Origin of the sequence: Chitinophaga sp. 22308 (genome assembly GCF_052045305.1) — a bacterium.
GTDB lineage: Bacteria > Bacteroidota > Bacteroidia > Chitinophagales > Chitinophagaceae > Chitinophaga > Chitinophaga varians_A.
This window is the reverse complement of the sequence record NZ_JBQEOP010000001.1, coordinates 940,104-1,170,789: the sequence shown is the minus strand read 5'-3', so window position 1 is coordinate 1,170,789 and position 230,686 is coordinate 940,104. Positions and strand designations below refer to the sequence as shown.

Below are 230,686 nucleotides of genomic sequence, written 5' to 3'. Positions count from 1 at the left end.
GTAGCCGGTTGATACGGTTCCCTGAGCTTTCGGGCCTGCTGACACACAGCGTCGGCACCGGTTATCAGAAGGTGATCCGGTACCGTACCACCGTGGGACTTTTCGGTACGTGGATCAATCAGAAGATCACCAATACTGATTATCAGAACCAGTATGATATCTACCTGGTGTTTCAGCGGAAGTTTTAGATGCTGTTCCATTACCTGACATAGTTAATGGCTTGCACCTACCCAGGGAAATGCTAAGAGAGGCATGCTTGTCTATCTCCCTACATACAAAAGTAAAATATGTAGGAAGCTCATTTAAAATAGCTTACTGCCACTCAGAAAAAATTCCTGACTATTAATTTGGAAACTAAACACCGTTCAGTATATTTGCAGCGTAAACATTTTCACATGGGCATTGCAGAAAGAAAAGAGCGTGAACGGGCGGATATGCGCAGGCGCATTGTGGACGCGGCGATCAAGATGTTTGTGGAAGAGGGTTACGAGAAAGTATCTATCCGAAACATAGCAGACAGGATAGAATACAGCCCTGCCACTATTTACCTGTATTACAAAGACAAAGACGAGCTGTTATATGACGTGCAGAAGGAAGCTTTTGGCACGCTGTCAGAGCATTTTGCGCGTGACCTTACCGCGGCAGACCCGCTGGAGAGGCTGGAGCAGCTGGCATGGGCCTATGTTGGTTTTTACCGGCAGAACCCGGAGTTGTATGATTTGATGTTTATCATCAAAGCGCCCATGAATGCAGAGCATGAAAAAGAGAAATGGGAGAACGGCGATCCTGCATATGACGCATTGTACAACCTGGTAGCGGAATGTATCGAAAAGAAAAAAATACGTTTCAAAGACCCGACCATCGCTGCAATGTCTATCTGGGCTTTTGCGCACGGCCTGATCAGCCTGGACCTTCGTTCACGGCTGAAGGTATGCAGGTTGCCCGATAAAACGCTGAACGTAAGCATTGATGATTCCATCAGGGAATACCTGGACGTAATAAAGTATTGAGAACAGGAAAAGCGATGTGGGCAAAGAACGCTTGTCGTTGCTGAGGTGATGAATTCAACTAAGAACATCCCGATGATGAAGAAGGAAAAAGATCCGGACTGATAACGGCAAAAAAAACGGAACTGCAAGGAACTCACGCTGCTAACAGCAGCAGGTAAAAAGGCCCACGGGCCTTTTTAAAACACCGGCATTAAACACTGTTCAGTATATAAACATTGACAACAACGGCCCTCCGGGCTTATTTTTTTCAAGATAAATAAACACCGTTCATTATGTCAACAATCATCACAAAAGGAGCAATGTTAATACCATTGCTGGTCGCGGGATGGAGTGTGATGGCCCAATATGCGGGGAAAGGAATTTCTCCTCAAAACGCACTGGTAGCAGCCCCCGGTATGTCGTACCCGGCTGCCGGCGGCGCGGCAGTTCTCCCGGCGGCAAAGCCCGGCCATGACAGCAGCAGTGCCTACTCTGACCACGCCGCCGGTATTCTGGACGAATATATCCGGCAGGCATTCAGCAACAACAAAGGCCTCAAAGACCAGCGTTTTCAGCTCGACAAATCACTGGCAGCCCTGCAGGAGGCCAAAAGTCTCTTTGGACCCAACATAACGTTTATGGGCAACTACACCAAAGCCGGCGGCGGCCGTACTATCGATATGCCTATCGGCGACCTGCTGAACCCCGTGTATTCAAGCCTGAACCAGTTGACCAACAGTCATCAGTTTCCACAGGTAGACAATGTGTCCGTATTGCTGAACCCTGACAACTTCTATGATGCCAAATTCAGGACCAGCCTGCCATTGATCAATGCTGAGATCTACTACAACCAGAAAATCAAAAAGGAAGAGCTGACCCGGCAACAGGCGGCAGTCAACGTATACAAAAGGCAACTGGTACAAGACATCAAAACCGCCTACTTCCAGTATTATCAGGCATCCCAGGCAGTGGCCATTTACCGCAATGCCCTCTCGCTGATACAGGAAAGCATCCGTATCAATGAAAGCATGGTACGTAACGGTGTCCGTAACAATACCGCCCTATACCGCTCCCAGACCGAAAAGGAAAAAACAGATGCGGCTATCAGCAAGGCGCTTAACGAACAACAGAATGCGCGGGCATATTTCAACTTCCTGCTGAACCGCGACCTGAACGGGGACATCGCGCTGGACAGCAGCCTGCTGGCCAACCCACCTGCTCCCCTCGCCGGCAGCAATAATATCAGCGGAAGAGAAGAGCTGCAGCAATACAAAAGCGCCGCTACCGCGTACCGCCTAAACGAAAAATTGCAGAAAGCCTATATCATCCCGCGCCTGAGCACCTTCCTTGATCTCGGGTCACAGTCTACCGCCTTCCGTTTTGATGACAAGTCCCGCTACTATCTCTTCGGTGTAAACCTCGAATGGACCCTGTTTGGCTCTCATAAGTACAAATACCGCATTAAGCAGGCCACGCTGGACATACAGGCCATTGAGAACGCCACCGCACAAACGACAGACGCATTACAGCTACAGCTATACCAGGCCGGCAATAACTATCGCACCGCACTGCGTAACCTGACCACCGCAGAAAGCCAGTTGTCGTTCGCACAGCGTTACTACCGCGATCAGCTGAAAGTATACAAGGAAGGGCAACTGCTCTACATAGAACTGGTAGATGCGCAAAACCAGCTCACACAGGCACAGCTACAGATGGCGGTATCACAGGCCGCCGTACAAACGGCATACGCCGGTGTAGAACGTGCACAAGCCTCTTACAATATCGAATCCGTTCAACCATAAAAATACTTTCATGAAAAATACTTTTCTCCTGCTTCCGCTCTCCCTGCTGTTTTTTGCCTGCGGCGACAAAAAGACCGCGGCCAGTAATACTGACAGCACCGATGTGATACCGGTGAAAGTGATACCACTGGAAAAACGCGGCAGCGCTGTATCCATCCATGCCTCCGGGCAGTTCACCACCGACGATGAAGTGAACCTCTCTTTCAAAACCAATGGCATCATCCATACTATCCTTGTGAAAGAAGGTGATGCCGTTCGCAGCGGACAGTTGCTGGCTACGCTGAACATGACCGAGATAGATGCACAGGTGCAACAGGCGCAGCTGGGATTTGAGAAAGCGCAACGTGACTATCAGCGTACGCTAAACCTGCACAATGACAGCGTGGCCACGCTGGAACAGCTGCAGAACAGCAAGACCGCGCTGGACATGGCCCGGCAGCAACTCAGCTCCACGCAGTTCAACAAAAGCTATTCCGCCATCCGCGCCACCCAGGATGGCTATGTGCTCCGCAAACTCGCCAACCCCGGCCAGTTTGTTTCCGCCGGCACGGCTGTCCTACAAATCAACGGCGCCCGCAGCGCTCACTGGCTGCTTCGTATAGGTGTCACAGACAGAGAGTGGGCACAAGTCAGCACCGGTGACAAAGCCACCGTTGAAACCCCTTCCCTGCCAGGAGAAACATTTACCGGCAGCGTAACACGCAAATCAGAAGGCATTGACGCCGCCAGCGGCACCTTCGTGATAGACGTACAACTCAGCGGCAGCAAGCCCGCCGCCATTGCCACCGGTATGTTCGGCAGGTGCCACATCACCACGGGCGGCACCGGCGGCGGCACTGCCTGGAGCATCCCCTATGCAGCCCTGCTCGATGGCAACGGTAACAGCGGCTATGTGTTTGTGACCAACGACAACAAAACCGCCCACCGCATCCCCGTCACCATCGCCGGCATGGAAAAAGACCAGGTGCTCATCAGCCAGGGCATGGAACAGGCCCGGTCCCTGATCATCTCCGGCAGCGCCTATCTGAAAGACGAATCCCGTATCCGTATCATCCAATAACACTACTGCCATGAAAATATCCGGTTACGCCGTCAAGAACTACCAGTTCACCCTCGTCATCTTCCTGATGATCATTGTGCTCGGCATCACAACCATCCTCAATATGCCCCGCTCCGAAGACCCGGAAATGCAGGCGCCACAGTTTACCGTAGTGGTCATCTATCCCGGCACCAGTCCCAAAGACATGGAAGACCTGGTAGTAGACCCGCTCGAAAAAGATATCTACGGCCTCGCTGATATCAAACGGCTCCGTACCGCTATCAGCGACGGCGTGGCCGTACTGCGCGTGGAATACAAATACGAATCCAACGTAGACCAGAAATACCAGGAGCTGGTCAGAGAGGTGAACAACAAAAAAGCCACGCTCCCGGCCGACATCTACAGCATTGAGGTAAAAAAACTGGAGCCCTCTGATGTAAATGTGCTCCAGGTAGCACTGATATCAGAAAATGCCTCCAGAGATAAGTTGCGGTATTATGCCGAAAAATTACAGGAAGACCTGGAAAAAGTTTCCAGCCTGAAAAATGTGAAGATACACGGCCTCCCCGACCAGCAGGTACGCGTGGAACTGGAACTCGACAAGATGGCACAGCTGCACATCCCCGTCAGCACCGTCATGGGCGCCATCCAGGGCGAAATGGCCAATATCCCCGGCGGCAGCATCGATGCGGGCGATAAAAGCTTCAACATCAAAACCAGCGGCAACTACAAAAACATCGATGAGATCAACAACACGATTGTTACCGCCGCCAATGGCAAAAACATCTTCCTGAAAGATATCGCAAAAGTGTATTATGGTTTTGAAGATGAGAAGTATTTTGCACGGCTCAACGGGCACCGCAGCGTGAGCGTGTCTGCCGCACAGAAAGCCGGAGAGAACATCAGCAAAACGCAGCTGCAATACAAACCGGTGATCGAGCAGTTTAAAAAGACATTACCTGCCAACATAGACATGGTGCAGTACTTTGACCAGGCAGACGCGGTAAACCACCGGTTGAGCGGCCTCGGCAAAGATTTCCTGATCGCGATCGCGCTGGTGGCGTTTACCCTGTTGCCGTTAGGTCAGCGGCCCGCCCTCATCGTAATGATCTCTATTCCGTTGTCCCTTTCCATTGGCATTGTACTACTGCGCCTCTTCGGCTACAACCTGAACCAGCTCAGCATCGTAGGCCTGGTAGTGGCCCTTGGCCTGCTGGTAGATGACAGTATTGTGGTGATTGAAAATATAGAACGCTGGATGCTGGAAGGGCACTCCCGCATGGAAGCCACCCTGAAAGCCACTTCTCAGATAGGCATGGCCGTTATTGGTTGCACCGCTACGCTGATCATCGCCTTTATGCCGCTGGTGTTTTTACCGGAAGGCAGCGGCGGCTTTATCCGCAGCATGCCGCTGGCCGTGATTTTCAGCGTACTGGCATCCATGGTCGTATCACTGACGATCATTCCATTCCTCGCCAGCCGTTTGTTGAAAACGCATAGCGGCCACCCGGAAGGCAACATCTTTATGCGCCTGCTGAAAAAGTTGATCCATGGCAGTTATGCCAGGCTGCTGGACAAAGCCCTGCACCGCCCGGTACTGACCATTCTCGTGTCTTTGGTATTGTTCGGCGGCTCTATGGTGCTCATGAAAGCGGTAGGCTTTGGCCTGTTCCCCGCTTCAGAGAAACCACAGTTCCTGATCAACGTACTGACGCCGCCCCAGTCCAATCTTGCCTATACCAACAGCATCGTAGAGAAACTGGAGAAAGAGCTGAAGCAGGAAAAGAGCATCCGCTATGTGGCCAGCAATATCGGGAAAGGCAATCCCCGTATCTATTACAACGAAGTACAGGAAAATGAGCACAGCGACTACGCTCAGCTGTTCATCCAGCTGGACCCGAACACCAGCCCGGATGACAAACTGGCCCTCATCGAAAAACTCCGGAAAAAATGGACACCTTATCCCGGCGCCAAAGTGGAAGTGAAAAATTTTGAGCAGGGCCCACCCATTACCGCCCCCGTGGAAGTAAGGCTGTTTGGCGATAACCTGGACACCCTGCGTACACTGGCCGCACGGGTGGAAAGGATGCTGGAGAAAACGCCCGGCACCATCTATATCAACAATCCTGTCAGCACCCTGAAATCAGACATCCGGGTAAACATTGACCGCGAAAAAGCGCAACAGCTGGGCATCCCCACTGTAAATATAGACCGGGCCGTACGTTTAGCCATCGCCGGTATTAACCTCGGCAGGTATAATGACGAAAACGATACCGATTACGATATCCTTGTCACCAAACAAAAAAGCGGCAAGCCTACGCTGGACGTGTTCCGGGACCTGTATGTCAACAATGCGGCCGGTACCGCCATTCCGCTGTCGCAGGTGGCCAGCGTGAAACTGGAGACTTCCCCTTTAAGCATCAATCATCAGGAGAAAAACAGGCTGGTGGCCGTGGGGGCCTTTGTAAAAAAAGGGTTCCTGCCAGACCGTGTGATCAATGACGTTATCCGGCAGATGGACCAGCTGCAGCTGCCGAAAGGTTATTCCTATGAAATGGGCGGTGAAGTGGAGAGCAGGAACAATTCTTTCGGTGGTTTTATGAGTATCATCATTGTGACCATCTTCCTGTTCATTGCTGTGCTGGTATTGGAGTTCAAGACTTTCAAGAGTACACTGATCGTGTTGTCTGTGATTCCGCTGGGCATTGTAGGCGCTGCCGTGGCCTTGTGGCTGACCGGCAATTCACTCTCCTTTATTGCCATTGTAGGATTGATTGCCCTGGCGGGCATTGAAGTGAAGAATACCATTCTGCTGGTGGATTTCACCAACCAGCTGCGGGCACAGGGCAAATCACTGGAAGAGGCAATACGGGAAGCCGGCGAAATCAGGTTTCTGCCAATCGTATTAACATCGCTGACCGCTATCGGGGGACTGATACCTATCGCCATCTCTACCAACCCGATGATTGCGCCGCTGGCCATAGTATTGATAGGAGGCCTGATCAGTTCCACCCTGTTGTCCAGGATTGTTACGCCGGTGGTATACAAGCTGATACCCCCGAAAATAGTTGCTGAGCCCCCGGTATCACCGGAGTATAACGGCAACGGACATGGGCATCAGCTGTCTATTCCGAAGGAAGCAGTGCTGAATTCGTAATTCTTCCTTATTTTTGGGGTTATTACGATACTACCACCATTTCCTCTGAAAATTTGTTCTTATGAAAAGAAACATCCTGGCGTTCATCGCAGTCATGTTAACGGTATGCCTCTGTGCACAACAATCGCAGGCACAGTTAAAGCGATTCAGTATTGGTCCTTATGTAGAAGCTGGTTTTCCTACCGGTGATTTCAGCAACTCCCACAAGCCGGGTTTTGGCGTAGGGCTGGGTGCTGACGTAAAACTGGTGGCGGGTCTGACTGCCGTAGGTTCTGTCGGTTTTATGTATTTCAAAGGCAAAAGCGACAACAACATCAGTTATGCTTCTGCTAAAGTAATACCGGTGAGACTGGGCCTGCGCTACAACCTGGTATCCATCCTGTATGTGAAAGCAGAAGGTGGTACCGTGAACTTCACCGGCGATTACAACAATGGCATGGGTGCATTATTTGCTCCGGGCATCGGCATCCGTTTACTGGGCCTGGATGTGGAAGGTAAATATGAAGCCTGGTTTAAGGATGGCACCCATGGATTCTGGGGCCTGAAAGCAGGATATAATTTTTGATTTGCTGATTTTTTGATTTACGGATTTTGGGGTTAGTGTCTGTTGACGTAAACGTTTCATCAGGTCATCAATCCCAAAATCCGCAACTCAAAAAATTCCTAAATGAATTTCGGTGTAAACCCGCCCTGGGTGCAGCCTGGCACCGGGATGATATTATCGCCGCTCTGATCTACGTTTGGCAGTTTCATAATATTGGGATACCACGATTTCCGCAAAGCGGGGTCCAATGCTGCCAGTTCCACCAACACATGATAACCGCCCCTTGTTTCCACCACTGTCAGGCAGGAAGGATTGACATATTCCTTTATTTTTTCCAGGATGGCCGGATCTTTCGCATCCACATCGATATCGATATAATACTTGTTGCTGCAGGATTGCTGAATAGCGCTCATCACCTCCTGGTGAGGATTTTTTGCGCTGGCGTTGGCCTGAATATTTTCCGCGAAGGTGACCAGTGAAGCAAAGGTAGCTTTCCACAGGTCGCGGGGATTGATGCTGATGTACAATGCCAGGGCTTCCTGCGGGATAGGCATTCCCCGCTGTGTATAGGCGCCTACAGCGCATTCGAGCTGACGGATTTTCTCCAGCATGTTTTCTTTTTTGCTGGTAAACCGTTTCAGTTGTTGTTTATCTGATTTAAAGCCGTGGCCTTCTTCCAGGTATTTGGTGCGGGCCAGCAGGGACACGTAGTACTGTTCCTGTTCGTTACATTCAGGAAGCCAGTCGATGAAGGCTTTCAGGGCTTCTTCATCCAGGATGATCTTATAGTTCATGGTATAGTTTAGAAAAAGGTCGCCGTCCAGGTACGTTCAAATGAAGCTCCGGGCGCCAATCTGTTGATGCCTTCTTTTTCCGCCAGTTCACCGGTGGCCGCCACGTTGTCTGCAATACCGCACCACGGTTCAATGCATACAAAATCCGCGTTCTTCGCTGCCCAGATGCCCATAAAAGGGAAACCGCCGAATGTTACGGTGAGGCCATGCGGTGTTTTACCGCTGTTGATGCTGATGGCGTCTGATGCGAGTGATTTAAAGACGAGGGCATCTTCCAGGAACAGTGATTTTTTCAGCGGCAGCTGTTGGGTATTGTCCAGCAAGGGCACCGGTTGCAGCTCTATTTGTCCGCCGGGTGACAGTGGATAGCGGCCGGCAGTTTCCGTCTTATTGAAGGTGAGGAAATAGTCTTCATAGTCTGTGCCATCCACCAGAGGCACTTTAAATGCAGGGTGGCCGCCTACGGAGAACAAAAGCTCCTTACCGTCCGTATTGTGAACATGGTAAGTCACTTTCAGCGTATCACCGACCAGGGAATAGCGGACGCGGAAGTCGAACCGGAACGGATATACGGCCCGGGTGGCCTCGTTGTCAGTCAACCGGAAAGTTACCTCCTCTGTAGATTGCGTCAGCACTTCAAATTCGCTTTCCCGGGCAAACCCGTGCCTTCCCAGCGTATAGCTGTTACCGTTATACGTGTAGGTATTGTTTTTTAATCCGCCTACGATAGGGAACAGCACCGGGCTTTTTTTGCCCCATACAGCGGGATCTCCGCTCCAGAGGTATTCCAGTCCGTTGTCTTTGCGGATAATATGTTGCAGCTCAGCGCCGGTGGTGGCCAGCGAGACTGTCAGCTGATCGTTGGAAAGAGTTATCATACGTGTAAAGCCTTAGAAAAACGAAGATAAACAAAAATTAACGCGTTCCCCTGCCTGCCGTTCGCTTCATGGGTGTTATCTTTGTGGTCTTAAAAGCAGTTTCATATGGAATCATTACAAGGAAAAAAAGTGCTGATCACCGGTGGTGGCAAGGGCATAGGACGTGCGGTAGCGGTAGCGCTGGCACAGGAAGGGGCAGACATTGCTTTAATAGGACGCAGCGAAGGCCCGTTACAGGAAGTCGTTGCAACGCTCACCGGTATGGGCGTGAAGGCAGCCTACGCTATTGCTGACGTGGGGGTGATGGCAGAAGTGGACAAAGCAGTGGCCAGTCTCACGCAACAACTGGGCAACATCGATATTCTGATCAACAACGCCGGCATTGCTGCTTTCGGCGGTTTCATGGAGCTTACGCCTGCACAATGGGAAGATATTATCCGGGTGAACCTGCTGGGCGTATATTATGTGACCCGTGCGGTATTGCCTGATATGATTGCCCGCAAGACAGGCGATATCATCAACATATCTTCTACCGCCGGCCAACGCGGCGCCCCACTCACCAGCGCCTACAGCGCCTCCAAGTTCGGGCTGCTTGGCCTTACCGAGTCATTGATGCTGGAAGTGAGAAAACACAATATCCGCGTGAGCGCGCTCACACCGAGCACCATCGCCACTGACATGGCCAAAGAACTCAACCTGACAGACGGCAATCCGGAGAAGGTGTTACAGCCGGAAGACCTCGCAGAACTGATTGTAGCGCAACTGAAGATGAACAGAAGAGTGGTGCTGAAGACGGCGTCTATGTGGTCTACGAACCCATAATTTCCGGTTCCCAGGGCTGAAGCCCTGGGCTGCGTTGTGCTTAATTCTTTGGCGATAACCTGTTGTGATGCGGTGGTACAACAATGCCTGGTTTTAAACAGCGATTTATGTCATGACAATAAACAGATAGCCCCCGGTGAAGATTTCACCGGGGGCTTATTTATAATGGGTTAGTTAGTGGCCGTTATTAAGGCGTACGATTTCTTTAGACAGCGCAAATTTGATGCCCAGTATTGCGAGGATGTTATCCATTCGGTCGAAATTTTTGCCGAATGCTGCTACTGCGTAGAAGCTGTCGCTGATCATGAAGTTGGTCACAAAGGCGAGGCGGTCGTAGTGCTGGCCGTTTTTCAGATCGTGGCGGTTCACATATTCAGCGGAGAGGTCGAAGCGGCCTTTCTGATAGTTGGCGGAGAGGCCGTAGTCCAGCAGTTGGCTGTTGTACGGGAAGCTGCCGGAATAGACGTCCTGATTGTTCCAGATATAGCGGCCGAGGGCAATGAAGTCGAGCGGGAATTTGCCCGGCGCCCAGCGGATGTTGGTCCATATGCCGGAGCGGCTGGAGGCCAGGTCTTTGAAGCGGTTCCCCGGCGCGCTGCCGGCCAGCGCACCTGCCAGTTCCACGATCACGAGGCCTTTATTACGCTGCACATCAAACATATCGCGTAACTCCCTGTTCTTTTGCGCCAGCGCCACGGTATCCAATTGCGACGGATCTTCTACTGCCAGCAGCGCTTCTATTTCCTTTTTCTTTTGTAACATGGCTTCGCGGTTACGGCGGTAATAAAACCGGAACACCTGTGTGCGAAAGCCTGCAGATATACTGGTAGTGGTATCTGTTCTGAAAGTGGCTGCCGATATGTTGAATGTTTGCAGTACCGGGAAATTGTTGTTCAGGTACTTTTCAAAAGTGAGGTTCGGTTTGTTTGTGAGCCAATAGGGCGTTACATCTACCGCCCCGCCCTGCCACAGGTTGATAAGGCTGATCCCAAAGGCTTTAGGGTTGGTGGGCTTGTCGATGGCCGCCGGCGCTTTGTCGGCCAGTATAAGCCCTGGCGATGAAGGCATGGTCATATCGGATATCTTCAGGGAATCCTGGAACTGGGCATAGCCGGGGCGGGCGATTGCGAGGAGCAACACCCACCAGAATAACTTTTTCATGGTTTACTTAAAATTAAAGTCCAGCAAAAAAGACATAATATCTCCGTCTGTTTTTACTTCATCCTGGTAAAGGATAACAGAAGGTGTACAGGTGCTGAAGGCGTAGGTAACGACAATTCCGTTGGTGAGGCTGTTGGTGTCCAGCACATTGGTGGTCACCTTCAGTGTTTTGCCTTTCAGGTCTGCCGCTGCGCCCAGGCGGAGGTTACGGATCTCACCCTTTGCCAGGGCGTCCGTGTCTTTGTCAAAACGTACCACGCTGGCGCCGATCTGGGCATTGCCGATGGTGATGTTGAGGATAACGTCCGATCCCGGGTTAACGGTAAGGTCGGCACTCTCCTTTCGTTTTCTGATGGCCATAGGATATTTCAATTACGAATTACGAATGACGAATTACGAATTGGGGTTCTTTTTACAGAACGGTTATTTATAGTGAAGATAGATGATTACTACGCAGGGTATCTGCACTAGCGCAAAGCGCTTAACCATCCTGCCACAAAAAGCAGTACTTCCTGCCGGTTGATTTCATTATGCAGTTCATGGTAATCGCCGGGCCATTCGCGGTAGGTGAGCAGGCTGGCCGGTGCCCTTTCCGCGAAAAGGCGTGAGCCGTCTACCGCGGTGAATTCATCTTCTCCCCCATGAATCAACAGGGAACGTATTTGCAGGGTCTGGGCGTGTTCCAGGCACCAAAGGCCGTTGTGTATCATATCACTGGCCAGGCGCACGCTCATCTTGTCATGCCGGAGAGGGTTCTGCCGGAATTTCTCCACTTCATCCGTGTCATGCGATATTTTGGTGATGTCCAGTCCCTGGTTCAACCGGAGATTGGGCACGATCCTGTTCAGTACACGCAACAGGCCGCGGAGGAAGCTGCCCGGACGTTTGGCGACGATCAGCGCCGGCGCGGAGATAACGGCCCCCAGTATATCTGGCGTTCTGTGCAACAGGAAACCGGTGAGCAGGCCACCGCCCATACTATGCCCGTACATGACCACCGGCTTTTGGTACAACTCCTTCGCATAAGCCAGAAAAGCCGCTTCATAGTCGAACATGTATTCAAAACCTGGCGTAGCGCCCCGTTTCCCGTCGCTCTTACCATGGCCGTAATGATCAATGCCCAGCACCGCATATCCTTCCCCGTTAAAAAAACGGGCCACATGATCGTACCGCCCCACGTCTTCACCGATACCGTGCACGAGGACCATCACCCGGCTGAAGTGCTCAGGTATCCAGCTGATGCCGTGAAAGCGGGTATTCCGGAATGACCAGTAAAATTCGTTCATGCCAGCGAATATAAACATTTATTCTCATGCAAAATTTCGTGCCCGTTGTGCAGCTGTTTTTATATTTTTGCGGTCTTATCAACTTAAAATCTGACACACAGCATGCGCGAAGACACCAAAGATACGCCGGTATACAGTATCCCCCTGAGTTACCGGAGAATGGAAAACCTGCATATTGTATTCTGGTTATTGAAAGATATCAGCTGGTGTATGATCTGGAAACCATTGGGTGTGGCCATGATCTTTCCCACGCTGATCATTTCCCTGGTGATCGCCTGGCGTACGCGGCAGTTCATGTCGGAGCTATGCCATAATGTGGCTATTTCCCTTTGGATAACGGCCAACTCCTACTGGATGATCAGCGAGTTCTTCCACTTTGATATGCTGACCGTATGGGGAGCGGTCACATACAAACATCTGGCACTGGTGCCATTTGTATCGGGGCTGTTGATATTGGCATATTATTACATCTGGTATCAACCCAGGCATAAGGAAACTGAAGAGTTAATTACGAATTAAGAATTACGAATTACGAATTAAGGGCTTCCTTATAGATCGGTTCATTAAAAACCTTTCTATGAAGAAGCCCTTAATTCGTAATTCGTAATTCTTAATTCGTAATTCTAGATAGCATCTGATAAAGAGGTAAAGGTGAAGTCACGCAGTTTCATGGGCGGAAGGATAGCACTTGAATTGCTTTCGCCGCTGACAGCTCTTTCCGGTATGCCCAGCGCTTCCACATTGTTAAGCATGATCACCGGACTTTCGTTGAAGCGGAAGTTTTTCACCGGATGTTTGATCACGCCGTTTTCGATATAGAAAGTCCCGTCACGCGTAAGGCCGGTAAAAAGCAGTGTTTGCGGGTCTACCGGGCGGATGTACCAGAGGCGGGTCACCAGGATGCCCTTCTCGGTGCTTTTGATCAGCTCCTCGAGCGAAGCGGTGCCGCCTTCCATAATAAACGCGTCCGGGCCGGGAATGGCCTTTACGTTGTCCTTCTGTGCCCAGTAGCGGGAGTAGTACATATTTTTCACCACTCCTTTTTCGATCCAGGTGATTTTTTCCTGAGGGCGGCCATCGTTGTTATAGGGTGATGTAGGCATATCCGGATGCCACGGATCAGAATAGATGGTCACCTGGTCGTCCATGAGTTTGTCGCCCAGTTTTGTTTTGCCACCGGCTTTGCTGAGGAAGCTCCTGCCCTCTTCTGCGCTGCGTGCGTCCAGGTTATTGACGAGCTGCTCGATCAGTACGATGGAAGCGGCAGGTTCCAGGATCACGGTATATTTGCCCGGCTCAATGGCTTTGGCGCCTTTGGAGCCGCTGGCTTTCTGCGCCGCGATGCTGGTCTCTTTTGCCGCGTCCAGTTTCTTTACATTGTTGTATGCTTTGGAGGCGTAACCAGAGCCGGTGCCGTCTTCCGAGCGAACAGTGATACTGAAATTGATCTCGGTGGAACTGTTATACGCAAACAGTCCTTTAGAGTTCATCATAGCAGAGGAGGCCACTGTATTTTCGAGGAATCCTGCTGCCACCAGTTTGTTCTGTTTGGTAATGGTAAGGCTTTGGGCGACCGCGTCCGCACGGTAGGCCGGATCTACCGCGGCGGTGTCTTTGTTGTAGCCGCCGGAGCCTTCTCCATATTGTTGCGGCCCGAGGATCGGCATATATTCCGGGTTTTCCGGCGCAAGGCGGGCCAGTTCCTCTGCTCTTCTGACTACTTTCTCGAGGGAGGCATCATCAAACTCATTGATGGTGGCAGTGCCCAGTTTTTTCCCGAAGGCGGAAGAAACAACCAGCATGCTTTTGCTATTGGCGCCGCTGGTGGACACTTCGTTACGGGCATAGCGCACATTGCCGGAATCGCCACTATAAATAGAGACTTCGCACTCGTCTGCTTTTGAATAGGCAAGCACTTTTTTCAATAATGCCTGTGCTGCTTCTTTAGTGAGTATCGGCATATATTAAATTTTTCTAGCTGTATTAATAACGTTTACGCCATTGAAGCGGGCGGTCGCTGAGCCGTGGGAAACGGCGCTCACCTGTGAAGGCTGGCCCTTTCCATCGAAGAAGGAGCCGCCGAGGCGGTAGTCCCGCTTGTCAGCGATCGCTTTACAGGAGTTCCAGAATTCCTGGGTGTTGCTTTGGTAAGCCACATCTTTGAGCATGCCTACTATCTGACCGTTTTTGATCTCATAGAAAAGCTGGCCGCCAAACTGGAAGTTGTAGCGTTGCTGGTCGATGGAGAAAGAACCGTCGCCAGCGATGAAGATGCCTCTTTCCACGTTCTTTATCAGTTCTGCCGGCGTGAGCGGAGCAGTGCCTGGTTGCAGCGACACGTTGGCCATACGCTGGAACTGCACATCAGACCAGCTTTGCGAATAACAGCAGCCCTGTGATTGGTTAAGGCCGATGATATGCGCCTGGTCACGGATAGCCTGGTAGTTGACCAGCACGCCGTTTTTGATCAGGTCCCATTTCTGGGTGGCCACGCCTTCATCGTCATACCCTACGGCACCGAGGGAGCCGGGTTGTGTTTTATCTGCCACAATGTTGACGAGCGGACTGCCGAACTGGAATTTTTTACTTTCCCATTTATCCAATGTGAGGAAGCTTGTGCCGGCGAAGTTGGCTTCGTAGCCTAATACGCGGTCCAGTTCTGTGGGGTGTCCTACCGATTCGTGGATGGTCAGCCACAGGTGCGAGGGGTCCAGCACCAGGTCATATTTTCCCGGTTCCACGGATTTGGCTTTCAGCTTCTCTCCTACCTGCGTGCCTGCCTGGCGGGCATCTTCCAGCATGTCATAACGGTCACGGTACAACGTTGTTACGCCATGTATTTTATCTGATTCACGGGGAATGAGGTATTCATAGCCCATGCCGCGGGGGGAGCTGAGGGCGTTGCGTGTTTCAAATTTACCGGTGGCCTTATCGATCTTGGTGATCTGGAACGTAGGCCAGATACGGTGTACGTCCTGATCTATATAGGACCCGTCGGAAGAAGCGAAGTATTTCTGTTCATTTACGAGGAACATAAAGGAGCCTACATAGTCAGCGCCGCCTTTCATGGCCGCATCGCTGACAGAGAGGAGCAGGTCTGCCTTTTCCTTTACGGGAACGTCAAATGCATTTTTTTCGATGGGGGTTTTCCAGCTGACTTCGCCGTAACCTTTTTGTGGGGCCAGTTGTACGGGAGTGGTCAGCAGGCGGGCGTTCTCCCTGGCGATGGCCACAGCGGTGGCAGCAGTGCGGGCAATGCTGTCTTTGTCCATCTGGTCAGTAGAGGCAAAGCCCCAGCTGCCATTGGCCAGCACGCGGATACCGATGCCATAGGATTCAGTGTTGACCACGTTTTCCACTTTGTCTTCCCGGGTGATGACAAACTGGTTGAGATAACGGCCTATGCGTACATCGGTATAGGTAGCGCCTTTGCTGCGGGCAGCGTTGAGGGCCACATCAGCGAGCTCTTTTTTCTTAGCCACGTCGATGGTGTACCAGGGAGCTTCCAGCGGAACCGCTTTTCCGATGATCGGGATCTGGGACAGCAGTCCTGCGCCCAATCCGAGGCCTGTGTAATGGAGAAATTCTCTTCTTTTCATTATAGCAGGATTAAAGGAGTGATCTTGATTGTTAGCAATAAGGGATTAGTACTTTGTGTTGAGCTTTGTTACATGGAGCATATTTGGCGTTAAGAGTTTGGGTGACGTGTGTTATTGAAAAAGAATGGATGTCCCGTTGGCCGTCTTCATTATTCTTAAAGATAACAAGTTACAGCGAACAAAACATCCATCAATTCTATCAAGATAATCTTTTAGATAGCGTCGGAAAGAGACGTAAACGTGAAGTCCCTGATCTTCATCGGCGGGATCAGGTAACTCCGGTAAGATTCAATGCTGATGCTTCTTTCCGTCTTCCCGAGTGCTTCCACGTTATTGAGCATGATCACCGGGCTTTCATTAAAACGGAGGTTTTTGATCGGGTATTTGATCTCACCGTTTTCGATGTAAAACGTTCCGTCGCGGGTGAGTCCTGTCAACAGCAATGTTTGCGCGTCCACCAGGCGGATGTACCAGAGGCGGGACACCAGGATACCTTTCTCGGTGCTTTTGATCAACTCTTCCAGCGAGGCGTTGCCACCTTCCATGATGATATTGGAGGGCTGGGGTACTGGTTGTACGCCTTTGTTTTTAGCCCAGTACTGGGAGTAGACGAGATTTTTGACCACGCCTTTATCTATCCATGCTGTTTTTTCCAGGGGGAAACCATCGCGGTTCCAGGTAGAAGCGGGAAGATCGGGATGGAAAGGATCGGAGTAGATTGTCACCTTGTCGTCCATGAGCTGTTCGCCGATACGGTTGCCGCCGCCGGGTTTGCTCATGAAGCTGCGGCCTTCGTCCGCGTTGCGGGCGTCGAGGCCACGGAACATATTTTCCAGCATGTAGGTAGCCGCCACCGGTTCCAGTATCACCGTGTATTTACCCGGTTCTATCGCTTTTGCGCCGGCGGAGCTGTTAGCTTTCGCCGCCGCAATTTTGGTAGCGGAGAGCGTGTCAAGCCGGCTGATGTCGTTATACCCGCGGGCCGCGAAGCCGGAGCCGGTACCGGCGCTGTTGCGGGTAGTGATGGTAAACACCACGTTGGTGTCTGTATCGTAGGCGAACAGTCCTTTGGAATTGAGTATGGCTGAGAAGCTGGTAGTGTTCTCAATAAAACCGGCAGCTTCCAGTTGAGCTTCTTTTGCTACCTGTATGCTTTTGGCCACGGCGTCTGCGCGGGTATCCGGCGTGATGGCCGCCGTTGCCGGCACATAGGTTTTGGGATCTTTAAAATCCGCCGGGCCGCGCAACGGCATATATTCCGGGTTTTCCGGCGCCAGGCGCGCCAGCTCTTCAGCGCGTTGCACCACCCTTTCAAGGGCGGCATCATTAAATTCGTTGATGGTAGCGGTACCGGAACGTCTACCAAAGTAAGACGTCACGGACAGGGTGGTATTGTCGATATCTCCTGCTGTGGAAATGGCATTGCGCGCATAGCGGATATTGCCGCCTTCTTCCCCGCGGAGCGACACTTCGCATTCATCTGCTTTGGAGTGGGCGAGCACTTTTTGCAGCAATGCTTTTGCTTCTTCTTTTTTTAATATAGCCATGTGCGTTAGATCAGATTTTTCTTGCTGTGTTAATAACATTTACACCATTAAAGCGGGTCGTGGAACTGCCATGGGACACGGCGTTGGACTGGCCGGGCTGTCCCTTTCCATCGTTGAAGGCACCACCGAGGCGGTAGTCGCTCTTGTCGGCGATGGCCGTGCAGCTGTTCCAGAACTCCTGTGTATTGGCCTGATAGGCCACATCTTTCAGCATACCGGCAATTTTTCCGTCCTTGATTTCGTAGAATGTTTGTCCACCGAACTGGAAATTGTACCGTTGCTGATCAATGGAGAAGGAGCCGTCACCGATGATGTAAATGCCTTTTTCCACGTTTTTGATCATATCGTCCACGCTGAGTTTTTCTTTTCCGGGCTGCAGCGACACGTTGGGCATACGCTGGAACTGCACATCAGACCAGCTTTGGGCGTAGCAGCATCCCTGAGAGTGATCGAGGCCGATGATATGCGCCTGATCGCGGATAGCCTGATAGTTGACCAGCACACCGTCTTTGATCAGGTCCCATTTGCCGCATTGCACGCCTTCATCGTCATAGCCTACGGCCCCGAGGGAGCCGGGCTGTAATTTATCTGCCACCACGTTGACCAGCTTGCTGCCAAACTGGAAGTTGCGTGATTTCCATTTATCAAGCGTGAGGAAGCTGGTACCGGCGTAGTTGGCTTCGTAGCCCAGAACGCGGTCCAGTTCCGTAGGGTGCGCCACCGATTCGTGAATAGTCAGCCACAGATGCGAAGGATCGAGTACCAGGTCGTATTTGCCTGGTTCCACTGACTTGGCTTTCAGTTTCTGGTCCACGTCCGCGGTCGCATTTTTTACGTCTTCCAGCATATCGTACCGGTCTTTATAACGGGTAACGATACCGCCGACTTTATTGTCCGCCGTAGGCGTCAGGTACTCATACCCCATGCCTACAGGAGAGCTGAGCGATTTGCGTGTTTCAAATTTGCCACTGCTGCGGTCTATCTTAGTGACCGTAAAAGTGGGGAACAGGCGATGGATATCCTGGTCGATGTAGGAGCCGTCCGTAGATGCGAAATATTTCTGTTCGTTGATGGCCAGGATGGCGGAATTCACGAAGTTGGCGCCGCCTTTCATGGCGATGCTGTTCACATTCAGGAGCAGGTCCACTTTGTCTTTCACCGGGATGGTGAAGGCGCTTTGCACGATGGGCGTTTTCCACGATACTTCACCATAGCCTTTTTGGGGGGCGAGCTGCACGGGCGTAGTGGTTACGCGCGAGTTAGCCTTAGCCACTGCCACAGCCCTTTCCGCTGCTTTAGCGATGGCTTCTTTCGTGACCACGTTGGTAGCGGCAAATCCCCAGCAGCCGTTGGCGATCACGCGGATGCCTACGCCAAACGATTCCGCGTTGGCGATGTTTTGCACGCGGGCTTCGCGGGTTACGACGAACTGGTTGAGATACCTGCCAATGCGTACGTCCGCATACGTGGCCCCTTTGCTGCGGGCAGCATTAAGCGCCACATCTGCCAGTTGTTTCTTGAGTTTTACGTCCATACCATCATTGAGAAAGCGTGATGGGTCGACGGGTGTGCCGAAAGCGGAAAAATTCGGCAGGACAAGTGCTCCCAGCCCCATTGCGGATAGCTGGATAAAATCTTTACGTTTCAAATTGAAAGTCCTCCGGTTTAGTTTGGTTTAGATTTTAGTTGACAGTGGGTATCTGTGATTCCATGCGTCATCAGCGGCATGGTGATGCAATTCTCATGAGCATAAAACCTTGTAACCCTTCCAGAATCCTAAGCTAATTTTTTTTTCTTACTTTTTTTAGCCATTCGTCACATTTTCTTTTCCCACCATAAAAAGATGAGTGCGAGTAGCAGCGGTAGCAGCCACCAAACGGGAGACAGCCGTACGAGGGTTATTGGCCGGGATGCCGAAGCTGCCGTTGTAGCGGTGGAGGCAGGCAGGTTTTTCCAGTCATCTTCCTGAAAGATATAGTTCCAGGAGGTGCCGGTATTAGTGGTAACCTGTTGCCAGCCGGTTTTTACAGGCCACCAGATGCCGGTATAACGATCACTAAGCCAGGGATGCTGTACCAGCGGCAGCGTAACGCCACCCGCCTGTAAAGCCGGTGTGGCGGTGGTTTCCAGCTGAATATCCAGTGGATGGAACACACGGGCTATTGCCGGCGCAAATGTTATTTTTTCCACAGTGGCCTTTTTACGGGCAGCTGCTTCGAGGATGGCCGACCAGTATTGTCCATAAGCAGTGGACTGTCCTTCCAGCTGCCAGCTATAGGTATTCAGGAGATGCGTGCGCACCAGTTTTCCTGCACCTGCAAGCGACACCGTTACATACGCGCGATGCAGGCTGTCTGTTACCAGCGGCAACTGACCGTTGCCCTGGGGCAATGCCTGTCCGGGATCTGTGGACAAGGCGGGCATGCGCAGCCCTGAACGCAGCTTCAGTGACAGCGGGCGCGGCTGCGCGCCGGCACTGTCTGCTTTTAATACCAGTCCGATGCCGGCATCTTCCAGCCGGGAACGGGTATTTTTATCGATAGCGCCGCTTTGCGCCACCACTAGGTCGAATTTGGCCAGCAGGGCCGGTGTCAGCGCATCAAGCGATTGCTCCGGAAAATTGGAGAAACGCAGCAGGTACTTACCTTTCGCCACCAGGGTGCGCATAGCCACGGCATTTCCCTGTTGCACCAGCCAATCGGCCAGAAAGCGGTTGTCAAAGTCCGGCGACCGTGCCAGGAAAAGTACCGCCAGTGGCGCCGTGGGCTTTACTTCCAGCGGTAAAGGCTGTTGTTCCAGCATATCGCTGCCAGACATGGCGGTGATCCTGTACACCGCTCTGCCCCGGTGTAGCGGCCATGCTTTGAGGGAAAAAGAGGAGTCTTGCTGAGGCGCTATCGCCACGGAGTCCAGCGTAGTGTCAAAACCGGCCAGCCGTAAGGTGACGGTTTTATTGGTGTTGTTCCGGTATCTTCCCTGTACGGTCCATTCGCTGCCGGTAGCCAGGCTGCGGGGCCAGTCACAGGCCACGATGCCCGCGGCCGGGGCTACCGCCGCTACTGCCTGTTTCTGCGACGGCGCCTCATGGGCGACATACAACGGCCAGCCTGCCAGCACTACACCTGCCACAGCGATAACGGTAGCGGCTATACGTGCTATGAGGCGGTCTTTTTTCGGACGCCGTATCTCCTGTGTAATCAGCCAGCCGGTAGCCATCAGGCCGGCGACTAACAAAAAGTAGTTCCAGCTGGTCATGGTGTACCGGTTTTAAGGTTATGGAAATAGTGTTGCGGCAACGAAGGAGATACCGGCGCCGGTGCCGGTGCCGGTTGCAATGGCGGTGCTTTCAGGATTTTTTGCAGTCCCTGTTGGGCGGTACGTATATCCTTCTCCGTGCCTTTGCGTATTTGTATGTGGTGCATCGCTTCCAGCACGGGCAGGTACACCGCCGGCATAGCAGCGGCCTGTGTGGCCAGCGCCTGTTGAGCATCACGGAGAACGGCCGTGTTCACGCTGGTATCACCGGGCTTCATGGCATCGAGAACGGCCAGCGCCTGCCGCACGGCCAACAGCTGGTCCTGGTAGGTGATAGTTTCTTTTTGTTGCCGTGGCTGAATTTTATCCTGCTCTCCGGTGAGCCGTTTCTCCGGCTTCAGCGGCGTTGTTTTAACGCCTGTTTTTGCCACGTATACGCGGGACTGCTGCTGGAGGTCCTTCAGCAGGCGCAACGCCTTGTAAGCGAACAGCAAGGCTTCCTGTGGTTTATAGAGGCGCAGCTGCAACTCCGACTTCCACATCTCCGTCAGCGTGGCCCTCAGTTGTTTTTTCACCTCGGGATCAAAGAAGGTGGCATCTTCCGCGTTGTCATGTTTGTCAGTGAATTCGTCCAGCACTTTGGCGGCGTTACCGAAATCTTTAGGGTCTGCGGCCCCGTGTTCTTCTTTGCCGTGATGGTCATGGTCGTGGTCATCGTGGCCTTCTTCCGCGGCCACGCGCGGGTCGCCTACGTTGGATGCTGATTCTTCCCCGAGGAATTTTCCATAGCGCAGGCGCAGCAGCTTCTGGTCTGTGCCCAGATCGTTACTGCGGCTGTTGAACTTCTCTTTGCCGATGCTGTCCTTTTCCCGCAGCAGCTGCTCTGCGTCCAGGATGATCTGACGCTGGCTGCGGAAGTATTCGGGCTTAAAGGCCACGCCGGTCACCATGCCTTCCATACTGAAGAGCTGTGCGGTATCTGGCAGTGTGACGATATATACATCTGAGCGGGTTTCCTGCCGGCGGGTATCGGTAACGCGTATATGAAAATACAGCTCATCGCCCGGCTTCATTCCCATGGCTGACAAGTCCAGCATTCTGCTGACCTCGTACCGGGGCAGTGCCACGCTGAAGTTGTTATCAAAAGGCAGTTCCTGGTCTTTGAAGCGAACGGCTTCGCCACTGCCGCTGGCAATGGTAAGGGAGATATACGCGTTGCGGACGCCATAGTCGTCGGAGATCGCCGCCTGTACATTCACTTTGGTGGACTGTCCGAATTCAATGGTGGTATAGGGTTTAGGGCTGGTAATACGTATGACCGGCAGCTGGTCAGCTATCAGTTGCAACTGGTACAATTCGGACAGGCGGCCATTCATGGACACCTGGTAAAAACCGGATTTATGCAAAGTTCGTGTAGCCGTCCACGTGGTATGCGCTGCATCAGGTTTCAGCTCCAGCCGTGTACTGTCGTTAAACAATAATATCAGTTCCTGCACCTGGTCATTGGTATGCAACGTCCATTTTACCGAAGCGCTGTCAGGAGCAGTGATGTTAAACGCCGACTGGGTGCTGGCAGGACGGCGCATGTACGCCGGCGGCTGCAGGGTGACCTCCACCCTGTTGATGCCGGGCAATATTTTCTCCGGTCGATTTGCGGGGGCGGCAGTGTTTGTAGTACCGGTTGGATGTGAGACGACATAGCTATTCAGTACCTGCCAACCCACGGTGAACAATATCATAAACAAGGTTGTCAGGGCCGCCTGGCGTAACGGTTTATAGAACTTCCCGGGCAGTTGTATATTTTCCAACGCGGGTGTTATCTTCTCTACCTGCAGGGCTTCCAGCAGGTTGCGGTCTGTAGCGGGTTTTAAGAACAGTGTTGCGCTGTCCTCCATTTCCGGGAAGGTCTGGTTCAGGTACTGCGCCACTTCCTCTTCCGGCAAACGCCAGGGCTGGTGCCACCATAACTGGGCCGTTAGCGCCAATACGCCTCCGATGACGGCCGGTATGGCCCCCAACAATGCCAGCGGCGCTGCCAGCGCTATTGACAACAGGCCATAACGCAATAGCTGGCTGCGTACCCAGCGGGCACGGATGTCTGCTATTTTCATATGACCGTTGACGTTACTCACTTTTTACAGCTGTTTTGGATGAAAGATATCGTTCCACGCAAAATGCCAGTAACAGGATTATCCAAACTGTTTTTTCCAGGGAAGTTTCCTGTTGCGGCAATACGGCCGGTTTAACAGCGGCGGCAGGCGCAGGCAGTGTTAGTTGCCGGGTATCGATGCTGCGACGGTCATGCTGCTTTTCCCAGGTAGCCGGAAGCATCAGTTCCAGCAGCTTTTCCGGAAATTCCCCGCTCCAGGGGAGCTCGTTCCATGTTGGATCAATATGCGTATAGAGGTTGTCTTTTGTCAGCAACGGGTTACCGTAGCTGTCCCGCCACATGGCGCCGGCAGTATCTGTTGCCGGCAGGCGCCGGAATACCTGAATATCAGTATTGCCGATGGTAGCGGATACAGTTTGTGGTGTGCCCGTGGCATAACGTATGGTCCTTACGGCTTTGATATTTGTGGGCACCGGGCTGTCTGACAGCCACCAGAGCCAGTCCTGCGAAGCAGGTATAGCGGTTGCCTGTCTCACAGACAGCAGACTGATTTTCCGGTGGGTATATTGCCGTACCGCTTTCAGTGCTGCCTCCAGGTAGCGGGCATCTTCCGGATACTTATCTGTATAAATGGTATAATATAAGGTCGCGGTATCACTGTTGCCCGGCTGGGTATCATGATAACTGAAAACGGTCCCTGCCGGCGTACTCCTGCCCTTTCGTATGCGCAGGCTGTCGTTGTCCAGCAGGTACGTATAGTCGTTCCAGTTATCAACCGAATCTCCCGGCGTCATTGTTTGCCAGTGGAGCGCCAAAGCTACTGCCGGCATTGGCCCGGAGAAACGGGCGAGGCGGTTGCCGGTAAACAGGTACACCGGTAAGTCCGCAGGCACTTTATGGGAAAGAGTTTGCAGCAGCTGCCAGTAAGAGGCCGTCGAGGTATCCGGCGTGAGCTCTTCCGGACGGCGCAGGTGAGTAAACGCCGTATCCGTGGCATGCAGCTGAAAACCTTGCTGTAACAGGGAATCGATCTGGTGGCGGAAAGCAGGATAGGCTGCCTGCTCAGTCACCACCCAGCCTTTCACGGTGCGGGCCGTCAGTGGCTTACGCCATACCGGCTGAGACAACAGCAAAGCCAGCAGGACGATCAGCAGGCAGCGCAGCAACAGCAGCCACCAGTCAGACACGCGCCAGCTACGGGCATGCCGTACAGAAGAAGCGGCCAGCAGTTGCACGCTGCTGATGCGGAGCACCTTTCCCGGGCGACGGTACCACAAATGGATAAACACCGGAACAGCAATTCCGGTGGCAAATGTCATCCATATGGGTTGTAGCAGGTGCAGCAAAACTATTTTCTCATTTTATTACGCTGGTTCAAAAAATCGCGCAGGGCGGTATCCAGCGGCTCCTGTAAGAGGAGTTGCCGGTAGTAGATACGCCGCTGCAGCAATTGCGTACGCAGGTGATCGTTGTATTGTTCAAGCTTTGAAGGATAGTCGGTATCCGCTATGCCCGTCAGTTCCAGCCGCTGCCCTGTCTCCAGGTCTTCTACGGCATCGTAGCCACGGAAATCGCCACGGCGTTCCTTATCTCCCAACAGATGAAATACGAGTATCTCATGCCCCAGGGCCGACAATGTTTGCAGCAACGTGGTAATTTCATTGGACTGTTCGTAATAGTCCGTAATGAATACCAGCAATTGCCGGCTGTGCGGTCCACTGAAGAGATCGCGGTAATGGGCCGGTTCCGTAAAAGTACCGCCGGGCTGTATTTTCTCCAGCTGGTAATACAGGCGGGCCATGTGTTGCGCTTCTCTCCTGGCCGTCATGGTAAACAGGCGGCTGTTATGCAACACGGCCAATCCCGCCGCATCGCCCTGCAAGTGGGCCAGATAGGCGAGGGAAGCTGCGAGGTAACGGGCATAATCTATTTTGGAAATACCATCTTCCGTATGCAACATGGAATTGCTGGCATCTATCAAGAAACTGATATCGATGCTGGTTTCCATTTCCGATTCACGGATATAGTATCTGTCGGAACGCGCGTACATTTTCCAGTCGAGCCAGCGAAGATCATCACCCGGCTGATAGCTGCGGTACTGGCTGAATTCCAGCCCCGCCCCTTTCACTCTGCTGGCATGCATTCCGGCCATAAAACCATCGACCGCTGTTTTGGCAGCGAGCGGCAGGTCTTTGATGGCCAGCAGTACTTTCGGGTCCAGCAGATTGCTCATATTGATCAGGATAAGCGGGTGGCCGCTCTTTCTACTTGTTGTAACAGTTTCTCCGTGACTTTGTCGGGATGTACGCCTTCCGCTTCCGCCCTGAAGTTCATGAGGATACGATGACGCAAAACGGGATAAGCCATGGCGGTGATATCAGCGGTGGTGACAGCATAACGGCCCTGCAGCAATGCATGAGCCTTGGCTGTAAGGACCAGTGCCTGGCCAGCTCTGGGCCCTGCGCCCCAGCGCACCCATTCCTTCACGTAATCGACAGTGGTGGTGTCCGGACGGGTATTGCGTACCAGGCGGCTTACCCAGGATACCAGTTCAGCAGCTATAGACACTTCCCGCACCAGCTGTTGTAATTGTTTGATATCATTGGCATCCAGTACCGGTTGCACATCAACTTTACGAGTGCCGGTAGTGCCGGTGAGGATCGCTGTCTCCTCCTGTTCAGTCGGGTAACCTATTTTAACGTACAGCAGAAAGCGGTCCAGCTGTGCTTCCGGCAAGGGATAGGTGCCGGACTGTTCTATCGGGTTCTGGGTAGCCAGGATAAAAAACGGCCTGTCCAGCGCGTAAGTTTGTCCGGCGTAGGTGACTTCAAACTCCTGCATTGCCTCCAGCAGCGCGGATTGCGTCTTTGGTGGCGTACGGTTGATTTCGTCAGCTAATATAATATTGGCGAATAAAGGGCCTTTGTTGAACTTAAAAAACCTTTTACCGGTAGCATGGTCTTCTTCCAGCACTTCCGTACCGATGATATCAGTAGGCATGAGATCGGGGGTGAACTGAATCCTGCGGAAAGACAGGTGCAACGCCTGTGACAGAGTGCGGACCATCAGTGTTTTTGCCAGTCCGGGCACGCCTTCCAGCAGGCAGTGGCCTCCGGCCATCATGGCTACCAGCACTTCATCCAACACGGCTTCCTGGCCAACAATAACTTTTCTGATTTCCTGTTTAAGCAGCGGTAACTTCTCCAGCAATTGTATACCCATTTGATTTCGTTCTGATTTTGGCATCGGGTTATTAAATTCCCCGCAGGTTTCTTCTCACACAAAATAACCAAATAATAAATTAGTAAATAACGAAATAAAATTATGAAATTGAAGAAAAATTAGACTGGCGGCAACAGCCAATGATAAACGCATGCAAGGGAATACATTTACATTTGTGAGATTAAGATACCGGTCGGGCGACTGGGACACTGATCAGCGGATGCCTTCCAACCTGCTCAATTCACTGATTGAGTACACCACCATACCGGTGGCCATGCAGGAGAAGGTGATAGATCTCAGCAGCAGCGAGCTGTTTCAATACCCGTTTTGTTACCTGAGCGGGCATAAACTGGTACAATTTGATGCGGCGGAAGCGGCCAATTTCAAACAGTATGTCAACCGGGGCGGTTTTGTTTTTGTGGATGATTGCAACCATGACATCGACGGGCTGTTTGCCCGTTCGTTTGAAACGCAGATGTCGCAACTGTTTGGGCCCCATGCCTTAAAAAAGATTCCTTCCACGCACGCTGTCTATAACAGCTTCTTCAAATTTGAAAAGGGGCCGCCCAATACTTCCTTTGAGCTGAATGGCTGGGGCGACGACCTGGTACATGATTACCTGAAAGCCATTGAAGTGAATGGACGTATCGGCGTATTGTACAGCAATAAGGATTATGGCTGTGAATGGGATTATGACTTCCGCAACAAACGTTTCCTAGCGGAGGACAATACGAAGTTTGGCGTGAATATTATCGTGTATGCGTTGCAGTAGTCAATGATGATTAATCATCGGCCATGTGTTCGGAAGGCAGGTTCGAGGTCGTACGGACTTTGGCGGTATCTATAATGACTGGTAGACTGAATCGCGGTGATAATTTCTCTCCGGACATCAGCCGGACAATTACTTCCTTCTCTCCCGGTGGAATGGAAGATTCTCCACAAAGTAGCGCAGCTATCATGACCAGCGGATCATGAATTCCTTTTTTGCACATTTCAACGTCCCAGGTTTCATCCACTCCAAACTCTGAAGCGGAGGGGCGAAATAACGGTGTAGTATATACGATACCGGCTTTCAGCACCCTTTTTTCCATAAAGCTGCCGGAAAGCTCCCGGGCAAGTGTCACTTCCGGGTCCTTAACATCCCTACTCTTTACCAGTTGGCTGTAACGTTTCTCTATATCATGTTGTACAATACCGAAATAAATACAGAAGCAGGTAACAATCATCAAAGAAACGCCTGTTCCCAGCAGAAAGGCCCAACGGTAGCGGTGTTGTGGCCAAAGCATATACCGAACAGTGCGCCAGTTATACCAGGTCAATGCCAGTGGAGCAAATGCCGTTAATGAAATGCCGAAAAGAAAGGCGGCCATCAACGCAAACGGATATACGGGAAGCAGATATACCATCAGGTACAATAAAATCCAGGTGGTGATACCTAATGCAAAGGCTTGTATTTCCCTGATATGTGCCGGCATATCTTCGAAGTAAGACAACAGGAAGGTATTCAACCATATCAGCAGCAATACGAACGCATACCACCCAGCAGGGGATACAAACGTCCGGTACACGATACTGTTCACCCATAGCGCTGAAAGCATGAACATACAAAGCCATACAGCTACAATTTTCCGTCTGAGCGGACATCCCCGTTTCAGCCCCTTCAGGACCACAGCTATTACCAGCCAGGCAACGTTTAACACTGTCAGGAATGCCACTTCTCTCCTCAACCCGTTTTCATGCCATATATAATAGAACAATACCCAAACAGCTGCATATGCAGCTAACAGGAAGAGGCCAATTCGGTAAATAACGAGCAACGCGCCCGATGGATATTCATTCATAATAACGGGATAACTGCATCAAAGGTATAAAAAGTACTTTGCGTTTCAAAGTGAATTATTTTTTTGGGAATATTTTACCGGGTGATCGTGGGAAGATGGTGACCGTGGGAAAATGGTGACCGTGGGAAGATGATGATCGGATCGGGGAAAGATGGTGATCGTAGGAAGATGGTGACTGTAGGAAGATGATGATCGGATCGAGGAAAGATGGTTATTGGGGAACATTTTGGAAGAATGTATTATGATAACCGATGATCGGTAATGGTATGAGGTGAGATAAATGTATAGGTATAGATAACTGTTTTATAAGGAAACCATCATTATATGAGCATGATAAGAAACTGCACAGATACTGCATCACTGCAGCAGGCAAATTTAAACCTATGGCAAGCGCCTATCAGGAGCGCCGGCATTATAGCAGACGGCACAGGCCATCCAAAAGATATACAGACACCGCGGGAGGAAGCCGTAAAGCAGATATGAACATATCGCCCGCTGCATATAAATACACATCCTAAAGCGGGCAACAGCTTTCCGGTCTTCCACTGAACATATTCATCCCGGCCGCCATGCAACCAGGTGAAAACAGCCCGGCATAAGCGTTTCCTGCGAATGTCCCGGATAGCGTTCAGCCCTATGGCCGGCGGCCTGATATTTTTCAGTCAACTGTTAATAGATAATTAACATGCGACAGCCTGTTGAGAAAAAACTATACACTTAATTTACATAATTCATTAACTTGTTTTAAAACCAAACAGCATCGACCAAAAGAAAAACCAACAACTGTATTATTCCATCAAGATTTTAGCGCTTGCATTTTTAGAGAGATGTTAAAGCGGGCCTCCTTAGCTAAATCGATATAGTTAAGGCAAAGACTGTGCAGTGTAGTTCATGAAACAGGGAGATCGTATGTTCCACAGCCTAACGGGGCCGGTTATGTGAAATTGTACCAATGCAAACCTTTGCCAACAATTAAAACTTATTTATCCCAAAGCATAAAAGTCCAACTGCCTGACAGAACGATCCATCATAACGCTTACAAACAGTTTTCATTCACCGCTCATTTCAATTCACTATGAAGTTTTCCTTTCTTAGAAAAACGGGCTTTTTGCTGGCCTTTCTCTGCGTAATCACCGCAGTGGCCATGGCACAAAGAACGATCTCCGGCAAAGTAACCGGCGCCGCCGACGGGCAGGGCCTGCCGGGCGTCACTATCACGGTGCCCGGCACCAGCACGGGCACCAGCACCGATGCCAACGGCGTGTATAAGTTATCGTTACCCGCAACTGCACAAACGCTTGCCTTCTCCTTTCTTGGATATGAAGCGCAGACCGTCACCATCGGTAACCGGGACGTGATCAACGTCGCCCTGCAATCCACCACCAAAGGACTGGGCGAAGTGGTAGTTGTAGGTTACGGCACCCAAACGCGCCGCGATCTCACCGGCACCATCTCTTCCGTGAAAGGCGCCGACATCAAAAATCTGCCGGTCAGCGATGCCGCCCAGGCCATGCAGGGCCGCGTTACCGGCGTAGACATCGTACGGTCCGACGGACAGCCCGGCAGCGCTCCCAGTATTCGTATACGCGGTACCGGTACCATCAACAATGCAGAACCACTGGTCATCATAGACGGCGTACCCGCCGGAGGGCTTAGCGATATCAATCCCAATGACATCGCCTCCATGGAGGTACTGAAAGACGCCTCCTCCTCTGCTATCTACGGGACAAGGGCGGCCAACGGCGTTATCATCATCACCAGCAAAAAAGGTAACTATGGTGAAAAGCTGAAAGCCTCCGTGAACGTATATAAAGGCGTATCCAACGCTATCCGCTACATTCCACTGCTCACCGCCCCTGAACTGGTGATGCTGAAAAAAGAACGCTATACCAACGACGGTAAACAGATAGATCCCATCTGGAATGATCCCTACTATTCGCAACAGCGGACCGACTGGCAACGCGCCCTGCTTGGCTCCGGCCAGGTAACTAACGCGGACGTGAGCCTCCGCGGCGGCAACAGCAGCTCCAACTACCTCTTCAGCGCCGGCTACTACGATGAAAAAGGCATCATTGAAAACACCTATTTCAAACGGTACACCGTCCGCATCAATTCGGAACACAAGCTGGGCAAACGTTTGAAAGTGGGCGAAAACCTGCAGCTGACCTACCGCCAGAATGAAGGCTTCGATACCTACTCTTCCCAGACAGGCCTTATCTTCAGCGCCCTGCGTTTTAATCCGGCCATCCCGGTGTTCAATCCGGACGGCAGCTACGGCTCCTCCAAAGCCAGCAATGAACTCGGCGATATCAACAACCCCGTCTTTACCGCACAGACCACCGACGGATGGGCCAAGAACTACCGCATGCTGGCCAACGTATATGCGGAACTGGAAATCCTCGACGGCCTTACCCTTCGCGGCAACTATGGTTATGACGGCAGCATCTACAACCAGTCCAACTTTGTGCCCAAAGTGCTGGACCAGACGCGTACCCGTGACCGTGCCCAACTGTGGAACCGCAGCGAGTCCAACAGCTCCCAGCTGAGTGAAGTATTTCTGACCTATAACAAATTCTTCCATCAGCACCATGTTACCTTCACCGGCGGTTATTCCCAACAGGAGACCAAAGGCTATTTCTTCAAAGGGGAAAGATGGGGCTTTGCCGACGAATCACCGGACGTACGCGTGCTCGATAACGGCAACGAAATCCATGACGCCAGCGGCAACTTCAACCCACAGAGTGCCATCGCATCAGGCTTTGTAAGAGGCTTCTACGGCTTCAAGGAAAAATATTTGCTCACCGTTACCTTCCGTGCCGACGGATCTTCCCGCTTCGCTCCGGGCAAACGCTGGGGCTACTTCCCCGCTTTCTCCGCCGGATGGCGCGTTTCGGACGAAACATTCTTCAAAGACAATGTGAAGTTTGTCAGCAACCTGAAAATCACCGGCGGATGGGGCCAGCTGGGCAATCAGAATGTTCGTGATTTCCAATATCTCGCACCCGTGAATAAAGACAGACGGTATAACTTCGGCGAAAGTCCCTACGTAGGCATATGGAATTCCCGCCTCGCCAACCCTTCCATCACCTGGGAGAAAGCCGAAATGACCAACATCAGCCTGGAAGCCGGCTTCTTTGAAAACAGGCTGAATGCGGTGATCACCTGGTTCAACAAAAACACCAAAGACATGCTGGTACCAGCCGCAGCCATGGACCTGCACGGCACTGCCGCCATCCCCGACCAGAACATCGGCCAGCTGAACAACAAAGGATGGGAGCTGGAAGTCAGCTACCAGGGCGGCAACGAAAGGTTCCGTTACAACCTCTCCGCCAATGCGTCCTTTATCAAAAATACCGTTACCAAACTCTATGAAGCCGGTACTTATATTTCTTCCAGCAACTACGGCCGGCAAAACCAGGAGATCTCCCGGACCTACGAAGGGCAGCCGCTGGCATCTTTCTACGGCTGGAAAACAAACGGCATTTATCAAACCCAACAGGAAATCGATGCTGATCCTTATATCGCCAAAGATCCCAACAGGGAAAATATCAAACCCGGCGATGTGCGTTTTGTGGACATCAACGGCGACGGCATCATCAATGAGCTGGACCGCACCAATCTCGGCGATCCTAATCCACGCGTAGTATACGGTTTTCAGGCAGGCGCACAGTACAAGGGCTTTGACCTGAGCCTTTCCTTTGCCGGCGTAGGCGGTGTTAAACTGTACAACGCCGATAAAATGCAGGGCATGGACCCCACCTATCCATACAACATGTACGCAGAAGCGCTTCAGCGCTGGCACGGTCCGGGCACCAGCAACAGCGTGCCACGCATGAGCCTCTCCAGCGACAACAGCAACAACCGTACTTCCGACCGTTTTGTGGAAAAAGGCGATTACCTCTCCCTGCGTAATATCGCGCTCGGCTATACGATTCCGTCCAAAGTATGGGGCCGTACCGGTATCTCCGACGTACGCGTATATGTGGCAGCACAGAACCTGTTTTTCCTCACCTCCTATTCCGGGCTCACGCCGCAACTGGGTTATAACGACGCCACACAGGACGGGAACCGGCAACGCGGCGTAGACGTGGCCGCCTATCCGCAGGCAAGAACATTCACTTTTGGCGCTACGCTCAACTTCTAAAACTGACGACCATGCAATCAATGAAACATATACTGTTGGCCGGCATTACCGCCGCCACCTTGTTATCCGGCTGTAAAAATGTGCTGGATGTACAGCCTCAGGGCAACTTCACCACCGGTAACTACTGGCGTAACCAGGACCAGGCCATAGAAGGCATCACCGGTATTTACAATATCCTGCTGGAAGAAGATTTTACCGGCTTCAATGAATTTGTTTTTGATAACTGTTCAGACGACCAGGTGCGTGGCGGCGACCATGATTATGACGATGCCATTGAAGCATTCACGTACGACGCCTCTACGCCTACCGTTCGCGCCGGCTGGCGATGGAAATATGAAACCATCAACCGCGCCAATAGTGCGCTGATCAATATCCCAAAGATCAGCAACATTGACGCCGCCATCAAACAACGTTGCCTTGGAGAAGCGCATTTCCTTCGTGCGTACGCTTACTGGCGACTGTTGTTGATATATGGTGAAGTGCCCATTATCACGGAAGATGATGTAACGAAAGTCAATTATAACAAGCCCAAAGTGAGCGCCGACGAACTACGCAAACAGATAGAAGCCGACCTGCTGCTGGCCGCCGACGAACTGCCGGAAACCTATGGCGAAACCGATAAAGGCCGTGCCAGCAAAGGTTCCGCCTGGGGCCTGCTCTGCAAGCTGTACATGGAATGGGGCCAACTGGACAAAGCCATCGCCATAGGCAATAAAGTCATCAGCAACGCCAACTACGCACTGGCGCCACGGTATGCTGACAACTTCAGCGTAGCTACCGGCAATAATTCAGAGATGTTGTTGGCCGTGCAGACCGTTGACGGCGCCGGTTACTCCGACTTCGTCACCTACCATGCGCCACGCAAGTGGAACGGCTGGAGCTTCTTCTACCCTACCAAATCGCTGGTAGATGAATTTGAGCCTGGTGATCCGCGAAAAGAGATCTGTATTATGGCGCCCGGCGATAAAGTAAACGTAGGCACCGGTATAGAAACCGCTACAGCAGACCTTTCCTGGTCCGGCTACCACTACAAAAAATTCTGCGCGTGGAAACCTTCCGGTGGTCTTAACTATTCGTTAAAAACCCCGCTCCTGCGCAGTGCAGATATTTATCTGCTGGTGGCAGAAGCGAAGATCCGCCTCAATGGCCCAGGCGCCGGCGATGCAGAGATACAGGCCATCCGCACCCGTGCGTCCGCCACTTTGCCGGCTGTGCATAGTGCCGGTATGAAAGAGCTGATGCATGAACGCCGTGTAGAGTTGTGCGGTGAAAACGAAAGGCAGCAGGACCTGCTGAGATGGGACAAAGCGAAGCTGATCGATATTGTGGCCATCAACAACCAGCCTAAGCTGGCCTATGACGGCACTGTGATGAGCAGAGGCGGTTCACCACGTAAGTTTATGCGGCCTAAACATTATTATTTCCCGATGCCACAGACGGAGATCGATAAGAGCAAAGGCACGCTGGTACAGAATCCGAACTACTAAAAAAACAAACCGGTGTTGCAGCAGACAGCCGCAACACCGGTCCATTTGGTTATCGGATTATTTTATTATTTGGTGGAGAATTTATACACCGTTGTTTGTTGGTAGGTTTCTCCCGGTTTCAGGATAACCGTAGGGAAATCAGACTGGTTGGGCGAATTAGGGAAATGTTGCGCTTCCAGGCACAGTCCCGCATGTTGCACATATTTTTGTCCGCCGCGGGTATTCAACAATGTACCATCCAGGAAATTACCGGAGTAAAACTGCACCCCCGGCTCGGTGGTGGACATCTCCATCAAACGTCCGCTGGCAGGGTCATAGAGCGTAGCTACTGTTTCCAGGCTGCCTGCTGCTTTGTCTAGCACGAAGTTGTGATCATACCCACCTTTCACTGCAGCGATCTCTTTTCCTACTTTCTTAGGCGTAGTAAAATCCATCATGGTGCCTTTCACCGGTTGCAACTGCCCGGTGGGGATCAGTTTATCATTCACCGGCGTGTAGCGGCTGGCTTTCAGCTGCAGCTCCTGGTCCAGGATGGTGCTGTCTTTACCGCCGGAGAGGTTAAAATAGCTGTGATTGGTGAGGTTCACCGGCGTGGCTTTATCGCTGGTGGCGGTATAATGGATCTTCAGGGCGTTGTCAGGCGTGAGCGTATACTGCACTGTCGCCTTCAACGTGCCGGGATATCCTTCTTCCCCGTCTTTGCTGGTATATTCCAGTTGCAGGGAGCTGTCGCCGGATTGCGCGGCAGACCATATTACCTTATCAAAGCCTTTGATACCGCCGTGCAGCGTATTGCCGTGATCGTTAGCTGCCAGCGTATATTCCTTACCATCCAGTTTGAATTTGGCATTCGCTATACGGTTGGCATACCGGCCTATCAGTGCGCCGAAGTAAGGCTGTCCTTTTTGCTGATATCCGCTGAGCGAGTCGTAAGACAATACCACATTGGCTTTCTGCCCTTGTTTGTCCGGCACGATGATATCTGTGACAATACCACCATAGTTCAGAATTTTCACTTCCATGCCGGCAGCATTGCGGAGAGTGTATTGCAATACATCCTGTCCGTCTGTTTGTCCATAGTTGTGGGCTGTAGTGGCCGTAACAGCGGCAGCGGTGTCCGTGCCGGTCTTGCTTTCTTCTTTAGGAGCGTTAGCCGAGTTGCAGGCGCCCAACAGGACAGTCCCTGAGATCATCAGGGCCGAGAGCCCCCTGAGGTTCATTTCCATAACGTATATAAGGTTAAGTGAATAGTATCGTTAAATATCGTGATAATTAGGGAAAAGAAGAAATGGGGAGATGTTAATTATTGTTTGTGGATGGTATGAATCATTTATGAAAAATGTTGTATTAACAAAGCGCCGGTTAGTGAAGTCGTGATTTGTGGCTATTATTGGGAACCAAACACAATTTCTTAGCCATTATTTGTTAACTCATGTCAACACTGACCAAATACCGTATTGAAGTAACTATTGACAAACTAACAAACAGTATTGTCAATACTATCTCCGGAGACAGTTTCGAAACGATTGTCCACCCTGTCAACAAAGCAGATTTAAGGATGATTTCCGCGAAGACAAACTGGAAGTTTGACTGGAAAAAGGAGTTTCGATTAAAAGACAGGGTAAGCTATAAGCTGTCTATTATGGATAATCATGAAGTAGTCCAGGGACTCATGAGTTTAAGTGACTGCAGGAACCATTACTATATTCATCTCATTGAAAGCGCCCCTTTTAATACCGGAAGCCCCAAGCTTTATGAAGGAGTTCCCGGCAATCTCTTTGCCTTTGCCTGCAAGCTATCCCTGGAACAAATCTACCAGGGTTTTGTTGCTTTCGCATCAAAAACACGCCTTATTTCCCATTATGAAAAAAGCCTTGGCGCCACCCATATCGGTAACCATAAAATGATTATCTTTCCGGAAAACGCGGCCATTCTCATTAACAAATATTATAAATAATGATATATGGGATACATTAAAGAACCTAAAGGCGTTGATTGGGTGGTTGATCCCAAACCATTGACTGACAAAGACCGTCAAATAATCAGTGAAGCCATTCACTATTATAAAAGTACCGGCCGTAAACTAAAACCTTCCCACAAACGAAACGATAACAGCAATAAAAAAACGAGGTAGTAATACCTATGTATTTTCAATCCGTCTCTATTAACCTGTTTTTCTCCTTTTGAACCCTTAATTTTGGCCTTCGAGAAAAACGTTATATGAAGCATATTGTCCTGGCCAGCACGTCTACCCTCTATGGAGAAGGTTATCTGGCTTATTTACAACCTGTGATGCAGACATTGTTCGCCGGTGTCAGTGAAATTATCTTTGTGCCTTTTGCCCGTCCGGGTGGCATTTCCCATGATGAATATACCGCGAAAGCCGCAGCGGCCTTTGCGCCGTTACAGATACAGGTGAGAGGCCTGCATACTTTTGCAGATCCTGCCGCGGCCATCCGTGAGGCACAGGGTTTCTTTACCGGCGGCGGCAATACTTTCCTGCTGGTGAAGGAACTGCTGGAACGCGGACTGATGGACAAACTGAAAACCGCCGTAGAAGAAGGCCGTCCGTATATGGGATGCAGTGCCGGCAGCAATATCGGCGGTGTTTCCATGCAAACGACCAACGACATGCCGATCGTGTATCCGCCGGGTTTCCAGACGATGGGACTGGTGCCTTTTAACCTGAACCCACACTACCTCGATCCTATTCCTGACCTGCCCCATATGGGTGAAACACGCGAAACACGTATCAAAGAGTTCCATACCCAACATGCCACGCCGGTGCTGGGGCTGCGTGAAGGCGGCTGGATTCTGGTAAAAGGTGATGAGATCACGCTGGAAGGCAAACCCACCGCCCGCATATTTGAAGCCGGAAAAACGCCTTATGAAGTTGATCCCGGCAGCAGCCTGAATTTTCTTCGCTAATACATAAAACGAACGGTTATTCGTTTATCTTTGTAACGTTATGCGTGTAAAAGACGAACAAAAAGCCGCCCTTATTCAGGAAAAGGCCATCGAAATGATCGTGCGTGAAGGTTTCGATGGCCTCAGTATGCACAAACTGGCCAAAGCGGTCGACATATCGGTATCTACGATATACATCTATTTTAAAAACAGGGAAGACCTGCTTAACCAGTTGTATATCGATGTTATGGCGGTATTTGTCCGCGAAACGCTGCAGGACTTTGATCCGGAGATGGACTTTGAGGCAGGGCTCTGGCTGCAATGGCGTAACCGTTTCCGTTATATCCAGCGATATCCGCTGCACTACCTGTTTTCCGAGCAGTTCCGTCACTCACCGTTAATCCGCCATCCGGCCATCGGAAAAGATGCGTTCAGGCAGGCGATGCAACAATTTACGGCCAATGCGATACGTCGTAAACAGATCCCTGATCTTCCGGTAGAAGTTTATTGGGCGCTGGCTTACGGGCCGTTCTATACGCTTGTCGGTTTCCACGTACATAACAACCCTTTCTTCGACAAACCGTTCAGGTTGAGTGAAGCAGTGCTGAAGCAAACATTTGAACGGACGATCTTATCATTAAAAATTGGTTAACCCCTTATGACAACTACTTTATACCGCCCTGTAGGAGAGGCAGAGCTGCTGCTGATCGAACAATCCGGCTGGAAACGTTTTCCGCCCCGCCTGCCGGAACAACCTATTTTCTACCCTGTCATGAATGAAGCATATGCCGTTCAGATCACCACTGAATGGAACGTGCCGGCCTATGGCAAAGGTTATGTGACCCGCTTTGAAGTCAATACTGATTTTCTGAAAGCCTACCCCGTGCAAAACGTAGGTGGTGTTATTCATGATGAACTATGGATACCCGCCGAAGAGCTGGAAGCTATGAATGATAATATTGTGGGGCTGATTGAGGTAACGCACCGGTACGAGTGAACTACCTGCTGAAATGATCTGCTGTTGCTTCACTGGCAACAAAAAACAAGAAGGCCGGAAATGATTCCGGCCTTCTCCCTATGGTAACTACTTAGCTACTTCAATTTTCACTTTCTTGTTCTTGATCCGCTCATCTTTCACCAGCTGTAAGACATGAGAGGCTTTGGACTTCACCACGGCCACAAAAGAGAAGAAATCTTTCACCTCTATCAATCCCACATCTTCTTTTTTCAGCATGCCTTTTTTGGTAAGAAAGCCGACGATATCAATTTTATTGACTTTGTCTTTTTTACCTGCGGAGATGTACAGCGTCGTCCATTTTGGCTTCTGCGGCAGAACGGCTGTTTCCGGCAGTTCGATGGTTTCTACGTCTTCGGTCACATAAGGCATCAGTTTTTCGTCCGGCGCCAGGATGACGATAGCGGTGCCGCTGGCTTCCATCCTGGCAGTGCGGCCGTTGCGGTGTGTCCAGCTGTCTTCTGTATGCGGCAGGTGGAAATGGATGATATAGCGGATATTGGGGATGTCCAGTCCGCGTGCGGCCAGGTCGGTGGTCACGAGGACGTTGACGGTACCGTTGCGGAACTTGCACAGGGCCGCGTCGCGGTCACGCTGTTCCATCGCTCCGTGGTAGAACTCGTTGAGGATGCCTTTTTCGCTCAGCATGGTGCTGGTGCGTTCCACCGCATCGCGGTGGTTGCAGAACACGATAGTGGAGCGGTTGCCCAGGTGGCAGATCAGGCGGAAGAGGGTATCTACCTTGTCATTTTCTGGTGACAGCACCTGTTTATAGGCCAGCCGGGCCTGCGGGGTGCCGTCTTCCGGCAGGAAGTTGAGTTTCTGCGGCTCGTTCAGCTGCACGAAATCGGGTATCTCCACCGCTTCTGTAGCGGAGGTGAGTATCCTTTTCTTTACGTTCGGCAGTGATTCGATGATAAAAGCCACTTCTTCCTGGAAGCCCAGTTCGAGGGTTTTATCAAATTCATCGAGCACCAATGTCTGGATGGTGTCGGTGGTGATATTGCCTCTGCGGATATGATCACCGATACGGCCAGGAGTGCCTACAATGAGGGCTGGTGGCTGTATCAGGTTGTTTTCCTCTGTTTCCCGGAGGTGACCACCATAGGTGGCCGTGATTTTATGGCCGGTGCCCATCAGTTTAAACACTTTTTCGATCTGTAATGCCAGCTCACGGGAGGGCACTACGATCATAGCCTGTGTTTTTTTCTGGTCCGGGTCCAGCCGGTCGAGCACGGGCAACAGGAATGCGAGAGTTTTACCGGAGCCGGTCGCTGACAACAGGATAACGTCCTGCTGTTGCTGGTTGGCGGCTACCGATGCCTCCTGCATTTCGTTGAGCGCGTCGATTTTAAGATTGGAAAGAATATTTCCTAATGAGTATGTTCCTTTTTGCATTTGCGGCAAAAGTACGAAAATAAAAATTGGGGCCGCTGTTACTGTGCCGATTCACTGAAAGGGTCGGGCAAAACCCAGCGGGCCTTGTAAATCTTCAGTCCGGCCTGCATAAAGACCCTTTTCCCCTGTGCATCCAGCACTTCGTCTGTCCACCAGGACACTTTGGGCTTGCAAACGATCACCGGACGTGCCGGGCCGGAGGACACGCTTTTGATATTCTGCTGTATCACCGGTGCGGGAGATAGTTGCCGGGTATCAACGTTAAACCGGTAAACATTCGTGGTGTTGGTCAGCCACAGGTTGCCGGTGCCATATTCCGGGTACAGGTCATGCGCCTCCGTGCCCGGCAGTAGCATGCTGGTATCCTTCAGCAGGTCCGGTGCCGCGTGGTCGTAGTTGTAGCGGAACACGATCATACTGTCCATGGCGGCTGTCCACAACCGTTTATGCGCCGCGTCCCACACCACATTATGCCCAAAGGCCACCGTTATTTTTTTCGTATAGGCATTGGCATTATATCCGGTAGTATCTGTTTTAAACAACATGAGATAGTTGCCGGTGCTGGAAGCGCTGACAATATTGCCATCCGGCAGCATGGCGGCGGAATGGGTATTGCCACCCGCGTATCCATAGAAGACAGTCTTTTTATCAGCGATGCGGATCAGCGCCACGCCGCCACCGGAGGCGGTCATAAGGATGTATTCCCCTTTGCGGACAGCTTTGGCTTCGCTGGGATTATTGAACCATTTCACATGTTCCGGCAATACGCCGCACAGGGCAGGCTTCCATTCCCAGATTATTTTCCCGGAGGCAATATCGGCGATAGCGATACGGTGTTCCGCCTGCTCCGCCAGCACGATGCAGCGTTGACAGTCGGCAACAGCTGTATCCGGCGCGCCCACACACATCCCCCGTAAAAAAAATAACACCCCTAAAATCTTCAGAAATTTGGTCATTTGGTTACTTTTAGTTTTTCAAACGTTTAAATTTTATGAAAACACTTCCTTTCTTTTTGTTGCTGGCCGCGGTGGTGACTTCCTGCAGCCAATCGGGCAGCCAAGCTAATAAAAATACCGACAGTTTAAAAACTGAGGTGACCAGCGGCAACAGCGATGCCTGTTTCCTGAAGGCCACCGGCAAAGACAGCGTGCTGTTACAGGTTCATATAAAGGATACCAGTATCAGCGGAGACCTGAGCTATCGTTATTTTGAAAAAGACAGAAACACCGGTGCCATCAGTGGCAGTATCCGCAATAATATTATCCACGCACAATACACGTTCATGAGCGAAGGCGTACAAAGCACACGCCCTGTAGTGTTCAAGCTGCAGGATGACAAGGCCTATGAAGCCGTGCCTGACAGTATTAATCCCGAAGGCATCCCTGTTTTCTCCGGCAAGGATGCCGCGCTCAAATTTGACGTAGCGCCTCTTTTAAAAATTTCCTGCAAGTAAATAGGGGTACATGAATAGTTAGGTGTCGATATCGAAACTGAATATTTTTTTCGATATGGTACATCTACTTTCCAGCATCCGGACACGGCTTATCAAAAAGCCGGTATTTAATAAACCTGCTTACTGGCTGCTGCCGGGCCTTCTCCTGTTGGCAGGCAGCGCCAGGGCGCAGCTGGGCGCCAGCAGTCTCACCGGTCCGGGGATTGCCATCAATGCCGACTATCAGCCTTCCAGTCATTATATCCGTCCGGAAGATTCCCTCAAAATGCCCGCTACTACCGTACAACGCCGGCTCACACTGGGAGCGGGCTTCACGCTCTCTCAAAAAATAGATACCTCTACTGGTAAGGTGCGTATATGGAACCTCGGCGTGATGGGCTCTTACACCAGTTTTTCCAACAAAGACTACGAAAATTCTGTTTTTCCGAAAGAATTGTTTGGCGGTGAAATAGCGCTGCAACATATGCGTACGCTCAATCCCAAATGGAGCCTGATGGGTATGGTGTCTGTAGGATTGTATAGCGACCTGGAGAAAATCACCTACGACGATGTTTTTATCACCGGTGGCGTGATCTTCATCCGCAAAATCAACCGCAAACTAAACCTTGGCGTGGGCGCCGCCCTCACCAACAGTTTCGGTACTCCCATGGTGCTGCCCGCCCTGCTGGTACAGTGGCGCACCGGCGACCGGTTCAGGGTAGACATCAACTTCCCCGAAAAGCTCAGTGTCAGCAGCTCCCTCAGCAAATACGACGACCTGGCACTCGCTTTCCGTTTCAACGGTGGCGCCTATGATGTGGAAAACAGGAAAGACGGCAAACGCCTGATGGGCTACCAGGAAATGAGCCTGGGCCTGGAAAACACCCTGCATCTCAGCAAAAAAATCGACTTCAACCTCGCCGGTGGCACCGTACTGCTGCGCTCCGTCACCTTCAGGGACAAAAAGATATCTGACATGTTCTCCACCCGTCCGGAACACAGGCTGGCAACGAACCTGTACGTCAGCGCAGGCGTCCGCTGCCGGTTTTGATTTTTCCGGTAATACCAGCAAAAAAGAGGCTGCCTCTTTGGAGACAGCCTCTTTGCTAACTATAAAAAGTATCCACTAGAACTTGTAAGAAACAGTACCTACAAACTGTGTAGGCGGAATCGGGTTGATGCTGTAGTTTTCGTGAACGTAGTAGTTGTACGTGTTGGTAAGGTTAGACACTTTACCCATTACAGCAAAACGTTTGAAAGAATAACCTGCGCTGAGGTCCAGCGTGGTGTAACCAGGAACGGAGATCATACGGTTAAATGTCTGAGCCTGACCAACCGTATTGTTCCAACCAGCATAACGCTGGCCGATGTAATAGAAACCAGCACCCAGTTTCAGGCCTTTAACAGCCGACTGTTGAAAAGTATAGAAAACGCTGGCATTGGCAGTATGATTAGGATTACCCACCAGACGCTGACCGGCAATTACTGAACCTTTGGTATTAGGTGTATTCTCAACGGTCATGTTGTTGTAGCTATAGCCGCCGATAACGTCCAGCCCAGGCAGCGGGTGGCCGGCAATGTCCACTTCTACGCCCTGGCTGAGGGTTTCACCGATGAGGGCTTTAACGTTTGGATCAGTATTCACACTTACGCCATCTGCTTTCAGCGGAGCCGTTTGAGCATAGTTGTTGTTGCGAATACGGTATGCAGTCACATTAACAGACAACAGCCCTCTAAAGAAATCGTTTTTCACACCTACTTCATATTGATCGATTATAGATGGCTTCACTACCTGACCATAAATATCCTGGCCGGTATTAGGCGTAAAGGAAGTAGAATAGCTGGCAAACAAGGCAGTAGTAGCTATAGGTTTATAAACGATACCGAAACGGGGAGATACTGCATGATCGTATTTAGAATCCCCCACTTTTCTGGCGCCATTGACAAAGTTGTAATTAACAGGAGACTCGTTTTGCAGATAAGACACACGCACACCCGCCAGTACTTTCAGCTTCTCGGAAATGCTGATCAGGTCCTGGATATAAGCTCCCAATCTGTTTATAGGCACGTTATTAACTGTCAGCAGCGTATCTACCGGCATATCTGTACGACGAGTATATTTCGCAGGATCAAACAGGTTGATGCTGTCATAAATACCGGCAACCTTGGGCTTTATAGTCGGAAGGCCATAAGCATAGGTACCTGTGAGGTAACGGTCAGCATCCACACCGGCCAGCACGGTATGTTCCACACTACCGGTTTTGAATTTGCCGGTCAGGTCTACCTGTGCAGCATAATAATCTTCATTGGTAGCGTTTCTTCCCAAAGGACGATTCCAGTCGCCGGCACTGTTTGCCTGAATTCTTTCAAGGGAATAGTAATCACGGGCATATTTTGAATAAGACACCAGACCATTAATTGACCAGTTCTCGTTGAACCGATGTTTGATATTGGCAGAAGCAGTGGTCTGCTGTGTATGCGCATATTGCCATGGTGCCCCGTAGAAAGTATTGCGGGATGCTCTGTTGATCAGTGTGTCACCGATAGAACCCAGACCAAAATCCGGTGTAAAGTCATGTTTCAGGTAATCGCCCTGTACCAGTAATTCGGTGCGGTCGCTCAGTTTGAACAGCAGGGACGGGTTTATATAATATCTTTTGGAATGTACCTGGTCACGGTAGCTGTCGGCTGTTTCGAAGGTACCATTCACACGGTAAGCGATTTTGGAAGAGATAGGACCGTACACGTCGAAAGCAGGTTTCAACAGGCCATAGCTGCCGGCCCTCAGGTTTACTTCACCACCGAAGTTGAATTTCGGTTGTTTGGTCACCATGTTCATCACAGCGCCGGGGGCTACGTTACCATACAGGATGGCAGCGCTGCCTTTAAGGATTTCCACTCTTTCGAGGGAACTCATTTCGGGCATGGCGCCGGAGTTCACACGCGTACCGTTCTTAAACATGTTGGTGCTGGAGAAACCATAACCACGGGCATTGAAAGTTTCCTGTGTACCGGCACGCTGAGAAGCCATATAAACGCCGTTCACATTCTTCACCACATCACTGAGACGTTGCGCCTGCTGGTCTTCCAGTACCTCATGACCAATAATGGCCACGCTCTGTGGCAGGTCCATCACCGGTACCGGCAGTTTGCCGATGGACACCGGCTTGCGGTTGATGGTACGGGTACGGGTACCGTCTACCACTACTTCATTCAGCTGGCTGGAAGTATTCTGCAGGTCCAGGTGGATTTCTACAGACTGGTCAGGTGCTACAGTAACTGTTTTTTGGATGGGTTGGCAACCAGTACAGGATATTACGAGCGTATACACGCCCGGTTTAACGTTTTTAACGGTGAAAGTACCGTCTTCATTGGTAAGGGTGCCTCTCTTCGTGTCTTTCAGTCCTATTGTCACAAAAGCAGCCGGTTCGCCGTCCGCAGTATTGATTTTACCTTTGATAACGCCGTTCTGCGCCATAGCGGCAACGCTCATCAAAACAAAACCAATAGTGAAGTATAATTTTTTCAACGCTCAATAAATTTTGCGCAAAGGAACGCCGTGCCCGGTTCATAGCATCGGCGAATCGGGAAAAGCATTTACGCAAAGCGGAAAAATTTATCTTTCAACAATTATTTAAATTGATTATCAATTAATTACACATAAAACAAATATCAGGAACCAATAATTGATTCCTGATATTTTCCGGATTTGATCATTCCTGGTTCGGATACTTTTCCGGATTTGATTACTGTTGATTCCAGATCCCTGATGCAGCAGTAGTACGCACATAATCGCCAAAATCACGGGGCGCCCTTTTAAGGGCACGCTGTACTCCATCTGTCAGGCTTTCATTACGGCCATCGAGCACTTCTGAGAAAAGGTGGGAAATCAGCGAGATAAATTCGTTGGGAAGGCCATATTCCTCCAACATACCGGCATATTCATCCACGCTCACCTGCTGGTATTGTATCTGCTGACCGGCAGCTTTGGCCACTTCGGCCACTGCTTCGGCGAAAGTCAGCAGGCGGGGGCCGGTCAATTCATACAGCTCTCCGGCATGACCATCTTCAGTAAGGGCCGCCACCGCAACATCAGCGATATCATCGGCATCAATAAAGGGCTCACGCACCCCACCAGCTGGAAGGGCCACAAAGCCCGCCTGTAACGGCTCCAACAGGTAGCCTTCGCTGAAGTTCTGGTTAAACCAGGCGCAACGGAGGATCGTCCACTCCATACCGGCATTGATCACGATCTCCTCACAGGCCTGGGCCTCATGTTCGCCGCGGCCGGACAGCAACACGATCTTCTTTACGCCCGCTTCGGCCGCCAGCTGCGTGAAAGCACGGATAGCATCTGCTGCGCCCGGCGCTGCCAGGTCAGGAAAATAACTCAGGTATACTGCAGCAACACCTTCCAGTGCAGCGCGCCAGGTAGTGCGATCTTCCCAGTCAAACGACGGGGATGCAGCACGCGAGCCAATCCGGAATGACCGGTCCTTTTCCTGTAACAGTTGCGCGATTCTTTTGCCGGTTTTACCGGTGCCTCCTAATATTAAAATGGGTGCTTTGTTCATGGTTGCTTTGTTTTTATAAGTCAAAACTAGCACCCCCGATCGCCGGAAAATAGAACAAAACCGACACGGTAACATTTGGAGGTTTTTTGATTGTTATTTAGCGGCTGCGGCCACTGTTCCTGATGTTTTCCAGCATAGCAGACATCTCCTTCACCATTTCAGGATGTGCGGCGGCAACATTATTTTTTTCACCCAGATCAGTTTTCAGGTTGTACAGCTGGGGAACAGTGTCCAATCCGGATTCGATGTTCACGGCATCAAACAGTTTAGGCCCGCGCTGTGGCGCGATGTATTTCCAGTCGCCTTTGACAAGCGCCAGTGTGTTGGCTTGTTCCACATAGCTGCTGCGGCCCTGTTGTGATTTCCCCAGCAGGGTGCCCAGGATGTTCCAGCTGTCCGGCGCATCGCTTTCGGACAGCGGCTGGCGGAGCATGGCCGCAAAAGATGCCAGCAGGTCCGCCTGGCTTACCAGGGCGCCGGAAACACCAGGTTTCACGGTGCTAGGCCAATGAACGATGAAAGGCACGCGCGTACCACCTTCGAGGATGCTGTATTTACCGCCGCGCATAACGCCGGCAGGCTGGTGGCCGTTCTGTTGGGCAACAGCACCATCCAGATAACCGTCATCCAGCACCGGGCCGTTGTCGCTGCTGAAAATGACGATGGTATTTTTCGCGATGCCCAGATAGTCGAGTGTTTTCATGATCTCCCCTACCGACCAGTCCAGCTGCATGATCACATCGCCGCGGTAGCCCAGTTCACTTTTTCCTTTGAAGCGGGTGCCGGGCATACGTGGCACGTGGATATCGCTGAGCGCGAGATACAGGAAGAAAGGCTGGCGGCGGTGTTCTTCTATAAAGTGTTGCGCCTGGTCCACAAAATCACCTGCCAGCGATTCGTCTGTCCAGCGGGCGCGCTGGCCGCCGGTCATCCATCCGATACGGCCGATGCCGTTCACGATGGTCTGATTATGTCCCTGACCGGGCGTAGAGTGCATTTTGAGCAGTTCGGGGTTTTCCTTGCCGGTAGGCTCGCTGCCGATCTTATGCTGGTAGTTGACCTGTATGGTGTCCTTCGGGTCGAGGGCCACCACACGGTGGTTCTCCACGTATACGGTAGGCACCCTGTCGGCCGTAGCGGGGAAAAAGAATGCGTAGTCGAAACCTGTTTCCAGCGGACCTGGTTTGATTTCCCCGTTCCAGTCCGGCTCTCCCTGCGTTCCCAGTCCAAGGTGCCACTTACCGATGCAGGCCGTACGATAGCCGGCCCGCTGGAACACTTTGCCCAGCGTGGTGCGGTCTGTTGGTACAATCAGCGCGGCATTGCCGGGGAGGATGTTCGTGCCCTTTTTACGCCATGCATATTCACCGGTGAGGATGGAATAACGGGAAGGTGTACACGTAGCTGCCGTTGCATGGCCATTGGTAAAGCGTATCCCTTCCGATGCCAATTGATCGATATGCGGGGTTTTCACCCGGGTGGCGCCATTGCAGCTGATATCCCCGTATCCCAGGTCATCTGCATAGATGATGATCACATTGGGCTGTTGTCCTTTCTGCTGACCTTTTACCGCCGCATGGGCCATACCCGTGAGGACGACGGTAAACAGTAATTTTTTCAGGTAATGCATGTTATCTCAGATTAGGATTGATGTCTTGTTCACTTTGTAGCTTTGATCATTGTTCCCCGTAAAACTAAGAAGTTGAAGGCAAAGAACAACAGGAAGCAGGCAGAAGCCATCATCTTTTTCCCTCTGGGTAGAAAACAACAGTCCGGGAGCCGCCTAAGCGGACCCGGACCGGCAGAACTGCTTTCCTTATGGAATATATTCAGGTGCAGTAGTATGCTTTATGAAAATATACCCATCAAACAAATCGGAACAATTTACTGCATCACTGTACGAAATAGATTTCGGCGGGCCATAACCAATAAGACGTAACGGCCTGGGAATGGAGTCTGTAGCGGCTTTACGCATATCCATATAAAATGCCGGGATATTGTATTGAAGGAAAAATTCGTCCCAGCTTGGTTTTGTTACTGCCGGCAGCTCATAGGCATGCATGACATTCAGCCGGGTATCAAAGCGGTCCTCCAGTCCCCCGTAGGTGCCCTCCGCAGTTCCCATGCCCAATGAATAATACGCAGGCACCATCTTTTTGATCAAGCCTCCGCAACCACCTACCGTATTATCGCTGAACGGCGATTTTAGAGCCAGATGGACCGCGTGTGCCCATAGCACTGTTTTACCGTTCTGCGCTATATTGACGGCCATATTGGCCATTCCGCTGTCTCTTTTTTCTTCTCCCCCCAACCAACACCGGCCATTAAAAAGCGCACGCTTACATGTTTCCGTAACCGGCAGCCTGTCAGCTTTTACCACGCTGTCTATCTGGTGCAGGTTTGTATGGATACTGTTCCTGATCAACGCGAACGTTTTCCCGTTCATTCCTTTCATCTGGTTATTCCACGCGGAATCAAATGCCTGGGCAGCATAGCATAGCTGTTGCGCCAGTTGTATCATGGAGGCATGATTCAGTTGCCGGGACTCTTCATGGATAATGCCGGCCGTACTGCCGATATAGTTATAGTCCATACCGGCGATCATCACCTTGTCCGCATGATGTTTATTAAAATTCCTTACCCATTCAAATAAGCCTTCCAGCTCTCGGGTTTGCCAAAGGGAGATCAAATATTTCTTCATTCCCTCGCCCATCGGCTTATCTGAATTAATCCATTGATCAAAGTAATAACAATCGCCGAAGGCGTTCTCAAAACAGATAACGCGAAAACCTTTTTTTTCCACCAATTGTTTAATAATATTGATCCTCAGTTCATTAAATTCCTTTGTACCATGTGTGCCTTCTCCGAGTCCTACAATTTTTTGTTGGCCCATACTGTTAATCAGGGGTTGAAGCTGGCCGGCAGCAATAACGCGGCCCTTTATTTTCAGCGGAATGAGCGCTCTTTGAGCATCGGGCTGTGCAAGCAGCCGCACAGATAAAACCAGGGAGATAAGTAAGATAACGACGCGGTTCATGTTTTTGGATTTTGTATGACACAAAACTACCTGCCGTTGTTTCCCTTGCCAATTCTATTCTTTCTCCCGGCTGCTTTTTAAGACCAAAAAGGAAGGCAGCTGTTTCATCGCAAAACGGGGCCGTTTCATCGCAAAAAAAATTACGTACTGATATTTAGAATAGATTTACAGCATATGCAAACACATTCAGGATTGAAGACAGGCCGACTTCCACTGATATATGAAATCACCATATGGGTGCTGTATGCCGGCACCTATAAATATGCCTACTATCTCGACAGGGTGGAAATTGTGCATAATCCCGGTATGTTTCCCTATCCTCAGGTAGCGATTTACGCGCTGGCTATGTCCTTGTACTGGTTGTTGTACTACCGGGCAGCGGTGCCGTGGATACTGCGGCATAAAAAGCACTGGCTGCTGCTCATTGCTATTCTGTTTTTTGTATTGGTGCTTTCCATTCCCAACAACTACTTTGTCACCTGGATTTTCATGCAACTGACCGGCCAGGAGGAACTGCAACGGTTTTATGCGGCGGAATTTGCGGTATATGCACGGCGTATGGCGTATGGCAGAGGATGGTCCATGAATATCCTGGCCCCGGACCTCATTGCCTTTAGCTCTGTGGCCTTCTTACGGTACGCCATTGAAAGCGAGCAAAGAAACTGGCAGATGGAACGCCAGAACTATCAATTAAAAATAGATGCTTTGAGAGCCAGAATAAATCCTCATTTCCTGTTTAACACCCTGAACAGTGTATATGGGATGACGTTATTAGGGAAAAAAGACGCCCCGGATTTTATTCTGCGGATGTCTGACGCCATGCGTTATATCCTGTATGAAAGCAGTGCAGAACGAGTATTGCTTGAAAAAGAGGTGGCCTTTATTGAAAGTTACTTTGCCATAGAAAACCAGCGCCTGGGAAATGTCCGGATACGTTTTTCATCCCAGGGCATAGACAGTACCACCATGATAGCGCCACTGATACTGCTGCCTTTCATTGAAAACGCCATCAAACACGGAGCGCAACATTTCCGGGAAAACGCGCAGATAGACAGTAAAATCACCTTACAGGAAAACCGGTTGTATTTCGAAATCTCCAACGATGTACATGAAAATCCTGACATGCTGAAAGGCCCCAAGGGCGTGGGAATGGAAAATGTCAGAGCCAGACTGGAACTGTGTTATCCCGACAAATACATTTTAAAGATCGACGAAGGAAACAACCAGTACAAAGTTTATTTATCAATTGATTTGAATCTTTCATGATACACTGTATTATAGTAGATGACGAGCCTATCGCTCACGAAATTCTGGAAGAATATATACTGCGTTGCGGACGCATTACCATCGTGGGCCATGCCCGCAATGCCGTGGAGGCGCTGGCATTGCTGGAGAAATATGCCATAGACCTGATCTTTTTAGATATACAAATGCCGCTGATCAGTGGCCTTACCTTTTTAAAAAACCTGGAACGCCCTCCCGCAGTGATTTTCACCACGGCCTACCAGGAATATGCGATCGATGGTTTTGAACTGAACGCAGTAGATTACCTCTTAAAACCTTTCTCCTATGACCGGTTTTTGAAGGCCATTGATAAAATAAAGACGGAGAAAACAGTTGCGCCGGAGCGCAGTTATTTTTTTTCCAATAATAACCGTTCTACTGAAAAGATATACCATGATGATATCCTGTACATCGAAGCAGTGGGAGACTACATGAAGATCCATCTCTCAGACAGGTATTTGCTGCAACGGTCAACATTAAAGGCGCTGGAAGAGGAATTGCCTGCTGATGAATTTATCAGGGTGCATAAATCCTACATTGTTCCGGTAAAGAAGATCATCGCGATTAAAAAAGATACCCTTTATCTTTCCAAGAGCCTGACGATCCCTGTCAGCCAGTCATACAAAGAACAACTAATCCAAAAATTCAGGGTATAACATCTCCTTCCTCCATAAAAAATGACAGCCGGACGTATTGTCCGGCTGTCTAATATTATGCTTAACTACAGTTTACCTAACGGGGCATCCTGGCCACCCACTGACGAATCAATGCTACGCCCTCTTTGTGAATCACGGTACGCGCCAGTTCCGGCATGGCCGTACCTGGCTCTGTGCTGTTCATCCGGTGTACCAGTATAGAATGCACCGGATCGCCGGGGATCACGTCGTAATCCAGTCCTCCGGCGCCACCGCCGGCAGATACCGGTTGTTTCATGATACCGAGCTGGTCATGGCCGGTTTGCTCGTATTCGAGGAACAGTCCGGTATTAAACGCGTCGCCGCCTTTTGTGTGGCAGTGGGCGCAGTTCACATCGAGGTAGGCCCTGGCGCGCTGGTCAACGGAGTAGTGCGTACTGTCTTTCCAATCTGGCAGCTGCGGCACGTCTTTCAATGCCGGCATCCCCTGCAACATACCGGCAGCGGCCCATTGTTGCAGCTGGTTGGACGCCTGCCCTGCCAGCGTGAAATTGAGATTGCGCGCCTTCGGTCCGATGGGCGTCAGTACGCTGTTGTTGATATGGCAACGTTTACAGTCATTAGTATTGGGCATCTGGTAGGTAGTGGAAATTTTTTCACCGTTATCGTCCAGCAGGGTGATCGGAATTTTTTTGCCCAGTATCCACTTCACCGCGTCTGTCTGTTGATCGTTCCAGAGGTAGTTCATTACTTTCCAGCCCTTGTCAGCCGGATCTTTGAACAGCAGCCGTGTTTCTATCATCACCTTCTTATGTTCCGGACTGGTGTACGCGAAGTTTTTGATGATAAAAGTGGAGTCCGGAAAATCCAGTGCGCCATGGGTGGTATATTTCGCCGCTTTGCCTTCCGGCAGCACTACGAAACGGTCTTTCACCGCATAGTCGGTAAACAGTGGCGTTGACAGCTCATAACGCACCACTCCCTTACGGGGAGCCAGCGCTTTTAGCTCGCCCGTAAAAAATCCATAATCAGACAGTTTTTCTTTAAACGCAAAACCGGTGTTTCCCTGGCCCGCAGGTTTCTGCTGGCAGCTGTTGAGCCATGCCAGCAGGGAAACAAACATCAATAACAGCAAACAAGGCTTCCTCATCTCGCTAAAAAAATTAAATCTACAGTCACCCGATAATCAAATGATCAAATGACCCAATATCAAAATAACATTACTTACATAAGAACGGAGTCACATCAGTATCAGGGCGCCATTCTTTGGTACCCATCTGCAGGGCATGCACATTTACAAACAGGTTTGGTTGTTGCTGGCGGATACAGATGGAATCGGGATTGGCGGCGGTACCTTTTGTCAGCACGTTGCTGGTGATACCGTCGTAGGTAATGAAAGGCAGGCGGGCATTTTTACGGGCAGGGTCTTGTGCGTTCAACTGTTGTTCAAGTCCAACCAGTATTTTACCGGTATGGTGCTCATAGACAGCTGGTGGAAAGCTGTCGCCCACCTGCATTTCATTGTCGTGGATGCGAATGTTCTTAGGTATAGGGTCATAGTGGTCGTTCATTTTAGCGCCCGCATTGGGATCAATAAAAAATCCGGACACCACGGAAATAGCGCTGGAATTATTGTTGATAATGCGGTTATTGTACAGCTCAATATCGGAGGCTGACAGTATCACCACTCCACTGCCGGGAGCGGCGTTTCCCACGCCCCAGGTAGATCCGAAACTGCCTGCTTTGGCGAAATTACGTTCGTTGTTGTCGTGGAAATGGTTGTTATAGGCTTTCACATGGCCGCCGCGCTGAGACAGGTCCGGCAGGTCAAAAATGAGGAAGCCGGCGGTGTTTCCATAGAAGTCGTTGTCATACACCTGTGCGTTGGACGTATTTTCTATTTCGCAACCGGCCACATTTTTATAGGCCTTGCATTTGCGCACGATGGCGCTGTCAGTCTGTCCTACGTAGATGCCTGCATCGGAAGCGCCTTGTGCGTAACAGTTTTCTATCAGCACATTTTTGCACATCACGGGATAGATGGCGTATCCGCCGCTGGTGGAGTCAGACACTGACCAGATGGCGTGCAGGTAGGTGATGACCACCTCCCGGCTTTTATTTATTTTGATGAGGTCTCCTTTAGAGTCTTTCAGTGTCATGCCGTGGATAGAGAAGCCGTTCACGTCAGTCACGCGGATGCCTTCACCGCCCTGGCTCTGGGAGGAGAAGTCCAGCACCGTTTTATCGGGGCCGGCGCCTTCTATGCGGATATGTTTCACCTGTGCGATGCTCAGGTTATCGAACTTATAGGTCCCTTCTTTCAGGTAGATGCTGCTGCTGTCTTTGAGGGTCAGGAAAGCTTCGGCTATTTTGGTTTCTTCACCGGGGCCGAAGGAGAGTTTTGTTTTGTAGCCGTCCTTGTCTTCCTGCGACGAGTGGCATGCCATCAGCAGGCCTGCCAGGGCGAGGGCCAGGATAGGATATCTGTTGTATCGTTTCATATGATTTCCATTTTTATAAATGATTAAAATACGTTGTATGCAAAGCTGACATAGTACATGGCGCCGATGGCCGGGCTACCGAAACCGTTGCGGTAATACACATTGGTGATGTTGGTACCGCCCAGCTTAATCCTGCAATGCGCCTGCAACAGCCGGTAGCTGATCTGCGCATCTATCACGGAAGAGGCTGGCACGTTACCGGCAGCGAACCCTATCTGATAAAAATAACCCGGACGGTAACGGAAAGTTGTACTGAAAGCAAAACGTTCCTTGTTACCAAAGCCGGTGTTGCCAAAATCAATATTGAACTTATAATTAGGCGTATTAAAATTGTTGACCTGGCTGTTGTTCCTGTTTTTGAGGAAGTCGGACGAGAAATTGACTTTCCCCATAAAGTTGTGTGTCATGTCCACGGCTACGCTGGCGGCATAACCGTAGGTGTTCACCTTCTCGGCGCCGTTGTAGGCAATGTTATAGGACATGTAAGTGCTGTGGTCCTTAAAGGCGGCCGGATCATCGGTACCGGGCGTATTAGCTACGTTCACATAACCGATAAAATTTTTCCAGGTGGCGTAGTAGCCCAGCACATCTATCAGTATACATTTAGCGATCAGGGAGGAATAACCTAACTCGAACGCATCTACGGACTGTGGCTTGATATCGCTGAGGGCGAACTTTTGCAGGTCAGCCGGATTGTTGCTTTGCTGGTATTTGGTGACGCTTTCCAGGGTATAGGCCGGATAGCGGTCGAACTGGTATACGCCGTTGAGCAGCCGGGAAGAGCCGCCGGAGGCGAAGCTGTTGTAATCTACCGGTGTGCTTTGCAGCGCCTGGATGTTGGACGGGAAGCTGTAGGCGTTCTGGTAGGAGAAACGGATAAAGCTTTCGCGGTTGACCTCTCCTACTGCCGATGCCCTGGTGGTGATACGCGGTTTTTCAAAGAGGGTGTTTTTATCATACCGGAAAGCGGCGCTCAGGCTCAGTTTATCTTTCAGCACTTTTTTGGTGGCATGGACGTAGGCGCTGTATTCCGCCACATCGATAGGACCGTCATTATCGGGGAACAGGGTGCCTTTGGAGTCGAGGCGGTACAGGCGGTAGTTGAGGCCGGCAATGAGTTCCGCGAATTTCACGAGGTGGGTGAAATTATACTGTGCCTCTACGTTATACAGTTTGCTTTTATCGAGGAACAGCGTGCCTCCTTTGGAAGTGGGCAGGGACGCAATGCTGTCTTTCAGGTGTTGGAACAGGGGGCTGGACGCGTCCGGGCGGCCCTGGTCTGCAAAAGCCCGGGCGATGTTGCTTGCATCGAGGTAACTTTTACCACCGGCCATGGCTTCCAGCAGCGCGCCGGTGTATTGTGGGTACCAGCCGTCGCCGGTAGCCGGGTTGAAGCTGGGTTTCCAGGCTTCATTGATCAGTTGTGCGGTAGGACTGGCGATGATGGTGTTACCGGAGTTTTCGCGGGTGGTATAGCCTCTGAGGAACCAGTGTTCCGCTTTCAGTTCCGCACGGTACTGGCCCAGTTCGAAGTTGGTGAGGGCGTAACGGGTATCGTTGCTGTACACCGCATTGCCTTTACCGAAGGTGCCGGAGATGATCGCTTCCAGCCGGGGCCGGATTTTGTACCGCAGTTCCACGTTGGCCTTTAATAATTTGGCATCGTTGCTCAGGTATCCGTATTCCGGGTAACCGGTACGGGCCACATAGTTGCTGCCGTTTTGCAGCAGCGGGTTGATGACAGGCCCCAGTTCCGGCGTCTGTTGCAGCGCCGCCTGCAGGAACGGGTTGATGTCCACCATGGTTTTACTGCCATACATATTCACCCCGTTGTATTTGGGGTCGGTTAGCGGGCCGCCGGGGCCGTTGGTATTGGTGGTATCAGTGGCCATCCATTCTTTGGCCTGGATATACTGCACATTGATCTTAAACGCGAATTTGTCGCTCACTTTTTTGGCCCAGCGGACGGTCCAGTCATAATAAGGCGATGGCCCAAACGGATCATTGGACTTGCCTTTGCTGACATGGTTCACACCCTGGGTGATCTGGGCGCTGAGACCCTGGTATTTGAACGGGTCTTTGCCGGTCATGACGAGGGTGCCGTTGAGGCCGCGGGAGCCATAGAGGGCAGAAGAGGCGCCGGAGAGCACTTCGAGGTTGTCCACGTCCAGTTCTGTAAGGCCGATAGCGGTGCCAAGGGGGAAGTTGAGGCCGGGGGCCTGATTGTCCATCCCGTCAACGATCTGGGTGAAATTGGTGTTGCCGCTGGTATTAAAACCGCGTGTAGTGATGGTGGTGAAGGTGAGGCTGGAAGTGGTGACGTCCACCCCTTTGAGGCCCTGTATCATATTAAAATAACTGGGCTGTGGGGAGTTGATGATTTCTTTGGTGCTGATCCGTTCGATAGTGACGGGGGATTCAATCTTCTTTTGTGTAAAGCGGCTGGCGGAGACCACCACTTCCCGGCCGAGCACAGACACGGGGGTGAGCTCTATTTTCAGTGGGCCGGCACTACTGACGGTCACCTCTTTGGTTTCAAATCCAAGGGATGAAAAAACCAGGGTAACGGGATACTGTTTTTTTACAGAAAAGCGGAAGTTGCCCTGATCATTGGTATAGTCGCCGTTAGGCGCTTCTTTCATGGTCACTGATACGGCGGGGACCACCTCTTTGGTGTCCGCATTGCGCACATTGCCCGAGACCGTGATCTGGGCCTGCGACAGATGGATAAAGCCCATCAGACAAATAATGGTTGATAATAAGACTTTGAACATCAGGGTGGAATTTAGACAGGTTGACAAAGGCGATATTACCAAAAACACCCGTGGCAACGTGCCCACGGCGGCGGGTTTGGGGTGAAATCAGGCACATATGGGGCGAAAATTGGATTTACGAATTTTGGTATTTTGAGATTTTAGTACTGAGCGACAATTGAGGGACGGGCTGCTGGTTATTTTGCCAATTTGGTATTTGGTGACTATTGAGGGACAGGCTGTTGGTCATTTTGCCATTTCGGTATTTTGATATTGGGTGATGACAGCGGGACGAGCACCAGGTATGCTGTCGTTCATCAGCCGAAGGCTGACTGAAACACCGGCAGGTAAGTACCAGACACGGGAACGGGGGTATCTTCCATGCCTTCGATATGTAACAAACACCCTTTTGAATTTTTCTTAAAAAGTACCACTTTAGAGAGATTTACCAGATAGGACCGGTGGGCGCGGGCGAAGCCGTTGGCCGTCAGTTGCAATTCCATTTTTTTGAGGGGCACCCTCACCAGTTCTTTGCTGATGGCAGCACCGTTGCGATAGAACACCTGCACATAATTATCTTCCGCTTTGATCATCAGCAATTTGGCAGGATGTACTGACAAGACGGTCTTTCCCTGTTCATCTTTGATTTGCAGGCAGCTGTCCAGCACGGGCGCCGGCAGTGGCGCTGGCATGTCCGCTACCGGGGCAGGTAGCACGGGTATTTGTGACACCCTGTTTTCCAGTGATTTCAACTGCTTATATTTCTCCCGGGAGAAAAACCAGAGCAGGGAGATCATATAAGGCAGGGGCATGATGAGCGCAGTATATCGAAGGGTGTTGATAAATTCGCTCCAGGTGAAGAAAAAAGTATCGGTCAGCAGTACGTCCACCATGGTCACGATAGATGCCACCAGTACGATTTCGCCCAGCAGCCAAAACAGGTAGGTGGCGTTGGTGAGCCTGCGGCGGATTTTCCAGCCTGCCAGCAGAAATTGTGAAACCGTAAGCCCCAGTATGCCGCAACCGGTGAATATGCCGAAGAACACCACCAGGTGCAGATGTTGCCCTTCATACCACATATTGATATTAAAGGGCAGGAAAATATACATGAAGCAAAAACTGAAAACACTGCAGAAAACGATCAGTTCAATCCTGTTCCGAACAGGGTCCAGTAGGCTGAAGCGGGGCTGATCTGCGACCAGCGGGAGTGTTGGCAAGCTTTTCATACCATGGAGTATTTCGATATTTAATATACGTTTTTTCACGCAAAACGACAAAGCAGCCGCGAAAGTAATACATTCGTTATATGCAGGAAACCTTTACCCTCCCCAATTGGTATCGTAACCTTTGCTACGCAGGCGCCGTATTCATGGTATGTATGGACGTTTTCATTGGTTACATCGAGTTCTCCCAGCACAAAAGAGACAGTCTCATTTTTATGAGCCTTGCATTCTTTTTCCTGGCGTGGTCCATGTATGCCTATCCCAGGTTAAAACTGACGCTCAGCCCACAGGAAGTGTCATATACGGGCGGGGTCCGGCCGCACCATTTTCAATGGACCGATATTACCGACGTAGATCTGAAGCGTGTAGGGCGATACCGGGAAGTGCAGCTGATTATCCGTTACGGAGACCGTAAATTGCGGCTGGACCGCGAGTTTTTCAGGAAAGAGCCATTCCTTGAAATCCTTGACAGGGTGGAGCGTTATGCGCCGCCTGTTGTTTTTACCGCAGGCTATCATCGGATAAAAACAGAGATACTGCTTTAAAAAACGGGGCTTTCCCCTGCTTTCAGCTCTTTCCCTTTTTGCTGCACCGCTTTTTTAAATGCCTCTTCCGGCAGCGATTGAAAGCCTTTTGGCGCTTTGTGTGCCGGTCCTTCGTAGATGCCTACAAAACGTTTGTTGTAGGTACGCCGGCTCACGGGGTCGGTCATACGAAAATATTGCGGGTACCATCCTTTCACCGCGCGTGTATCCTTCACCGGTTGTTGACGGCGGGCCAGCACCTGCTCCAGCGTTATCTTTTCAACGGCTGCCGGAGAAAAGAAGTAGATACGTTTTCCCTTAAGGGCGTTACCTGATTTAAACACGCCGGCATGATGCCATTCCGAAGCAAAAGGCGTCAGTTCCGCAGCCGATATTTTCTCTTTGAACTTCTTCGTCAGCAGGCGCGCCACGTCACCCGCCTTCAGCAGACCTTTCTCTTCCGCGTCCTGGTAGTTCTCGGATTTCCCCTGCCGTAGGTATTGGCTCATTTTCATACCGGCAAGGTACGATTTATTTCATCGGGCAAGCGGCCCTCTAGTGGCCTTTACGCACCCTCCAACCGGATCATGGATACTATGATCAAAATTATCTTATCAAGGAGCTTAAACACTTCACCGGCGCGGCTCCGGGGCATTTCAGAGAAATCGGGGAATAGTCAGTTTATCGTGATATATTTTTTTTCAGGACGTCTGTACAGCATTTGCATAAATTACCGCAAAGTCATGTGACCATGCAAGTACTGAAGCTGTTAACTTACACCGCCAGGCATTATAAGCTATTGCCGGAGCGGACTTATGCCACTTACGACGAGGCACTCAAAGCCTGTCATTCTGCCGCCTACCATGATAATGATATTATTGACACCGTCGCCAACAAAGGAGCCGGCCTTGAAACGGAGATGACCACCATCACAGTGCCCGATGTGAACCCTGGTATTATGGCACTGCTGTCGGCCGTCTACCAGGTGCTGTTGGTTTCTCCCGGTAAACAGGTCAGCATCATAGATTACGGCGGCGGAGAAGGTAAATACTACTACCATCTCAGAAAAACGCTCCCTTCGTTTGTGCGTTTACTATGGACCATTGTAGAAACACCGGGTATGACAGCCGCCATGAAACCCTTTCAGACGGCCGAGCTTCGTTTTGTCAGCTCCCTGGAAGACGTACCACCTGCCGATATTGTGTTTACTTCCGGAGCGTATCAATATACAGCATCCCCCGGTCAGACACTCCTGGCCCTAAAGGCACGGGACGCCGATTTTATGATCTTCAACCGGCAAAGCCTTTCCCTGGAGCCCTTTGATATTATCTCTATCCAGACTTCCAAATTAAGTCACCATGGCCATGGGAAAGTAGGTTCCGGTTTCCGGGAGAAGCTGGTCAGCTATCCCCATACCAGCATCCGCCAGGAACAATTCGAAACATTGCTGACCGATAAATACGATATCCTGTATACCTACCAGGAGGCCTCCGGGATGAAACAGGTAAACCGGTATAAGGTCGCCGGCACCAATTATTTTATGGTAAAAAAGGGAGATGGTATTCTACCGGCCATTGCCGAAAGACAACAGGCCGTCGTGCGCCAGCAACCCCTGTAAACGGCCATCTGCCTGTTTGAGTCAAAAAAAGTTGGATTTTAGGAAAAATCGTGTTTACTTTGTGGCCCCGAGCAAAAACGGGATGTAGCGCAGCCCGGTAGCGCGCTTCGTTCGGGACGAAGAGGCCGCTGGTTCGAATCCAGTCATCCCGACAATAGCTCGCTGAAATCCAGCGAGCTATTTTTTTATAGTAATTCCGTCTGAGGATTCTTTTTCTAGTTTTACCAAGTAAAAAACTGAGTCACATTACTGGGTTTTAACTGAGTAAGTTTAACCATTTTTCCCTTCTTCAACTCTGTCTGAGTGAAAGTAACTAATCATTCCTTTTATTTTACATCCTCTACTGTCATGGTTTCCAGGGAAAGATAAGGTTCAATATTTTAAGTACAAGCTACTCCAAACCAGTTGCATCTCTCATGATGAAAAATCTAAATAAATTTAGTATTATTCCTATATTTACCAAAATTTGACAAGTCAAAACACAGTTCATGGACACTCAATTTGGGTTGCGGGTAAGAGAGCTACGGGAAACACGGGGACTTCTACAGCGACAGGTAGCTGCATTACTCGATATAGACACACCACTATACAGCAAAATAGAACGTGGCGAACGAATCGCAAAAAAAGAAGTAGCCATTCACCTCGCTCTAATCCTGAAAGCTAATGAAGCCGAACTATTAACACTTTGGCTGGCAGACCAGGTAATGGACGTATTAAAAGATGAAAAGCTGGCTAGTGAAGCTTTAAAAACAGTATCAAAAAAAATAAAAAAGAACAAGTGAATCATACACAGCATAACCAGATCGTAAACTTTATATGGAGCATTGCCGATGACGTACTCCGCGATGTATATACCCGCGGCAAATACCGCGATATCATTTTGCCCTTTACCGTACTGCGCAGATTGGATGCCTTGTTGGAAACAACCAAGGACAAAGTGATTTCCATGCATGAGCAATTGAATAAACTGAAGATCGATAACCAATCACCCCAATTGTGTAAGGTATCAGGCTATGTGTTCTACAATACATCTCCATATACCTTCAAAAAATTGCTCAATGATCCAGCTAACATCCGTCGAAATCTTGAAAACTATTTGGATGGTTTTAGTTCCGATGTACAGGACATAATCAGCAAGTTTAAACTACGCAACCAGTTAGACACATTGGAAGAAGGAAATATAACCTTCCCTTTAATCGAAAAATTCTGCTCTGCACAAATCAATTTAAGCCCTGTTCCTGTAAAGGACAAAGAGGGCAACATTATTCATGCAGGATTGAGCAACCTCGGTATGGGCTACGTGTTTGAAGAACTGATCCGCAAGTTTAATGAAGAAAACAATGAAGAAGCGGGAGAACACTTTACGCCTCGTGAGATCATTAAGCTGATGACGCATCTTATCTTTGATCCGATAAAAGATAAAATTAAAGAAGGCACTTACCTTATCTATGACCCTGCTTGTGGTAGTGGTGGTATGCTCACGGAAGCAGAACATTTTGCTCTGGAAATAAATCCCAAAGCCACCTTTCACTTGTATGGCCAGGAAGTGAACCCCGAAACATTTGCCATTTGCAAAGCGGATATGCTTATCAAGGAAGAAGACCCTGAGAAAATTGCCTTCGGATCCACCTTATCCAATGATGGATTTCCCAAGCTGAAGTTCGATTTTATGCTATCCAATCCTCCTTACGGCAAAACATGGAAGATAGACCAGGAAAGCATCATAGATCTTAAGACCAAAGAAATACTCGATCAGCGTTTTGCCGTGGGCGTGCCCAGAGTAAGCGATGGGCAACTGCTCTTCCTTATGAACATGGTATCAAAGATGAAAACAGATAGCGAGATCGGCAGCCGCATAGCTTCCGTTCACAACGGCTCATCCTTGTTTACAGGAGATGCAGGCAGTGGCGAAAGTGAAATGAGAAAATACATCATCGAAAACGACCTGCTCGAGGCCATTATTCAGTTGCCGAACGACATGTTTTACAACACTGGCATCGCTACTTATATATGGGTGCTGAGTAATAAAAAAATAAAAAATCGCAAAGGCAAAGTGCAGTTGATAGACGCATCAGGCATCTTTCGTAAAATGCGAAAAGGACTGGGCAGCAAATCCAACGAATTAAGCGAAGCGCACATCCAGGAAATTACCCGTGTATTTACAGATTGTAAAGAAACACCTATCAGCCGTATATTTGATAATGATGACTTTGCCTATTGGAACATCACCGTTGACCGTCCGTTGCGTCTTTCCTGGCAGTTGACAGAGGAACGACTGGCTGGACTTGACAATAAAGAACTATTTATGCCCGTAATGGCGGCACTCCAAAAAAAGTTTGGAAAAAAAATTCAGCAGGACTATAATGAACTATCACCAGCGCTGGATGAAGCATTAAAAAAACTGGCAATAAAATGGAAACCCAAAGAGCGGAAAACCTTCCTGGAGGCTATTTCCCAAAAAGATGAAACCGCCATGCCTGTAATAAAGAAACAAGAACGCGGCACTACTGTATATGAAGCAGACACCGAATTGAGAGATTACGAAAATATACCTGTAAAACAAAACATACAGGCCTATTTTGAAAAAGAAGTATTGCCCTTTGTACCCGATGCCTGGATAGACCATGACAAAACAGTGAAGGGTTACGAAATATCCTTCACCAAAATATTTTATCAATACCAACCCTTGCGCAGCGTGGCAGAGATAACCGAAGAGATTATGCAATTGGAAAAAGAGACAGAAGGTTTGCTCAACGAAATAATTTCATAGTATGCGAATAGATAAACTCAACATAAAAAATTTTAAAGGATTTGAAGATGAATCATTCTCGCTCAATCCTCAGTTCACGGTTTTTATTGGAGACAATGCTAAGGGAAAAACTGCGATGCTTCAGGCAATGTCGATAGCAATGGGTAGCTTTTTTCTAGGTATCGATGGCATCGATTCCCGTGCTATACAGAAAAATGAAGTAAGAATGAAAACGATCGACGGACAGCCAAGACCACAAAAACCCGTTGTAATTGAAGCAGAATGGCGACCAGAACAAGAGGAAATGGTCTTATGGAAAGATTATGCTATTAAACCTGAGATGAAATGGAAACGGGAGAACATAAAAAACAATACTACCAGTAAAGATGCCAAAAACATCAGGACATTTGCAGAGTCCTTGCTTAAAGCCAGTCGCGATGGGTCCAGAGTTGTTTTTCCTCTTTTCGCTTTTTATGGCACGGGTAGGTTATGGGCAATACACGAAAAACTAAATTATCAAAAGCAGGAAGAGGGTGTCAAAATGGCTTATGCTTATGCACTTTCTGCCAAAGCCTCACCAAAAGAATTTCTGCAATGGTTTAAGACACAGGAAGATTCTGTTAAAAAATTTGAACAGCCACTTGACATGGCACATCTTACGGCATTTAAAAGAACAATTACACAGCTAATACCTGATGACCGTTGGCAGGATGTAGCCTTTGATAATAAGGAGAATGAACTCACGGGCATTTTTACTACGGATGCAGGCACAAAAGAGAAACTCAAATTTAGCCAGCTGAGTGATGGCTTTAGAAACATAATAGCCATTGCCGGCGATTTAGCCTATCGGTGCATTCAACTTAATCCGCATTTAAAAGAAGAGGCAGTTGAAAAAACGCCGGGCATTGTACTTATAGATGAACTTGACATGCACCTGCATCCCAACTGGCAACGCCGGATTGTAGATGATTTAAAAAGAGCATTTCCCAAAATCCAGTTTGTAGCAACTACACATTCGCCGTTTATAGTGCAGTCATTGAAGAGTGATGAAATATGGAATCTGGATAAGATAATGGACGTTGCTCCTGACAAGCTCAAAATTGATACTATTGCAACAGAGGTGATGGGTGTACCAAGTCCCTATTCCGAAGCGAACGAAGCACTTTACGAGCAAAGTAAACAGATTATGGAAGATCTAGATACTGACAAGCCTATTGAAGTGGTGGAGCAGGAAATACAAGATATTGCTGATCCTGCCGTAAGAGCATTTCTTCAATTACAAAAAATTGCAAAAGGAAAATGAGACCATTAAACAAAGGAAACACTCCAATAGATGCAGCAGGTAATGCAATTGTTGTTACAGACTACGGCGACTGGCGCAAACACCTTATTGACCGTATTGGGTATTATTGCGTGTATTGTAATCAGCCATTAAGTCATAGCTTACAGGTAGAGCATGTAGTACCCAAGGCACCGCCTGCAGGTGTTGTTGCTGGGGCAGCTTTAGACTGGGATAATATGCTTCTAGCCTGCGGGCCGTGTAATAATGCAAAAGACAATACGCCTGTTGATGCCAATACGTACTACTTGCCTGAAGAGCATAATACACATCTTCCTTTTTTAATAGTTCAAAGTATCGAGCTTGATCATGCTATAGTACAAGCAAGACCGGGCTTGAACGCACACCAACTGCAAAAGGCAAATAACACCATTGAATTGCTCGCTCTGAACAAGATAGATGAAAGACCTAAAGTTGTTGATATCAGAAGCTTAAAGAGAAAAGCAGCAATGCTTTCAGTCCGTTCAGCTAGGTTAATTTATAATATGGCAATAGCGTCACCTACCTACAATGCTATTGTTGTAGCAGAAGACATTGCCAGGAGGGCTGCCGATTGCGGCTTTTTTAGCCTTTGGTATGAAGAGTTTCTCAATGAACCTCTAGTGATAGAAAAATTAACGGATAATGCAATGATTAAAGGTACTGCCACCAACTGCTTTGATCCAGCCAATGGCTACCAACCCATTAACCGTAATCCACACAACGCTGCCGATCCGATATAATTATGCAAAAAACTTACCCAACATACAAACCAACATCTATTCCCTGGCTAACCGAAATACCGGAGCACTGGGACCTAATCGGATTGAACCTAATTTTTAAAGATAATAAGGTGAAGAATAAGGGTATGGTTGAAACCAATGTTCTTTCGCTTAGTTATGGGAATATAATTCGGAAACAAAAAACCGAAAACTATGGCTTGATACCTGAATCTTTTGAAACGTATCAAATTATCGAGCCTGGACATATTATTTTACGTCTAACTGATCTTCAAAATGATAAAAAAAGCTTTCGAGTTGGATACGTAAGAGAAAGAGGTATTATAACCTCTGCATATACAGGATTGATCCCAGAGAAAGTAAGTAGCAAATATTATTATTACATACTTCATTATGCAGATATCAAAAAGCACTTCTATTCGTTGGGCGGTGGCGTAAGGCAATCCTCAGATTATAATGAAATTAAAAAGGAAAAAGTTCCCCTCCCTCCTTTTGAAGAACAAGCCGCCATCGCCAATTACCTTGATGCAAAAACAGAGCAGATCAATCGTTTTATTGAGAAAAAAGAGCGATTGATAGCATTGCTGAAAGAGCAGAAGAAAGCTTTTATTAATGAGATATTGAATGAAGGTGAAGATATTTATCCTACTATTCGCGTCAAGTTTGTCGGGAAAGTCAATCCTACTAAGTCGTCATCAACTCTGAAAATTGACGACAGCGATAACGTAGTATTCTTGCCAATGGAAAAAGTCTCAGAAAATGGGAAAATAGATTGTAGTATTCTGAAACCCACACTTGAGTTAAAAAATGGATTTACCTTTTTTGAAAAAGGAGACATTATTATTGCGAAAATTACGCCTTGTTTTGAAAATGGCAAAGGCGCATTACTTTCAAATCTGCTTACTCCTTATGGTTTTGGAAGCACCGAATTTCACACAGTAAGGGCTTATACAAAAAAGGTTAATCCAGAATATTTGTGGTGGATATTACATAGTGAAGCATTTTTGTCTCTTGGAGAGTATTTCATGGAAGGCTCTGCTGGGCAAAAGCGTGTGCCTGTTGAATTTGTAAAAAACTATCTGGCTGTTATTCCTTCTATTCAAAAGCAGAATGAGGTACTATGTAGAATTAAATTTGAAACTGATAGAATAGATACCACTATCCAACGCATACAAACCGAAATCCAAAAAGTAAAAGAACTCAAACAAAGCCTGATTGCCGAAGTAGTAACGGGCAAGATAAAAGTTGTATAAACTATGAGCAGCGATACATCAGAAAAAGGTCTTGAGATCATCATTGAAAAAGCACTGTCAACAGACGGTGGTTATCGCATATCCTATCCCACCGACTACGATCGGGAGTTGTGCGTGGATAAAAAGCTGTTGGCTGAATTTATCAATACCACCCAGCCCGAAGCATGGTCCACCATTCAAAAACGCGGTGAAGAAAAATTTCTGAAGCGGCTTGCAGAGCAAATTAAACAACGCGGAATTATAGATGTATTGCGCAAAGGCATTAAAGACCAAGACTTGCAGGTGTGGCTGTACTATAAAAATCCCGCATCCGCACTCAATACCAAAGCAGTACAACAATACGAATCCAATATATTTTCTGTCACTCGGCAATTGCGCTACAGCCTCAGCAACGGCAATTCGCTGGACATGGTGCTCTTTATCAACGGATTGCCCGTTAGTACACTAGAACTTAAAAACCCCTGGACAGGGCAGAATGTAAAACATGCCATCAAACAATACCAGCAAGACCGCGACCCCAAAGAACCTTTATTTATCTTCGGGCGTTGCATGGTACATTTTGCTGTAGATCCCGATCTTGTATATATGACCACCGCATTGGGCGGGCAGAGCACCTTCTTCCTGCCGTTTAACAAAGGCGTAGATCATGGTGCAGGTAATCCCGTAAATCCGCATGGACTCAAAAGCGATTATCTGTGGAAAGAAATATTACCCAAACGCTGCCTTAGTCATATCCTAGAGCACTATGCGCAAGTAATAGAAGAAAAAGATGAGGACACCGGAAAGATAAAACGTAAGCTCATTTTTCCCCGCTATCACCAGCTACAAGTGGTGCAAAAGCTACTAGCAGATGCCAAAGCAAAAGATATTGGACAACGCTACCTCGTACAGCACTCCGCAGGTTCCGGCAAATCCAACTCCATTACCTGGCTCGCACACCAACTGGTAAGCCTGCACGACAGCACCAATACTCAGCCTGTTTTTGACAGTATCATTATGGTTACCGACCGTAAAATGCTGGATAAGCAAATACGCGACAACGTCAAACAATTTGCGCAAGTAGCAAAAGTAGTAGAAGCTATAGACAAAGGCAGCAAGCAACTCAAAAGAGCATTGGAAGATGGCAAAAAGATCATCATTACCACTGTGCAGAAATTCCCTCATGTGATGGACGAGATCGGCGAACTGGCCGCAAAGAAATTTGCCATCATCATAGACGAGGCACACAGTAGCCAGAGCGGCGAAACCGCTTCCAAAATGAATTGGGTACTGAGTGATCGGGCAGAGCCTTACGGCAATGAAGACACTAAATCTGATCCCGAACCACAGGATACCGAAGACATCATTCATGAGCAAATGCAGCAACGCAAAATGCTGAAAAACGCCAGCTACTTCGCCTTTACTGCCACACCCAAAAACAAAACACTCGAAACCTTTGGCCGCAAAGGAATACAGCCCGATGACACCCCGGGCGAACCAGGGAAATTTTATCCCTTTCACCTCTATTCCATGAAGCAGGCCATCGAAGAAGAATTTATTCTCGATGTGCTGAAAAACTACACCACCTATCAAAGCTATTACAAACTGCATAAAGCTGTAGAAGAAAACCCCGAGTTTGAAACACACCAGGCACAGAAAAAATTAAGAGCTTACGTAGAGAACCACCCCTTCTCCATTCGTGAAAAAGCCAAAGTAATGATCGATCACTTCCATACCGACGTCAGGAAACAGATCAGAGGCAAAGCCAAAGCAATGGTGGTAACCCGCTCCATCAATAACGCCATTCAATACTTCCATTCCTTCAACGAATACCTTCGCGAAATACATTCGCCTTACAAAGCCATCGTAGCTTTCTCCGGCAAGCGCACCATTGACGGAGTAGAATATGACGAAGCTAAACTTAACGGATTTGCCAGCGGCGATATACCAAATACCTTTAAGAAAAATGAATACCGCTTCCTTATTGTAGCCAATAAGTTCCAAACAGGCTTCGACCAGCCCTTGCTGCATACCATGTATGTAGATAAAAAGCTAGCAGACGTACAGGCTGTACAAACGCTGTCACGCCTCAATAGAGCCTACAAGCCTGACAAAGAAGATACTTTTGTGCTAGACTTTTTTAACAGCACAGACGATATCAGAGAAGCCTTCGAGCCGTTTTACACCACCACTATATTGAGCGAAGAAACTGACGCCAATAAGCTAAACGATCTACAGGACGCATTGGACAATGCACAAGTATATGCCACAGACGATGTGATTAACTTTACTGACCTGTATATAACCAGCACAGACCGAACAACATTAGATCCCATTATTGATGCCTGCGTAGCGCAGTTTCGCAGTGAGTTGCATGTAGATGCACAAATTGGCTTCTATGTAAAGGCAAGATCATTCTACAGAACCTACGCTTTCCTTTCCAAGATCCTGTCATTCAGCAACACATACTGGGAGCGGCTATATTGGTTCCTGAAATTTTTGATACCCAAAATAAAACCCGCGGAGCATGACGATCTTGCCAAAGGAATATTGGAAGCGATAGACCTGGACAGCTACCGACTCAGCAAAACAACCACAGAAAATATACGCCTGGATGGAGGAGAAGAAATAGACCCGACACCAGCCATTGTAAAAGGAAAGAAAGGAGACAATGCATTTGATGAGCTGGAAACGATTGTACGAGAATTTAACAACCGTTTTGGCATTGACAACTGGACAGACGACGATAAGGTCAAAAGCTTTTTATTTCAGCAACTGCCTGCAGATTTTGAAAAAGACGAGGATACCGTAACCGCTGTCATCAACTCCGATAAGCAGAATGCCAAAATTACATCCGATAAAAAAGTAGAAGACCTCATGCAGGACATTATATTCACCTACACCGATCTCTACAAAAAATTTACTGACGACGCCGACTTCAAGCGTCAGTACCTCGAATTTATTTTTGACAAAATATGGAAACAACATAATGGCAATAATCCTACTAACCCAAGATTGTAAACTGACATGAGTATAGACAAAATCACCAGGGAACACGTTTTAGCCGCCGTTGATAAAATAGAACGGGAAAACATTACACTGCAGCCATCCACCAAATTTGATGTAGTGATTAATGGTAAAGCCTATCCGCCCAAAGAGATTATGCGTTATGCCAATTTGATGGCAAACAAAACAATGGATTGGCCTAACAGCGGTGGAGAACCTACCAATAAGTACCTGGAAAAATTTGGGTTTGAGATACAGCCAAAAGAGCAAGACAATGCAGGCAATACAACCAATCGTTTAACAAACACGGTCATTAAGCTGGGATGCAATTGGGGCAAGGGGGCGCCAAGTTTTTATAAAATGATCCGCGAGCGAAAGATTGCAATTTGCGCCGATGATCTATTGTATCAACCTAATGATTTGATATTAGTCACCCAAGGTCAGACTGTTTTTGCATTAGCCAGGATTTTGAAATACCCTCAACCTGTTACTTCTAATTTAGCGTTAGCGGCAGATTTCAATAAATACAAAATCGACTATGAAGAATGGGTAAAATACGCATCTGCAGAATGGTATGAATTATCAAAAGAAGAAAGGTTTTCGTACAATTTACAACAAGGCCGTTGTTATGTACACTTACCGGAAATTAAAAATAGAGCGATAGCAATCTGGAACAATCGTTTTACTAATAAAAGCATTAAAACTATGAACATCCACATTGGCTTATGTATCAATACTATTCTGTATGGCCCTCCCGGTACTGGCAAGACATATAATCTGAATAGATACAAAGAAGACTTCTTTACAGATAAAGGAATTACAAAGAGCAGTGACGAAGTACTTAGAGAAAATGTAAACGCCTATCCTTTTTGGCAAATACTCGCTGCTGTCATGAGTACACTGAATAAACCTGTGTCTGTTTCTGAACTGTTGAGTAACCCTGTAGTAAAAGCCAAATTGAACCCTGAAGCCAGAGCTCCCCGAAGTACCATTTGGAGAATATTGCAATCTTATGCAGACAGCAACTCTACAGAGTTGAATGCGAAATACAAAGGATCCTTCGAATTATTTCAAAAAGACAAAGATAGCCGCTGGGGCATCATGCCAAACAAGAATGAAGTATTAGCTGATATCAGCCAGGAACTAATGGACATTGTGGTACACCCAGAGCAACAGCCAACTCAAAATGTAGCTGATAAATTGCGCTATCATTTCATCACCTTTCATCAGAAATATAGTTATGAAGATTTTATAGAAGGAATAAAGCCCATGCTCAAAAATGAGGAAGTAGAGGAACTATCTGGCGATTTGCAATTTGAATTAAAAAAGGGAATTTTCTACAACAGTTGTTTAGAAGCACTCAAATTAGCAGGCTATGAATCATTTGAAGCCTGCCATAATGACACACCTGATAACAGAATTGAAAAATTTGAAAAAGCCCGGAACAATCCTGCTAAACAATTCGCCTTATTCATTGATGAAATAAACAGAGCTAATATTTCTGCTGTATTTGGTGAATTGATTACACTATTGGAAGAGGATAAACGAACGGGGGTTACTAATGAAGATGGAAAATTGACAGAGATGTGGATCAAACTTCCATATTCACATGAAATGTTTAGCGTACCATCCAACTTATACGTTATCGGCACTATGAACACTGCCGACCGTTCTATAGCACTGTTGGATATAGCACTTAGGAGACGTTTTGAGTTCAAAGCCCTTTATCCCGAGTATCATGAAGGAGCATGGTGGAGTTCTGTTTTACAAACTTTAAATGATGCCATTTATGAGAAGAAAAGAAACGCTGATTTCTTTATCGGGCACGCCTTCTTCATTAATAAAGAGGAATCAGATAAGACTAATATCTTCAATAACAAGATCATTCCGTTGTTGAACGAATATTTCCAGAACAATGCAGAAAGTGTAAAACATATACTGAACAAATCAGGAATTGGCATTCAGCAACCAGGCATCAAAAATAATTATCAAATTGTAGCAGAGTGAGACTATCCGAATGGCAAAACACTTCTTTTGAAGCGCACAAAGATAAATTAAATAATTTTGTCAACTACCTTTCAAGTGTCTGGCAAAACAGGAATCGCTATATCGAGTCGCCCGAAGAAATCCCAGAAGAAGAGCAACAGGAGGAAAAGATACAAAGACAGCGTTTTTTTAATTTTACCGTAGACGGAAAAATCGCTGCAAGAAATTATGTTGGCGTAGTTCAGTATGAAGATATTCGTATGGAAGTATATCCGAAGATTTTTGCAGGAGACCATACGAAACCTGCAAAACTATGGCAACAGAACTTACTCTATTGGCTTAGCTATTGCAGCAAGATCAAGTTTCCATTTTCTCTGGCCGATATATCGAAGTCCGCGTCCAACGATTTCCTGGAATTGCTCATTTATATTTTTGCCAATTATACAGAGGAAATTATATCCAATCAACCACTCCAAGCCTACCAGACTGTAGAAGAGGAAACTACCTTCCTGAAGGGGCGCTTATCCTTCGACAACTACACTAAACACAATTTGATCACGGGGAAATGGCAACATTTCCACTGCATGCATGAGCCATTTGTGTATGACAATCTGTTCAACAGGATCGTAAAATACGTCACTAAAAGATTAGCCGCCATTAGTAGACATCAGCCTAATATAGAAAAACTCAATTCACTTCTTTTTCTACTCCACGATGTATCCAATATTCCCTGCACTGCCAAAGACTGCGACAAAGTGAAGCTGAATCCGCTTTTTGAAGATCATAAGCACATATTGGCATTGTGCAAACTATACCTCTCTAATCAGGTGATTGATACGAATGACGAGAGTAGCAGGAATTTCTGCTTCTTGGTGCCTATGGAATACGTTTTTGAAGATTTTATTTTTGGCTTCCTTTCAACTCATTGGCCTTCTTTGAATATCCGAGGCCAGAGCATAGGATATTTGGCCCTTAATCAAGACAAAGAGGTCTTTCAGATAAAAAACGATCTGCACATCCCTAATCAGCTTATTGTTGACACGAAATATAAAATCCGTTCTACTGAGAATGGGCTAAAAGCTGGAGTAAGTCAGAACGACATGTATCAAATGATTAGTTATGCGCTAAGGAGAAACTGCAGCAATATTTTAATGCTGTACCCCGAAGTAACTAATGGACTTCATTCCCCCACAGCTTTCAACGTTCCGTCAGCTATGTTGCTAAAAGAAATTGATATACAGATCCGAAATATAGATATTCGGTTTGAGGATCTGCTGCAAGCGGATCAGGTAATGAAATTGAGGGTTAAGCACCTTGTCAGCCATTGGGGTTTCTTCAATAATAAGTTATAAATCAAAGTTCCAATTTACCATATGTTGATAGGTTGGAATTTTCCTTTTCCCTTTATAAGTTTTTATTAACTTTGAACTAGTTCTTGGTTACACCGGCACCTGTTGGTGTATTGGATTACATCATTACCCACGAAATGGTTCATTTCCTTCATCTCAACCATTCTGCCGAATTCTGGAATGAGCTGGATAAGAAAATACCTAATTACCGTAGGCATGAGCAAAGGCTTAAAGTAAACGGAGTAAAATTAGCGCTTTAAAGGACCGACTATATTAAAAGTAAATGCCATTTGCCAATACAAGTTGCTACAATTTGACTACCTTTGGAATATTAAAGTTCAGTGCTTAGCGATTTAATAGAAGTATGTCCCATTTGTGGCCCAAAAGGAAACGAAGAGTTTAACTAATTGATAGACAATATAATTACAGGTAACTTCTGTCGGGCAGTCATCCCGACCAGACAGGACAAAGTGGAAAAAGTTCCATTTTGTCCTGTTTTATTTTGGCCAAAAGCCTTGTCCAGTGTATATATTACGCGCACTGCCTCATTGATGCGGATAGTTCGAAATAAAAATGACAGCTATTTTGCCTTAATAACTTTACGGTGAGCCATTCCCCATTGTAATAATTGTTCGGCCACAGGAATGAAAGTTTTGCCATAGTCGGTAATGGAATATTCCACAGTAACGGGTTTGGTGTTATGGACAATACGCTCCACAAGTTTGTTTATTTCCAAATCCTTTAACTCTTTAGACAACACTTTACCTGAAATACCTGGTATTCCTCTAAGCATTTCCATAAAGTAATTTTTCCCATCTGCCTTTATAGTCAGGTAAAGTAAAATCATCAACTTCCATTTTCCTCCCCAAATTTCAATACTATCCCTCAATGCCATTATAGCTTCGTTGCATTGTTCCGGCGATATATTTTCCCTTAATTTAACTTTCATAATCTATATAGTTACCTATCAGTAATCAGTTACCATCAGGTAATCCGTTTCAAATTTATACTATTAATTCAAAACTTTGCAGGCAAATGAAATCTGATGACAATTACAATTTTCGGTGTAACAGGACGAATGCAACACTTATTAGTGCAACAGGCATTAGACAGGGGATTTAATGTAGTCGGCTATGCACGAACACCATCTAAAATGACCATTCATCATCCCAACCTGACCCTTAAAAAAGGAACAATGCTTGACCAAACCGCCATTGAAGAAGCCATACAGGGAAGCGACGCCGTGATAGAAACAGTAGGTTATGTAAGCGAAGGCACAAACCACATTATTCAGGCTATGAAAAAATTCGATGTAAAACGACTTATTGTTGTTTCCACGTCAAACGTAAAGGACAACCAGGATCTACCTGATAAAAAATTTTCAGTGTTGCTTGCAATTACAAGAGCCTTGTTCAAATTCATGGGACTGTTCAATCGGAAGTATCGTAATTTGGTTTCGGAGATCCGTAAAATAGCAGAGAATGTACGGAGCTCCGATTTGGACTGGACATTGGTAAGAGTTGCAGGTTTAACTGACAAAGCTAAATCCGGCAACGTAAAGTCAGGATATTTAGGGCATGGCATTGTTGGTTTTTCAACCTCCCGTGCAGATATGGCGGATTTTATATTAAATCAGATAACCCATCCTACTTACATACGGCAGGCACCGGCTATCAGCAGCTAACAGTCATTATTGCCATTTAATATTTTTCATTACGCCATATCTCGTACTAACATTTCCCCAGGCAATATTCTCTAATTGCGCAGCTATCAGAATCTCCCATTTGCTATAAGCATTCGGTATGCCATCTCTGTAAGTACCCCGGTCCTGGCGGAAAAAAGACACTCAACGGCAGGCCCGGCTTCAAATTATCCATGTGTGACAAAAGTTACAGTAACCAGGGAACAGGTGGCGTAAATTTGCAGGTTAGCAAGATTAAAAATAAAAAGTTTGCAGATGGAGCCACTGGAACAGATAACAGAATTCAAGTCCTCTCCCGAACTGGTAGAGCAACTTTATGAAAACGGCATAAGGAAAGAATACAAAACCGGAAGTATCATCCTGGATGAAAACGCTTCTATTCGTTCTATCCCTATTGTTACCAAAGGAACATTAAAAGTTATCCGAACGGAAGAAGACGGCAGGGAAATCCTGTTGTATTACATCAAAGCAGGGGAAAGCTGCATAATGTCTTTTTTAGGAGGTATGCATCACGAAACCAGTAAAGTCAAAGCTGAAGTGGAAGAAGATGCTGAAATCCTTTTTCTGCCGATGGACAAAGTATCCTTGTTCATCAAAGAATACCCGCAATGGCTGGATTACATCTTCCGTTTATACCACAAACGTTTTGAGGATTTGTTAGAAATTGTCAATGCCATTACTTTCAAAAAAACAGATGAACGCCTGTTGTCTTTACTGCGCAAAAAACGGGAACTAACGGGAAATAAGACCCTAAGCCTTACCCACGAACAGTTAGCCAATGAATTGGGTACCGCCCGGGTAGTCGTTTCCAGGCTATTAAAACAGCTGGAAGAAAATGGAGTGGTGCAGCTTGGCAGGAACAAAATCACGCTTATGTAACAAATGTAACTGTACAGGGAAAAATAGTAACGGACATTTGCGGTATAGAAAAAAGAACAATAACGACAAAAAATAAACCGCTATGTTTTTTCAACACGTTTATGATAAGAGTTTGGCACAGGGCAGCTATGTAGTAGGTTGCCAGGCTACGGGGGAGGCAATCGTCATAGATGCCCAAAGGGATATAGATGTATATCTCGATATTGCAAAACAGAATAACCTTCGTATTACACACGTTACCGAAACCCACATACACGCGGATTTCCTTTGTGGTTCCAGAGAACTGGCCACAGTAACCGGAGCGGCAATGTACCTTTCTGACGAGGGCGGCGAAGACTGGCAATATCAGTTTCCGCACCAGGGACTGAAAGACGGTGATATGATCAGGGTAGGCAACTTAACCCTGGAGGTTATGCATACACCCGGCCACACGCCCGAAAGCATCAGCTTTTTACTGACCGACCATCCTGCCACGGACAAGCCCGTCATGGTTTTCACAGGCGATTTTGTATTTGTAGGCGATATTGGCCGTCCTGATTTGTTGGAAAAAGCTGCCGGACTTATCGGAACAAAAGAAGCCGGAGCAAGACAAATGTTCCGTTCATTAAAAAAGTTTGCTGCGCTGCCTGAACACGTCCAGGTATGGTCGGCACACGGGGCTGGTTCAGCTTGTGGAAAGGCGTTGGGAGCGGTACATAGCTCTACCGTAGGATATGAAAAAATCCGCAATTGGGCATTCCGGTATGAAGAAGATGAAAAAGGATTCACCGATTACCTGTTAGCCGACCAACCCGAGCCACCAAAATATTTTGCCATGATGAAGCATCTGAACAAGGTAAAGCGGCCATTGCTGACAGAAGTTCCGAAGCATCCGAAGCTAACCAAAGAGCAGTTTATGTCTGCTTATGAAAAAGGTATCAAAGTGATCGATACCCGCAACAAGGCGGATTTCGCCCAAGGCTTTATTCCCGGCAGCCTGAACATCCAGGGCAACAACTCTTTTTCCACCTGGTGCGGCTGGCTGTTGAACTATGAGGAGCAGTTTATTTTGATTGCCGATGACAGCCAGATGGAAGATTTAACCCGCAAACTGATGCGCGTAGGCCTGGACAACCTCTATGGCTATATTTCGGATATAAACGATTTAGGTATTGAACTCCGGACAGCCAACGTCATTTCTTCGGAAGAATTTAAAACCTTCATGGGACAGGAAAATGTACAGATAGTAGATGTCAGGGGAGTATCAGAATATGAAGCAGGGCACATAACAGGCGCCGATAATATTTTTGCCGGGACATTGCCGGACAACCTGGAGAAAATCGCCAAAGACAAACAGGTGATTATTCATTGCCAGGCAGGCGACCGGTCCGCCGTTGCTTATTCTATCCTGGTTAAAAACGGTTTTGAAAACGTAAAAAACTTTTCAGGAGGAATGAAAGAATGGTTAACAATACAAGGCAAAACAGTTACTAACGCTTAACATTTAATAATATGGATTTTTTTTCAGCCTTATGCGGCAGCACCAATAACAGCCAACTTAGCGAAGCTGGGATTTCCACAACAAAAAAGCCACAACTAAAATATAAGCACCTCTAAAATAGAATCAAAATGAACAACTATCTGAAGCACTGGAATTTTATGCGGACGCTGCGATTGGCATTGGGCATCTTAATTATCGTACAGGGCATCATAGCAAAAGAATGGCTGCTCGCGGGCCTGGGAGGCTTATTCTCATTAATGCCGCTGATGAACACGGGTTGCTGCGGTGTGTCGGGATGCAGCACACCCATCCCGCGAAACAACAAAAAAACAGAAGATATAACATATGAAGAAGCTCGCTAATAAACACCCCATATCGCAGGCCCATACCCTTTTCTGCGTCCCGCTCTGTACCTTCCGTAATTAACGCTTATGTACTGGATTAAAAGATTGCTGGCAACAGCAATGTGGCTCTCTATTGTCCGGATTTCGGCTGCACAGGACCATTACAATGCCTGGTTACGCGGCACGTTGGACATTCCTTTATCCGAAAAGATAAAAACGGATATTGAATTTCAGCACAGACGGCAAAACGGCTTTGAAAACACGAATATGTTGGATAAGAGCCTGATGTTTTCCATCAGGAACTGGATACACTATCAGTATGACCCCAACCTAAAGTTTTCCGTTTCGCCGTTCTCCTATTTCTCTCATTATCGCGTTATCCGGCAGAAAGAAGATAACGGGGCGCCTTCCCTTAGCGAAGTCCGGGTTTCCATTGCGGAAGAACTACAGCACAAAATTTTTCCACACATGTACCTCTTCAACCGAAATGCCCTGGAATACCGCGTTTTCAATAATGCCAAACCGAATACCACAAGGTTTCGCACACGTTTCGGCGGCCGCTATGAATTGACAGAGAACTTTAAACTAAGCGCATTCGATGAACTTTTTATAAACGTAGCAGGAACATCTTCCGAACGTATTCCTGATCATAACAGAACAGGTTTCAATATGGAATACAGCATTTCACCAAATCTGAAATTTGACATCGGCTACATCTACATCGTCCGGTCCTCCTCCCCTTCAGCGGCCGGCAATATCAAGTCATGCGAACATAATATGTTCCTGAACCTTACCTACCAGTTGAAAAACAATAAATAACATTCTTTAATCCCTCCTTTATTTTCACTGCAATCCTTCGCTGGCCAGCCCCGTCAGGCCTGATCTTTGTTACATTCTCCCTAAAACACATCTTATGAAAAACGAAATCAGCAACCTCGAAAAGAAGTACTGGGATGCCATGTCCAACAAGGATTTCGATACGATCAGAAGCCTGACAAAGTTTCCTTGTATTGTAGCAGGAAAGCAAGGTGTAATGAGTGTTGACGAACAAAGTTTCAAAAAAATGTTCGAACAAGGCAGCAACACCAAAATGAAAGTAAAAGGATTCTCTGATGAGCAGGTCCAAACCGGCGAAGATCACGGCATGATTGGTTATTTGATTGAACTGGACTACGATGGAAAGGTAATGAAATGCGCCTGTACGTCCACCTGGATAAAAGAAAATGGGAATTGGGTTTGTGCCATGCACACAGAAAGTGATTTAGAAAAAAAATAAAGCCCGAGTTGTACTGTTTAATGCGCCATCTCATAAATTCGCAGTTCGTCTGAAGGTAGCACTTGTAATGCTGTAGTGTCTGCCATTATTGTGATGGCGCTTTTTTCACTTTAAATGATCCATGCTGTTACGCTTCTCTCTTTTCAGCATGCATCTCTATCAGCGACGCGAACGCCTGCCATAATTCCTGTATTTTCTTTTTGGTTGCATCATCTGTCAGATTACCGGCTGCATCAAATTTTTCAGCAGCCTGCCCCAGGTAAAACTCCGGCTGTTGCAGCGGGACCATATCCAGGTACATAATGGACTGCCTTAAGTGATTCTGTGCGCCGAACGCTCCCAGGCTATACGGCGTACAACCTACAATGGCTACCGGTTTCTTCTTCCACTTATTTTTTCCTTCCGGCCGCGAACCCCAGTCAATGGCATTTTTCAGCACCGGGGAGTAGGAGCGGTTATATTCAGGCGTGGCGAAGATAACGCCATCCGCCTTCTCTATTGTTTCATAAAGGTCCAGGACGGACTGAGGCAGATTTGCCTCCAGGTCTTCATTGATAAAAGGCAGTTGTCCAATATCGATATAGCTCACCGTTATTTGCTGCGGCGCCAGTTGCGCGAATGCTTTTACCAGGCTGGTAGTAAAAGATCCCTTTCGCAAACTGCCTGAAAATGCGATAACGTTGTAATTCATAAAAATGTATTTTGCTGTATAGTAACAGCAACACTTTTGCAATAAATGCGCCGGCAAGGCCGCAGCACGGGAAGGAGCAAAACGGCTCAGGGTATGGGCATAAATCTCCACATAATGGTATGTACAGGGAACATTGGAGCGGAAAGCATATCATGCTCTGCCTTTTACAGGTAAACTGCGGAGGTGGCTACCCGTTATACTATTTAAATAAATAATAGATCATCGCTACGGCGGCCATTGACATCAGCACCAGTGTGATGCCTCCCAGGATATTTGAAAACCAGGAATTCGTGTGTTCTTTCATTATCTTCCTGTTGTTCCCGATATGCATAATAATAGCCACCATGACCGGCGCAGTGAGGCCATACGCAATAGCCGTTAACAATAGTGCTTTAATAGGGCTGACCCCAAAAAAATCCATCGATAACCCAACAATAAGTGAAACGATAATGGATATATAAAATGGCTTGGCCTGGGTGAACGTTTTGTCCAGTCCCGCTTTCCAGCCGAAAGTCTCCGCCAGCATATAGGACAGCGAGCCTGCCAGCACTGGTATGGCGAGCAACCCTGTGCCCAGGACGCCGGTAGCGAAAATAGCATAGGTAAACTTTCCCGCCAGCGGCTGGAGCGCCCTCGCCGCTTGGTCCACCGTATCGATCTGACGTATGCCGCCTTTAAAGAGTACGCTTCCGGTGGTGAGAATAATAAAAAACATGACAGCATTTGACAGCAGCATACCGATATTTACATCCGTCTTCATATCATCCAACATTCGTTTATCTACAAAGACAACCCCTTTTTGAGCGTTGTCCTCGGCCTCCATCGTCGTTTGCCAGAAAAACAAATAAGGAGAAATTGTCGTACCAAATAATGCAACAATTATTGAAATAAATTCCTTATTAAAATAGAAGACAGGCACAAATGTTCTCCGAAGCACTTCCGGCCAGTCCTGATCAACCGAAAATGGCACAATAATATACAGCAGCAGCGATAAACAGAGCCACTTCAGGATATTGGCAATTTTCCGGTACGGGTACCTGATGATGATAAACAACAGGACTCCCGTGATAACAACACAAAAAACCGAAGCCGGAACAGCCGGAACAATCATATGTGCCACCGCGCCCATTCCCTGTATATCCGCGCCGATGTTTAACGTAATGGCCGGGAAACTGAAAAGCAGCATGATAAAGAGGACCGGCTTGGAATAATGCTGTTTTAAAGTAACTGTCAGCCCCTGGGAAGTGACCATACCGATCCTGGCACACATTCCCTGTACGGCAGCCATTAAAGGGAATGTAACCAGTGCAGTCCACAGGGTGGCCAGGCCAAATTGTGCTCCGGCCTGCGAATAGGTAGCGATACCGGAAGGGTCGTCATCGCTGGCGCCCGTTACCAGTCCTGGTCCAAATTTTTTAAAGAAACGCCATACTTTGTTTAGGCGCTTTGGATGCTTGGATAAATTTGCCATTTTATCTATAGTTCGATGCTCCATGCAGACATATTTTCCACTTACAGGACCAAATGTACATCACATAAAATAATTCATACCTTTGAGATATACAAATTTTCCTGATATTGAACATGAGCGAAAAACTAAGGCGGCATATTGAAAAAATTGTAACCCTGACTGATGAAGAATTCGAATACGTTTTGTCCCATTTTACCTACAGGGAATTTTTGAAAAACCAATATGTTATCCAGGAAGGCGATTACGTCAGGAATGACTACTTTGTGTTAAGCGGGCTGCTGAAATCCTGGAGTATAGATGATAAAGGGAAAGCCCACATTGTGCTTTTCGCCGCTGAAAACTGGTGGATCTCCGATCCTCAGGCTTTTCACAACCAAACAAAGTCCATCCTAAACGTAGATTGCCTGGAAGACAGTAAAACGCTGGCTATCTCGTTAGAAAGCCGGGAAAAACTTTGTACCGAGATGCGGAAAATGGAGTATTTTTTCCGAAAGAAAACGACCGCAGGATATATCGCTTCCCAACAACGCATACTGTCGCTCATCAGCTTTAATGCAAAAGAACGTTACGAATATTTACTGCAGCAATATCCCGGCTTGCTGCAACGGGTACCCAAAAGCCTGATCGCTTCTTATTTAGGTATTACAAGGGAAACACTGAGCCGGCTGACATCCCAATAGCCGTGATATTTATCACGCTCATTTTGTGACATATATCCTTTTCTGCCCTGGGTCTTAAGGAGAATTTTACAAAAAATTCATCTGCCATGACAGGACAGCCATCATCTTCCAGGATTCCGTTTGCTATTTGGTCATTAACTTTTTGTGCTTTTGCCATCGGCACAACAGAGTTCGTACTCGTAGGTTTACTGCCCGCTATCGCTAAAGACCTGGCCATTTCCATTTCTTCCACCGGCACTTTGGTCACCTTATATGCCCTGGGCGTCGCCTTCGGCGGGCCGGTATTTACCGCCCTGACAGGTAGAACCGGACACAAAAAAATACTACTGCTCACCCTTGCGGTTTTCATTACAGGAAATACCATCGCTTTTTTCGCCAATACTATTTTGTTATTGCAAATCAGCCGTGTCATTACAGGCACTACGCATGGGGTATTTTTCGGCTATGCAGTCGTAATGGCGGGCAATATGGCCCCTCAAAACGGGAAGGCGACCGCCATCGCTATCGTATTTGCAGGACTCATGATTTCAACCGTCGTAGGCGTACCGCTGGGAACATACATTGGTTCACATTACGGCTGGAAAATGACATTTTTGGCAATTATAATTTGGGGATCGGCGGCTATGATTGTTCTGGGCCTCTCCCTTCCCAAACAGTCCAGGCCAACTGCTGCGCTGAAACTGAGCGACCTTCCCAATGTATTAAAAAACGAGGCGGTATGGATCGTTTTGCTGGCCAATATTTTCGCCTATACCGGCACTTTTGTGCTACTCACCTATTTGTCACCGGTGCTGGAAAACATGACAGGATTTTCGCCGGGCGCCATTAATTATATACTACTGGTTTTAGGTATAGGTGTGGCATTGGGCAATATCGTTGGCGGCCACATCTCCAATCACCGGCCATCAACGGTACTGGTTTTCCTTTTCCTTTTTCACGCCATTACCCTATTCATTTTATCGTTAGTCATAACGAGCCAGTCTATTATTATCGTCGCGTTATTACTGTTCGGATTCTTTGCTTACAGCAACGTTCCCGCATTACAGTTGCTGACCGTGAAGTTTTCAGAAAACAAATTCCCCGGAAGCGGTGGTATTGCCTCAGCATTGGGCGTTTCCGCTTTCAATATCGGCGCAGCGGCCGGATCTTTTATCGGTGGTGTGGTAGCTGGTAGTTCGCCTGGTTTAAAAGCAACACCGTGGATAGGGGGAATTTTTGTGATAGTGGCCTGGGGTTTTAGTTTATGGAACTGGAACAGGAATAAAACGATGGAAGGAAACAGATAAGCAAAGCGGGACAATTTTTATCCATAAAGCGGACAATATCTGGTGTAAATGCCGGCAATATCTCTTCATTAAAAGACAAAACACAGGGCAAACGCATAGTATTAGGCTGTGCATAATAGGAATATGTTCAGGTACAGAACCCTCCCGATATACCTTGTCAGAAATTTGTTATCTTGTTACCATGAATCCCGACTACGTCATACATCCGCTTGGTGACAGTGCTGTTATCCTTAAATGGAAGCAGCAGATAAGTATGGCAATACATCAGGAAGTGATGAAAACCTATTACAGCCTCCGCGCCGGGACATCTTCCTATATCCTCGATCTGATACCGGCGTACGCCTCTTTAACCATCGTATATGATGCAGCACAGCTTAGGCGTCACGAGCGTATACCGGGACTGCAATGGATGACCACCTATATACGGAAGCAAACAACCACACAGGCCACCGTCTCCTTCCCTGCTCCCCGGGAGCTGCACATCCCGGTGTGCTACGACCCGTCACTGGGACCGGACATCACGGAGATGGCCGCTTCCCGTCATGTGGCCATAGAAGATATCATCACCTGGCATTCACAAACCATATACACGGTATACCTGACAGGCTTCCTGCCGGGATTTCCGTATATGGGAGAAGTATGCCCTGCACTGGCAACCCCGCGCAGACAACAACCACGGCTACACGTTCCTGCCGGCAGCGTTGGCATTGCGGGCGTACAGACGGGCATCTACCCGCTGGACTCTCCCGGAGGCTGGAATATCATTGGTCAAACGCCGCTGCGGATGTTCGATGCCGCCAAGGCAGATCCGTGCTATTGCCGGCCCGGAGACCGGGTGCAGTTTATACCAGTCACGCTGGAAGTTTTCAGACAGATACAACAGGAGCAATGAGCATAGCAATACTACAACAGGGTATCATGGACACGATGCAGGACAAAGGCAGATATGGTTTCCAGCATCTTGGGATCAATCCCGGCGGCGTCATGGACCGTATAGCCATGGCCGTGGCCAATGCGCTCACCGGCAATCCGCCCGGTGAAGCGGTGCTGGAATTACATTTCCCTGCTGGCAAATACCTGTTTGAAACACCCACCCTGATCGCCTTGTCAGGTGGTGATTTCAGCGCTGCCATCGATGGACTGGCGGTACAGCTGAACAAACTGCTGTATGTTCCTGCCGGCTCCCTGCTGACGTTTGAAAAGCTACGCTCCGGGGCGCGCTGCTACCTGGCCGTCCGCCATGGCTTCTCCCTGACGCCATGGCTTGGCAGTTACAGCACCCATCTGAAAGTCGCACAGGGAGGCTTTAATGGCAGAGCCCTCCGCAAAGGAGACAAACTACCGCTCCGTCAATCCGCGCAGTTTACCGGTGACAGGCACCCCGAAACATTTCCGTGGACAGCCGCCACCGGCCACCTGTATCATCAACAAGGTGCTATCCGCATCCTGCCGGGCGCCTGTTGGGACATACTGGAGGCTTCTTCACAACAGCAGCTCACTACCGGCAGTTTCCGGATAGGCCCGCATAGCGACCGTATGGGATTCCGGCTGAACGGCACGCCCCTGCGCACCGTCAGAAAAGAAGAGCAGTTATCTGCCGGCATATGCAGAGGAGCCATACAGCTTCTCCCCGATGGCCAGCTGATCATACTGATGGCCGACCACCAGACTACCGGCGGCTACCCGGTGGCAGCACATGTCATCACCGCCGATATGCCGGCGCTGGCCCAGTATCAGCCCGGGCAGTCATTGCAGTTCAGCGTCATCAGCGGGGAAGCCGCAACAACGGGATTATGGCAGCAGGAAAAAGCAGTACGCTACCTGCAACATGCCAGTCAGTTACATTTGGAAAAATGGTTACTACCATATGAATTATATCGATCTTAATTGTGACATGGGCGAAGGGCTGGATAATGACGCAGCGATCATGCCCTTCATTTCCAGCGCCAACATTGCCTGTGGTTACCATGCCGGCAATGCAGACATCATGAACAAAACCGTGCTGCTGGCGACGGAACACAAGGTAGCCATCGGCGCACATCCCGGATTCGCAGACCTCGAGCACTTCGGGCGCAGGGAACAACAGCTCACCGATACAGCGCTGTACGACCTGGTATGCACGCAGATATACGCGCTTCAAACTATCTGCCGCGCGCATGGCGTACCGCTGCACCATGTGAAGCCTCACGGCGCGCTGTATAATATGGCCGCCCGTATACCTGTTATGGCACAAACTATTGCAAAAGCCGTAAAAGACGTTGACAGCCGCCTACGGCTCTTCGGGCTGAGCAACAGTTTCCTGATCAGCGCTGCGGCCGCAGCCGGACTGAAAACTGTCAGCGAAGTATTTGCAGACCGGACGTACCAGGACGATGGATCGCTGACGGCCCGATCACAACCAGGCGCTATGATCGAAAATGAAACACTGGCCGTACAACAGGTACTGCAAATGGTCACCCGGCAGGAGGTGACCGCCCTGTCAGGGAAAGTTGTTCCGCTGAAAGCGGAAACCATCTGCATACACGGCGATGGCGCCCATGCGCTGGAATATGCCCGTGCCATACATACCGCGTTGCTTGATCATCATTTAACTGTCCAACACCCGTGAGTAAACAAAAATCTTCCGCCATTATGGGCGCTGCTTTCCTGATGGCCACTTCTGCTATCGGACCGGGCTTTCTGACGCAGACCACCGTTTTCACGTGGCAGCTGGGCGCCGCCTTCGGATTTGTGGTGCTGATATCTATCTTACTGGATATCGGCGCACAACTCAATATATGGCGTGTGCTGGCTATCACAGAGCGCCGCGCACAGGACCTCGCCAATGACCTGTTGCCGGGACTGGGTTACCTGCTGGCCGCACTGGTAGTACTGGGCGGACTGGCTTTCAACATCGGAAACATAGCGGGTTGCGGACTAGGGATACAGGTGATCACCGGGATGGACACGGTATATGGCGCGCTGCTCAGTTGCGGTATTGCATTATTCGTTTTCTGGATAAAGGAGATGGGATACATGCTCGATCAGTTTACCCGCTGGCTGGGCCTGCTGATGGTGCTGCTGACCGTTTACATCGCTGTCAGTTCCCAGCCTCCGCTCGGAGAAGCCATCCGCCAAACCGTCTGGCCTTCCGTTATCGACACTAAAGCGATCATCACGCTGGTAGGCGGCACTGTCGGAGGGTACATCAGTTTTGCCGGCGCACACCGGCTACTGGACGCGGGCATCAGCGGGACGGGGCAACTAAAGCTGGTCAACAAGAGCGCCGTCAGCGGTATCATTATCACCGGCATTATGCGCACCGTCCTGTTCCTGGCTACTTTGGGCGTAGTGGCCAAAGGCGTGGCGCTGGACAGCAATAATCCGCCGGCATCGGTATTCCGCATCGTGGCGGGCGTAGCAGGTTATCGGTTCTTTGGCGTGGTGATGTGGAGCGCAGCGATTACTTCTGTTGTAGGCGCCGCTTATACTTCAGTATCTTTTCTGAAAACATTTCACCCCCTGATATTGGCCTATGAGCGCTGGATCATATCTTTCTTTATTGTTTTCTCCACCATCGTCTTTGTTTTCGTTGGAAACCCGGTACAGCTGTTGATTACAGCCGGTGCACTGAACGGTCTTATTCTACCGGTGGCATTGGCGGTGATATTGGTCGCCGCCCTGAAAAAGAAACTGATGGGCGCCTACAGATACCCTGTATGGCTACAGGCAATAGGCTGGTGCGTAGTGCTCATTATGGGATGGCTCAGTACTGTTACGCTGATAGCCTGGATAAGATAACAACGTGATCATGATCGCTGAGGCTCATAGTAAAATACAGTGGCGCCTGAGCCAAAGGTTTTTGTTTTGGTGAGATGAAGGGTCATGCTCTCGCTTATATTGGCGAATAACGGCAGGCCTTTCCCTGCTATCACCGGATGGATACAGAGCTGGAATTCATCGATCAGATGAAGGTTCAGCAAGCTGATAATCAAGCTCCGGCTGCCCACCAGGATATTTTTTCCCGGTTGCTGGCGCAATGCCAACACCTCTTCTTCAATACTTCTTTTCGCCAAAGTGGCGCTGTCCCAGTCAATACTTTTCAGTGTATGGGAAAAAACGACTTTGGTAATATGCTCCATCACCATTGCAAATTCATCCGTTGATTTGTCACCTGTGGGGTTTTTCGCCACCAGGGGCCAGTAACTTTCCATCAGCTGGTAAGTGGTCCTTCCATACAAGATAGTGTCTGCATTACGCAACAGCGCGGTGTAGTGGTCATGCAGTTCATCATCTGCCACCCCATAAGTGTGGTCACAATAACCATCAATCGTCATATTAATTGCGGCAATCACCTTTCTCATTTTTTATCTTTTTTTATAAAGATAATGGTAGATTTTCTCTCCCACGACGGGAAAATACGACATTATGAGGGGGATATTGTGACAGGCATATTGCCTGCTGTCGCCCATTTGCTTATTTTCACCTGACAACATTCCAACAGCCCGACTTTATTATAAACACAGAAAACATGAAAAGTGCCCTCAGCATATGTTTCATCATCACTGCCGGTTTATTCGCAAGCGTTAAAACCCACGCCCAACAAAGCATATTGACCGACAATCCTTTGAAAAACAAACTTGATTCCGCGGTGCATCAGGCAGCGCTGATCTATCTGAAAAACGACTCTGCCAATGGGCTGGTCATTGGAGTGACCCAAAACGGGCAGCGGCGGCTGTACCGTTATGGAGAGAATGTAAAGGGCAGCGGCCAGCTTACTCCTCCCGGGCTGTACTATAATATCGGCTCCGTGGCCAAAACGTTTGTCGCCACCATGCTTGCTGTGGCGGTGACAGAAAAGAAAGCAGCACTCCATGATGATATCCGGAAATATTTACCCGGCACATTTGACAATTTACAATTCAACGGTCACCCCATACGCCTGGTAGATTTAGCCAACCATACCTCCGGCCTGCCCGGCTCATTTCATGATTATTCCTGGGCAGCGGACAGGCTCAAAGGACAAACGCTCAGCGAACAGGCCGGCTTTTTCGCCACCTACACCCAGGACAGCCTGCTGGCAGATCTGCACAGATTAAGGCCAGACACCATACCAGGCGCGCGGTTCCGCTATAACAGCGCCGCCTATATGCTGCTGACCTGTATCCTGGAACGGATTTACCGGCAGTCCTATGACCAGCTGGTAACTACCTACCTGCAAAAGCGCTTTGGCATGTTGCATACCACGCCCCTGCTTACCCAGACGGAGCTGAGGAATACAGCACAGGGATATAACCGCCAGGGCGACCAGGTGGCGTACATCAACCTGAAAGGCTATTTTATAGGCCCTTCCATGAATGCGACGGTCAGTGATATGGTCAGTTACCTGCAAGCCCAGCTGGCAGAGAAAAACGAAGCTATCAGGCTGTCTCACCGGACCACCTTTGGCAAAACAACCGATGGCTTTGGCGTCGGCCTCGGCTGGATGACAAACGTGGAAAACGGGCAGCGTTACTTTTATCACGACGGTAATACGAAACTTGGGTTCAATACGCTTTGTACCGTGTACCCGGGCCAACAGCTGGGGATTGTCATTATTGCCAATGATGTAGTTGGTCAGGACAGGTTAGGGCAACTGGAAAATAATATCAGGAAGTTCATGTAAGAGTATTCCGCGTCCTGTCCAAATTTGCCCGGAAACCGGGCAATTTGCAAATGATAGTATATCAACATATATTTGTTCAATACAATCATTTACATACAGTACATATGCGTACACCCAAACTATCGACTATTCTATTACTGGCCGTAATTGCAGCGCTTTTTTTCATTCCTTTCCTGGGGCGTGTGCATTTGTTTGATTGGGACGAAATCAACTTTGCCGAGTGTTCAAGGGAAATGCTGAAGCTGGACGATTACACCAGGATTTATGTCAACTTTAAACCTTTTTGGGAAAAGCCGCCTATGTTCTTCTGGATGCAGAGCTTGTCCATGAAGGTATTTGGCGTCAATGAATTCGCGGCCCGGTTTCCCAACGCCGTCTGTGGTATTGTGACGCTGATCGTACTGCTCATTTGCGGTACCAGGTTATACGACAGAAAATTTGGTATTCTCTGGGCGCTTGCTTTCGGTGGTTCCCTTTTCCCTAATATGTACTTTAAATCCGGTATCATCGATCCGTGGTTTAACCTGTTCACCTTCCTGGCACTCTTCTATTTTATATTATATCACTGGAAAAGGAATGGCTTTGACAAAGAAGGGTTGAATAAAAAACCGGTGTTCTATGCCGTATGGTCCGGCGTTTTTATGGGACTGGCCATCCTTACCAAAGGGCAGGTAGCCCTGATGGTGTTCCTGATGGTGCTGGGCATATATTTCATCTACAACCGGTTCAGGATCTATTTTAACTGGTGGCATGCACTGCTGTTCCTGATTGTGACGGCTTTGGTCACTTTGACCTGGTACGGCTACGAAACGGCTAAAAACGGTCCGTGGTTCATCACTGAGTTCCTGAAGTACCAATACCGTCTCTTTACCACCCACGATGCAGGACAGGCGGGCTTTTTCGGCTACCACTATGTAGTGTTGCTCATTGGCTGTTTCCCGGCCTCTCTTTTTGCGATCCCCGCATTCTTTAAGGGACGCTATACCAGCCGGTATGATAAAGATTTTAAAATCTGGATGATATTATTGTTCTGGGTGGTAACAGTGTTGTTTACCATCGTGCAATCCCGCATTATCCACTACTCGTCCCTGGCCTGGTTCCCCGTTACCTTCCTGGCTGCCTATTCCTTCTATAAATGGGATAGGAAAGAAATGGACTACAAAAAATATGTGGGCGTATTAACCACCATCCTGGGAGCGATCATCGCCATCGTACTGCTGGCAGTTACACTCATCGCCTTAAACATCAAACGACTGATACCCTACGTCCACGATACCTTCGCCCAGGCGAATATGGCTGCCGATGTGCACTGGAGCGGACTGGAAGGTTCAGTTGGCATTTTAATGGTGGTGACTATCATCGTGGGATTAATACAGCTGCGCAAACACGCCTTTATCAAAGCTGCCACCACCTACTTTGTCGGAACAGGGCTGGTTATTTTCATGGCCGCCGCCATCATTGTACCAAAAGTGGAAAAGTATTCACAGGCCGCCGCCATCGAGTTTTTCGAGCAACGCCAGGGTGAAGATTGTTATGTGACCTGCCTGGGTTACTGGAGCTACGCACCATTTTTCTATACCCACAAAGAGAAACCAACGAATCCAAATTCTTACGAGGAATCCTGGCTGTTGTCAGGAGATATTGACAAGCCCACCTATTTTGTCACTAAAGTAGACCGGGTCGATGATTACAAACAGTACTCCTTAAAAGAACTGTATCGTAAAAACGGATTTGTGTTTTTGAAGAGAGAAGTGCCGGTGAAATAACCGGTCATGCGATAAAAGGAAAGGCGTTGAAATAATTTCAACGCCTTTCCTTTTTATATTTTTAAGCAGTTATACTATTTCTTTTTCTTCTTCCCGGAGAAAAACCGCAATATCTTGCTCACCACTTTATCATTTGATCCCAGCATACCTTTGATTTCCGTGTAAACGGCCACCATGGTATTGTCCAGCTTCACCATGAATTTCTTTTTCTCTTCGCCCGGGCGTACCATGTAATGTGTAGCTCTGCGGAAAGGCTGGGCTTCTTCGGTATAATAATACAGTGCGATCGATCTTCTGTGACGGTCTTCCGGGCAGGTAGTAGGTTCCGGATGGCCGTGATAGGAATCGGCGTCTGTATTAAAGATCACGCAACGATTAAAGATGGGCAGCACTTTCTTTTCGCAAGCCTTCATCTGTGTGTCCCACAGTTCCAGTTTACCGCCCCACTCCTCTACCCAATCGGGGTTGAGGTATACCAGCACGTTTACCCGGCGTTGCCAGTGACGATGGTGCGGATGTACGGTGAAATCGGCGTGTATGTTCAGGTAACCGCCTCTTTTGGACTGATGTATGCCACCTCCTTCCAGGAGATCGTCTTTCATCAAACCTTTGATGCCGGTCAGCTCACTGAGAAAAGCCAGAAATTCAGGAGAATTCAGTTCGTTGATCGTTTTCCTGATGGTGGCCGGCAAGAGGTCGAGTTTATTCAACCCGGCTTTGTTTTCATTGTAATGGACATAGTTGATCCACCCTTCTTCCTCATTTAATTTATCAAACTCCCGGGCGCAATTGGCCAGCACATCGGGGTTCATGAAATTTTCCAATACAATATGAGGATAAGGGCTGGCTCCCTGGTAATCTTTGCTGAGCGTAGGCAACTGAGCATTCCAATGAGCGTAATCGAATAATTGCGTGTTTTCCGCTGTTTCAGTGATAGTTTGCACTTCTTGAGTTTTTAGGCATGACCTTCAAAGGAGCCATAAATATAATGTAAATATTATTCGTTTCAGCAAGGGGATCGTCAAATTATTTTCCGCCGGGGCAAAACCGTCCCGGATAAGGGCTCACCCTCAATGATCGCCCATTTCCAGGGGTATTTAGCGTAAGAGCCCGCTGCACGGGAAGAGGACAACCGGAGCATTGACAGCATCCCCGCTACCTGGTATTTTGAAACGTGGCTTATTTTACTTGTCGAAGTATATCGAATATCCCACCCATGGCCTCTCTTCCGCCCCTGTGTATACCGCATAGGCAAGCGTGGTCCTGTCTTTTTCCTCCTTCGCCGGACGAACAAAAACAGCCTGAGTGCCTTCTCCTGCCGCTGTTTCCGCGGTAAACGTATTACGCAGGTTCGACAGTTTTCCGTCTTTAATACTGTAAACACCCTTTTCACCGGCAGCCAGGATCACCTGATCATGCGCGTACGTCAACCCCACAAAATCCAGTTCGGGGTCCACTGCCACCAGTTCAAAATCTTGCCCATCACGGGTTTTCCAAATCCGTCCGCCTTCACTGGCCAGGTAATAGTCACCATCAGGCGTGCGTACGATACCGTTAGGGTCCATGCTCCCGTGTTTGTTTTCGTCGTACGCCGTGCGCTCCCAGGTTTCTCCGTTATAGTGCAGCAGTTCCCGGGAATGAGCGCCAATAGCGTAAACATCGTTCGCGGCAGGCCCGGCAAAGTGCGTGATATATTTTCCGTCATGCTGACTCACAGGCGTTTCCTGTTGCGTCCAGGCTTGTCCATCCCACCGGTAAACATGTCCCGAGTAGGTCCCTACAAAAATATTAACGCCGTCCGGCGACCAAATGGATGTCGCGTTCTGAACAGCATCCAGGCAATACATCTTCCAGTCCATTCCGCTGTTACGGACATCGTCGTGGTCCAGGTCGTAAGGGGTTTTAACCGCATTTTCAGGAAATTTGACATCAGCCGTAGTGTAGATGTTCCCATAAGAACTGCAAACCCATATATCGCCCGTAGCAGACACCCATACATCATAGATACTGTCTCCGTTATAGAAAATCACGGTTGACTTCACCTTGGGGCCCGAAAAATCATCATGGATTAACTGCCCCGGATTATCAAGGCTGCCGTCGTCCTGGATAATCAATGCCAATGCGGTTTGGGGTCTGAGGCCATTGACGACTTTCAAAAGTTGCATGTTCATAGGTCTGTTATGCTTAAAAAATTATCCCGTGAAAATAGCTATATTTTAATATAATTCAACCCCTACCGCCCTATGGAACGATGGCACCAAACGGCTATTACGTTCTCGTATAACGTTCTCGTATAACGTTCGCGCATAACACCCGTTTAACATCCATATTAATATTTCCGTATACGATGAATCTATCGTACATTCACGCGTTATAACAAAAGGAAACTATTTTTTTTATTGCCGGTACCACTACTTTCCACTGCTAATGAGACTTAATTTCTGGCGCTATTTGTTTAAAACCGATGACCATTACACCTACACTCCGTTTGACAACGGCGTTGAAGTGCTGAACTTCTGGCCGGGACAGGCCAGTAAGGACCTGTGGCTGTACCGTTTTGTCACCGCCAGATTTGAAGACATTCTGGATAAAGAGAATTCACTGTTGCTGGCATCGCTTTTCGGAGACAAGTCACATATCAGGAAAAGTCCTTCCAAAACCAAAGTGTTCTTCTCCGGTGAAAATCTTGCGAGGTTCCGGAGATACCGCGATTATTGCGCTGATTTCGTTGACCTGTCCCTCGGGTCCGATCACATCAATCGTCCCGGATATCTCAGGTTCCCCTTGTGGTTAATGTTTTTATTCGAGCCTGACAGCTCCTATGAATCTATCAAAGCGAAATTAGATAGTGTTAAACAAAACAGCGGGAACATCATAGCGGCCAAACAACGTTTCTGTTCCCTGATTTGCAGCCATGATAAAAACGGCAACCGGAAAAAACTATTCAATCTGATCAGCACAGTGGAAAAAGTGGACAGCGCCGGTAAGTTCCTGAACAACACGGATGCCCTGAAAACGGCGTACCAGGATAACAAAGTAGCGTTCCTCCGGCAATACAAGTTCAACATATGCCCGGAAAATACCAACCGGCATGGTTATGTGACGGAGAAAGTCTTTGAAGCGATCATGAGCGGTTGTATACCCGTTTATTGGGGAGATAACAATCATCCCGAACCGGACATACTCAATAAAAAAGCTATCCTCTTTTACGACAGGAAAAATCCTGCGGCCCTTTTACACCAGGTAAAAACATTGAATGATAACAGGGAAGCCTATACGGAGTTTATTATGCAGGACCGGTTTCAGCCCGGCGCCGCCGATCGTATTTATGAGATGTTTACTGCTCTGGAGCATGGCATCAGGGCAGGACTGACCAAACACCGTTAAGATCTGTTACTATGGATGAGATAACCGCTTACCTGCAAACGAAGGCCGGCCCTTCTTTTCAGCCGGATGATCCGGAATGGGCCAGCCTTGTGGACAGCGCCAGCGTTCGCACCTATAAAAAAAATGAAGTCATTCTGAAAAGAGGCAAAAGAAGTGAGGAAGTACTGCTGACGGCAGAAGGCATCCTGGCCTCCGAATTCAGTATAGAAGATAAAACGGTGATCGGCCGGTTCTTTCTCCCCGGCGCCCTTTGTACCAACTTCGACAGCCTACTGATGCAGGTGCCCTCCCGGTTTCAGATAGTGAGCGTTACGCCGTGCAAAATAATCAGTATGCCGGCGGAGGAGTTTCTCCGGCATTACTACCGGAGCCATGGGCCAGGCGTACTGTTCAGGAAGATGATCCTGGAGATGATGGCGGAAGATATCTGGTTGACCGATATGAAACTCCTCTACACTAAGGAAGAAATGGTGCATCAGCTGCGGGAGTATTACCCCGACATTATCCGGCAGGTGCCTTATAAACATATCGCGATGTACCTGGGCATCACCGCAGAAGCATACAGCCGCATACTCAAAAAAAGCCGGCATAAAACTTAACCCTGATCAAGTTTTCCAAGCCCCTGTCCACTCTACATTTGATCTGTCGTTTTAATCATTCATCAAAAAGAAGATCATATGAAGACAGGAACTACCCTGGAGAAAGAACTTTTTACAGATATAGACCAGTTATTGTCAGCCAGGCCACTGCCGCTGGAAACAGGTATCCGTCGTTTATCCAATGGTATGCTGCAGGTATCCGTGCGGACAGACCTTCACGGCTGCCGGGGCCGTATGGTGGACTGGTGGTTTAAATTTTTTGAGACGACGCAGCATATCAAATGGTGGCACCCGCATGACCATGTGCAGCACGGCGGCTGGGACCAGCACTGGCAGCGGCATGAGAACTACATCGGCGCCACTGTCCATGCCACCGAATCACTGGGCAGCATCCCTCCGGTGCCCGCCACTATTAAGTTCCACCATCCGGCGGAAATATTCAATCCGCACCAGCTGGAAGTAGCCTATGCCCGGAACGAAGTCTCTGCCGCCGTATATGCCCGTATCGGCTTCGGGAAAGACACCCCGTTGGACAACAACGGCGATCCGCTTGACGGCTATATGTTTCACCTGTTGCGCGACACCGCATGGGGCTGCGTGCTACGGAGCCGTTTTTACCTCGGCGCACAACACCCCGTACCAGATGAGACAGGATTACAACTGATGGTGCATTGTTATTCCGAGTTCAGCTATCTCTCCCACTTCCTGCCATCGCTCTATTTCGCAGAAAATAAAAACGGCGACAACGCCCCTGTGCTCTGGTAGCCTTCTCTTCACCCGATCGACTTATGCAGCAACTATCTGTAGCAGGTACCGTCACGCTCCTGCTGACCAGCTGTCTGACCATTATGGTGGGAACCGCCATCGCGCCGTCGCTGACCATTATAGCTCCTCATTTACACATGGACATAATGGGCAAGTGGCTGATCACTTTACCATCCTTAGGCGTGGTGGTATTTTCTCCGCTTGCCGGGGCGCTTATAGACCGCAGGGGCGCCTATACCGCCATGCAGGCAGGCCTTGCTGCCTATGGCCTGCTGGGCATAGCCGCCGTCTTTTCTTTGCCCCCATGGTTGATACTATGTACCCGCCTTCTGCTGGGAGGCGCCACCGCGGCGGTCATGGCTGCCGGCACCGCCTTGCTGGCCGCTCACTTTGCTGGAGAAGCGAGGCTTAAAATAATGGCAGCGCAGGGCATGGCCATTGAACTGGGTGGCGCCCTGTTCCTACTGGCCGGCGGTATCCTGGGGGACATCGACTGGCGGCTGCCCTTCTGTATCTACCTGCTGGCATGGGCACTGTGGCTGATGATGACGGTCACCGTGCCGCGCAGCCCTCAGCAGCAGGGAACCACCCTCAACGAGGCTATAGCAGTGCCCGCGGCGGTGTACGGGATTGTAGCAGGAGCGGCGGCGGCCATGCTGCTCTTTTTCACCTGCATCCTTCAGCTGCCGGGACTGTTGCACCAGCGCTTTCAGTTCAGCGCCACGCAGACAGGCTACTATATGGGCGCAGTATCACTGCTGGCGGTGGCGGCCGCAGGCAGGCTAACGGTAATGGTCAAACGCATGTCAGAACGGCTTACGCTTGTTACCGGATTTGTAATGCTGGCGGCAGGAAACCTGTTGCTGAACAGCGCCGGCCAACTGTCGCTGCTGCTGCTCGCCGCACTGTGCCTTGGCGGTGGCTTCGGGTTCACCATCCCCCTGTTAAATCATATGACCGTCAACGTTAGCACTGCCAACAACCGGGGCGCCAACCTGGGATACTATGCCATGGCCGTATTCGGCGGACAGTTCCTGGCTGTCTTCGTCGTAATGCTGCCGCACCTTTTCGTGTTCACCGGTATCGGCGGCATTATCATCTCCCTGATCATCATACTATCATCGACAAAAAAGAAGCAATAATCCTGAAATATATTTTTATGAAACCAGAAGAAGCAAACCAACTCCTGCAACCCGGCTACCTGCCTTTTGAAGCCGGTTATCAAAGACTTGACAACGGCATCCTGTTAGTCGCCGCCCGCAGCAGCCTCATAAACGTAAAAGGGCATATGATCGACTGGTGGTTCAGCTACGTGCATACCACCGAACAATACAAACAATGGCATCCGGAAGACCACGTGTACAGCGACTGGATCGGTGAACGTGGCACCGGCAAGTATATCGGCGGCACCCACATCGCACATGAGAAGCTGGGCGGCGATACAGTACACAAACTGAAAATCAATTTCCACCCTCCTTCCGAGCTACTGGCCACCGAACATTTTGCGGCAGCAGGTGTCAGCACTGCTGTACATGCTCGCCTCGGAGAAGACGGCGCACCAGGATGGACAGCTAAAATGGTGCACCTCGTGAGAGACACGTCCTACGGGTGCGAAATGCGAAGCCGCTTCTGGCTCGGCTACTTCGCTGATAATGAACTGGAGAATGACTATGACACACGGGTACGCATATATCCAGACGAAGTGGGCACCGGTTTACAGAAACACTGCCACGAAGAAATGAGCATCCTCGGACAATTCCTGCCGGCGCTTTATCAGTCATATCATCTATAAGCAACATCGCAGTGCTGTCATTAATGCCTGCACTGCGATGTCCGCAATCGTACGTTTACCGGATGTTAAAAAAAACTTATAATTCCCAGTGGCTGAAGGAGTTTTACTACCGGATCACACCTGGCGTCCCGATATTTATCATAGCAGGCATGCTCGCGATTGCGCTTTTAACGGTGAGTTCACAGGCCATCAAAGCAGCGCTCACCAATCCGGTTAAAAGCATAAAAGCAGATAGGCCGCTGTTTTTTTCGTATAGTGCTTTACGTAAGTTTATACTTTCAACGCCCCTCTGAACCCTCTTACTGCATAGTAGGAAGAAGCCCCGTTGTGATACACGAAAACATGATCATAACGGCGGTCGCAAAACAGCGCCCCTCCCAACTTTCTGATGGCGGCGGGTGTTTCTATCCAGCTGGAAGTTTTCAGGTCAAATTTCCCCAGCTGCTGTAACGCCTGGTATTGCTCCTCTGTCAGCAGGGACACGCCCATGGCCTCCGCCATGTCCAGCGCGCTGTCTGCCGGTTTATGTTCTTTCCTGGCGTCCAGCGCTTGCCGGTCATAACATACGTTCCTTCGCCCTGCCGGCGTTTCGGGAGAACAATCATAAAAAGTGTACTCCCCCGTTTTTTTATCGACCCCTACTACATCTGGCTCACCGCCGGTTTCCTCCATGATCTGAAGAGACCACAGTTTGTCACCATTGGCTTTCAGCCTTGTTTCCACTTCTTCCCACTCCAGGCCTTTATGCCGGGGCATATTTTTTTCAAAGCGTAATTTTAATGTAGCCAACAACGTAGCCTGTTGCGCTGCTGATAATTTCTGTTTGTTACTTTTGCCCATATTACAGGTTGTTTGGATGATGATAGTTAACCACGCAGGGGAAACGTGCTTGTTCCGGTAAGCAGATAGTTTGTCTCAAAGATAACAAGCCTGCCAAAACCGGACATCGTTGTTTTAAAATCGAACAATATAGAATATTTTATAAAGTATAATAAAGTAACATTAAATAAATTATTTTATGGCATTATTCTTCAGATATCACCGCGGACTAACTCCTTTTTCATGTTGCTGAATTACTTTAAAACAGCCTGGCGCAGCCTGACCAACAACAAGGCGTATAGCGCACTGAACATTTTCGGTCTGGCCATTGGTATGGCAGTAGCGCTGCTGATCGGGTTGTGGGTATATTACCAGTTTTCCTTTGACCGCTTTCTACCGGGCCATCAGCATACCAGCCAGGTAATGTACAAGACCGTTTATAACGGAGACATACTCACGCAGCGGTCCACCTCCTATCCGCTGGCAGAGGTGCTGAAAAAGGAAGTTCCCGGTATCCGGTATGTGGTCCAAACGGACTGGACGGCCTGGCACGGACTGGTGGCCAAAGAGAAAAAGTTGTACCTGAATGGCGTAACCGCCGGCCCTGATTTTCTGAAAGTATTTGAGTATCCGTTGTTACGCGGAAAAGCCGGCGATGTATTGAATGACATGCATTCCATTGTGCTGACAGCCTCCACGGCGAAGGCACTGTTCGGCGATACCGATCCTCTCGATCAGATCGTCCGTCTCGATAATCAAACCGACTTAAAAGTGACAGGCATATTGGAAGACATACCTTCCAACTCCACTTTTCGGTTCAACTATATTGTTCCTTTGGATTACATGGTAAAGGTCTTGCACTGGGGCACCCAATGGGGTAATAACAGTTTTCAGACATTTGTAAGCCTGGAACCTCATGCATCCTTTGACCAGGTGTCTGCCAATATGAGAATGTTGCTGAAAAAATACAGTGTGGAAGAATACAGTATCGCCAGGAGTGAGTTATTCATGCAACCGATGAGCCAGTGGCACCTGCAGGCCGACTTTAAGAATGGCGTGGTGTCCGGCGGATTATTGGATTATGTAAAGATGTTCAGCTTCATCGGGCTGCTGGTGTTGCTGATTGCCTGTATCAATTTTATGAACCTCTCCACCGCCCGCTCTGAGAAGCGTGCACGGGAAGTGGGTATACGAAAAGCGATTGGTTCCCATCGTAATGACCTAGTATTTCAGTTTCTGTTGGAATCATTGATGATTACCCTGATATCCTTTGTGATTTCGTTGGTATTAGTGCAGGTAGCACTTCCTTCGTTCAATGCACTCACAAACTCCAATATCCGCATACCTTACGACAGCGCCGTTTTCTGGGGCATACTGACCGTTTATGTGCTCCTGACAGCCCTGCTGGCAGGAGGAAGACCTGCTTTCTACCTTTCGTCCTTCCAGCCCGTGAAAGTGCTGAAAGGTACCCTGCACACTGGTAAAGCCGCTGCACTGCCACGAAAAGTACTGGTAATGGTGCAGTTCACCTGCTCCGTAGCACTGATGATTACCACCATAGTCATCTATCAACAGATCCAACATGCCAAAGACCGCCCCAAAGGCTATGATACACAGCGGCTGATGATGACCGACAACAGTCCGGATATGAACCGCAATTACGACGCTTTGAAAAACGACCTGCTGCAAACAGGCGTGGTAAGCAGCGTCACCAAGTCCTCCAGTCCTGTTACCGGCATATGGGTAACCAATAATATCCGGGAGTGGCAGGGCAAACAGCCCGGCGAATCGCTGGAATTGGGGACCACTGCTGTTTCCGACGCAGATTATTTTAAGACCACCGGCATGACGGTCATCGCAGGCAGGACTTTCGCCGGCAACCTGGCCTCTGATACAGATTATATCGTCCTGAATGAATCGGCCGTTAAACGCATGCGCTTCAAAGATCCCATCAATCAGATCATACGCTGGAGCGAGCCGAGGAAGACCCAGAAAGTGATCGGCGTTGTAAAGGACGCCCTGATGGGTTCTCCTTATTCCTCAGTGCCTCCCTGTATGTTTTTATACAATCCCGACTGGGCCAACGTCATCACTTACCGCCTGGCGCCCGGCGTGCCTACAGATAAAGCGATAGCCGCACTGACACCCGTTTTCAACAAACACAATCCATTCTATTCTTACCGGTACCAGTTCGTTAACGATGCATATGCCGATAAGTTCGGTTTCGAAACACTGGTCGGTAATCTGGCCGGCGTATTTGCCATACTGGCTATTTTCATTTCCTGCCTGGGCCTCTTTGGGCTCGCGGCCTATATGGCAGAACAACGCACCAAGGAAATAGGTATCCGGAAAGTGCTGGGAGCTTCCATATCACAGGTGTGGTTGTTACTTTCCAAAGATTTTGTCGTTCTCGCGGTATTAAGCTGTATAGCGGCCGCACCGCTCACCTGGTATCTGCTGCACCGGTGGCTGCAGCAATATGAGTACCGGATCAATATCAGCGCCGGCGTATTGTTTGTTACGGCCCTGGGAGCGGTGGCAATTACCATTGTAACAGTGAGTTTTCAGTCCATCAGGGCGGCACTGGCAGATCCGGTAAAAAGCCTGAAGGCGGAGTAAAATAAATGATGGCGGCCATTTGATAATGGCCGCTATTAATTAATATACCCTTTGTTTGATCCATTTTGCCATATAAGCCAATACGTCCGGCGCGATAGTTTGCTCGATGTCCGGATACTCCGCAGGAAGCCCTGTGTTAGCATTTTGAAACAAATGGTTTTTCCCGGGGAATAATTTAATGGTGACCTGTTTGTTACCACCCTCACGCAAAGCTTTTTCAATGCGCGGCAGCTGGGCAGGCAGCACCTGCACGTCTTTACTGCCATTAATAGCCAGCACCGGACATTTCACTTTCCGCAAAATCGCTGACTGGTCACGAAAAAAGTCGGCACGCCTGGGGCCCGACAAAAAAGGATAAAATTCTTCCGCATGCAGGGGTTGTGTTAATTCCATGATTTCCCGGTCGCGGGCAGAGAGCCGGGCCACTTCTGCGTCAAACGGCAGCAATGCCGCTGCCAGCTTTATTTTGGCGATGCTGTCGCTCGGTTCTGCTGCAATGACTTCCAGCACTTTGTCCATCAGCCTCACGTTTACTTTAATAGCCTCAGCACTGGCACCACTCCCTTTGCCAACGGCCATGATGGATTCATTATAGGCCGTGATCATATCCGAAGCGCTGCCAGCCATCAACACAGCGTAAGCTATATCCGGCGAAGCGGCGGCAATAGGCGCTATTTCTCCGCCAAGGCTATGCCCGATCAGCCCGACGGCACGGGGATTCAGTTCTTTTCTGGATTGCAGGTAATGTACCCCTGCCAGTGCATCGTCTGCCAGGTCCTCATTGGTAGCGGATTCATAATCACCGGTGCTTTTACCGACGCCGCGGTCGTCTACCCGCAGCACCGCTATACCGGCCCGGGTAAGGTAATCCGCCAGCACCAGGAATACCTTGTGGGTGAATACTGTTTCGTTGCGGTCACTTGGACCGGAGCCGGAAATAAGTACCGCCGCCGGGAAAGGCCCCTTTCCTGGCGGCAGGCTGAGCGTGCCCACCAGCGAAACGCCGGCTTTACGGTTAACAAACGTCACTTCCTCTTCCCGGTATGGCAACGGCGGAACAGGTTCCTGTGGCCTTCTCAGCGCAGCGGAAGGCAAGGCGTCCCGCCTTTTCAGCTCGAATGGAAATTTGCGTTTGTCTTTCATGAGAAAAAAACCAGAGAGGGTGCTGTCGTTGATCAACAGGCCTTCGTAGTGCGTGCTCATCGCCGGAATATCCATTGTCAGCTGTCCCCCTATGGCCATAAGGTTCTCCGTTTCGATATTAAAAACTTTCTGGTTGATGATATGCATGCGTGACCGCAGCTGTCCTGCGCTGTCAGCAGCAATTTCGAAGGCCACCTCCGGAGGCTCCATCCCGGTAAGGTTTACCGTACCTACCCAGATACCCCTGAAGTTCTGTGCGTTGATGGAAAATGTTGCCGTCAGTAACAACAGCGATGTAAAAAAACGTTTCATGTGTTGTGATTTACAGCAAACTTAGTCCTGTATCCAACGGCGGCCACAGCTAATACACGAATAACGCCCACGGCTATCTGTATATACCGGTTAACACTGTCTACGCATTTCAAATAAAAAAAACACCGGTTCATCAACTCTTTTTCCCCATACACGGGAATAGCTTTACATTCATCCGTAAATCACGGTACTTGAAAAGAAAACGCATTGAAGTTATTATCCACCTGCTCATCTGGACCTGCGCCTATCTGCTCTTTGCCTTCGTTGCCGACACCATTGGTGTTTTCAGCAGCAGGGAGCATACGCTTTTTTATCCGCTGACAGTGGGCACGCTGATCAATGCCGCCATGTTTTATACTGCGTCGCTGATCATCATCCCCCGGGGTGCTGCGCTGAAAAAAAAGAAACAGCTGGCACTGCAACTGCTGCTGCTTTATATCGGCACCACCACACTGAAGTCTGTCATCGATTTCCTCTTTTTCGACAGTATTGTATCTACACAAAAAGAGTCATTCGAAGAACAAATCCTGATCAACGCCGTTTTCGACCTTATCCTGCTGAGCCTGGCCATGGGCTATGGTTTCACTCGCACCTGGCTAAAAAAGGAAGCGCAGCAGCAGGTGATACAGCAGGAAAAACTGAAAGCGGAACTGAATTTTCTGAAGGCGCAGGTCAACCCTCATTTTCTTTTCAACACGCTCAATACCGCCTATGCCAGCGCCACGCTGTATGGCGATGCCCGTACTGCCGGTATTATCGACAAGCTCAGCTATCTGATCAGGTATATGTTGTATGAAAGCAATGAGGAACAGGTACTGCTGGAACAAGAGATCACCTACATTGAAGATTATATTGAATTACAGCAATTCAGGATCTCTGATGAGATCCGGGCGGATATCCGGTTTTACCACCAGGCAGACAGCCATCACCAGATAGCCCCGCTGTTATTGCTCCCCTTTGTGGAGAACGCCTTCAAACACGGTATCAGACTGGGTGAGCTGTCTTACATCGACATACAACTGCTGGTGGTGGACAATAAGTTGTCTTTCTCCGTAAAAAACAGCGCAGGGGGAACGCCGGCAACAGCCATCCCGCAGGTGGGCGGCGTGGGGCTGGCCAATGTAAAAAAGCGGCTCGCGTTACTATATCCTTCCGGGCACCAGCTGCACATCAACAATAACGATCATCATTTTGACATCCTGCTTGAAATAAATTTAAACAGCCATGAAATGTATAGTGGTGGATGACGAGCCTTTAGCCCTGGCATTGACGCAACGTTACATAGAACAAACACCCCGGCTGCAGTTGGCCGGCAGTTTCACCAATCCGTTTAAAGCCATGGAGTACCTGTTGCGGGAAGAGGTACACCTCCTATTCCTCGACATCAATATGCCGGGGCTGTCCGGCATGCACCTGCTGGCCTCTCTGCCGGTGCAGCCCATGGTGGTGTTTACCACCGCCTATGCGGCATTTGGGGCGGAAAGTTATGAATACAATGCCGTTGATTACCTGCTGAAGCCCATCAACTATCCCCGTTTCCTGAGAGCCGTCAATAAAGCTGTTGCCGCAGCCGGCAACAAATCAGGCAATACGCCCGCGGAAGAAGAGGTCGTGATCAAAAGCGGCTCACAGTGGCACCGCGTCCGGACAAACAACATCCTGTATATTGAAGCTGCCGGTAACTACATGCAATTCCATACGACAGAAAAAAAGCTGATGGCGCTGATGAACATGAACGAGCTGATGAAACTGTTGCCCCCGCAGCATTTTGTCCGCATACACAAGTCATACGTTATTTCCCTCCGGCATATTACGATGTATGAAAAAAACATGGTGATGCTTCATAAGGTGTCATTACCGATAGGGCTTACCTACCGGCAGCAGTTCCTGGAGCGGTTAAAGCGGAAATAACCACGCATGAACATTGGCCTGTAACATCCTAGCGGACAATTGCTTATATTTAGCCCTTCATTAATTCTTTCATCCGCCATGGACCAATATCTGACTGAACTGATCGACCGTATGAATGACACCAGCGACTGGCCTCCGCCGCCGGGCGTAAGCAGCAGCACCACCATTTCATGGGCTGCGCTGAGAGAAGCGGAAAAACTCAACAATACCGCCCATATTCCCCAGTTGATCACTTTCATCAACACGGAGAAAGATGCGCGGCGACGCAAGAGCGCCTACTTTACGCTCGCGCATATCGCAGAAAATACCGACAACCGGGAAGCGATGGAGTTTCTTATCTCCCGGGTAACAAAAGAAAAAGACAAATATATTCAATCGAATATACTGGACCACCTCGCAGATCTGGAAAAGCCGGCAGGCACCGATCTTACGCCCCTGGTCCAGGCGGTGAAAAGTAGTTCGTGGCAGGTCAGCCAAAGTGCTATCAAAGCGCTGTCCCGTTCCGCGGAGAAAACGGCTGAGGAAGCCCTGCTGGAAGTTATCAGCACCAGTAAAAATGAATACGCCCTGATATATGCCAACATCGCCCTGGCCACATCAGGGTCGCCTGCCAGTCTGCCTTATCTCGTGAAATTGCTGGAACACAAAAAGCAGGATGTCTCCGGCACCGCACTGAGCGCCATTCTGAAATTAGGCGATGCGTCCTATCTCGACCTTTTCCGCGAACAACTGGAAAACGGCAAAAACAAGTTCACCGCCCTGCACGGCGTCATTAAATACGGTGACGAAAAGGTGGTGCCTGATCTTATCAGGCGGGTAAAACAACTGGTGGCCAAACAACGGGCCATAGAGGCGATCAGCACCGATGGTAAAACAGAAATCATCTTTGCGCTTGAATTCCTGGTGCAGCATGTTGCCGGTAACCCCGAGATAAAAAAGCTCTACGAACTGCTGACAGGAAAAAAGAACGCACTGCTCTGGGACCGTGAAAAGAATTGGCTACAAACGTTCCGCCATCATTTTATTGTTTAGAGATTCTGTTGTTTTAGTTATTTGAAGAATGCAAGGCATTCTTCAAATAACTAAAACAATTATCATTATGGTAAAACGTTTTTCGTTCAAAAAAAATTCTTTTTTTGAATTGTTTATTATATTATTGCTGACTAGAAACCAAAATCTGTACACAAAAGCACGGCACACGCTTCAAGCACGACGAGCACAACGAAAACCTGATCAAACCCGTTTGACAAAGTGATTTTTCTAAACCGTTATTAATTTCAACAATATTCACAAATACTAAATCTGTCTGCACGATAGGAATGCCACGCATTTGCTTTATACCCGGAAAGCTATGCTGTCATTGCTTTACAAACAAATAAAATCCGTCAGCGCACATACAACCAGTCTGAATCACAAAACATTCCGGTAGTGAAGCGAAATAGCCATATTTCCGCTACTGTACATGTTATCCTGTATATTTTGATCGTCCCCCTCAATCACCAAATTAAATTAGCCATGAAAAAAACCCTTCAAACACTCGCCTTTACTGTACTGTCAGCATTACTATTGGCATCCTGTAGCAAAAATGCTGATGTACCTGTAGTCCAGGAAAAAAAAGATAACGCAGACAAAGTGATGTCTTACATTCAACGCCTGGGCTTTTCCAAAAGCGACATCGTTGATAACGGCGACGCATATATCGTCGATGGAGACATCCGCTTCCCCAAAGACATGGTAGTCCCTGATGGCAAAGCTTCCACCGAGCAACAATGGACAGGCAGCAAACTGACCGCAGCCAACGCATTGAATGTTCGTATCAAAGTAGATGCCAGCATGACTTCCATGATGGCGGAAATCAATTCTGCCATTGACCAGTGGAACAATATTGGTGGCGACATTGCTTTACACCTCAGCATCGTTACCGGTACGTCCTACGACATATTGATCAAGGACACCAACCTTGGCGCAGGCATCTGCGGACAGGGCACCTTCCCTTCCAATGGTCAGGCAGGTAACCTCATCCAGATCAACAAGTCATATATTGCAGGCAACAGCTTTGCACAACGTCAACGTACTATTACGCATGAAATAGGACATAATATTTCCATCATGCACACCAATCAAACCGGTGGTGTGCAAATCCCCGGCACACCTGTTACTGACGCACTTTCGCTGATGAATGCAGGACAGTGTAATTCCGGCGCTACTGTATTGTCTAACTATGACAAGATAGCCGCACGGTGGTTATACTAAAAACATGTCCACCATCATTCGGTAACTTGTCTGAAGAAGACAATCAACCTTATTAGCTCCACATTCTGTACGATCAGAATATAACAGGTGTCCGCTCCGGCAAGCCGGAGCGGATTTTCATGTTAATCCCGATAAAAATTCACGGCATGATGATCGCAGAAAACCAGCAATAAAAAAGGTCCGTTGCCTGAAGACAAACGGACCCTTCTTTATGATCGGGCTATTATCAGCGCAAGGTTATTTTCCTGATCTGCCCCAGGAAATCTTCCACGAAGTAGATATTTCCCTGCCGGTCTACCGCCATAGACCCCGCCGATGCCGGCGAGATAAGCGCTTCCTGTAAAGTACCATTCTTATTGCCGGTATGCCACGGCTCATAAGTGCCGCCCGAACCGGTGACCGTACCAATGGTGCCATCTGCCGGTGATATGCTTCTAATAGACGCATTATTGCCATCTATCACATAAATCAATCCGCTTACAGGATCATACACCAACGTACCTGGTCCGTCCAGCTTGCCCACGCCACGCGGACCATCCACGTAACCTGACTGGAAGAAGGTGCCCGCAAACAATCCGACCTCGGTGGTAACACTATTGTAGCGGTACACCGCACCGCCATCGGTGTTGGACCAGAACACGGACCCGTTCACGTAAGTGAACTGCGAAGAGAAACCACCTCTGGACAGCTGTTTGATCTGGGAGCCATCGGCAGAAATGCGGTAGGTGCCGTTGTATTCAGACCCTATATACACATTGCCTGACGGATCGACTGTAATATAGCGCGGTGGATTTTCGATACCGGAGTAGAAGGTCGTCACCACTCCTGCCTGCGTGATTTTTCTGACACTGTTGTTCCAGCCATCGGCCACATACAGGTTGTCGTTTGCATCAAAAGCAAGACCACAGATACCGTTAAAACGTGCAGCGCCGCCGGTGCCGTTGGCATTTCCGGAGTTATCATCGCCCGCGAACAGCGTACCACCGGAGCCGTCCGGGTTGATCCTGTAAATTTTTGTATTGGCGCTCAGGTATACATACCCTTTGCTGTCGATGGCCATGCCCCGTTGGTTGGCCACCACCATGGCGCCTTGATAGAACAGGCTGACGCCCGCCCTGCGAAACAGCGGCCCTGTGGCCGACAGGCTGCCGGTAGTGATCTGCAAGGCGCCGGTAGTGATACCGGTAGGTATCGTAGCGGTCAACACGGTATCGGTGGCCGTATTGATTGTCAGCGCCAGGCCATTAATGGTAACATGGTTATTGGCCGCCACAGGGTCAAAGCCGGTACCCCTGATCCTGATCACGGTGCCAGCCAACCCGTTGTCAGGCAACAGCTCCGCTACCCCTAACGCCTGTACGGTATAACGCGGGCCATTTACCTCCTGGCCGTTTACCACTACTTTAAGCGTACCGGACGTGGTGCCGGGAGGAACAGTGACCACCAGCTGGCCCTTCATGGCACTTAATATATGCGTTGCCGTGCCATTGATAAATACGGAATCTTCGTCGGTGATATCGCTGAACTCATCTCCCATGATGGTAACAGTGCTGCCAACCGGGCCACTGAGCGGCGCTACCGTCTTGACAGAAGGCGGCGGCACCTGCGTAAATACAGGACCAGTGGTTTTCTGCCCGTTCATGGTCAGCGACACCGGACCGGTTTTTACATTGGCCGGCGCTATCACCACCAGTGACGTGGCGGTGGCACTGACCACGGTGGCCACAGCTCCGTTGAAGGAAACCTGATTATTGGCAACAACCGGATCAAAACCGGAACCTGTCAGCGTTACCTGCGTACCAGCGCCGCCTTTCACAGGTTTGATCTGCGCAATGGACTGATAGTTGAATGCCGGACCAGTGGCATGTGTACCGTTCACTTTCACTTCTATCGCGCCGGCACCGGCATCTGCAGGCACTATCACGACCAGCAGGGTATCGTTGGAATTCGCAATAATGGCTGCATGTCCGTTGATGGTCACTTCAGCCGGGCCGTCGGTCGCGGTGAAACCGGCGCCTGAAATATATACGTTCGTACCGGCCGGACCATTGGCAGGTGTAATACCGTGAATACTCAATGCCTGATAGGTATAGGTACCGCCTTGTATGGTGCGGTCGCCGCTCTTAACTGTTATGGGGCCGGTAGTGCCTTTGTCCGGGGCCTGTACCACCAGCACGGAATCGTTGGCGCTGACTACCCGGGCGGCAGTCCCATTGAAAGCTACTTCATTGGACTCCAGCGTACGGCTAAAACCCGTTCCGCGTATAGTCACCACCGTACCGGGGTTACCACTGCCCGGCATAAAGCCGGAAACCGTCAGCGGCGTCTCTACCTCCTTATGGTCTTTTTTGCAGGCAGCCAGCATGAGCATGGCGCCTGCTAAAAAATATATAAATTGTTTCATCACTTTTTAATTTGATATCGATTACCTAAAATGAATACCTCATTCCCAGCTGCAACTGGTAGCGGGAATTAAAGAAATCAACCGCATAAGGTTTTCCCGGATCTGAAAACATGTACACCGGATAATTCTCTTTGCTCTGCCGGCCGGGATAAAAAGGTGTCAATCCCACACTGGCTGTTGAGTTGAAAGTATTAGGCGAGAAATATGACCTGCCCCAGTCTTTGTTCAGCAGATTGGTGAGGTTCATCACGTCCAGTGTAAAGGTGAGGAAGCTGCTGCCCGGACGGCCAGAGAAATGATACTCCTGCCCGAAGTGGAAGTCGGCCTGTGTGTTCCAGGGCGTACGGCCAGCATTCCTTTCAGTGAAATTATCGCGACGGCTACGCAGGTATGCGTTGCCATCCACATAGCGGTTAAAGGCTTCTGCCTGGGCCGCTGCTGTTACCGCATTACCCGCCGCATCTGTATAATCCTGGAAATAACGGACCGCCTCTGTAGCCTGTGGAATATACACCAGGCTTACCTGCTGCGGCAACCCCTGGATGCTGTTGTTCACGATACCGTAGGTGAACGGAGAACCGGACTGCGCGCTGACAAACAATGAGAAGCTGCTGACCCATTTTTTGTCCCACGCCTTGCGGTAGTCTACATGCACAACAATGCGGTGACGGATATCGAAATTGGAATACGCAAGGCCGGGATTGTTGGGGTTCAGCGCCTGGTTCAGCTGCCAGTTGCTCTCCATAGAGTTACGAATGCCATTGGCCACGTCTTTTGATTCACCGTAGGTATAAGACAGCCCTGCATTTAATCCGAATGCATAATTCCTGTTGATGCTGCCGGTGAGACTGTAGCGGTAGCCTTTATTGGTATTGCTTAATTCATACGCATTGGCGAAGCGGGGATCTATGCTGCCGCCAAATACAGGCTGCGACTGATTTACATCATACCCGTAATAACGCGGGTCATCTTTAATATTCACCTGTTTGAACATCACATCTTTCAGGCTCCTGGTATAGATACCCTCTATGGTGAACTTATAGCCTGATACCGTAGTATAGTCAGCGGCGAGACTGGTACGCAGCACTTTCGGCATCACAAAGTTATTGTCCACCACGTCCACCTGCGTTTTACCGGTGTTTTTATTGTTCAGCACAGCGCCATTTTGTTCAATGAACCCGCCGATGCCGTTGTTACCGCCTTTCAGCGGATCGGAACCTTTTACGAATGCCTGCTGGTCAGCTTTCTGATCGAATGCGCCGTACGTGTCGCCATTATTGTAATAGGCATAGGCCAGCCAGGCGAGCGGAATCCTGCCGGTGAACATACCGATTCCACCTCGTAGAATCAGGCGCTGATTGCCCATCCAGTCGTAACGGAAGCCCAGGCGTGGAGAGATCTGTACCCTGTTAAGATAATGGTTGGTGATCCGGTTCAGTGGCGTGTAGTAGTAAGTAGTGCCGAGGAAACCGTCCTGGATGGCGGTTTGGGTTTTGTCGCTCAACGTTGGTTTTTCCGGCAACAACGTATAGTCGGCCCTGATACCCGGCGTAATTTTCAGTTTGTCTGTCAGCTGAATTTCGTCCTGTGCATAGGCGCTCAACATGTCCAGGTTAAAGGACTGCGGGTGGTCCATAATATAGGCCCTGCTGTTGTCTGTATAGTTATAGCTACCCCTTACGCGCCATGGATTGTTTTGGAGATAATCATCTATGCTGAGATAATCCACACGGCCGTTCCAGCTGTTCACAAAGCCATAGTTGATATGATATAGTTCATTGTGCGTACCAAAGAGGAAGGTGTGTTTTCCTTTGTAGAGGGTCACGTTATCAGTGATTTCCCAGGTGCGCTGCCGCATGTTAAAAATAGCCGCTTCCCTGTCTGTGCCCAGATAGATGGTAGTGCCTGGCGTGCGGCCCATGATCTGTACCTGCGGCAATGCAGGATCGGACTGCGGATCACGTTTATCCTTCACCGATGTAAAACCAACGATAAGGCTGTTGGCCAGCTGAGGACTGAAGCGGGATTTCAGTTCCGCCACAGTGGACGTCTGGTTGTTGGTTTGTTTGTAAGCCATACTGGTGAAGCGGAAATCGGCCTGGTCCCGGTCCATCATCATGGCTTCAGAAAGGATGGTATTGTTGCGGACAGACAGCTGATGTTTATCGTTGATGTTCCAGTCAAGGCGATTAAAGAATTTATGGGAATTGCTTTTAGCGCTGAAAGCGCCGCCGGTGCCGGGATCAAAGGCATTTCCGTAGCGCTGCAGCGTGGCATTGCGGATATCCTGCTCGTCTTTTGCAGAGAGTATCTGCGCCGTTTCAGGCTGTCCTGCCAGCAGTTGCACGGGATCGCGGCGGCCGGTAAATTCTTCATTGGTAAAAAAGAACAGTTTGTCTTTGATGATAGGAAAGCCCAGCCGTATACCGGTCTGATAATCGTAGAAGTCGCTGTTCATTTTGCCGAGGGTGCCGGCTTTGTCTTTGCCGGTGATAGCGGCATTACGGCCAAAAGCATATACGGAACCGGTGAAGGTGTTGCTACCACTACGGGTCACCGCGTTGATACTGCCGCCGGTGAAGTTGCCGATCTTCACATCGAATGGCGCGAGGTATACCTGCATATCCTCTATGGCGTCCATGGACACCGGATTGGTATGGGTGCTGGCGCCGGGCATGCCGGAAGTACCGGTGATGCCACCGGTAGAAGGACTGAATCCTATCGCATCATTGTTGATGGCGCCATCGAGGGTGACGTTGTTGTAACGGAAGTTCGTACCGCCGAAGGAATTGTCTTTCGATGCCTGTGGCACCACTCGCGTCATATCCTGTATGCTGCGATTGATCGTCGGCATATTTTTCAGCTGCGCGCTGCTGATGTTCTGTCCCGCACCGTAGGTGCTGGCTTTGGCCACTTTGTTTCCTTTCACCACTACTTCCGACAGCTGTTTCTGTTTATCTTCCAATATCAGCTCCAGCTGCAAAGGTTCTCCCAGTCTTACCTGCAAGCCATCTCTCGTTTGTGTGCCCATTCCCATCATGGATGCCTGCACTGTATAGGGGCCGCCAATCCGGAGGCCAGCCAGGTGGTAACGACCGTCATTACCGGCCACGGTACCATAACGTGTGCCCGTAGGCGTATGTATGGCCTGTACCGTTACACCGGGCACAGGCTGCCCCTTCCCGTCCAGCACGCGCCCGTCGAGCCGTCCGCTGGTTTCCTGCGCCTGCAGGTGCGTGGCAATAAGCACACACAGGAGGCTGAATAGTATATATAATTTTTTCATTTTCGGATCATTTTAAATAACGCATCAGAAGTTTTCCGTTAATACCTGATCGATAATATGCAACACCCCGTTGTTGGTCAGCACATTGGACTTCAGCACCTGAGCCGGTTGCCGGTTACCGGCTCCCTGGATGGTGATACTATAGTCGTTGCCGTTATTTTGCAGGTTAACGGTGGTGGCGCTGTTGTTGAGCATATTCTGCTGCGTCTGGTTGCTGTTGTCAGTTGTCAACACGTAGTCATATACGAAGCGGCGGGTGGCCAGCATATGGAACTGTAGCAGGTTGCGCAGCAATGCGGGATCGGTTTGCACAATGCTGTCGGTGGTAGGAAAACCGGCATTGATGAAAGCGTCGTTGCCGGGGGCGAATATGGTGAGCGGACCGTCGCCTTTCAGCAGATCTTTCAGGCCTGCGCGTTGCAGGGCGGCGTTGAAATAAGTCAGCGACGGCTCTGCGGCCACGGCGTCGCTCAGCTTATCCTGCACCAGCGGGTTCAGCACGGTATTAATCACCTGTATCAATCCGTTGCTGGCAGGCATATTGAGCGCTGTCACACGGGTGCCGTTCACCACGATAACGGTGTCTGTTCCGTGTACCCAATGGGTAACGTACAGTTGCGCGCCTGTAGCGGTGGTGACCGGCTGATTAAACCGGAAAGGCAGTTTGTCCAGCTGCCATTTTCCCGGCAGGGTATGATACTTTACCATGTTCATCAGCACTGCGCCTTTCTCCTTGGCCACGTCTGAAACAGTATTATAACCGGATTTTTGAAAAGCGTTATCATCCGGTATCAGCACGGTGTACGGGCCCTTCTCGCGGAAAGTGGGACCATAGTTGGTCACGGTTATGGCGGTATTGAAAAAAGAGAAATTGAACTTATTATCCTCGATCACGTACAGGATATTATTGTTGTCTTTATCAGGCCGGGACAGGTTATCGTCGTCCTTCTTACAGGAAAACAAAGCGGCTGTCATCAACCCAAACAATATATATTTCTTCATCTTGTTAAATATTTTTGATGAGCCTTATGGCATAAACAGACCATCGTCTATCACGTGAATCACCCCGTTACGGAAAAGCAGGTCGGTTGCTACCAGTTTGCGGGCAGGCAGGGATGAGCCGAGCTGCTTTACCATAATGCTTCCGGCATTATTGGCAAACGAAAGCCGGATAAACTGCGGCCCTTCGTGATAAGTAGATCCGGGCCTGATCTGGAAACCTGCCAACATGGCGTTGTCCGTCAGGTCGTTGAAAAACAGCACCAGCGGATAATTGGGCTTCATGGCAGCATTAAAATCCAGGTGATTGGCCGACAGCACGGAGTCCAATGACGTGGTGGGGCTCACGTAATACATGTTATCATTGTAGTAGGAATCCCCCACGTCATAAAGCAATGCCCTTTGCCGGAGATCAGCCACCGTATTAAACCCGGATTGCTGAAAAGCGCGGTTGGTAGGCGCAAACAGTGTGAACGATTTGTATTGCGCTGTTGTTTTCAGCAGGTCCGTCATCCGGGGCTGCTTCCACGACAACTGGTAAATACTGTCGCTGATACGAAAGGCTTCCATCAGGTAACTGAATTCAGGATTATTAAGCAGGTAATCGTACATGTCCTGCTCCGGTTTGTTCAGCACCGCGTCCAGCACGTAGATGGTACCGTTGATGGCTTCCAGCGGCTTCAGCGTGTAGGGTTTCCCGTTAATCATCAGTTTACCGTCATGATATCCCAGATACTGCGCGTAGATATAAGGGTCGTTGCTGTAGAAGCCCGGCAGGTCTGTGCGCCGCAGCAGCGAACGCATATTGTTGCTGCCGGTGAGTTTTTTCAATTGGTCGCCTGACAGCCAGCTGTCGAGTACATGGTAAAACAACAGGGTATCGAGGTCTTCAACCTGTATGTCCTTCACTTTGTCCGCCGTGATACCGGCTTTAGCGAAAGCGTCATCTGTCGGTGCCAGCAATGTATAGGCCTGCCAGGCTCCGTCAGCGATCACGGAATCCATATTCACCTTTTTCCAGATAGCCTTGTAAACAGTGAGGTTGGTGCTGTCCAGCAGTTCACGGATTTTGCGGGTAGGCCCGGCATACTCCAGGGGCTTGCCCACCGGTGTCACCTGTGCATCTTTTAACCGGCAGGCGGAGAGAAACAGCAGGAATAACGCAAACGTATATATGAAATATTTTCTCTTCATCATTTCCGGTTTTATTTGATTAAAAGGGAGTCCGGGTACAACAGGATGTTATTGATACGGTTCACCACTCCGTTGGTGGTCATGATATCCCGTCCTTTTGCACCATCCGCAATGTCTACACCGCCGGGGGTATGGTAGTTCCATTTGCCTCCCGGCGCATAGACGTTAAAACCACCGTAGGGGTTGGGATTAATGGAATATCCGTCTCCCAGGTCAATACGGGCGCTGGTGGCGCCGATAACCGTCATATCATTCATCAGGATATGATGTGGTTTTAACCCAAGCGTATATATGTTAAATGCCAGCGGCTTGTAACGTGCCAGGTCTATTTTGGCGATACTGTCGGGTGTCAGCTGAGAATTGCGAAAAGCGTCATTCACCGGTGCATATATGGTGAACGGGCCTTCTGACTTCAGGGCATCCCATTGGTTGGTTTTCTTCAGCAAAGCCACGAAAATGGACAGGGTGGTATCTGCTGCCAGCCATTCCTGCGTGTTTCGTTCGTTGTATTTGGGCACTCCTTTCAGTATATGTATGACCCCGTTTTTCATGCCCAGGTTACGTTTGCCCACATCATATACCAGGCTTCCGTTAAAGGCCGTGGGAAAGGCATCAGCGTTGGTGCCTATAACGCCCACGGAAATATAGGACGACATGCCGCCAAGGCAGGCGTAGCGGTTGTCCAGCTGCGTGGGGATAACGGACGTGTATAAACGGTCTTTGAGCATCAGGTTTTTCAGGGCGGTACGCAGACTGTCCCTGTTCATCCGGTCAAAGTCGTCCGGCTTTTTGATGCCGATATCGTTAAACGCTTTATTGTCCGGCGCCCATATGGTGAAAGGCCCATCTGTATTGAGACTGTCCAGCAGCCCTGTTTGCTGCAAAGCGGCAGACAACAGGCTCAGGTCGTAGTTATTGTGTATAAAGTCACCTATAGTGCGGATATCGGACGTGTGTTCGTCACCGGTAACGTCTATCTTTTTACAGGCCGTTACCCACAGCATCAACAGGGAAATATAAGCGATGAAGTATCTTTTCATGATTCGTTTATTTATAGACAGGCGGATCATAACGGCGCTGCAGCGTGGTGATGTACATATTGCCATTCACATATTCTACGGTGTTGACAGTAGCAAATGACCGCGGATTATAGATACCGGAGTAAACAGAGATGACCATGCCCGTACGCACATCACCACCGAGGTTGAACACGGCCGCCGGCGCTTCGGGACCTAGTGCAAAAGAGGTGTAGTTACCTTTGCTGTCATCTGACTGTTCGCCCTGGTCAGGCGGCGTACCAGGACTAAGGATATTGAACATCTGTCCGGACGTACCGGCATAAATATGGTTGGCGGTAGAATCCGGGAACAGCGGGAAGTTGCTGTAAGGATGCACTACAGGTTCCTGTGAGCGGGTCATGCCGGTCATGAAGGCATTCGTATATCCTTTGATCTTCTGCCGGTCTTTTGCATAGAGCGTATAGAAGATGTTCATGGTATCCCTGATACAGGTGTTTTTGCTGTTATCATCGAATACAAAGGTCTGCGCATACCCTTCTGAGCTCAGGTTGTAAAAGTTGGTGTACACCAGTGAATCCGACAACGGGATTTTGGCGAATATTTCCTTGCGGAGGTAGAGCCCTGTCTTCCTTGTGTATACAGATTTTTCCAGTATGTTCATCGTATAGATCTCGCCTTGTTCGAGGTTGACAGTAGTATCCACCAGTATGCCTTTTCTGGCGCTGGCTGGCAGGGAGTAGAACGGGTCGTTGCTGCGTGGCCGTGAGATGAACATAAACCGGTGGCTGCCGCTTTTCACCATGCCGTAGCCGGAGAGGTCGTAGCCGTTCACGATAGGGCCTACGGGTATTTTTGCCGTACCGGGAAATTCCTTCTGCCACAGGGCGGTATTGCCGGCATCGGGGTATGGTCTTGCCAGCGGGCCCCTGGTGGTCATAAAATCGAAGGTAACGTCTGCGTTGACAGGCATGCCGGAAGCATCCAGCACCGGGTCTATCAGCATGGTCAGGAAAGGTTGCGGAGCATCTTTGTTGTCGATAGTGACGTTATAGGTCAGACAGTTGAACACCCGGAGATAAGCGGGTGAACTGACATCCGGGAAATCCGTTTTACGGCAGCCTGCTGCCAGGATACAAACCAAAGCGATCAGTCCCCCTAAAAAATGAATCTTGTTTTTATATTCCTGCTTCATGGGCCATTATTGGTTATGTTTGATGATAATCATGCTGGCAGCGGCTTCGCCGGCATTCTTCGGATGCAGGCTACCTGTCAGCGCTACGGTATACACGCCTGTTTCATAAGCGGGCAGCAAGCCGGCATATAATTCCGGACGGGCAATAAAATCAGTACCGGACAGCTGCGGAATTTCCTGTATCCAGTCACCCGGCAGCACGCCTGGCTGGGAAGCATATACGCCCAGCTTTTTGATGCCCGTCAAAGGAGAGAAAAAGATATACGGCTGATCAGTGATGACCTGTCTCCTACTGATATGCTGGCTGCTGCTGCCTCTGAAGCTCAGGAAATCATTCAGCAGCGCGCCATTGGCGCCTGTGAAGGTCACTTCAGGGATATCAGTGGTAAGGTTCAGGAAACGTATCTTAAACGGCATGGAATAAGTATACTGGTCATTGCTGCCGTCATCGCCTTTGGGGTTGCTGCTGAGATAAAAGCTACCGCTGAGGTTATTGGCCACCAGCTTCATCGCCGGTTGACCATTCTCTCCCGGGTACACCCAGGCGGTATAGTTATCGCTGCCCTGTATGGTCAGGGACTGCTCGGCGAGTTTCTTACCGCTGGCATCTGTGAGCTGCACGGTATGTGTACCGTTGACCAGTGTTTTATATCCGGTAGCTTTGGAAAAAGCCATAGCACCTTCCTGCAGGGGCTTGCTGTCCACGCTGACAGAAACAGATACACCGGGCATGGCATTCACCGCCTGTAAACGGCCATAGGTGATATTTAACGCTTCTTTGTTGTCTGCAATGATACGATAGCTGTTGATACCTGCCGGAGAAGCAGAACTGCTGCCGGCATCGAGCGAGCTAAAGCTCATGCTGGCGCATACCATGATGGTATAAACACCACCGGGCTGAAATGTACGTATAGGCGCATACGTAAGGCGGGTATCTACTACGGGATTGTTACCGTTTGTCATGGTGCCTGTCGTTCTGTTAACAACGCTCAACAACTCATCAGCATTTACTCTCACGGCCGGCAGCAGTCTGCCGTCGTTGGTCATCACTTTAAACTGGTAAGTACCATAAGGCAGTTCTATATAATCTGAATATTTCCCGGTGGCGATGTTGTTGGTAGTGGCGCTTACTTTTGTCCCGTCTGCAAATACGAGTGACATATCTCCTTCAAGAGACGCTGCATCCGGTGCGGAGCTGAGGTTCAGCAGGCGTATTTTGAAATGTTCCGGGTTGGCCGGCGGGGATATGGAGCGAGGAATGGCAAACAGCGAGTCATCACCCAGTATATTGCTGCCCCCATGATCGCCATACAGCACATTGTAGAAATCGGTCGGGTTGTTCACATCCTCATGGATATCAAACTCCTTGGGATATATCAGTTCCTTATGACCGTATATCATGCTCCCGATTTTTATATGTGCGTTCCCGTTAGCGCCGATAAACCGCTGCGGAATGGTATAACTGCTGCCCATACGACCGTTCTGAAAATACAGTGTAGGCCGTGCGTCGAGAAAGTACCCTTCGATATTAGGCTGTACGAAACTGGTCAGTGGCGTATCATTGATGATCAGTTCTGTGGCAGTCCGTCCCATGTTCATCAGCCGCACGGTGGATGCTGTCAGCGGCGGCTGTTGTGGCAGTTCCCGGAACAGGTAGTCCGCTTTGTCTTTCTTGCAGGCCCATAGCCCTGCAAGAAGGAATGTCAGGAAAAAATATTTTACTGCTTGCATTATCTTCATTTTGCGGTCTTTCCCTTTAGAAAATATTATAATTCAATCCCAGCATAAATTCAGTGCCTCTGAAATAACTGCGACGGATATACATGTTACCGTAGTACTTCCCTCCGGTGCCGGGATTGGCATATACCTCTCTCCAGGCGGGGTTGAGAATGTTTTTGGCATATCCTTTCAGTTGTAACCTTTTGGTGAGATATTGACTGAAAACAAAATCCAGTACCGGTGCAGGCCTGCTGTACAGGTCGGGCTCACCGGTCAGATTGATCTGTATCAGCCGCTCACCTACTTCGTTGAACGTAAGGGTGAGGTCTGTGCGGGTGCGCGGGTTGTTATAGTTCAGATAAGCGTTGATGGAATAAGGCGCCTGTTCAAACAGCGGGCTGTTGGACGGGGAGCGGCGGTCCACGATCCTGGAATCGTTTAGCCGTTCAGGTGACTTTTTGATTTCACTCTGTGCCAGCAACAGGTTGGAACCGAGATTAAAGTTCCGAAGCGGATACCACCATCTGCCGAGGTTTTTCACTACTTCCAGCTCGATGCCATATACCTGTCCACGGTTAGGGTCATTCTCAAAGCGGATGGCCGGAAACTCAGGGAAACGGGCGTCCAGGCCGGCAGAGTTCTGGGTGTACACCTTCGTCAGCTGATGGTCTATCTGTTTGTAAAAGGCAGAAGCGGCGATCACTTCACCGGGATGAGGGAACCATTCCCAACGGAAATCGTAGTTGGTAGTGGACTGGTTCACCAGTTTGGGATTACCGACTACCAGTGCAAACTGGAAGGGATCGAACTCAAACACGTTGGTGATTTCACGCAGCTCCGGCCTTGCCAGCGTGGTGCTGTACCCTAAGCGGAAGTTCATGTTTTCCTGCAGGGTGTAGGTAAGGTTCAGGGAATAATAGGGCTTATAGTCTGTTTTGTAGACAGAGTAAGGTTGGGTAAATACCAGCTTCACGGTCTGCCCGTCTTTGTTGGGGGTGGTCAGTGCAGGGTCCAGGAAAACGCCGGCAGTGTCCACCGCCGTGCGGATATCGGTCAGCTCAAAACGGGCACCACCTGTTAACCGCAGGTTGTCCAGCAGGTGCAGGTCCAGCATACCATAGAAAGCGCGTGTTTCAAAGGAGCCTTTATAGTTATTGGGAGATTTCTGTGCGTTGTACAGGAACCCGCCAACAGCAGGCTGTCCTTCCCCGACAGGGCCGTTTGGTTGTTTGATGCCGATCTGATCGTAGCCTACGAGTCGATCGAGGTTGCCATGAACGGTATACAGCGCCTGGTTGCCGGTGGAAGAGAAGTTGGAGCCTGGCAATGAAAGCACGTTTTCCCTGAACTGACGGTCGCGGAAAAGGTAGTTGACGCCTGTTTTGAATTCCTGCCGTTTGCCCAGCAGGCGGAAAGGCAGCGTCAGATCGGCTTTGTAGTTATAGTTCGTTTCCTTCAGGCTGCGGTAACGACGGCCGTTGGGATCTGCCTGGATGATACCGTAGGGGCCATAGCCATTCACATAACCGGACACCAGTGAATAATATACAGGTGTGCCGGTAACACCGGTAGAATTAGGCAGGCTGCCAGGCACGCTGATAGCACCGCCGCCAACAGGCGTGTAAGCCGCGAGGTTCACAAAACGGTAATCCGGATCATCCTGGCTGGAAGTGGAGGTGGCGAAGTTGTAACTCAACCGGGGCGCGTATTCGCCCGCTGTCAGTTTATGTTCCCCCTGCAGGTTAAAGGTATTGAGGGTACGGTAGCTGCGCTTCAGCGAATACACGATATTGCTCACATCTCCTGATAAACCGGTGTACTCATAGGCGCCGTATAAATTGGTCGCCTGTACTTCCGCTCCCCTGCTGCCCATGTACTGCATACTGATTTCATGACGGGGATTAAAGCGGTAAGTGAGGCCTCCGAGAAATCCATAGTTGAGCGTGGAGGTACCGGTATTTTCCTTGTAGGAGATATACTTCCCCAGGTTGATGTTATTAGGTGTGATATAATTAGGGATGATACGGGTGCTGTTCACCTGGTTATTACCAGTAAGTACGCCCTGGTAGATGCTCCACTGGGTGAGGTCTCCGCCGTGGATGTCTGTCGCCCGCTGATAGTAGTTGACACCAGCGATCACGCCCAGTTTGTGTTTGCGAAAAACGTTAAAGCTGTTGCCGTAGGTCACGGAGTAAAGCTGGTTCATTTTCGCTGTTGTATAACGGGTAGTGAGCACCGGGTCGAAGCCGTGCATAATATTGTTGATGCGGTTCACTTCCTGCTTCAGCTGCGGGTCGTTGCCGCTGTTGGCGATCATGGACTGCACCTGTGAAAATCCACCGGGGTATTGACTACCGAGTGCAATGAAGTCTTTAGACAGGCCTGCCTGCTTCACTTTCTGGCCCAGGAAACCGGGCTCTGCATTGTTGAAGCTGTTGATGCTGCCTCCCAGTCCGATATTGGAATTGAAGCCAGTCTGCGCGACAACGCTGAGCACCGCCGTATCCGGCACAGAGCGGGTTTTCAGTTCGATGATGCCCGCAGCGGCATCGGCCGGTTTGTCTGGAGTATAGGTTTTATAGATGGTGATATTATCGAGCAGGGCTGCCGGCACGAGGTCCAGCGGGATAGCGCTGCGGTCCGGGTCAGAAGAGGCGAGGCGTACGCCGTTGAGCTGTCCGATCACGCTTCTGTCGCCCAGACCGCGGATAGCCACATATTTATCGTCAGTGATGGTAACACCGGACACCCGTTGTAAAGCCTGGGTGGTGGTGATGCTGGCCGTTCTTTCGATGTTGGCCGCAGAGATGGCGTCCTGCACGATGGCGGAGGCTTTTCTTTCTGCGAGGACGGAAGCTTCCGTATTGGTTTTACGGCGGGCCTGTACCTGTACTTCATTCAGCTGGGTACGGGAAGGTTTCATCGCGATCTGCAGGGAGGTGGTGCCTGCTGCTACTTTCAGTTCCTGTTGCTGGTAACCGATATAGGAGATCACCAGTACAGCACCTTCTTCCGGGATGCTGATGCTGAAATGGCCGGAGCCGTCAGTGATAACGCCGCCGCTCTGGCCTTTGATGCGGATACCTACGCCCGGCAGGGGCGTGCCGTTGTTTTTATCCGTTACGGTACCTTTCACCGGCGGAGGAATGGCGCTCAGGGGCACGATCGTGATTTTATTGTCGCTATACACCTGTGCCGCCAATCCGGCCGGGGCAAGCAATTTGTCCAGGATCTCCAGCAGTGGCGCATCGTCGGCATGGATAGACACCCGTTGCGCATTATCCACTTTTTCATCGTTGAAGTAGATCCGGATACCGGACCTGGCAGACAGCTGTTCCAGTGCTGTCCGGAGCGGCGTTTTCCTGAAATCGGCCGAGAGGCGTATCCGTTCCACGGACTGCCCTTTGGTGCTCACACTGGCCATCAGGTTTGTTGTAACAATGGAAGCCACCATTACATAAAAGGAGATACGCATAACCCATTTAAAATAAGCGCAGGGTTTCCCCAGGAAAAAATTCATACTTTTACCTTGTTAATTAGTTAATCCTTCGGGTTAGTTAATGACAGCGACGCGATGATGCGGTTTCTCAGGCCTGGTATCATCAGCATCGCACCTTAAACCGGGTACGCTTGCGTGATCCGGTTTTTTCTTTGCCGCGTTATGTAAATCTTTCTTCCATGCTATGGATTTTAATGATCAGGAAATATGTATAATACCGTTTGCCTGCCGGCTGAAGTGCAGGCCATATACTTTACTTAATATTTTCAGGATATCGTTGAGTGATTGGGAATGATCAAAAATGCCGCTGATCTCCATATTTTTCAGCTGTGTCTTTTTAAAGGCGAACGTCACGCCATAGCGGCTTTGAAGAGATATCACCACTTCCGACAGGAAGTCTTTTTCAAAGGTAAGGCTTCCTTCTTTCCAGGACATTTTCGTTTGTGCGTGTACGGTCCTTACCTGTTGGGTGCCGGCATCTTCATTGATGCGCAGCTCCTGGTCGGCGGTGAGGTATGCGATACGGCTGCTGTCAGCCGATTTAAACACGGCCACCTTTCCGGAGGCTACGGTCACCTTGTATATTTGTGGTGCCGCATGTGCGTGGATACTGAAAGCGGTGCCCAGTACTTTGGTCCTGTAGCCGCCACTTTCGATAATAAAAGGATGTCCGGGATCAGGATGGATGTCGAAATATGCTTCTCCCTGAAGATATACCGTGCGGTCATCAGCAAATGCTTCCGGGTACCGCAGGTGGCTGTTGGCATTGAGCCATACCACAGAACTGTCTGTCAGCGTGATTTTGGTCATCTGTCCGCCTTGTGTGCGCAGGTCCAGCATTTTGGCGAGCGGCTTGCGTGTTTTCACGGCCGACTGGTACCACCAGCCACCGCCGGCCACCAGCGCGGCTGAAATAACGGAAGCGGCAATACGCCACCGTACCACGCGTGAGCTACGGCGAACAGTCAGCGTTTCTTCCTGCGGCGCGGCCATATCCAGCTGTACCTGCACGGCCTCAAAAATGCGCTGTCCCAGTTCACGGCGATTAACGTCCTGGTCTTTACCGGGCATATGCAGCTGTTCAAACCAGCTATTAAGCCAGATGGTTTCTTCCGGTGTGGCTTTTCCGTTGAGATAATTATCTATAAGCCTGTTTAATTCATTCCTGTCCTGCATGGAAGTAGTAATTACAACGCCGGCTGATGGCCGGTGTCAATCATACTTACCGCAAGTGAGGACTTACACCTACGCAGTGCTGCGTTAAATTAATGTTACCTGCGGATAGACAAGAGGACCAACAGCGCGATATAGTCTTTCAGGTTCACCCGCATTATGCGGAGTGCTTTTACGAGGTGGTTGTTGACAGTTTTGGGGGAGATGTTCAGCATTTCAGCGATCTGCTGTGTATTGAAGCCCTGTATACGGCTCATGGTAAACACTTCCCGGCATTTGTCGGGAAGTTCATTGATCCTTTGCTGTACGGCGGCATTCAGCTCATTAAAAGATAATTGTTCTGTCGTGTTATGGGTAATCTCCTGCAGGGGGGCATGTTGCAGGTATTTGTGGTGGGACAACTGTTTACGGTAGGTGTTGAGGATCCTGTTTTTGGCAACGCCATATAACCAGGCGCCCACAGGCTTTCCGGGGTCCAGCGCTTCGCGCTGTATCCACAGGGCCACAAACACTTCCTGGGTGATCTCTTCCGCCAATGTTTTCTCGCCCAGCTTGTAATAAGCGAGGTCGTACTGCTTCTCCCAATAGAAATCATACAGCGCGCGGAAAGCTTTTTCATCGCCCTGACGCAGCCTTTCTACCAGCAGCCCTTCATCCGGAAGTCCTTCCTTTTCAATAGCCATATGTCAAAAGTAATCAGCAGCCGGTAAGATCGCATATAAAATAATTGTTAAGACATTGTTTCCTTTATCAGTGGCACCTGCGGCGGAAGAGGGACTATTCCCTCACCGCCGTTTTATCCTGTAATATCATTTTCGCAATATCATCTTTACGTTTGAAGCTCACGCCCTTGTGGTCTTGTATATAACGGATGATGTCATGTGCGGCTTTCACCATCTGCGGGGTACCGCCGATGCGGTCATGAAAACTGATGGACATTTGTCTGCGGCGTTGCGCACTTTCCAGGTACAGCTGGTCGAACTCCATCTTCACCTGTTCAACAAACTGGCCGGCAGAGAAATTTTTCCCTTCTATCAACAGGATATCATTGCAGCGCAGGGTGTAGGGCACTACGGCAAAATCTTTCCGGTTGACCTGTATCACAAAAGGTTCATCTCTGCTCAGGTCATCAATATGATAAATAAAACCCAGTTCCTGTAATATCTTCAGGGTATTTTCTCCTCTCCGTAACCAGTTGGCGTTATATCCTACGGGCATTACGCCCGTTACCTGTTTCACGGCGTCTGCACCGTCTTTGATAAACTTCTTCTCTTCCTCATAAGAAAGGTTGTACTGCGAACTCCAGTTCATCCCATGCGCTGCTGCTTCATGGCCGCGGCGAACGATCTCCTTCGCCAGTTCCGGATGATTGAGCACTGCTGTGCCCACCATGTGGGAAGTCACTTTAATGCCCAGTTTGTCCCAGTTGTCCAGCATTCTGGGAATACCTTCCTTGTAGCCGTACTGGTACCAGGTAGCGGCGGGCAGGTCACGGAAGCCTTGCTGCATATTTTGCGGGAAAGGGCTTTCTGCATTGTCCGGCTGGCCGCCGGCTTCAAACTGCATGGACACGGAGACCACCAGCCGGGAACCATCGGCCCAGTGAGTAGGATTATTCATGATTTTTGTTTTTGGGCTGTCAGAAAAAAGTTGCGTAAAGGGTAAAACGCTGAGTGCGCCGGCGGCGCTGGTCTGTTTGATAAATGTTCTGCGATTGCTCATACAATTGAACTGTTTGACTACACAAATGTCGTCCGCTAAAAACGCATAAATTTGTACATCTGTTTGAAAATTCAGTAAAAGTTAAGGACGTATGAAACGAATCGTCACTATCACCTTTAATCCGGCGCTGGACAAAAGCACCGTTGTACCGGCGCTGCTGCCGGATAAGAAACTGAAATGTTCTGTACCGATCTTCCAACCGGGAGGAGGCGGTGTTAATGTAGCAAGGGCGATCGTAAAACTGGGAGGGACGGCCACAGCGGTATACCTGGCAGGCGGGCATACCGGGGCATTCTTTCATGACCTGCTGGAAGCGGAGCTGGTGGCATCTATCAGGATACCGATTGCCGGTATCACCCGGGAGAACCTTATCCTATACAATAACTCCACTAAAGAACAGTTTCTGCTGGATATGCCGGGGCCGCAGGTAACGCAGGAGGAATGGCAGCATTTCCACTTACGCCTCGAGGCGCTCACCCGGGATGCCGCATTTGTGGTGGCGAGCGGCAGTCTGCCACCCGGCGTGCCTGCCAATGCCTTCAGTGTGGCAGGGCGTATCGCGCAACAAAACGGCGCTGCCTTTGTGGTAGACACATCAGGAGAACCCCTGAAGCTGGCTGCCAATAGCGGCGTGTATTTTCTGAAACCCAATCTGGGAGAACTGGCTGCTTTGACAGGTAAAGAAAAGCTGACAGGGGAAGAGGTCGTGCATGCAGCACAACAGGTGCTTGATCAGGAAGGGTGTGAGTTCCTCGTAGTATCCCTGGGCGCAGCGGGTGCTATGCTGGTAGACAGAAAAAAGGTGCATCGCATACAGGCCCCTGTTGTAAAGCGGCTGAGCACCGTAGGTGCCGGCGACAGCATGGTGGCTGGTATTGTCACCAAACTGGCGGCCGGCGAAGATATATTACAGGCAGTAAAATACGGTGTGGCTTGCGGCACTGCCGCTACGATGCATCCCGGTACCACGCTCTGCAAACAGGAAGATGCAGATGTGTTGTTCCGTAGCATGGGCTAAACCGCCTTAACTATTGACCTTCACCACTTCCATACGTGTGCTCACCCCTACCCTCGTTAAAGCATTAATAGAGATGATCGCCATGATCAGATAGGAGATGTAGGTCTCATCAAAATACTGCAAGGCCAGTTGATACGTTTCATCGCTCAGTCCATGCCGGTGGACCAGCGTGATTTCTTCCGTCATGGCCAGCACCACTTTTTCTTCGTCCGTAAAGAGGCCGGCTTCCCGCCAGCCGCTCAGCACAAACAGCCGCTGGCTGCTTTCTCCGTGCTGTAACGCCGTACGGTTGTGTATGTCCATACAATAGGTGCAACCATTGATTTGCGCTGTGCGTATATCGATCAGGTCTTTGTGGGATTCTTTCAGCGGGCTGTGTGCCAGGAAAGTATCCATGGCGAGAATGGCTTTATATCCTTCCGGGATTAATCTTTTCATATGGAGACGTTGACTCATGGCTGTTATTTTTTTAGTACAGCACAAAACTACAACGCCGGCTACCGGAAAAACTTAAGCTGGATTAAGAAATACGTCTGGCCCTTAGTTCGCTGAGATATTCGGGGGTGAGGCCCAGGTAGGAAGCCAACAGGTGCTGCGGCACCCGTTGCACGAACTCCGGGAAATTACGGCTGAAATGAAGATAGAGCTGTTCCTTGGAATAATCTCCCAGGTAGCGGGTGCGGTACTGTGCAGCAGCATGCGCTTTCTGATGTACCAGCCGGAAATAACGTTCCATCTTGGGATGAAGCGCCAGCATTGTTTCACGGTTGGCGACACTGATGGCCAGCACTTCGGATTTTTCCACAGCCTGTATATAGAATTCAGAAGGTGTTTGCAATTGCAGCGAAGTATAGTCCGCCATCCACCAGTTTTCAATAGCAAACTGGATTGTTTTTTCCACGCCTTTGTTATTGACAAAAAACAACCGCAGGCAGCCTTTCTCTACAAAATAGTCATACTTGCAGACTTTGCCTTCTTCCAGCAGGTTGACCTTCTTGGCCAATGCAACTTTTTCAAAATAAGAGAGGATGGAAGTCAGGTCTTCATCACTGACATCCACAAACTTACGGATGTGTTGTTGTAATACGGTGGACATGGTATGTCAAAAATACCACAAAAAACGCCAAAAGCATTATCTTCCGGCAGGCCACTGCAAAGGCGCCTTTTGCAGTGACAACCTTCATCAAAACGCGCTATAGCGCAGACCACCATCCACTCCCACCATGGTGCCGGTCACGTACCTGGCACGGGGTGACACCAGGAATGTTGCCATATTAGCAATGTCCTGTGTTTCCCCGAAATCGCCCAGTGGTATTTCTTTTGATGCAAACTTTTGACGCTCCTCCCCCTGAAAAAACGGACGGATATTTTCCGTATCTATCAGGCCCGGCTGCAGGTTATTCACCCGGATGCCATATTTGCCCAGTTCTCCGGCCAGTTGTTTGGACCATACCACTACGGCGGCTTTGGCCACTGAAGATGCATTGATGGTACGCAATTCGAAGGTGCTGGTGATGTTGAGGATAACACCGTCGCGGCGCTCCATCATTTGAGGAAGGAATTGTTGCGTCAGCTGTCGCAGGCGGTCAAAATGCAGCAGGAAAGAGGCATCCCAGTCTTTGTCAGCGCCGATGACGTCTAGTGGCACGCTTTTGCCGGCGTTGTTCACCAGGATATCCACATGCCCTAATCCTGCGAATGCCGCTGCGGCTATTTTCTCCGCCGCATCGGTCGCCATAAAGTCCTGCGATAATATCACCGGTTCCACGCCTCCTGCCGCCACTACTTCTTCGCGCAGGCTGTTCAATAAATCTTCATTTCTTCCGGTGGCCAATACTTTCACGCCTTCAAGGGCCAGTTCTTTGGTGATGGCACGTCCCATGCCCTGACTGGCGCCTGTTACTACTGCTGTTTTTCCTTTTAAATAGAGGTCCATAACTGTTGTTTTGAAATTCTTTGTAAAAGTAAACAGCAACTGTTAATTTTATGTTGTATACCATCAATTGTGTGGTACATACAAATATGTGCGTCATGGCAAACAGAAAACAAAACTCGACCTATAGCCGCAATGAAAAATGCATCACCGGCTGCGATCTTACCTACGCTATTTACATGCTTGGCGGCAGATGGAAACTCCTGATACTGGATAAGCTCGCCGCACGCAAAATGCGCTACAGCGAGCTTAAAAAAGAATTTTCGTATATCACTGAACGTATGCTGACATTACAGCTCAAAACGATGGAACAGGACGGACTGGTAAAACGGACTGTTTATCCGGAAGTACCGCCCCGGGTGGAATATGAACTGACTGATGCCGCCCGGGAACTGGAACCCATTTTAAGCCAGCTAAGCAGCTGGGGCAATAAACAACGGAAGATAGCGCAACAGGAGGCAACGGTCAGCTCTCCCATGTGATTTCAGCCAACTGCCGCGGCTCTTTCCATTTCAGCACCAGCAGTTGGTCACAGGGTTTTCCATTGATATCGATGGTATAATCGAAAATTGCGAAATCGGCGGTACCATACTTACCATCAGGATAAAAGCCTACGCGTTTTAATCTCAGCTTTTGTAACAATGCAGTTGACTTTTCTTCGTCACTCGCCGCATCCCCAATGATACCTGCCACTTCCTCATTTTCCAGTTCTTCGATATAAAAACGGATGTAATCGCGTGTTTCACCTTCACCGGTGGTAAAATCATGCTGAATAGCCAATATGTTCTGGTTATCCAGCTGTTCAATGTCCTGCAACCATGACTTGATAAGGTCTGCCATTCCTGCATCAATGCTGGTGTGCTCAAAGTTCAGATCAAGTTTGAGGCCTGATGCAGTCGTCGCCTGGTAGTACTCTTCCAATTGAGCCAGGTTCATTTCCTCGAAGTAAGGTAATGAATATTGCATGTGTTATTTCTTTTCCAATTCTTTAATACGCGCTTCCTGTCGCTGCAGTTGCTGCTGAAGCTGTTCCATTTTCTTGTTTTGTTCTATCAGGTATAACGTCAGCTCTTCTATCTTCTTCATTTGTTGCTGCTGCATATCGCCCAGGTCCAGCCCGTCTTTCAGGATAGTTGCTGCTGCCGGGATTTCCGGGAGATGTTTATATTGACGGACATGTTTTTCCACTGCTTCAAGTGATGGCAGTACATACGCGGAGTCAAATACATAATCCGCCCAGCCGGTCTGCGTTACTCTCACTTTCTTAGCCATGATGTCACCTGCTACAGATAACATCGCGTAGGGTTTGTTGGTACCGATACCTACGTAACCATTGGGATTGATGCGTATCCGCTCTGTTCCGGCTGTCCCTATCACAATATTCTGGTTCATCTCAGGGACGGTGGAGTACCCAGACAATTCAATAAAGGATTTTACATGCAAATCGGTACCTCCGCCTGCCGTCAACCGCAGAAAGCCGTCATCCAATGTATGATAATCTTTGCTCCTTGCCCGGATCTCATACCCCGTTCCGGCTGTCAGCGGAGGGCGGGTACTCTGGTTGTTCAGGCCTCCGTTGATCGTCATGCCACCATCCATTAACTGAAGCTTGGTAGTTCCATCGTCAACGGTGCCCAAGACGATTCGTTGCGTGGTGGTTTTCCCTCTTTGTGTAACCGTCTCTAAAGTTTCCTGTGCATGTACGGCTAAAAATGTGGTGCTCAGTACAAAGGCAAACAAACATTTCTTCATAGGTTTTATATATTTTGAGCACGCTAATATAAATTATTTCATCTTATCCCTTATACCGAATTAAATATGCCCATTGCTACTACCTATTTCATCAAGGCACAGATACGCGGCGTTACATTCGACCAATTGTTAACTCTCTACGAACGTGAGATCCGCCTTGGAGGTGCTGACGAGGTATATATAGAAGATAATATGGTCAGGTTTTCGGGCGCTGCCTTCAGGGTGGGCCGTCACCGGGGCAAGTTCGCTGATTTTACCGATGGCCGGCTGATTATTGAGGAAACACCCACCGAATACCTCGTATCACTGGAGGCATCATGGCCTAAAACTATCCCGTTGTTCAGTGTATTTTTCACCAACCTGAGAAATAAACTGGAACAGGAAATATGGGGACTGCGCTGAACTTAGGGAAAAGGTACTTTTATTCCTCCACTTTTCTTTCTATCTTTTTGCCGTACAATTTCATCATTCCATGCATAGATTCACGCTGCTGGCATTGCTGCTATGGCCGGCCATTACGTTTTCCCAACTGAAGAAAAAGCCGGATGCCCGGCTGCAACAGGAACTGCAGCAGATCGTCGATAAGTTCAAAGGCACCGCCGGCGTATATGTGCAACAGTTAGCAACAGGCGAATGGGCTGCTATCAATGCAGACACCATCTTTCCGACGGCCAGTATTGTAAAGATCCCGCTGCTGGTGGGACTGTTTGATAAACTGGACAAGGGAGAACTGAGCTACCACCAGACATTGATATACCGTGACTCCGCCAAAACCGGCGGCTCCGGCCTGATGCAATTCTTCAAAGACAGCTCCGAAACAGAAGTCAGCATACTTGCTGCTTTAATGATGGCTTACAGCGACAACACCACTTCCCTCTGGAATCAGCAGCTGGCAGGCGGCGGCGCGGCCGTTAACGCCCTGCTGGAAAAATATGGTTTAAAAGACACCCGCGTCAATTCCCGTACTCCCGGCCGGGAAGAGAACCGGAAAATATATGGCTGGGGCCAGACCACCCCGCGTGAAATGGCGACACTGGTGACAAAAATCTTCCGGGGAGAAATCATCAGCCGCCCCTCCAGTGAACGAATGTACCGACTGATGACCAAAGGCTACTACGACGAACAGGCGCTCACCCAGATACCGCCATATGTGCAGGCCGCCGCTAAAACAGGCTCTGTCAACGAATCCCGCTCGGAAGTAGTGCTGGTCAATGCGCCACACGGGGACTATGTATTTTATATCGGCACCAAAAACATCCAGGACCAACGGTGGACAGCCGACAATGAGGCGGTCAACATGATCCGGGAAATTTCCGCGCTGCTTTGGAAACATTTTGAACCCAAAAGCAAATGGACACCCGTTTTCCGAAAGGACAAATATTAAATACCTTCAAAACTAAAAGCCCCGGCACCAGTGCCGGGGCTTTTAGTTTCAAATCAATTATTTTCTGATCAGGTGTCTGTCTATCAGCTGCATCAGCTCATCTTTATAAATCCTGCTTACCGGGATCTTATGGGTGCCTATCGTAATTTCATTACCTGATAAGGACTGTATCTTGTTCACCGCCACAATAAACGATTTCTGTATGCGCAGAAAACGGCATACCGGCAGCTGTTCCTCCACTGATTTCATGGTGGCCAGCGTCATAAACTTACCCTGCTGTGTATTGATCGTTACATAGTTTTGGGTACCCTCTATATAAAGAATATCGTCATAGTTGATTTTCTCGTAGCTGTTGTTGCACTTGATAAAGAAAAAATCCGCTTCCGGCGCGGGCGTATGTTTGATCGTCAACATGTCACGCGCACGATTGACCGCACGCAGGAATCGTTCCGGTGTGATGGGCTTCACCAGGTAATCCAATACATTCAGCTCAAAACCTTCCAGCGCAAAATTGGGATAGGCAGTTGTGATGATCACCAACGGGGGAGATGACAGCCCTTTCAGAAAGTCGATACCACGGACACGCGGCATTTCAATATCCAAAAACATAAGGTCTACCTGTTCGCGTGCCAGCATCTGACTGGCTTCCATCGCATTACAGCAGCTGCCAAGAAAATCCAGAATGCCGGTTTCCCTGACCAACAGTTCCAGCCCTTCTCTGGCCAGTGGCTCATCGTCAACAATGATACAACGCAGGTTCATATTATTTTCAAGGTCAGTTTTACAGTAAAAACAGTGTCACCCGGGGTGATCTGTAAATCATAGTTTCCTTTATAGATCAGTTCCAGCCGGCGTTTCACATTTTCCAGCCCGATACCGCCGGCGCCATTCACCATCGGCCGGCTGGTCACCGGCTCCACACTGTTCTCTACTTCCAGCAGGAAATCATTATCATGGTGGTCCAGTTTCAACCGGATATGATTGTCCTTGTGAGTATAGGTAGACACATACTTAAACGCATTCTCCACAAAAGGGATCAACAGCAGCGGCGCAATGGAAAAATGACGGACATCCGCTCCTACCTGGTAATCCAGTTGTAAAGCTTTCCCCTTCCGCAGCTGCTCCAGTTGCACATAATTGTTTAAGTACGCTATTTCCTTTTCTATCGGAATGGTTTCGGTATTGCATTCATACAACTGGTACCGCAGCATGTCCGCAAAAGTGGCCAGCGTACCGGCCGCCATCTCCTGGTCTTTTCGGATGAGCACATAAATACTGTTGATAGCATTGAACAGGAAATGCGGGTTCATTTGCGATTTGAGGAAGCGCAGCTCATTTTCGGTCCGTTCCTTTTCCGCTTCACGTTGATGCCGTTCTTCCACCAGCCGCTCCTTGATGGTTTTAGCCGCAATAAATACAAAACAAACATAAAAGTTGGTCATCGCTGTATAGATGGCAAAAGAAAAAATGCCGCTTATCTTCGCCATGGGATGATCGCCTTTGACCAGCAACAACATCAGCCACGCAATCAGCAGTGACATCACGGCCCAGCATCCGGTGGCAGTCAGCGCAAACCGCCAGTACTGCCTGCGATAGAAATACTGTGGCATCAACCAGTAAATAATAGCATACACCAGTATGGCCTGAAAAAACAGGTATAGAGCATTGTTACGCAGCGCCTCCCCTACAGACACATGGTAGGTAGCACACGTGGAATAAGTCCAGAAACACAGGCTGGCCAGCCAAAACAGGATATGTGCTCCTTTATATGTGGAAAAGAATCGTCGCATAAGTACGGTAAAGTAGCAAGGCCCGGGGAAGTTAACAACATTTATTGACGAAACCTGTCTTCTGATGGATTAAATGCCTCTCTGCCCCGCTTCCGGGTATCCTGGCAGGCATTATCCGCGTGAAACAATGTTTCGTCCGTTATAAACAGCTTCTTGTCAAATTGATTTTTATCGTCCCCGCAGAATAATTCACTTTGTACCCGGATCAACCGATAAAACAACTCCATATGATACCATTCTTTAAATACGTACCTGTCCGCATTTTTACGTTCATCTGCCTGTACCTGGCGATGATCAGGCCTGAAGTATCTGCACAACATTATTCCTTCGGCGTCAAAAAAGAAGGCAAAGGCAAAGTCGTTATTTTTATTCCGGGCCTGTACTGCTCCGGCGAAGTGTGGGAGCAATCTATGGCACATTACCGTGACCATTACACCTGTTATGCCCTGACGCTGCCAGGGTTTGCTGGTCAGCCTCCCATCAAGTCCGACAGCCTGCTGATAAGCATCACCCGCGAACTGGCAGGATTTATCCGGGACAACAGGCTTGACAAACCGACTGTCATTGGACATAGCCTCGGCGGCTTTATAGCGCTGCAACTGGGCATCCTATACCCGGACCTGCCAGGTAAAGTGATAGCGGTGAGCGCCGGCCCTTTCTTCCCGGCATTTGCCATGGGCCCGGACGCCACCCCGCAACAAACACGCGAAATAGCCGCCAATATGCAGAAGGCCATGGCCACCCTGACACCGGAACAAACACGCGCCAACCAGTTGATGATCCTGCCCAGCCTCATCACCGACAGTATCAACCGCATACCGGTAATGAACATGGCCATGCGCAGCCACTCCCCTACCCAGGCCCAGGTGATGTATGAACTGTACACCACCGACCTGCGGCAGCAGCTGAACCTGATCACCTGCCCATTGCTGGTGCTGGCAGACTGGATAGGCTATAAAAACTATGGCATTGGCCGCGATATGGTACTGGGAAATTATCGCACACAATATCAGAAAGCCCCGCAAGCTGTCATTTCGATGTCAGATGATGCCCGCCATTTCATTATGACCGATCAGCCTGAATGGTTCTTCAACCAGGTAGACACCTTCCTGGGACGATAAACGGAAAACCTGCTTTGAAAACATACAGCCGCCTCCTTACGGAGACGGCTGTATGTTTTTTATCCCGGGCAACATAAAAATCAGCTCGTAACGGTCACGGCTATCTCCCGGAAAGTTTCCTTCCCTGCTTCACACACCGAACAACAGTAACCTTCAGGCAAAGCCGTAAACGATGTGCCGGCAGGCACTTCCTGCCACTCGTCGCCAGCCGTTTCATCATATACCGTAAGGCAGGACACACACTGATGCACCTTTCGCACGGCGTCTGCCTTCATTACCGGCAATTGCTGCGCTTTTACAAAATGTTGCAGCATGTCCGTCTCGCTTCTTTGTTCGTAAAACAACTTACATAACGAAGCCACATAAGGCCCCAGCTGCTCCTTGGACACATCTTCCCTATAAGGCGCCAGCACAGCGGAATTGGCATTAAAGCCCGCGGTATAGAGGATATCATACCGCTGCATGTATTTCAGTTTGCTGCCATGACGGCTCGCCTTTTTGCGGATCACGATATTACCGAACAGGCTTGTCTGCTCCTTCATCCGTACACTGAAACACAGTCCGTAGGTACGCACGTCCGCCACATCAAAATGCCGAATGATGTAACGTTTTATAATCAGTCCGTCTTCACTGTTATCTTCCACCTGCCAGTTCAGTTCATTGGCGGCATGCCGCACATTGATAGCATATTTTCCCAACAGATAATCCCACAAATACCGGTGACCGGCATCAATATTTTTAATCACCAGCGATTTCCACGGAGTGCTGTACAGCTGGCCCGTGCGGGTTTCCATGCAAAGGCGGCATACTTCCTTTAAAAAGGAAACCGGAAACGTTTCATCCCGGCGATAGATCCCCAGCCAGTAGCTGTTATCCTGCTTATTAAACCCTTCGTAGTAGGGCAGATGGAAAGCAGGGAACTCCGGCTCTCCATCGCTCTCACGAAAAATATAGGAAAGCAGCGCTTTGATGTCATTAAAAACAGCGGCAGGCTCCAGTCCGCGCAGCATCAGCGTTTCCGCCGCTTTGCTGACAGCCGCAATGCTGTTGGTATAAATCAGCTCCGGCCAGCGAAACAGCTCCTGGCTGCCGGGCAAACGCAGGTACAGGTGCCAGTAGTGGGCCGTGTGCGACGATATCCAGTTGATATGCCCGGTGAAAAGCGGAACAAAAGTTTGTTTGCTGTCACAGATGTTGACCTTTAATAGCGGCAGATAATCAAACTGGTTAAAGATATCTTTATAGATTCCCTCCACCAGCCAGGTATCATGCAGAAAAATGCCGGCAGCCGGATAAGTGCTCAGCATATTTGGGTACTCCGAAAGATCTATCTGGCGGTCATGACAGGCGGTTTTAAAAGCCGACAACAGCTTATATGGCACGTCCAGCAACAGCTGCTGCCGCAGTCCGAAGCGTACCTGCGTGACCGTAGCCGCTTCCGCTATTTCGAGCAGCTCCAGCAATATGCCGGGCGGAATAATGCCGCCCCTGAAATTGACTTGTATGGTATGTGATTGTCTGGCCATAATTAAACCGGTACAGATACCGGAACAGCGAGGCTTTTTTCCAGTATTGATTTGATCTCCGAACGACAGCTGCCACAGCCCATTCCCGCGCCGGAAGCCTCGCACAGCTGCTGCAACTGATGACAGCCGGAAGCTATCCTCTCCTGTATATTCCCCTCGCCTACATTGCCACACGAACAAATAAGCCGGCCGATAACGGGTGTCCCCTTTTTGCCGGAACGCAATAGTTCCAGCCGTTTGTCTGACAGCTCCATACGTTGCTGTATCAGATCACGGAACTCGGGGAACTCCGATTTATCGCCGATGAGGATAGCGCCTACCAGCCTGTCCTGGTGAATAATACATTTTTTGTAATAACGTTTGGCTTTGTCGATAAACACCACTTCTTCATAAGCCGGATCATCCGGCGTTTCCACCATGCCCAGTGAGCAGAAATCGGCCCCGTGCATTTTGAGGATGTTCATCGTCAGTGAACCCTGGTAGTAGCTGCCGATATCGCCGTTCAGATAGCGTGCCACCACCGCCGCCTGCTGCTCCGCTGCTGCGGTAATGCCGTATAACATCCCTTTGAACGAGGCTATTTCACCGATCGCAAAAATATCCGGATCGGCGGTCTGCAGGTATTCATTCACGATCACACCGCGGTCGCAGGGCAACTGCAATGCTTTGGCCAGCTCGATATTGGGCACCGTGCCGATAGACATCACCACAGCCTGACAGGCAATATAGCGGCCGCTCTTCAGGTGAATGCCTTCCAGCTGTCCTTGCCCTGAAAAACGGTCTACCTCATCATTATAGTAAATCTCGATATCCCGGTCTGTCAGTTCCTGGTACAGTAGCTGGCCTCCCAATGTGTCCAGCTGCCGGTCCATCAGCCGGGAGGTACGTTGCAGCAGCCCTACCGCTATCCCCATCTCTTTCAGGGATGCCGCCAGCTCTATGCCCAGCAGCCCTCCGCCGATGATCATTACCTTTCCTTTCTGCGGATCAACATGGGCTTTGAAGGCGTCCGCATCGTAGCGGGTACGCATGGTAAAGATGCCTTCCAGTGCCGGCACATGGCGCAAAGTAGCGGCACGGCTGCCAGTGGCCAGTATCAGCAGATCATACGTATGTACGTTACCATTACTGTCCTTTACTGTCTTTTGTGAACGGTCGATATCCACAATGCTGACTCCCCTGTGCAAAGTAATGCCGGTCGCTTTCTCTTCGCTGTAGGTCATCTTCACCAGCTGTTTCCAGGACTGGGCGCCGCTGATATAGTCCGGCAGCATCACCCTGTTGTAAAACGGCTGGTCTTCTTTGCCGAAAACCACCAGCTCGTCGGTGGTGTTCAGTTCACGGTACGATTTCACAAACCCGCAGGCAGCGGCGCCGGCGCCAATGATGACGATCTTCTGTACCGGTTTCCGGTAACGTGCTACCTGTACGGCGGCAAACTTAAAATCCGGTTGTTTGGAAATAGGGTCCAGCCGCTTGCTGGTGAGGTTATTGGCCCGGTGTAAATCGTTGTGTAGTATTTTCCCCCAGTGCATGGGCAGAAACACCACGCCTTTTTTGATCGTATCACAAACGCGGGCTTTTACCTGCACTTGACCACGAATATTCGTTACCGTTACGATGTCGCCATCAGTGATGTTCCGCTCCGCAGCATCTTCGTGGTGTATTTCCAGGAAGGCGCTGCCGATATGCTGTTTCAGCTTGTTTACCTTACCGGTTTTGCTCATCGTATGCCACTGGTCACGGATACGGCCGGTGGTAAGGATAAGCGGCCATTCCGGCGTGAGCGGTTCCGACCGGTGGTCATCTTCAAAGCTGTGTATCACCGCTTTGCCGGCGCCGGTATAAAACCGGTGGTCGGTAAACAGCCGCGGCGTTCCTTTTCCCATGTGGTAAGGCCATTGCACACTGCGCTGCGCTTTCAGGATATCGTAGTTCAGTCCGCTGATATCGATATTAGTACCGGCGGTCAGTTGTACATGTTCTTTGTAAATATCTTCCGTTGTGGCGTAGTCAAAGCCCTTGTAACCCATCCGCTGCGCAAAACGGCAAATGATTTCCGCGTCCGGAAGTGCCTCTCCGGGCGCCTCTGTGATTTTACCGAGGTAACTGATACGGCGCTCCGCGTTGGTCATAGTGCCTTCTTTTTCAGTCCAGGCGGCAGCAGGCAGCACTACGTCCGCATAACGCAGCGTTTCCGGTTTGGAAGAAATTTCCTGCACTACCACGAACTTCGCCTTTTGCAGCGCCGCTTCCGCAAAGCGCACGTCCGGCTGACTGATAAGCGGATTGGTACACATGATCCAGATTGCTTTCAGGCGGCCGTCGTGCAGCGCGTCAAACATTTCCGTGGCTGTAAGGCCGGGCTTTTCCGAGATAGTGGTGCCACCCCAGAACTGCTGCACTTCCCGGCGGTGCGCCGGGTCACTCAGCAACCGGTGGGCAGGCAACAGGTTGGACAGGCCACCGACTTCACGGCCGCCCATCGCATTCGGCTGACCGGTAAGCGAGAACGGGCCGCTGCCCGGCTTCCCGATATGCCCGGTGATCAGATGCAGGTTAATCAGGCTAAGGTTTTTATTGGTACCGGCAGCGCTCTGGTTCAATCCCATTGTCCATAAGGACATAAAGCCGCCTGCTTTGCCGATCCATTCCGCCGCTTCATAGACAGCAGCGGACTCAACGCCGCAGATGGCCGCTGCTTCTTCAACGGTGCGTTCCATCACCGTTGTTTCGTACTTCAGGTATCCTTCCGTATGCGCATCGATAAAAGCAGCATTGATATCGCCGTTTTCGATCAATGCCCTTCCAATGGCATGATGCAACACGATGTCTGTTCCCGGGTTAATTTGCAGATGAAGGTCTGCGATGCTGCAGCTTTGCGTAACACGTGGATCACTGACAATGATCTTCAGTCCGGGGTTGGCCGCCTTTGCCGCTTCTACCCGCCGCCAGAGAATAGGATGGCACCACGCGGGATTAGCGCCGGCCACCAAAATACAATCAGCCTTTTCGATGTCTTCATAAGTGCCGGGCACCGCGTCTTCTCCCAGCGCCAACTTGTAGGCCGCCACCGCACTGCTCATACAAAGCCGGGAATTGGTGTCGATGTTATTGCTGCCTATAAATCCCTTTATTAATTTGTTGACAACGTAATACTCTTCGGTGAGACATTGTCCGGATGCATAGAACGCCACTGCGTCGGGGCCATGTTTCCGTATGACGGACGCGAACACGGCCGCGGTCCGCTCCAGCGCCTGGTCCCAGCTTACCCGCTGCCGCGGCAGGTTGCGGTGGTAGCGCATTTCAGGGTAGAGCAACCTGTCAGACGTGTCCATGACGGTATAATGCAGGTTCATTCCCTTGGAACACAACATCCCTTTATTCACCGGATGGTCAGGGTCGCCTTCCACCTGCAGTTTTCCCTGCCGGTCTTTATGGACCAGTATACCACATCCCACACCGCAATAACAACAGGTCGTTTTAAGAGGAGGCTGCATAATGCCTTTTTTATTAATGATCAGGATACAACTACCGGTGCTTCTTCTATTGTAACGGCGGCTCTTTCGGCTTTTGGTGTGAAACGGGTAAAAAGTACCAGTCCGCCTACCGTCATCACCGTCATGCCGATGTAGCTGAAAGCATCGACATAAGTGATATGATCTGATTTAAACAAAAAACCAAACAACATACCGCCGATATTGCCGCCTGCGCCAACAATACCATTCACCAGGCCGGCATTGCGTTTACTCAGGAACGGCACGATGCCGTAGGTGACACCGTTGGCCATTTTCAGGAACAAGGCAAAACTCAGCATGGCAACGATGGCCATCCCCAGCGAACCAGCGCTGGCAAATAAAAGCAGACCGGTGCCTTCCAGCATCAACATCACTGCCAGCAGCCATCCTTTCCCTCTGATGCCCGCTTTGGCCCCGGCTTTGTCTGCCGCCATGCCACCCAGCGCACGGGCAAAGAGGTTCATAAACCCGAAGACGCCGGCCCAAAAACCAGCGCTGCTCTGCGATAAATGAAAGGTGTCCACAAAATGCAAAGAGGCCACATTATCAAAAGTGATCTCCATCCCGAAACACATCCCATAAGCCAGGGTCAGCACCCAGATGCGCCAGTCACGCAGCACCGACCAGTCGATGCTGTCCGCTTTTTCCGACCGCTGTATCTCATCAAAATTCCCCTCGGGCGTATCTTTGGTGTAACGATAATACAGCCATGCCACGCCCAGCATCATCAGCCCCGGCAGTATCATCGCATAGCGCCAGGCCTCCCCTTTCGTATAGCCGAAACCGACAATAGCGGCAAAGATCAGCGGCATCACCATATTGGTGACGCCACCGCCAAGGTTGCCCCAACCGCCGGCAACGGCATTGGCCGTCCCTTTGATGTTGGGCGCAAACATCAGGGAAGTATGAAACTGTGTGATCACAAAAGAGCCGCCTATCACGCTGATGGCCAAACGAAACAATAAAAAAGACATATAGTCTTTGGACAGGCCCACCAGGAAAACGGGCAGCGAACCCAGTACCAACAGGCGGACCGCCGTTTTGCGCGGCCCCCACAGGTCGCAGAGGCGGCCAATCAACAGCCGGGCGATAATAGTGCCCGACACGGAGGCGATCATGATATTGCCAATCTGCGCCTTGCTGAGGCCCATGTCTTCCCGGATGGTAGGCATCAGCGGGGCCAGGCCAAACCATCCGAAGAAACAAACAAAAAACATCAACCAGGCGATATGGAAAGTCCGCATCTGTATGGAATCAATACGGAATATATTGAGTGTTGTTAGAGCAGGCATAATTATTTAGTTATTTGGTTATTTGTTTATCAGCCATTCAGGGTGGATATTGACGGTCACATAAGCCCAGTTGTTATTACCGGACGCATTATTGACCTGCTTTATCAAAGCCAGGGAAGGCGTGCTCCAGAAGTGGCTGTAACCGGCTTCAAAAGCAATCATACTGGTCAGTGTATACGTCGCCGTTATATCTACTTCTGTGCCCAGCCGTTTGCCGTTACCGGCAATGGCTGCTGCGCTGAAGAATTCATGCACATCGGCGCCGGCGGTGAACCGACTGCCGGGTTTCCATTTGCCCCGGAGGTAATAGTCCTGTAATCCCTTACTGCCAAAAGGGCTGGCCACATAGAAATAATCCATATACCCCCAGAACTTATGAGGCGTACCATACAACGGATCAAAATCAGGAGAGGTAAAATCAGCGCCGGCACCTGCACTGACACGCCGGTTGAAACCATATTGCAGGTATCCTGTCAGCAACGAACCGCTGACATCCTGCGCGCTGCTGCTGGTCCCGCCCTGGTAATAGGCAGCTGCGGTCCACGACAGGTTGTTGTACTGCCCGGTATAATACAGCCCGGTGGTATAACGGTTATGTACAGACGCTTCCCACTTTTTCTGGGCAGGGGTAACGGTACTGTCTATATGAAATTTGGGGAACTGGTCTGCCAGCAGCAGAAAAGAAAGGTTGCTTTGCCTGAACTTCCGGGACACATATACGAATTCCAGGCTTTTGTAGGCACCGCCGCCGTTGGTGTTCGCGGGGTAGTTACCGGGTGGGACCGGATTGTACACTGTTCCCGCCGCGTATTCTTTATTCTGGTTAAATGCCAGTCCTGCATGTGCGGTCCATACCGCTGTTTCATATTTTACCAGCAGGGCATCGTGGCGGCGCCCCTGCTGGAGCCAGTCGAGGTTGCCCAGCAAACGGCTGTCGTCATATACCAGTTCCTGCCGGCCTATTTTAAGCGCCAGGCGCCGGTCCTTTGTCACGGTGTCCGTCAGCAGGACTTCGGCCCAGGCCTCATGCAGCATGAAGCCGTTATTATCAGGCGTGGTGGTGCGGTTGATAGTGGATGCGTCCTGTCCCCAGACGCGTATATCCTGTACTGTTAGCCCCAGCTTCAGGCGGTAAGTGTTCAGTCCGGCCATCAGGCGGGTACGCTGGGACGTAAAGAAAGCGGGAGATGTTCCCTGTAGTTTGGGAGCGCCCTGTCCGTCGCGCAGTTCTGTGCGGGTACGCAACTGGGCGCCCAGTGTAAACTGGCCATAGCCGTGCTGCGACAGCAGCAGCCCTGGCAGTATCCAGGGGATCCCGCCTTGAAACCATTTTTTCATGTACCTTTGGTTGATTTTATTTGAGCCAATCAATATAAGATCCGAAACCCGGCCAGCCTGCCCGCTGCCGGGTTTCAACTTATACTGTTACCATTGCTGTTTCTTCATTTACGCCTATATACACCTGGCCATCTACTACCTTTACCGGATAAACGTTAAGTGAGCATTCTGTTTCGTCTGACAGGCAGCGCCCGTCAAGCAGTGAGAATGTTTTTTTATGAAAAGGGCAGGCCACTTTGGGCTCATCCTTTAGCGTGCCGGTCATACCGCGGCTCAGGGCCATCTGTTTGCGGTGCGGGCAAAGGTTCTGCGTGGCATACCATTCGTCTTTACGGGCAAAATAAAACAGGGCGATTTGTTCCTCTCCATATTTCACACATACGCCGCCGTTAGACGGCACATCCGATGCTTTACATGCCAGGAACCAGTGAATCGTTGTTGATGACATAGACATAACAGTACATTTTAATGATGCGATTATTTCCACTCTGCAGCTTTCTTCTGATTGCGCAGGGTCTCAAATTTTACAGTAGGGTCTTTCTCTTCCGGTGAGTTGACAAAATGGGAAAAGCGTTTACGCAAGTCCGGGTTTTCCACTACTTCCTTCCATTCGCACTTGTAGCTGTCTACCAGCAGCTGCATCTCACTTTCCAGCTGTGCGCCGATGCCCAGGCTGTCCTGTACTACTACGTTTCGCAGGTAATCGATGCCGCCGTCCAGTTTATTGAGCCAGGTGGCCGTGCGGGTCAACGGGTCTGCGGTTTTAATATAGAACATCAGGAAACGGTCAATGTAACGGATGCACGTTTCGCTGTCCAGGTCGGCGGCCAGCAGTACCGCGTGTTGTGGTTTGGAGCCGCCGTTGCCGCATACATAGAGGTTCCAGCCTTTCTCCGTGGCGATAATGCCGAAGTCTTTGGACTGCGCTTCCGCACATTCGCGGATGCAGCCTGAAACGGCCGATTTGATTTTATGCGGCGCCCGGAGGCCGCGGTACCGTTCTTCTATGCGGATAGCGTAACTCACGCTGTCGTGCAGTCCGAAGCGGCACCAGGTAGAGCCAACGCAGCTCTTCACCGTACGCAGCGCTTTCCCGTAGGCGTGGCCGCTTTCAAACCCTGCATCGATCAGTTCCTTCCAGATAAGCGGCAGGTCGCTGAGGTGCGCCCCGAAAAGATCGATACGCTGGCCACCGGTGATTTTGGTGTAGAGATGATATTTCTGTGCCACCATGCCGATGGTGATCAGTTTCTCCGGAGTGATTTCCCCGCCGGGGATACGTGGCACCACTGAATACGTACCGCCTTTCTGAATATTGGCCAGATAGCGGTCGTTAGAATCCTGGGCCGTGTCATTACCCTGTGCCAGGATCATATCGTTCCACAGGCTGGCCAGGATGGAAGCCACCACTGGCTTGCATACTTCACAACCTTCGCCGTGGCCGCAGTGGTCCAGCACTTCATCAAAAGAGCGCAGTGTATTGATCCTGATGATGTCCAGCATTTCCTGGCGGGAGTAGGCGAAGTGTTCGCAAATCACATTGCGGATGTATTTACCCTGTGATTTGAGCGTGGCGGTGATAATGTCTTTCACCATGGGCGCACATCCTCCGCAGCAGGTGCCGGCTTTTGTGCATTTTTTGATATCATCGAAAGATTCGTGCCCGGATGTTACCGCCTCGCAGATCGCGCCTTTGCTGACGCTCTCACAGCTGCAGATCAGCGCCTCGTCCGGAAGCGCGTCTACACCGGCGCTGACAGCTGCGCCTTCCCGTGCGGGCGGTGCTAACAATGATGCCGGGTCTGCCGGCAGGGCCATTTTATTTTTCACTGTTTGCAGCAGCATATTATAGGCGCTGGCCTCTCCTATCAGGATGCCTCCCAGGAGCTGTTGCCCGTCGGGTGTAACGTCGATGCGTTTGTAAATGCCTTTGAGCCGGTCTTCAAATACAATGCTGTGGCAGCTGTCTGCGGGTGAAAAAGGATCGCCAAAGCTGGCCACTTCCACGCCGATGAGTTTGAGACGCGTGCTCATATCAAAACCGGTGAAGGCTTTGCTGTCCCCGCAGAGATGCGACGCCGCCACTTCCGCCATTTCATAGCCTGGTGCTACGAGGCCATAGATCATGTTTTGATAGAGGGCACATTCGCCGATCGCATAGATGAGCGGATCAGACGTCTGGAGTTGTTCATTTACCACGATGCCGCCACGGGGACCGGTTGCCAGCCCTGCAGCCACGGCCAGTTCATCGCGGGGCTTGATGCCGGCTGATATCACCAGCATGTCCGTTTTCAGGAACGTGTCGTCTGTAAATTGCAGGCCGCTGACGGTTTCTTCGCCGGTTATTTTCCTGGTATTTTTACTGGTGAGCACTTTCAGGCCCAGCTGCCCCAGTTTTTCCTGCAGCAGTTGAGAGCCTTTGTCGTCTATCTGCCGGGGCATAAGCCGCGGCGCGAACTCCACCACGTGAATATTAGTGATGCCTAGGTCCAGCAGGGCTTTGGCAGCTTCGAGGCCCAGCAGGCCACCGCCTATTACTGCACCGCTGCGGGCTTGTGGCGCATAGGCCTTCATCATTTCCAGGTCTTCAATGGTACGGTACAGGAAGACGCCCTTTTTTTCTACGCCGGGTATGGGCGGCACAAAGGCTGCGGAGCCGGTGGCCAGAACGAGATAGTCATAGGTCTCTACGATGCCGCTGTAGGAACGTACTGTTTGCTGCTGTCTGTCAATGGCAATTACCGGGTCGGCCAGATGCAGCCGGATGCCCTGCTGCTCGTACCATTCGGTGGTAGCCATTAAAAGATCTGCTGTTGAGCCTTCAAACCAGGAGGTGAGATGTACACGATCATAGGCCGGACGGGGCTCCTCGCCAAATACGACCAGTTCAACAGGCGTCTTGGGGGATTTGGTGAGGATCTTTTCGCAGAATTTATAGCCCACCATGCCATTTCCAATAACCACGATTTTCATTGGAAGAGATTTTGGATGGAGAATTTATATTAAGAATTTTTCAATACGATATTTCTAAGAACACTTACCATCATTCCTTACACCAATCATTCTATTTTGATTATGAAATTAGTTGTTTTGACTGTATTTTTAAACAGTCAAAACAAAATTTAATCATATTAATTAATTTATAATATAAATAGAAAACAAGTGGTTACCCTTAGCAGGCGTGGATCAGGAACAACCCGGACGGGTAGTTTTTTAATGGTCAGCCAGCAATTATTTAACATTAATTTATTTACCATATAAATGAAAGCACCATTTTTATCTTTAATCGGCGCCGGCCCGGGAGACCCGGAACTGATTACGCTCAAAGCGGTCCGTGTGCTTGGCCAGGCAGACGTAGTCCTATATGACGCACTGGTAAACCCGGCGTTGCTGGATCACGCGCCACCGCAAGCCATCCGGCAGTATGTAGGCAAACGTTGCGGCCGACATAGCCTGCCACAGGAAGAAATCAACAGGCTGATAGTGGAAATGGCCCAACAGTACGGCCATGTGGTGAGGCTGAAAGGAGGAGACCCCTTCGTTTTTGGAAGGGCTGTGGAAGAAATTATTACGGCGCAGCAACATCATATAGGCGTGACTGTTATTCCCGGCATCAGTAGCGCCACAGCGGTACCGGCCTCACAGATGATACCCGTTACCTCCCGGGGCGTGGCGGAAAGTTTCTGGGTAACGACCGGCACCACCTGCTCCGGCCAACTCTCCGGCGACATCGCCCTGGCAGCGCAGTCTACTGCCACAGTCGTTATCCTTATGGGCATGCACCACCTCGGGGACATCCTGCAAATATTTATAGATCATGGGAAACAATATACGCCGGCAGCTATTATACAGGAAGGCACCACGCCACAAGCACGCATTGTAACAGGCACGGTCAGCGATATTCATCTCCGTGCACAACAAGCCGGCATCGGTCACCCGGCCATAATTGTTATCGGAGACGTGGTATCGCTACATCTCCAGGCATAAAAAAATCCCAAAAAGCACATACCTTTTGGGACTTTTTCAGTATTTAAATATTTAGATATTTTCCGGCCAGATGCAGGACTGTACATCGGAAATATGTTTGCGCTGCAGCAGGAACATGCACAGGCGGGACTGCCCGATGCCGCCACCCATACTCAACGGATATACGTCGTTTAATACATTACTGTGGAACAATAATTCACTTCTGCTTTCGCAATCTTTGAGTGCAAGCTGTTCACGAAGCGCGCCAGCGTCTACCCGGATACCCATGGAAGACAGCTCCAGCGCACTGTCCATAGCCGGGTTCCACAAGATAAGGTCCCCGTTCAGGCCATAGAAACCTTCTTCGTTAGCGGTAGACCAGTCATCATAGTCCGGGGCACGGTCATCATGCACCGCCTGATCAGACAACAAGCCACCGATACCCATGATAAACACCGCGCCATATTCCTTCGCAATACGGTTTTCTCTTTCTTTGGGCGTAAGGCCCGGATAACGTTTCAGCAGTGTTTCACTATCGATGAAATACACGGAAGCAGGCAGGTCCAGCGCCTTTTCGTGCGCCTCCTCCAGCATGGCGTTAGTATCCAGGATAGCCTGGTAGATCTGTTCTACTGTCTCTTTCAGGTAACTGATACGGCGATGCTCTGCCAGGATACGCTTTTCCCAGTCCCACTGGTCCACGTAAAAGCTGTGAACAGGCGACACCACTTCATCCGGACGGATGGCCCGCATGTCTGTCACGATGCCCTGTTCCGGCTCCAGCCCCAGCTGATGCAGGCGCATACGTTTCCATTTGGCCAGTGACTGAACAATCTCCACCGGATAGGGGATATTTTTCAGGTTGAACTTTACGGGTTTTTCCACGCCGTTCAGGTCATCATTAAATCCTGTACCGGATTGAACGAACAAAGGGGCAGATACTTTGGTCAGCGACAGCTGTTGGCTTAACCGTGCCGGGAAATAATCTTTAATGAGGGATATTCCCTTCTCCAAATGGAGGATATCGTTTGTTTTTGCAGTTAATGTGATCATCTTGTTAGTTGATATAAGATTGTTTTGGATATATTTCAACGTTTAATGCAAAACTATAAATATTCACTAACAAATGATCACATCTTGAAATATTTTTTCAACAAAAACAGGATATGTTTAATGAAAAATCATAAAAACTATACAAATTTTGCAATTTTACTATACCGATCTTGCTAATATATTTTAATATATTGATTATCAACTGTATACTTAATGTATATTAGCTTCCAGCCACTTCTTCAGCGTTTCACGCTCCTCCTCTGTCAACTTCACTTCATTGCCGAGCGGCATACGTCCTTTTACAAACACCTGTTTATAGATGTCCTTTGCATTTCTTTCCATGTTCCTTTCTTTGAAAATGCGGAATGGGTTATTGCGGACATGACAAATATTGCATTTGGTCTGGAGCACCAGCAGGGCTTTCTCCTTGTCATCTTCCGGAATGGTGGCAGTGGCTATGGGAGTTACGCTTAATAGGGCAAGGAGTATGATCAGGTATTTCATTGTTTTTAACTTTACCCAAAATTACCCGTCGCTACCCCCGGAAAATAGAACAAAACCGACAGCCCTTATTTTTTCATGGGGGTGATTAATGTAACCGCGGCCTCACAAAGTCTTTTAATCAGCACCAGCACCGTACCCCAATAGTAGTTGACATGCCGGTCCGTGGCGTATTTGCCAGTATTCGTCTGGGTGAAGTCCAACACCGTGCCTTCAGGGGTGCTTGTCAACCTGAAGGTGATAATGCCATACTGCCCCGGTTCATCCGGCCTTTCGGAGAGGGAACTCCAATGTGTATAAACCAGCAGTTTTTCCGGTTCCAGTTGCAGTATCACGCCTTTGTTTTCAAAAGGTATCCCATGCAGATCACCGGTAAACACCAGCGGACTGCCCACCTGCCAGTCGGACGCAACCTGTACCGGCGTATCCATCATCCACTGCTTTATTTTTTCAGGAACAGTGAGCATTTCCCACACATTCGCTGCCGGCGACTGAATAAGTACTGATTTATTCACTGTATTACCGGCAAACAACTGCGCGTCGATTCTCTCTTTTTGCCGCAGGTGGTGTTGCATATGCACCACCGCAAAACGCAGCCATTCCGCCGCCGTAAAATATCCCAGGCCCGGGTGCTTCGTTTTGCCTCTGGCAGCTGCAAAATCACCGCCGTGGCATAGCTTCGCAACTGACTGCTGGATGGACAACAGCCCTTGCCGCAGCTGGTCAAGGCTTTCCGGCTGAGGAATAAACGTGTTAGTGGCAGGTCCTGCAATCTGTATGTCCGGAAACCCGTTGGCCAGTATCTGCCGGCCTTCTTCGGTCATCTCCTGATCATGATGTTCCCGGCTCACCAATGCCGTCTCCACCTGCTCCACATACCAGCCGGTATCATCGATAATATGCCTGTATACCTGTCCTAGCGACCATGCCGCGGCGCTGGTTGGCCGGCAGACCATCTCCAGTGAATAATCGTCCAGAAAAGCTATCCATTGCTGCAGGGTGTCATTAAATTGTTGCTGTGGGTCCATCGTAAGCCTAAAGTAATAAATGTAAGTCAATATCGCGGTATCCCACAGGTAACCACGCTCCCAAAACACCGCTCTGCTACCGCATTTTAACGTAACTTTGCGGCAGTTTTCAATTACTAACACAACCGTAGAACATATATGATCCAGGAACCGTCAGTACAGACGCAGCATATCACCAGCCTGTTGAGCCAGCGACCACTTTTTGTCTTTGCACTCAGCTCCGAAGCAGCGGAAGAATTTAACGGGGACAATATCCTGATCGCCGGCATCGGAAAGGTGAACGCCGCTTTTAACCTGACTAAAAGGATACAGGAAGAAAGACCCGCACTGATCGTCAACCTGGGCTCTGCCGGCAGTAACACTTTCAAACGTGGCGAAGTAGTATGCTGCAACCGTTTTATACAGCGGGACATGGACGTTACCGGTCTTGGCTACCGTAAATATGAAACGCCATTCTCCAACCTGGAACCGGTGCTGGAATATGGTCTTCAGCTGGACGGCTTTCAGTATGGCATCTGCGGCACAGGCGACAATTTCGAGACGGGCCACAGTACTGTTGATTACAATGTGATCGATATGGAAGCATATTCCCTCGCGATGGTGGCCATGAAAGAGAATATACCTTTTCTGTGCCTGAAATATATCACGGACGGCGCCGATGGCGGTGCAGCAGAAGAATGGAGCGTACAGGTGCACCATGCTGCTGCGGCCTTCCGGAAAATTATTTCCGGCCTTCAACAATAAAAATGTGAGAGATGAATTTTACAGACTATCTGCAGCTGTTTGAGAACATCCTGCAAGACGCGGAACCGAAGGCTCCTTACAGCAACCCCGACTATTTCAATTATACAAAACTCAACTGGTCGAGACAACAACGCTGGCTGAAAACCAGTGTGATCAACGAAGACATCACAGCTGCGGTAAAAAATATCACGGCGCCGCAACAGTGGGTGATCATCACCGAACCCTGGTGTGGCGATGCTGCGCATATTGTGCCTTTCCTGCACAAAATAGCGGCACTGAATCCGCTGATCACCATCGACATACAGTTACGTGATACACCTCCTTTCCTGATAGAACAGTATCTGACCAACGGCACCAGGTCCATCCCCAAACTGATCATCCGTGACCAGGACGGCAATGATATGGCCGTATGGGGCCCCAGGCCCGCCGAATGCCAGGTGTTGTACAACCGGCTGAAAGCAGAGAAAGCAGACTTTGAACGGACGAAGATCGAATTACAGCAGTGGTACAATGAAGACAAAGGCAAAAGTTTGCAGGCCGAGTTGCTGGAAGTACTGACAGCAGTACAGAAAATCACCCCTGCCTGATCACGCGCCTTTTAGTTCTATCCATACCGGCGCATGGTCGCTGGACTTCTCCCATCCCCGCACGTGACGGTCCACGCCCGCAGCCACCAGGCGCTTATCTACCTCGGGGCTCAGCAGAAAGTGGTCTATCCGCAGGCCGGCATCCCTTTCGTAAGCATTACGGAAGTAGTCCCAGAAAGTATAAATCTTTTCATCGGGATGCAGCTTGCGGATAGCGTCTGTCCAGCCTTGCGCCACCAGCGCATGGAAAGCCGATTTTATTTCCGGCCTGAACAGGGCGTCATCCACCCAGCGTTCCGGTTTATATACATCCAGGTCAGTAGGCATCACATTGTAATCACCGGTAAGAATGACCGGCGTCTTCTGCGAAAGCAGTTCCTGTGCATGAGCCGTCAGCCGCTTAAACCAGCTGAGCTTATAGTCAAACTTCGGCCCTGGCGCAGGATTGCCATTTGGCAGGTACAGGCAACCAATCAATACCCCGTTGATAGCAGCTTCCATATAGCGGCTGTGTACATCTTCCTCATCTCCCGGCAGCGTTCTTCTGATTTCCTGCGGCACACCTACTTTAGACAGGATAGCAATACCATTCCAGCTCTTCTGGCCATGCCATATCACATCATATCCCGCTTCGCGGATAGCCAGCTCCGGAAATTTCTCCTGCGGCGCTTTTAGCTCCTGCAGGCAGGCCACGTCAGGCGCAGACTCTTTCAACCAGCGTAGCAGCACCGGCAAACGGGCATTGATACCATTGACATTATAAGTCGCGATTTTCATGGAAACAGGTCTTGGTTAGCTATCCAAGTTAATAAAAAAATCAGCATGCCGCACCTGTATCTTCGTCGTGCCTTTATCGTGTGAACAATCCCCTGTCCAGCCTGGTGATGCTAAACACCGAAGAATCTTTTGCGGTGTATATGAATTTCCCGCTGGCATCCACCGCCAGTGAAGCATCATCGATCACAGGATTAAACACCGGCTTATGCCGGAAAAATATCTCCATGGAATCCAGCAGCGAATATCCGATTTCAAGTTGCGTAAATCCGGACTCCCGCATGTCTCTCACCGCCCTGCGGGCTTTGTCTCCCGAATACTCAAACTGTTGCAGCGTGGCCGGGAAACACTTCCGGGCCATCCAGTAGTCGCGCATTGCTTCATTGAATAACATGGACGGGTGGATTTTTTTACGCCCTTTTTTCACTTTCAGGGGGATGTAATCCGACCGGTGCTCGCGTCCGTTCACCGTAAACCCTTTAAGCAGGCCCTGTGAGCAGGCCGTCCAGCCAGCAGCCAGTAACACCAGCGCAGCTACGTATAACCGTGAACGTTTATCTGATGACATAACCCAACATTAATTGTGCACGGGGTTGTACCTCCCATCTGCGGACATCGCTGTAATATACCGGTCCCAGGCCGAAGCGGGCATCAAAACTAAAATGTTTGCCTACGCCCCGTTGCATGCCCCATAGCGGCTGCAATGAAAATGACCACTGGCTGCGCATGTTCCTGTTGGCCACCGGTCCGAAAAAATAACTTCCGCTGACAGCGAGGAAGTTTCCGCTGTTGTTGCGCAAAGACTTGCCGCGGGCAAGACGCTTGCGCAGGTTGTAATAAAAACGTTCCTCCAGCCGGACCGCGGGGACCAGTTCATACCCCCAGTCGCCTCCATAGTACGAGCTGTAAGTGTAATAGTAACTTCCCATCAGGTCTATCTCCGCGTGCAACGTGGTTTTAGGGGACAACTTTCTTTCCAGCGACATGCCTATGCCCGGCAGAATAAGGTTACCTTTTATCTGTAGGGGCTTTAATCCGTTGTCCGGCAGTGAATCTTTCTGGGCAGCGGCAATCAGGGGCAGGGAGCTTAACAGTGCAATAGCGATCAGTTTGGTCATTGGCATAAATAAATACAAAGTATAGGAAGCGCTAAATTAAGTAAAACCAGTTATTCTTTTTCAAATAACCGGCACTTGATTAACCTATCCCTCTTTCAGTCAGCCCATCTGCTGCGTATAACGGCCTCGAATAAACGATTTATTCAGTTCTTCTTCCTGTCAGTCCGCCTTTTGGAGGTAACGGCATACATTACACGATTCTCCCGGATGCCTCCCTGCCAGCCATCTTTTGAGCAGTGGCGACACCACTGTCGGTATATAATTGAGCCTATACGCCAAAATGCCGAACGCCTGTTTTTCCATCAGACAAAAAATTTTTTTTCCGGGGAGCATCTGTTACTTTAGCCGTAAACCGATGCAGATGAAATACGTACTACTACTGATTGCCATTATTGCGGAGGTAATTGCTACTTCCGCGCTGAAAGCTTCTGAAGGGTTCTCCCGTCTCTGGCCTTCCGTCACCGTTGTCACCGGGTATGCCATTGCTTTTTATTGCCTGAGCCTTACCCTGAAACAAATTCCGCTCGGCATAGCATATGCCATCTGGTCCGGCCTTGGCATTGTGCTGGTATCTGTCATCGGCGTGGTGATGTTCCGCCAGAAGCTGGACACCGCCGCAATTATCGGCTTGTTATTCATCATCGTCGGCGTGATCATCGTGAACCTGTTTTCCAAAACTTCTGCACATTGACCCTCCAAGTCAAACAAACCCGGGCATACCGCTGTTAATGCATAAAAACCGCTGTATGAACAAAACGCCTTTTTTCTTTCTCATCTGTACGGTAGCCACCGCTATTACACTGGGCTGTAATAACAGCAATCCCTCCAGGCAAAAGGAAATACCCGATTCTACAATGCCTGCGCCCATGCCCGCTCCCGAAACAGCCGCTTTTAATGCCGGTACTTTCAAAGGCACTATTCCCGGTGGCGCCCAAAAAAAGGACATATCCATTACCTTCCATACAGACTCCACTTTCAGCATGAAAGAAAGTTATCTGTCCAAAGAAGGCAAGCCGGAACACCAGATGGACAACACCGGCAAATGGAGCTATGACGCCGCCAACAAAAGCATCTATCTCACTTATAAAAATCTGGCCGACCGGGGCACTTCCTTTAGCATCATTGATGATAATACCATTCAGCTGCAGGAACGTTCCATACAGGCGCCCGGGCAGGCTGAAAAAACCAACGGGGCTGAATATAACCTGCGCCGCCAATAGCCCCAGGGCTGAAGCCCTGGGCTACGATTTGTTGATGACGCAGGAGGCCCCATCTGAAATGATATCTAAGATGTGGCCTGCACCTTTCCACTCCTGCCTTATTTTCCTTCCCGGAACGCCTTTATCTCCTCCAGCATGTCCAGGGACCGAAGCACAGGCGTCCATTCCTTTCCTTCAAAGAGCCACCGGAACCATTTACGGTTCTTGTTTTCAAAACGGATATTCATAAAAAGCCAGATCGCCACGATGGTAAAGCCGGCTGTCACGATCCCTTGTATCACCAGCAACCATGCATTTTCCCTGATGAACATGGCCGCATGAAGGTAAAAGGTAGTCCACACCGGCAGTTGCAGCCATAACAAACGGGCGCACCACAAGGTAGAAGATTTCAGTCCGGACAGCTTTTCCTGTGTGTCCAGCACCGGCCCGGAAATATCTATCGTTTCGATCAATATCAGCTGATAGAGGTAGATACCGATAGCAACGGTGGTAAGCAGTGACTGGACGCCCATTGACACCAGGAAAAACGGGCTGGCGGTGTTAAACATGCCGACCAGCAGCGTGTCAATAAATGCAACCCATAAAATGCCCGCCAGCAACGCAAAGTATTTGATGGGCCGCATAGCGGCGATAGATGAATGAATTTTAATGCCGGTAATTTCTGCTGCGTTTTTTTTGTTCAGGAACAGGTTTTCGTCCAACTGCTTTTCGTACGATTTCCAAAGATGAATAATGTCTGTGTCTTGCATGACGATTACGTTTTAATACGTGAAAATTGCTGCCTCAGCAATACTTTGATCCGCCCGATCTTCGTCGCCACATTGGTCACGGAGATGCCCAGTATCTCCGCAATTTCCTGATGGCTTTTTTCTTCCAGATACAAGAGTATCAGCGCCCGGTCCATCTCCCGAAGATCATGTATGAACCGCTGCAACAATTGCAGCTGTTCATCTGTTTCTATTACAGTCCCGTTGCCTTCCATTTCCAGCACCGCCGCCTTCAGCCTGTCTGTCGCGGCCTGACGGCGGGTTTCCCTACGGTAAAAGGAAATGGCCACATTCAGCGCAATACGGTATATCCAGGTGCTGTACTGCGCCTGCCCGCTGTCATAACCTCCAAATGCCTTCCATAACTGTACAATGATCTCCTGGACAAGGTCTTTCCTGTCCTCTGCCTGCCTGCACCAGGCATTGGCCACCTTGTAAATGATGCCCTTGTGCGCCTCTACTACGGCCAGGAACTGATCTGTAATAACGGAATCCATTGATAAAAAATAATGTTACTGCTTTATTATTCGCCGGATGAAGAGAAAAATCACAGGGCTGGAACTTTTTTTTGGAAGGGCCTGTCTGACAGCATGTTAATCTCACGTTAATCGCTGGTTTTTAGAGAGATCAGGAGACTTAGGCCTTGATTCTGCTGTAGTATTGCAGTAACGTGGTAAGGACTGCACCAGCATCATTACCATCACAACCCGGCCGGTCCCGGTCTATATCGAAAACTGACTACAACCAAACAGCCATGAAAAACTTTACACTCCTGCAACTGAGCATTATTCTGTACATACTGTACATCCCCTGCCATGCGCAAAACAGGGACATCAACTCCACAGGGCTGTATATCCACACGGACAAACACATCTACACGCCCGCGGAAAAAATATGGTTCACCGGTTACCTCCTCAATATCCGGGCGACCGACACCCTCCCCTATCACACGCTCTTCGTGGCCCTCATCAATCCAGTCACCCATAAACCGGTGCTCAACGAACGTTTTGCATTCGACCGCGGCGTTTGCAAAGGTCTGCTGGAACTGCCGGACAGCCTGCCTTCCGGCGACTACGCCCTCGTAGGCTACACCAACAACTACATCGCCGACAACCACGAACAGGAATTCCAGCAATGGATATCCGTCCGCAAACCACATCAGCCCGCCTTTAAAATGAAAAAAACGCCGGCAGATACCACCCGTACTGCTAAACTGAAAATACCGGACTCCAATATCTGCATCCGGCTGGAAACAGATTCTGTGGCCTATCAGCAACGAGGCATGGTCAACTGCCGCGTGGTACTGACCGACACTACCGGCAAAGCCATACAGGGACTGTTCTCCGTCGCCTGCGTGTGTGAAAGAAGACTGCGCAAACACGATAAATGGGACATCTGCCATTACTATTTCATCGACCAATACCGGCTCCCCGCATCGGTAGACCTTTCCACCGCGCAACAGGAACTTAACCCGGTCAGCGGTTTCGTCACCAAAGGCACTAAAAAAGTGAAGAAACCCATCCCCATGCTGCTCATGAAAAACAATGAAATGATTACCCTGAAAACCAATAAAGACGGGATCTTCTGCCTCAACTCCTACCAACTGTTCACCCCTTCCGGACAACCGGACGCTATCCTCAGCGTAGTGAAAGGTAACCAGTCTGAATTTAAAATTAATTTTCTGAATGATATCGAAAGAGTCAATCACCAGCTTGCCAAAATCAACTACCCCTATACGCCGGAAGACATGGCCGACAGCACCATCTTCACGCCGGAAGAAACAGCGGCAGCCACCGACATCACCCCTGCTCCCGCAAACCCTAAAGTACCCGCCCCCCAACAGGAACCCGGCTACGTGAAAAAAGTAAAACCGGTATACCAGGCGCCGGAATTCCAGCAGGCCAGCGATACCGTCGCCGCCCGCAACTACAATACCACCCTGTACTGGAACCACCTGATCAACACCGACGAACAGGGCCACGCCAATTTCTCTTTCCGGCTCAACGATCTTCCCGGCGTATTTGTATGCGTCATCCAGGGCATCTCCACGATGGGCGTATTCAGCAAATACCTGCGGTTTGAGGTAAGATAGGCATTTGGAAAAATGCGAATAAGCGGTATCTTGTTCTGCTGAAAGATTTCAAGAATCAGCTAAAACATGATACATATGCGCAGAAACATCCTGGTACTCGGCATGAGCGGCTTATTAACACTGGGAGCCATGGCCCCGGCAATGGCATCCGGCCGCCCGCAGCCCTGCACTGCTCAGGCGCCCACAGATGCGAAAGCTCTGATCGGCCGCTGGGACATCACCATCGACGAAAACGGTAAATCCGCCCCCTCCTGGCTGGAAGTGAAACTCTCCGGCTTCAAAACCCTCGTGGGATACTTTGTAGGCACCTCCGGCAGCGCCCGGCCCGTAGCGAAAGTCAACTTCGACAACGGTAAATTCAACTTCTCCATCCCGCCACAATGGGAAGGCGGCAACCAGGACTTTGTTATCGAAGGTGAACTCACCGACGCCGGCATCCAGGGCACCATCACCACCAGCGAAGGCAAAAAATACAACTGGAAAGGCGTAAAAGCCCCTTACCTGAAAAAAACCGGCGCCGTTGCCTGGGGCAAGCCCATTAACCTGTTCAACGGTAAAGACCTCTCCGGATGGAAAGCCGCCGGCAAAGAAAACCAGTGGATAGTAAAAGACGGCATCCTCACCAGCCCGCACTCCGGCGCCAACCTCGTCTCCGAGCAGAAATTCACCGACTTCAAACTGCACGCTGAATTCAGATACCAGAAAGGCAGCAACAGCGGTATCTACCTGAGAGGCCGTCATGAAGTACAGATCGAAGACAGCAGCCCGGACACTCACCCGTCCAGCGTACTGTTCAGCGGTGTATATGGTTTCCTGGCGCCCAGCGAGATCAACGCGCTCGGCCCCGACAAATGGCAGACCTACGACATCACGCTCATCGGACGCATGGTCACCATCGTGGTAAACGGTAAAACCGTGATCAACAACCAGGAAATCCCCGGCATCACCGGCGGCGCACTGGACAGCAATGAAGGTGAACCCGGTCCGATCTATATTCAGGGCGACCACGGTCCGATTGAATTCAAAAAACTCGTGATCACACCGGCGAAATAAAAACTATTGTAAATATTTTCAGCGGGCTGGCTCTTAAAGCCGGCCCGTTGCATTTTTACAACTTTTCCTGCTATTAATACCATTTTTCTTCCCCCTCCCTTTCCTACCTTCATCCCAAAGAGAGGATGATGAAAATAGCCGTTATCAGTGATATCCATGGTAACCAGCCTGCCCTGGAAGCCGTGCTGGAAGATATTTCCCGCTATGGGGCCGACCAGCTCTATTGCCTGGGCGATCTTACCGACGCCGCCCCCTGGCACAACGAAGTGATAGCACGGGTCCGTTCCCTGCGTATTCCGACTATTATGGGCAACCACGACGAACGTATCGCTTTTGACCTCCCCGTGAAGCCCCTGGCCAAACACGGACCGGAAGAAAGGACCGCCCGGCTGACCGCCATCGAATTTACCCGCAACACCATCACCGCCGATAACAAACAGTTCCTCCGTACTCTGCCATCCCTGCTGCGCCTCCACTTTGGACGCTACCGTATTTTACTGGCGCACGGCACTCCCGACAGCAATGAGACGTACCTCTACGCCGATCACCCCGAAGCAGCGCTGCAGGAAATGATGGACAATGCCGGCGCAGACGTCCTCATCACCGGACATACCCATCTGTCGTATGTCCGCACCATCAGCAACGGCCTGAAAACCGCCATCAATACCGGCTCTGCCGGGCGCAGCAAAGAGCCCGACCGGCTGGCGTCTTACCTCCGGCTGGAGATCTGTAACAGCAACGCACCTACGCTGGCCGAACTGTTCCGTGCCACGATACAAAAAGTGGAGTATGATATGGAATTAACGTTAACGGGCATACGTAACAGCCCTGTTCCCGACTTCTATGCAGATTTCCTGTCAGGCGTCCTCACCTGATTTATACTGCGCCCGGTAAGAACGGGGGTTGATGCCTTTCATTTTCCGGAAGAACTTATTCAGGTGACTGAGATCACCAAACCCGTAGCTGACGGCGATTTCCTTAATGCTCATATCACTGTAACGGAGTTTGTTTTCGATCTGCCGGCTTTTATATTCATTGATATAATCCCGGACAGAAGTGCCCAGCTCGTGTTTAAACAATCCCTGTAACCGCGCCTTTCCCATTTGCAGCGCCGGCGCCATCACCTCCTGCTGCAGCTGTTCAGGAGTGGCAATATGTGTGTGGATGTAGTGCATGGCCTTTGTAAGCGCTACAGACCGCAGCGGCCCCTGCTCCGTTTCTGTGAGCAGCTCCGCCAGCATCGCCAGCACGCCACGTATCAGATGCAACACGCCCTCGTTGGAAGGCACCGGACGCAATGTCCATTCCGCCGCAATGACAAGCATCACGTTACCGATGCGGGCCAGCGCTTCCGGCAACGCCGCCGGTATGCCATGTGAGCGCGTGGCAACGATCAGCTGCTGAAAACGTTGCTCCCACAGTTCTTTGGCGGCAGCCTGCAACTGCTGTCCGAGATATACGTTGGTAAATTTCAGTACCGTGAATTTCGTCTCCTGCTCAATATAAAAGATGTGCTCATCTTCCGGCGCCAGCGCATACACACAAGGGCCGGCATAACGGAAAGTCTCTCCGTTCAGCTGGTGCGTACCTGCTCCGTGATGAATAAAGATCAGTTCAAAATGGTTGTGGTTATGCAGTTCAAAGGGCCACTCCCCTGCCTGGAAATGCCGGATAAACAAATCGTCGTGCTGGATCAATCTCATTTTGATACAAGTAATATCCTCAAAAGTACAAGTTTTCCGCAGCCCCGCCAATGTAGGTTTGTAAGATGAAAACAACGCCTTACCATCCATTCACGGTCCCGCTGATGGCTATTTCCGCCGGGGTGACAGTGGCCAATATTTACTACAACCAGCCTATCCTGAATGATATCAGCGCCGCTACCGGCGCTACTGCCGGTGAAGCGGGAAGAGTGTCTACCCTTGCCCAGCTGGGTTATGGACTGGGCATGTTTTTCGTAGTGCCGCTGGGCGATAAGCTGGACCGCAGAAAACTGATCACCGGCCTGACCAGCTTGCTGTTCTTCTCTTTGCTGCTGTTAAGTTTTGCGCGCAGCATACAGCTGATCTGCCTGCTCAGCTTTTTCGTCGGCATCGGTTCTACGCCGGCACAGATACTGTTGCCCATGTCGGCGACCATCAGCACAGGCGACAGGGGTAAAACCGTAGGACGTGTGTTTGCCGGTATTCTCATCGGCATACTGGGCGCGCGGGTGGTAGCGGGCGCAGTATCCGATCTGCTGGGCTGGCGCTATGTATTTGCCATATCGGCGTTGCTGGTGCTTATTGTGACGGTGCTCCTGTACCGTTACCTGCCGGTGATACCTCCAAAATTCCAGGGCAGTTATCCACAACTGTTATCCTCTACTGTAAAACTCATCGGGGAATATAGCGTATTACGCCAGGCCGCGCTGCTGGGTGCTTTTACGTTTGGGACGTTCTGTTCTTTCTGGACAACGCTGACTTTTCACCTGAGCGCGGCGCCGTTGCATTATTCCGCCTCGCGTATCGGATTGTTTGGCCTGATCGCTATCGGCGGCGCACTGGCGGCCCCTCTCTTCGGTAAACTGGCAGACAAAGGACAGGTTTACAAATCGCTGTTCCTGACCGTGTCGATGGTCATTGTCAGTATTCTGCTGCTGAAGATATTCCCTCATTCCATACTGTTGTTGTCTGTTAGCATCTTCCTGCTGGACGTAGGCGTACAGGCCACACAGATCACTAATTTCACCCGGATATACAGCTTGCACGAACATGCCCACAGCAGGCTCAATACCGTATATATGACGGCCTATTTCATGGGTGCGGCCCTGGGCACCTCCTGCGGTGTGGCAGCGTGGCAGTATGGCGGCTGGGACATGGCCACCTGGCAATTGTTGTTATGGAGCATAATAGCCCTGGTCATTGTAGGATGGTCTGCCAGGGCGCAATCCCGCGCAGTACCCGCGGAGCAATAACTTATTTCGTTTTCAGTCCCTCCATGAATATAGTACTGCCGATCAGATGACTGCTGACGAGCAACGGCCGCTGGTGAAACAATGACAGCGTTTGCGCCGCAGAGTATACTTCGCCGAATTCATGCACCAGCCGCAGGGAAGACATAAAAATGCGGCTGATCTTCCGCTCGCTGGTCATGGAATAGAAGTAGCATCTGCCGCCGGGTTTCAGCACCCGCAAGGCTTCGTCCACAAACGCCCGTTTGTTGTCAAACAGATGAATGGTGCCAAAGCTGCATACGGTATCAAAGGTATGGTCGGGAAAAGGTAACTGAAAAGCGTCGCCTTGCAGCAGCTGTATATTGGAAGGCAGCCGGCCGTTATCGGCAGAGAGCCTGGCCCGGGCTATCTTAAGCATTTCGACGGAGCGGTCCAGCAGTATGCAGTCATTGCCGGTGGCCCGGTACAACTGTGATGTTTGTGCAAGGCCGCCACAACCGATGTCCAATACGGTGCCGGCTGTACGTAGAATTCCTTTGGCCGCAAACTCCTGGTAATCGTTGCGGGAGGTGTCCCAGAAGAGGCGGTTGAACCAGTGGGTGCTGACCAGCCGCTCGTAATAGCCTGCCTTAAAATCATAGGACGCACCGGTAGTCTGTTCCAGGCAGGTGTAGATGCCGCGCGATATCTGGCGGAATGGGTCTTTTTGGCTCACTTCACATAGTTTTCAGCAAAGGTAGCTGACAAACATCCCCGGGCAGATGAACCTGGGTTAAGAAATCCGCTTGCGGATACGGCTGAGCGCCTGCGGGGTAATGCCGATATAGGAAGCCAGGTGCTTGAGGGGCACATAACGGAACAACTGCGGGGACTTGCTGAGCAGGTCCAGGTAACGCTCCTCCGCCGTCTTCGTCAGCAACGACAGTTCCCGTTCCGATTTGATGAGCAGCATTTGTTCCGTTGCCAGCCGGCCGATCCGGTCCACGACCCGCAGCCGGTCGTACATCCGTTGCATATCATCGTAGTGAATACGCCACAACTTTGTTTCAGTGATGGTTTCGCCGTAATAACGCGAAGGCTCGCGGGTATAGAACGAACTGTACACGCACATGAACCAGCCGTCAAAACCAAATCCGACGGTCGTTTCATCGCCATTGGCAGCTTCTACATAAAAACGTACCACACCGCTTTCCACGAAGGTGAGATAGTTCTCCGTTTCCCCTGCCTGCAGATAGAAAGTTTTAGCCGGATAGGTTTTAGCTTCAAAGCAGGCAGAAAAAGTGCGCCAGTCTTCTTCAGTGATATTTACCTGTTGACGGAGAAGTTCGTGCATGCGTTGCATGGCCGTAGTATTAATGGGCTGCAAACTTAGATTTTTCCGGGCGGGATTACAAAAATTGAATTGACTTTAACATTATTCAGCATTGATGAAACCCGTTACGCGGCAGTGGCTATTTGTCCAGCAGCCCCAGCTGACCGGCGATGGTCCGCCATTCAGCGCTGTGTAATTCATAGCGGACCATTTCCCGTAACTGCGTTTCATCGATGTGAAGATCGAACCGCTTCGCGATCTCCTGTAAAGTACCGATACAATCGGTGTTATAGGGCGAAAAAGTATCTATGAACCATTTGGCGAAATAGCTTGCTGCGGGACTGGTATAACCGGAAGGATAGCCGCCCTGCATCCTGTCTTCAAAGAGGATGCGGCCGTAGTGATAGTGAATCTTTTTTTCCATAGACAAATGGGCATATGTATCACGCAGGAAGAGATCAAACTTCCGTTTGCCAGCCTCCGTTTGCAGCAAACTGTCCACATCATGGCGCGCGGCTTTAGCGTAATCATATCTTCCTTCATTTACCCGGACTTCACGAACGCCATGGCCACACGCTTTCCCCTCGCGAAACAGCCGGACACGTATGGTTTCCGTATCCTTGTGCAAGGGCGTATAGCCGTTAAAGTTAATCGTGTCCAGAAATACATGTTCCACTTCAGCTTTAATACCAGCCTCCTCGAAGTCAAAGTGTAAAACGGGTAACGTTTGTTCCCGTTCTTCACGGCTGATCAATGTTCCGTTGTTTTTATCGAAATGGATTTCCTGCCAGGCATTTTCCGACAAGCGTTTAAAGACCACTACCCTGCCGGGATATGTTGTTTCCCGGTGAATAGTGATCTCTTCGCCTTCCTCAGGCATAATATCGATATGATCTTGATGACGAATGACTTTCATGCAGTATTCTTAATCCACCAGGCCATCCTGTTGCAGTTTTTCAAATGCCAGCAATACACCGCGTACCTGATGCTGTTCTTTCCGGTAAGATTCGAGGCTGAAGAAACGCACGGCGCCTATTTCCGCTGATGGCTGCGGTGTTTGCCGCAACTGATGCAGGAAACAGTTTTGCCGCATCTCCACATTGTTTTCGCCGAAAGCCGGCGCGGTAATGTGATAATACCAATGCAGGCTGTCGGCCGCGAGGTCCATATTCAGCTCTTCTCTTATTTCCCGTTGCATGGCTTGCAGCGGTGTTTCGCCGGCATCCACTTTCCCGCCGGGCAGGTACCAGGCATTTTTGTTTTTACTGAAAGCCAGCATCAGCTCTCTGTTTTCCACTACGATAAGGCCAACACAATCTATGTACTTCATCCCGCAAAAATAAGCAAAAGCTGGTTTATACAGCGGTTGCTTTCAGGTAAGCCAGCACTTCATCGATATGTTTGTCCGGCGGAAATACAGGATAAAAATGTTTGCGGATGTAACCATTTTCAAAGACCAGCGTCAGTCTTTTGATGAGAATGAGTGAGTCCACCATATGCACAGGTAGCCTGAGTGCTTCGCTGAAATGCCGGTGCTCATCGCTCAGCAGGTGAAAAGGCAAGTGTATGCGTTCCCGTTCGGAGCGCTGCATTTCCGGTGACTGCGTGCTCATGCCGAAGACAGTTGTCTGTAACTGTTGCAGCTCCTGATAGTGGTCACGGAAGGAACAGGCCTGCGGTGTGCATCCGCGGGCGCCGGGTATCTCGTCCCATCCGGGGGGCAATGGGATATGGGAGGGCCCTGTCATCGGATAACAATAAATGACCAGTCTCCCGGGGATATTCCGCAGGCGCAGCATCGTGCCGTCTGTGTCAGCTAATTGTATATCCGGTATTTGTAATCCGTCGAGATGATCACAGGCGCCGTCATCTGTTGGGACGGGCAGGTTGGGCGGCAGGTACGTCAGATCTGTTTCCATGATTTCCTGTTTTTGATGTCAAAATTAATCCACCGGAAGAATATGTAACAGACACAGAATTTGAATATTTTACTATAACAGATGTTTTTGGGAGACATCAAATGCCTACCTTTATTGTGCCTCATGACAACAGAAGAAACATATGAGCAAGCAGACCCTCAGACAGTGGAAACATGGCTGAAAGGTTGGTCACTGGCGCGGGAACTCCCACCTCCAATAGCCGACCACGGCGGACTCCGGGTAGATGTAGGATGGCCAGACCAGCAAAAACGGTACGTTTTTTCTGCACTTGGCCCCGGTCTGTTTCACTTCGCCAACACCATTTTCCAACCGGCGGTTTTTCTGAAAGTATGTGCGCCGGCCTCCCTCGTAAGACCCGTACTGCCTCCCCGCTGGGAGATACAGCGCCCCGGATTCATGATGACCTGCTCCCTGCCTGTTCACCCTCCAGGGGTGCGGCTTCCTGAAGGATACACCCTTACTGTTACCACCACCAGCGCCGGCCCCGCAGCCACCATATACACTGCCGACGGCGAAACAGCCGCCAGTGGCCTGCTGGCTATCGTTGACGACTATACTATTTACGACCGCATCGCCACCACGCCTGCACATCAGCGCCGCGGACTGGGAAGCGCCGTTATGAACGCCCTCACCATGGAAGCCGTCTCGCGTGGCTTCAAAAAGGGCATACTCGTGGCTACACCTGCCGGCAAAGCACTGTATGAAACGCTCGGCTGGAAATTGTACTCATTATACACCACTGCAGTTATCCCGCAACCCTGAGACAACAAAACAACCACCCGGTTGTTAAGTCATCACACACAACTCCGTTAAACTGCTTAAAATTGATTGATTATGCACGATAGCAACAAACACGCCTATTTTGTAGGCGGAGGCCTCGCTTCATTGGCCGCAGCCGTTTACCTGATTGAAGACGCTGGTTTCAAAGGAGAAAACATTCACATCATCGAAGCACTGCCCATTCTAGGCGGCAGCAACGACGGCGCCGGCGCCAAACAGGAGGGCTTTGTATGCCGTGGCGGCAGAATGCTTAACGAAGAAACATATGAGAATTTCTGGGACCTCACCAGCCGCATTCCCTCCCTCGAAATGCCCAATATCTCCGTAAAAGACGAAATACTGGCCTTCGACCATGCCAATCCCACCCACGCCAAAGCAAGACTGATCGATAAATACGGTAAAATCCTCGACGTGCATTCCATGGGCTTCGATCATGACGACCGGATGAAGATGCTCAAACTCTTCTTCACCGACGAAAATGAATTGGACCATATGACCATCCGCGAATGGTTCGGCGACCACTTTTTCACCACCAATTTCTGGTACATGTGGCAAACCACGTTCGCATGGCAGGAATGGTCCAGCCTCTTCGAATTCAGAAGATACATGAACCGCATGATCCTCGAGTTCTCCAGGATAGACACGCTGGAAGGCGTCACCAGGACGCCGTACAACCAATATGAATCTGTCATCCTTCCCATCAAAAAACACCTCGACAAATTCGGGGTCGATTACTCCCTGAAAAGGACCGTGACCGATCTTATTTTCAAAGATGATAACGGTATAACAGTAACGGCTATACAATATCAGGACGCCGACGGACAAACAGGCAGTATCGCGTTACAGGAAGGTGACCTCTGTTTCTTCACGAACGGCTGTATCACGGACAACTCCGATAATGGCGACTATAAAACGCCGGCCCGGTACCTGCCGGACAATCCGCCTTCTTTTGCGCTGTGGAAAAAGATTGCGCTTAAAAAACCACGCCTCGGTAATCCGGACCCTTTCTTCGGCAAACCCGATGAAACAAAATGGTATTCCTTTACCGCCACCTTCCGGGGCAACAAAATGCTGAAGCTCATAGAAGCCTTCTCCGGCAACAAGCCCGGCAGCGGCGCACTGATGACCTTCAAAGATTCCTCCTGGCGGATGTCTATCGTGGTGGCAGCGCAACCGCATTTTAAAGCGCAGGGCGAGGATACCACCATCTTCTGGGGCTACGGCCTCTATCCCGACAAAACGGGCGATTTTGTGCAGAAAAGAATGATCGACTGCACCGGGGAAGAAATCCTCACCGAGTTGCTACACCACCTGCATTTTGAACAACATGAAACTGAAATCAAAGAGAGCGTAGTGAACGTCATCCCCGTTATGATGCCCTACATCGATGCGTTGTTTCAGCCACATGCCAAGTCCGACCGGCCGCCGGTAGTGCCCAGGGGTTCCACCAACCTCGCTATGATCAGCCAGTTTGTGGAGATACCGCAGGACATGGTATTTACAGAGGAATACTCCGTAAGGGCCGCCCGCACTGCTGTGTACACGTTGCTCAACATAGACAGGGAAGTGGCGCCTGTAACACCTTACAACCGCCGCCCTGATGTGCTGGCCAAAGCCGTACACACCGCTTACCGTTAATCATATTCCATCACCGCAACAATCTTAGCATATGAATATAAAAACAGTTACCGTGGCCGGCAGCGGCGTATTAGGCGCCCAGATAGCCTTTCAGTCCGCAGTCCATCAGTACCAGGTCAATGTGTACGATATCAGCGACGCCGTGCTCGAAAAAGCCAAAGCCACTTTTCAACAGCTGGCAGGCTCCTATCAGCGTGACCTTCACCTGGAAAAAGCAGACACTGACGCTGCGTTGGGCCGTATCCGTTACTTCACCGATCTGGCAGCCGCCGTTAAGGGCGCCGATCTGTTGATAGAAGCCATCCCGGAAAACCCGTCCATCAAAACGGAGTTTTACCAAAAGCTGGCTGCCGTGGCAGACCCGGACACTATTTTCGCCACTAACTCCTCCACCCTGCTGCCCAGCCAGTTTGCTGCCGCCACCGGAAGACCGGACCGTTTCCTGTCCCTTCATTTTGCCAATGAAATCTGGAAACACAATACGGCAGAAATCATGGGGCATCCCGGCACAGGCAAAGCAGCCTTCGATACCGTAGTAGCCTTTGCCAAATCTATTGGCATGGTGGCACTTCCGCTGCACAAAGAACAACCCGGTTATATCGTCAACTCCCTGCTGGTGCCGCTGTTGGATGCCGCTACCACGCTGCTGGTAAGAGGCGTGGCCGATGTGGAAACCATCGACAAGACATGGATGGTGGCCACCGGCGCACCTTTGGGACCGTTCGGCATACTGGACGTCGTGGGGCTCACCACCGCCTACAATATCACCAATATGGCCGCTGAAAAAACCAAAGATCCGGAAAAGGCAAAAGCAGCTGCCTTCCTGAAAGAAAACTTTATCGACAAAGGAAAACTCGGCACCGCCACCGGAGAGGGCTTCTATAAGTACCCCGATCCCGCTTACAGGCAACCCGGCTTCCTGAAATAAACAAATCACCCAATAAACAAATAATCCGCCCCGGTCCCCCGGGGCTTTTTTATCTCCCCAAAAACAAAACATCAAACATTTCCGGCGATTTTTTGTATAACAAAGAGATATCTCTCTTAAATCCTGTCTTATGCAAGAATCCAACAACCAGGAAAAATTCGTTCCACGGGGCGCCATCGCCTTCTTCGCGCTGCTGGTGGTATTAGGACTGATAATATGGTTCGGCATCTATTTCCTCATGCTTTCCAGGATATAAACTATTTCCTCATGATCGACAAATTTGAACGGAACGTCATCATTGCGGCATTACTGTTGTCCGGCCTTTTTATTTTCTCCCTGTTTTACGCGATGGGCGCTAAAAAAGCGGATGTAACAGAATGCCTTCCCTACGATAAATCGTATGAAACCGCCAGGGTCAACCAGATCGACAAAACCACCTATCAGATCTTCTACGTCGCCCGGATGTGGAGCTTTGAGCCGGCCATCACCTATATACCGGTGGGCAGCGAAGTGGACCTGTTCCTCACCTCGCAGGACGTGGTACACGGCTTCGATATCTACAACAAAAATGTAAACCTGATGGGTGTTCCCGGAGGCGTCGCCAAAACGACGGTGCGGTTTGACCAGCCAGGCGTATATAAAGTCGTATGTCATGAATTCTGCGGCACCGGCCATCAGAACATGCAGGCAGAAATAATTGTCAACTATCCCAAAAAATAAGTCGCGATGAATGTAAGCAGATACCTTAGGAACATCATCCTTGCAGAACTGTTTGTACCGGTATTGTTACTCACCATTGGCATTTATCACGGGTTGATGCAGGTGATTTACCGGGCCGGCGTGATCCACCAGGCTTCGGTGGCGAAGCTGGACTACTACCAGGGCCTCACGCTACATGGTGTGATCAATGCCATTGTGCTCACCACTTTTTTTGCAGTGGCCTTTGGTCATGCTACCATCGCCTTCTTCCTGAAGCGCGAACCGGGGCGTAAAGCGTCCATGCTGTCTTTGGTACTGATGATAGTCGGCACGCTGATGGCCGCTGCCGCCATATTATCGGGCAAAGCATCGGTACTCTATACTTTCTATCCGCCATTAAAAGCACATCCGGCATTTTATATCGGCACTGCCATGCTGATCGTTGGCTCCTGGGTAGCTTACTGGGACTGGGCCGTGGTATATGTGCAGTGGAAGAGGGAACACCGGGAAGAGAATACGCCGTTGGCCGTGATAGGCACGCTGGTCAATTTCACCATATGGTTCGTATGTACGTTAGCGGTAGCCTATGAAGTGCTGGTACTGCTGGTGCCCTGGAGCCTGGGGTGGACTGCCGGCGTAAACGTGATGCTGGCCCGTACCTTGTTCTGGTTCTTTGGCCATGCCTTGGTATATTTCTGGCTCCTCCCCGCCTATATCATGTTTTACACCATGCTGCCCAAACTGGCCGGGGGCAAGCTCTACTCCGGCACCGCAGGGCGCATTGCCTTTTTCCTTTTCCTGTTGTTTTCCATTCCCATTGGCGTACATCACCAGTTTGGCGACCCATCCATTGGCCGGGGCATCAAGCTCACCCAGTCACTGCTTACCTTTGCCGTGGCCATTCCCAGCTTTATTACCGCATTCACCATTGCCGCTTCGCTGGAACATGCCTCCTGGCTGCGGGGTGGTAAAGGGTTATACAGCTGGATATGGAAACTGCCGTTCTTCCGGAAAGACGTGTTTCTCTTCGGATACCTCATCAATGGGCTGATCCTCTTTATTTTCGGCGGACTGACGGGGCTGGTCAACGCTTCCTATTCCCTGAACAACACGGTACATAATACCGCCTTTATACCCGGACATTTTCATCTCACCGTAGCCGGCCCGGTATTCCTGGCCATCCTGGGCATGTCGATTTTCCTGGTATCGCAGCTCACCGGTAAAAAGATATACCTGCCGGCTATTAATACCATTATACCTTATCTGTGGACCGTGGGCGTGCTGATCTTTTCCGCCGGGCTCATGTGGGGCGGGCTGATGGGAGAACCGCGCCGTACCAATATGGGCCTCACTTACCTCAATCCCGCCAGTGAACAGTACCATCCGTACTGGGTTATTTCCAGCATGCTGGGACTCGCCGGCGGCGGCATTATGTTTGCCGCAGGCTTTTTATATTTCATCGTGTTCTTCGGTACTTTCCTGCGCAAGCGCAGCGCCGAGCCGATGATCGATTTCCCGGTGAGCGAAAGCCTGCATGAGGAAAAACGAATTCCCTTGTTCGATACCTTCCGGCCGTGGCTCATCCTGATGGGCTTCATTCTCTTCATGACTTACCTGCCGGCCATTTCCGATGCGTTGAACAATACCGGTAAAAAGGCGCCGCCTTATTTACCGACCGACCCCACGCCCATCGTGCATAAAAAACCATGACATGCATCACCGCTTCCGGCACATATTGTATTCCTGGAAGACAGCGGCGGCGCTGCTGATCTGCGTGCCGTTGCTGGCTTACAGCCTCGTGCGGTGGACAGAAGACCGTTATGCTCCCCTGCCATGGTACGGCCCCAACAACACCATCGTCAACAGTTCGCAACAGGCAGCGGTATTGCCGGTATTCGCCTTTACCGATCAATACGGTGATACGGTGACGAATACACGGTTACAGCAGCATATCACCATAGCGAACTATTTCTTTACTTCCTGTCCGGTGGTATGTCCTGCGATGATGCACCAACTGCAACGGGTATACGCTGCTGCCGGCAGCGATACAGGCATTGCTTTCCTGTCCCTGACAGTAGACCCCGTGCGGGACAGCAGCGCCGCGCTACTGCGGTACAGCCGGCGGTTTGCCTTGCCAGCCAAAGGCTGGGCGCTCCTCACCGGTGATAAACCATCGCTCTACCGCTTCGCCCGAAAAGGACTTTACATCACGGCCACAGACGGCGACGGAGGACCGGACGATTTCATCCACAGTGAAAATATCGTACTGCTCGACCAGCAACAACATATCAGAGGTTATTATCAAGGCACGTCCGCATCAGCTGTAGACCAGCTGATCAGGGACATCAAAAAACTGCAACATGAACAGTAAACTGATCGGCCTAATATTATTGCTATACTGCTTCTCCGCGAAGGCCGCCAATCCGGCAGAAGGTAAAAAACTGTTTCAGGCGCGCTGCGCCTCCTGTCATAACGTGAATAAAAAACTGACCGGCCCCGCCCTTGCCGGTGTAGACCAGCGCCACAGCGAAGAATGGATCATCCGCTTTGTGAAAGCGTCCCAGAGTATGGTAAAAGCAGGCGATAAAGAAGCGTTGGCCGTGTATAATGCCAATAACCAGGTGGCGATGCCGGACCATCCCGATCTTTCAGACGACATGATCCGCGACATCCTGGCCTATGTAAAAGAAGAAGCCGGAAAAGCGCCGCAGGCCGATACAGCGCCTTTCTCCAGGCCAGGACAGAAAGAACCCAACCTGATGCCCCTCAGTATCTATAATTTTCCTTTTATGATCGCCTACATCGTACTGGTGGTGATCATTGTGATCCTGTTGATATTCTTAGTCAATGTAAAAGGCTATGAGCATCACATGGAAGAAAAAAAGAAAGAATAAAAAAGCTCCCGCTTCTTTCAGGTCCGCTGAAGCAGTTCATGGATGCCATCAGCATGCCGAGGTAACTTAGTTCTGCTTTCTTACGTATTTGGTGAGAATGACGATCAGCTGCCCTTCTATTTTTCCTTCAATCTGTTCTGTATTATCCTCCACGAGGCGGATGTTTTTCACCACCGTGCCCATTTTAGCATTCAGAGTAGAACCTTTTACATCGAGGGATTTGATAAGGGTCACGCTGTCTCCGTTTTGGAGCACGTTGCCGTTACAATCGCGGTGCAGTTCCACGGCGTCGTCGTTGTCATGATCGCCGGTGGCCTGTGCCCATGCCAGTGTTTCCTCATCGAGGTACAGCATGTCGAGGGCTTCCATGGCCCAGCTTTCTTTTTTCAGCCGGTGCAGCATGCGCCAGGACAGTACCTGGATACCCGGCACTTCGCTCCACATGGCCGTGGTGAGGCAGCTCCAGTGTTTGTTGTCCAGCTCGGCCTTGCGTTCAATCTGCGCGCGGCAGGTATCACAGATCAGCACGGTGCTGTCTGGGCCATCGCCGGAGCGGGGTGCCACGTCATACATTTTAAGGTTGTCTGTAGATCCGCACAACTCACATTGGTTGCCGCTTCTTTGCTGTAATTGTTCTTCCAGTTTCATGATGCTTTCACTAAAAAATGCGGGCAAAGATACTATTTTTTACGGGTACAGCCTTTAGCAGCAGATTTTAACCGGGTACATGCTGTAAAATATCTCCCATTCTGTATCCCGTTTCCCCTATTGGATGAGTAAGTGTTTCCGCATATTTATACCGCAGCAGGGATTGGAAGCGGTTTGGCATCATGGCGTAGTCTTTGGGCTTATAAAACTAAAATCACGCTTATGTTATTTCCAACACCTACATCAACTATGCGGCGGAAACGCCCTTCCTTTTTACCGGGTGCAGCGATGCAGCGAGTGCCTGTGCCTACAGCCGCAGACGCAGACCCGGGAGACAATCCCGCTGAGGATGACAACGAAACAGTGGAAGAAACTGATCCTGTACTGGATGAAGAGGACCTTGAAGAAAACAGTCCCTCTGATGAAGAGGCTGACGATATTGAATGGGAACCTGGAGAAGAACAAGAGGGAAGTTCAGGAAATGCCTGAACTACTGCTGCTAACCTGTTAAATTTTTGTTTTTAATCATCCATCGACTATGTATACCTTAGGCATTAACGCTGCTTTCCACGATTCTGCCGCCTGTCTTGTAAAAGACGGGCAGCTGGTGGCGGCCGCGGAAGACGAACGTTTTACGCACATCAAACATGGGAAAAGACCCATCCCTTTCGCAGCCTACAAGTTGCCTTACCACGCTATCAACTATTGTTTGCAGTCAGCCGGGATTACATTACACCAGGTTGATCATTTTGCTTACTCCTTTGACCCTTATTTACTGATGCCTGCCGGAACGGGGGAAGAAGCGGAAATCAACCTTCCGCTTTTCCCCGCCGGTAAAGAGATGCCGGAGAAATGGCTGTCGCCGTGGGACCCCATCTTTTTGCAAGCCATTGCCAATGCGCCTGGTCAGCTGACAGACGGTTACCCACATCATCTGCAGACTACGCGCATCAGCCAGGTTGACATGCTGCATTTGCTGGGCCTTCTTTATGAAAAAATAACCACTCACCTTGGTTTTTTACATTCATCAGATGAATATAAAGTGATAGCGCGGAAGAGGACCGATCCTTTCCTCTCGGTGTACTGGCATATTTACGGCATGATTAGATATCGCTCATTTTTTATGTAACCATTAACATCCACCGCCATGTTACAAGATGTGCAACGAATTATCATACTGAGGGCCCTGAAACTGGGCGACCTTTTATGCACTGTTCCCGCATTCAGGGCCTTGCGGCTCGCGTATCCGCGGGCGCATATCACCCTCGCCGGACTACCATCGGCTGCCATCTTCAGGGAACGTTTTTCCCATTATATCGATGACCTTGTCATATTTCCCGGCATTGCCGGTTTGCCGGAAAAGGAGCCTGACACCGCTGCTTTTGCCACTTTCATGCAAAAGCAACGGCAGACGCATTATGACCTGGCGCTGCAAATGCAGGGCGACGGCACCATCATCAATGATATTGTAATGCAATGGAATGCCAGGTATACTGCGGGTTTCATGCCTGCCGGAGAGAGACCGCCGTCATCCCTGTTCACTACTTATCCGGAAGACCTGCATGAGATCAACCGGCATCTGCATTTGCTGGAACATATAGGTGTTCCGGCCCCCAATACCATGTTGGAATTTCCACTGACCTCCGCGGACAAACGGGCCTTTGTAGCCCTGGCGCTGCCTGCTGGCGACTACGAATATGTTTGCATACATCCCGGCGCCAGCGTGCCTGAGCGGCAATGGCCGGCAGCTTGCTTTGCCGCTATAGCCGATTACCTCGCCAGTGAGGGTTGGAAAATTGTGCTCACCGGCACTGCACAGGAAAAAAACCTTACCGCGGAAGTAAAGCGTTACATGCGGTTTCCGGCCATAGACCTGGCCGGTGGTACTTCTCTGGGTTGTATGGCACAACTGATCAGAAGCAGCCGCGCGCTGATATGCAACTGTACCGGCGTGTCCCATATTGCCGCAGCCACCGCTACGCCGAGCCTGGTGATCAGTATGGACGGAGAACCGCACCGGTGGGCGCCACTGCTTCAGCATCTTCATTGCACGATCGACTGGACGCGGCAGCCTTCCATGGAATACATCTACCATCGGTGCGATGAATTATTAGGTCGCACCACTTACAGACAACCGACCGCCAGGCCAGTTGTAACGCCCTGCTGACCGCGTGCAGCACATTTTCCACGGTGGCTTCCGGCATGGTTACACGGGCAGACCATTTTCTTTTTGGCCTGGATACTTTTTTCTTCGTTGCCATAAATATGTTTTTGTAACTGGGCTCAAAAAAAATGCCCTGACTGCAACTGCCGGCTCCGCCGGCAACGGGCTAATCCTTTGTACCGCTTTCCTGCCAACACAATTTAAACCGCACATATCAAAAAGACTTTTTATCTTTCAGTACACGAGAACACAATACGGTAGTAAAGCCCTTCCCCTGTAGACGAACGCTCCTCTTCTGAAACCCTGGTCGCACCTCATAGATATGGTTACACATATACCACTGCTACGTACACTGACAGGCATTGTTGCTATTTTCCTGTGTGCCGGCCACACTCGGGCACAGGTACCTGCCCATGTACACAGTTCCCTGGAAGTCATTGATGTGGCCACCGGCAAGCGCACCGTTGTGTATTCCGAGGCCACGCTGCTGGAATCGCCCAATTGGTCGAAAGACGGCCGTTACCTGCTGTTCAACAAAAAAGGCAGGTTATACCGGTACTGGCTAAACGACCGGGTAACTGACGAATTGCCGTTTGACAGCACCTTGCAGGCCAACAACGATCATGGCTTCTCTCCGGACGGCTCGCAGCTCGCCGTCAGCAGCGGCACCAACGGCTCCCATGTTTTCACCGCGCCTGCCGAAGGAGGGCCCCTGCAGCAGCTCACCCGTCAATCGCCCTCCTATTGGCATAGCTGGAGCCCCGATGGCAGCACCCTTGCCTTTGTAGGGCTTCGCAACGGCGATTTCGACATCTATACCGTTCCCGCAGGCGGCGGGCCCGAAAAGAGGCTCACCCGCGAAAAAGGACTGGATGACGGTCCGGATTACGCTCCTGACGGCCAGCATATTTACTTCAATTCCTTCCGCACCGGCCGGATGCAGATCTGGCGAATGAAGGCCGATGGCAGCGCCCCAGAGCAGCTCACAGATGACCGTTACGCCAACTGGTTCCCGCATCCGTCGCCCAACGGAAAACTGGTCGTATTCCTCAGTTTCATGGAAGACCAGCAACAGGAACATCCTTTCGGAAAAAACGTGCAGCTTCGTTTGCTCGATATCGTTAGTCAGACCGTCCGTGATTTAACGCCGGTTTTCTTTGGCGGACAAGGCACAATCAATGTACCTTCGTGGTCTCCCGACGGACGGCGGCTTGCTTTCGTATCTTACCGGATACCCTGAAAACGGCCCGCCAACGGGCCTTAAAATACACGAGATGAAGAAGCTACTAATCGGACTACTACTGGTAGTCGCCACGGAAACACACGCACAGGATGCCAAAATGAACGCCTTTGTCGGCAATCTGATGGGCAAAATGACTTTAGAGGAAAAAATCGGCCAGCTCAACCTCGTAGTGCCGGGAGGCGGTACCGTTACCGGCTCGGTAGTCAGCCAGGGGGTGGATGACAATATCCGCAAAGGCAATGTAGGCGGCCTCTTTGGCATCACCGGCCCGGAAAAGATCCGCAAGATACAGGACATCGCCGTTAAAAATTCAAGGCTGCACATCCCGTTGATCTTCGGACTTGACATTATCCACGGACATAAAACCATCTTCCCCATTCCGCTGGGCCTCTCCGCCTCCTGGGACATGGGACTGATTGAACGCAGCGCCCGCATCGCTGCGCTGGAAGGCACCGCCGACGGTCTCTCCTGGGCCTACTCCCCTATGGTCGATATCTCCCGCGATCCCAGATGGGGCCGCATAGCCGAAGGTTCCGGCGAAGATCCCTATCTTGGCTCACGCATAGCCGAAGCCATGGTAAGAGGCTACCAGGGCAAAGACTACAGCCAGGGCAATACCCTCATGGCCTGCGTAAAACACTTTGCCCTCTATGGCGCTGCTGAAGGCGGCCGCGACTACAACTCCGTAGACATGAGCCGCATCAAAATGTACCAGTACTACCTCCCTCCGTATAAAGCCGCTATCGACGCAGGCGTTGGCAGCATCATGACTTCTTTCAATGATATCGACGCCGTGCCCGCCACCGGCAACAAATGGCTGCTCACCGACCTGCTCCGCAAACAATGGGGCTTCAAGGGCCTCGTCGTAAGTGACTACACCGCTGTCAATGAAATGATGGCCCATGGCCTCGGCGACCTGCAAGCCGTATCTGCGCTGGCCCTTAAGGCCGGCCTGGATATGGACATGGTAGGCGAAGGTTTCCTGACCACCCTGAAAAAATCATTACAGGAAGGTAAAGTGACCCTGCAGGACATCAACAACGCCTGCCGCCGCGTACTGGAAACCAAATATAAACTGGGCCTCTTCGATGACCCTTACCGTTATATCCGGGAAGACCGTGCAGCCAAAGAAATCCTGACGCCGGCCAACAGGGCCGTTGCCCGCGAAACAGCCGCCCGCTCTTTCGTGCTGCTGAAAAACGACCGGCAAACGCTGCCCCTCGCCGCTAAAGGCACCATCGCTCTCATAGGCCCGCTCGCTGACAGCAAAAACAATATGCTGGGCACCTGGGCCGTATCCGGCGACCTGCAACAGGCCGTTACCGTTCGCGAAGGTATCCGCAACGTAGTGGGCGACAGCGTGAAAATATTATATGCCAAAGGTGCCAACCTCACCGATGACACCACGCTCGCCAAAAACGTGAACGTGTTCGGTCCCCGCGCGGAAATAGACAGCCGCAGCCCGGACCAGCTGCTGCACGAAGCATTCAACGTTGTCCAGAAAGCTGATGTAGTGGTAGCCGTATTAGGCGAAGCCTCCGAAATGAGCGGTGAAAGCGCCAGCCGCAGCAACCTCGACATCCCCGAAAGTCAGCGCACGCTGCTCAAAGCACTCGTTAAAAGCGGCAAACCCGTAGTGCTTGTGCTCATGAACGGCCGCCCGATGACCATTTCCTGGGAAGACGCCAACGTGACCGCCATCCTCGATGCGTGGTTCCCCGGCACCGAAGCTGGCAACGCCATCGCGGACGTACTGTTTGGCCGCTACAACCCGTCCGGGAAAATCACGGCCAGCTTCCCCCGTAACGTAGGCCAGATACCGGTGTTCTATAATCATAAACATACCGGCCGCCCACTGGAAGGCACCGCCTTCCAGAAATTCAAATCCGATTACCTCGACGTTCCCAATACGCCTCTGTACCCGTTCGGCTATGGCCTCAGCTATACCACCTTCTCTTACAGTGACGTAAAAGTGAACAAACAAAACCCATCCGGTAATGAAACCATCACCGCCAGCGTTACCGTTACCAACACCGGAAAATACGCAGGGGAAGAAGTGGTGCAGCTCTACCTCTCCGACCCGGTAGCCTCTGTCACCCGCTCTGTACAAGACCTCATCGGGTTCCGTAAAATATCCCTGCAACCCGGCGAAAGCAAGGAAGTCAGTTTCAATATTTCTACGCAAGACCTGAAGTTCTATAACAGCGACCTGCAATACGTCTGGGAGCCCGGCGAATTCATCATCCGCATTGGAACCAATTCTGCGGAGACGAAATCAGCGACGATCACGTGGAGAAAATAGTTTTGCAACCAACTACGTGATAGCATCTACCTATTATATTATTCGCAGGAGATGTAAAAAAATCACAACAGAAATAAAAACAGCCATGGATTCAACATCCATGGCTGTTTTATTATTCATCTACCCACTCAGGGGCATCAGCAACAATCACATCTGCCGGCGGTCACGGTCACAGATGAATACCACCGGACACTTCTATCCGCTGGCCATTAATCCAACGGCCATCTTCGGTGAGCAGGAACGCCACCACACCGCCGATATCTTCCGGTAACCCCACCCGGCCCAATGCTGTGGCGGCCGCTATGGTCTTATTGACTTCAGGGGTGTCCCTTACATGACCACCACCGAAATCTGTCTCGATAGCGCCCGGAGCCACTACATTGACACCTATGCCACGCGGCCCCAGCTCTTTGGCCAGGTAACGTGTCAGCGTATCAACAGCGCTTTTCATAGAACCATAAGCGGAACTGCCGGGATAGGAAAACCGCGCCAGTCCGGAGGAAATATTGATAATCCTGCCACCATCGTTCAGCAACGCCAACGCCTGCTGGGTCAGGAAGAAAACACCTTTGTAATGGATGTTCATCACGGCGTCAAACTCCTCCTCGGTTGTTTCGGCAAACGGCTTATATAATGCGGTACCGGCATTATTCACCAGGAAATCAAAATGGTCTGTCTGAAAAGTATCCTTCAACACCGTTTTCAACCGTCGAAAAAAATCCGGAAAACCCTTGATATTACCGGCTTCCAGCTGCAGCGCCGCCGCCTTGCCGCCTTTTTCTTCAATGGCTTTGATCACCACATCAGCCTCATCTTTACGGCTATGGTAGGTAATCACTACGTCTATACCTTTTTCTGCTACACGCAGGGCCATATTCCTGCCCAGTCCACGACTGCCGCCTGTTATCAGTGCTATTTTTTTATGAGATGCCATAAACGAAATATTGTTTTTGATATTACAAAGGTAAACCCGCTATTGTTGCGGCTGGTTGTGTGTATCAATCCATTGTTTGCAAAATTCAAATCAGTGGTCTTTTTGTACCTTTGGCCAGTGCAAATCCGACATGATTATGGATATCAGTACACTGGAAGATTTTTACAGGGAGACAGAAAAACAACAACCGGCAGATGCCGGCAAAGAAATAGGCCACTTTAACGTGTTTAATACCGCGGAAGTCAGCAAACAGGGCGTGATGCCCTACAACCGGCGCACCTATTACAAAATCAGTCTCATTAGCGGGAAAAACCGCGCAGAATATGCGGACAAGATCATCCCGGTAGAAAAAAACGCCCTGCTGTTTGCCACTCCACGAATACCCTACAACTGGGTACCACTGGAGGAAGAACAAAATGGCTGCTTCTGTATTTTTAATGCAGAATTCCTCACCCGCATGAAAAGCGGCGTAATACTGGAAGAACTGCCTATCTACCGCCCGGGAGGCGTGCCGGTGTTCCAGGTTTCCGACGAAGAAGCTACGGAAATACTGGCCATCTTCAGAAAAATGCAAAAAGAACTCGCTTCCGACTATCTCTACAAATACGACCTGCTGCGCAACTATGTCATGGAACTCATCCACTACGGCCAGAAACTGCAGCCTGTCGCGGTGTTAAACCCGTCGCACAATGCGGCGGCAAGAGTATCGTCACTATTTATGGAACTGCTGGAACGCCAGTTCCCGGTGGCTTCTCCGCAGCACAGAATAAGCCTTCGCACGGCGAAGGATTACGCCGGGCAACTGGCGGTACATGTTAATCATCTCAACAAAGTATTAAAGGACCAAACCGGTAAAACCACTACGGAACTGATCAGCAACAGAATATTACAGGAAGCTAAAATACTGCTGAAACAAACCGACTGGAGCATCTCCGAGATCGCTTACAGCCTGGGCTTTGAAGAGCTGGCGCATTTCTCCAATTTCTTCCGGAAACAAACATCTGTGGCGCCCAACACTTTCAGAGGATAGTTACCCGAGATGGAGGTCCACTTTACGGCCTGTTTTCACCGCCTGGTAAATAGCATCGATGATCTGCAGGTCTTTCAGCGCTTCTTCGCCATTGACCGGCACCACCGGCTGTTTGCCTTCCAGCAGGATGCCCGCCATCTCGTCCATCTGTACTGTTTGATGTGTCTTATGCGGCTGTGTAAGCTCTCCCTTATGGGTACGTCCACGGATAGGACCATAACCGGTAGACGGTTGCAGTTCCGCAAAACCTTTCTCTCCGTTTAAAAAAAACCGGTCCAGGTTGTTCATGTTGTAGGTCGACAGGCAGGAAGCCACCGTGCCGTCCGGAAATCCCAGCTGAAACTGTATCGTTTCATCTACCCCTTCCTTAAATTTCACCGGGTCGGTTTTCGTTTCCTGTGCGGTCACCCATACCGGGTCTGCCCCTACCATATAACGGGCGCCGTTGAGCGCATAGATGCCGATGTCCATCAGGGAACCGCCGCCTGCCAGCGCTTTATTCAGCCGCCATTGCGTGGGGTCGCCTATACGAAAACCACATTGGCCCTGGAAGAACAGGATCTTCCCAAATTCGCCGTTATTACGCATGCGGACAACCTCCAGCGTTTTGGGTTCAAAATGCATCCGGTAGCCTACCAGCAGCTGCACCCCGGCCTTTTTACAGGCAGCGATCATCTCCCTGCCTTCTTTGGCATTAAGGGCCATCGGCTTTTCACAGATCACATGTTTACCGGCCGCTGCGGCACGTATCACATTGTTGTGATGCAACGCGTTCGGCGTAGTCACATATACCACATCGATATCCGGGTTGTTTTTGATCTGGTCGAAAGTATCGTAGCTGTAGCAGTTCTTTTCGGGGATGCCATACTTGCTTTGCCAGTCCTTTATTTTAGCGGGCGTACCGCTCACTATACCGGTGAGCTTCGCTTTGGTGCAGGACTGCATGGCTTCTGCCACACGGTTGGCATAGCTACCCAAACCCATCAGTGCCACTCTGAGCACCTGTCCCTCGCGGCGGGGCACAGCAGCCAGACTGGCGAGCGATGATAGCGGGATGGCCATGGTGGCGGCTGCCACCTGTTGGAGGAAATTACGACGTGTATGCATAAACGGGAATTTTAAACGTAGTTAATAGTACAAAAAAATACCCGTTCATGCAAACAGCCAGCCCACGAATGAGCTGGCTGTTTTTATTGTTTGATGATTTTTTATTGTGCGATCAGCGGGAATACCGGACTTTCAATATGCGCTTCTTTCATATACCCTTCTATTTTTTTGACGATATCAGGATGGGATGAAGCGATATTATGTTGTTCTGCCGGGTCTTTGTCGAGATCATATAATTCCAGTGGCGCCTGTGCATTTTTTGACACCCCTTTTCGGAAACCTTTCCATTTGCCCATACGCACGGCCTGCGTGCCATTGTCTTCATGGAATTCCCAATAAAGGTAAGGATGCTGCGCCTGCCTTCCTTTTCCGGTAAGCGTAGGCACCAGGGAAACACCATCGGTATAGGGCGGCTTTGGTGCGCCTGCTATGTCTGTAAAGGTGGGCATCAGGTCCCAGAACGCGCCCATAAAGGTATTGCGGCTGCCGGATTTCACTCTGCCCGGCCATTTTACGATGAAAGGCGTACGGATGCCCCCTTCGTACAGATCGCGCTTAAACCCGCGCAGACCGGCGGAACTATTGAAAAACACCGGATCGGCACCACCTTCGCGATGTGCGCCATTGTCGCTGCTGAAGATAACGATGGTGTTCTGTGTAAGCCCCAGCTGGTCCAGCTTATCGAGGATCTGGCCCACATAGGCGTCGAGGCGGCTGACCATAGCAGCGTACGTGGCATGTGGCTTTTCGACGGAAGCATAACCGGGCACCAGCGCGCCAGGACCGTAATCATTGCCCTGATGCGGCTTCTCGGGGAAAGCATTTTCATATTGTTTGTAATACTGATCGTCCGGCCCGGATAATTCCGCATGCAGCAGAATAGACGGCACAAACAGGAAAAAAGGTTTGCTGCGGTTGTTTTCAATAAAGGCCAGCGTTTGTTGCTGTATTAACTCCGGCGCATATACTTTTTTCTGCGTCAGGTCATTCCCTTCCAGGTCAATGCGGGTATTATTGCTCCACAGATGCGTGGGATAATAGCGGTGCGACTGGCGCTGACAGTTATATCCGTAAAACACGTCGAAGCCCTTTTTATCAGGCGCGCCGGAAGTGCCTACCATGCCCAGTCCCCACTTACCGAAGGCACCTGTCACATAACCTGCCTGTTGCAGCATGCTGGCATAACTCTGCACCGTATCTGCCAGCGGCTCCTGGCCTTCAGGCTTTATCTCCTTGTTGCCGCGCACGTACGTATGACCGGTATGCTGCCCCGTCAGCAAAGAAGAGCGGGACGGCGCACACACAGAAGTACCGGCATAGAAACGGGTGAACATCATTCCCTGCCGGGCCAGCCTGTCGATATTGGGCGTTTTGATTTTCTGCTGGCCATATACGCCGAGATCGCCATATCCCAGGTCATCAGCAAGGATAAACACGATGTTCGGGCGCTGCTGCGCCTGCATAGACATTCCTGTCAGTAATAAGGCAGACAAAAGCGAAAGAAGCATTTTTTTCATCATCACGTTCATTTTTATGGGTTATTTCCAACCTGGGTTCTGCGCCAGCGCGGGATTCAGCACCGTTTGATTGGATGGGACCGGATAAAGATAATAATAGTCGGGAAAAGGTGCGGGCGGCACTTTCTCGTAGGCGATATATCCTTCGGTAGCGCCGTTCTGAACTGGAATGGGCGCGGTGGCGGATACATCGGCGCCTTTTTTAATCCAGCGGCCCAGTTTCTGTTGCACGGCGTAATCCATTTTTTTCCAGCGACGCAGGTCATCAAAGCGGAACGATTCTCCCATCAGTTCAATAGCGCGCTCGCGACGGATCTCCCATAGTATAGACGTCACCGTTGGGTCGCGGGTCGGGTCATCGGGGATGGCCGTCAGCTGCAACGGCGCCACGCCGCCGCGCGCACGCAGCTTATTGATGGTTTGTTCCGCGATGCTCTGGTCAAACTCGCCCAGCTCATATTTGGCTTCGGCATAGTTGATCAGCACTTCCCCCATACGGAAGATAGGCGCATCGTTCACATCGAGGTTCTGCACCATCTGGATTTTGTTGCTGAATTTATAAAAACGGTAACCGGTATACGTCACGTTGAATGGCTGTCCCTGGTTGTCGTCTGCAAAATGCGGTTCCTGCCGCACCACCAGCCCCTGCCAGTTGAGCGTGGGCAATGTTTTGTTTTTAGGTCCGGAGATAGCGGCCATCACCGGGAAGTACTCCTGGTCCGCAGGATTGGCGGTCGGCTGCCAGTTCATACTGGGATGGTTTACCAGCACTTTGAACGGCGGCGGCACGGTGAAGTATAAACGTTTATCACGGTTACGGAATTCGGTGTAGGGTGATTTATCACCGGCAAACAACGGACTGCTCCAGCGTGTCTGTCCGTCGGTCATCAGGTACATGTCCACAGCTTTTTTGGTAAGGTCCCAGCGGCCGGCAGAATTGCGCCCCAGCGATGCCAGTGAATGATACACCTGTGTTTGATCGTACTGTTTATACAACAGGATGCCCGGCACGCCGGCCAGTGACTCACTGTTAAAATCCAGGTCGTAGTTAGGATTCAGCAAGGGAAAATCTTTCACCAGTTTGGCGGCGGCGTCTGCGCTGGCCCTCAAATAGGGCAGCGGGTCGCCCAGCTGGTGGTACTTACGCCATGTGCCTTCTGTGAGCCCGAAGCGGGAGATCAGTGCCCGCACCACGTTTACGTTGATGGTATTGGGACCGTCGCCTGCCGGTTTGATATGCGCTTCCGCCCACAACAGCTGGTCGAGGATTTTCTGCGTCACTTCGGCACGTGGCGTACGTTTGCCATAGAGCAGGTCTGCGTCGCTATCAGACAGGGCTTTGTCCACCCACTGCACATCGCCGTATTTATTCACGAGGTTAGCATAGCTATAGGCCCGGAAAAAATACCCCACGCTGCGCCAGTGGTCTTTATCCGATGCTGAAATCGGTGACTGGTCCAGGTTGTCCAGCATGATGTTCACCGCCCGTATCCTGGCATAAGGGTCTTTGTAATCGTCAGTGGCAGAAGGGATCGTCACACGCTGCCATATCCAGTTGGATTCGCCGTTGGGATTGGCATTCAGGAACAGGTCCGCATCATACTCCTTGTTCACGCTTGCGGGCGCATAGCCGGGAAACACTTCGTAAAATTGCCAGGCGTATGCCTTGATATTATCGTATTGTGTAAACGTTGTTTTTTCGGTAAGCTGGTCTTTGGGTTGCAGGTCCAGCCGGCCCTGACAGCTGTGCAGCAACAAGGCTGCGGCAGCAACGGAAACAATATGTTGAATACGGTTCATACTGATTGGTTTTGCTGGTTAGAAATTAACATTAAGACCGAAGCTGTATTTCTTCAGGAATGGATAGATACCGCCGTCGCTGACAATATTGGCGTCTGCCTCCATGCCATCGGGCAGATGATCGAACGTGAAAAGGTTTTCACCGCTCACGAATACACGAATATTATCAATGAAAATACGTTTCAGCAGTGGCTTCGGCACGGTATATCCCAGCGTGATGTTTTTTACCCGCAGGTAAGCGCCGTTGGATAAATATTTGGTCTGCACAAAACGGCTCTTATCGGCGTTACCGGCGCCATCGGGATATCCGCGTGGATAAAAACCGTTCGGATTGGCAGGCGTCCAGTAATCGAGGTTATGTTTGTACATGGTGCCAAACTGGTTGAGATACGGCCAGTACAGCTGGTTACTCAGCCACAGGTCTCTTTTACCAACACCTTGCAGGAAGAAGGACAAGTCGAAATTATTCCAGGAAGCATTGCCGAAAACACCAAACTGGAAGCGGCGTTGCGTATTACCGATCACTTTACGGTCACCGGGGTCTGACAGGGTATTGTTGCCGGTAAAGATCTGTCCGTCGCCGTTCAGGTCTTCATACCGGATATCCCCGGGGTTCTGCGGTACGCCGCGGTATCCGGGCACGCCGGGCAACAGTGTGCCTTTTTGCAGGTTGGCGTCCAGCGATCCTTTCTGGAAATCATCAACGGTATAAAATCCGTGGGTCACAAAGCCCCATATCTCTCCTATTTCCTCCCCGGTGTAAAAGTTGTCCAGCTGGCCGCTGCTGTTGATGGTCAACAGGCCGGCAGGATTGTTATACCGCGTGATGAAGGCACGGCTGTCTGACAGGTTGAAGCCGATGGAATAACTCACGGACCGTATTTTATCTTTCCAGGACATTTGCAGTTCCCAGCCTTTGGATTGCAGGTCTGCCACGTTCTGTAATGGTGCGGGCGCGCCCAGGATAGCGGGCAGTTCGGCGCCCGGCGCCAGCATATTGAGGGTGCTGCGGCGGAACCAGTCGAACGAGGCATTCAGGCGGTCGCGGAACAAACTGATGTCTGTACCGAAATCGAGGGTACGCACGGTTTCCCAGGTGAAGTCGGAGCTTACGAGTGCAGGCATGCCCAGGGACACGTAACGGATGTTGGTCGCAGGGTCTGTCCACGAAGCGTTGTACGGCTCCATACCAGGAATATAGGGGTAATAGTTAGGCACCCTGTTATTGTTTTTGTCTCTTCTAAACACCACCTGGTTGCCTATTTCGCCGAAAGAGCCACGCAGCTTCCATTGCGACAGCACAGGGCTCAGCGGTTTCATAAAAGCTTCTTCGCTGACATTCCAGCCGGCAGACACAGAAGGAAAGAAACCAAAACGATGTCCCGGCGCAAAACGGCTGGAGCCATCGAAACGGCCGTTTACTTCCAGCAGGTACTTATTTTTATAGTCGTAGTTGATGCGGCCGAAGTAACCGGAAATAGCGTATTCACCGAAGCCGTCACCGCCGGCGATGGTGCCGGTGGAAGTGGATAGGGAAGGCACCTGTGGGCTCAGGATGTCCAGCCTGTTGATGTTGAAATTTTCCTGCTTGCTGATTTCCTGGTTGGTGCCCACCAGCAGCGTGGCGTGATGTTGCCCCAGTGCTTTGGTATAGCTGGCGTAAAGGTTCACCGCCTGATATACCGTCTGATCGTTAGCGCGGGTGTAACGGGTATTGTTGTTCAGGAACTGGCGGTCATAAGTGGCCGCGTTGATGTATTCATTTTTGCCCTGTATCTTCCGGTCGTCCTGGTTTCTTTTGTCGTACGTATATTCTCCGGTGATCTTTAAGCCGTTGAGCGGATTATATTCCAATTTACCGAACAGGCGCAGATCATCGCCAAACGTGGTATTGACAGGCTCTGTTTTCACCACGTTATTGGGGGTATTGTAGGGCAGCACATCCCCGTTGGGCGCAGTGCCATAACCCGTAGGTATATACGAACTATAGGTGATCGCATTATAGAAGAGGCTGCCGAAATCCGCCGGCGTAGTGCGGTTGCTGTTTTTATAGAAGAGGTTTACGCTGGCGTTGAGGTTTTTGGTCAGTTCCGTACCGAGAAAAGCGTTGAAATTATAACGGGTGTATTTGTCTTTGTTGGTAACGAGGATACCGTCTTCACCGGTATATCCGCCGGACACCCGGAACGTTGTTTTTTCAGACCCGCCGCCGAAGGAGAAGTTGTGCATCTGCTCAAAGCCACGGGTGAACAGCTCTCCGTAGAGATTTGTTTCGGCCAGCGGATACTTCAGCCCGTTTACCGTCGTATAGCCGTCAGGGTAAGAGGACGGATTTTGCTGATATTCTTCCAGCAGTTTCAGCCAGGTGTTTACATTCTGGCCTGTCCAGTAGGAGTTGGTGCCGAAATCTTTCAGGGCACGTACCAGTTCCAGCGGAGAGGCTTTCTTAGGCAGTGTGGTAGGTGAACTGAAAGTGAAGTTATTGGAATAGCTAAAGCGTACGGGCTGGTTTTTCTTTCCTTTTTTCGTGGTGACCAATATCACGCCAAAAGCAGCGCGGGCGCCGTAGATAGAGGCAGCCGCCGCGTCTTTGAGCACTGTTATGTTGTCAATGTCTTTGGGGTTTACATCGTCGATGTCCATCGGTACATTGTCTACCAGTACCAGCGGTTCACCGCCGTTGATAGAAGTATAACCGCGGATATTGATAGCCGTGGACGTACCAGGCTGCCCGGAACCATAGGTGATCTGTAGCCCGGGAACAGCGCCCTGCAAGGCTTGTGAGGCGGAGCTAACGGGTCTGTCGCCCAGTACTTCGTCCATTTTTACGGAGCTCACAGCACCGGTGAGGTTGGCTTTTTTCTGAGAGCCGTAACCAACCACCACCACTTCATTCATGGCAGAAAGGTCCTCCAGCAGCACAATGCTCATATTGCCCGTGGCTTTGACTTCCTGCTGTGCATAACCGATAAAGCGGACAATCAGTACAGACGACGCGCCTTGTACATTAAGGGAAAACGCGCCCTGTCCATCAGTGACAGTACCGTTGGCAGTTCCTTTTTCCAGGATGCTGACACCAGGCAGCGGTTCTCCTTTGTCGTTGGTCACCTTTCCTTTGACTGGCATTTTTACGACGACCGGCATGGTAACAGGGTTAGGTGTTTTGTTGCCAATCAGGATGATTTTCCCGTCCACCCGGTATGACAGGGGTTGATGATACAGTACGGTGGCCATCACTTCATCGATGGAAGCGTCTTTGACCCGTATACTGACCGGAGTGGCTTTCTCCAGTATTTCCGTGCTGAACAGCACTTGATAGCCTGTCTGCCGCCGGATTTCGGCGAACACTGTTTTAAGGGAGGCTTTCTCCAGTTGCAGCGTTACCTGCTGCGAAAATGCAGCAGCAGACACTTGCAGGAAAGCGACCGTCATCAACAGAAACGTCAGCTTCATAACATTTAAAAATTTTGTTAGGTACTGGTGACGGGGGTTCCTGGTGGTGGGACAAAACACCCCCTTGTATGGATTTCTGAAATTCATACATTTGCTTGGTTAGGTGAAAGAATAGTTTACTGAATAAGCGTTTGGTAGCTGTTTTACCTTATCTCCGACCGGTCATGTTGGCGCATGGCCGGTCTTTTTTTGGTTGACGATTTTTTTCCTCCTTGTTTTACTGTTTAATGTCTGACACTGATGATATTATTGTTCACGTTGAATTTGACGCCGCCGGTGAATTCGAGCATCTCCAGAGCCTTTGACAACGGTACATTCCGGGGAATGACGCCGTTGTAGCGCATATTCGGAATGGCTTTGAAATCTGCTTCCACATTATACCAGCGGGACAGTTGCTGCAATACTTCCGTGAGGTACGTATCATTAAAAATAAAATACCCGTTTTTCCAGGCTACCGCGGCATTGGCATCTGCCGGGGTTTTGGACAGGGCTCCCTGGTGGTTGAGGCTGGCCTGTTCTCCGGGATTTAATATAACTCCGTTGTGACCTGCGCTGACTCTTACGCGGCCTTCCAATAAAGTTGTCTGCGTGTGTGCATTGTCTTCATACGCATTCACATTAAAATGAGTGCCCAGCACTTCCACCTGTTGCGAAGGCGTATGCACAATAAAAGGCTGACGGGCATTGCCGGCAATTTCAAAATAGGCCTCCCCTTTCAGTTCTACGGTACGGGTGCTGCCGGTAAAAGTAGCCGGATACCGCAGGGAAGAAGCCGCGTTCAACCACACTTTACTGCCGTCCTGCAATACTACCCGGTATTGTCCGCCGCGCGGCGTGCTGATTTCATGGAAACCGCTGCCCGCGCCGGTGGCTTCGTAGACGATCTCGCCGCTGTCGCTTCGGTATACCTTCAGTCCTGCCTGTTGTGCCACGGCTTCGTCATTAGCTGTTCCCAGTGTGATCTTTTTGCCGTTGGCGAGGGTGAGCACCGCTTTGTCCGTACCGGCGGGAATGTCCTGCTGAACCGACGTGGCCAGTGCCGGCTTCGCAGCATGGCGTTCCGGTTTCAGGTATACCACCAGGGCTATCAGGCCCGTCAGTATGGCCGCTGCGGCATACCAGTAACGCACCATACGGCGAGGCTTCCGCCTGCCGGTGCGCTGATGGATGGCGGCCAGCATACGTAGCTCCACGCCTTCCGTATCGGGCCGTGGCAGAGTGTATTCGCCTGCTTTCTCCGTTGCTTCACAATACCGGAGATACGTGGCTATTTCATCATCTGTAGCGGTGCCATCGCTGATTTTTTCCAATAAACGCTGTAGTGCTTCCTGTTCCATAGAGGACGTTCTCGTATAATAGGCACCTTTATGGAGGTGATCCCCCAAAGGGGTGGTGAATTTTTTTTTAAGGGAATGATTAAAGGCTATTTCGGTTATTTTCTATTACCCAAAGCCATTCTACGAACATCAGGGGAACTACACCAGGCGGGTGCCGATAATATTATACGACTGGCCAATTGGACCAGCTATCTGAAAGCGACTATGTACAAGGCAGACACAAACGTACTTCAGGCAATGTAGTATTTAACAATTTAGCGCAATAGACGATTAGGCTGCAATAGCACCTACATCAACAACGACATACTCCCCAGTCTCACCCTTAATTTCTTCAGTGCTATCGTCAGTTGGTTCTCCACCGTTTTCTCCGAAATTCTCAGTTGACGGGCTATCTCCCGGTTGGACAAATGTTCCTGGCGGCTCAGTTGAAATACCTCCCGGCAACGTTCGGGCAGTTCCGCGGTAAAGCTGGCAATGACTGCTTTCAATTCTTTCAGTTCCAGTGCCTGTTCGCAGGCACCTTCTTCACGGGCGAGCATTATGGATTCTGCGGTAAAGGCGGCCCGTACTTTCTGCCGGCGGAAATAGTTGGCCACTTTATACCGGACGGCCATAAGGAGATATCCGCGGAGAGTGGTCAGCACCAGGTGGTCACGGTGTTCCCAGAACCAGACGAATATGTCCTGTACTATGTCCATAGCGGGAGCTTCTTCGCGGAGCAGGTAGTAGGCACTGTGATAGAGGCTGTGCCAGTGCCGGCGGTAGATTTCATCAAACGCGGCTTCATTGCCTGACTTTACAAAGTCGAGCAGTTCACTGTCCTCGTATACGTGGTAAGCGGGCATTGGTTTGGTTGATGAAAATGTTTAGCCTTGAAAACAAAGCTATGAAAATATTTCATCAAACCCAGTATCATGCAAAGTTTAGGCAGCGGTATTTATGCCCACCATTCTTCTTCTATTTCTTCCGGTGTTTTTTCCTGGCCGGCGGGCAATGTCAACCGGAAGGTGGTGCCTTTGCCTGGTGTGCTTTCCACGCTTATTTCGCCGTTGTTCTGGCGGATAAATTCAGCGCACAGCACCAGGCCAATTCCGGAGCCGCGTTCGCCTGCGGTGCCATAGCCTGGTTTATAACCGAAAGAGAACAGTGTTTCCTGCCGCTCGCGGTCCATGCCCATGCCCTCGTCAGTCACGGCCAGGCATACGTTTTTATTGTCTGTGGCGGTGCTGATGGTGATGGTCCCTTCCTGGTGGCTGAATTTAATAGCGTTGCTGATCAGGTTACGCAGCACGATCATCAGTTGATTGGTATCTACATATACCGGAGTGCGGTCATCCACGGACATGTCCAGCTTCAGCCCTTTCTGCCGGATATTGGGTTCAAAGGTGCTGAGCGCATCATTGACGAGGGGCGCCAGCAGCACATCTACCGGCTCGGTATGAAGCCCTTTCATTTGTCCGGCTGTCCAGCGCAGGAGGTTATTGAGCGTTTCTCCCAGCTGCGACACTTTCAGGTGCAGCTCCTTCGCTGCCGATTTCATTTCGGCCTCACTGTAGTGGTTATTGCTGAACATAAGCAGCAACCCTTCCAGGGTGGCCAGCGGACTGCGGATATCATGTGCGATGATGGAAAACAGCTTCACCTTGTCGCGGTTCAGCAAGTCCAGCACTTTACGCTGTTCTTCCGTCTGTTCCTGGTATTCCGCATGCACGCTTTTAAAATAAATCAGGGCGATGACCGCCACACCCAGGGCTATCACCAGGTTGGCCAGTATCCTGCCGGAAGGCACCAGTGGCTTCAGGTCCCACATTACCGGCGCATAGTACACAAATGCTATCACAGAAATGATCAATACAGAAAGGAAACCTAATAACCATTTGTTGTCATAAATCAGGTAGGTAAGCACCAGGATGAGTATCAGGTAAAACTCCGCCCCGTTCCGGAACAAAAGCCCTGAAATACCGTACAGGGTGAGGCTTAATACGATCACCACTCCCCTTGCCTGCAGGTAACGCTGTTTTTTGTTCAGGTACAGTATCAGCAGATCGCCAAGGGTATGGACGATATTCACCAGCGCAAATGCCGGCCGGTGCTGTACCAGGTTGAGAACACAGAAATACAATGTCAGTATAACCCCCGGAATAGCCACCGTATTCAGGAGTTTTGTCCTTCTCGTTTCAATAAAAGACAATCCGGGATGTATTCCTATGTTAACGACAGCATTCCAGCAGTTCGCGATTTTCCTAAAGATCATGGTATGATTATATCTCAAAAGGAACTGCAAAAATAATTCATGCACGCTAAAGATTTAGGGGAGTTTTCCCGTTTTTATCTTCTCCTAAAAGCATAGGAATAATAAAATATGCAAATAACTTAATATACCTTTCCGGTATTGTTGGAAAAAACAGATATATTTCGCGCTTGTCAAATCCTGATCATGATAAAAAAACTGTTCCTGGCAACGGCTTTCCTGACAGCCCAATTGTCCGCCCATGCGCAAAAAATGCATGTGCTAAAAATCCGCAACAGCAAAGAGCTACAGGCATTTCTTCGTTATACCGGCAAAGACATCCCTTTCATCAGCGGTCACCGTGGCGGGGTGAACACCGGTTTCCCGGAAAACAGCATTGCGGCATTTGAAAACACTTTGCGGCATACGCCCGCGACTTTTGAAATAGACCCGCGGCTGACAAAAGACAGTGCTATCGTGCTTATGCACGATGCCACACTGGACCGCACCACCACCGGCACCGGTAAAGTATCCGACTACACCCTGGCCGAACTGAAACAACTGAAGCTGAAAGATGTGGACGGTAACATCACGGAATACCGCATCCCTACCCTGCAGGAAGCCATCACCTGGGCAAAAGGCAAAACCGTTCTGGTCCTCGATAAAAAAGACGTGCCTTTTGAAATGACCGCTTCCCTCATCACTAAAAACCAGGCAGAAGGACATGTCATGATCACCGTGCATACCGCCAGGGAAGCCCGCTGGTACTATGACCGCAACAAGGACTTTGTGTTTGAAGCTTTTGTCAAAACACCGGAGGCCATGGCCGAATATGAAGCCGCCGGCATTCCGTGGTCGCATATCATGGCCTACGTGGGCCCTGACAACAAGACCCAACTGCAGCCGCTATACGAAGCGCTTCATCAGCGCGGTGTCATGTGCATGATTTCCACCGCGCCCACCTACGATAAACAACCCGACGCCACTGCCCGCGCTGCCGCCTATCAGGCCATCATCCGTGATGGCGCCAGCCTTATAGAGGCCGACCGCTCCATTGAAGCGGCGGCGGCGATACAAAGTATGGTGCCAGCAAAAAGCGAGAAGCAGCGGTTTTTCGGTAAGAAATAACAGATGAACGGCCGTTCGCCGGCCATACGGCTTGCGAACGCCGCTGTAATCACTTCTTTCGTACATTAGCACTCATAAACCTGTTTGTCCATGAATGCTCCGGGAAAACAATACCCGTTTTTTCACGATATGATCATCCGCTGGTTCCAGGGAGAACTGACTACCAGGGAACTGATTGCCCAGATGGAAGAAGTGTTACAGCCGGAACCCTATGAACCCGGGTTCACCGACCCGGTGTCTCTTTTTGAGACAGCGCTGGAAAACTACCAGCCCGATTATTTTTTCGAGTGGCAGGATTATAAACAATATGCCAAAGACACCGCTCCCACAGTAAAGGGACTGGCACATCAGCTGGACGAACTGCTGGCCGGCCGGCAGCCGCTCAACGAATTTATGGAATGGGCCACCTGGCACAATATGGACGGCGGAGAAACCACCGGCGGCGTTTTTGAAAACAACAACATCGAATATTTCTGCCTGATATTTTTACCTCAACATTACCAGCAGCTGAATACCGCTTTCTATGAGAAAGCAGGCAGTATCATCGCCCGCAGCAACGATATCACTTACGGCGCATTTGTCATCGCCCTGCACCTGCTGCTGGAGAAAGAATACAAAAGCCTGTATTATTTTCTGAATGCCTATATAGAAGGAAATAAAACCGACGCAGCGCTCAATGATTACCTTGAAAAGAAGTTCAGCCACAAGCTGCCCGCTTTCCGGTATAATATCCACACTTTTCCCTACCTCCGGGAACTACATGCTGCACGGGAGAACAAAAGCAGCACTGCCGCCTTTATGCGGCTGATGACTTTATAAGTGTAAAAACCATATTCCCACTCTTTCCTACCTTTGCCAAAAAATCAACATTATGGTAGCATTTTTAGGTATGGGCCTGCTGGGATCGAGCTTTGTCAGGGCAATGATCAATAAAGGACTGCAGGTACAGGTATGGAACCGCACCGCCTCCCGTGCAACTGCACTGGAAGCCTATGGCGCCAAAGCATTTGAAAATGCGGCAGATGCCGTAAAAGGAGCAGACAGGATTTATCTTACCCTGAAAGACGATGCGTCTGTAGATGAAGTGTTAGCCGCCGCCAGCGCCGGATTAAAGCCAGGCGCCATTATCATAGATCATACCACCACTTCCGCCGAAGGTGCTGTGCAACGCACCAAAGCATGGAAGGAACGTGGGTTTGTTTATCAGCATGCGCCCGTGTTCATGGGCCCTGCCAACGCACTGGAAGGTACCGGCAACATCCTCGTGTCCGGCGACCAGGAGCTGATCAGCCAGCTGGAACCTGAACTGGCTCCGTTCACCGGTAAAGTGCTCAACTTCGGGCCGGAACCGGGAAAAGCCGCCGCTATTAAACTGATGGGCAACCTCTTCCTGGTGACCTTCACCGCCGGCCTCTCTGATATGTTGTCACTCTGCAAGGCGCTCAACATAAAAATGGAGGAAGTGTATTCCCTGTTCAACGCCTGGAACCCTGGCGCACAGGTAGTGCCGCGGCTCAAACGCCTGACCTCTGGCACGTACGACCAACCGTCCTGGGAGCTGAACATGTCCCGCAAAGACACCCAGCTGTTTATGAACGCCGCTAAGGAAAGCGGCACTCAACTCGCCGTTATCCCCGCGATCGCGGAAGAAATGGACCGCTGGATCGCAAAAGGCCACGGCAGCCAGGACTGGACGGTTATCGCAAAAGATAATATACCGTCATAACCGGTTGTCCCTCCGCCAGCCGGAGGGACTTTTTTTCTAACAACGATCTCCTTTCAACGGATGTCCAAGCATCATAACACCGCCCCTGTGCAGGAATGGAGAACAGCAGCTGCTTTCAGGGCCGGTGGCCAGCAACGGAAACATTATCTGCAACAATGGCAGCTGGAACCCGACGGCAAGCCATTCAAAACCTACTCCTGCTGGCTCCAACCAGTACGTTACCAACAACAGCCCGCCATGCTGAAAATAGCCCTCGAAACAGAAGAGCAACGCGGCGGCTTATTAATGACCTACTGGAACGGCACAGGCGCCGTGAAAGTGCTGCAACAGCACGGGCCCGCATTGCTGCTGGAACGGGTCAACAGCACACCGCTACTGGCGGAAATGGCGCGTAACGGACAAGACGCCGCCGCCAGCCGTATTATCTGCGAAGTGGCAGACCTGCTCCACGCCCCGCGTAGCACGCCGCCACCCGCTCAACTGGTGCCACTGGAAAAATGGTTCGATGAGCTGCGCCCTGCGGCCGACAAATACGGTGGCATCCTCGGAGACGCACAGCTGATTGCACACGACCTGCTCCGTCATCAGCAGGAAATAAGCATCCTGCATGGCGATCTTCATCATGGCAACGTACTCGACGGCGGCGACAGAGGATGGCTGGCCATCGATCCCAAAGGATTATGGGGCGACCGCGGCTACGACTACGCCAATATCTTCTGCAACCCTGACCAGGAAACAGCCGGCGCCCCCGGACGGCTCGCCGGCCAGGTAGCGGTAGTCAGTACCGCCGCCCGCATAGAGCCTTCCCGCCTGCTGCGGTGGATCATCGCCTACAGCGGCCTCTCCGCCGCCTGGAGCCTCAACGCCGGCGAAGACGCCACCATCGCGCTGCGGACCGCCGAAACAGCCTACGCGCTCCTGTCATCCTAAATAAATATACTATGCCCGGCAAACAACAAAAGAGAAAACAGGTACCCACCCATAAAGCCCATTTCGGCAACGGGATTGAAATAAAATATACCCAGATAAAACCCGGTACCCTGGAAGCATTGGAACCGCACCGCGACGACTACTTCGTGTTCTTCCTGCAGGACAGCGGTCAAATGGAGCTGATGGTCGACTTCGCGCCTCATAGCCCCAAGGGCAAAGGCATCGGGTTCATCGCACCCGGACAGGTGCATCATTACATGGACAATGGTACTTCCCAGGGCTGGTTCCTTGCGGTAGACATCCCGCTGGTACAGGACACCTGGCGCAATATCTTTGAAAACGCCAAAGGAGAACAGCAATGTATTCCGGTGGACGATATCAGCCCTTTCACACAATGCCTTCAGCTGGTGTTTCAATACGATCAGCTGTCGGGCAGCGATCCCCTGCAACGCAAAGTGCTGCATTCCCTGATTGACGCCTACGTAGGCATGGTGGCCGCAGCATTCCTGCAAGCCAGCGACAGCGGCCGGCAACAGAACGACCGCGCAGCCATTATCACCCGGCAGTTCAAAGAACTGGTGAAAGAACATTTTCTCTCCCTGAAAAGCCCGGCCGCCTATGCGGAGAAAATGAACCTCTCCCTTTCCTATCTCAACGAAGTGGTAAAAGGACATACCGGCTTTCCTGTCAGCCACTGGATACAGCAGGAGTCCTTACGGGAAGCCAAACGGCTGCTTTACTATACAGACCTGACCACCAAAGAGATCGCGTTCCGCACCGGCTTTGAAGATCATACCTATTTCACGCGCGTATTCCGTAAGCTGGCAGGTGAAACGCCCCTGACGTTCCGTGCCAGATACCGCGATTTGTCCAATCTTTCCCTTTGATTGTCTATTTCCCGGACAATGATTCATTCGTTGTTTTGCATGGTAAATAAATGCACATGGAAACAACTACTTTACGTCAACGCCGCATGGGGCTCCTCGAGAAAACCATTAACCGGCAAGGATCTGTGCTGGACGTTCGGCATTGGGAAACAACCGGTTTCTGCGAAATAGACCTTCACCTGCCCGGTGTGAACATGCACAACTGGCAGTCACCGCCTCATATCAAATGCCGCGTAGCGCCATATCACTATCGCGACTATACGCCGGCCCGCTGGAATGTCACTCTCCGCACCTGTACCCTTTTTATTGATACCAGCCACGAAGGCGCCGGTGTTGAATGGGCGAAAAGCCTTTCCCCTGGCGACACCATGCACTATATCGGTGTGGATGGCACCCGGCAAAAAATAGTACAGGGCTCTCACCTCGTGATGATCGGTGACCAGAGCGCGATTGGACATTTCAACGGACTGCAGCAACTGGCAGCTTCCCACAACTGGATATCCGGAATGGTCGTAATACCCGAAGCAGCACACCGCCAGTTTGCACAGACATTCCCTGAACTGCCACTGGATACCATGCCCAACGCAACCGCACTGCTCACCCAACTGGAACAGCAGGCATTGCACCCGTCATGGCAATATTATCTCGCCGGCAACTCCCACCTGGTAGTGGCGGCCAGGAAAATATTAAAGGCAAGAGGCTGTGCCAGCGACCACATACAGGCGCTGGGATTCTGGAAATAAATTTATTCTGTCCTGAGGCTCCTGACAGGATTGGCCGTGGCGGCCTTTATAGATTGAAAACTGATGGTAAACAACGCAATGAGCAATGTTATACATCCGGAGAAAAGAAAGACGGTCCAGCTGAGCGGAATACGATAGGCAAATTCGTTCAGCCACCGGCTCATGGCCCACCAGGAAACCGGCAGCGCGATCAGGTTGGCGATTAATATTAAACGGATAAAATCCAGGGTCAGCAAACGTACGATACTGCTCACGCCCGCCCCCAGCACCTTACGGACACCGATCTCACGGGTACGCACCTGCGCAGTGTAAGCCGTCAGCCCCAGCAAACCAAGGCAGGACACAAAAATGGCAATACCGGCAAATACGTTGAACAGCGATCCGGTACGCCCGTCAGCCCGGTAAATGTCGTCAAATGTTTCGTCCATGAAATGATATTCAAACGGTATGTCCGGACTGTATTGCTGCCATATTTTCTCTAAAGCGGCAATGGCGCCGGAGGCTTCGCGCCCGCTGGTCTTCATCAGCAACATATCGTTGCGTTCCGGCTGATAATAAAGCACTACCGGCTCTATCTTCACCCTGAGCGAAGCGAAGTGAAAATCTTTGATGACGCCAACAATAGTCCCCTCTTTTTTCCACAACCGGAAACGCTGGCCTACCGGGTTTTTGAGCCCCATTTCCCGTACGGCGGTTTCATTCAGGATATAATGCGCAGAATCTGCCGGCGTACCGGAGAAATTAGTTCCTGCCAACAACTGCATTTTAAAGAAAGAAATAAAATCCTTTTCAACGCTGAGCGGATACACCATCACCGTCTCTCCTTTCTCTTTGCCTTCCCATTGTGTATCGCCGGACTGTACGCCCAACATGGCGATATTGCCGGAGGCCCTGACCATGCTTTTGATCTCCGGCTCGCGCAGCATCCGTTCCCGGATGGCTTCGTAGTGCGCATTGCCTTGTGACAACTGGCACATCAGCACATGCTCTTTATCGTAACCGGGATTTTGTGTCCGCATAAAATGCAGCTGCCGCCCGATGATCAGCGTACCGGTAATAAGCCCGATGGAAATCGCAAACTGTCCGGTCACCAATACGCGGCGGAAAGTGATGTTGCGGATACCCGTTACCACTACGCCTTTGAGCGCCTTCAACGGCTCAAACGACGACAACATCAACGCCGGATAAATACTGGACACCGCCAGTGTGGCCAGGCCGGTAACGCCTACGAGCATCCAGAGGCGGCCACTCATAAAATTGATGACCAGCTCTTTTCCGGACAATTGATTGAACAACGGCAGCAACGCACTGGCTATTATCAGGGCTAACGCCAGCGACAATACGAAAACAAAAGCCGTTTCCAATATAAACTGCAGAAACAGCTGTCTCCTTTCCGCCCCGATGATCTTGCGCACACTCACTTCTTTGGCCCTTAATACCGCCCGGGCGGTGGAGAGATTCACGTAGTTAATGGCAGAAATAGCCAGTATCAAGACAGCGATGATCGCAAAAATGCGCACTGTCTGCATCCCGTCTTCCCGTCCGTCGGCATCGTATAGATGCATGCTGGCCAGCGGTTGCAGCAGGTATTCTATGTCAGTGTCTTCCGGGTTGTGCTCCAGGTGTATGTTGCGCAGCTGATTGGCCAGCGCGGCGGTCTTACTGCCAGGCTGTAGAAAAAGATACGTCTGAAAATTATATTCATTCCACTCCTGGTCGGCATATTTCCCCTTGCCGGCGTAGAACATGTCATTCAATAACTGCATGGGAAAAAACAATTCTCCCTGTATGGAAGAGTTCTTGGGAAAATCCCTGATAATACCGCTGACAGTAAAACTGGTTTTGTCGTTGGCCATGATCACCTTTCCCAGCGGGGATTCATTACCGAAATATTTATGCGCGGCTTTTTCCGTCATCACAACCGTATGCGGGCCAGGAAAAGGCTGGGCGGGGTTTCCCTGGACCAGCGGAAAATCAAACAATGAAAAAAGCGTCGTGTCTGTAAAGAATGCTTTGTTGGCAGCAAACAGCTGGTTGTTGTACCGGAAAGAAGACCAAACATAGTTATCAGCTATTCGCAACATGCCTTTCACTTCCGGCAGCCGGGCCTGCGCATTCACCGCAATAGGAGCGTTAGTGACGGTCCAGATGTGGCGGCTTACGCCCGTGCCCACCCTGTTCTCCAACCGGTACAGCTGGTCTTTGTGCCGGTGGAAGCGGTCAAAGCTACGTTCATCCTGCACCCACAGCAGGATCAGCAATCCAACCGCCAGCCCGGTAGTGAGACCGGCAATGTTGATCAGGGAGTAAAATTTGTTTTTCACCAGGTTACGCCACGTGGTAAGGAAGTAACTTTTAAACATGATACCGGCTTTTTATACAGACACTATTGTCAGCACATCCAACGCCAATCTGACGCACGCATAGCTATCAGAATAATATAAATAGGTTTTTTATTTAAACTGTTCGATTTTGATACACGCCTGTCCATTTCTGCGATGGCCCTTCAGAGCGTCTTTTCAAGCATGATCATGTGTTTGCATTGTATGCCGTTTTCATAGATCGGCTCAGGGTAATGTTGTATAAAGAAGTCTTTGCGGATAGTGGTAATTTCAAAACCGCTGCGCTGGTAGAGATACAATTGTGCCACACTGGAATTGCCCGTACCAATCACCAGTGTCCTGAAACCAAGGTCCCTGGCCTTTATCGCGGCATCGGTGAGCAGCTGTTTCCCCAGCCCTCTCCCCTGCCATGATTCATGTACGGCAATATTTTTCACTTCCGCTTTTTTATCTTCCAAAGGCGTCAGTACGTATACGCCTACACGTACATCGCCAATAAGGGCCACATACACGCGGGAATCACGGATATAGGAATCAATGATCTCCCGGGAGGGATCGGCCAGCAGCAACAGGTCATAAGGGAGTTCGTCCCCGGTTCCCAGCAGTTGAATCGTCATATTTTCGGCGGTGGGCATCATGCCGGGAAGATACACAAAAAGCGGGCATCAAAGTATGCCGGCTTTCTTTAACTCACTGGTCACACCTACGATCAGCTCATGCACCGTGCCTTCATAAGTACCTTCCTGCTCGTTATTGACCCAGCAGCAGAGCAATGCTTTTACATTGCCCCCTTCAATACTGTCGAAACGTACCGTGCGTGGCCGCTTCGGTATCACCGATTTATTTTTCTGTACGATGTCCAACATAATTTTTTCCGCCTCCGGCAGACGGTCGCTGACGGGCAGGGTAAAAGTGAGGTTAATGCGCCGCAGCGGTGTCAGGGAATGATTGATGATCGGTTTCTGAAAAATATCCTTATTGGGTATGATCACATGTAGCCCATCTGCTGTGATCATCGTGGTAGAGCGCAATTGAATGTTGTTCACCGTGCCGGTAAATCCATTGGATTCAATGATATGCCCTACTGAAAAGGGTTTACGGAAGGTGATAAAAATACCGGAGATAAAGTTGGCTGTCAGGTCCTGAAACGCAAAGCCCAGTGCCAGTCCAATAATGCCAGCGCCGGCCAGCATAGAGGTGACCGCTTTGTCCAGGCGCAATACGTTCAGTGAAACAAAAAGCCCTATCAGCAACAACAACAGGTTAACAGTGCTGGCCACCAATCCGGAAATAGCTACGGTGCCTGTCATTTTCCATACCAACCGATAGACCAGGCGCCGCATTAACCGGGCAAACAGCCAGAACATAAGCAGCACAATGATGGCCACCACCAGATTGGGTAACATTTTCACAGCTGCAACGCCCCATCTGTACAGCTTATCGAAAATCAGGTTTTGGTAACCGGTCCACTCGCCGGCTAAAATACGGGAATAACGCATGTCCATTCCTAACACAAATTTCGGACACAAGTGTACAGCCCCCTGACACAAGGCTGTAGCCGGTTTTCATCGTGGAACAACCTACACAAATCATGAAAAAACCGGGATAGGAATACCCCGGTTTATCATTAACCTACAACTGTTATAAAAGATATTCTTTTGTCAAAAAGGTTGACAGTAGCCACGGCAGCGGCAGTTTAGCTACACAAATACACAATATGTTTTATGTTTTTGCAGTTCATGCTGATATGCTACCGAAGGTTGCGTCTGTCACGGCAAAAGTAATATAACCGGCGGTCCCGGGCGTTGCACATTTCCCTGCTTTTATTGTATAAAACAAAGAAAATGACTGGCGGCAACGGCATGGTTTTTAGACCGGATAGGTGGAGAAAACAGCTCAAGTATGAACCATTTCTCGTTAGAAGGAGAACATGTAAAGATAGACTATAGTAATCCGGCACTCCCTCCTGCCGCCAGAAATTTTATGCCTGATGTATATCGCGACGGGCCTGAATATTTCTGTGTACTGGGTGCAGGAAGCGATGCTGTCATCCTCGGCACCGGCAGTACTCCGGACGAGGCTATCAATGCATGGGAACAGGCCTACCATGACAAGGCAGGCCGGTAGCGTACCGGTTTTATTTTCCATCCGTAAATCTTTTTTTATGCCAGCAGAAGAAAAAACAACCGGCTCTGACCGTAGCAATGAGCACAAAAAGGTTACAGATGAAACGTTGCATCCGCAAGATCCACATAGCAGGGAACGGATAATACAACAGAAAAGGGCGGAAGAGGATATACCGGAACAAACACCTATTGACGATGAAGAACTGGCGGGAGACGAACCGCTGACGGAAGACCTGTAACCGATGACATGAAATTTAGAAGGGACCGCCGGTAGCGGTCCCTTCGTATATACGGTAACGTTATGACAGCAAAAAATGTACAGGCTTCAGCTCACCTCGAACATAAAAAACGGATGTTTATACCCGGCGCCCAGCAGTATCGGTTTTGCCACATTGAAGACTTTCACGTCGCCGAGATGGCCTTCCAGCCGGCCATGATGCGCATGGCCATGGAAAGCGGCAACTACCTTGTGGCGGGCAAGCGGCTCTGCCAGCCTGGAAGAGCCCAGAAAAGGATAGATCTGCTCCGGCTCGCCGGCAATTGTTTCCGACACAGGTGAATAATGCAGCAGCGCGAGCTTTTTCATGCCCGGATGCTCTTTCTCTATTTTGGCCAGCGCCCTGTCCAGGTGCAGCGCTTCATCCACCGCCTCCTGCACAAACGCTTTCATCGCGTTTTCCCCGAACATGGACAGCATATGACCGTCAAAACCGCCGCCAAAGCCTTTTACGCCGGCAAAACCGATATCATGCACCACAATAGCCTCTCCATCGAGGATATGCACATTGGCGATGCCCTGGATCATGTTACGGATAATTTTCTGCCGTCCTTTTTCACAGTCATGGTTGCCCATCACCCCGATGACCGGGATATTGCAGACTTTCAGTTCATCGTATAATACCGCGGCTTCTGATTCGTCGCCGGTGTCGGTCAGGTCGCCACACAGCAGCAGGATATCTGCCTGCGTAGCCACTTCTTTGAAGCATTCGGTCCATTGGCCTTTGTCCGCCGCCGTTATATGCAGATCTGCCACAGCAGCAATGCGGACAGGATGTTTGGTATCGGTCATGACTATACGGTTTTAATAGTGTATGCTTTATAATTCCATATTTTGACGTCGATTTCGTATTGGGTCTGGTCGATGAAAGGACCGCGGCAGACCTTTTCCACCGCCGGTGGCAGTTCATACTGCTGACGGGCCCTGTCCATCAGCTCATCAAACAGCCAGCGCGGAATGATGTCCGGATAATCAGCCGGATATACGAACTGGAATATCAACAGTTGCGCCAGTAACAGATGCCAGTGCTGATCGAGCCGGAAAAGCAGCCGTTTCCAGTCGAACGGCTTGCACCGCAGCAGGATATGGTTCACGTCCGCGCCATCGAAGCGTTCGCGGTTCTGCACATAAATCTTGCACCATACCAGTTCTTCCGGGGCCATCAGTTTCACCGGCACCTCTTCAAAGGTGGTGCTGACGGTGTGCTGGTACCAGGTATCGTCTACCCGGCAGATATTGTTGACCGTATCAAAAATAATATCGATAAAATAATCGCCTTTATACACTTTTGCGAGCCAGCGTACGTCAGTAAGTTCTACCCGGTAGCCGGGTTGCACGGCAAAATATTGCAGGATTTTAGGGTATTCGGTCCATTTGCAGAAAATATCCAGGTCTTTGGTGTCACGGTAGATACCGGTATAAAAGAACATGGCAAAGGCGCCGCCGAGCATATAGTCGGCGCCGCTGGCATTCAGGTGGTGGAGTGCTTCCTGGTAAAAAGTATGTGCTTCCCTGTTGGATTCGTCCGGGCATGTTTTCATATCACCGTGTTTTTATACGGTGACAGGGATAAAAACTATGCCTGTCCCTGATAACGCACGGACAGCACAAATCCTTCCCGGATGGGCAGTAAAATACCCATCCGGATGCAGACTGAATGAGGAAGAAAAGCTACAAAAATCAGACAGCCGTCCCTGCAGTTAGCTGGCGATGGCTTGTCTGTTGTATTTGTTACGGTACTCCTGCGGAGAGAGGCCCGTGATTTTTTTGAAGGTGGTACGGAATGCTTTGGTGTCGGTGTATCCTACTTTATACATTACTTCGCTTACGTTTTCAGAACCTCTTTCCAGGCTGTTTTTGGCAGCTTCAATTTTTACGCGCTGCATATATTCAACGGCTGTATTGGAGGTAGCCTTTTTAAAACGTCTTTCCAGGTTTCTGCGGCTGAGGGAGAACATGGTGGCCAGCTGGTCTACCGTGATTCTTTCCGAGAAATTATTTTCGATGTATTCCTGGGCTTTACGGATAGGTTCATCATCATGGCTTTTCTGGCCTTCAAAGATGATAAAGGGTGATTGGTTGCTGCGTTCGAATTCAATTTCAAACATCTTGGAACAGAGGATGGCCAGTTCCTTGCCGGCGTATTTCTCCACCAGGTAGATGATCAGGTTGTAGAAGGAGGCCGCCCCGCCACTGGAGTAGATACCACCTTCATCTGTAATGATTTTTTCTGAGACCAGCTGTACGTCGGGGAACATCTTCCGGAAATGGTGAGCGGCAAACCAGTGGGTGGCACATTTTTTTCCGTCCAGCAATCCGGTGGATGCCAGCAGGAATGCGCCCACACAAAGGCTGGCCACTTCGGCGCCTTTATGGTGCTGCTTTACAATCCAGGGGAAGAATTCCTGGTTCTGACTGATCACCTGTTGCATGTCGCCGTTCACCGCAGGAATAACAATCAGGTCTGTCTGACTGACTTCATCCAGCGTGAGGTCCGGTGTTACAGCAAAAAGACGGTGGTAAGTTTCTGCTTCCCGTGCAAGCCCCACCAGCTGCACTTTAAATAAAGGGGATCTGCCCGATGCGGCCAGAAAGTCATTGACCTTGTTAAACACAGTAAATGAGCCTTCGATGCAAGATAGGGCTACATCACCTTTGGGGACGAGGATGGATATGTGTTTCATGTACCAAATATAAAAAAAACCAATGTCGTAAACAACCTCCTTTTTTGTCGTAATAGAGGCCCCCGGATATAAGAATCCGACAGTAAGTTTGTATTCGGCAAATATTATATTTATGAGAAAAGTACTAACACCGTTCGAACCCCTTTTATCATGAGCTACCGGTTAACAAAAGTAGTGGGGAAAGTAGTGACGGCCTACAGGCGAAGGCAGGAAGACCCGTTGTTTGACTGGCTGCTGGAAGACATGCAGTTACTGCTGCGGGAAATGGTTTTTGCTGCCCATCTGATACTCAAATGAGCAGCAAAAAAGAATTATAACTCGCGTACCCAGATGTTCCGGAAGCTCAGTGGCTCGCTCTTGTCACCATGGGCCTGCAGCTTGATAGGGCTGGGACCATGTGCCTGACGATAGGCCGGAGTACCGATATACTGGGTAGGACCTTTCAGCTCCACATTGTTCTGTACCAATACCCCGTTAAACAGTACGGTCACCCTGGCCGGGCTTACCAGTTTACCATCGCTGCCAAATACAGGCGCTGTCCAGATCACATCATATGCCTGCCATTCACCCGGCTTGTTAATAGGATTGGCCAGCGGAACATGTTGTTTGTAGATGCTGCCCGCCATGCCGTTTGTATACGTTTTGTTATTGTAGGAATCCAGTACCTGCAACTCATAGCCTGCATCGCCCTTGCCAATGGAAGCCAGGAATACGCCGCTGTTGCCCCTGCCCTGGCCGGTGCCGGTAATGTTGGCCGGTACACGCCATTCGATATGCAGCTGATAGTTGTTAAACGATTTTTTGGTTTCGATGTTACCTGCCTGTTTGTTGACCGTCAGGATACCTTTAGATACGTCCCATTTGGCAGGTGTGTTCCTGTCGTCTGCCATTACCCATTGGTCAAGGTTAGATCCGTCAAACAGGATAACGGCATCAGAAGGAGCGTCTCCACATTTTTTGCCGGGCTTTACTTCCGGCGGAACGGGATTGTAGATTTCGGTATCTTCCGGTTTGGCTTTCTGGTCCTGTGCCTGTGCCATATAACATCCGCCAGCTAAGAGGGCGGTCAGTATGATTTTTTCTTTCATAAAATATTTGTTGAGTTAGGTTGATGTTTACTTTTTACCGGCAACCAGCATACTGCTGACGAGCTGTTGCCATTCTGTTTCCAGTCCTACAGCGGGGCTTTTTTCCCCTGCCCTGCGGTACCAGTAGTCTGCGTTCCACTGGTCGCCTTCAACGCGGTGCAGATAGGCGTGAATATGGGCCGCATCGCGGTCCGGCAGGTCCTGGACCAGCTCATGCGCATGGTCCCAGTCACCTTTGCCTGCATACCACAATGCCTGCAAATACACTGTCAGCCCATCAGGGGGCCGGGCAGCATTCATGGCAGTCATAAATGTTTGTAAATCCATGGTGAGTTCTTTTACGTGGAATATATTTTCACGCACAAGATAGCTATTAAAATGCATTGTCGCAATGCACCCCGTGAAAAGTCATAGTTACACCCTCCTGGGGCGGTGAAAGCATAGTAAGTTTGCATCAAAACCCACATGTTATGCGACAAGCACTCATCACTGAAGTAGAAGCCACCGGCAACGCACTGCTGGAAACAGTATCTTCCTTTTCCGCAGCGCAGATCAATGACCGTCCATTTGAAGGCAGCTGGACGCCCGGACAGGTGGCGGAGCATGTCTATAAAGCGGCCGATTGCGGAATTGTATACGGCAACACCGCCCCTACTGACCGTCAGCCGGACGAACAGCTGCAGGCCATCCGTGACCTGTTCCTCAACTTCAACGCCAAATACCCCTCGCCGGAAATGGTACTGCCCACACAGGAAAGCCATGATAAAGAAGCGCTGTTGCAGGGCCTGCGCCAGCGGTGGGACAGCCTCCTCCATGCGGCGCAAACCACTACGCTGGAAGATACCTGTCTCGATTTTGTCGTGTACGGCTTCGGTCCCTTCACGCGCTACGAATGGATACAGTTCATCAACACCCATACGCAAAGGCATATCCATCAGCTGAAAAATATCAAGGCAAAATTATAATCACTTAAACGCCGCCAGCTCTTTATCCGACTCCGGGCTGTTTCGCAGATGCGTTTTCCGTATAGCCGCATCCGGTATCCAGCGGAACAGCCAGGAAAAGCCATACGGGCTATGATCGTACAGTGGCGTATTGTAGGCATTGTCCTGCATTGCCTGCTGCAGGGACACACACCGATAGCCACGCTGCTGCAAGGCTTTCACCAGCGCAGTGTAATGGTCGGCATTCAGCTGGTTCACATGACAGAGGTATACCTGTGGAATGTCACGGCCAAATACCTCCCGCGCCAGTTTTTCGAAATAATCAAACGAAAATAACGTGTAACGGATATACGCTTCCCCTATGGCTTTCGCTTTGCGGTTATCTTTTGTCTTTAACGCATCCTGATAGTACCGTTCAAACAGGTAGTCATTGCTCTCTATCGTAAACGGGACAGCCGTATATCCTTTTTCTTTCAGATAGCCTGTTCTTTCGGCCTGTGCCATGCTGTCCTTCCCCATGTCATTGTAGGGAAAACGGAAATAAGGCACTGGTTTATCTTTCGCTACAGCCCTGATGATGTAATCATTCACCATCACTTCCATTTTAAAACTGTCGATGGACAAATCAGCACAATTGGGATGATGCAGCGTATGACTGCCTAGCGTTATCAGCGGGTTGTCGGTCCATTTCTTTAGCAGCTGCTGATTATCGGGGGCGATGCAGTTGTCGCCAACGATGAAGACGCTCACCGGCGTGCGTAACGCGTTGATTTGCTGAAGCAGTTTTTCGCTGACAGCTTTACGTTGCGCAGCGGTGTAATATGGCGGCAAAGCCATAATAGGCGCGTCATCCATGGTAATAGCCACCTGGCGTTGGGCAAAGGAAAATAACGGGAACAAAAATAGGACGGACAATAGTTTTCTCATAGGGAGGAAGATAAAAAAAATTTCCATCCTCCTTAAAAAAAACATTTTGTTTATGCCCGGTACATGAGCTGCTACACAGGCTATAGCGCCATACCTGGTATTGTTTTTTCCGGCATAATCCAACAGGTATTAATTTATTTACATACTTTAGCGCCGAGGTAGACGTTTATATACCAGACATAATTTATGAAGAAGTATTTTATTTACCTGATGCCTGTATGCATGACCATGGCCTGTGCTGACCGAAATGACCAACAAGGGAAAACCGACACCACCACAGCTACTGTCAACGCCGCGCCGCCCGCCGCTGGAACAGCGGAGGCAAAAACTGATGCCAACAATATTCCCGGCGCCACACCGGCCTGGGCTGATTCATTGATCATGGCTTACGCAAAGGAAACCAGCAATGAACTGATCAAATTCGCCGTGAAAGACAGTTCCTTTACCTGGATACTGGACAACACAGAGAAAACAGATTCCGCGGAATACATGATCATCCATCTTGGTCACCATGTGGAAGAGGAAGACCATTCCAACCCCCGATTTGTCACCGATGGATGGTTATATATCAATACCGCAACAAGAAAGCTTTACGAATATGATGTGCCGGCAGACACGCTGATACCATGGCACAGAAAATAATTTAACGCAGCGATGGTGGGGGAAGCAGCTCCACAGGTTCTTCCTTCACCACTGCTATCAACGCATGTACCAGCGCCTTTACTTTATCCAGTGTGTCCGCGTCTGTAATAACCCCCTCCTGACTCACTTTCGTTCTCACTGCGGAAATCACCAGCTGCGCTTCAGTGGCTATTTTCGACTCTATTATCAGCAAAGTGCCCAACAGGGATGCATGGGCTTTTACGCCGGAGGTGCCGGCCGTGATCAACGCTACAGGCTTTTTAGAGAACTCCATGGAAGAAACGGTCCAGTCGATGGCATTTTTCAGAGTGCCCGGCACACCAATCGCATATTCCGGGGTGCAGATCAGCAGGGCATCGGCAGCACGCAGGCGTTCGCGAAAAGCAGTCACCTCAGTGGGAGGCTGGTCCGTATCAAGATCGGGATTAAAATGCGGGATGCCGGTCAGTCCTTCAAACAGCTGTACATCGGCCACATCTGCGGCCAGGGCGGCGATAGCCTGTATCAACTGATGGTTCGAAGACTGTTGGCGGGTGCTGCCGGAAATAGCAAGCAGCTGGATTTTCTGAGACATGCTGATGGTTCTTTTTACCGCCTAAAAGTACGAAACCCCGGCTGCAATCAACCGGGGTCTCTATTTTTTTTATCCTTTTTGCTTTAGGTGTTGCATGGCCGCTATGAGGTCCAGCATAAGCGGCTCGCTGGCAAATATATCATGCATCCAGCCATCGATAGATTCAAACAGGTAATACTCCCCTACCCGGTATAAACGGGAATGCCCGTCAGCATCGGCCAGTTGCCGCACCAGTTCCATCTTCCGGCCTGTTATTGCCTGTGGTAACGCTAACGGATACAGGCGGCGGACATCGTTTTCCGTCCAGCCTTCTCCCAATACAGATAACAATGAGGGTGCGTCCAGCAGCCCAGCCTCGCGGAGGCAGTCTACTTCAAAATTCATGAGCGCTTATTTTATCTTCACTACAAATAGTTGTGGAGAAACATCTCCCGGGCGAAGCCCCGATAAATCGATCACATAATCCTTTCCCCGCTGCTGCCCTTTGATTGATTTGTTGCAACCCAGAATACTACAGGCGGCATTCTTAGGAGCGGTATAGTTACGGATGAGCAATTGTTGTTCAAAACGTGGCACTATGCAATATAAGGCATCTTTCGCGGTAGTGAAAAACATTTCTATATGTGCGTGTGCAGCAGAAGGTTGCACCATCGTGGAGATATTGTAACCAGACATATAGCTGGCTTCTTTTACCTCAGGCCTTTTACCACCGCTCCACTGGCGGGTTTCTTTCCAGGGTTTCGTTTCATAGATGGCTTCACCGTTTATTTTCAGCCATGCGCCCATGTCCAGCAACCGCTGTTGCATAATTACCGGGATACGTCCGTCGGCGGTAGGTCCGATATCCAGCAACAGGTTGCCGCCGCGTGATACGATGTCTGTCAACAGTAACAGCAGGTCGTTGCTTTTTTTATAATCGTCTGCGGTTTCCATCCGGTTGTAGCCGTATGATTGTCCGATGCCCTGGCTCTCTTCCCATACCACGCCCGGCTGCATGCCACTGCCGTATTCCGATGTCAGATAAGTGGCGCCGTTGTTTTTGCCGCGTGTATTGCTGCCCCAGCGGTCATCTACAGCTACTTCATCTTTCACCGGCGATTCATTGTACAGCCATGCCAGCAGCTCTGTACCATGCCACGCGGTGTCAGACATCTCCCATTCGCCATCGGAAAAAATAACCGATGGTTTATACCGGGTCACCAGGTCTTTGAACTGCGGCATCATCACTTCTTTTACATACCGCTGCCTGTCTGATTTCCATAACGGGTTAAACCATTCATACAGCGAATAATAATATCCCATGCGCAGGCCCGCCTTACGGACGGCCACTGTCAGGTCGCCCAGCAAATCCCGTTTAGGCGTTCCCGTTACTGCGTTCCAGGGCCGGCCCCAGGAGGCATCGGCCTGTTTATTGTCCCACAAACAATATCCCTCATGATGTTTGGAGGTAAGCACCACATAGCGGGCGCCGGAGCGCTGAAATACATCCGCCCACTGCGCCGGGTCAAAGAGGGATGCGTTAAATTGTTTTTCCAGCTGCTGATAAGGCACGTCATGACCGTACTGTTGATCATGGAAGGCCTGCACCTTAGCGTGACTGCCTTCTTTGGTGCCGTCGAGGTTATACCAGTACCATTCAGAATAACCGCCAGGGCCTACCACGGCAAAGGAAGGCACGGCATACACGCCCCAATGGATAAAGATGCCGAACTTGGCCTCGTTGAACCATGCAGGAATGCCCCGTTTGTTGAGTGAGTTCCAGTCGGCCTGATATTTTTGCGCAAGGAGCGTGGAAAAACTGCATAGCAACAGTGCCATGCCTGATAATATTTTCTTCATCAATAATGGAATTTTAGCAGTAACGTGAAATTTCTACCTTACAGTCACTAAATATATACATCACGCGGGCTAATTCCAAATATGTAAACCTCTGCGCGTCTCAGTGCGTTATAGCCACCTTTTACTAAAGATAGCGTACCGCTGGTAACGGTGACGCCTATTGGCTGATATTCATTTTACTGGCAGTAGTGTTCTCCAGGTAGATAATAGCATCGTAAACATCCGGCAATATACCGCCTTCAAACTGGGAGTTGCACTGCTCCACTGCCAATGCGCCGATACTGCGCAAACGGGCGCTGGACAACAGCCATGACGCCCTTTTATCCTGCAGCTGCTGTCTGCGGATATCAAGTATAAAATTACCAATGCCGCTGGCCTGCGCATAACGTTCAAATGACCGCGGTATTGGCGCGCAGAGGACATTGTCGCTCCGCAAGACCGGGCCTTTTTTCATGGCCGTGTACTGCCCTCCTGCAACACCAAAGCCCAAAACCACCATGTCTTTTTTAAATGTCTTGTCCAGATGACCACCCATGACGGCTGGCCTTCTGCCTATGTGTCCATTATGTGCCCATAATACCAGCTTCTGACCGGGATATTGCGCTGCTATCCAGGCCACATTCTCTGCCATGGCATCGTCACGAATATTACGAACGGAACGGAAATCCGTGTTCAATTTCAGGAATTGCTGCAACACCACCAGATGATGGGCCTGCCACGCCACCATAGTGTCTCCCGCCAGCTTCGCATATTGTTGCCGGTGTTTTTTAAACAGGTCAACGGCCTCCTCCAGCCATCCGGCAACCTTCGCTTTTTCTTCACGGGAGACAGGATGATTTAAACTAATGCCCTTATGTTTATCGAAGAACAGTACTACAGAGTCCACCACCGGCCTCAGTTCCGGCGCATACTGCGCGGCAAACTGCGACAGGTTGTCACAAGCGCCTTTGCTGAACTGCATATCAAAACCCACAAACTGCACCATCTTATCCGGATGCGCGATATTATAGGCCCGCATCCATTTGGCCATTGCCAACACCTCCCGGGTATTCCATGTCCAGAAATACATGGCATCGAGGCTTTTTTCCGCACTGCCTTTACCATGTAACACATACTCATTCATCATATTGGTTTCCGGCATACTGGCTTCTATTGCAAAAATGCGGAAACCCATTTCTGTCACCAGGAACTCCAGCAGCCGATGCTTCATCCGGAATATTTCGCTGGAGCCATGTGTGCATTCACCTAACGCTACTATCCGTGCATCGCCAATCAATGGTTTCAGGCCCTGCAGGTCTTCGCTGCCATGACCGGCATCCACCGTCTTCAACGGCATGGCGTGGGCTTTCAGCCAGCTGAGCTCATCTTTTTTATCGCTAATGTTCGCCTCCGGTACCAGCGCCATATTTTTCCCGTCAACAAAAAAAGAAAGACTGTCCATCCACATTTTGCCTTTTCCGGTCAGCAGTCCTCCCAGCGTCACCTGCGTAGCTGATTTGTCCAGTTTCAGTTCTATTTCGTAAGGTGTCCACGGCGTGGTGCCTTTGATACCGCGATTGCTCATGTTATCAAAAGCCCTCGTTCCGTCCACCCGCATCCAGAGCCCTGCCCAGCCACCTTCTACCGCTTCGGTCCGTACGTACCCGCGCAGCTTCACGGTTTTACCATAAAAGTCTACCGGTATCTCATAAACCACTATAGCGGGAGTTGTTGCCTGAATACTGTCTTTCGTTAACAGCATAGCATATTTCCCCGAATAAACCGTTACACTATCCGCCAACATATGACAGTCATCTGTGGGTTTGGCGGCAAAGCCTGTCCAGCCTGTGGGCAACGCCGACGACGAATCTGTTTTTTCCATATCGAGATTATAACGCTGTTGGGCGAACAATACAGCAGGCATAACATTCAACAGCAGGAAGAGGAATTTTTTCATACAGGAATATCTGATCTTGGTTGTACTCAATAACGATATGCTATGATAAAAATTATTCAATTGTCTTTTTAAAACCGACACGATAATTTGATTCTAACATTATTTTAATGTTAGAATCCCCCTGCGGCACCGTTTTTGTGCCCTGCGCGCCTATGTGGAATGATATATTAGAAAAAACGGACCATTTGCCCAACATCATATGGGATTTGATGTTGGTGGGCATTTCAGTAATTGCAGGATGGCTGATCAAGTTTTTGCTGGCGCAGTTCCTGCGCAGAACAGCTGCAAAAGACGGAGATTTTTCACTGATACACAGTTCACTGCTCCACCTGGGAAAAGCATTTAATTATTTCCTGCCGCTGCTCATCCTTAACATGCTGATGCCACTGATGCGGATACCCGCTAAAGATGAGCCACTCTTGAGCCGCGTAGTGGAAATAGCGCTCACGCTTTCCTTCGCCGCACTGGTGATTGGCGCCATCAAAGTATCAGAAGATTATGTGTACCATACGTACGACCTGAAGAAGACCAACAACCTGAAAGAGCGGAAAATACGTACCCAGCTGCAATTTATACGTAAACTGGCCATCTCCGTCGTATTAATACTCACCGCCTGTGCCATCCTGCTGAGTTTTGACAGTCTGCGCAAACTGGGCGCAGGCCTGCTTACCGGCGTAGGCGTCAGCGGTATCATCATTGGTTTTGCTGCGCAGAAATCGCTGGGCAACCTGCTTGCCGGTTTTCAGATCGCCTTTACACAGCCCATCCGTATCGATGATGTGCTGGTAGTGGAGGGTGAATGGGGACGTGTGGAAGAAATTACCCTTACCTATGTGGTACTGAATATCTGGGACCAGCGGAGACTGATCCTGCCGATCAATTATTTTATTGAGAAACCTTTCCAGAACTGGACCCGCACCAGTTCCGAAATACTGGGGACAGCCTTCTTTTATCTCGATTATTCAGCACCGGTAGATAAAATCAGGGCGGAGTTCAACCGGCTGCTGATGGCCTCCCCCCTGTGGGACAGACGCGCCAGCGCATTACAGGTAACGAACACGACTGAACGCACCATCGAGGTCAGAACACTGATGAGCGCCGCCACGTCGGGAAATGCCTTTGACCTGCGCTGTTACATGCGTGAAGAACTGGTGAAATACATCCGCGAAAATTATCCGGAATGCCTGCCTAAAACAAGGGCTATCGTGGAAGAATCTGCCTTGGTTAAAATGCATTCTTCTCCTATATCTTCCTGATAATTTTACGGAGGATGCCCACCGCCTGTTCCAGCTCTGATGGCGTCATAGACGCGAAACCGAGCCGCGTGTGGTTTATTTTCCTGCCCGGCACATCGAAGGTATGGCCGTCATAGAAATAGAGGCCCTGCTGCAGCGCCTTCTCCGCCAGCGTTTTCAGATGAATGCGGGTGTCAAAACCAGTCCATACGGCCATGCCGCCCACCGGTACCTGAAAGTCCACATCGTTGCCCAGTTCGGAGCGCAGCAGCTCGCAGAACACGTCCCTGCGCTCCCTGTACAGGCGCAACGATTTGCGCAGGTGCCGGTGTATCACACCGCTGTGCAGCAATTCCGCGAAAGCATTCTCCAGCATCAGGTCCCCCTGACGATCTACAATACGCCGCAACTTGGCCAGGTAGTTGATCACATTTTCAGAACCCACCAGGTAGCCTACACGAAAAGCCGGGGATATGGCTTTGGTAAATGACCCGCCATACAACACCATACCGGCTTTGTCTGCGCTGGCCAAGGGCGCCAGCGGCTTGCTCAGGTAATGGAAATCATAATCGTAATCATCTTCAAAAATGATGAAACCATATTTTTCAGATAGGCGTAACAGTTGTAAACGCCTGTCGGTCCGCAACACAACGGTAGTTGGATAATGGTGATGCGGCGTCACATACACCATGCGCACCTTTTTCTGCTGGCATAACCGTTCCAGCGCATCGGTGTCCATACCGTACTCATCTACCGGCACGGTATGCAGATGTGCGCCGGCCTGCATAAAATTAGCCGCTGCGCCGGCCCACGACATGCTGGCGCTGACTACATTATCCCCTTTGCTTACCAGCCCGGTGGCTACCAGGAAGAAACCCATAATAGTTCCTCTGACGATCAGGATATTTTCCGCCGTGGTGTTAAGGCCCCGGGTTTCATTAAGATAGGTGGAGAGTTCCTGCCGCAAACGGGAAGCGCCGGTGGTGTCCCCATAGCCCAGTCGCACATAAGGATTGCCATGCAGCAGCTGACCGCGGTAATTACGCGTCAGCTCTTCCAGCGGCGCCAGGCGTGCATCAGGAAAACCATCGTCCAGGTGCAGATGGCTGGTGGCCTTCATCACCGGACGGTTGAGGTGTTCCGGGACGGTAAAGGAGAAACCTGCCGTGCGTTGCGGATTGAAAGGGGCTTCCCTGCTATCTGTCAGCGTTTGTAATTCTGTTTTCGGGAGATGACGGGCCACGAAAGTGCCGCTGCCGGTATGGCTTTCCAGCCAGCCCTGGGCCAACAGTTCATCGTAGGCGCGTACCACCGTCTTGCGGTGCAGTTGCAGCTTCTCTGCCATTTCCCGGCTGCTGGGCAGCCGCTGGCCGGCATGCAGGGGGCCGGTCCGGATCAATCCCATCAACTGATTGGCCAGCTGTAAATACACTGGCTGCTTGTCTTCCCGGTCTAATTGTAACAAGGAAAAAAGTGGACTACTCATTTTATCTGAATCGGATGATAACACCGAGCCAATAAAGGTACAACTTTGTAAAAAATTACAACGACATGCAACCTATCCCCCCACATCTTACGCCCAGCCGGTATCCGAAAAGGGCCGCCTACGACCGGGATACCATCCACGCCATCCTGGACGAGGCGCTCGTTTGCACTATCAGCTTTACGCTTGACAATAAACCATTTGCCATTCCTACCGGATTTGTACGCCATGAAGACAAAATATATATCCATGGTTCCGTGGGCAGCCATTTCATCCGCGAAATAGAAAAAGGCCTGCCGGTATGTATTTCTGTCACCTTGATAGATGCCATCGTGGTAGCCAAATCAGCTTTCAACCATTCTGTTAACTACCGCTCCGTCATCCTGTTCGGTACCCCCGAAAAAATTGAGGACGTGCCACAGAAAATAGAAGCCTTCCGCTGGCTCACCGAAAAATTCGTTCCCAACAGCTGGGACTATCTGCGTCCTATCCGCGAGAATGAAGTCCGCAAAACCACCGTGCTCGCCTTCTCCCTCGATGAAGCATCCGCCAAAGTGCGTACCGGCATGACCGGCGATGACGAAGACAAAGACCTCCCCGTCTGGTCCGGTATCATCCCGCTGGAAACAAGACGGCTGGCGCCGGTGACAGAAGACCTCAGCGAAGGAATACCCCTGCCTCCACATTTGTTGTGATAGCACCACGACGCCTGGTCCTCCTGGTAACGAAGATCAAAGCAAAAAAAGAAGACAAGCCAGGACGATACTTCAGACGAACAACGATCAACACAGCACTGATCTTCGCCACCAGGCAGACCAGCGTCACAGCCCCGGGCATCCGCCCGGGGTTAATTATATATTTGCGGAATGGCGATATAATAGATATCTTGTAGGATATCAGAACTATCACTGCCGCCCATGAACAATATCTCGCTGTTGCAGAGTATCAGCGGGCTGCTGGCTGGTATCGCACTGATTGTGATATTGACCGCACGCTACCGCATACACGCTTTTTTCGCTTTACTGCTGGCCGGTTTACTCGCCGGCGTCATTTTCCAGCTACCGTTAACGGATATACTCACCATCATTAAAACCGGTTTCGGACAAATCATTGGTTCACTCGGGCTGCTCATTATCCTGGGCACTACACTGGGACTCATCCTCGAACATACCGGCAGCACAACGGTGCTGGCCGCTTACGTGCTGCGGCAAACCGGCACCGGACGTTCGCCGCTGGCGCTGAATATCATCGGCTATATAGTAGGCATGCCTATCTTCTGCGACTCCGGGTTTATTGTGCTTAGTGGCCTCAACAAGGCGCTGGCATGGCGTTCCGGCGTATCGATGGTGATCATGGCCTCCTCGCTGGCCACCGGTCTGTATGCCGTTCATTGTATGATGCCGCCTCATCCCGGCATTACGGCCGCTACCGGCGTTATCCAGGCCGATGTGGGCAGGGTGATGTTATTCGGCTTGCTGATCGCTTTACCAGCTTCCTTCTGCGGATATGCGTGGTCGTTATACGCAGGCCGATGCCTGCCTGTTATAACACCCGGCACTATGGAAACCGACGCCACGCCGGAGACGCTGCCTTCCGTCTGGATGGCCGTACTGCCTATTGCCGTGCCTATTCTGCTGATTGCCCTGCGTTCTGTTTTTACGCTGGAACAAAATTCTTCTTCCCCGCTGTTACAGATATTAAATCTTACCGGCACGCCAGAGATCGCCATTACCATTGGTATCGTACTGGCACTGCCGGGATTGCGCAAAGGACAGGGTGAAGGTTTCGGCAAAATACTACAGGAAGGTGCAGAGAAAGCTGCCGGCATCCTCGTGATCATCGGCGGCGGCGGCGCTTTTGGCGCTATCCTCGCCAAAGCAGGCATTGGCGCACATATCGCCGACAACCCGGCTATAACGGGCACGGGCATACTATTACCCTTCCTCGTCACCGCTATCCTTAAAACGGCACAGGGCTCTTCCACGGTGGCCATCATCACGGCGGCCTCCATTATTCATCCGCTGTTGCCTGCGCTTGGCTTACACGCGCCCAACGGTCCACTGCTGTGTGTATTGGCCATGGGCGCCGGTTCTATGATGGTATCGCATACCAACGACGCCTACTTCTGGGTCATCTCCCGCTTCTCAGGCCTGGAGGTAAAAGATATGCTCCGCGTATATACCATCGCCACGCTGATCATGGGCATAGTGGCCATGTGCTGCGTTTTCCTGCTCTCCCTCCTGCTGTTATAATATCATAAAAGATGGATGAGTGGTTACCATTTAATTAAAATGATGATTATTTTTCGCCCCTGACACAAACTAAACTAAGCCACACTTTTAAACGATTCCACTCATGGACACTCGCAGGGAATTCCTGAAAAAATCCTTATTGCTTTCCGGCGCCGCCGGCTTTTCCACTATCATGCCGGCATCTATTCAACGTGCGCTCGCGATAGACCCAACACCTGGCAGCACCTGGCTCGACGCAGAACACATTGTTATACTCATGCAGGAAAACCGCTCCTTTGACCACTGCTTCGGCACACTGCAGGGCGTCAGAGGCTTCCGCGACCCTCGTGCCATACCGCTGCCCGACCTGAAACCCGTATGGTTCCAGACCGACGATAAAGGAGATACCTACGCGCCATTCCGCCTCGATATCAAAGACACTAAAATCACCTGGATGGGCTCATTGCCCCATTCCCGCGCCAGCCAGGTCGATGCCTACAACGCAGGCAAACATGATCAATGGCTGCTGGCAAAAAAACCGGGCAACAAACAATATGCACACATGCCGCTCACCATGGGCTATTTCACACGCGAAGACCTCCCCTTCAACTACGCCATGGCAGACGCTTTCACCATATGCGACCAACACTTCTGTTCCGGCATGACCAGCACCACGCCTAACCGCTCCTTCTTCTGGACAGGTAAAATCAACAGTGAAGAAAACGGTCGCACCAAACAAAACATCCGCAACGACGACTTCAGCTACGGCAAACACACCTGGAAAACATTCCCGGAACTGCTGTCTGAAAATGATATTCCCTGGAAATTTTATCAGAACGACCTTAGCTGCGGCGGTGGCTTCAAGGGCGAAGAACGCGCATGGCTGGCCAACTTCGGTTGTAACCTCCTCGAATTCTTCGAAACATATCATGTGAAGTTCTCCTCCCGCTATATCCAAACGCTGCACAAACAGGTAGAAACGCTTCCGGAAGAGATCAACAAACTACAGGAAGCCTCACCTTCCTCCGATGAAGCCGCGCAGAAAATACGCACCGACATCGCGAAAAAACAGGAAGTACTGGACAACGCCACCAAAGAACTGGCCCAATGGAACAAAGAAAGTTTTGAAAAACTGTCGGCGCAACAAAAACAGCTGTACTACAACGCCTTTGTGATCAACAGCGGCGATCCCAATTTCCGCAGCGTGACCACGTTCCAATATTCTGACGATGGACGGGACCGTAAAGTCACGGTGCCGGCAGGCGATATCCTGCACCAATTCCGTCAGGACGTACGTGATGGCAAGCTTCCTGCCGTGTCCTGGCTCAGCGGCCCGCAGAATTTCTCCGATCACCCCAGCGCTCCCTGGTACGGCGCCTGGTATGTGTCAGAGATCATGGACATCCTCACCGGCAATCCCGAAGTATGGAAGAAGACCATCTTCATCGTTACCTACGATGAAAATGACGGCTACTATGACCACGTGCCGCCGTTCTCCATCCCGGATGAAAATAAACCCGGCACCGGCAAAGTGTCCGCGGGTATTGACACGGAAGTGGAACATGTAAGACTCGAAAATGAACTGGCGCAGGGCATCCTTCAGAAACAGGCCCGCGAAGCGCCTGTGGGACTGGGATTCCGCGTTCCCTTGATCATCGCATCGCCCTGGAGCCGCGGCGGCAAAGTATGCTCACAGGTTTTCGACCATACGTCCACGTTGCAGTTCCTCGAAACGTTCGTGAACCGCAAATACAAAAAACAGGTACACCTGGATAATATCAGTCAGTGGAGACGTACCATCTGCGGCGATCTTACCGCTGCCTTCAGCACCTTTGTTCCTAAAAAAGAAAAACTGCCTTTCCTGCAAAAGGAAAAGTTCGTGCAGGATATCTATAACGCACAGTTCAAAAACATCCCTGCCGGTTTTCAAAAACTGACAACGGAAGCCATCGCACAAGTGACCGGCAAACCCACGCCGGCCCATCTGCTGGCGCCGCAGGAAAAAGGCGTGCGCCCCTCTCCTGCCCTGCCTTATGAGCTGTACGCTGAGATTGAGTGCCAACCCGGTTCCCACCAGGTGAAAGCATCTTTGGCTGCCGGCAACAAAATCTTTGGCGCGGCAGCCTCAGGTTCACCGTTTACCGTGATAGCACCGGTGACTTACAAAGACGATAAAGGCAACACCGACAAATGCCGCAACTGGTCCTTCGCCGTCAAAGCCGGTGACCAGCTGCATTATGAATGGCCGCTGAGCGCATTCGAAAACAACCGCTACCACCTGCTGCTACATGGACCGAATGGTTTCTTCCGCGAAGCAATTGGCAATACCGAAGATCCGGCCATCACCACTACGTGTACGTATGAACGAAACAAATCCACCCAAAAGCCCACAGGCAATGTATTGCTCTCCCTGGCTAATAATGGCGGTAAACCACTGAGCATTACCATCCGGGACAACGCCTACGGTAACAAAACCATTACCCGTACGGTGACAAGAGACCAGTCCGCGCAAATCCTGCTGCCGTTGCAATCCAGCCACGGATGGTACGATTTCACGGTACTGGCCGATGGTCATGGTCAATACGCCCGGAGATACGCCGGCCGCGTGGAAACGGGCCAGGAAAGCATTACGGACCCGTATATGGGAAAAGTTTAGGATAATTTATGGAATCCGGGCTGCTGACTGCATCCTGCATAAAAAAACCACCCATGAAGTTTTGTTTTTTTATGCTCTCCCTCCTGTTCAGCCTCTCTGCCTGCGGCCGGCAGCCCGGTTCCGCTTTACCTCTCCTGGCCCGTTACGACTCTGTCGGCACCGGCATCCTGCAAATCAGTTTTACAGAAAAAATTCCGTTGTACGCCAATGCCGGCGACAAAACACCCTTCGACACACTGGCCGTCAGGCAAAAGAAAGACGGCAGCTATGCTTTCCTGACAAAAGTGCTCAAAACCCGCTTCGCCCCTTACCGTTTTTTTGAAGGAGACACCTACGAAACAGGCCGCCGGCATATCAACATGGGACTGGTACACTTCTCTCCGGAGTTACAGTTCCGCGTAGTGGAGGCAACGAAAACATATTTCCGGGTGGTGATCAATGAAAAAGAAAAGCTCACCTGTTTTATCCGCATTCAGCCCGGATATGCTGTGTATAAAACGATGGTACAAAAAGACCTGCATAACAGCTTGCCTGTTAACGGTAAAAAAGGCGCCTATAATCCCAACTGGTACCTGTATGAAACCTGGGGAAATTTGCTGCAACGGTCAGCTATCGTTCATGTCAAACCAGATATGCCGCTGTTTGAATCGCCAGGGGGCAAACGGATTCCTTTTCCCAAACGGGACGACTACTGCGATGATTGTTTTAAAGTGGGAGAAGTACGGGGAGATTGGGCACAGCTGACAGACCGGGAAGATTATGGCCGCAAAAAGAAGCCCTACGGCTGGGTGAAATTCCATAACGGCCAAACGCTGACCGTCGCCTATGTGGAATTCCTGTACGAGTAAATAAAGTCCCGAAGCAGACACGAGGCCCGCCCCGGGACAGGGCGCTACGCATTCATCATTACAGGAGCGCCTTTTTTCTTTTTGCTGGCATCGGCTGCTTCCATGAAGGCCATCATCTCGATAGTCTCCTGCGGGTCCACCGGCACCACACCAGTCTGGAAGAAGGAAGTGATCTGCAATACCAGCGGCTGGTACGAGTTGAAATCACCGATGGGCATAATGCCTTTTTCGCCAAAAGCATGGCCGCCAAAACCATACGGGCCTTTGATAACGCCGCGCAGGGTGCCAATACGGCCATCGGCCCATACGCCAGTCACCTGGTCCATGTCTGCGGAGGTGGTGCGTGTCACCTTACGGCAACCGGTACCCATCAGGGCAAACAACATTTCCACGCCATGGATACCGTACCAGAATAAGTCCGGGTGCGTTTTCTCCGTAGGCGACGGCGTATACACGTCTGCCCCGGCCACTTTGCCGATCTTGCCCTGCTTCACCTGCTGGATGCTGTCAATAAAACGTAAGGCGGAAGAAGAGAACACCGGCACGTTATGTTTTTCGGCTGCCTTAAAAATCGCTTTGGTATCTGCCAGGGAAGCGGCTATGGGCTTATCGATAAAAACCCTTTTGCCGGCTTTAAACACCGGGAGCGCCTGTTCCAGGTGCACACGCCCATCGTTGGACTCCAGCAGCACTACGTCTACCTTTTCCAGCAACGTTGCAATGGAATCCACGATCTCCACGCCCAGCTCTTTTACTTTAGTGAGGTTACCGGGCACCATCTCCAGGCTGGAAGCAATGTCTTTACTGCCCTGCGGATAAGCGGCCACCACTTTAAATCCATGGTAGGCAGGATCTGCGTTTTGTGCGTTCAGCATTTTGGTGAACTCCACACTGTGCGAGGTGTCCAAACCAATGATGCCTACCCGTTTTCCTGTTTCGGCAGGCGTGCCGGCAAACAGGGAGCCGGCCCGGCCCACAAGGCCGAGCCCTACACCCGTTATTGTCGCTGTTCTGAGAAATTTCCTGCGATCGTATGCGGTCATATCTTTTTATTTGGATGATTAGCGGGTCACTTCAATGATCTTACCGCTTTGTTTTTCTTTTAATATCAGTTTCGTGCTGCCGAAATGTGTTTTCTCTTCCTTGATCAGATAATGTTTGTCATCATAATCCACCAGCGAAGCGCCTTTGTCTACTCCTTCGCGGCCACGCCATATCTCCAGCTTCACCGGCTCCCACTGTTTGCTGGCAGCGCTCCGGTAAGCTGCGTCCAGCACAGCGTTCACCACATAACCGTCATAAAAGGATTCACGCGGCGCCTTGTTTTGTTCGATGGCGTTGAACATGTCCGTGAACATATGATTGTATCCCAGGTCATTTAATTCATCCCCTACGGGAAACAACCAGCCGGTGTTGCTCTCTGCTTTCTCCGCAACATACTCCGCACCTTTGCCGGTGGTGAACATATCAAAACCGGTACGCAGGAAGCTGTTGAGCCAGATCGTTCCTTCGGTGCCCATCACCTCGTCGCGCAGGTCAAGGCCGCCGCGGAAAGTCCAGCTTACCTCAAACTGGCCAATGGCACCGTTTTCATACCTTACCAGACCGATGGCATGGTCTTCCGCATCAATTGGTTTTACCTGAGTATCTGCCCAACACATCACTTCTACCGGTTTGATGTCTTTGCCGATAAAGCTGCGGGCGATCTCTACGCAGTGACAACCTAAATCAAGGATACAGCCGCCGCCGGCCTGTTCTTTGTCCCAGAACCATTCGCTGTGCGGACCGGGATGCGTTTCCCGCGACTTGGCCCAGAGGATACGGCCTAAGGCGCCGTCCTGCACGCTTTGCAGGGCTTTGGAGAATTTAGGCGTATATACCAGGTCTTCCATATAACCGTGGAAAATGCCCGCCGCTTCTACGGCTTCCAGCATCCTTTTGGCTTCCTCAGCGTTACGGCCCAGCGGCTTGGTGCAGATCACCGCTTTCTTTGCTTTACAGCAGGCCATCACGGCCGCTTCATGCAGGTTGTTGGGCAAAGCGATACACACCACGTCCACCTCCGGATGATTGATGGCATCTTCCATGACCGTCGTCCAGTGAGGCGTTTGATAGTCTGCCGCAAATTTCTGCGCACTTTCTTCCCGGCGGGAATAAATGCTGACGATCCTGTCTTTACTGCGCTGGCTGTGGATGGAATCGGCGTAAAACCGGCCGATAAAACCACTGCCCAGCATGGCAATTTTTCTTCCCATATAAAAATGTTTAATTGTTATCGTTATTGTTGATCATCATCCCGGAATAAAAAAACAAACAACAGCAGGAACACACCGGTAATACCGGCCGGCACCAGCCAGATGGCCTGCCAGTCGTACACCGGACCGGTGGCTGTTATCCCGCTGAAGCGACGCGCCACAAACCCTGACACGTAAGATCCTACCAGCATGCCGATGCCATAGGTGGCCAGCGTGATCAATCCCTGCGCAGCGTTCTTCACGGCTTCTCCTGCTTTGCGGTCGGTATAGATCTGCCCCGTCACGAAAAAGAAATCGTAACACATGCCATGCAGCACAATGCCGCCATACAACATCCAGGTGCCCGTGCCACTGTCGCCATAGGCAAACAATACATACCGCAGTATCCAGCAGGCCATGCCCAGCACCAGCATACGCTTTACGCCCATGCGCACAAACAGCAACGGCATCAGCAGCAGGAACAGGAACTCGGAAACCTGTCCCAGCGTCATTTTACCCGCGGCATTGCTCATGCCGCTGTCATTCAGGAAAGCGTTGGTAAAACTGTAATAAAATGCCAGTGGTATACACACGGCAATAGCCGTGATAAAAAACAACCAGTAAGCGCGGCTTTTAAACAACACCAGCGCGTCCAGTCCCAGCACATCAGACAGCTGCACCTTTTTCTTCACCGGTGGCGTATCGGGCAGAAAAAAGCTGTAAACGCCCAGTAACAAAGAACTGGCAGCGGCAATATGAAAGGTGGCGGCACTGGCTTCCACCTTAGCAAAGCCTATTAGCAAACCGGCAATGATCCATCCTACGGTGCCGAATACACGCACGGAGGGAAATTCCCTCCCGGCATCGGTCATCTGCCGGAAGGAAATAGCATTGGCCAGCGACATGGTAGGCATGTACAACAAGGTATACAGTAATATCAGCCACCAGAAACTACCAAAATCATGTACGCTGCCTGTCAGATAAAGCGTGGCCGCACCTGCCAGATGTAATACGCCCAGCACCTTCTGCGCCGCAAAAAAACGGTCAGCTATCAACCCCACGAAAAAAGGGGAGATAATGGCCGCAATAGAAAGATTGGCATACGCTGCGCCCACCTGCACCGCGTCGGCTTTCAACGCGGTGATCAGGTATGTGCCCATGGTGACATACCAGGCACCCCAGGTAAAGTACTCCAATAGCATCAGGACGGACAGCCGCAGCCTTACGGAAAGGGACATACGATCAGTTATTGTTGGAGAAATTGATCCAATCCATGTTAAAGAGATAACCATCTTTACCATCGTTGCTTTTGAACACGAAGTACAGGTCATGCTGCCCCGTCACCGGCTGTACTGCCGCGGACACCGGCTTCCAGCCTGCTGTTGGCCCGGCTGCTGCTGCAGTTCCGGCTTTCACTATCGCCTTGCCTGCCAACGGGCCATCTGGCTTGTCCAGGTGGATTTCCACCACACCGCCAATACCCTGTTCCTGCACGTTGAACTGCATGCTTTTCACGCCGTCCATATACAGATGGTTGAACCGGATATAGCTGTTGTTGCGCACAGCTGTATAAGCCAACCCTGCTGTAGTGATCGTGATGAGGTTTACATTCCCTTCATCAAAATCTTCAGCCTGCACCCGCGGGTTTCTCAGCATGAGATAATCCCTGCTGGTGATCGGCTCTATATTATTGGCGCCTTTATCGGTATAGGTGGCCATCAGCAGATAGCCGCCCTCATTGCCTTTGCCGGCATGTGCCTTAAAAGACTGCACGCCCCGCATGGGCAGGGTGCCCTGCACGCTGCTGAGAGACAGAATGTAATGCACGATCTCCTTGGCATCGTCAGCAGACATGTCCGGATGGGCGGACATGGTACGGTTGCCCCAGCTGCCGCTGCCGCCGGCAATAATTTTGGCCGCCAGTTTGTTCATGTTTGTCTCGTTGTCGGCATAACGTTTGGCCACCTCCCGGAGGCTGGGGCCAATAGAGGTGGTATTCTCCGTATGGCACGACTTACAGTCCAGCGACCAGAACAACTGATGTCCTTTGGCGAACTTCGTATTGCCGGCACCGTTATTAGCGAGTACCAATGCGAAATCTTTTCCCATCGGGAGATAATCAAACGTGATTTTGATCTTGCTGCTGTCAGGGGTGCCATCTTCCGGATCGGTGACCATCACTTTATAATCCAGTGCGGCATTGTCCCAGTAAAAGCTCCTGTTTGCGGAGGTCATGATCCGCACGTCCGGCGGCGTATTGCCTACCTTGATGTCCACGGAAGAGGTACCCTTCCCGCCATGGTCGTCAGCTACCGTCAGGTCTACTTTGTACACGCCGGGCTGAGAAAATGTGTAATCCACCTGCTCACCGCTAAGTTGTTTGTCCCCTATCTTCCAGGTATAGGTGAGCTTGTCGCCTTTGTCATAGTCCATAGAACCGGCAGCGGAGAGTTTCACCGTCATCGGCGCACCACCATACAACTGGCTGCTGCGTATATTCGCCACCGGTTGACGGTTGCCTTCCGAATACGTAATACGCACCAGTTTGGCATTGGAGTTTTTGGAAAACCAGTTGGTGCCATATTCCAGCATGTAAATACTGCCGTCGGGCGCAAACTTCATGTCCGTAGGTGCCGCGAAATCAATATTCTCGAGGAAAGGCTCCATACGCAGGTAATTGCCGGCGGAGTCCAACGTGACGGCCATGATCCAGTGTCGCATCCATTCGTAGATAAACAGTTTTCCGTTGTAATAATCAGACAGCTTATAAGGCGCGTTCTTAAACTGATCGCTGTAGAATACCGGTCCGGCCATGGCAGTCTCCCCGCCTTTGCCAACCATCGGGAACACCGGAGAAGCGGCGTCACCATACCATATCATGGCTGGCTGTGCAGGCGGCAGTTCCTTGATACCGGTATTATGTGGTGAATTATTCACAGGGCGCAGCGGATCTTTACCTGGTCGCTCTTTCATGGTAGCATAGTCCAGCAAAGGATAGGCTTCGTTGTTACCATTGAAGTAAGGCCATCCGAAGAAACCGGGTTTCTTTGCCTGGTTGATTTCATCGAAGCTCAGCGTGCTGCCTTCTGCGGACGGGACTTTCGTGTCCGGCCCTACATCGCCCCAATAGACAAATGCATTTTTCATGTCTACAGAAAAACGGTAAGGGTTGCGGCATCCCATCACATAGATTTCAGGACGGCCTTTGGAGCCGTCTTTCGGGAAGAGGTTGCCCTCGGGGATAGAATAAGTTCCGTCCGGCTCTGGCTTAATACGCAGGATCTTGCCGCGCAAATCCATGCTGTTGGCCGAACTGGCCTGATCATCCGACAACTCTCGGCCGGGCCTTTCATCTACGGGCGTATAGCCATGGGTTTCTTCCGCATTGGTATTGTCACCGATAGATAAATACAACAGGTCTTGCGGCCCGAAGAACAGGTAACCCGCAGAGTGGCAGCAATAGCGGCGTTGCGTGGGCACCTCCATCAGCACTTTTTCGGAAGACATGTCCAGCGTGTCGCCATGCAGTTCGAGGCGGACAAGTTTATTGTACCATTTTTCTCCGGCGGGCGCGTAGTAAAAATATACCCAATGATTTTTTTCATAATGAGGGTCTAATGCCACGCCCAGCAAGCCGTCTTCAATACCGCTGAACACATCGAACCGGCCAATGGTTTTGGTTTGTCGCTGGCGGGCGTCATAGAGTTTCACGGCGCCTTTACGTTCTACGAACAGTACGTTTCCACCGGGAAGAATGCACATCTCCATCGGTTCGTCCAGGCCGTGGTCCAGTACCGTATAGGTGTAACGGTTAGTGTCCGGTGGCGCAATGGTCAAGGATTTGCTGTAGTCCGGCCAGGCATTGTTGCCTACCAGGTAACGGACAGCAGGTTGTATGGTTGCAGCCGCAGCTGTGGCAGGCACAATGTAAAGGCGGCCTTTGTCCTGTTCCAGCTCCTTTCCTTCCGGCAGCGTGTTCCACTCGCGCAGCCAGGGCCATCCCTGTTTAACGGCCGCGCTGTCTTTCACGGCGAGGATACCGCCACCACCGGCTTCCGCATAACGTTTCAACGCCGGTATGTCGCGGTAGTTCAAACTGTCTGTCAGTGAAAAGGGCACACATACTGCGCTGAAGCCTTTCAGGGAATCATCCTGGAAATACTGCCTGTCGCCGGTAAGTACTATCTGCCAGCCTTCTTTTTGTCCTGCCTCCTGTAATTGCTTTACCCAGGGGCTTTCTGTGTTTTTAGTGTAACATAAAATACGGGTAACAGAACGTTTGGCCCCGCATGCCGTAAGCAATGCGAGCAACACAGGCAACCATAGTTTTTTCATTTCTTTCGATTATAGCGTTCACTTATGTCAATTACGAATTACGAATGGGGAACTGCCTGACTGTAGGAATCCCTTATTTGCCTTTACAGATATTTTCTTAACTGTCTTGAAAATCCATTGCGATCCGGCCTTTAATGAACCCCAATTCGTAATTCGTAATTCGTAATTAATAACCGGGATTTTGTTGGATACCACCGCCGGTCCGGTCTATTTCCTGTTGCGGTATCGGGAAGAGGTATTTACTGCCGGAAGCAGGCGCTCTGAAGGCGTTGCCTTTTCCGTTGGAATAAGGTCTGGTGGAATAATCTTTCATGGTGGTCACATAGATGTTCCAGCGCAGCAGGTCGAACACGCGGCCGTATTCGCATCCCAGCTCCACGCGGCGTTCGTGTCGCAGGGCCTTGCGCAGGTCATCGCCGGCAGATACCGCCGGCAGTGGCGTGGCCGCTACCACCCGTTTGCGGGACACGGCTTCCGCGTCAGTATGGGAAGAGTTGCTGGCGCGGTTGCGCACCATATTGATATAATTGGCAGCCTCCTGTTTGCTGCCGCCACTTTCAATCAAGGCTTCAGCGTACATCAGCAGTACGTCCGCATAACGTACCAGGTGCATGGTCCAGGCATCGTTGCCCCATCCTTGGCCGCGGCGGTTGGCGGGCAGGAACACTTTGCGGTTGTGATGGCCCGTATTCGGATAGGAAGAGAAGTCCAGCGTTTCTCCGCCGGGGAACACATCTCCCTGGTCGAGGATGGTGAAGAGAATACGAGGATCTCCGGCCTCATACTCATCTACCAGTGACTGCGTAGGACAGTCAAAGCCCCATCCGCCGACGTTGCGTGGCGAGCAATAGACAGGCAGCGTGGTGCCGTAGATAAATGCAGCGGGATCATCGCCGAAAATAATCGGGAATACCGCTTCAGGGCTTTTATAGCCGTCTTTCAGGAACAGCGCCTGGTACTGGGGGTCCAGGCTGAAGGCGTTGGCATCGATCACTTTTTTGGCCGCATCGCGGGCTTTGGCGTAGAGGGTTTTATCATCTTCAGCGAAAAAAAGATAAGCCCTTGCCTGTACGGACCATGCCACTTCTTTGGTGACACGGCCCAGTTCTGTGGCTGGCAGGTCGTTGCGGGAAGGCAGCGCGGCATCGTTGCCCACGGCCTCCAGCTCACTGGTGATGAACTGAAACACCTCACTGGAAGCGGCACGCACGATCTTGTTGCGGTCTTCCACCTGCAGCGTTTTTGTCAGCAGCGGCACGCCGCCGAATACACGTACCAGGTCCAGGTAGTAGTAGGCGCGCAGAAAACGCACTTCCGCGAGGTAACGGCCCTTGGTTTTGTCATCAATGGGATTGCCTTTGCTATCGATTAGTTTGGCTTCAGGAAGCCGTTCCAGCGCCACATTGCAGTTGCCGATACCTTTGTAGCAGGCAGCCCACAGGCCGTTGAGCGTTTCATTATTGGCAAGCGCACGGCCAAAGCCCAGGTCCACTACAAAAGGACGGTCGTTGGCGTCGGAACCGCCTTTATCACTTTCGTCAGTGGCCATATTGCCCAGCTCCGCAATCGCTGCCTGATATCCCCAAAACTCATAAAATCCAAGGTAGCAGTTGACAACCGTCTTGAAACCCGCATCCGGCGAAGTGTAGAAGTTGTCGTCCGTTTGTTTTCCCAACGGCGGCCTGTCCAGGTAATCCTTAGAGCAGGAAGCGGCCAGTAAAAGCATCAATAACGGTAAGGTATATACGATCTTTTTCATTACAGACATTGTTAAGGATTAAAATTTAGCGTTCACGCCTACCATAAAGGTGCGGGCCTGTGGGAAGTATCCCTGGTCAATACCGATCAACCGGGGGTTGGCATTGCCCATCTCCGGATCAAGTCCGCTGTATTTGGTGAAGGTGAACAGGTTCTGCGCGCCTACGTATAACCGTAACTGTGGTATACGTGCCCTCTCCAGCCATTTTTCAGGGAAGTTGTAACCCAGCTGGATATTCTTCAATCGCAGATAGGAACCGTCTTCCACAAAGTAGTCAGACACGCTGCTGTTGAGCGCTGAATTGGAATTGATACGGAAGTACTTGTTAGTGGAGCCGGGGCCGTTCCAGGATTTTTCCAGGAAACCCTGTGGCGCATTGTACCAGCCGGTGCCGGACTCGGTATCATAACGCAGGATGTTCATCACGTCATTGCCTTGTGAGCCCTGCCAGAACATGCCCAGGTCAAAACGTTTATAGTTCAGGTTGATGTTTAAACCATATACGAAATCCGGCCAGGGGTTACCGATCATGGTTCGGTCAGCCGCATCCAGTTTGCCATCGCCGTTGATGTCCTTGAAGCGGAGATCGCCCGGGCGGGAGCTGGCGCTTTGCGGGCTTTTGTTCACTTCTTCCTGTGTCTGGAAGATACCATCTGTCAGCCAGCCATAGTAGTACCCTACCGGCTGACCTACCTCTGTTTTGGTGATCGTTTCCCCCAGGTGGGCAGCGGTATAGATCGGCTCTCCCCCACCCATGCTCAGCACTTCATTACGGAAGGTAGACACGTTAAGACGCACGTTATAGGAGAAATCTCCGAACTGATGGCTATGTCCAATTGATACTTCCCATCCTTTGTTCACCATACTGCCTGCATTGCTCCAGAAATTGGTGGAAGGGTAACCCATCGTGGTGGGTATAGGTACCACCACCAGCATGTCTTTTACCTTTTTATTGTAATAGTCTACGGTCACATCGAGGAGGCCGTCCCACAGCGTCAGGTCCAGCGCCAGGTCTGTCTGCTGGGATGTTTCCCATTGCAGGTTGGGGTTAGCCATAGTAACGCGCCCCGCGCCCAGGAAAGGGTTGCTGCTGCTGCCAAAGAGATAGCGGCTGGAATTGTCGTAGGTCGACAGATACAGGCCGCTGACATCCACATACTGGTTGCCAACGGTACCATAACTCGCTCTCAGTTTACCGCTGCTCAACCATTTCAGGTTGGCATTTTTGATGAAGTTTTCTTCCGTGAAGCGCCATGCTGCGGAAGCAGACGGGAAAGTTCCCCAGCGATGGCCGTTTCCGAAGTTGGAACTGCCGTCCCGGCGCACATTGGCTGCCAGGATATAACGGTCGGCATATACGTAGTTGATACGCCCGAAGAATGACTGTAACGCGTTGGAGAAAGTATATCCGGAAGCACCGGGGTTCATCGTGGCGGCGTCGATGATACGCATATCCACATTATTGTTCACGATGTTCTGCTTCGATGCGCCATAGTTAAGCCCTTTGGTAAGCTCCGCTGAAATACCCGCCAATGCGGTGATATGATGTTTGCCAAAAGTCTTGTCAAAGTTCAACGTGTTCTCCCATACAAAATAGTTGCCCCAGTCGGAAGTATTGCCAACGGTATTATAGGTAGCGTAGTCGAAGGAATTCAGGAAGTATGCCGGCTGGAAAGTTTTAGAGATGCCGCGGCTCAGGTCCATCCCGAAATTACTGCGGAAGGTCAGCGGCTCGAGGATCTTCACGTCCAGCGCCGCTCCGCCTTTGATGGCAATGCCTTCCCACACGCTCTGTTGCATGCGTTCCACCTGTCCCACCGGATTGGGTTTGTTGGTGAACAGGATACCGGCATATTGTGAATATGGGTTATTGGCTTCATAACCGGTCATGATACGCTGGTAAAAATCCGGGACGCTTTTCAGGTTGTTGCGGTATACCGGTGTGATCGGATCGGCGGCCATAGCGCTGAAGATGGTGCCGGTAAAGGGGTTGTTCTCGTCCACATTGCGGCGGTTTTCATATACGAGGCCGAAGTTGGTGGAGAGTTTCACCCGCGGCCCGATATCAGCCGCCACATTGGTGCGCCAGGTGATGCGTTCATAGTCAGACCCTTTCACGAGCCCCTGTTGTTTCATATATCCGGCGCTGGAAGCGTATACCAGGTTTTTACCTGCGCCGCTCACGCCTACATTGTAGCTTTGTATGGGTGCATTGCTCTGGATGATTTCTTTCCACCAGTCGGTACCGTTAGGACCGCTGTTATCGTTCACAAACTTGAGCACCTGCGCCACTTTCTCGGGGGTATCGATATCGGTGGGCAAGGGTGCGCCACCAGCGGTATTGGCCTGTATTTTATATTTGATGAAGTCTGCCGCGTTCAGCATGTGTGGCCGTTTCCAGGCCGACTGCCAGCCGGTGTAGGTATCCAGTGTGACATGCATTTTGGTGTCATTGCGACTGCCTTTGCGGGTAGTGATGATCACTACGCCGTTGGAGCCTCTGGAGCCATAGATGGCTGCCGTGGAAGCGTCTTTGAGGATGTCCATCGCCTCAATATCGTTGGGGTTCAGCCAGCCGATATCTGTCTGCGGCAGACCGTCAACGATATACAATGGCGTATTGCTGCCGCTGATAGATCCGATACCACGGATACGTACCACCGGAGGAGATCCGGGGCTGCCGCTGCTCTGTGAAACGGTCACGCCGCTCACCTTGCCCTGTAAAGCTTCGGCCGCGTTGCGCACAGGCACGTTGCGCAGGTCTTTACTGCTGACAGAGCTGATAGCGCCGGTCACATCTTTTTTTCGTTGGGTGCCGTAACCGATCACCACTACTTCATTGAGGCCGCTGGTGGATTCTTTGAGGACGATGTTCATCAGCTGTTCGGCGCCCACCGGAATTTCCTGTGTGATGAATCCCATATAGCTGATCACCAGTATCGCTCCGGCGTCAGCCTGTAAAGAGAAGCGTCCTTCCGCGTCTGTTACCGCGCCTTGGCTGCCACCTTTTACTTTTACAGACACGCCTACCAGCGGTGTGCCTTTCTCATCGGCCACTTTACCGGTAACCCTGCCTGCGCTTTGTTCTGATTTGGGGGAGATGACCACCAGGTTGTTGTCCACGATGCGGAAAGCCAGCGCGGAACTGTCCAGCATCCGCCGCATTATTTCCGCCAGGGGGGCGTCTTTTACCTGCAGGTCTATCTTGCCCAGCTGCCGGATGGCGGTATAGTTATAAAAAAAACGATAGTTGCTTTCCTGCTGGATCTTTGCGAAGATCTTGTCTGCGTCAGCCCTCACGAAAGTGAGCGTGAATTTTTCCTGCGAAAAGACGGTTGCTGAAGCGTGTAAACAGGACAATAACACCACAACAAAACATAACTTCATAATGAGGAGTAGTTTGACTGTCTGGCTGAGCGCATAGGAAGCCCCTCCAAATCTGCTTTTTTTCATAGATTTGTTTTAGAAAGGTTTGTAAAGAAGGGTGTAAGTGAAGTTTCTCAGGCTGACTTACCCCTGTACATACACATAAGCCTTTTGGGGAAGAGCACACCTCTTCCCTTTCTTTTTCGGACGAAGCTTATCTCATCCCTCATACATGTTTTCAGGTAATGCGTGCGTTTGACCGTGTGTTCATTACAGGTGATTTTTGAGTTGATAAAATGTTGCTATGATGTGTTATCTGGACAGGTAAACCTGTTGCTGTACTATCCTATAGTGGAATCCCGTGGTCATCTGCAACAACCGCAGCGCCTTGTTGATATCTTCTTTTTCAAATACGCCGCTCAGTATTTCTTTCTGCAGCGTTTCGTCTTCAAAAACTATATTGACATTGAACTGCCGTTCCATTTTGCGGGCCACCTCCGCGAAGGTTTCATTCATAAAGGCCAGCTTCTGATTGCACCAGGCTGTTTCCATCACCAGGCCGGGATCTTTGCTGCTGGCCAGTTCCTGTACCCTAAAGTTGACATGTTGTATACTGTCCCGCTCCTGCCATACCGTATGTTGATCGAGTGACAGCACCAGTTTTTCGCGGGGCAGCAGCACTACTTTTTTCTCGGGGCTGTTGCGCATCATCACCTGTACTTTTCCGGTGATGACCGCCACCTCCGCCTTCTGATCGTCGCCATAGGCCTTTATATTAAAAGAAGTGCCCAGTACCTGGATAGCGAGATTATCGGAATGAACAATGAAAGGCTTGTTATCATCTCTGGCCACATCAAAAAACACTTCACCGGCAACTGCCACGTCCCTGCTTTTACCAGCAAAACGGGCATCGTAGCTTATCTGGCTGCCGGCATTGATCCATACCTGTGTGCCGTCCGGCAGCAATGCCTTAATGGTGCTGCCCATCGGTGCGCTGATCTGTTGCAGTGCCAGTGCCGCGGGTTGTTTTTTGCGGGCCAGCCACCACATGCCTGCACTTACAGCCGCCAGCAGCACCGCCGCCGCAGCCCACCAGTAAGGACGCCTGGAAGACGCCACCGGTGACGGTGTTTGCAGGAACGCTTCCATCTTCTCCCAGCCTTCCGTCACCACAGCCGTATCCTGGACCGGCGCGGACATCGTGTCCAGCACGCTTTCCATGAAACGATAATCCGGGTTTTCCGCCAGCAATTGTTCCAGTTCTTCCAGCTCCTCCCTGCCTGCGGCCCTGCCGGCTTTCCGCGCCATCAGCTCCAGTATTCTTTCTGCTTTCATTGAATGGTTAGATAGTGTACCTGCGAAAAGGACACAGATAAAAAGCAGATTCCCTAAAAGGATTAAAAAAAATTTAAAATGAGATTAGTGGGGAGAGCGAGAGTTCAATCAGGCGGAGATTTTAATCTGATTCGAATTCTCGATTCAAATCCCAATTCGAATTCTCAGAGCTCAATATTGGTAGCGTCTTTGCGCATTCTCTTTTTGGTGCAAACCGGCTTAATGGGTAACATCATACTCTGTTTTTACTCTATAAAACTTATGTCGGTTCATGTAAAGGGTAAAACCATTAACGCCTATACGGAGTTTTAGAATATTGAAAATCATAGTTATTGTAGTCTTGTAACATCGCCTATAAAGATGAATTTGACCTCGAAAGTCCCAAAGGGACTTGAATACATCTTAGCCCAGGGCGTGAGCCCTGGGAATTCGGGAGAAGCAGCGAAAATCCACCCCAAGCCGGAACATTGGAACGTTGCAACAGGGAAATAGGGTACGCAGAAACAGAGAAACATAAAACCACGAAAATATAGAAGCGTATATCTACGAAAAACCTCCAACATAAAAAAGACCGGCCCAAAAGGCCGGCCCATAGTTGTTCGTTATTGTTTTTTCGGTTTATACGAGACCGGTGGTAGTACACCAGAATGTATTAGGGGGAATAGTTGCTTTCTCGGCTTTTTGCTGGCCGGGTTCATTCAGTTTTGCAATTCTGAGTTTGGAAACGTCGAGTTTCTTTTTGGTTTTCTTTTTCATAACAAACGGTTTAACGCGAAAAACATGGCGCTTACTCTTTTCTGAAGGTTTTCAGCTTTCCCTTGTCCTGTCAGACAATGCAGGTTTTTAGTGTGGCAGCAAAATCGAATAAGCAACAATTTACAAAACGTATGTGAGAAAATACCGCAGTCAGACCGTTATGTGTTGCAGAAAGGGTTGAAGCGAAGCCGACAGTTTTTTCATCGCGATCATCAGCTGTGCGTCTACTGTTTTGGTCGAAATGTTCAGGATACCGGCCACTTCTTTATAAGACAGCCCGTCTTCTTTTATCAATTTAAAGATCATCCTGCATTTGGGAGGCAGCTGCCGGATGGCCGCTGCAATAGCGTCCTGCAGTTCGTGGGTCAGCAACAGTTGCTCGGCGCCGGCGCAAAAGCGGACTTGCGGCACCTGTACATTGTCCAGGTCCGCCTCCTCGAAGGTGGTGGCAGCCCTCAACTGGTTGAGTGCCGTATGTTTCACCGCCACATAAAGATATACCTTGATGTTGACTATCTCCTGCAGGGTATGACGCCGCTGCCACAGCTTTACAAATACGTCGTTCACAGCTTCCTCCGCCTGCTGATGTTGCTTCAGGAATGCCAGGGCAAACTGATAAAGCGGGAACATCTGCTGCTGGTAAAAAGCCTTAAAAGCCAGTTGGTCGTCGTGAAATTGTATGCGGTAAAGCAGCTCCTTCATATTTCATCGTGCGTAAGCACAATATAAAAATAATTTAATAAACTAGGGTAGTTTTTAAATTATTTTTTTAAATAAAAATGGATGAGCGGTTGGAGAGAACGGGCTAAAACGAATTATCGGTACACAGGTGCATCTGCGGCGACGGCAGATGTCTTTTATCAAGACAATAACAGCGGAAACCTACCGGTTGACCGGCTGGCCGCTCAGTATATCCCTGACCGTTTGCCCCGGCAATACCCGGAAAACGGGAATATTCAACGCATACCGCTCACACAGCTGCCGGATACTTTGATCTATCTGCTCCGCTGCATACCGCGATGAAAAATGCCCCAGCACCAGCTGTTGCACATTGGTGGCGCTCACCATCTCTATCACCTCTTCAAGGCGGCTGTGCAGGTTCTTATAGGAAGGATGTTCAATCACTTCGTCGCCCCCCAGGAAAGTGGCCTCATGGATCAGTATCTCCGCATCCTGCCAGGTATCCGGACTGGCTACCGGCGTAT

205 protein-coding genes and 1 tRNA gene (2 of these 206 only partly in view) are annotated in these 230,686 nt (G+C 50.2%); 100 read left to right on the top strand and 106 right to left on the bottom strand.

Annotation, left to right across the window (positions count from 1 at the left end):
* The 6 genes from ACTJJS_RS04815 to ACTJJS_RS04790 all read left to right on the top strand — a co-directional run.
* Positions 1 to 188: the end of a tetratricopeptide repeat protein gene (locus ACTJJS_RS04815; RefSeq protein WP_440662655.1), read on the top strand. It extends 2,671 nt beyond the left edge of the window; only the last 188 of its 2,859 coding nucleotides appear in the window; the start codon falls outside the window, past its left edge; the stop codon is at positions 186 to 188.
* A gap of 207 nt (positions 189 to 395) precedes the next feature.
* Positions 396 to 1,010, top strand: coding sequence for a TetR/AcrR family transcriptional regulator (locus ACTJJS_RS04810; RefSeq protein ID WP_440662654.1), 615 nt, complete (start codon positions 396 to 398; stop codon positions 1,008 to 1,010).
* A 272-nt stretch (positions 1,011 to 1,282) separates the two neighbouring features.
* Positions 1,283 to 2,791 (top strand): TolC family protein, encoded by a 1,509-nt coding sequence (locus tag ACTJJS_RS04805; RefSeq protein ID WP_440662652.1) that lies wholly within the window; start codon positions 1,283 to 1,285, stop codon positions 2,789 to 2,791.
* A 10-nt stretch (positions 2,792 to 2,801) separates the two neighbouring features.
* A complete protein-coding gene (locus tag ACTJJS_RS04800) occupies positions 2,802 to 3,851 on the top strand; it encodes an efflux RND transporter periplasmic adaptor subunit (protein WP_440662651.1) in 1,050 nt (349 codons plus the stop codon).
* Positions 3,852 to 3,861: 10 nt separating this feature from the next.
* Positions 3,862 to 6,987, top strand: a complete 3,126-nt coding sequence (locus tag ACTJJS_RS04795) for an efflux RND transporter permease subunit (protein ID WP_440662650.1) — start codon at positions 3,862 to 3,864, stop codon at positions 6,985 to 6,987.
* Positions 6,988 to 7,048: 61 nt separating this feature from the next.
* Positions 7,049 to 7,552 carry an outer membrane beta-barrel protein gene (locus ACTJJS_RS04790; RefSeq protein WP_247654806.1) on the top strand — a complete coding sequence of 168 codons (504 nt, stop codon included), beginning with the start codon at positions 7,049 to 7,051 and terminating at the stop codon, positions 7,550 to 7,552.
* A gap of 98 nt (positions 7,553 to 7,650) precedes the next feature.
* Here ACTJJS_RS04790 and ACTJJS_RS04785 read toward each other — a convergent pair whose 3' ends face one another.
* Both ACTJJS_RS04785 and ACTJJS_RS04780 read right to left on the bottom strand, forming a co-directional pair.
* The gene (locus ACTJJS_RS04785; protein ID WP_440662649.1) at positions 7,651 to 8,325 is read right to left on the bottom strand and encodes a hypothetical protein; all 675 of its coding nucleotides are present in this window, start codon (positions 8,323 to 8,325) and stop codon (positions 7,651 to 7,653) included.
* An 8-nt stretch (positions 8,326 to 8,333) separates the two neighbouring features.
* Positions 8,334 to 9,203, bottom strand: a complete 870-nt coding sequence (locus ACTJJS_RS04780; RefSeq protein WP_440662647.1) for an aldose 1-epimerase family protein — start codon at positions 9,201 to 9,203, stop codon at positions 8,334 to 8,336.
* A gap of 105 nt (positions 9,204 to 9,308) precedes the next feature.
* On the opposite strand from ACTJJS_RS04780, the gene ACTJJS_RS04775 reads away from it, so the two are divergent.
* Positions 9,309 to 10,025, top strand: coding sequence for a 3-ketoacyl-ACP reductase (locus tag ACTJJS_RS04775; protein ID WP_168869008.1), 717 nt, complete (start codon positions 9,309 to 9,311; stop codon positions 10,023 to 10,025).
* 174 nt (positions 10,026 to 10,199) lie between these two features.
* Here the strand turns inward: ACTJJS_RS04775 and ACTJJS_RS04770 are convergent, their stop codons facing one another.
* From ACTJJS_RS04770 to ACTJJS_RS04760, 3 genes are all read right to left on the bottom strand, one after another.
* Positions 10,200 to 11,186: a hypothetical protein gene (locus tag ACTJJS_RS04770; protein ID WP_440662646.1), complete on the bottom strand. Its 987-nt coding sequence runs from the start codon at positions 11,184 to 11,186 to the stop codon at positions 10,200 to 10,202.
* A gap of 3 nt (positions 11,187 to 11,189) precedes the next feature.
* Complete coding sequence (locus ACTJJS_RS04765; protein WP_188101331.1) at positions 11,190 to 11,546, bottom strand: hypothetical protein; 357 nt, start codon at positions 11,544 to 11,546, stop codon at positions 11,190 to 11,192.
* Between the two features lie 107 nt (positions 11,547 to 11,653).
* Complete coding sequence (locus ACTJJS_RS04760; protein WP_440662645.1) at positions 11,654 to 12,472, bottom strand: lysophospholipase; 819 nt, start codon at positions 12,470 to 12,472, stop codon at positions 11,654 to 11,656.
* Between the two features lie 102 nt (positions 12,473 to 12,574).
* Here ACTJJS_RS04760 and ACTJJS_RS04755 point away from each other — a divergent pair, with 102 nt between their 5' ends.
* The gene (locus ACTJJS_RS04755) at positions 12,575 to 12,991 is read left to right on the top strand and encodes a hypothetical protein (RefSeq protein ID WP_440662644.1); all 417 of its coding nucleotides are present in this window, start codon (positions 12,575 to 12,577) and stop codon (positions 12,989 to 12,991) included.
* A gap of 104 nt (positions 12,992 to 13,095) precedes the next feature.
* On the opposite strand, the gene ACTJJS_RS04750 is transcribed toward ACTJJS_RS04755, so the two are convergent.
* The 9 genes from ACTJJS_RS04750 to ACTJJS_RS04710 form a co-directional block, all read right to left on the bottom strand.
* The gene (locus ACTJJS_RS04750) at positions 13,096 to 14,433 is read right to left on the bottom strand and encodes a TldD/PmbA family protein (protein ID WP_440662643.1); all 1,338 of its coding nucleotides are present in this window, start codon (positions 14,431 to 14,433) and stop codon (positions 13,096 to 13,098) included.
* Positions 14,434 to 14,436: 3 nt separating this feature from the next.
* Positions 14,437 to 16,071 (bottom strand): TldD/PmbA family protein, encoded by a 1,635-nt coding sequence (locus ACTJJS_RS04745; protein WP_440662642.1) that lies wholly within the window; start codon positions 16,069 to 16,071, stop codon positions 14,437 to 14,439.
* A gap of 212 nt (positions 16,072 to 16,283) precedes the next feature.
* Positions 16,284 to 17,618 carry a TldD/PmbA family protein gene (locus tag ACTJJS_RS04740; RefSeq protein ID WP_440662641.1) on the bottom strand — a complete coding sequence of 445 codons (1,335 nt, stop codon included), beginning with the start codon at positions 17,616 to 17,618 and terminating at the stop codon, positions 16,284 to 16,286.
* A gap of 10 nt (positions 17,619 to 17,628) precedes the next feature.
* A complete protein-coding gene (locus tag ACTJJS_RS04735; RefSeq protein ID WP_440662640.1) occupies positions 17,629 to 19,266 on the bottom strand; it encodes a TldD/PmbA family protein in 1,638 nt (545 codons plus the stop codon).
* Positions 19,267 to 19,433: 167 nt separating this feature from the next.
* Entirely contained in the window at positions 19,434 to 20,873 is a 1,440-nt protein-coding gene (locus ACTJJS_RS04730; protein WP_440662639.1) for a hypothetical protein, read from the bottom strand.
* Positions 20,870 to 23,005, bottom strand: coding sequence for a DUF4175 family protein (locus tag ACTJJS_RS04725; protein WP_440662638.1), 2,136 nt, complete (start codon positions 23,003 to 23,005; stop codon positions 20,870 to 20,872). The genes ACTJJS_RS04730 and ACTJJS_RS04725 overlap by 4 nt, the downstream gene beginning before the upstream one ends.
* A complete protein-coding gene (locus ACTJJS_RS04720; RefSeq protein WP_440662637.1) occupies positions 22,998 to 24,329 on the bottom strand; it encodes a BatA domain-containing protein in 1,332 nt (443 codons plus the stop codon). The genes ACTJJS_RS04725 and ACTJJS_RS04720 overlap by 8 nt, the downstream gene beginning before the upstream one ends.
* Before the next feature lie 2 nt (positions 24,330 to 24,331).
* Positions 24,332 to 25,216, bottom strand: coding sequence for a DUF58 domain-containing protein (locus ACTJJS_RS04715; RefSeq protein WP_211092511.1), 885 nt, complete (start codon positions 25,214 to 25,216; stop codon positions 24,332 to 24,334).
* 5 nt (positions 25,217 to 25,221) lie between these two features.
* Entirely contained in the window at positions 25,222 to 26,205 is a 984-nt protein-coding gene (locus tag ACTJJS_RS04710) for an AAA family ATPase (RefSeq protein WP_440662636.1), read from the bottom strand.
* A 175-nt stretch (positions 26,206 to 26,380) separates the two neighbouring features.
* Between ACTJJS_RS04710 and ACTJJS_RS04705 the strand changes: the two genes are divergently transcribed.
* Complete coding sequence (locus ACTJJS_RS04705) at positions 26,381 to 26,977, top strand: DUF4159 domain-containing protein (protein ID WP_211092513.1); 597 nt, start codon at positions 26,381 to 26,383, stop codon at positions 26,975 to 26,977.
* A 10-nt stretch (positions 26,978 to 26,987) separates the two neighbouring features.
* On the opposite strand, the gene ACTJJS_RS04700 is transcribed toward ACTJJS_RS04705, so the two are convergent.
* Complete coding sequence (locus tag ACTJJS_RS04700) at positions 26,988 to 28,046, bottom strand: hypothetical protein (protein WP_440662635.1); 1,059 nt, start codon at positions 28,044 to 28,046, stop codon at positions 26,988 to 26,990.
* 1,144 nt (positions 28,047 to 29,190) lie between these two features.
* Here ACTJJS_RS04700 and ACTJJS_RS04695 point away from each other — a divergent pair.
* Together ACTJJS_RS04695 and ACTJJS_RS04690 are read left to right on the top strand one after the other, a co-directional pair.
* Positions 29,191 to 32,190 (top strand): SusC/RagA family TonB-linked outer membrane protein, encoded by a 3,000-nt coding sequence (locus tag ACTJJS_RS04695; protein ID WP_440662634.1) that lies wholly within the window; start codon positions 29,191 to 29,193, stop codon positions 32,188 to 32,190.
* An 11-nt stretch (positions 32,191 to 32,201) separates the two neighbouring features.
* Positions 32,202 to 33,677 carry a RagB/SusD family nutrient uptake outer membrane protein gene (locus tag ACTJJS_RS04690; RefSeq protein ID WP_440662633.1) on the top strand — a complete coding sequence of 492 codons (1,476 nt, stop codon included), beginning with the start codon at positions 32,202 to 32,204 and terminating at the stop codon, positions 33,675 to 33,677.
* Between the two features lie 65 nt (positions 33,678 to 33,742).
* On the opposite strand, the gene ACTJJS_RS04685 is transcribed toward ACTJJS_RS04690, so the two are convergent.
* A complete protein-coding gene (locus tag ACTJJS_RS04685) occupies positions 33,743 to 34,903 on the bottom strand; it encodes an aldose epimerase family protein (protein WP_440662632.1) in 1,161 nt (386 codons plus the stop codon).
* 206 nt (positions 34,904 to 35,109) lie between these two features.
* On the opposite strand from ACTJJS_RS04685, the gene ACTJJS_RS04680 reads away from it, so the two are divergent.
* From ACTJJS_RS04680 to ACTJJS_RS04660, 5 genes are all read left to right on the top strand, one after another.
* A complete protein-coding gene (locus ACTJJS_RS04680) occupies positions 35,110 to 35,634 on the top strand; it encodes a hypothetical protein (RefSeq protein WP_440662631.1) in 525 nt (174 codons plus the stop codon).
* A gap of 6 nt (positions 35,635 to 35,640) precedes the next feature.
* On the top strand, positions 35,641 to 35,811 hold the full coding sequence (locus ACTJJS_RS04675; RefSeq protein WP_168869025.1) for a hypothetical protein: 171 nt from the start codon (positions 35,641 to 35,643) through the stop codon (positions 35,809 to 35,811).
* A gap of 86 nt (positions 35,812 to 35,897) precedes the next feature.
* Positions 35,898 to 36,605, top strand: coding sequence for a dipeptidase PepE (pepE, locus tag ACTJJS_RS04670; RefSeq protein WP_440662630.1), 708 nt, complete (start codon positions 35,898 to 35,900; stop codon positions 36,603 to 36,605).
* A gap of 40 nt (positions 36,606 to 36,645) precedes the next feature.
* Positions 36,646 to 37,236: a TetR/AcrR family transcriptional regulator gene (locus tag ACTJJS_RS04665; protein ID WP_440662629.1), complete on the top strand. Its 591-nt coding sequence runs from the start codon at positions 36,646 to 36,648 to the stop codon at positions 37,234 to 37,236.
* Positions 37,237 to 37,242: 6 nt separating this feature from the next.
* Entirely contained in the window at positions 37,243 to 37,581 is a 339-nt protein-coding gene (locus tag ACTJJS_RS04660) for a hypothetical protein (RefSeq protein WP_168869028.1), read from the top strand.
* 87 nt (positions 37,582 to 37,668) lie between these two features.
* On the opposite strand, the gene ACTJJS_RS04655 is transcribed toward ACTJJS_RS04660, so the two are convergent.
* Together ACTJJS_RS04655 and ACTJJS_RS04650 are read right to left on the bottom strand one after the other, a co-directional pair.
* Positions 37,669 to 38,997 (bottom strand): DEAD/DEAH box helicase, encoded by a 1,329-nt coding sequence (locus ACTJJS_RS04655; protein WP_168869029.1) that lies wholly within the window; start codon positions 38,995 to 38,997, stop codon positions 37,669 to 37,671.
* Positions 38,998 to 39,035: 38 nt separating this feature from the next.
* Positions 39,036 to 39,953 carry a DUF6528 family protein gene (locus ACTJJS_RS04650; protein ID WP_440662628.1) on the bottom strand — a complete coding sequence of 306 codons (918 nt, stop codon included), beginning with the start codon at positions 39,951 to 39,953 and terminating at the stop codon, positions 39,036 to 39,038.
* 35 nt (positions 39,954 to 39,988) lie between these two features.
* Between ACTJJS_RS04650 and ACTJJS_RS04645 the strand changes: the two genes are divergently transcribed.
* Both ACTJJS_RS04645 and ACTJJS_RS04640 read left to right on the top strand, forming a co-directional pair.
* The gene (locus ACTJJS_RS04645; protein WP_440662627.1) at positions 39,989 to 40,450 is read left to right on the top strand and encodes a hypothetical protein; all 462 of its coding nucleotides are present in this window, start codon (positions 39,989 to 39,991) and stop codon (positions 40,448 to 40,450) included.
* A gap of 55 nt (positions 40,451 to 40,505) precedes the next feature.
* Positions 40,506 to 41,480, top strand: a complete 975-nt coding sequence (locus tag ACTJJS_RS04640) for a DUF6268 family outer membrane beta-barrel protein (RefSeq protein ID WP_440662626.1) — start codon at positions 40,506 to 40,508, stop codon at positions 41,478 to 41,480.
* Positions 41,481 to 41,555: 75 nt separating this feature from the next.
* Here the strand turns inward: ACTJJS_RS04640 and ACTJJS_RS04635 are convergent, their stop codons facing one another.
* From ACTJJS_RS04635 to ACTJJS_RS04620, 4 genes are all read right to left on the bottom strand, one after another.
* Complete coding sequence (locus ACTJJS_RS04635; RefSeq protein ID WP_440662625.1) at positions 41,556 to 43,958, bottom strand: TonB-dependent siderophore receptor; 2,403 nt, start codon at positions 43,956 to 43,958, stop codon at positions 41,556 to 41,558.
* 217 nt (positions 43,959 to 44,175) lie between these two features.
* Positions 44,176 to 45,003 carry an NAD(P)H-binding protein gene (locus ACTJJS_RS04630; RefSeq protein WP_440662624.1) on the bottom strand — a complete coding sequence of 276 codons (828 nt, stop codon included), beginning with the start codon at positions 45,001 to 45,003 and terminating at the stop codon, positions 44,176 to 44,178.
* Positions 45,004 to 45,100: 97 nt separating this feature from the next.
* Positions 45,101 to 46,633: a sulfatase family protein gene (locus tag ACTJJS_RS04625; protein WP_440662623.1), complete on the bottom strand. Its 1,533-nt coding sequence runs from the start codon at positions 46,631 to 46,633 to the stop codon at positions 45,101 to 45,103.
* Positions 46,634 to 46,819: 186 nt separating this feature from the next.
* On the bottom strand, positions 46,820 to 48,040 hold the full coding sequence (locus tag ACTJJS_RS04620; protein WP_440662622.1) for an erythromycin esterase family protein: 1,221 nt from the start codon (positions 48,038 to 48,040) through the stop codon (positions 46,820 to 46,822).
* Positions 48,041 to 48,232: 192 nt separating this feature from the next.
* Here ACTJJS_RS04620 and ACTJJS_RS04615 point away from each other — a divergent pair, with 192 nt between their 5' ends.
* Together ACTJJS_RS04615 and ACTJJS_RS04610 are read left to right on the top strand one after the other, a co-directional pair.
* Positions 48,233 to 49,306 carry a sensor histidine kinase gene (locus ACTJJS_RS04615; protein ID WP_440662621.1) on the top strand — a complete coding sequence of 358 codons (1,074 nt, stop codon included), beginning with the start codon at positions 48,233 to 48,235 and terminating at the stop codon, positions 49,304 to 49,306.
* Entirely contained in the window at positions 49,303 to 49,980 is a 678-nt protein-coding gene (locus tag ACTJJS_RS04610) for a LytR/AlgR family response regulator transcription factor (RefSeq protein WP_440662620.1), read from the top strand. The genes ACTJJS_RS04615 and ACTJJS_RS04610 overlap by 4 nt, the downstream gene beginning before the upstream one ends.
* Before the next feature lie 76 nt (positions 49,981 to 50,056).
* On the opposite strand, the gene ACTJJS_RS04605 is transcribed toward ACTJJS_RS04610, so the two are convergent.
* The 4 genes from ACTJJS_RS04605 to ACTJJS_RS04590 all read right to left on the bottom strand — a co-directional run bounded on the left by ACTJJS_RS04605 (position 50,057) and on the right by ACTJJS_RS04590 (position 56,439).
* Positions 50,057 to 51,109 carry an SO2930 family diheme c-type cytochrome gene (locus tag ACTJJS_RS04605; RefSeq protein ID WP_440662619.1) on the bottom strand — a complete coding sequence of 351 codons (1,053 nt, stop codon included), beginning with the start codon at positions 51,107 to 51,109 and terminating at the stop codon, positions 50,057 to 50,059.
* A gap of 70 nt (positions 51,110 to 51,179) precedes the next feature.
* Positions 51,180 to 52,460, bottom strand: a complete 1,281-nt coding sequence (locus ACTJJS_RS04600) for a parallel beta-helix domain-containing protein (RefSeq protein WP_440662618.1) — start codon at positions 52,458 to 52,460, stop codon at positions 51,180 to 51,182.
* A 23-nt stretch (positions 52,461 to 52,483) separates the two neighbouring features.
* A complete protein-coding gene (locus ACTJJS_RS04595; protein ID WP_440662617.1) occupies positions 52,484 to 55,234 on the bottom strand; it encodes a TonB-dependent receptor in 2,751 nt (916 codons plus the stop codon).
* Between the two features lie 296 nt (positions 55,235 to 55,530).
* Complete coding sequence (locus ACTJJS_RS04590; protein WP_440662616.1) at positions 55,531 to 56,439, bottom strand: LytR/AlgR family response regulator transcription factor; 909 nt, start codon at positions 56,437 to 56,439, stop codon at positions 55,531 to 55,533.
* Between the two features lie 80 nt (positions 56,440 to 56,519).
* Between ACTJJS_RS04590 and ACTJJS_RS04585 the strand changes: the two genes are divergently transcribed.
* Positions 56,520 to 56,981: a hypothetical protein gene (locus ACTJJS_RS04585; RefSeq protein WP_440662615.1), complete on the top strand. Its 462-nt coding sequence runs from the start codon at positions 56,520 to 56,522 to the stop codon at positions 56,979 to 56,981.
* Here the strand turns inward: ACTJJS_RS04585 and ACTJJS_RS04580 are convergent.
* Entirely contained in the window at positions 56,978 to 57,475 is a 498-nt protein-coding gene (locus tag ACTJJS_RS04580; protein WP_440662614.1) for a hypothetical protein, read from the bottom strand. The genes ACTJJS_RS04585 and ACTJJS_RS04580 overlap by 4 nt on opposite strands.
* A gap of 236 nt (positions 57,476 to 57,711) precedes the next feature.
* Here ACTJJS_RS04580 and ACTJJS_RS04575 point away from each other — a divergent pair, with 236 nt between their 5' ends.
* The 11 genes from ACTJJS_RS04575 to ACTJJS_RS04525 all read left to right on the top strand — a co-directional run bounded on the left by ACTJJS_RS04575 (position 57,712) and on the right by ACTJJS_RS04525 (position 71,218).
* A complete protein-coding gene (locus ACTJJS_RS04575) occupies positions 57,712 to 58,578 on the top strand; it encodes a methyltransferase, TIGR04325 family (RefSeq protein ID WP_440662613.1) in 867 nt (288 codons plus the stop codon).
* A gap of 78 nt (positions 58,579 to 58,656) precedes the next feature.
* A tRNA-Pro gene (locus tag ACTJJS_RS04570) sits at positions 58,657 to 58,730 on the top strand.
* A 336-nt stretch (positions 58,731 to 59,066) separates the two neighbouring features.
* Entirely contained in the window at positions 59,067 to 59,360 is a 294-nt protein-coding gene (locus ACTJJS_RS04565; RefSeq protein ID WP_168869044.1) for a helix-turn-helix domain-containing protein, read from the top strand.
* Complete coding sequence (locus tag ACTJJS_RS04560; RefSeq protein WP_440662612.1) at positions 59,357 to 61,348, top strand: type I restriction-modification system subunit M; 1,992 nt, start codon at positions 59,357 to 59,359, stop codon at positions 61,346 to 61,348. Before ACTJJS_RS04565 ends, ACTJJS_RS04560 begins: the two co-directional genes overlap by 4 nt.
* A 1-nt stretch (position 61,349) precedes the next feature.
* Complete coding sequence (locus ACTJJS_RS04555; protein ID WP_440662611.1) at positions 61,350 to 62,630, top strand: AAA family ATPase; 1,281 nt, start codon at positions 61,350 to 61,352, stop codon at positions 62,628 to 62,630.
* Positions 62,627 to 63,388, top strand: a complete 762-nt coding sequence (locus tag ACTJJS_RS04550) for an HNH endonuclease (RefSeq protein ID WP_440662610.1) — start codon at positions 62,627 to 62,629, stop codon at positions 63,386 to 63,388. The genes ACTJJS_RS04555 and ACTJJS_RS04550 overlap by 4 nt, the downstream gene beginning before the upstream one ends.
* A gap of 2 nt (positions 63,389 to 63,390) precedes the next feature.
* On the top strand, positions 63,391 to 64,638 hold the full coding sequence (locus tag ACTJJS_RS04545; protein ID WP_440662609.1) for a restriction endonuclease subunit S: 1,248 nt from the start codon (positions 63,391 to 63,393) through the stop codon (positions 64,636 to 64,638).
* A gap of 3 nt (positions 64,639 to 64,641) precedes the next feature.
* Positions 64,642 to 67,638: a type I restriction endonuclease subunit R gene (locus tag ACTJJS_RS04540; RefSeq protein WP_440662608.1), complete on the top strand. Its 2,997-nt coding sequence runs from the start codon at positions 64,642 to 64,644 to the stop codon at positions 67,636 to 67,638.
* Positions 67,639 to 67,644: 6 nt separating this feature from the next.
* A complete protein-coding gene (locus ACTJJS_RS04535; RefSeq protein WP_440662607.1) occupies positions 67,645 to 69,630 on the top strand; it encodes an McrB family protein in 1,986 nt (661 codons plus the stop codon).
* Positions 69,627 to 70,961, top strand: coding sequence for an McrC family protein (locus ACTJJS_RS04530; protein ID WP_440662606.1), 1,335 nt, complete (start codon positions 69,627 to 69,629; stop codon positions 70,959 to 70,961). The genes ACTJJS_RS04535 and ACTJJS_RS04530 overlap by 4 nt, the downstream gene beginning before the upstream one ends.
* Before the next feature lie 83 nt (positions 70,962 to 71,044).
* Positions 71,045 to 71,218, top strand: coding sequence for a M48 metallopeptidase family protein (locus ACTJJS_RS04525; protein WP_440662605.1), 174 nt, complete (start codon positions 71,045 to 71,047; stop codon positions 71,216 to 71,218).
* A 320-nt stretch (positions 71,219 to 71,538) separates the two neighbouring features.
* Here the strand turns inward: ACTJJS_RS04525 and ACTJJS_RS04520 are convergent, their stop codons facing one another.
* A complete protein-coding gene (locus ACTJJS_RS04520; RefSeq protein ID WP_440662604.1) occupies positions 71,539 to 71,907 on the bottom strand; it encodes a winged helix-turn-helix transcriptional regulator in 369 nt (122 codons plus the stop codon).
* A 96-nt stretch (positions 71,908 to 72,003) separates the two neighbouring features.
* Here ACTJJS_RS04520 and ACTJJS_RS04515 point away from each other — a divergent pair, with 96 nt between their 5' ends.
* The 6 genes from ACTJJS_RS04515 to ACTJJS_RS04490 all read left to right on the top strand — a co-directional run bounded on the left by ACTJJS_RS04515 (position 72,004) and on the right by ACTJJS_RS04490 (position 76,639).
* Positions 72,004 to 72,642, top strand: coding sequence for an NAD(P)-dependent oxidoreductase (locus ACTJJS_RS04515; protein ID WP_440662603.1), 639 nt, complete (start codon positions 72,004 to 72,006; stop codon positions 72,640 to 72,642).
* A gap of 273 nt (positions 72,643 to 72,915) precedes the next feature.
* Positions 72,916 to 73,539: a Crp/Fnr family transcriptional regulator gene (locus ACTJJS_RS04510; protein WP_440662602.1), complete on the top strand. Its 624-nt coding sequence runs from the start codon at positions 72,916 to 72,918 to the stop codon at positions 73,537 to 73,539.
* Positions 73,540 to 73,621: 82 nt separating this feature from the next.
* A complete protein-coding gene (locus tag ACTJJS_RS04505) occupies positions 73,622 to 75,019 on the top strand; it encodes an MBL fold metallo-hydrolase (RefSeq protein WP_440662601.1) in 1,398 nt (465 codons plus the stop codon).
* A 128-nt stretch (positions 75,020 to 75,147) separates the two neighbouring features.
* Positions 75,148 to 75,381, top strand: coding sequence for a hypothetical protein (locus tag ACTJJS_RS04500; RefSeq protein WP_440662600.1), 234 nt, complete (start codon positions 75,148 to 75,150; stop codon positions 75,379 to 75,381).
* A gap of 69 nt (positions 75,382 to 75,450) precedes the next feature.
* On the top strand, positions 75,451 to 76,182 hold the full coding sequence (locus ACTJJS_RS04495; protein WP_440662599.1) for a DUF2490 domain-containing protein: 732 nt from the start codon (positions 75,451 to 75,453) through the stop codon (positions 76,180 to 76,182).
* Between the two features lie 94 nt (positions 76,183 to 76,276).
* Positions 76,277 to 76,639, top strand: coding sequence for a nuclear transport factor 2 family protein (locus ACTJJS_RS04490; RefSeq protein ID WP_343744846.1), 363 nt, complete (start codon positions 76,277 to 76,279; stop codon positions 76,637 to 76,639).
* A 127-nt stretch (positions 76,640 to 76,766) separates the two neighbouring features.
* On the opposite strand, the gene ACTJJS_RS04485 is transcribed toward ACTJJS_RS04490, so the two are convergent.
* The gene (locus ACTJJS_RS04485) at positions 76,767 to 77,330 is read right to left on the bottom strand and encodes an NADPH-dependent FMN reductase (protein ID WP_440662598.1); all 564 of its coding nucleotides are present in this window, start codon (positions 77,328 to 77,330) and stop codon (positions 76,767 to 76,769) included.
* A gap of 199 nt (positions 77,331 to 77,529) precedes the next feature.
* A complete protein-coding gene (locus ACTJJS_RS04480; protein WP_440662597.1) occupies positions 77,530 to 78,801 on the bottom strand; it encodes an NRAMP family divalent metal transporter in 1,272 nt (423 codons plus the stop codon).
* Positions 78,802 to 78,914: 113 nt separating this feature from the next.
* Here ACTJJS_RS04480 and ACTJJS_RS04475 point away from each other — a divergent pair, with 113 nt between their 5' ends.
* The 6 genes from ACTJJS_RS04475 (at position 78,915) to ACTJJS_RS04450 (ending at position 84,547) form a co-directional block, all read left to right on the top strand.
* Positions 78,915 to 79,481, top strand: a complete 567-nt coding sequence (locus tag ACTJJS_RS04475; protein ID WP_440662596.1) for a Crp/Fnr family transcriptional regulator — start codon at positions 78,915 to 78,917, stop codon at positions 79,479 to 79,481.
* Positions 79,482 to 79,567: 86 nt separating this feature from the next.
* The gene (locus tag ACTJJS_RS04470; RefSeq protein WP_440662595.1) at positions 79,568 to 80,767 is read left to right on the top strand and encodes an MFS transporter; all 1,200 of its coding nucleotides are present in this window, start codon (positions 79,568 to 79,570) and stop codon (positions 80,765 to 80,767) included.
* Positions 80,768 to 80,948: 181 nt separating this feature from the next.
* The gene (gene pxpB, locus ACTJJS_RS04465) at positions 80,949 to 81,659 is read left to right on the top strand and encodes a 5-oxoprolinase subunit PxpB (RefSeq protein ID WP_440662594.1); all 711 of its coding nucleotides are present in this window, start codon (positions 80,949 to 80,951) and stop codon (positions 81,657 to 81,659) included.
* Positions 81,656 to 82,654: a biotin-dependent carboxyltransferase family protein gene (locus ACTJJS_RS04460; RefSeq protein ID WP_440662593.1), complete on the top strand. Its 999-nt coding sequence runs from the start codon at positions 81,656 to 81,658 to the stop codon at positions 82,652 to 82,654. The genes pxpB and ACTJJS_RS04460 overlap by 4 nt, the downstream gene beginning before the upstream one ends.
* Entirely contained in the window at positions 82,635 to 83,375 is a 741-nt protein-coding gene (locus tag ACTJJS_RS04455) for a 5-oxoprolinase subunit PxpA (protein ID WP_440662592.1), read from the top strand. The genes ACTJJS_RS04460 and ACTJJS_RS04455 overlap by 20 nt, the downstream gene beginning before the upstream one ends.
* A complete protein-coding gene (locus ACTJJS_RS04450; protein WP_343744854.1) occupies positions 83,372 to 84,547 on the top strand; it encodes an NRAMP family divalent metal transporter in 1,176 nt (391 codons plus the stop codon). Before ACTJJS_RS04455 ends, ACTJJS_RS04450 begins: the two co-directional genes overlap by 4 nt.
* An 8-nt stretch (positions 84,548 to 84,555) precedes the next feature.
* On the opposite strand, the gene ACTJJS_RS04445 is transcribed toward ACTJJS_RS04450, so the two are convergent.
* Entirely contained in the window at positions 84,556 to 85,110 is a 555-nt protein-coding gene (locus ACTJJS_RS04445) for a dihydrofolate reductase family protein (RefSeq protein WP_440662591.1), read from the bottom strand.
* 167 nt (positions 85,111 to 85,277) lie between these two features.
* Here ACTJJS_RS04445 and ACTJJS_RS04440 point away from each other — a divergent pair, with 167 nt between their 5' ends.
* Both ACTJJS_RS04440 and ACTJJS_RS04435 read left to right on the top strand, forming a co-directional pair.
* Positions 85,278 to 86,411 carry a serine hydrolase domain-containing protein gene (locus ACTJJS_RS04440; protein ID WP_440662590.1) on the top strand — a complete coding sequence of 378 codons (1,134 nt, stop codon included), beginning with the start codon at positions 85,278 to 85,280 and terminating at the stop codon, positions 86,409 to 86,411.
* A gap of 104 nt (positions 86,412 to 86,515) precedes the next feature.
* Positions 86,516 to 88,177, top strand: coding sequence for an ArnT family glycosyltransferase (locus ACTJJS_RS04435; RefSeq protein WP_168869063.1), 1,662 nt, complete (start codon positions 86,516 to 86,518; stop codon positions 88,175 to 88,177).
* 74 nt (positions 88,178 to 88,251) lie between these two features.
* Here ACTJJS_RS04435 and ACTJJS_RS04430 read toward each other — a convergent pair whose 3' ends face one another.
* Both ACTJJS_RS04430 and ACTJJS_RS04425 read right to left on the bottom strand, forming a co-directional pair.
* Positions 88,252 to 89,121 carry a 2OG-Fe(II) oxygenase gene (locus ACTJJS_RS04430; protein ID WP_440662589.1) on the bottom strand — a complete coding sequence of 290 codons (870 nt, stop codon included), beginning with the start codon at positions 89,119 to 89,121 and terminating at the stop codon, positions 88,252 to 88,254.
* Positions 89,122 to 89,361: 240 nt separating this feature from the next.
* On the bottom strand, positions 89,362 to 90,348 hold the full coding sequence (locus ACTJJS_RS04425) for a WD40/YVTN/BNR-like repeat-containing protein (RefSeq protein ID WP_440662588.1): 987 nt from the start codon (positions 90,346 to 90,348) through the stop codon (positions 89,362 to 89,364).
* Positions 90,349 to 90,604: 256 nt separating this feature from the next.
* Here ACTJJS_RS04425 and ACTJJS_RS04420 point away from each other — a divergent pair, with 256 nt between their 5' ends.
* The 5 genes from ACTJJS_RS04420 to ACTJJS_RS04400 all read left to right on the top strand — a co-directional run bounded on the left by ACTJJS_RS04420 (position 90,605) and on the right by ACTJJS_RS04400 (position 94,720).
* The gene (locus ACTJJS_RS04420; protein ID WP_440662587.1) at positions 90,605 to 91,564 is read left to right on the top strand and encodes a glycosyltransferase family 10 domain-containing protein; all 960 of its coding nucleotides are present in this window, start codon (positions 90,605 to 90,607) and stop codon (positions 91,562 to 91,564) included.
* A gap of 11 nt (positions 91,565 to 91,575) precedes the next feature.
* On the top strand, positions 91,576 to 92,163 hold the full coding sequence (locus ACTJJS_RS04415; RefSeq protein ID WP_440662586.1) for a Crp/Fnr family transcriptional regulator: 588 nt from the start codon (positions 91,576 to 91,578) through the stop codon (positions 92,161 to 92,163).
* Between the two features lie 78 nt (positions 92,164 to 92,241).
* A complete protein-coding gene (locus tag ACTJJS_RS04410; RefSeq protein WP_440662585.1) occupies positions 92,242 to 92,928 on the top strand; it encodes a DAPG hydrolase family protein in 687 nt (228 codons plus the stop codon).
* A 23-nt stretch (positions 92,929 to 92,951) separates the two neighbouring features.
* The gene (locus ACTJJS_RS04405; RefSeq protein WP_440662584.1) at positions 92,952 to 94,070 is read left to right on the top strand and encodes an MFS transporter; all 1,119 of its coding nucleotides are present in this window, start codon (positions 92,952 to 92,954) and stop codon (positions 94,068 to 94,070) included.
* A gap of 17 nt (positions 94,071 to 94,087) precedes the next feature.
* Positions 94,088 to 94,720, top strand: coding sequence for a DAPG hydrolase family protein (locus ACTJJS_RS04400; RefSeq protein ID WP_440662583.1), 633 nt, complete (start codon positions 94,088 to 94,090; stop codon positions 94,718 to 94,720).
* Between the two features lie 270 nt (positions 94,721 to 94,990).
* Here the strand turns inward: ACTJJS_RS04400 and ACTJJS_RS04395 are convergent, their stop codons facing one another.
* Positions 94,991 to 95,560: a DUF4256 domain-containing protein gene (locus ACTJJS_RS04395; RefSeq protein WP_440662582.1), complete on the bottom strand. Its 570-nt coding sequence runs from the start codon at positions 95,558 to 95,560 to the stop codon at positions 94,991 to 94,993.
* A gap of 222 nt (positions 95,561 to 95,782) precedes the next feature.
* Between ACTJJS_RS04395 and ACTJJS_RS04390 the strand changes: the two genes are divergently transcribed.
* A complete protein-coding gene (locus ACTJJS_RS04390) occupies positions 95,783 to 98,158 on the top strand; it encodes an ABC transporter permease (protein WP_440662581.1) in 2,376 nt (791 codons plus the stop codon).
* 39 nt (positions 98,159 to 98,197) lie between these two features.
* On the opposite strand, the gene ACTJJS_RS04385 is transcribed toward ACTJJS_RS04390, so the two are convergent.
* Positions 98,198 to 99,613: an alpha/beta hydrolase family protein gene (locus ACTJJS_RS04385; RefSeq protein ID WP_440662580.1), complete on the bottom strand. Its 1,416-nt coding sequence runs from the start codon at positions 99,611 to 99,613 to the stop codon at positions 98,198 to 98,200.
* Positions 99,614 to 99,804: 191 nt separating this feature from the next.
* Here ACTJJS_RS04385 and ACTJJS_RS04380 point away from each other — a divergent pair, with 191 nt between their 5' ends.
* From ACTJJS_RS04380 to ACTJJS_RS04365, 4 genes are all read left to right on the top strand, one after another.
* The gene (locus ACTJJS_RS04380; protein ID WP_440662579.1) at positions 99,805 to 100,860 is read left to right on the top strand and encodes a sensor histidine kinase; all 1,056 of its coding nucleotides are present in this window, start codon (positions 99,805 to 99,807) and stop codon (positions 100,858 to 100,860) included.
* On the top strand, positions 100,838 to 101,524 hold the full coding sequence (locus ACTJJS_RS04375; protein ID WP_440662578.1) for a LytR/AlgR family response regulator transcription factor: 687 nt from the start codon (positions 100,838 to 100,840) through the stop codon (positions 101,522 to 101,524). The genes ACTJJS_RS04380 and ACTJJS_RS04375 overlap by 23 nt, the downstream gene beginning before the upstream one ends.
* A 78-nt stretch (positions 101,525 to 101,602) precedes the next feature.
* Positions 101,603 to 102,556, top strand: coding sequence for a HEAT repeat domain-containing protein (locus ACTJJS_RS04370; protein WP_168869076.1), 954 nt, complete (start codon positions 101,603 to 101,605; stop codon positions 102,554 to 102,556).
* 483 nt (positions 102,557 to 103,039) lie between these two features.
* A complete protein-coding gene (locus ACTJJS_RS04365; protein WP_440662577.1) occupies positions 103,040 to 103,777 on the top strand; it encodes a M57 family metalloprotease in 738 nt (245 codons plus the stop codon).
* 226 nt (positions 103,778 to 104,003) lie between these two features.
* Here ACTJJS_RS04365 and ACTJJS_RS04360 read toward each other — a convergent pair whose 3' ends face one another.
* From ACTJJS_RS04360 to ACTJJS_RS04310, 11 genes are all read right to left on the bottom strand, one after another.
* Entirely contained in the window at positions 104,004 to 106,181 is a 2,178-nt protein-coding gene (locus ACTJJS_RS04360; RefSeq protein WP_440662576.1) for an IPT/TIG domain-containing protein, read from the bottom strand.
* 25 nt (positions 106,182 to 106,206) lie between these two features.
* Positions 106,207 to 109,467 carry a TonB-dependent receptor gene (locus ACTJJS_RS04355; protein ID WP_440662575.1) on the bottom strand — a complete coding sequence of 1,087 codons (3,261 nt, stop codon included), beginning with the start codon at positions 109,465 to 109,467 and terminating at the stop codon, positions 106,207 to 106,209.
* A gap of 24 nt (positions 109,468 to 109,491) precedes the next feature.
* Positions 109,492 to 110,469, bottom strand: a complete 978-nt coding sequence (locus ACTJJS_RS04350; RefSeq protein WP_440662574.1) for a fasciclin domain-containing protein — start codon at positions 110,467 to 110,469, stop codon at positions 109,492 to 109,494.
* A 24-nt stretch (positions 110,470 to 110,493) separates the two neighbouring features.
* Positions 110,494 to 111,663 carry a fasciclin domain-containing protein gene (locus ACTJJS_RS04345; protein WP_440662573.1) on the bottom strand — a complete coding sequence of 390 codons (1,170 nt, stop codon included), beginning with the start codon at positions 111,661 to 111,663 and terminating at the stop codon, positions 110,494 to 110,496.
* Between the two features lie 8 nt (positions 111,664 to 111,671).
* Positions 111,672 to 112,700, bottom strand: a complete 1,029-nt coding sequence (locus tag ACTJJS_RS04340) for a fasciclin domain-containing protein (protein ID WP_440662572.1) — start codon at positions 112,698 to 112,700, stop codon at positions 111,672 to 111,674.
* Between the two features lie 7 nt (positions 112,701 to 112,707).
* Positions 112,708 to 113,871 carry a hypothetical protein gene (locus tag ACTJJS_RS04335; protein WP_440662571.1) on the bottom strand — a complete coding sequence of 388 codons (1,164 nt, stop codon included), beginning with the start codon at positions 113,869 to 113,871 and terminating at the stop codon, positions 112,708 to 112,710.
* A 6-nt stretch (positions 113,872 to 113,877) separates the two neighbouring features.
* Positions 113,878 to 115,602, bottom strand: coding sequence for a DUF4397 domain-containing protein (locus ACTJJS_RS04330; RefSeq protein ID WP_440662570.1), 1,725 nt, complete (start codon positions 115,600 to 115,602; stop codon positions 113,878 to 113,880).
* Positions 115,603 to 115,627: 25 nt separating this feature from the next.
* The gene (locus ACTJJS_RS04325; protein ID WP_440662569.1) at positions 115,628 to 119,065 is read right to left on the bottom strand and encodes a TonB-dependent receptor domain-containing protein; all 3,438 of its coding nucleotides are present in this window, start codon (positions 119,063 to 119,065) and stop codon (positions 115,628 to 115,630) included.
* 222 nt (positions 119,066 to 119,287) lie between these two features.
* Positions 119,288 to 120,265, bottom strand: a complete 978-nt coding sequence (locus ACTJJS_RS04320; protein WP_440662568.1) for a FecR family protein — start codon at positions 120,263 to 120,265, stop codon at positions 119,288 to 119,290.
* Positions 120,266 to 120,360: 95 nt separating this feature from the next.
* On the bottom strand, positions 120,361 to 120,945 hold the full coding sequence (locus ACTJJS_RS04315) for an RNA polymerase sigma factor (RefSeq protein ID WP_168869086.1): 585 nt from the start codon (positions 120,943 to 120,945) through the stop codon (positions 120,361 to 120,363).
* Between the two features lie 94 nt (positions 120,946 to 121,039).
* Entirely contained in the window at positions 121,040 to 121,882 is an 843-nt protein-coding gene (locus tag ACTJJS_RS04310) for a polysaccharide deacetylase family protein (RefSeq protein WP_343744878.1), read from the bottom strand.
* A 193-nt stretch (positions 121,883 to 122,075) separates the two neighbouring features.
* Here ACTJJS_RS04310 and ACTJJS_RS04305 point away from each other — a divergent pair, with 193 nt between their 5' ends.
* Positions 122,076 to 123,002, top strand: coding sequence for a 1-phosphofructokinase family hexose kinase (locus ACTJJS_RS04305; RefSeq protein WP_440662567.1), 927 nt, complete (start codon positions 122,076 to 122,078; stop codon positions 123,000 to 123,002).
* Positions 123,003 to 123,008: 6 nt separating this feature from the next.
* Here ACTJJS_RS04305 and ACTJJS_RS04300 read toward each other — a convergent pair whose 3' ends face one another.
* From ACTJJS_RS04300 to ACTJJS_RS04290, 3 genes are all read right to left on the bottom strand, one after another.
* Positions 123,009 to 123,440 (bottom strand): carboxymuconolactone decarboxylase family protein, encoded by a 432-nt coding sequence (locus ACTJJS_RS04300; RefSeq protein ID WP_211092516.1) that lies wholly within the window; start codon positions 123,438 to 123,440, stop codon positions 123,009 to 123,011.
* Between the two features lie 82 nt (positions 123,441 to 123,522).
* Positions 123,523 to 124,098, bottom strand: a complete 576-nt coding sequence (locus tag ACTJJS_RS04295; RefSeq protein ID WP_343744880.1) for a Crp/Fnr family transcriptional regulator — start codon at positions 124,096 to 124,098, stop codon at positions 123,523 to 123,525.
* A gap of 87 nt (positions 124,099 to 124,185) precedes the next feature.
* Positions 124,186 to 124,938: an SDR family NAD(P)-dependent oxidoreductase gene (locus ACTJJS_RS04290; protein ID WP_440662566.1), complete on the bottom strand. Its 753-nt coding sequence runs from the start codon at positions 124,936 to 124,938 to the stop codon at positions 124,186 to 124,188.
* A 95-nt stretch (positions 124,939 to 125,033) separates the two neighbouring features.
* Between ACTJJS_RS04290 and ACTJJS_RS04285 the strand changes: the two genes are divergently transcribed.
* Positions 125,034 to 125,417 (top strand): winged helix-turn-helix transcriptional regulator, encoded by a 384-nt coding sequence (locus tag ACTJJS_RS04285; protein WP_440662565.1) that lies wholly within the window; start codon positions 125,034 to 125,036, stop codon positions 125,415 to 125,417.
* Here the strand turns inward: ACTJJS_RS04285 and ACTJJS_RS04280 are convergent.
* Entirely contained in the window at positions 125,401 to 125,901 is a 501-nt protein-coding gene (locus ACTJJS_RS04280) for a hypothetical protein (protein WP_440662564.1), read from the bottom strand. The genes ACTJJS_RS04285 and ACTJJS_RS04280 overlap by 17 nt on opposite strands.
* 3 nt (positions 125,902 to 125,904) lie before the next feature.
* Positions 125,905 to 126,687: a hypothetical protein gene (locus ACTJJS_RS04275; protein ID WP_440662563.1), complete on the bottom strand. Its 783-nt coding sequence runs from the start codon at positions 126,685 to 126,687 to the stop codon at positions 125,905 to 125,907.
* A gap of 66 nt (positions 126,688 to 126,753) precedes the next feature.
* Here ACTJJS_RS04275 and ACTJJS_RS04270 point away from each other — a divergent pair, with 66 nt between their 5' ends.
* Positions 126,754 to 127,089 (top strand): hypothetical protein, encoded by a 336-nt coding sequence (locus ACTJJS_RS04270; protein ID WP_440662562.1) that lies wholly within the window; start codon positions 126,754 to 126,756, stop codon positions 127,087 to 127,089.
* A gap of 70 nt (positions 127,090 to 127,159) precedes the next feature.
* Positions 127,160 to 128,071, top strand: a complete 912-nt coding sequence (locus ACTJJS_RS04265; RefSeq protein WP_440662561.1) for a serine hydrolase — start codon at positions 127,160 to 127,162, stop codon at positions 128,069 to 128,071.
* Positions 128,072 to 128,128: 57 nt separating this feature from the next.
* On the opposite strand, the gene ACTJJS_RS04260 is transcribed toward ACTJJS_RS04265, so the two are convergent.
* On the bottom strand, positions 128,129 to 128,833 hold the full coding sequence (locus ACTJJS_RS04260; protein WP_440662560.1) for a LytR/AlgR family response regulator transcription factor: 705 nt from the start codon (positions 128,831 to 128,833) through the stop codon (positions 128,129 to 128,131).
* A complete protein-coding gene (locus ACTJJS_RS04255; RefSeq protein ID WP_440662559.1) occupies positions 128,830 to 129,861 on the bottom strand; it encodes a sensor histidine kinase in 1,032 nt (343 codons plus the stop codon). Before ACTJJS_RS04255 ends, ACTJJS_RS04260 begins: the two co-directional genes overlap by 4 nt.
* A 227-nt stretch (positions 129,862 to 130,088) precedes the next feature.
* On the opposite strand from ACTJJS_RS04255, the gene ACTJJS_RS04250 reads away from it, so the two are divergent.
* Complete coding sequence (locus tag ACTJJS_RS04250) at positions 130,089 to 130,982, top strand: alpha/beta fold hydrolase (RefSeq protein WP_440662558.1); 894 nt, start codon at positions 130,089 to 130,091, stop codon at positions 130,980 to 130,982.
* An 80-nt stretch (positions 130,983 to 131,062) separates the two neighbouring features.
* On the opposite strand, the gene ACTJJS_RS04245 is transcribed toward ACTJJS_RS04250, so the two are convergent.
* The 6 genes from ACTJJS_RS04245 to nirB form a co-directional block, all read right to left on the bottom strand.
* Positions 131,063 to 132,508 carry a rubredoxin gene (locus ACTJJS_RS04245; RefSeq protein ID WP_440662557.1) on the bottom strand — a complete coding sequence of 482 codons (1,446 nt, stop codon included), beginning with the start codon at positions 132,506 to 132,508 and terminating at the stop codon, positions 131,063 to 131,065.
* Between the two features lie 2 nt (positions 132,509 to 132,510).
* Positions 132,511 to 136,008 carry a molybdopterin-dependent oxidoreductase gene (locus ACTJJS_RS04240; protein WP_440662556.1) on the bottom strand — a complete coding sequence of 1,166 codons (3,498 nt, stop codon included), beginning with the start codon at positions 136,006 to 136,008 and terminating at the stop codon, positions 132,511 to 132,513.
* 20 nt (positions 136,009 to 136,028) lie between these two features.
* On the bottom strand, positions 136,029 to 137,318 hold the full coding sequence (locus tag ACTJJS_RS04235) for an MFS transporter (protein ID WP_440662555.1): 1,290 nt from the start codon (positions 137,316 to 137,318) through the stop codon (positions 136,029 to 136,031).
* Between the two features lie 18 nt (positions 137,319 to 137,336).
* On the bottom strand, positions 137,337 to 138,656 hold the full coding sequence (locus ACTJJS_RS04230) for an alginate export family protein (protein WP_440662554.1): 1,320 nt from the start codon (positions 138,654 to 138,656) through the stop codon (positions 137,337 to 137,339).
* A gap of 79 nt (positions 138,657 to 138,735) precedes the next feature.
* On the bottom strand, positions 138,736 to 139,110 hold the full coding sequence (gene nirD, locus ACTJJS_RS04225) for a nitrite reductase small subunit NirD (protein WP_247654810.1): 375 nt from the start codon (positions 139,108 to 139,110) through the stop codon (positions 138,736 to 138,738).
* A 23-nt stretch (positions 139,111 to 139,133) separates the two neighbouring features.
* Entirely contained in the window at positions 139,134 to 141,629 is a 2,496-nt protein-coding gene (gene nirB, locus ACTJJS_RS04220) for a nitrite reductase large subunit NirB (protein ID WP_440662553.1), read from the bottom strand.
* A 288-nt stretch (positions 141,630 to 141,917) separates the two neighbouring features.
* Here nirB and cobA point away from each other — a divergent pair, with 288 nt between their 5' ends.
* Entirely contained in the window at positions 141,918 to 142,643 is a 726-nt protein-coding gene (cobA, locus tag ACTJJS_RS04215; RefSeq protein WP_440662552.1) for a uroporphyrinogen-III C-methyltransferase, read from the top strand.
* A 51-nt stretch (positions 142,644 to 142,694) separates the two neighbouring features.
* Here cobA and asnA read toward each other — a convergent pair whose 3' ends face one another.
* The 3 genes from asnA to ACTJJS_RS04200 all read right to left on the bottom strand — a co-directional run bounded on the left by asnA (position 142,695) and on the right by ACTJJS_RS04200 (position 145,204).
* Positions 142,695 to 143,675, bottom strand: coding sequence for an aspartate--ammonia ligase (gene asnA / locus ACTJJS_RS04210; RefSeq protein ID WP_440662551.1), 981 nt, complete (start codon positions 143,673 to 143,675; stop codon positions 142,695 to 142,697).
* A 210-nt stretch (positions 143,676 to 143,885) separates the two neighbouring features.
* Complete coding sequence (locus ACTJJS_RS04205) at positions 143,886 to 144,179, bottom strand: hypothetical protein (protein WP_168869106.1); 294 nt, start codon at positions 144,177 to 144,179, stop codon at positions 143,886 to 143,888.
* Between the two features lie 65 nt (positions 144,180 to 144,244).
* Positions 144,245 to 145,204, bottom strand: a complete 960-nt coding sequence (locus tag ACTJJS_RS04200; RefSeq protein WP_440662550.1) for an SRPBCC domain-containing protein — start codon at positions 145,202 to 145,204, stop codon at positions 144,245 to 144,247.
* A gap of 138 nt (positions 145,205 to 145,342) precedes the next feature.
* Here ACTJJS_RS04200 and ACTJJS_RS04195 point away from each other — a divergent pair, with 138 nt between their 5' ends.
* Together ACTJJS_RS04195 and ACTJJS_RS04190 are read left to right on the top strand one after the other, a co-directional pair.
* Positions 145,343 to 145,948 carry a 5'-methylthioadenosine/S-adenosylhomocysteine nucleosidase family protein gene (locus ACTJJS_RS04195; protein WP_168869108.1) on the top strand — a complete coding sequence of 202 codons (606 nt, stop codon included), beginning with the start codon at positions 145,343 to 145,345 and terminating at the stop codon, positions 145,946 to 145,948.
* A gap of 11 nt (positions 145,949 to 145,959) precedes the next feature.
* Positions 145,960 to 146,535 (top strand): thioredoxin family protein, encoded by a 576-nt coding sequence (locus ACTJJS_RS04190; protein ID WP_440662549.1) that lies wholly within the window; start codon positions 145,960 to 145,962, stop codon positions 146,533 to 146,535.
* On the opposite strand, the gene xth is transcribed toward ACTJJS_RS04190, so the two are convergent.
* The 3 genes from xth to ACTJJS_RS04175 all read right to left on the bottom strand — a co-directional run bounded on the left by xth (position 146,536) and on the right by ACTJJS_RS04175 (position 148,427).
* The gene (gene xth, locus ACTJJS_RS04185; protein WP_440662548.1) at positions 146,536 to 147,312 is read right to left on the bottom strand and encodes an exodeoxyribonuclease III; all 777 of its coding nucleotides are present in this window, start codon (positions 147,310 to 147,312) and stop codon (positions 146,536 to 146,538) included.
* A 73-nt stretch (positions 147,313 to 147,385) separates the two neighbouring features.
* Positions 147,386 to 147,877 (bottom strand): hypothetical protein, encoded by a 492-nt coding sequence (locus ACTJJS_RS04180; RefSeq protein WP_440662547.1) that lies wholly within the window; start codon positions 147,875 to 147,877, stop codon positions 147,386 to 147,388.
* A complete protein-coding gene (locus ACTJJS_RS04175) occupies positions 147,864 to 148,427 on the bottom strand; it encodes a hypothetical protein (protein WP_440662546.1) in 564 nt (187 codons plus the stop codon). The genes ACTJJS_RS04180 and ACTJJS_RS04175 overlap by 14 nt, the downstream gene beginning before the upstream one ends.
* 361 nt (positions 148,428 to 148,788) lie before the next feature.
* Here ACTJJS_RS04175 and ACTJJS_RS04170 point away from each other — a divergent pair, with 361 nt between their 5' ends.
* Together ACTJJS_RS04170 and ACTJJS_RS04165 are read left to right on the top strand one after the other, a co-directional pair.
* Entirely contained in the window at positions 148,789 to 149,118 is a 330-nt protein-coding gene (locus ACTJJS_RS04170) for a DMT family transporter (protein ID WP_440662545.1), read from the top strand.
* Positions 149,119 to 149,173: 55 nt separating this feature from the next.
* Positions 149,174 to 149,647 carry a copper resistance protein NlpE N-terminal domain-containing protein gene (locus ACTJJS_RS04165; protein WP_343744898.1) on the top strand — a complete coding sequence of 158 codons (474 nt, stop codon included), beginning with the start codon at positions 149,174 to 149,176 and terminating at the stop codon, positions 149,645 to 149,647.
* A 98-nt stretch (positions 149,648 to 149,745) separates the two neighbouring features.
* On the opposite strand, the gene ACTJJS_RS04160 is transcribed toward ACTJJS_RS04165, so the two are convergent.
* Positions 149,746 to 150,396 carry a hypothetical protein gene (locus tag ACTJJS_RS04160; RefSeq protein WP_440662544.1) on the bottom strand — a complete coding sequence of 217 codons (651 nt, stop codon included), beginning with the start codon at positions 150,394 to 150,396 and terminating at the stop codon, positions 149,746 to 149,748.
* Positions 150,397 to 150,401: 5 nt separating this feature from the next.
* Positions 150,402 to 150,911, bottom strand: a complete 510-nt coding sequence (locus ACTJJS_RS04155) for an RNA polymerase sigma factor (protein ID WP_440662543.1) — start codon at positions 150,909 to 150,911, stop codon at positions 150,402 to 150,404.
* 257 nt (positions 150,912 to 151,168) lie between these two features.
* On the opposite strand from ACTJJS_RS04155, the gene ACTJJS_RS04150 reads away from it, so the two are divergent.
* The 3 genes from ACTJJS_RS04150 to ACTJJS_RS04140 all read left to right on the top strand — a co-directional run bounded on the left by ACTJJS_RS04150 (position 151,169) and on the right by ACTJJS_RS04140 (position 154,434).
* Complete coding sequence (locus ACTJJS_RS04150) at positions 151,169 to 152,506, top strand: hypothetical protein (protein WP_440662542.1); 1,338 nt, start codon at positions 151,169 to 151,171, stop codon at positions 152,504 to 152,506.
* Positions 152,507 to 152,581: 75 nt separating this feature from the next.
* Positions 152,582 to 153,559: a 3-keto-disaccharide hydrolase gene (locus tag ACTJJS_RS04145; protein ID WP_440662541.1), complete on the top strand. Its 978-nt coding sequence runs from the start codon at positions 152,582 to 152,584 to the stop codon at positions 153,557 to 153,559.
* 125 nt (positions 153,560 to 153,684) lie between these two features.
* Positions 153,685 to 154,434: a metallophosphoesterase family protein gene (locus ACTJJS_RS04140; protein ID WP_440662540.1), complete on the top strand. Its 750-nt coding sequence runs from the start codon at positions 153,685 to 153,687 to the stop codon at positions 154,432 to 154,434.
* On the opposite strand, the gene ACTJJS_RS04135 is transcribed toward ACTJJS_RS04140, so the two are convergent.
* A complete protein-coding gene (locus ACTJJS_RS04135; RefSeq protein WP_440662539.1) occupies positions 154,417 to 155,262 on the bottom strand; it encodes an AraC family transcriptional regulator in 846 nt (281 codons plus the stop codon). The two genes, ACTJJS_RS04140 and ACTJJS_RS04135, sit on opposite strands and share 18 nt — an antisense overlap.
* Positions 155,263 to 155,327: 65 nt before the next feature.
* Between ACTJJS_RS04135 and ACTJJS_RS04130 the strand changes: the two genes are divergently transcribed.
* On the top strand, positions 155,328 to 156,515 hold the full coding sequence (locus ACTJJS_RS04130) for an MFS transporter (RefSeq protein WP_440662538.1): 1,188 nt from the start codon (positions 155,328 to 155,330) through the stop codon (positions 156,513 to 156,515).
* 1 nt (position 156,516) lies between these two features.
* Here ACTJJS_RS04130 and ACTJJS_RS04125 read toward each other — a convergent pair whose 3' ends face one another.
* From ACTJJS_RS04125 to ACTJJS_RS04105, 5 genes are all read right to left on the bottom strand, one after another.
* A complete protein-coding gene (locus ACTJJS_RS04125) occupies positions 156,517 to 157,209 on the bottom strand; it encodes a class I SAM-dependent methyltransferase (RefSeq protein WP_440662537.1) in 693 nt (230 codons plus the stop codon).
* A 57-nt stretch (positions 157,210 to 157,266) separates the two neighbouring features.
* Positions 157,267 to 157,836 carry a Crp/Fnr family transcriptional regulator gene (locus tag ACTJJS_RS04120; RefSeq protein WP_440662536.1) on the bottom strand — a complete coding sequence of 190 codons (570 nt, stop codon included), beginning with the start codon at positions 157,834 to 157,836 and terminating at the stop codon, positions 157,267 to 157,269.
* Positions 157,837 to 157,945: 109 nt separating this feature from the next.
* Positions 157,946 to 158,722, bottom strand: coding sequence for a hypothetical protein (locus ACTJJS_RS04115; protein ID WP_440662535.1), 777 nt, complete (start codon positions 158,720 to 158,722; stop codon positions 157,946 to 157,948).
* 9 nt (positions 158,723 to 158,731) lie between these two features.
* Positions 158,732 to 159,136 carry an NUDIX hydrolase gene (locus tag ACTJJS_RS04110; protein ID WP_440662534.1) on the bottom strand — a complete coding sequence of 135 codons (405 nt, stop codon included), beginning with the start codon at positions 159,134 to 159,136 and terminating at the stop codon, positions 158,732 to 158,734.
* A gap of 25 nt (positions 159,137 to 159,161) precedes the next feature.
* Positions 159,162 to 159,725, bottom strand: a complete 564-nt coding sequence (locus ACTJJS_RS04105; protein WP_440662533.1) for a peroxiredoxin — start codon at positions 159,723 to 159,725, stop codon at positions 159,162 to 159,164.
* A gap of 123 nt (positions 159,726 to 159,848) precedes the next feature.
* On the opposite strand from ACTJJS_RS04105, the gene ACTJJS_RS04100 reads away from it, so the two are divergent.
* The 8 genes from ACTJJS_RS04100 to ACTJJS_RS04065 all read left to right on the top strand — a co-directional run bounded on the left by ACTJJS_RS04100 (position 159,849) and on the right by ACTJJS_RS04065 (position 166,685).
* On the top strand, positions 159,849 to 160,508 hold the full coding sequence (locus ACTJJS_RS04100; protein WP_440662532.1) for a GNAT family N-acetyltransferase: 660 nt from the start codon (positions 159,849 to 159,851) through the stop codon (positions 160,506 to 160,508).
* 72 nt (positions 160,509 to 160,580) lie between these two features.
* Positions 160,581 to 162,164 (top strand): oleate hydratase, encoded by a 1,584-nt coding sequence (locus ACTJJS_RS04095; protein WP_168869127.1) that lies wholly within the window; start codon positions 160,581 to 160,583, stop codon positions 162,162 to 162,164.
* A 31-nt stretch (positions 162,165 to 162,195) separates the two neighbouring features.
* Entirely contained in the window at positions 162,196 to 163,092 is an 897-nt protein-coding gene (locus ACTJJS_RS04090; RefSeq protein WP_440662531.1) for a 3-hydroxyacyl-CoA dehydrogenase, read from the top strand.
* A gap of 130 nt (positions 163,093 to 163,222) precedes the next feature.
* Positions 163,223 to 163,348: a cytochrome c oxidase subunit 2A gene (locus tag ACTJJS_RS04085; RefSeq protein WP_168869129.1), complete on the top strand. Its 126-nt coding sequence runs from the start codon at positions 163,223 to 163,225 to the stop codon at positions 163,346 to 163,348.
* 11 nt (positions 163,349 to 163,359) lie between these two features.
* A complete protein-coding gene (locus ACTJJS_RS04080; protein WP_343744912.1) occupies positions 163,360 to 163,812 on the top strand; it encodes a hypothetical protein in 453 nt (150 codons plus the stop codon).
* Between the two features lie 6 nt (positions 163,813 to 163,818).
* Positions 163,819 to 165,501 carry a cbb3-type cytochrome c oxidase subunit I gene (locus tag ACTJJS_RS04075; protein WP_440662530.1) on the top strand — a complete coding sequence of 561 codons (1,683 nt, stop codon included), beginning with the start codon at positions 163,819 to 163,821 and terminating at the stop codon, positions 165,499 to 165,501.
* 1 nt (position 165,502) lies between these two features.
* Positions 165,503 to 166,162, top strand: a complete 660-nt coding sequence (locus ACTJJS_RS04070) for an SCO family protein (RefSeq protein ID WP_440662529.1) — start codon at positions 165,503 to 165,505, stop codon at positions 166,160 to 166,162.
* Positions 166,152 to 166,685, top strand: a complete 534-nt coding sequence (locus tag ACTJJS_RS04065; RefSeq protein WP_440662528.1) for a c-type cytochrome — start codon at positions 166,152 to 166,154, stop codon at positions 166,683 to 166,685. Before ACTJJS_RS04070 ends, ACTJJS_RS04065 begins: the two co-directional genes overlap by 11 nt.
* Before the next feature lie 66 nt (positions 166,686 to 166,751).
* On the opposite strand, the gene ACTJJS_RS04060 is transcribed toward ACTJJS_RS04065, so the two are convergent.
* Positions 166,752 to 167,360 carry a PhnA domain-containing protein gene (locus ACTJJS_RS04060; RefSeq protein ID WP_440662527.1) on the bottom strand — a complete coding sequence of 203 codons (609 nt, stop codon included), beginning with the start codon at positions 167,358 to 167,360 and terminating at the stop codon, positions 166,752 to 166,754.
* 195 nt (positions 167,361 to 167,555) lie between these two features.
* Between ACTJJS_RS04060 and ACTJJS_RS04055 the strand changes: the two genes are divergently transcribed.
* From ACTJJS_RS04055 to bglX, 5 genes are all read left to right on the top strand, one after another.
* Positions 167,556 to 167,822, top strand: a complete 267-nt coding sequence (locus ACTJJS_RS04055) for a hypothetical protein (RefSeq protein ID WP_440662526.1) — start codon at positions 167,556 to 167,558, stop codon at positions 167,820 to 167,822.
* A gap of 49 nt (positions 167,823 to 167,871) precedes the next feature.
* On the top strand, positions 167,872 to 168,462 hold the full coding sequence (locus ACTJJS_RS04050; RefSeq protein ID WP_440662525.1) for a carbamoyltransferase N-terminal domain-containing protein: 591 nt from the start codon (positions 167,872 to 167,874) through the stop codon (positions 168,460 to 168,462).
* 18 nt (positions 168,463 to 168,480) lie between these two features.
* Positions 168,481 to 169,500 carry a glycosyltransferase family 9 protein gene (locus ACTJJS_RS04045; RefSeq protein ID WP_440662524.1) on the top strand — a complete coding sequence of 340 codons (1,020 nt, stop codon included), beginning with the start codon at positions 168,481 to 168,483 and terminating at the stop codon, positions 169,498 to 169,500.
* 319 nt (positions 169,501 to 169,819) lie between these two features.
* Positions 169,820 to 170,737: a hypothetical protein gene (locus tag ACTJJS_RS04040; RefSeq protein ID WP_440662523.1), complete on the top strand. Its 918-nt coding sequence runs from the start codon at positions 169,820 to 169,822 to the stop codon at positions 170,735 to 170,737.
* 34 nt (positions 170,738 to 170,771) lie between these two features.
* Positions 170,772 to 173,042: a beta-glucosidase BglX gene (bglX, locus tag ACTJJS_RS04035; RefSeq protein ID WP_440662522.1), complete on the top strand. Its 2,271-nt coding sequence runs from the start codon at positions 170,772 to 170,774 to the stop codon at positions 173,040 to 173,042.
* 169 nt (positions 173,043 to 173,211) lie between these two features.
* Here the strand turns inward: bglX and ACTJJS_RS04030 are convergent, their stop codons facing one another.
* The gene (locus ACTJJS_RS04030; protein WP_440662521.1) at positions 173,212 to 173,976 is read right to left on the bottom strand and encodes an SDR family oxidoreductase; all 765 of its coding nucleotides are present in this window, start codon (positions 173,974 to 173,976) and stop codon (positions 173,212 to 173,214) included.
* A gap of 136 nt (positions 173,977 to 174,112) precedes the next feature.
* Here ACTJJS_RS04030 and ACTJJS_RS04025 point away from each other — a divergent pair, with 136 nt between their 5' ends.
* Positions 174,113 to 175,006: a helix-turn-helix domain-containing protein gene (locus tag ACTJJS_RS04025; RefSeq protein WP_440662520.1), complete on the top strand. Its 894-nt coding sequence runs from the start codon at positions 174,113 to 174,115 to the stop codon at positions 175,004 to 175,006.
* On the opposite strand, the gene ACTJJS_RS04020 is transcribed toward ACTJJS_RS04025, so the two are convergent.
* The 7 genes from ACTJJS_RS04020 to ACTJJS_RS03990 form a co-directional block, all read right to left on the bottom strand.
* Complete coding sequence (locus ACTJJS_RS04020; RefSeq protein ID WP_440662519.1) at positions 175,007 to 176,113, bottom strand: Gfo/Idh/MocA family protein; 1,107 nt, start codon at positions 176,111 to 176,113, stop codon at positions 175,007 to 175,009.
* A 101-nt stretch (positions 176,114 to 176,214) separates the two neighbouring features.
* A complete protein-coding gene (locus ACTJJS_RS04015) occupies positions 176,215 to 177,633 on the bottom strand; it encodes an arylsulfatase (RefSeq protein WP_440662518.1) in 1,419 nt (472 codons plus the stop codon).
* An 18-nt stretch (positions 177,634 to 177,651) separates the two neighbouring features.
* Positions 177,652 to 179,430: a RagB/SusD family nutrient uptake outer membrane protein gene (locus ACTJJS_RS04010; RefSeq protein ID WP_440662517.1), complete on the bottom strand. Its 1,779-nt coding sequence runs from the start codon at positions 179,428 to 179,430 to the stop codon at positions 177,652 to 177,654.
* A gap of 18 nt (positions 179,431 to 179,448) precedes the next feature.
* On the bottom strand, positions 179,449 to 182,883 hold the full coding sequence (locus tag ACTJJS_RS04005; protein WP_440662516.1) for a TonB-dependent receptor: 3,435 nt from the start codon (positions 182,881 to 182,883) through the stop codon (positions 179,449 to 179,451).
* Positions 182,884 to 183,107: 224 nt separating this feature from the next.
* Entirely contained in the window at positions 183,108 to 184,220 is a 1,113-nt protein-coding gene (locus ACTJJS_RS04000; protein ID WP_440662515.1) for a FecR family protein, read from the bottom strand.
* 287 nt (positions 184,221 to 184,507) lie between these two features.
* Positions 184,508 to 185,065, bottom strand: a complete 558-nt coding sequence (locus ACTJJS_RS03995; protein WP_440662514.1) for an RNA polymerase sigma-70 factor — start codon at positions 185,063 to 185,065, stop codon at positions 184,508 to 184,510.
* A 92-nt stretch (positions 185,066 to 185,157) separates the two neighbouring features.
* Positions 185,158 to 186,474 (bottom strand): sensor histidine kinase, encoded by a 1,317-nt coding sequence (locus ACTJJS_RS03990; protein WP_440662513.1) that lies wholly within the window; start codon positions 186,472 to 186,474, stop codon positions 185,158 to 185,160.
* A 183-nt stretch (positions 186,475 to 186,657) separates the two neighbouring features.
* Between ACTJJS_RS03990 and ACTJJS_RS03985 the strand changes: the two genes are divergently transcribed.
* The 6 genes from ACTJJS_RS03985 (at position 186,658) to ACTJJS_RS03960 (ending at position 191,864) form a co-directional block, all read left to right on the top strand.
* Positions 186,658 to 187,578, top strand: a complete 921-nt coding sequence (locus ACTJJS_RS03985) for a glycerophosphodiester phosphodiesterase family protein (protein WP_440662512.1) — start codon at positions 186,658 to 186,660, stop codon at positions 187,576 to 187,578.
* 90 nt (positions 187,579 to 187,668) lie between these two features.
* Positions 187,669 to 188,397 (top strand): hypothetical protein, encoded by a 729-nt coding sequence (locus tag ACTJJS_RS03980; RefSeq protein ID WP_440662511.1) that lies wholly within the window; start codon positions 187,669 to 187,671, stop codon positions 188,395 to 188,397.
* A gap of 52 nt (positions 188,398 to 188,449) precedes the next feature.
* On the top strand, positions 188,450 to 189,304 hold the full coding sequence (locus tag ACTJJS_RS03975) for an NAD(P)-dependent oxidoreductase (protein WP_440662510.1): 855 nt from the start codon (positions 188,450 to 188,452) through the stop codon (positions 189,302 to 189,304).
* Positions 189,305 to 189,364: 60 nt separating this feature from the next.
* A complete protein-coding gene (locus tag ACTJJS_RS03970; RefSeq protein WP_440662509.1) occupies positions 189,365 to 190,234 on the top strand; it encodes an aminoglycoside phosphotransferase family protein in 870 nt (289 codons plus the stop codon).
* An 11-nt stretch (positions 190,235 to 190,245) separates the two neighbouring features.
* Complete coding sequence (locus tag ACTJJS_RS03965; RefSeq protein ID WP_440662508.1) at positions 190,246 to 191,121, top strand: helix-turn-helix domain-containing protein; 876 nt, start codon at positions 190,246 to 190,248, stop codon at positions 191,119 to 191,121.
* Between the two features lie 56 nt (positions 191,122 to 191,177).
* The gene (locus tag ACTJJS_RS03960) at positions 191,178 to 191,864 is read left to right on the top strand and encodes an SIP domain-containing protein (RefSeq protein WP_440662507.1); all 687 of its coding nucleotides are present in this window, start codon (positions 191,178 to 191,180) and stop codon (positions 191,862 to 191,864) included.
* A 2-nt stretch (positions 191,865 to 191,866) separates the two neighbouring features.
* Here ACTJJS_RS03960 and ACTJJS_RS03955 read toward each other — a convergent pair whose 3' ends face one another.
* From ACTJJS_RS03955 to ACTJJS_RS03945, 3 genes are all read right to left on the bottom strand, one after another.
* A complete protein-coding gene (locus tag ACTJJS_RS03955; protein WP_440662506.1) occupies positions 191,867 to 194,227 on the bottom strand; it encodes an ABC transporter permease in 2,361 nt (786 codons plus the stop codon).
* A 143-nt stretch (positions 194,228 to 194,370) separates the two neighbouring features.
* Positions 194,371 to 194,823 (bottom strand): GNAT family N-acetyltransferase, encoded by a 453-nt coding sequence (locus ACTJJS_RS03950; RefSeq protein WP_440662505.1) that lies wholly within the window; start codon positions 194,821 to 194,823, stop codon positions 194,371 to 194,373.
* A gap of 48 nt (positions 194,824 to 194,871) precedes the next feature.
* Positions 194,872 to 195,711 (bottom strand): mechanosensitive ion channel family protein, encoded by an 840-nt coding sequence (locus ACTJJS_RS03945; RefSeq protein ID WP_440662504.1) that lies wholly within the window; start codon positions 195,709 to 195,711, stop codon positions 194,872 to 194,874.
* A 397-nt stretch (positions 195,712 to 196,108) separates the two neighbouring features.
* Here ACTJJS_RS03945 and ACTJJS_RS03940 point away from each other — a divergent pair, with 397 nt between their 5' ends.
* A complete protein-coding gene (locus tag ACTJJS_RS03940) occupies positions 196,109 to 196,333 on the top strand; it encodes a hypothetical protein (protein WP_168869156.1) in 225 nt (74 codons plus the stop codon).
* A gap of 37 nt (positions 196,334 to 196,370) precedes the next feature.
* Complete coding sequence (locus ACTJJS_RS03935) at positions 196,371 to 196,571, top strand: hypothetical protein (protein ID WP_168869157.1); 201 nt, start codon at positions 196,371 to 196,373, stop codon at positions 196,569 to 196,571.
* An 86-nt stretch (positions 196,572 to 196,657) separates the two neighbouring features.
* On the opposite strand, the gene ACTJJS_RS03930 is transcribed toward ACTJJS_RS03935, so the two are convergent.
* The 3 genes from ACTJJS_RS03930 to ACTJJS_RS03920 all read right to left on the bottom strand — a co-directional run bounded on the left by ACTJJS_RS03930 (position 196,658) and on the right by ACTJJS_RS03920 (position 199,293).
* The gene (locus tag ACTJJS_RS03930) at positions 196,658 to 197,401 is read right to left on the bottom strand and encodes a metallophosphoesterase family protein (protein ID WP_343744936.1); all 744 of its coding nucleotides are present in this window, start codon (positions 197,399 to 197,401) and stop codon (positions 196,658 to 196,660) included.
* A 2-nt stretch (positions 197,402 to 197,403) separates the two neighbouring features.
* The gene (locus ACTJJS_RS03925; RefSeq protein ID WP_440662503.1) at positions 197,404 to 198,150 is read right to left on the bottom strand and encodes a nucleotidyltransferase; all 747 of its coding nucleotides are present in this window, start codon (positions 198,148 to 198,150) and stop codon (positions 197,404 to 197,406) included.
* A 159-nt stretch (positions 198,151 to 198,309) separates the two neighbouring features.
* Positions 198,310 to 199,293 carry a GlxA family transcriptional regulator gene (locus tag ACTJJS_RS03920; protein WP_168869160.1) on the bottom strand — a complete coding sequence of 328 codons (984 nt, stop codon included), beginning with the start codon at positions 199,291 to 199,293 and terminating at the stop codon, positions 198,310 to 198,312.
* A gap of 150 nt (positions 199,294 to 199,443) precedes the next feature.
* On the opposite strand from ACTJJS_RS03920, the gene ACTJJS_RS03915 reads away from it, so the two are divergent.
* On the top strand, positions 199,444 to 199,590 hold the full coding sequence (locus ACTJJS_RS03915) for a hypothetical protein (protein WP_440662502.1): 147 nt from the start codon (positions 199,444 to 199,446) through the stop codon (positions 199,588 to 199,590).
* A gap of 14 nt (positions 199,591 to 199,604) precedes the next feature.
* Here ACTJJS_RS03915 and ACTJJS_RS03910 read toward each other — a convergent pair whose 3' ends face one another.
* Together ACTJJS_RS03910 and ACTJJS_RS03905 are read right to left on the bottom strand one after the other, a co-directional pair.
* Positions 199,605 to 200,381, bottom strand: a complete 777-nt coding sequence (locus ACTJJS_RS03910) for a 3-keto-disaccharide hydrolase (protein WP_440662501.1) — start codon at positions 200,379 to 200,381, stop codon at positions 199,605 to 199,607.
* Between the two features lie 27 nt (positions 200,382 to 200,408).
* Positions 200,409 to 200,708, bottom strand: coding sequence for a hypothetical protein (locus ACTJJS_RS03905; RefSeq protein WP_168869164.1), 300 nt, complete (start codon positions 200,706 to 200,708; stop codon positions 200,409 to 200,411).
* Positions 200,709 to 200,851: 143 nt separating this feature from the next.
* Between ACTJJS_RS03905 and ACTJJS_RS03900 the strand changes: the two genes are divergently transcribed.
* Positions 200,852 to 201,346: a DinB family protein gene (locus tag ACTJJS_RS03900; protein ID WP_440662500.1), complete on the top strand. Its 495-nt coding sequence runs from the start codon at positions 200,852 to 200,854 to the stop codon at positions 201,344 to 201,346.
* On the opposite strand, the gene ACTJJS_RS03895 is transcribed toward ACTJJS_RS03900, so the two are convergent.
* A complete protein-coding gene (locus ACTJJS_RS03895) occupies positions 201,347 to 202,252 on the bottom strand; it encodes a polysaccharide deacetylase family protein (protein WP_440662499.1) in 906 nt (301 codons plus the stop codon).
* 186 nt (positions 202,253 to 202,438) lie between these two features.
* On the opposite strand from ACTJJS_RS03895, the gene ACTJJS_RS03890 reads away from it, so the two are divergent.
* The gene (locus ACTJJS_RS03890; RefSeq protein ID WP_440662498.1) at positions 202,439 to 202,894 is read left to right on the top strand and encodes a hypothetical protein; all 456 of its coding nucleotides are present in this window, start codon (positions 202,439 to 202,441) and stop codon (positions 202,892 to 202,894) included.
* 1 nt (position 202,895) lies between these two features.
* Here the strand turns inward: ACTJJS_RS03890 and ACTJJS_RS03885 are convergent, their stop codons facing one another.
* The 4 genes from ACTJJS_RS03885 to ACTJJS_RS03870 all read right to left on the bottom strand — a co-directional run bounded on the left by ACTJJS_RS03885 (position 202,896) and on the right by ACTJJS_RS03870 (position 207,243).
* Complete coding sequence (locus ACTJJS_RS03885; RefSeq protein ID WP_440662497.1) at positions 202,896 to 203,468, bottom strand: NADPH-dependent FMN reductase; 573 nt, start codon at positions 203,466 to 203,468, stop codon at positions 202,896 to 202,898.
* Positions 203,469 to 203,537: 69 nt separating this feature from the next.
* A complete protein-coding gene (locus tag ACTJJS_RS03880) occupies positions 203,538 to 203,852 on the bottom strand; it encodes a hypothetical protein (protein WP_168869169.1) in 315 nt (104 codons plus the stop codon).
* A gap of 6 nt (positions 203,853 to 203,858) precedes the next feature.
* Positions 203,859 to 205,307 carry an alpha-L-fucosidase gene (locus tag ACTJJS_RS03875; protein ID WP_440662496.1) on the bottom strand — a complete coding sequence of 483 codons (1,449 nt, stop codon included), beginning with the start codon at positions 205,305 to 205,307 and terminating at the stop codon, positions 203,859 to 203,861.
* Between the two features lie 157 nt (positions 205,308 to 205,464).
* Positions 205,465 to 207,243, bottom strand: a complete 1,779-nt coding sequence (locus ACTJJS_RS03870) for an erythromycin esterase family protein (RefSeq protein WP_440662495.1) — start codon at positions 207,241 to 207,243, stop codon at positions 205,465 to 205,467.
* A 185-nt stretch (positions 207,244 to 207,428) separates the two neighbouring features.
* Between ACTJJS_RS03870 and ACTJJS_RS03865 the strand changes: the two genes are divergently transcribed.
* Entirely contained in the window at positions 207,429 to 208,499 is a 1,071-nt protein-coding gene (locus tag ACTJJS_RS03865) for a mechanosensitive ion channel family protein (protein ID WP_247654813.1), read from the top strand.
* On the opposite strand, the gene ACTJJS_RS03860 is transcribed toward ACTJJS_RS03865, so the two are convergent.
* Positions 208,486 to 209,964 (bottom strand): PLP-dependent aminotransferase family protein, encoded by a 1,479-nt coding sequence (locus ACTJJS_RS03860; RefSeq protein WP_440662494.1) that lies wholly within the window; start codon positions 209,962 to 209,964, stop codon positions 208,486 to 208,488. The genes ACTJJS_RS03865 and ACTJJS_RS03860 overlap by 14 nt on opposite strands.
* 65 nt (positions 209,965 to 210,029) lie before the next feature.
* Between ACTJJS_RS03860 and ACTJJS_RS03855 the strand changes: the two genes are divergently transcribed.
* The 4 genes from ACTJJS_RS03855 (at position 210,030) to ACTJJS_RS03840 (ending at position 215,696) form a co-directional block, all read left to right on the top strand.
* Positions 210,030 to 210,656: a pyridoxamine 5'-phosphate oxidase family protein gene (locus ACTJJS_RS03855; RefSeq protein ID WP_440662493.1), complete on the top strand. Its 627-nt coding sequence runs from the start codon at positions 210,030 to 210,032 to the stop codon at positions 210,654 to 210,656.
* A 222-nt stretch (positions 210,657 to 210,878) separates the two neighbouring features.
* The gene (locus ACTJJS_RS03850) at positions 210,879 to 212,213 is read left to right on the top strand and encodes a GntP family permease (RefSeq protein ID WP_440662492.1); all 1,335 of its coding nucleotides are present in this window, start codon (positions 210,879 to 210,881) and stop codon (positions 212,211 to 212,213) included.
* 103 nt (positions 212,214 to 212,316) lie between these two features.
* Positions 212,317 to 214,848 carry a phosphocholine-specific phospholipase C gene (locus ACTJJS_RS03845; protein ID WP_440662491.1) on the top strand — a complete coding sequence of 844 codons (2,532 nt, stop codon included), beginning with the start codon at positions 212,317 to 212,319 and terminating at the stop codon, positions 214,846 to 214,848.
* Between the two features lie 53 nt (positions 214,849 to 214,901).
* Positions 214,902 to 215,696 (top strand): hypothetical protein, encoded by a 795-nt coding sequence (locus ACTJJS_RS03840; RefSeq protein ID WP_440662490.1) that lies wholly within the window; start codon positions 214,902 to 214,904, stop codon positions 215,694 to 215,696.
* Positions 215,697 to 215,740: 44 nt separating this feature from the next.
* Here ACTJJS_RS03840 and ACTJJS_RS03835 read toward each other — a convergent pair whose 3' ends face one another.
* The 10 genes from ACTJJS_RS03835 to ACTJJS_RS03790 form a co-directional block, all read right to left on the bottom strand.
* On the bottom strand, positions 215,741 to 216,739 hold the full coding sequence (locus ACTJJS_RS03835; protein WP_440662489.1) for a Gfo/Idh/MocA family protein: 999 nt from the start codon (positions 216,737 to 216,739) through the stop codon (positions 215,741 to 215,743).
* A gap of 18 nt (positions 216,740 to 216,757) precedes the next feature.
* Positions 216,758 to 217,951: a Gfo/Idh/MocA family protein gene (locus tag ACTJJS_RS03830; protein WP_168869178.1), complete on the bottom strand. Its 1,194-nt coding sequence runs from the start codon at positions 217,949 to 217,951 to the stop codon at positions 216,758 to 216,760.
* A 23-nt stretch (positions 217,952 to 217,974) separates the two neighbouring features.
* On the bottom strand, positions 217,975 to 219,168 hold the full coding sequence (locus ACTJJS_RS03825; RefSeq protein ID WP_343744948.1) for a nucleoside permease: 1,194 nt from the start codon (positions 219,166 to 219,168) through the stop codon (positions 217,975 to 217,977).
* Positions 219,169 to 219,172: 4 nt separating this feature from the next.
* Positions 219,173 to 222,265 (bottom strand): PQQ-dependent sugar dehydrogenase, encoded by a 3,093-nt coding sequence (locus tag ACTJJS_RS03820; protein WP_440662488.1) that lies wholly within the window; start codon positions 222,263 to 222,265, stop codon positions 219,173 to 219,175.
* Positions 222,266 to 222,431: 166 nt separating this feature from the next.
* The gene (locus ACTJJS_RS03815) at positions 222,432 to 224,024 is read right to left on the bottom strand and encodes a RagB/SusD family nutrient uptake outer membrane protein (protein ID WP_440662487.1); all 1,593 of its coding nucleotides are present in this window, start codon (positions 224,022 to 224,024) and stop codon (positions 222,432 to 222,434) included.
* An 18-nt stretch (positions 224,025 to 224,042) separates the two neighbouring features.
* Entirely contained in the window at positions 224,043 to 227,477 is a 3,435-nt protein-coding gene (locus tag ACTJJS_RS03810; RefSeq protein WP_440662486.1) for a TonB-dependent receptor, read from the bottom strand.
* A 225-nt stretch (positions 227,478 to 227,702) separates the two neighbouring features.
* The gene (locus ACTJJS_RS03805) at positions 227,703 to 228,725 is read right to left on the bottom strand and encodes a FecR family protein (RefSeq protein WP_440662485.1); all 1,023 of its coding nucleotides are present in this window, start codon (positions 228,723 to 228,725) and stop codon (positions 227,703 to 227,705) included.
* A 618-nt stretch (positions 228,726 to 229,343) separates the two neighbouring features.
* A complete protein-coding gene (locus ACTJJS_RS03800; protein WP_168869183.1) occupies positions 229,344 to 229,481 on the bottom strand; it encodes a hypothetical protein in 138 nt (45 codons plus the stop codon).
* A gap of 150 nt (positions 229,482 to 229,631) precedes the next feature.
* Positions 229,632 to 230,183: an RNA polymerase sigma-70 factor gene (locus ACTJJS_RS03795; RefSeq protein WP_440662484.1), complete on the bottom strand. Its 552-nt coding sequence runs from the start codon at positions 230,181 to 230,183 to the stop codon at positions 229,632 to 229,634.
* A 180-nt stretch (positions 230,184 to 230,363) separates the two neighbouring features.
* On the bottom strand, positions 230,364 to 230,686 hold the 3' end of the coding sequence (locus ACTJJS_RS03790) for an MBL fold metallo-hydrolase (protein ID WP_440662483.1). It continues 559 nt past the right edge of the window; the window shows 323 of its 882 coding nt (coding positions 560-882); its start codon lies beyond the right edge, outside the window; the stop codon is at positions 230,364 to 230,366.

What these genes read in the sequence shown, in the direction of transcription:
- ACTJJS_RS04810 (WP_440662654.1), top strand. Translation starts at nt 396, where the DNA reads ATGGGCATTGCAGAAAGAAAAGAGCGTGAACGGGCGGATATGCGCAGG.
- ACTJJS_RS04805 (WP_440662652.1), top strand. Translation starts at nt 1,283, where the DNA reads ATGTCAACAATCATCACAAAAGGAGCAATGTTAATACCATTGCTGGTC.
- ACTJJS_RS04800 (WP_440662651.1), top strand. Translation starts at nt 2,802, where the DNA reads ATGAAAAATACTTTTCTCCTGCTTCCGCTCTCCCTGCTGTTTTTTGCC.
- ACTJJS_RS04795 (WP_440662650.1), top strand. Translation starts at nt 3,862, where the DNA reads ATGAAAATATCCGGTTACGCCGTCAAGAACTACCAGTTCACCCTCGTC.
- ACTJJS_RS04790 (WP_247654806.1), top strand. Translation starts at nt 7,049, where the DNA reads ATGAAAAGAAACATCCTGGCGTTCATCGCAGTCATGTTAACGGTATGC.
- ACTJJS_RS04785 (WP_440662649.1), bottom strand. Translation starts at nt 8,325, where the DNA reads ATGAACTATAAGATCATCCTGGATGAAGAAGCCCTGAAAGCCTTCATC.
- ACTJJS_RS04780 (WP_440662647.1), bottom strand. Translation starts at nt 9,203, where the DNA reads ATGATAACTCTTTCCAACGATCAGCTGACAGTCTCGCTGGCCACCACC.
- ACTJJS_RS04775 (WP_168869008.1), top strand. Translation starts at nt 9,309, where the DNA reads ATGGAATCATTACAAGGAAAAAAAGTGCTGATCACCGGTGGTGGCAAG.
- ACTJJS_RS04770 (WP_440662646.1), bottom strand. Translation starts at nt 11,186, where the DNA reads ATGAAAAAGTTATTCTGGTGGGTGTTGCTCCTCGCAATCGCCCGCCCC.
- ACTJJS_RS04765 (WP_188101331.1), bottom strand. Translation starts at nt 11,546, where the DNA reads ATGGCCATCAGAAAACGAAAGGAGAGTGCCGACCTTACCGTTAACCCG.
- ACTJJS_RS04760 (WP_440662645.1), bottom strand. Translation starts at nt 12,472, where the DNA reads ATGAACGAATTTTACTGGTCATTCCGGAATACCCGCTTTCACGGCATC.
- ACTJJS_RS04755 (WP_440662644.1), top strand. Translation starts at nt 12,575, where the DNA reads ATGCGCGAAGACACCAAAGATACGCCGGTATACAGTATCCCCCTGAGT.
- ACTJJS_RS04750 (WP_440662643.1), bottom strand. Translation starts at nt 14,433, where the DNA reads ATGCCGATACTCACTAAAGAAGCAGCACAGGCATTATTGAAAAAAGTG.
- ACTJJS_RS04745 (WP_440662642.1), bottom strand. Translation starts at nt 16,071, where the DNA reads ATGAAAAGAAGAGAATTTCTCCATTACACAGGCCTCGGATTGGGCGCA.
- ACTJJS_RS04740 (WP_440662641.1), bottom strand. Translation starts at nt 17,618, where the DNA reads ATGGCTATATTAAAAAAAGAAGAAGCAAAAGCATTGCTGCAAAAAGTG.
- ACTJJS_RS04730 (WP_440662639.1), bottom strand. Translation starts at nt 20,873, where the DNA reads ATGACCAGCTGGAACTACTTTTTGTTAGTCGCCGGCCTGATGGCTACC.
- ACTJJS_RS04715 (WP_211092511.1), bottom strand. Translation starts at nt 25,216, where the DNA reads ATGAGCAATCTGCTGGACCCGAAAGTACTGCTGGCCATCAAAGACCTG.
- ACTJJS_RS04710 (WP_440662636.1), bottom strand. Translation starts at nt 26,205, where the DNA reads ATGGGTATACAATTGCTGGAGAAGTTACCGCTGCTTAAACAGGAAATC.
- ACTJJS_RS04700 (WP_440662635.1), bottom strand. Translation starts at nt 28,046, where the DNA reads ATGAATGAATATCCATCGGGCGCGTTGCTCGTTATTTACCGAATTGGC.
- ACTJJS_RS04695 (WP_440662634.1), top strand. Translation starts at nt 29,191, where the DNA reads ATGGCACAAAGAACGATCTCCGGCAAAGTAACCGGCGCCGCCGACGGG.
- ACTJJS_RS04690 (WP_440662633.1), top strand. Translation starts at nt 32,202, where the DNA reads ATGCAATCAATGAAACATATACTGTTGGCCGGCATTACCGCCGCCACC.
- ACTJJS_RS04685 (WP_440662632.1), bottom strand. Translation starts at nt 34,903, where the DNA reads ATGGAAATGAACCTCAGGGGGCTCTCGGCCCTGATGATCTCAGGGACT.
- ACTJJS_RS04680 (WP_440662631.1), top strand. Translation starts at nt 35,110, where the DNA reads ATGTCAACACTGACCAAATACCGTATTGAAGTAACTATTGACAAACTA.
- ACTJJS_RS04675 (WP_168869025.1), top strand. Translation starts at nt 35,641, where the DNA reads ATGGGATACATTAAAGAACCTAAAGGCGTTGATTGGGTGGTTGATCCC.
- pepE (WP_440662630.1), top strand. Translation starts at nt 35,898, where the DNA reads ATGAAGCATATTGTCCTGGCCAGCACGTCTACCCTCTATGGAGAAGGT.
- ACTJJS_RS04665 (WP_440662629.1), top strand. Translation starts at nt 36,646, where the DNA reads ATGCGTGTAAAAGACGAACAAAAAGCCGCCCTTATTCAGGAAAAGGCC.
- ACTJJS_RS04660 (WP_168869028.1), top strand. Translation starts at nt 37,243, where the DNA reads ATGACAACTACTTTATACCGCCCTGTAGGAGAGGCAGAGCTGCTGCTG.
- ACTJJS_RS04655 (WP_168869029.1), bottom strand. Translation starts at nt 38,997, where the DNA reads ATGCAAAAAGGAACATACTCATTAGGAAATATTCTTTCCAATCTTAAA.
- ACTJJS_RS04650 (WP_440662628.1), bottom strand. Translation starts at nt 39,953, where the DNA reads ATGACCAAATTTCTGAAGATTTTAGGGGTGTTATTTTTTTTACGGGGG.
- ACTJJS_RS04645 (WP_440662627.1), top strand. Translation starts at nt 39,989, where the DNA reads ATGAAAACACTTCCTTTCTTTTTGTTGCTGGCCGCGGTGGTGACTTCC.
- ACTJJS_RS04640 (WP_440662626.1), top strand. Translation starts at nt 40,506, where the DNA reads ATGGTACATCTACTTTCCAGCATCCGGACACGGCTTATCAAAAAGCCG.
- ACTJJS_RS04630 (WP_440662624.1), bottom strand. Translation starts at nt 45,003, where the DNA reads ATGAACAAAGCACCCATTTTAATATTAGGAGGCACCGGTAAAACCGGC.
- ACTJJS_RS04625 (WP_440662623.1), bottom strand. Translation starts at nt 46,633, where the DNA reads ATGCATTACCTGAAAAAATTACTGTTTACCGTCGTCCTCACGGGTATG.
- ACTJJS_RS04620 (WP_440662622.1), bottom strand. Translation starts at nt 48,040, where the DNA reads ATGAACCGCGTCGTTATCTTACTTATCTCCCTGGTTTTATCTGTGCGG.
- ACTJJS_RS04610 (WP_440662620.1), top strand. Translation starts at nt 49,303, where the DNA reads ATGATACACTGTATTATAGTAGATGACGAGCCTATCGCTCACGAAATT.
- ACTJJS_RS04605 (WP_440662619.1), bottom strand. Translation starts at nt 51,109, where the DNA reads ATGAGGAAGCCTTGTTTGCTGTTATTGATGTTTGTTTCCCTGCTGGCA.
- ACTJJS_RS04600 (WP_440662618.1), bottom strand. Translation starts at nt 52,460, where the DNA reads ATGAAACGATACAACAGATATCCTATCCTGGCCCTCGCCCTGGCAGGC.
- ACTJJS_RS04595 (WP_440662617.1), bottom strand. Translation starts at nt 55,234, where the DNA reads ATGTTCAAAGTCTTATTATCAACCATTATTTGTCTGATGGGCTTTATC.
- ACTJJS_RS04590 (WP_440662616.1), bottom strand. Translation starts at nt 56,439, where the DNA reads ATGAAAAGCTTGCCAACACTCCCGCTGGTCGCAGATCAGCCCCGCTTC.
- ACTJJS_RS04585 (WP_440662615.1), top strand. Translation starts at nt 56,520, where the DNA reads ATGCAGGAAACCTTTACCCTCCCCAATTGGTATCGTAACCTTTGCTAC.
- ACTJJS_RS04580 (WP_440662614.1), bottom strand. Translation starts at nt 57,475, where the DNA reads ATGAAAATGAGCCAATACCTACGGCAGGGGAAATCCGAGAACTACCAG.
- ACTJJS_RS04575 (WP_440662613.1), top strand. Translation starts at nt 57,712, where the DNA reads ATGCAAGTACTGAAGCTGTTAACTTACACCGCCAGGCATTATAAGCTA.
- ACTJJS_RS04565 (WP_168869044.1), top strand. Translation starts at nt 59,067, where the DNA reads ATGGACACTCAATTTGGGTTGCGGGTAAGAGAGCTACGGGAAACACGG.
- ACTJJS_RS04555 (WP_440662611.1), top strand. Translation starts at nt 61,350, where the DNA reads ATGCGAATAGATAAACTCAACATAAAAAATTTTAAAGGATTTGAAGAT.
- ACTJJS_RS04550 (WP_440662610.1), top strand. Translation starts at nt 62,627, where the DNA reads ATGAGACCATTAAACAAAGGAAACACTCCAATAGATGCAGCAGGTAAT.
- ACTJJS_RS04545 (WP_440662609.1), top strand. Translation starts at nt 63,391, where the DNA reads ATGCAAAAAACTTACCCAACATACAAACCAACATCTATTCCCTGGCTA.
- ACTJJS_RS04540 (WP_440662608.1), top strand. Translation starts at nt 64,642, where the DNA reads ATGAGCAGCGATACATCAGAAAAAGGTCTTGAGATCATCATTGAAAAA.
- ACTJJS_RS04535 (WP_440662607.1), top strand. Translation starts at nt 67,645, where the DNA reads ATGAGTATAGACAAAATCACCAGGGAACACGTTTTAGCCGCCGTTGAT.
- ACTJJS_RS04520 (WP_440662604.1), bottom strand. Translation starts at nt 71,907, where the DNA reads ATGAAAGTTAAATTAAGGGAAAATATATCGCCGGAACAATGCAACGAA.
- ACTJJS_RS04515 (WP_440662603.1), top strand. Translation starts at nt 72,004, where the DNA reads ATGACAATTACAATTTTCGGTGTAACAGGACGAATGCAACACTTATTA.
- ACTJJS_RS04510 (WP_440662602.1), top strand. Translation starts at nt 72,916, where the DNA reads ATGGAGCCACTGGAACAGATAACAGAATTCAAGTCCTCTCCCGAACTG.
- ACTJJS_RS04505 (WP_440662601.1), top strand. Translation starts at nt 73,622, where the DNA reads ATGTTTTTTCAACACGTTTATGATAAGAGTTTGGCACAGGGCAGCTAT.
- ACTJJS_RS04500 (WP_440662600.1), top strand. Translation starts at nt 75,148, where the DNA reads ATGAACAACTATCTGAAGCACTGGAATTTTATGCGGACGCTGCGATTG.
- ACTJJS_RS04495 (WP_440662599.1), top strand. Translation starts at nt 75,451, where the DNA reads ATGTACTGGATTAAAAGATTGCTGGCAACAGCAATGTGGCTCTCTATT.
- ACTJJS_RS04490 (WP_343744846.1), top strand. Translation starts at nt 76,277, where the DNA reads ATGAAAAACGAAATCAGCAACCTCGAAAAGAAGTACTGGGATGCCATG.
- ACTJJS_RS04485 (WP_440662598.1), bottom strand. Translation starts at nt 77,330, where the DNA reads ATGAATTACAACGTTATCGCATTTTCAGGCAGTTTGCGAAAGGGATCT.
- ACTJJS_RS04480 (WP_440662597.1), bottom strand. Translation starts at nt 78,801, where the DNA reads ATGGCAAATTTATCCAAGCATCCAAAGCGCCTAAACAAAGTATGGCGT.
- ACTJJS_RS04475 (WP_440662596.1), top strand. Translation starts at nt 78,915, where the DNA reads ATGAGCGAAAAACTAAGGCGGCATATTGAAAAAATTGTAACCCTGACT.
- ACTJJS_RS04470 (WP_440662595.1), top strand. Translation starts at nt 79,568, where the DNA reads ATGACAGGACAGCCATCATCTTCCAGGATTCCGTTTGCTATTTGGTCA.
- pxpB (WP_440662594.1), top strand. Translation starts at nt 80,949, where the DNA reads ATGAATCCCGACTACGTCATACATCCGCTTGGTGACAGTGCTGTTATC.
- ACTJJS_RS04460 (WP_440662593.1), top strand. Translation starts at nt 81,656, where the DNA reads ATGAGCATAGCAATACTACAACAGGGTATCATGGACACGATGCAGGAC.
- ACTJJS_RS04455 (WP_440662592.1), top strand. Translation starts at nt 82,635, where the DNA reads ATGAATTATATCGATCTTAATTGTGACATGGGCGAAGGGCTGGATAAT.
- ACTJJS_RS04445 (WP_440662591.1), bottom strand. Translation starts at nt 85,110, where the DNA reads ATGAGAAAGGTGATTGCCGCAATTAATATGACGATTGATGGTTATTGT.
- ACTJJS_RS04440 (WP_440662590.1), top strand. Translation starts at nt 85,278, where the DNA reads ATGAAAAGTGCCCTCAGCATATGTTTCATCATCACTGCCGGTTTATTC.
- ACTJJS_RS04435 (WP_168869063.1), top strand. Translation starts at nt 86,516, where the DNA reads ATGCGTACACCCAAACTATCGACTATTCTATTACTGGCCGTAATTGCA.
- ACTJJS_RS04425 (WP_440662588.1), bottom strand. Translation starts at nt 90,348, where the DNA reads ATGAACATGCAACTTTTGAAAGTCGTCAATGGCCTCAGACCCCAAACC.
- ACTJJS_RS04420 (WP_440662587.1), top strand. Translation starts at nt 90,605, where the DNA reads ATGAGACTTAATTTCTGGCGCTATTTGTTTAAAACCGATGACCATTAC.
- ACTJJS_RS04415 (WP_440662586.1), top strand. Translation starts at nt 91,576, where the DNA reads ATGGATGAGATAACCGCTTACCTGCAAACGAAGGCCGGCCCTTCTTTT.
- ACTJJS_RS04410 (WP_440662585.1), top strand. Translation starts at nt 92,242, where the DNA reads ATGAAGACAGGAACTACCCTGGAGAAAGAACTTTTTACAGATATAGAC.
- ACTJJS_RS04405 (WP_440662584.1), top strand. Translation starts at nt 92,952, where the DNA reads ATGCAGCAACTATCTGTAGCAGGTACCGTCACGCTCCTGCTGACCAGC.
- ACTJJS_RS04400 (WP_440662583.1), top strand. Translation starts at nt 94,088, where the DNA reads ATGAAACCAGAAGAAGCAAACCAACTCCTGCAACCCGGCTACCTGCCT.
- ACTJJS_RS04395 (WP_440662582.1), bottom strand. Translation starts at nt 95,560, where the DNA reads ATGGGCAAAAGTAACAAACAGAAATTATCAGCAGCGCAACAGGCTACG.
- ACTJJS_RS04390 (WP_440662581.1), top strand. Translation starts at nt 95,783, where the DNA reads ATGTTGCTGAATTACTTTAAAACAGCCTGGCGCAGCCTGACCAACAAC.
- ACTJJS_RS04385 (WP_440662580.1), bottom strand. Translation starts at nt 99,613, where the DNA reads ATGAAACGTTTTTTTACATCGCTGTTGTTACTGACGGCAACATTTTCC.
- ACTJJS_RS04375 (WP_440662578.1), top strand. Translation starts at nt 100,838, where the DNA reads ATGAAATGTATAGTGGTGGATGACGAGCCTTTAGCCCTGGCATTGACG.
- ACTJJS_RS04370 (WP_168869076.1), top strand. Translation starts at nt 101,603, where the DNA reads ATGGACCAATATCTGACTGAACTGATCGACCGTATGAATGACACCAGC.
- ACTJJS_RS04365 (WP_440662577.1), top strand. Translation starts at nt 103,040, where the DNA reads ATGAAAAAAACCCTTCAAACACTCGCCTTTACTGTACTGTCAGCATTA.
- ACTJJS_RS04360 (WP_440662576.1), bottom strand. Translation starts at nt 106,181, where the DNA reads ATGAAACAATTTATATATTTTTTAGCAGGCGCCATGCTCATGCTGGCT.
- ACTJJS_RS04355 (WP_440662575.1), bottom strand. Translation starts at nt 109,467, where the DNA reads ATGAAAAAATTATATATACTATTCAGCCTCCTGTGTGTGCTTATTGCC.
- ACTJJS_RS04350 (WP_440662574.1), bottom strand. Translation starts at nt 110,469, where the DNA reads ATGAAGAAATATATATTGTTTGGGTTGATGACAGCCGCTTTGTTTTCC.
- ACTJJS_RS04345 (WP_440662573.1), bottom strand. Translation starts at nt 111,663, where the DNA reads ATGATGAAGAGAAAATATTTCATATATACGTTTGCGTTATTCCTGCTG.
- ACTJJS_RS04340 (WP_440662572.1), bottom strand. Translation starts at nt 112,700, where the DNA reads ATGAAAAGATACTTCATCGCTTATATTTCCCTGTTGATGCTGTGGGTA.
- ACTJJS_RS04335 (WP_440662571.1), bottom strand. Translation starts at nt 113,871, where the DNA reads ATGAAGCAGGAATATAAAAACAAGATTCATTTTTTAGGGGGACTGATC.
- ACTJJS_RS04330 (WP_440662570.1), bottom strand. Translation starts at nt 115,602, where the DNA reads ATGCAAGCAGTAAAATATTTTTTCCTGACATTCCTTCTTGCAGGGCTA.
- ACTJJS_RS04325 (WP_440662569.1), bottom strand. Translation starts at nt 119,065, where the DNA reads ATGCGTATCTCCTTTTATGTAATGGTGGCTTCCATTGTTACAACAAAC.
- ACTJJS_RS04320 (WP_440662568.1), bottom strand. Translation starts at nt 120,265, where the DNA reads ATGCAGGACAGGAATGAATTAAACAGGCTTATAGATAATTATCTCAAC.
- ACTJJS_RS04315 (WP_168869086.1), bottom strand. Translation starts at nt 120,945, where the DNA reads ATGGCTATTGAAAAGGAAGGACTTCCGGATGAAGGGCTGCTGGTAGAA.
- ACTJJS_RS04310 (WP_343744878.1), bottom strand. Translation starts at nt 121,882, where the DNA reads ATGAATAATCCTACTCACTGGGCCGATGGTTCCCGGCTGGTGGTCTCC.
- ACTJJS_RS04305 (WP_440662567.1), top strand. Translation starts at nt 122,076, where the DNA reads ATGAAACGAATCGTCACTATCACCTTTAATCCGGCGCTGGACAAAAGC.
- ACTJJS_RS04300 (WP_211092516.1), bottom strand. Translation starts at nt 123,440, where the DNA reads ATGAAAAGATTAATCCCGGAAGGATATAAAGCCATTCTCGCCATGGAT.
- ACTJJS_RS04295 (WP_343744880.1), bottom strand. Translation starts at nt 124,098, where the DNA reads ATGTCCACCGTATTACAACAACACATCCGTAAGTTTGTGGATGTCAGT.
- ACTJJS_RS04290 (WP_440662566.1), bottom strand. Translation starts at nt 124,938, where the DNA reads ATGGACCTCTATTTAAAAGGAAAAACAGCAGTAGTAACAGGCGCCAGT.
- ACTJJS_RS04285 (WP_440662565.1), top strand. Translation starts at nt 125,034, where the DNA reads ATGGCAAACAGAAAACAAAACTCGACCTATAGCCGCAATGAAAAATGC.
- ACTJJS_RS04280 (WP_440662564.1), bottom strand. Translation starts at nt 125,901, where the DNA reads ATGCAATATTCATTACCTTACTTCGAGGAAATGAACCTGGCTCAATTG.
- ACTJJS_RS04275 (WP_440662563.1), bottom strand. Translation starts at nt 126,687, where the DNA reads ATGAAGAAATGTTTGTTTGCCTTTGTACTGAGCACCACATTTTTAGCC.
- ACTJJS_RS04270 (WP_440662562.1), top strand. Translation starts at nt 126,754, where the DNA reads ATGCCCATTGCTACTACCTATTTCATCAAGGCACAGATACGCGGCGTT.
- ACTJJS_RS04265 (WP_440662561.1), top strand. Translation starts at nt 127,160, where the DNA reads ATGCATAGATTCACGCTGCTGGCATTGCTGCTATGGCCGGCCATTACG.
- ACTJJS_RS04260 (WP_440662560.1), bottom strand. Translation starts at nt 128,833, where the DNA reads ATGAACCTGCGTTGTATCATTGTTGACGATGAGCCACTGGCCAGAGAA.
- ACTJJS_RS04255 (WP_440662559.1), bottom strand. Translation starts at nt 129,861, where the DNA reads ATGCGACGATTCTTTTCCACATATAAAGGAGCACATATCCTGTTTTGG.
- ACTJJS_RS04250 (WP_440662558.1), top strand. Translation starts at nt 130,089, where the DNA reads ATGATACCATTCTTTAAATACGTACCTGTCCGCATTTTTACGTTCATC.
- ACTJJS_RS04245 (WP_440662557.1), bottom strand. Translation starts at nt 132,508, where the DNA reads ATGGCCAGACAATCACATACCATACAAGTCAATTTCAGGGGCGGCATT.
- ACTJJS_RS04240 (WP_440662556.1), bottom strand. Translation starts at nt 136,008, where the DNA reads ATGCAGCCTCCTCTTAAAACGACCTGTTGTTATTGCGGTGTGGGATGT.
- ACTJJS_RS04235 (WP_440662555.1), bottom strand. Translation starts at nt 137,318, where the DNA reads ATGCCTGCTCTAACAACACTCAATATATTCCGTATTGATTCCATACAG.
- ACTJJS_RS04230 (WP_440662554.1), bottom strand. Translation starts at nt 138,656, where the DNA reads ATGAAAAAATGGTTTCAAGGCGGGATCCCCTGGATACTGCCAGGGCTG.
- nirD (WP_247654810.1), bottom strand. Translation starts at nt 139,110, where the DNA reads ATGTCTATGTCATCAACAACGATTCACTGGTTCCTGGCATGTAAAGCA.
- nirB (WP_440662553.1), bottom strand. Translation starts at nt 141,629, where the DNA reads ATGAAAATCGTGGTTATTGGAAATGGCATGGTGGGCTATAAATTCTGC.
- cobA (WP_440662552.1), top strand. Translation starts at nt 141,918, where the DNA reads ATGAAAGCACCATTTTTATCTTTAATCGGCGCCGGCCCGGGAGACCCG.
- asnA (WP_440662551.1), bottom strand. Translation starts at nt 143,675, where the DNA reads ATGATCACATTAACTGCAAAAACAAACGATATCCTCCATTTGGAGAAG.
- ACTJJS_RS04205 (WP_168869106.1), bottom strand. Translation starts at nt 144,179, where the DNA reads ATGAAATACCTGATCATACTCCTTGCCCTATTAAGCGTAACTCCCATA.
- ACTJJS_RS04200 (WP_440662550.1), bottom strand. Translation starts at nt 145,204, where the DNA reads ATGGACCCACAGCAACAATTTAATGACACCCTGCAGCAATGGATAGCT.
- ACTJJS_RS04195 (WP_168869108.1), top strand. Translation starts at nt 145,343, where the DNA reads ATGATCCAGGAACCGTCAGTACAGACGCAGCATATCACCAGCCTGTTG.
- ACTJJS_RS04190 (WP_440662549.1), top strand. Translation starts at nt 145,960, where the DNA reads ATGAATTTTACAGACTATCTGCAGCTGTTTGAGAACATCCTGCAAGAC.
- xth (WP_440662548.1), bottom strand. Translation starts at nt 147,312, where the DNA reads ATGAAAATCGCGACTTATAATGTCAATGGTATCAATGCCCGTTTGCCG.
- ACTJJS_RS04180 (WP_440662547.1), bottom strand. Translation starts at nt 147,877, where the DNA reads ATGTCATCAGATAAACGTTCACGGTTATACGTAGCTGCGCTGGTGTTA.
- ACTJJS_RS04175 (WP_440662546.1), bottom strand. Translation starts at nt 148,427, where the DNA reads ATGACCAAACTGATCGCTATTGCACTGTTAAGCTCCCTGCCCCTGATT.
- ACTJJS_RS04170 (WP_440662545.1), top strand. Translation starts at nt 148,789, where the DNA reads ATGAAATACGTACTACTACTGATTGCCATTATTGCGGAGGTAATTGCT.
- ACTJJS_RS04165 (WP_343744898.1), top strand. Translation starts at nt 149,174, where the DNA reads ATGAACAAAACGCCTTTTTTCTTTCTCATCTGTACGGTAGCCACCGCT.
- ACTJJS_RS04160 (WP_440662544.1), bottom strand. Translation starts at nt 150,396, where the DNA reads ATGCAAGACACAGACATTATTCATCTTTGGAAATCGTACGAAAAGCAG.
- ACTJJS_RS04155 (WP_440662543.1), bottom strand. Translation starts at nt 150,911, where the DNA reads ATGGATTCCGTTATTACAGATCAGTTCCTGGCCGTAGTAGAGGCGCAC.
- ACTJJS_RS04150 (WP_440662542.1), top strand. Translation starts at nt 151,169, where the DNA reads ATGAAAAACTTTACACTCCTGCAACTGAGCATTATTCTGTACATACTG.
- ACTJJS_RS04145 (WP_440662541.1), top strand. Translation starts at nt 152,582, where the DNA reads ATGCGCAGAAACATCCTGGTACTCGGCATGAGCGGCTTATTAACACTG.
- ACTJJS_RS04140 (WP_440662540.1), top strand. Translation starts at nt 153,685, where the DNA reads ATGATGAAAATAGCCGTTATCAGTGATATCCATGGTAACCAGCCTGCC.
- ACTJJS_RS04135 (WP_440662539.1), bottom strand. Translation starts at nt 155,262, where the DNA reads ATGAGATTGATCCAGCACGACGATTTGTTTATCCGGCATTTCCAGGCA.
- ACTJJS_RS04130 (WP_440662538.1), top strand. Translation starts at nt 155,328, where the DNA reads ATGAAAACAACGCCTTACCATCCATTCACGGTCCCGCTGATGGCTATT.
- ACTJJS_RS04120 (WP_440662536.1), bottom strand. Translation starts at nt 157,836, where the DNA reads ATGCAACGCATGCACGAACTTCTCCGTCAACAGGTAAATATCACTGAA.
- ACTJJS_RS04115 (WP_440662535.1), bottom strand. Translation starts at nt 158,722, where the DNA reads ATGAAAGTCATTCGTCATCAAGATCATATCGATATTATGCCTGAGGAA.
- ACTJJS_RS04110 (WP_440662534.1), bottom strand. Translation starts at nt 159,136, where the DNA reads ATGAAGTACATAGATTGTGTTGGCCTTATCGTAGTGGAAAACAGAGAG.
- ACTJJS_RS04105 (WP_440662533.1), bottom strand. Translation starts at nt 159,725, where the DNA reads ATGGAAACAGATCTGACGTACCTGCCGCCCAACCTGCCCGTCCCAACA.
- ACTJJS_RS04100 (WP_440662532.1), top strand. Translation starts at nt 159,849, where the DNA reads ATGACAACAGAAGAAACATATGAGCAAGCAGACCCTCAGACAGTGGAA.
- ACTJJS_RS04095 (WP_168869127.1), top strand. Translation starts at nt 160,581, where the DNA reads ATGCACGATAGCAACAAACACGCCTATTTTGTAGGCGGAGGCCTCGCT.
- ACTJJS_RS04090 (WP_440662531.1), top strand. Translation starts at nt 162,196, where the DNA reads ATGAATATAAAAACAGTTACCGTGGCCGGCAGCGGCGTATTAGGCGCC.
- ACTJJS_RS04085 (WP_168869129.1), top strand. Translation starts at nt 163,223, where the DNA reads ATGCAAGAATCCAACAACCAGGAAAAATTCGTTCCACGGGGCGCCATC.
- ACTJJS_RS04080 (WP_343744912.1), top strand. Translation starts at nt 163,360, where the DNA reads ATGATCGACAAATTTGAACGGAACGTCATCATTGCGGCATTACTGTTG.
- ACTJJS_RS04075 (WP_440662530.1), top strand. Translation starts at nt 163,819, where the DNA reads ATGAATGTAAGCAGATACCTTAGGAACATCATCCTTGCAGAACTGTTT.
- ACTJJS_RS04070 (WP_440662529.1), top strand. Translation starts at nt 165,503, where the DNA reads ATGCATCACCGCTTCCGGCACATATTGTATTCCTGGAAGACAGCGGCG.
- ACTJJS_RS04065 (WP_440662528.1), top strand. Translation starts at nt 166,152, where the DNA reads ATGAACAGTAAACTGATCGGCCTAATATTATTGCTATACTGCTTCTCC.
- ACTJJS_RS04055 (WP_440662526.1), top strand. Translation starts at nt 167,556, where the DNA reads ATGTTATTTCCAACACCTACATCAACTATGCGGCGGAAACGCCCTTCC.
- ACTJJS_RS04050 (WP_440662525.1), top strand. Translation starts at nt 167,872, where the DNA reads ATGTATACCTTAGGCATTAACGCTGCTTTCCACGATTCTGCCGCCTGT.
- ACTJJS_RS04045 (WP_440662524.1), top strand. Translation starts at nt 168,481, where the DNA reads ATGTTACAAGATGTGCAACGAATTATCATACTGAGGGCCCTGAAACTG.
- ACTJJS_RS04040 (WP_440662523.1), top strand. Translation starts at nt 169,820, where the DNA reads ATGGTTACACATATACCACTGCTACGTACACTGACAGGCATTGTTGCT.
- bglX (WP_440662522.1), top strand. Translation starts at nt 170,772, where the DNA reads ATGAAGAAGCTACTAATCGGACTACTACTGGTAGTCGCCACGGAAACA.
- ACTJJS_RS04030 (WP_440662521.1), bottom strand. Translation starts at nt 173,976, where the DNA reads ATGGCATCTCATAAAAAAATAGCACTGATAACAGGCGGCAGTCGTGGA.
- ACTJJS_RS04025 (WP_440662520.1), top strand. Translation starts at nt 174,113, where the DNA reads ATGGATATCAGTACACTGGAAGATTTTTACAGGGAGACAGAAAAACAA.
- ACTJJS_RS04020 (WP_440662519.1), bottom strand. Translation starts at nt 176,113, where the DNA reads ATGCATACACGTCGTAATTTCCTCCAACAGGTGGCAGCCGCCACCATG.
- ACTJJS_RS04015 (WP_440662518.1), bottom strand. Translation starts at nt 177,633, where the DNA reads ATGATGAAAAAAATGCTTCTTTCGCTTTTGTCTGCCTTATTACTGACA.
- ACTJJS_RS04010 (WP_440662517.1), bottom strand. Translation starts at nt 179,430, where the DNA reads ATGAACCGTATTCAACATATTGTTTCCGTTGCTGCCGCAGCCTTGTTG.
- ACTJJS_RS04005 (WP_440662516.1), bottom strand. Translation starts at nt 182,883, where the DNA reads ATGAAGCTGACGTTTCTGTTGATGACGGTCGCTTTCCTGCAAGTGTCT.
- ACTJJS_RS04000 (WP_440662515.1), bottom strand. Translation starts at nt 184,220, where the DNA reads ATGGAACAGGAAGCACTACAGCGTTTATTGGAAAAAATCAGCGATGGC.
- ACTJJS_RS03995 (WP_440662514.1), bottom strand. Translation starts at nt 185,065, where the DNA reads ATGCCCGCTTACCACGTATACGAGGACAGTGAACTGCTCGACTTTGTA.
- ACTJJS_RS03990 (WP_440662513.1), bottom strand. Translation starts at nt 186,474, where the DNA reads ATGATCTTTAGGAAAATCGCGAACTGCTGGAATGCTGTCGTTAACATA.
- ACTJJS_RS03985 (WP_440662512.1), top strand. Translation starts at nt 186,658, where the DNA reads ATGATAAAAAAACTGTTCCTGGCAACGGCTTTCCTGACAGCCCAATTG.
- ACTJJS_RS03980 (WP_440662511.1), top strand. Translation starts at nt 187,669, where the DNA reads ATGAATGCTCCGGGAAAACAATACCCGTTTTTTCACGATATGATCATC.
- ACTJJS_RS03975 (WP_440662510.1), top strand. Translation starts at nt 188,450, where the DNA reads ATGGTAGCATTTTTAGGTATGGGCCTGCTGGGATCGAGCTTTGTCAGG.
- ACTJJS_RS03970 (WP_440662509.1), top strand. Translation starts at nt 189,365, where the DNA reads ATGTCCAAGCATCATAACACCGCCCCTGTGCAGGAATGGAGAACAGCA.
- ACTJJS_RS03965 (WP_440662508.1), top strand. Translation starts at nt 190,246, where the DNA reads ATGCCCGGCAAACAACAAAAGAGAAAACAGGTACCCACCCATAAAGCC.
- ACTJJS_RS03960 (WP_440662507.1), top strand. Translation starts at nt 191,178, where the DNA reads ATGGAAACAACTACTTTACGTCAACGCCGCATGGGGCTCCTCGAGAAA.
- ACTJJS_RS03955 (WP_440662506.1), bottom strand. Translation starts at nt 194,227, where the DNA reads ATGTTTAAAAGTTACTTCCTTACCACGTGGCGTAACCTGGTGAAAAAC.
- ACTJJS_RS03950 (WP_440662505.1), bottom strand. Translation starts at nt 194,823, where the DNA reads ATGACGATTCAACTGCTGGGAACCGGGGACGAACTCCCTTATGACCTG.
- ACTJJS_RS03945 (WP_440662504.1), bottom strand. Translation starts at nt 195,711, where the DNA reads ATGGACATGCGTTATTCCCGTATTTTAGCCGGCGAGTGGACCGGTTAC.
- ACTJJS_RS03940 (WP_168869156.1), top strand. Translation starts at nt 196,109, where the DNA reads ATGAACCATTTCTCGTTAGAAGGAGAACATGTAAAGATAGACTATAGT.
- ACTJJS_RS03935 (WP_168869157.1), top strand. Translation starts at nt 196,371, where the DNA reads ATGCCAGCAGAAGAAAAAACAACCGGCTCTGACCGTAGCAATGAGCAC.
- ACTJJS_RS03930 (WP_343744936.1), bottom strand. Translation starts at nt 197,401, where the DNA reads ATGACCGATACCAAACATCCTGTCCGCATTGCTGCTGTGGCAGATCTG.
- ACTJJS_RS03925 (WP_440662503.1), bottom strand. Translation starts at nt 198,150, where the DNA reads ATGAAAACATGCCCGGACGAATCCAACAGGGAAGCACATACTTTTTAC.
- ACTJJS_RS03920 (WP_168869160.1), bottom strand. Translation starts at nt 199,293, where the DNA reads ATGAAACACATATCCATCCTCGTCCCCAAAGGTGATGTAGCCCTATCT.
- ACTJJS_RS03915 (WP_440662502.1), top strand. Translation starts at nt 199,444, where the DNA reads ATGAGCTACCGGTTAACAAAAGTAGTGGGGAAAGTAGTGACGGCCTAC.
- ACTJJS_RS03910 (WP_440662501.1), bottom strand. Translation starts at nt 200,381, where the DNA reads ATGAAAGAAAAAATCATACTGACCGCCCTCTTAGCTGGCGGATGTTAT.
- ACTJJS_RS03905 (WP_168869164.1), bottom strand. Translation starts at nt 200,708, where the DNA reads ATGGATTTACAAACATTTATGACTGCCATGAATGCTGCCCGGCCCCCT.
- ACTJJS_RS03900 (WP_440662500.1), top strand. Translation starts at nt 200,852, where the DNA reads ATGCGACAAGCACTCATCACTGAAGTAGAAGCCACCGGCAACGCACTG.
- ACTJJS_RS03895 (WP_440662499.1), bottom strand. Translation starts at nt 202,252, where the DNA reads ATGAGAAAACTATTGTCCGTCCTATTTTTGTTCCCGTTATTTTCCTTT.
- ACTJJS_RS03890 (WP_440662498.1), top strand. Translation starts at nt 202,439, where the DNA reads ATGAAGAAGTATTTTATTTACCTGATGCCTGTATGCATGACCATGGCC.
- ACTJJS_RS03885 (WP_440662497.1), bottom strand. Translation starts at nt 203,468, where the DNA reads ATGTCTCAGAAAATCCAGCTGCTTGCTATTTCCGGCAGCACCCGCCAA.
- ACTJJS_RS03880 (WP_168869169.1), bottom strand. Translation starts at nt 203,852, where the DNA reads ATGAATTTTGAAGTAGACTGCCTCCGCGAGGCTGGGCTGCTGGACGCA.
- ACTJJS_RS03875 (WP_440662496.1), bottom strand. Translation starts at nt 205,307, where the DNA reads ATGAAGAAAATATTATCAGGCATGGCACTGTTGCTATGCAGTTTTTCC.
- ACTJJS_RS03870 (WP_440662495.1), bottom strand. Translation starts at nt 207,243, where the DNA reads ATGAAAAAATTCCTCTTCCTGCTGTTGAATGTTATGCCTGCTGTATTG.
- ACTJJS_RS03860 (WP_440662494.1), bottom strand. Translation starts at nt 209,964, where the DNA reads ATGAGTAGTCCACTTTTTTCCTTGTTACAATTAGACCGGGAAGACAAG.
- ACTJJS_RS03855 (WP_440662493.1), top strand. Translation starts at nt 210,030, where the DNA reads ATGCAACCTATCCCCCCACATCTTACGCCCAGCCGGTATCCGAAAAGG.
- ACTJJS_RS03850 (WP_440662492.1), top strand. Translation starts at nt 210,879, where the DNA reads ATGAACAATATCTCGCTGTTGCAGAGTATCAGCGGGCTGCTGGCTGGT.
- ACTJJS_RS03845 (WP_440662491.1), top strand. Translation starts at nt 212,317, where the DNA reads ATGGACACTCGCAGGGAATTCCTGAAAAAATCCTTATTGCTTTCCGGC.
- ACTJJS_RS03840 (WP_440662490.1), top strand. Translation starts at nt 214,902, where the DNA reads ATGAAGTTTTGTTTTTTTATGCTCTCCCTCCTGTTCAGCCTCTCTGCC.
- ACTJJS_RS03835 (WP_440662489.1), bottom strand. Translation starts at nt 216,739, where the DNA reads ATGACCGCATACGATCGCAGGAAATTTCTCAGAACAGCGACAATAACG.
- ACTJJS_RS03830 (WP_168869178.1), bottom strand. Translation starts at nt 217,951, where the DNA reads ATGGGAAGAAAAATTGCCATGCTGGGCAGTGGTTTTATCGGCCGGTTT.
- ACTJJS_RS03825 (WP_343744948.1), bottom strand. Translation starts at nt 219,168, where the DNA reads ATGTCCCTTTCCGTAAGGCTGCGGCTGTCCGTCCTGATGCTATTGGAG.
- ACTJJS_RS03820 (WP_440662488.1), bottom strand. Translation starts at nt 222,265, where the DNA reads ATGAAAAAACTATGGTTGCCTGTGTTGCTCGCATTGCTTACGGCATGC.
- ACTJJS_RS03815 (WP_440662487.1), bottom strand. Translation starts at nt 224,024, where the DNA reads ATGAAAAAGATCGTATATACCTTACCGTTATTGATGCTTTTACTGGCC.
- ACTJJS_RS03810 (WP_440662486.1), bottom strand. Translation starts at nt 227,477, where the DNA reads ATGAAAAAAAGCAGATTTGGAGGGGCTTCCTATGCGCTCAGCCAGACA.
- ACTJJS_RS03805 (WP_440662485.1), bottom strand. Translation starts at nt 228,725, where the DNA reads ATGAAAGCAGAAAGAATACTGGAGCTGATGGCGCGGAAAGCCGGCAGG.
- ACTJJS_RS03800 (WP_168869183.1), bottom strand. Translation starts at nt 229,481, where the DNA reads ATGAAAAAGAAAACCAAAAAGAAACTCGACGTTTCCAAACTCAGAATT.
- ACTJJS_RS03795 (WP_440662484.1), bottom strand. Translation starts at nt 230,183, where the DNA reads ATGAAGGAGCTGCTTTACCGCATACAATTTCACGACGACCAACTGGCT.